196 protein-coding genes, 8 tRNA genes, 1 other RNA gene and 2 pseudogenes (2 of these 207 running past the window's edge) are annotated in these 230,686 nt (G+C 56.0%); 78 read left to right on the plus strand and 129 right to left on the minus strand.

Features of this window, described 5'->3' with window-relative positions:
• The 4 genes in view from FA91_RS11895 to yejF are tightly spaced (at most 11 nt apart) and all read left to right on the plus strand, a layout consistent with a single transcriptional unit that may run on beyond the window.
• Window positions 1–1,162 carry the 3' portion of an extracellular solute-binding protein gene (locus tag FA91_RS11895; RefSeq protein ID WP_034915999.1) on the plus strand. 647 nt of this gene lie to the left of the window's left edge, so the window shows 1,162 of its 1,809 coding nt (coding positions 648–1,809); the start codon falls outside the window, past its left edge; the stop codon is at window positions 1,160–1,162.
• 11 nt (window positions 1,163–1,173) lie between these two features.
• Window positions 1,174–2,262, plus strand: a complete 1,089-nt coding sequence (locus FA91_RS11900) for a microcin C ABC transporter permease YejB (RefSeq protein WP_034916001.1) — start codon at window positions 1,174–1,176, stop codon at window positions 2,260–2,262.
• A complete protein-coding gene (locus tag FA91_RS11905; RefSeq protein ID WP_034916004.1) occupies window positions 2,262–3,287 on the plus strand; it encodes a microcin C ABC transporter permease in 1,026 nt (341 codons plus the stop codon). The genes FA91_RS11900 and FA91_RS11905 overlap by 1 nt, the downstream gene beginning before the upstream one ends.
• A gap of 2 nt (window positions 3,288–3,289) precedes the next feature.
• On the plus strand, window positions 3,290–4,873 hold the full coding sequence (yejF, locus tag FA91_RS11910; protein WP_034916006.1) for a microcin C ABC transporter ATP-binding protein YejF: 1,584 nt from the start codon (window positions 3,290–3,292) through the stop codon (window positions 4,871–4,873).
• A gap of 11 nt (window positions 4,874–4,884) precedes the next feature.
• Here yejF and FA91_RS11915 read toward each other — a convergent pair whose 3' ends face one another.
• The 3 genes from FA91_RS11915 to rsuA form a co-directional block, all read right to left on the minus strand.
• On the minus strand, window positions 4,885–5,226 hold the full coding sequence (locus FA91_RS11915; protein ID WP_034916008.1) for a hypothetical protein: 342 nt from the start codon (window positions 5,224–5,226) through the stop codon (window positions 4,885–4,887).
• Between the two features lie 258 nt (window positions 5,227–5,484).
• Window positions 5,485–6,684, minus strand: coding sequence for a Bcr/CflA family multidrug efflux MFS transporter (locus tag FA91_RS11920; protein WP_034919255.1), 1,200 nt, complete (start codon window positions 6,682–6,684; stop codon window positions 5,485–5,487).
• Window positions 6,685–6,706: 22 nt separating this feature from the next.
• Window positions 6,707–7,426, minus strand: a complete 720-nt coding sequence (gene rsuA, locus FA91_RS11925) for a 16S rRNA pseudouridine(516) synthase RsuA (protein ID WP_034916011.1) — start codon at window positions 7,424–7,426, stop codon at window positions 6,707–6,709.
• A gap of 169 nt (window positions 7,427–7,595) precedes the next feature.
• Between rsuA and FA91_RS11930 the strand changes: the two genes are divergently transcribed.
• Together FA91_RS11930 and rplY are read left to right on the plus strand one after the other, a co-directional pair.
• Entirely contained in the window at window positions 7,596–9,350 is a 1,755-nt protein-coding gene (locus FA91_RS11930; RefSeq protein ID WP_034916013.1) for a DEAD/DEAH box helicase family protein, read from the plus strand.
• Window positions 9,351–9,487: 137 nt separating this feature from the next.
• A complete protein-coding gene (rplY, locus tag FA91_RS11935; protein ID WP_034916015.1) occupies window positions 9,488–9,772 on the plus strand; it encodes a 50S ribosomal protein L25 in 285 nt (94 codons plus the stop codon).
• Between the two features lie 52 nt (window positions 9,773–9,824).
• Here rplY and yejK read toward each other — a convergent pair whose 3' ends face one another.
• Entirely contained in the window at window positions 9,825–10,829 is a 1,005-nt protein-coding gene (yejK, locus tag FA91_RS11940) for a nucleoid-associated protein YejK (protein ID WP_034916017.1), read from the minus strand.
• A 146-nt stretch (window positions 10,830–10,975) separates the two neighbouring features.
• On the opposite strand from yejK, the gene FA91_RS11945 reads away from it, so the two are divergent.
• From FA91_RS11945 to FA91_RS11955, 3 genes are all read left to right on the plus strand, one after another.
• Window positions 10,976–11,203, plus strand: coding sequence for a YejL family protein (locus tag FA91_RS11945; RefSeq protein ID WP_034916019.1), 228 nt, complete (start codon window positions 10,976–10,978; stop codon window positions 11,201–11,203).
• A gap of 11 nt (window positions 11,204–11,214) precedes the next feature.
• The gene (yejM, locus tag FA91_RS11950) at window positions 11,215–12,930 is read left to right on the plus strand and encodes an LPS biosynthesis-modulating metalloenzyme YejM (RefSeq protein ID WP_034916021.1); all 1,716 of its coding nucleotides are present in this window, start codon (window positions 11,215–11,217) and stop codon (window positions 12,928–12,930) included.
• A 77-nt stretch (window positions 12,931–13,007) separates the two neighbouring features.
• A tRNA-Pro gene (locus FA91_RS11955) sits at window positions 13,008–13,084 on the plus strand.
• Window positions 13,085–13,414: 330 nt separating this feature from the next.
• Here the strand turns inward: FA91_RS11955 and FA91_RS11960 are convergent.
• The 4 genes from FA91_RS11960 to FA91_RS11975 all read right to left on the minus strand — a co-directional run bounded on the left by FA91_RS11960 (window position 13,415) and on the right by FA91_RS11975 (window position 16,572).
• The gene (locus tag FA91_RS11960; protein WP_034916023.1) at window positions 13,415–13,744 is read right to left on the minus strand and encodes a hypothetical protein; all 330 of its coding nucleotides are present in this window, start codon (window positions 13,742–13,744) and stop codon (window positions 13,415–13,417) included.
• Window positions 13,745–13,814: 70 nt separating this feature from the next.
• A complete protein-coding gene (locus tag FA91_RS11965; protein ID WP_034916024.1) occupies window positions 13,815–14,141 on the minus strand; it encodes a DUF1493 family protein in 327 nt (108 codons plus the stop codon).
• Window positions 14,138–14,584, minus strand: a complete 447-nt coding sequence (locus FA91_RS11970) for an STM2901 family protein (RefSeq protein WP_034916025.1) — start codon at window positions 14,582–14,584, stop codon at window positions 14,138–14,140. Before FA91_RS11970 ends, FA91_RS11965 begins: the two co-directional genes overlap by 4 nt.
• Before the next feature lie 1,133 nt (window positions 14,585–15,717).
• Complete coding sequence (locus FA91_RS11975; protein ID WP_034916028.1) at window positions 15,718–16,572, minus strand: DMT family transporter; 855 nt, start codon at window positions 16,570–16,572, stop codon at window positions 15,718–15,720.
• Window positions 16,573–17,004: 432 nt separating this feature from the next.
• Here FA91_RS11975 and FA91_RS11980 point away from each other — a divergent pair, with 432 nt between their 5' ends.
• The 3 genes from FA91_RS11980 (at window position 17,005) to FA91_RS11990 (ending at window position 19,011) form a co-directional block, all read left to right on the plus strand.
• A complete protein-coding gene (locus FA91_RS11980) occupies window positions 17,005–17,832 on the plus strand; it encodes a benzoate transporter (RefSeq protein WP_034916030.1) in 828 nt (275 codons plus the stop codon).
• Between the two features lie 140 nt (window positions 17,833–17,972).
• Complete coding sequence (locus tag FA91_RS11985; RefSeq protein WP_034916032.1) at window positions 17,973–18,179, plus strand: hypothetical protein; 207 nt, start codon at window positions 17,973–17,975, stop codon at window positions 18,177–18,179.
• A gap of 67 nt (window positions 18,180–18,246) precedes the next feature.
• On the plus strand, window positions 18,247–19,011 hold the full coding sequence (locus FA91_RS11990; protein ID WP_051937148.1) for a 4'-phosphopantetheinyl transferase superfamily protein: 765 nt from the start codon (window positions 18,247–18,249) through the stop codon (window positions 19,009–19,011).
• Here FA91_RS11990 and FA91_RS11995 read toward each other — a convergent pair.
• The 9 genes from FA91_RS11995 to FA91_RS12040 all read right to left on the minus strand — a co-directional run bounded on the left by FA91_RS11995 (window position 19,001) and on the right by FA91_RS12040 (window position 44,542).
• Window positions 19,001–20,671, minus strand: coding sequence for a multidrug ABC transporter permease/ATP-binding protein (locus tag FA91_RS11995; protein ID WP_034916035.1), 1,671 nt, complete (start codon window positions 20,669–20,671; stop codon window positions 19,001–19,003). The genes FA91_RS11990 and FA91_RS11995 overlap by 11 nt on opposite strands.
• Window positions 20,672–20,759: 88 nt before the next feature.
• The gene (gene alkB / locus FA91_RS12000) at window positions 20,760–21,404 is read right to left on the minus strand and encodes a DNA oxidative demethylase AlkB (RefSeq protein ID WP_034916037.1); all 645 of its coding nucleotides are present in this window, start codon (window positions 21,402–21,404) and stop codon (window positions 20,760–20,762) included.
• Window positions 21,405–21,414: 10 nt separating this feature from the next.
• Window positions 21,415–22,455, minus strand: a complete 1,041-nt coding sequence (apbE, locus tag FA91_RS12005) for an FAD:protein FMN transferase ApbE (protein ID WP_051937149.1) — start codon at window positions 22,453–22,455, stop codon at window positions 21,415–21,417.
• A 349-nt stretch (window positions 22,456–22,804) separates the two neighbouring features.
• Window positions 22,805–23,923 carry a porin OmpC gene (ompC, locus tag FA91_RS12010; RefSeq protein WP_034916039.1) on the minus strand — a complete coding sequence of 373 codons (1,119 nt, stop codon included), beginning with the start codon at window positions 23,921–23,923 and terminating at the stop codon, window positions 22,805–22,807.
• A gap of 579 nt (window positions 23,924–24,502) precedes the next feature.
• Window positions 24,503–25,672 (minus strand): HlyD family type I secretion periplasmic adaptor subunit, encoded by a 1,170-nt coding sequence (locus FA91_RS12015; protein WP_034916041.1) that lies wholly within the window; start codon window positions 25,670–25,672, stop codon window positions 24,503–24,505.
• Entirely contained in the window at window positions 25,669–27,819 is a 2,151-nt protein-coding gene (locus tag FA91_RS12020; protein ID WP_034919261.1) for a type I secretion system permease/ATPase, read from the minus strand. The genes FA91_RS12015 and FA91_RS12020 overlap by 4 nt, the downstream gene beginning before the upstream one ends.
• A gap of 29 nt (window positions 27,820–27,848) precedes the next feature.
• Window positions 27,849–29,195 carry a TolC family outer membrane protein gene (locus FA91_RS12025; protein WP_034916044.1) on the minus strand — a complete coding sequence of 449 codons (1,347 nt, stop codon included), beginning with the start codon at window positions 29,193–29,195 and terminating at the stop codon, window positions 27,849–27,851.
• A gap of 64 nt (window positions 29,196–29,259) precedes the next feature.
• Window positions 29,260–31,062 carry a BapA prefix-like domain-containing protein gene (locus FA91_RS20105; RefSeq protein ID WP_051937151.1) on the minus strand — a complete coding sequence of 601 codons (1,803 nt, stop codon included), beginning with the start codon at window positions 31,060–31,062 and terminating at the stop codon, window positions 29,260–29,262.
• A 541-nt stretch (window positions 31,063–31,603) separates the two neighbouring features.
• Window positions 31,604–44,542, minus strand: coding sequence for an Ig-like domain-containing protein (locus FA91_RS12040; RefSeq protein WP_034916048.1), 12,939 nt, complete (start codon window positions 44,540–44,542; stop codon window positions 31,604–31,606).
• A gap of 564 nt (window positions 44,543–45,106) precedes the next feature.
• Here FA91_RS12040 and rcsD point away from each other — a divergent pair.
• Window positions 45,107–47,773, plus strand: coding sequence for a phosphotransferase RcsD (gene rcsD / locus FA91_RS12045; protein WP_034916051.1), 2,667 nt, complete (start codon window positions 45,107–45,109; stop codon window positions 47,771–47,773).
• Between the two features lies 1 nt (window position 47,774).
• The gene (gene rcsB, locus FA91_RS12050) at window positions 47,775–48,425 is read left to right on the plus strand and encodes a response regulator transcription factor RcsB (RefSeq protein WP_034916053.1); all 651 of its coding nucleotides are present in this window, start codon (window positions 47,775–47,777) and stop codon (window positions 48,423–48,425) included.
• A gap of 57 nt (window positions 48,426–48,482) precedes the next feature.
• Here rcsB and rcsC read toward each other — a convergent pair.
• Both rcsC and gyrA read right to left on the minus strand, forming a co-directional pair.
• Window positions 48,483–51,342 (minus strand): annotated as a pseudogene (gene rcsC / locus FA91_RS12055) (two-component system sensor histidine kinase RcsC).
• Between the two features lie 199 nt (window positions 51,343–51,541).
• Entirely contained in the window at window positions 51,542–54,181 is a 2,640-nt protein-coding gene (gene gyrA, locus FA91_RS12060) for a DNA topoisomerase (ATP-hydrolyzing) subunit A (protein ID WP_034916055.1), read from the minus strand.
• 168 nt (window positions 54,182–54,349) lie between these two features.
• Between gyrA and ubiG the strand changes: the two genes are divergently transcribed.
• The gene (gene ubiG / locus FA91_RS12065; protein ID WP_034916056.1) at window positions 54,350–55,081 is read left to right on the plus strand and encodes a bifunctional 2-polyprenyl-6-hydroxyphenol methylase/3-demethylubiquinol 3-O-methyltransferase UbiG; all 732 of its coding nucleotides are present in this window, start codon (window positions 54,350–54,352) and stop codon (window positions 55,079–55,081) included.
• Between the two features lie 35 nt (window positions 55,082–55,116).
• On the opposite strand, the gene FA91_RS12070 is transcribed toward ubiG, so the two are convergent.
• Both FA91_RS12070 and FA91_RS12075 read right to left on the minus strand, forming a co-directional pair.
• On the minus strand, window positions 55,117–55,881 hold the full coding sequence (locus FA91_RS12070) for a hypothetical protein (RefSeq protein ID WP_034916058.1): 765 nt from the start codon (window positions 55,879–55,881) through the stop codon (window positions 55,117–55,119).
• Between the two features lie 37 nt (window positions 55,882–55,918).
• Window positions 55,919–56,797 (minus strand): hypothetical protein, encoded by an 879-nt coding sequence (locus FA91_RS12075; protein WP_034916059.1) that lies wholly within the window; start codon window positions 56,795–56,797, stop codon window positions 55,919–55,921.
• A 637-nt stretch (window positions 56,798–57,434) separates the two neighbouring features.
• On the opposite strand from FA91_RS12075, the gene nrdA reads away from it, so the two are divergent.
• The 3 genes from nrdA (at window position 57,435) to yfaE (ending at window position 61,190) form a co-directional block, all read left to right on the plus strand.
• Window positions 57,435–59,720: a class 1a ribonucleoside-diphosphate reductase subunit alpha gene (gene nrdA, locus FA91_RS12080; RefSeq protein ID WP_034916062.1), complete on the plus strand. Its 2,286-nt coding sequence runs from the start codon at window positions 57,435–57,437 to the stop codon at window positions 59,718–59,720.
• 77 nt (window positions 59,721–59,797) lie between these two features.
• Complete coding sequence (gene nrdB / locus FA91_RS12085) at window positions 59,798–60,928, plus strand: class Ia ribonucleoside-diphosphate reductase subunit beta (protein ID WP_034916063.1); 1,131 nt, start codon at window positions 59,798–59,800, stop codon at window positions 60,926–60,928.
• Between the two features lies 1 nt (window position 60,929).
• The gene (yfaE, locus tag FA91_RS12090; RefSeq protein WP_034916064.1) at window positions 60,930–61,190 is read left to right on the plus strand and encodes a class I ribonucleotide reductase maintenance protein YfaE; all 261 of its coding nucleotides are present in this window, start codon (window positions 60,930–60,932) and stop codon (window positions 61,188–61,190) included.
• Window positions 61,191–61,265: 75 nt separating this feature from the next.
• Here yfaE and FA91_RS12095 read toward each other — a convergent pair whose 3' ends face one another.
• The 8 genes from FA91_RS12095 to elaB form a co-directional block, all read right to left on the minus strand.
• The gene (locus FA91_RS12095) at window positions 61,266–62,450 is read right to left on the minus strand and encodes a nicotinamide mononucleotide deamidase-related protein YfaY (protein WP_034916066.1); all 1,185 of its coding nucleotides are present in this window, start codon (window positions 62,448–62,450) and stop codon (window positions 61,266–61,268) included.
• A gap of 70 nt (window positions 62,451–62,520) precedes the next feature.
• Window positions 62,521–63,879, minus strand: coding sequence for an o-succinylbenzoate--CoA ligase (menE, locus tag FA91_RS12100; protein ID WP_034916068.1), 1,359 nt, complete (start codon window positions 63,877–63,879; stop codon window positions 62,521–62,523).
• Window positions 63,867–64,835 (minus strand): o-succinylbenzoate synthase, encoded by a 969-nt coding sequence (menC, locus tag FA91_RS12105; protein WP_034916069.1) that lies wholly within the window; start codon window positions 64,833–64,835, stop codon window positions 63,867–63,869. The genes menE and menC overlap by 13 nt, the downstream gene beginning before the upstream one ends.
• Window positions 64,835–65,692: a 1,4-dihydroxy-2-naphthoyl-CoA synthase gene (menB, locus tag FA91_RS12110; RefSeq protein ID WP_034916071.1), complete on the minus strand. Its 858-nt coding sequence runs from the start codon at window positions 65,690–65,692 to the stop codon at window positions 64,835–64,837. Before menB ends, menC begins: the two co-directional genes overlap by 1 nt.
• Window positions 65,689–66,468 (minus strand): 2-succinyl-6-hydroxy-2,4-cyclohexadiene-1-carboxylate synthase, encoded by a 780-nt coding sequence (menH, locus tag FA91_RS12115; RefSeq protein ID WP_034916073.1) that lies wholly within the window; start codon window positions 66,466–66,468, stop codon window positions 65,689–65,691. Before menH ends, menB begins: the two co-directional genes overlap by 4 nt.
• Complete coding sequence (menD, locus tag FA91_RS12120; RefSeq protein WP_034916074.1) at window positions 66,465–68,117, minus strand: 2-succinyl-5-enolpyruvyl-6-hydroxy-3-cyclohexene-1-carboxylic-acid synthase; 1,653 nt, start codon at window positions 68,115–68,117, stop codon at window positions 66,465–66,467. The genes menH and menD overlap by 4 nt, the downstream gene beginning before the upstream one ends.
• Window positions 68,118–68,190: 73 nt before the next feature.
• Entirely contained in the window at window positions 68,191–69,468 is a 1,278-nt protein-coding gene (locus FA91_RS12125) for an isochorismate synthase (RefSeq protein WP_034916076.1), read from the minus strand.
• 127 nt (window positions 69,469–69,595) lie between these two features.
• Window positions 69,596–69,907: a stress response protein ElaB gene (gene elaB / locus FA91_RS12130; RefSeq protein WP_034916078.1), complete on the minus strand. Its 312-nt coding sequence runs from the start codon at window positions 69,905–69,907 to the stop codon at window positions 69,596–69,598.
• Between the two features lie 390 nt (window positions 69,908–70,297).
• Here elaB and FA91_RS12135 point away from each other — a divergent pair, with 390 nt between their 5' ends.
• Window positions 70,298–71,947: a glucan biosynthesis protein gene (locus tag FA91_RS12135; protein ID WP_034919262.1), complete on the plus strand. Its 1,650-nt coding sequence runs from the start codon at window positions 70,298–70,300 to the stop codon at window positions 71,945–71,947.
• 33 nt (window positions 71,948–71,980) lie between these two features.
• Here the strand turns inward: FA91_RS12135 and FA91_RS12140 are convergent, their stop codons facing one another.
• The 16 genes from FA91_RS12140 to lrhA form a co-directional block, all read right to left on the minus strand.
• Window positions 71,981–72,430: a GNAT family N-acetyltransferase gene (locus FA91_RS12140; RefSeq protein ID WP_034916080.1), complete on the minus strand. Its 450-nt coding sequence runs from the start codon at window positions 72,428–72,430 to the stop codon at window positions 71,981–71,983.
• A 140-nt stretch (window positions 72,431–72,570) separates the two neighbouring features.
• A complete protein-coding gene (locus FA91_RS12145; protein ID WP_034916082.1) occupies window positions 72,571–72,753 on the minus strand; it encodes a hypothetical protein in 183 nt (60 codons plus the stop codon).
• A gap of 148 nt (window positions 72,754–72,901) precedes the next feature.
• A complete protein-coding gene (gene nuoN / locus FA91_RS12150; RefSeq protein ID WP_034916084.1) occupies window positions 72,902–74,359 on the minus strand; it encodes an NADH-quinone oxidoreductase subunit NuoN in 1,458 nt (485 codons plus the stop codon).
• A 6-nt stretch (window positions 74,360–74,365) separates the two neighbouring features.
• On the minus strand, window positions 74,366–75,886 hold the full coding sequence (nuoM, locus tag FA91_RS12155) for an NADH-quinone oxidoreductase subunit M (protein ID WP_034916087.1): 1,521 nt from the start codon (window positions 75,884–75,886) through the stop codon (window positions 74,366–74,368).
• Window positions 75,887–76,099: 213 nt separating this feature from the next.
• On the minus strand, window positions 76,100–77,938 hold the full coding sequence (gene nuoL / locus FA91_RS12160) for an NADH-quinone oxidoreductase subunit L (protein ID WP_034916089.1): 1,839 nt from the start codon (window positions 77,936–77,938) through the stop codon (window positions 76,100–76,102).
• A complete protein-coding gene (gene nuoK / locus FA91_RS12165; RefSeq protein WP_034916091.1) occupies window positions 77,935–78,237 on the minus strand; it encodes an NADH-quinone oxidoreductase subunit NuoK in 303 nt (100 codons plus the stop codon). The genes nuoL and nuoK overlap by 4 nt, the downstream gene beginning before the upstream one ends.
• Window positions 78,234–78,788: an NADH-quinone oxidoreductase subunit J gene (nuoJ, locus tag FA91_RS12170; RefSeq protein WP_034916092.1), complete on the minus strand. Its 555-nt coding sequence runs from the start codon at window positions 78,786–78,788 to the stop codon at window positions 78,234–78,236. Before nuoJ ends, nuoK begins: the two co-directional genes overlap by 4 nt.
• Window positions 78,789–78,798: 10 nt before the next feature.
• Window positions 78,799–79,341 carry an NADH-quinone oxidoreductase subunit NuoI gene (gene nuoI, locus FA91_RS12175; protein WP_034916094.1) on the minus strand — a complete coding sequence of 181 codons (543 nt, stop codon included), beginning with the start codon at window positions 79,339–79,341 and terminating at the stop codon, window positions 78,799–78,801.
• 16 nt (window positions 79,342–79,357) lie between these two features.
• Window positions 79,358–80,332 carry an NADH-quinone oxidoreductase subunit NuoH gene (nuoH, locus tag FA91_RS12180; RefSeq protein WP_034916096.1) on the minus strand — a complete coding sequence of 325 codons (975 nt, stop codon included), beginning with the start codon at window positions 80,330–80,332 and terminating at the stop codon, window positions 79,358–79,360.
• A complete protein-coding gene (gene nuoG / locus FA91_RS12185; protein WP_034916098.1) occupies window positions 80,329–83,055 on the minus strand; it encodes an NADH-quinone oxidoreductase subunit NuoG in 2,727 nt (908 codons plus the stop codon). The genes nuoH and nuoG overlap by 4 nt, the downstream gene beginning before the upstream one ends.
• Before the next feature lie 90 nt (window positions 83,056–83,145).
• Entirely contained in the window at window positions 83,146–84,486 is a 1,341-nt protein-coding gene (gene nuoF, locus FA91_RS12190; RefSeq protein WP_197060531.1) for an NADH-quinone oxidoreductase subunit NuoF, read from the minus strand.
• Window positions 84,487–84,488: 2 nt separating this feature from the next.
• Window positions 84,489–85,004 (minus strand): NADH-quinone oxidoreductase subunit NuoE, encoded by a 516-nt coding sequence (gene nuoE, locus FA91_RS12195; RefSeq protein ID WP_034916101.1) that lies wholly within the window; start codon window positions 85,002–85,004, stop codon window positions 84,489–84,491.
• A 2-nt stretch (window positions 85,005–85,006) separates the two neighbouring features.
• Window positions 85,007–86,806 carry an NADH-quinone oxidoreductase subunit C/D gene (gene nuoC / locus FA91_RS12200; RefSeq protein ID WP_034916104.1) on the minus strand — a complete coding sequence of 600 codons (1,800 nt, stop codon included), beginning with the start codon at window positions 86,804–86,806 and terminating at the stop codon, window positions 85,007–85,009.
• A gap of 200 nt (window positions 86,807–87,006) precedes the next feature.
• Window positions 87,007–87,681 (minus strand): NADH-quinone oxidoreductase subunit B, encoded by a 675-nt coding sequence (locus FA91_RS12205; RefSeq protein WP_034916106.1) that lies wholly within the window; start codon window positions 87,679–87,681, stop codon window positions 87,007–87,009.
• A gap of 15 nt (window positions 87,682–87,696) precedes the next feature.
• Window positions 87,697–88,134: an NADH-quinone oxidoreductase subunit A gene (locus FA91_RS12210; RefSeq protein ID WP_034916108.1), complete on the minus strand. Its 438-nt coding sequence runs from the start codon at window positions 88,132–88,134 to the stop codon at window positions 87,697–87,699.
• A gap of 655 nt (window positions 88,135–88,789) precedes the next feature.
• Window positions 88,790–89,716 (minus strand): transcriptional regulator LrhA, encoded by a 927-nt coding sequence (gene lrhA / locus FA91_RS12215; RefSeq protein ID WP_034916110.1) that lies wholly within the window; start codon window positions 89,714–89,716, stop codon window positions 88,790–88,792.
• Window positions 89,717–90,703: 987 nt separating this feature from the next.
• Between lrhA and FA91_RS12220 the strand changes: the two genes are divergently transcribed.
• Both FA91_RS12220 and yfbR read left to right on the plus strand, forming a co-directional pair.
• Window positions 90,704–91,918 carry a pyridoxal phosphate-dependent aminotransferase gene (locus FA91_RS12220; protein ID WP_034916112.1) on the plus strand — a complete coding sequence of 405 codons (1,215 nt, stop codon included), beginning with the start codon at window positions 90,704–90,706 and terminating at the stop codon, window positions 91,916–91,918.
• Window positions 91,919–91,982: 64 nt separating this feature from the next.
• The gene (yfbR, locus tag FA91_RS12225) at window positions 91,983–92,576 is read left to right on the plus strand and encodes a 5'-deoxynucleotidase (protein WP_034916115.1); all 594 of its coding nucleotides are present in this window, start codon (window positions 91,983–91,985) and stop codon (window positions 92,574–92,576) included.
• Here the strand turns inward: yfbR and FA91_RS12230 are convergent.
• The 4 genes from FA91_RS12230 to yfbV form a co-directional block, all read right to left on the minus strand.
• On the minus strand, window positions 92,573–94,405 hold the full coding sequence (locus FA91_RS12230; protein WP_034916117.1) for an SLC13 family permease: 1,833 nt from the start codon (window positions 94,403–94,405) through the stop codon (window positions 92,573–92,575). The two genes, yfbR and FA91_RS12230, sit on opposite strands and share 4 nt — an antisense overlap.
• Window positions 94,406–94,479: 74 nt before the next feature.
• Window positions 94,480–95,139, minus strand: a complete 660-nt coding sequence (locus FA91_RS12235; protein WP_034916118.1) for a sugar phosphatase — start codon at window positions 95,137–95,139, stop codon at window positions 94,480–94,482.
• A 14-nt stretch (window positions 95,140–95,153) separates the two neighbouring features.
• On the minus strand, window positions 95,154–95,648 hold the full coding sequence (locus tag FA91_RS12240; RefSeq protein WP_034916120.1) for a YfbU family protein: 495 nt from the start codon (window positions 95,646–95,648) through the stop codon (window positions 95,154–95,156).
• A 153-nt stretch (window positions 95,649–95,801) separates the two neighbouring features.
• Window positions 95,802–96,254 carry a terminus macrodomain insulation protein YfbV gene (yfbV, locus tag FA91_RS12245; RefSeq protein ID WP_034916121.1) on the minus strand — a complete coding sequence of 151 codons (453 nt, stop codon included), beginning with the start codon at window positions 96,252–96,254 and terminating at the stop codon, window positions 95,802–95,804.
• 325 nt (window positions 96,255–96,579) lie between these two features.
• On the opposite strand from yfbV, the gene ackA reads away from it, so the two are divergent.
• The 3 genes from ackA to FA91_RS12260 all read left to right on the plus strand — a co-directional run bounded on the left by ackA (window position 96,580) and on the right by FA91_RS12260 (window position 101,320).
• Window positions 96,580–97,782, plus strand: a complete 1,203-nt coding sequence (ackA, locus tag FA91_RS12250) for an acetate kinase (protein WP_034916123.1) — start codon at window positions 96,580–96,582, stop codon at window positions 97,780–97,782.
• A gap of 101 nt (window positions 97,783–97,883) precedes the next feature.
• Window positions 97,884–100,028: a phosphate acetyltransferase gene (pta, locus tag FA91_RS12255; protein WP_152601354.1), complete on the plus strand. Its 2,145-nt coding sequence runs from the start codon at window positions 97,884–97,886 to the stop codon at window positions 100,026–100,028.
• 299 nt (window positions 100,029–100,327) lie between these two features.
• Window positions 100,328–101,320 (plus strand): TIGR04086 family membrane protein, encoded by a 993-nt coding sequence (locus FA91_RS12260; protein ID WP_034916127.1) that lies wholly within the window; start codon window positions 100,328–100,330, stop codon window positions 101,318–101,320.
• A gap of 60 nt (window positions 101,321–101,380) precedes the next feature.
• Here FA91_RS12260 and yfcD read toward each other — a convergent pair whose 3' ends face one another.
• Both yfcD and yfcF read right to left on the minus strand, forming a co-directional pair.
• Window positions 101,381–101,920 (minus strand): NUDIX hydrolase YfcD, encoded by a 540-nt coding sequence (yfcD, locus tag FA91_RS12265; protein WP_034916132.1) that lies wholly within the window; start codon window positions 101,918–101,920, stop codon window positions 101,381–101,383.
• A gap of 80 nt (window positions 101,921–102,000) precedes the next feature.
• Window positions 102,001–102,645 (minus strand): glutathione transferase, encoded by a 645-nt coding sequence (gene yfcF, locus FA91_RS12270; RefSeq protein WP_034916133.1) that lies wholly within the window; start codon window positions 102,643–102,645, stop codon window positions 102,001–102,003.
• Between the two features lie 194 nt (window positions 102,646–102,839).
• Between yfcF and FA91_RS12275 the strand changes: the two genes are divergently transcribed.
• Window positions 102,840–103,733, plus strand: coding sequence for a TIGR01777 family oxidoreductase (locus FA91_RS12275; protein ID WP_034916135.1), 894 nt, complete (start codon window positions 102,840–102,842; stop codon window positions 103,731–103,733).
• Window positions 103,734–103,737: 4 nt separating this feature from the next.
• Here FA91_RS12275 and hisP read toward each other — a convergent pair whose 3' ends face one another.
• From hisP to pdxB, 14 genes are all read right to left on the minus strand, one after another.
• Complete coding sequence (hisP, locus tag FA91_RS12280) at window positions 103,738–104,511, minus strand: histidine ABC transporter ATP-binding protein HisP (protein WP_034916136.1); 774 nt, start codon at window positions 104,509–104,511, stop codon at window positions 103,738–103,740.
• Between the two features lie 8 nt (window positions 104,512–104,519).
• Entirely contained in the window at window positions 104,520–105,236 is a 717-nt protein-coding gene (locus FA91_RS12285) for an ABC transporter permease (RefSeq protein ID WP_034916138.1), read from the minus strand.
• Window positions 105,233–105,919: a histidine ABC transporter permease HisQ gene (locus tag FA91_RS12290; protein WP_034916140.1), complete on the minus strand. Its 687-nt coding sequence runs from the start codon at window positions 105,917–105,919 to the stop codon at window positions 105,233–105,235. Before FA91_RS12290 ends, FA91_RS12285 begins: the two co-directional genes overlap by 4 nt.
• A gap of 63 nt (window positions 105,920–105,982) precedes the next feature.
• Window positions 105,983–106,765, minus strand: coding sequence for a lysine/arginine/ornithine ABC transporter substrate-binding protein ArgT (gene argT, locus FA91_RS12295; protein ID WP_034916142.1), 783 nt, complete (start codon window positions 106,763–106,765; stop codon window positions 105,983–105,985).
• A 255-nt stretch (window positions 106,766–107,020) separates the two neighbouring features.
• Entirely contained in the window at window positions 107,021–107,590 is a 570-nt protein-coding gene (locus tag FA91_RS12300; RefSeq protein WP_034916144.1) for a UbiX family flavin prenyltransferase, read from the minus strand.
• A gap of 96 nt (window positions 107,591–107,686) precedes the next feature.
• Window positions 107,687–109,204 (minus strand): amidophosphoribosyltransferase, encoded by a 1,518-nt coding sequence (gene purF / locus FA91_RS12305; RefSeq protein WP_034916146.1) that lies wholly within the window; start codon window positions 109,202–109,204, stop codon window positions 107,687–107,689.
• Between the two features lie 36 nt (window positions 109,205–109,240).
• Window positions 109,241–109,726, minus strand: a complete 486-nt coding sequence (gene cvpA, locus FA91_RS12310; RefSeq protein WP_034916147.1) for a colicin V production protein — start codon at window positions 109,724–109,726, stop codon at window positions 109,241–109,243.
• A 303-nt stretch (window positions 109,727–110,029) separates the two neighbouring features.
• Window positions 110,030–110,731 (minus strand): cell division protein DedD, encoded by a 702-nt coding sequence (dedD, locus tag FA91_RS12315; protein WP_034916149.1) that lies wholly within the window; start codon window positions 110,729–110,731, stop codon window positions 110,030–110,032.
• Entirely contained in the window at window positions 110,721–111,983 is a 1,263-nt protein-coding gene (gene folC / locus FA91_RS12320; protein ID WP_034916151.1) for a bifunctional tetrahydrofolate synthase/dihydrofolate synthase, read from the minus strand. Before folC ends, dedD begins: the two co-directional genes overlap by 11 nt.
• Before the next feature lie 61 nt (window positions 111,984–112,044).
• Window positions 112,045–112,956: an acetyl-CoA carboxylase, carboxyltransferase subunit beta gene (gene accD, locus FA91_RS12325; RefSeq protein ID WP_034916153.1), complete on the minus strand. Its 912-nt coding sequence runs from the start codon at window positions 112,954–112,956 to the stop codon at window positions 112,045–112,047.
• A 332-nt stretch (window positions 112,957–113,288) separates the two neighbouring features.
• The gene (locus tag FA91_RS12330) at window positions 113,289–113,945 is read right to left on the minus strand and encodes a DedA family protein (RefSeq protein WP_034916154.1); all 657 of its coding nucleotides are present in this window, start codon (window positions 113,943–113,945) and stop codon (window positions 113,289–113,291) included.
• 28 nt (window positions 113,946–113,973) lie between these two features.
• A complete protein-coding gene (gene truA, locus FA91_RS12335) occupies window positions 113,974–114,780 on the minus strand; it encodes a tRNA pseudouridine(38-40) synthase TruA (RefSeq protein WP_034916155.1) in 807 nt (268 codons plus the stop codon).
• Complete coding sequence (locus FA91_RS12340) at window positions 114,780–115,790, minus strand: aspartate-semialdehyde dehydrogenase (RefSeq protein ID WP_034916157.1); 1,011 nt, start codon at window positions 115,788–115,790, stop codon at window positions 114,780–114,782. The genes truA and FA91_RS12340 overlap by 1 nt, the downstream gene beginning before the upstream one ends.
• Window positions 115,791–115,834: 44 nt before the next feature.
• Complete coding sequence (gene pdxB / locus FA91_RS12345) at window positions 115,835–116,971, minus strand: 4-phosphoerythronate dehydrogenase PdxB (RefSeq protein WP_034916158.1); 1,137 nt, start codon at window positions 116,969–116,971, stop codon at window positions 115,835–115,837.
• Between the two features lie 142 nt (window positions 116,972–117,113).
• On the opposite strand from pdxB, the gene FA91_RS12350 reads away from it, so the two are divergent.
• Both FA91_RS12350 and flk read left to right on the plus strand, forming a co-directional pair.
• Window positions 117,114–118,022, plus strand: a complete 909-nt coding sequence (locus tag FA91_RS12350; protein WP_034916159.1) for a DMT family transporter — start codon at window positions 117,114–117,116, stop codon at window positions 118,020–118,022.
• Between the two features lie 123 nt (window positions 118,023–118,145).
• Window positions 118,146–119,180, plus strand: coding sequence for a flagella biosynthesis regulator Flk (gene flk, locus FA91_RS12355; protein WP_034916160.1), 1,035 nt, complete (start codon window positions 118,146–118,148; stop codon window positions 119,178–119,180).
• Window positions 119,181–119,194: 14 nt separating this feature from the next.
• On the opposite strand, the gene FA91_RS12360 is transcribed toward flk, so the two are convergent.
• A complete protein-coding gene (locus tag FA91_RS12360; protein ID WP_034916162.1) occupies window positions 119,195–119,647 on the minus strand; it encodes a rhodanese-like domain-containing protein in 453 nt (150 codons plus the stop codon).
• An 87-nt stretch (window positions 119,648–119,734) separates the two neighbouring features.
• On the opposite strand from FA91_RS12360, the gene FA91_RS12365 reads away from it, so the two are divergent.
• Window positions 119,735–121,168 carry a PLP-dependent aminotransferase family protein gene (locus FA91_RS12365; protein WP_034916163.1) on the plus strand — a complete coding sequence of 478 codons (1,434 nt, stop codon included), beginning with the start codon at window positions 119,735–119,737 and terminating at the stop codon, window positions 121,166–121,168.
• A gap of 109 nt (window positions 121,169–121,277) precedes the next feature.
• On the opposite strand, the gene FA91_RS12370 is transcribed toward FA91_RS12365, so the two are convergent.
• Window positions 121,278–122,024: a MerR family transcriptional regulator gene (locus tag FA91_RS12370; protein ID WP_034916165.1), complete on the minus strand. Its 747-nt coding sequence runs from the start codon at window positions 122,022–122,024 to the stop codon at window positions 121,278–121,280.
• A 681-nt stretch (window positions 122,025–122,705) separates the two neighbouring features.
• Here FA91_RS12370 and FA91_RS12375 point away from each other — a divergent pair.
• The 6 genes from FA91_RS12375 to FA91_RS12400 all read left to right on the plus strand — a co-directional run bounded on the left by FA91_RS12375 (window position 122,706) and on the right by FA91_RS12400 (window position 129,440).
• Complete coding sequence (locus FA91_RS12375) at window positions 122,706–123,689, plus strand: autoinducer 2 ABC transporter substrate-binding protein (protein WP_034916167.1); 984 nt, start codon at window positions 122,706–122,708, stop codon at window positions 123,687–123,689.
• A gap of 74 nt (window positions 123,690–123,763) precedes the next feature.
• On the plus strand, window positions 123,764–125,257 hold the full coding sequence (locus tag FA91_RS12380) for a sugar ABC transporter ATP-binding protein (protein WP_034916169.1): 1,494 nt from the start codon (window positions 123,764–123,766) through the stop codon (window positions 125,255–125,257).
• Window positions 125,250–126,236 carry an ABC transporter permease gene (locus tag FA91_RS12385; protein ID WP_034916171.1) on the plus strand — a complete coding sequence of 329 codons (987 nt, stop codon included), beginning with the start codon at window positions 125,250–125,252 and terminating at the stop codon, window positions 126,234–126,236. Before FA91_RS12380 ends, FA91_RS12385 begins: the two co-directional genes overlap by 8 nt.
• A 1-nt stretch (window position 126,237) precedes the next feature.
• On the plus strand, window positions 126,238–127,188 hold the full coding sequence (locus tag FA91_RS12390; protein WP_034916173.1) for an ABC transporter permease: 951 nt from the start codon (window positions 126,238–126,240) through the stop codon (window positions 127,186–127,188).
• A gap of 15 nt (window positions 127,189–127,203) precedes the next feature.
• Complete coding sequence (locus FA91_RS12395; protein WP_034916174.1) at window positions 127,204–128,838, plus strand: FGGY-family carbohydrate kinase; 1,635 nt, start codon at window positions 127,204–127,206, stop codon at window positions 128,836–128,838.
• Window positions 128,838–129,440, plus strand: a complete 603-nt coding sequence (locus FA91_RS12400; protein WP_034916176.1) for an SIS domain-containing protein — start codon at window positions 128,838–128,840, stop codon at window positions 129,438–129,440. The genes FA91_RS12395 and FA91_RS12400 overlap by 1 nt, the downstream gene beginning before the upstream one ends.
• 61 nt (window positions 129,441–129,501) lie before the next feature.
• Here the strand turns inward: FA91_RS12400 and fabB are convergent, their stop codons facing one another.
• Window positions 129,502–130,722, minus strand: coding sequence for a beta-ketoacyl-ACP synthase I (gene fabB / locus FA91_RS12405; RefSeq protein ID WP_034916178.1), 1,221 nt, complete (start codon window positions 130,720–130,722; stop codon window positions 129,502–129,504).
• A gap of 169 nt (window positions 130,723–130,891) precedes the next feature.
• Here fabB and mnmC point away from each other — a divergent pair, with 169 nt between their 5' ends.
• The gene (gene mnmC, locus FA91_RS12410; protein WP_034916180.1) at window positions 130,892–132,895 is read left to right on the plus strand and encodes a bifunctional tRNA (5-methylaminomethyl-2-thiouridine)(34)-methyltransferase MnmD/FAD-dependent 5-carboxymethylaminomethyl-2-thiouridine(34) oxidoreductase MnmC; all 2,004 of its coding nucleotides are present in this window, start codon (window positions 130,892–130,894) and stop codon (window positions 132,893–132,895) included.
• Between the two features lie 121 nt (window positions 132,896–133,016).
• Here the strand turns inward: mnmC and FA91_RS12415 are convergent, their stop codons facing one another.
• The 11 genes and pseudogenes from FA91_RS12415 to prmB all read right to left on the minus strand — a co-directional run bounded on the left by FA91_RS12415 (window position 133,017) and on the right by prmB (window position 141,861).
• Entirely contained in the window at window positions 133,017–133,274 is a 258-nt protein-coding gene (locus FA91_RS12415; protein ID WP_034916181.1) for a bacteriocin immunity protein, read from the minus strand.
• Window positions 133,271–135,292: a cell envelope integrity protein TolA gene (gene tolA, locus FA91_RS21480; protein ID WP_051937152.1), complete on the minus strand. Its 2,022-nt coding sequence runs from the start codon at window positions 135,290–135,292 to the stop codon at window positions 133,271–133,273. Before tolA ends, FA91_RS12415 begins: the two co-directional genes overlap by 4 nt.
• A 317-nt stretch (window positions 135,293–135,609) precedes the next feature.
• Window positions 135,610–135,822, minus strand: a complete 213-nt coding sequence (locus FA91_RS12425) for a YfcL family protein (protein WP_051937154.1) — start codon at window positions 135,820–135,822, stop codon at window positions 135,610–135,612.
• A 76-nt stretch (window positions 135,823–135,898) separates the two neighbouring features.
• Window positions 135,899–136,583 (minus strand): annotated as a pseudogene (locus tag FA91_RS12430) (hypothetical protein).
• A 31-nt stretch (window positions 136,584–136,614) separates the two neighbouring features.
• Entirely contained in the window at window positions 136,615–137,046 is a 432-nt protein-coding gene (locus FA91_RS12435; RefSeq protein WP_034919269.1) for a hypothetical protein, read from the minus strand.
• Between the two features lie 255 nt (window positions 137,047–137,301).
• Window positions 137,302–137,583 (minus strand): YfcL family protein, encoded by a 282-nt coding sequence (locus FA91_RS12440; protein WP_034916183.1) that lies wholly within the window; start codon window positions 137,581–137,583, stop codon window positions 137,302–137,304.
• A 31-nt stretch (window positions 137,584–137,614) separates the two neighbouring features.
• Window positions 137,615–138,160, minus strand: coding sequence for an elongation factor P hydroxylase (locus FA91_RS12445; protein ID WP_034916185.1), 546 nt, complete (start codon window positions 138,158–138,160; stop codon window positions 137,615–137,617).
• Between the two features lie 19 nt (window positions 138,161–138,179).
• The gene (locus tag FA91_RS12450) at window positions 138,180–138,983 is read right to left on the minus strand and encodes a sulfite exporter TauE/SafE family protein (RefSeq protein WP_034916187.1); all 804 of its coding nucleotides are present in this window, start codon (window positions 138,981–138,983) and stop codon (window positions 138,180–138,182) included.
• A 9-nt stretch (window positions 138,984–138,992) separates the two neighbouring features.
• A complete protein-coding gene (gene mepA, locus FA91_RS12455) occupies window positions 138,993–139,814 on the minus strand; it encodes a penicillin-insensitive murein endopeptidase (RefSeq protein WP_034916188.1) in 822 nt (273 codons plus the stop codon).
• Between the two features lie 4 nt (window positions 139,815–139,818).
• A complete protein-coding gene (gene aroC / locus FA91_RS12460; RefSeq protein WP_034916190.1) occupies window positions 139,819–140,904 on the minus strand; it encodes a chorismate synthase in 1,086 nt (361 codons plus the stop codon).
• Between the two features lie 24 nt (window positions 140,905–140,928).
• Window positions 140,929–141,861 carry a 50S ribosomal protein L3 N(5)-glutamine methyltransferase gene (gene prmB / locus FA91_RS12465; protein ID WP_034916192.1) on the minus strand — a complete coding sequence of 311 codons (933 nt, stop codon included), beginning with the start codon at window positions 141,859–141,861 and terminating at the stop codon, window positions 140,929–140,931.
• Window positions 141,862–142,043: 182 nt separating this feature from the next.
• Here prmB and smrB point away from each other — a divergent pair, with 182 nt between their 5' ends.
• Window positions 142,044–142,595, plus strand: coding sequence for an endonuclease SmrB (smrB, locus tag FA91_RS12470; protein ID WP_034916194.1), 552 nt, complete (start codon window positions 142,044–142,046; stop codon window positions 142,593–142,595).
• Window positions 142,596–142,617: 22 nt separating this feature from the next.
• Here the strand turns inward: smrB and sixA are convergent, their stop codons facing one another.
• The 4 genes from sixA to FA91_RS12490 all read right to left on the minus strand — a co-directional run bounded on the left by sixA (window position 142,618) and on the right by FA91_RS12490 (window position 147,186).
• Window positions 142,618–143,100, minus strand: a complete 483-nt coding sequence (gene sixA / locus FA91_RS12475) for a phosphohistidine phosphatase SixA (RefSeq protein ID WP_034916196.1) — start codon at window positions 143,098–143,100, stop codon at window positions 142,618–142,620.
• A gap of 160 nt (window positions 143,101–143,260) precedes the next feature.
• On the minus strand, window positions 143,261–145,420 hold the full coding sequence (gene fadJ / locus FA91_RS12480; protein ID WP_034916198.1) for a fatty acid oxidation complex subunit alpha FadJ: 2,160 nt from the start codon (window positions 145,418–145,420) through the stop codon (window positions 143,261–143,263).
• The gene (gene fadI / locus FA91_RS12485) at window positions 145,420–146,730 is read right to left on the minus strand and encodes an acetyl-CoA C-acyltransferase FadI (protein WP_034916200.1); all 1,311 of its coding nucleotides are present in this window, start codon (window positions 146,728–146,730) and stop codon (window positions 145,420–145,422) included. The genes fadJ and fadI overlap by 1 nt, the downstream gene beginning before the upstream one ends.
• Before the next feature lie 159 nt (window positions 146,731–146,889).
• On the minus strand, window positions 146,890–147,186 hold the full coding sequence (locus FA91_RS12490) for a YfcZ/YiiS family protein (RefSeq protein ID WP_082212588.1): 297 nt from the start codon (window positions 147,184–147,186) through the stop codon (window positions 146,890–146,892).
• A gap of 349 nt (window positions 147,187–147,535) precedes the next feature.
• Here FA91_RS12490 and fadL point away from each other — a divergent pair, with 349 nt between their 5' ends.
• Window positions 147,536–148,813 carry a long-chain fatty acid transporter FadL gene (gene fadL / locus FA91_RS12495; RefSeq protein WP_034916202.1) on the plus strand — a complete coding sequence of 426 codons (1,278 nt, stop codon included), beginning with the start codon at window positions 147,536–147,538 and terminating at the stop codon, window positions 148,811–148,813.
• A gap of 49 nt (window positions 148,814–148,862) precedes the next feature.
• Here fadL and mlaA read toward each other — a convergent pair whose 3' ends face one another.
• The 10 genes from mlaA to ccmA are packed head-to-tail and all read right to left on the minus strand — an operon-like array spanning window position 148,863 to window position 156,258.
• The gene (gene mlaA, locus FA91_RS12500; RefSeq protein WP_034916204.1) at window positions 148,863–149,624 is read right to left on the minus strand and encodes a phospholipid-binding lipoprotein MlaA; all 762 of its coding nucleotides are present in this window, start codon (window positions 149,622–149,624) and stop codon (window positions 148,863–148,865) included.
• A gap of 16 nt (window positions 149,625–149,640) precedes the next feature.
• Complete coding sequence (ccmI, locus tag FA91_RS12505) at window positions 149,641–150,522, minus strand: c-type cytochrome biogenesis protein CcmI (RefSeq protein ID WP_051937156.1); 882 nt, start codon at window positions 150,520–150,522, stop codon at window positions 149,641–149,643.
• A complete protein-coding gene (locus tag FA91_RS12510; protein WP_034916206.1) occupies window positions 150,519–150,974 on the minus strand; it encodes a cytochrome c-type biogenesis protein in 456 nt (151 codons plus the stop codon). Before FA91_RS12510 ends, ccmI begins: the two co-directional genes overlap by 4 nt.
• Window positions 150,971–151,528, minus strand: coding sequence for a DsbE family thiol:disulfide interchange protein (locus FA91_RS12515; RefSeq protein WP_034916208.1), 558 nt, complete (start codon window positions 151,526–151,528; stop codon window positions 150,971–150,973). The genes FA91_RS12510 and FA91_RS12515 overlap by 4 nt, the downstream gene beginning before the upstream one ends.
• Window positions 151,525–153,480, minus strand: a complete 1,956-nt coding sequence (locus FA91_RS12520; RefSeq protein ID WP_034916210.1) for a heme lyase CcmF/NrfE family subunit — start codon at window positions 153,478–153,480, stop codon at window positions 151,525–151,527. The genes FA91_RS12515 and FA91_RS12520 overlap by 4 nt, the downstream gene beginning before the upstream one ends.
• Complete coding sequence (gene ccmE, locus FA91_RS12525; RefSeq protein ID WP_034916212.1) at window positions 153,477–153,968, minus strand: cytochrome c maturation protein CcmE; 492 nt, start codon at window positions 153,966–153,968, stop codon at window positions 153,477–153,479. The genes FA91_RS12520 and ccmE overlap by 4 nt, the downstream gene beginning before the upstream one ends.
• Window positions 153,965–154,186, minus strand: a complete 222-nt coding sequence (ccmD, locus tag FA91_RS12530; RefSeq protein WP_034916214.1) for a heme exporter protein CcmD — start codon at window positions 154,184–154,186, stop codon at window positions 153,965–153,967. Before ccmD ends, ccmE begins: the two co-directional genes overlap by 4 nt.
• Entirely contained in the window at window positions 154,183–154,926 is a 744-nt protein-coding gene (locus FA91_RS12535; RefSeq protein ID WP_034916215.1) for a heme ABC transporter permease, read from the minus strand. Before FA91_RS12535 ends, ccmD begins: the two co-directional genes overlap by 4 nt.
• Window positions 154,927–154,981: 55 nt before the next feature.
• Entirely contained in the window at window positions 154,982–155,641 is a 660-nt protein-coding gene (ccmB, locus tag FA91_RS12540; protein ID WP_034916216.1) for a heme exporter protein CcmB, read from the minus strand.
• Window positions 155,641–156,258, minus strand: coding sequence for a cytochrome c biogenesis heme-transporting ATPase CcmA (ccmA, locus tag FA91_RS12545; protein WP_034916217.1), 618 nt, complete (start codon window positions 156,256–156,258; stop codon window positions 155,641–155,643). The genes ccmB and ccmA overlap by 1 nt, the downstream gene beginning before the upstream one ends.
• 234 nt (window positions 156,259–156,492) lie before the next feature.
• Here ccmA and FA91_RS12550 point away from each other — a divergent pair, with 234 nt between their 5' ends.
• The gene (locus FA91_RS12550; RefSeq protein ID WP_034916218.1) at window positions 156,493–157,416 is read left to right on the plus strand and encodes a formate/nitrite transporter family protein; all 924 of its coding nucleotides are present in this window, start codon (window positions 156,493–156,495) and stop codon (window positions 157,414–157,416) included.
• A 192-nt stretch (window positions 157,417–157,608) separates the two neighbouring features.
• Window positions 157,609–157,683: transfer RNA gene (locus FA91_RS12555), tRNA-Arg, on the plus strand.
• A 26-nt stretch (window positions 157,684–157,709) separates the two neighbouring features.
• Here FA91_RS12555 and FA91_RS12560 read toward each other — a convergent pair.
• Window positions 157,710–158,456 carry a YoaK family protein gene (locus FA91_RS12560; RefSeq protein ID WP_034916220.1) on the minus strand — a complete coding sequence of 249 codons (747 nt, stop codon included), beginning with the start codon at window positions 158,454–158,456 and terminating at the stop codon, window positions 157,710–157,712.
• A gap of 164 nt (window positions 158,457–158,620) precedes the next feature.
• Between FA91_RS12560 and FA91_RS12565 the strand changes: the two genes are divergently transcribed.
• The 3 genes from FA91_RS12565 (at window position 158,621) to FA91_RS12575 (ending at window position 161,645) form a co-directional block, all read left to right on the plus strand.
• A complete protein-coding gene (locus tag FA91_RS12565; protein ID WP_034916222.1) occupies window positions 158,621–158,833 on the plus strand; it encodes a hypothetical protein in 213 nt (70 codons plus the stop codon).
• Between the two features lie 187 nt (window positions 158,834–159,020).
• Window positions 159,021–160,268, plus strand: coding sequence for a mechanosensitive ion channel domain-containing protein (locus tag FA91_RS12570; RefSeq protein ID WP_034916223.1), 1,248 nt, complete (start codon window positions 159,021–159,023; stop codon window positions 160,266–160,268).
• Window positions 160,269–160,418: 150 nt separating this feature from the next.
• Window positions 160,419–161,645, plus strand: a complete 1,227-nt coding sequence (locus tag FA91_RS12575; protein ID WP_034916225.1) for an MFS transporter — start codon at window positions 160,419–160,421, stop codon at window positions 161,643–161,645.
• 43 nt (window positions 161,646–161,688) lie between these two features.
• Here FA91_RS12575 and FA91_RS12580 read toward each other — a convergent pair whose 3' ends face one another.
• The 5 genes from FA91_RS12580 to FA91_RS12595 all read right to left on the minus strand — a co-directional run bounded on the left by FA91_RS12580 (window position 161,689) and on the right by FA91_RS12595 (window position 165,705).
• Window positions 161,689–162,570 (minus strand): SMP-30/gluconolactonase/LRE family protein, encoded by an 882-nt coding sequence (locus FA91_RS12580; protein ID WP_034916227.1) that lies wholly within the window; start codon window positions 162,568–162,570, stop codon window positions 161,689–161,691.
• Window positions 162,571–162,727: 157 nt separating this feature from the next.
• On the minus strand, window positions 162,728–163,063 hold the full coding sequence (locus FA91_RS21055) for a hypothetical protein (RefSeq protein ID WP_156103079.1): 336 nt from the start codon (window positions 163,061–163,063) through the stop codon (window positions 162,728–162,730).
• Between the two features lie 8 nt (window positions 163,064–163,071).
• Window positions 163,072–163,353 carry a membrane lipoprotein lipid attachment site-containing protein gene (locus FA91_RS12585; RefSeq protein ID WP_034916229.1) on the minus strand — a complete coding sequence of 94 codons (282 nt, stop codon included), beginning with the start codon at window positions 163,351–163,353 and terminating at the stop codon, window positions 163,072–163,074.
• Between the two features lie 475 nt (window positions 163,354–163,828).
• The gene (gene alaC / locus FA91_RS12590) at window positions 163,829–165,058 is read right to left on the minus strand and encodes an alanine transaminase (RefSeq protein WP_034916231.1); all 1,230 of its coding nucleotides are present in this window, start codon (window positions 165,056–165,058) and stop codon (window positions 163,829–163,831) included.
• Between the two features lie 116 nt (window positions 165,059–165,174).
• Window positions 165,175–165,705 (minus strand): GNAT family N-acetyltransferase, encoded by a 531-nt coding sequence (locus FA91_RS12595; protein ID WP_034916232.1) that lies wholly within the window; start codon window positions 165,703–165,705, stop codon window positions 165,175–165,177.
• Between the two features lie 256 nt (window positions 165,706–165,961).
• Here FA91_RS12595 and FA91_RS12600 point away from each other — a divergent pair, with 256 nt between their 5' ends.
• Window positions 165,962–167,647, plus strand: a complete 1,686-nt coding sequence (locus FA91_RS12600) for a sensor histidine kinase (protein WP_034916233.1) — start codon at window positions 165,962–165,964, stop codon at window positions 167,645–167,647.
• 23 nt (window positions 167,648–167,670) lie between these two features.
• On the plus strand, window positions 167,671–168,399 hold the full coding sequence (locus FA91_RS12605) for a LytTR family DNA-binding domain-containing protein (protein WP_034916235.1): 729 nt from the start codon (window positions 167,671–167,673) through the stop codon (window positions 168,397–168,399).
• 21 nt (window positions 168,400–168,420) lie between these two features.
• Here the strand turns inward: FA91_RS12605 and glk are convergent, their stop codons facing one another.
• The gene (glk, locus tag FA91_RS12610; protein ID WP_034916236.1) at window positions 168,421–169,386 is read right to left on the minus strand and encodes a glucokinase; all 966 of its coding nucleotides are present in this window, start codon (window positions 169,384–169,386) and stop codon (window positions 168,421–168,423) included.
• 300 nt (window positions 169,387–169,686) lie between these two features.
• Between glk and mgrA the strand changes: the two genes are divergently transcribed.
• Window positions 169,687–170,676, plus strand: a complete 990-nt coding sequence (gene mgrA / locus FA91_RS12615; protein ID WP_034916238.1) for an L-glyceraldehyde 3-phosphate reductase — start codon at window positions 169,687–169,689, stop codon at window positions 170,674–170,676.
• 131 nt (window positions 170,677–170,807) lie between these two features.
• Complete coding sequence (locus FA91_RS12620; RefSeq protein ID WP_034916239.1) at window positions 170,808–171,179, plus strand: DUF2502 domain-containing protein; 372 nt, start codon at window positions 170,808–170,810, stop codon at window positions 171,177–171,179.
• A 47-nt stretch (window positions 171,180–171,226) separates the two neighbouring features.
• Here the strand turns inward: FA91_RS12620 and FA91_RS12625 are convergent, their stop codons facing one another.
• Window positions 171,227–172,462, minus strand: coding sequence for an Nramp family divalent metal transporter (locus tag FA91_RS12625; protein ID WP_034916240.1), 1,236 nt, complete (start codon window positions 172,460–172,462; stop codon window positions 171,227–171,229).
• Between the two features lie 366 nt (window positions 172,463–172,828).
• Between FA91_RS12625 and FA91_RS12630 the strand changes: the two genes are divergently transcribed.
• Complete coding sequence (locus tag FA91_RS12630) at window positions 172,829–174,016, plus strand: NupC/NupG family nucleoside CNT transporter (RefSeq protein ID WP_034916241.1); 1,188 nt, start codon at window positions 172,829–172,831, stop codon at window positions 174,014–174,016.
• A 35-nt stretch (window positions 174,017–174,051) separates the two neighbouring features.
• Here the strand turns inward: FA91_RS12630 and FA91_RS12635 are convergent, their stop codons facing one another.
• Both FA91_RS12635 and FA91_RS12640 read right to left on the minus strand, forming a co-directional pair.
• A complete protein-coding gene (locus FA91_RS12635; RefSeq protein WP_034916242.1) occupies window positions 174,052–175,359 on the minus strand; it encodes an NtaA/DmoA family FMN-dependent monooxygenase in 1,308 nt (435 codons plus the stop codon).
• A 1-nt stretch (window position 175,360) separates the two neighbouring features.
• Window positions 175,361–176,275, minus strand: coding sequence for an ABC transporter substrate-binding protein (locus FA91_RS12640; protein WP_034916244.1), 915 nt, complete (start codon window positions 176,273–176,275; stop codon window positions 175,361–175,363).
• A 225-nt stretch (window positions 176,276–176,500) separates the two neighbouring features.
• On the opposite strand from FA91_RS12640, the gene FA91_RS12645 reads away from it, so the two are divergent.
• From FA91_RS12645 to FA91_RS12660, 4 genes are read left to right on the plus strand one after another with little or no spacing between them, the layout of a single operon-like run.
• Entirely contained in the window at window positions 176,501–177,583 is a 1,083-nt protein-coding gene (locus tag FA91_RS12645) for an LLM class flavin-dependent oxidoreductase (RefSeq protein WP_034916246.1), read from the plus strand.
• Window positions 177,583–178,554 (plus strand): ABC transporter substrate-binding protein, encoded by a 972-nt coding sequence (locus FA91_RS12650; protein WP_034916248.1) that lies wholly within the window; start codon window positions 177,583–177,585, stop codon window positions 178,552–178,554. Before FA91_RS12645 ends, FA91_RS12650 begins: the two co-directional genes overlap by 1 nt.
• Window positions 178,551–179,141, plus strand: coding sequence for a cysteine dioxygenase (locus FA91_RS12655; RefSeq protein WP_275451279.1), 591 nt, complete (start codon window positions 178,551–178,553; stop codon window positions 179,139–179,141). Before FA91_RS12650 ends, FA91_RS12655 begins: the two co-directional genes overlap by 4 nt.
• Entirely contained in the window at window positions 179,134–180,741 is a 1,608-nt protein-coding gene (locus FA91_RS12660) for a rhodanese homology domain-containing protein (RefSeq protein ID WP_034916252.1), read from the plus strand. Before FA91_RS12655 ends, FA91_RS12660 begins: the two co-directional genes overlap by 8 nt.
• A 35-nt stretch (window positions 180,742–180,776) precedes the next feature.
• Here the strand turns inward: FA91_RS12660 and FA91_RS12665 are convergent.
• A tRNA-Ala gene (locus tag FA91_RS12665) sits at window positions 180,777–180,852 on the minus strand.
• Between the two features lie 46 nt (window positions 180,853–180,898).
• Window positions 180,899–180,974: transfer RNA gene (locus FA91_RS12670), tRNA-Ala, on the minus strand.
• Window positions 180,975–181,311: 337 nt separating this feature from the next.
• Here FA91_RS12670 and FA91_RS12675 point away from each other — a divergent pair.
• Window positions 181,312–181,677 (plus strand): YfeC-like transcriptional regulator, encoded by a 366-nt coding sequence (locus FA91_RS12675; RefSeq protein ID WP_034916253.1) that lies wholly within the window; start codon window positions 181,312–181,314, stop codon window positions 181,675–181,677.
• A gap of 46 nt (window positions 181,678–181,723) precedes the next feature.
• Here the strand turns inward: FA91_RS12675 and FA91_RS12680 are convergent, their stop codons facing one another.
• Window positions 181,724–183,754 (minus strand): choline transporter, encoded by a 2,031-nt coding sequence (locus FA91_RS12680; RefSeq protein ID WP_034916255.1) that lies wholly within the window; start codon window positions 183,752–183,754, stop codon window positions 181,724–181,726.
• A 222-nt stretch (window positions 183,755–183,976) separates the two neighbouring features.
• Here FA91_RS12680 and betI point away from each other — a divergent pair, with 222 nt between their 5' ends.
• Genes betI through betA form a run of 3 tightly spaced genes read left to right on the plus strand, consistent with a single transcriptional unit; the run spans window position 183,977 to window position 187,751 of the window.
• Complete coding sequence (gene betI, locus FA91_RS12685) at window positions 183,977–184,570, plus strand: transcriptional regulator BetI (RefSeq protein WP_034919276.1); 594 nt, start codon at window positions 183,977–183,979, stop codon at window positions 184,568–184,570.
• A gap of 16 nt (window positions 184,571–184,586) precedes the next feature.
• On the plus strand, window positions 184,587–186,059 hold the full coding sequence (gene betB, locus FA91_RS12690) for a betaine-aldehyde dehydrogenase (RefSeq protein WP_034916256.1): 1,473 nt from the start codon (window positions 184,587–184,589) through the stop codon (window positions 186,057–186,059).
• A gap of 15 nt (window positions 186,060–186,074) precedes the next feature.
• Window positions 186,075–187,751: a choline dehydrogenase gene (gene betA, locus FA91_RS12695; RefSeq protein ID WP_034916257.1), complete on the plus strand. Its 1,677-nt coding sequence runs from the start codon at window positions 186,075–186,077 to the stop codon at window positions 187,749–187,751.
• A gap of 68 nt (window positions 187,752–187,819) precedes the next feature.
• Here betA and gltX read toward each other — a convergent pair whose 3' ends face one another.
• Window positions 187,820–189,235, minus strand: a complete 1,416-nt coding sequence (gltX, locus tag FA91_RS12700; protein ID WP_034916258.1) for a glutamate--tRNA ligase — start codon at window positions 189,233–189,235, stop codon at window positions 187,820–187,822.
• Between the two features lie 266 nt (window positions 189,236–189,501).
• Between gltX and FA91_RS12705 the strand changes: the two genes are divergently transcribed.
• From FA91_RS12705 to FA91_RS12725, 6 genes are all read left to right on the plus strand, one after another.
• Window positions 189,502–189,577 (plus strand) — tRNA-Val (locus tag FA91_RS12705).
• 39 nt (window positions 189,578–189,616) lie between these two features.
• A tRNA-Val gene (locus FA91_RS12710) sits at window positions 189,617–189,692 on the plus strand.
• A gap of 34 nt (window positions 189,693–189,726) precedes the next feature.
• Window positions 189,727–189,802: transfer RNA gene (locus tag FA91_RS12715), tRNA-Val, on the plus strand.
• Between the two features lie 4 nt (window positions 189,803–189,806).
• Window positions 189,807–189,882 (plus strand) — tRNA-Lys (locus tag FA91_RS12720).
• A gap of 30 nt (window positions 189,883–189,912) precedes the next feature.
• Window positions 189,913–190,037, plus strand: a non-coding RNA gene (locus FA91_RS20530) — RtT sRNA.
• Between the two features lie 167 nt (window positions 190,038–190,204).
• A complete protein-coding gene (locus FA91_RS12725; RefSeq protein WP_034916259.1) occupies window positions 190,205–190,543 on the plus strand; it encodes a FlxA-like family protein in 339 nt (112 codons plus the stop codon).
• On the opposite strand, the gene FA91_RS12730 is transcribed toward FA91_RS12725, so the two are convergent.
• On the minus strand, window positions 190,540–191,460 hold the full coding sequence (locus tag FA91_RS12730) for a LysR family transcriptional regulator (protein ID WP_034916260.1): 921 nt from the start codon (window positions 191,458–191,460) through the stop codon (window positions 190,540–190,542). The two genes, FA91_RS12725 and FA91_RS12730, sit on opposite strands and share 4 nt — an antisense overlap.
• Window positions 191,461–191,556: 96 nt before the next feature.
• Here FA91_RS12730 and FA91_RS12735 point away from each other — a divergent pair, with 96 nt between their 5' ends.
• Window positions 191,557–192,549 (plus strand): bile acid:sodium symporter family protein, encoded by a 993-nt coding sequence (locus FA91_RS12735; protein ID WP_034916261.1) that lies wholly within the window; start codon window positions 191,557–191,559, stop codon window positions 192,547–192,549.
• Window positions 192,550–192,556: 7 nt separating this feature from the next.
• On the opposite strand, the gene FA91_RS12740 is transcribed toward FA91_RS12735, so the two are convergent.
• The 3 genes from FA91_RS12740 to zipA form a co-directional block, all read right to left on the minus strand.
• Window positions 192,557–192,775, minus strand: a complete 219-nt coding sequence (locus FA91_RS12740) for a DUF3820 family protein (protein WP_034916262.1) — start codon at window positions 192,773–192,775, stop codon at window positions 192,557–192,559.
• Window position 192,776: 1 nt separating this feature from the next.
• Window positions 192,777–194,792: an NAD-dependent DNA ligase LigA gene (ligA, locus tag FA91_RS12745; RefSeq protein ID WP_034916263.1), complete on the minus strand. Its 2,016-nt coding sequence runs from the start codon at window positions 194,790–194,792 to the stop codon at window positions 192,777–192,779.
• A 75-nt stretch (window positions 194,793–194,867) separates the two neighbouring features.
• Window positions 194,868–195,803 (minus strand): cell division protein ZipA, encoded by a 936-nt coding sequence (gene zipA / locus FA91_RS12750; RefSeq protein WP_034916264.1) that lies wholly within the window; start codon window positions 195,801–195,803, stop codon window positions 194,868–194,870.
• A gap of 220 nt (window positions 195,804–196,023) precedes the next feature.
• On the opposite strand from zipA, the gene cysZ reads away from it, so the two are divergent.
• The 5 genes from cysZ (at window position 196,024) to crr (ending at window position 201,023) form a co-directional block, all read left to right on the plus strand.
• A complete protein-coding gene (gene cysZ, locus FA91_RS12755) occupies window positions 196,024–196,779 on the plus strand; it encodes a sulfate transporter CysZ (protein WP_034916265.1) in 756 nt (251 codons plus the stop codon).
• A 129-nt stretch (window positions 196,780–196,908) separates the two neighbouring features.
• A complete protein-coding gene (cysK, locus tag FA91_RS12760; RefSeq protein ID WP_034916266.1) occupies window positions 196,909–197,880 on the plus strand; it encodes a cysteine synthase A in 972 nt (323 codons plus the stop codon).
• 391 nt (window positions 197,881–198,271) lie between these two features.
• Window positions 198,272–198,529, plus strand: coding sequence for a phosphocarrier protein Hpr (gene ptsH, locus FA91_RS12765; protein WP_034916267.1), 258 nt, complete (start codon window positions 198,272–198,274; stop codon window positions 198,527–198,529).
• A 219-nt stretch (window positions 198,530–198,748) separates the two neighbouring features.
• Window positions 198,749–200,476: a phosphoenolpyruvate-protein phosphotransferase PtsI gene (ptsI, locus tag FA91_RS12770; RefSeq protein ID WP_034916268.1), complete on the plus strand. Its 1,728-nt coding sequence runs from the start codon at window positions 198,749–198,751 to the stop codon at window positions 200,474–200,476.
• A gap of 43 nt (window positions 200,477–200,519) precedes the next feature.
• The gene (gene crr, locus FA91_RS12775; RefSeq protein WP_034916269.1) at window positions 200,520–201,023 is read left to right on the plus strand and encodes a PTS glucose transporter subunit IIA; all 504 of its coding nucleotides are present in this window, start codon (window positions 200,520–200,522) and stop codon (window positions 201,021–201,023) included.
• Window positions 201,024–201,083: 60 nt separating this feature from the next.
• Here the strand turns inward: crr and FA91_RS12780 are convergent, their stop codons facing one another.
• The 11 genes from FA91_RS12780 to FA91_RS12830 all read right to left on the minus strand — a co-directional run bounded on the left by FA91_RS12780 (window position 201,084) and on the right by FA91_RS12830 (window position 210,598).
• Window positions 201,084–201,773 (minus strand): GntR family transcriptional regulator, encoded by a 690-nt coding sequence (locus tag FA91_RS12780; protein WP_156103080.1) that lies wholly within the window; start codon window positions 201,771–201,773, stop codon window positions 201,084–201,086.
• Window positions 201,774–201,839: 66 nt separating this feature from the next.
• Entirely contained in the window at window positions 201,840–203,183 is a 1,344-nt protein-coding gene (locus FA91_RS12785) for an ATP-binding protein (RefSeq protein ID WP_034916271.1), read from the minus strand.
• On the minus strand, window positions 203,180–203,860 hold the full coding sequence (locus FA91_RS12790) for a response regulator transcription factor (protein ID WP_034916272.1): 681 nt from the start codon (window positions 203,858–203,860) through the stop codon (window positions 203,180–203,182). The genes FA91_RS12785 and FA91_RS12790 overlap by 4 nt, the downstream gene beginning before the upstream one ends.
• A 147-nt stretch (window positions 203,861–204,007) precedes the next feature.
• Window positions 204,008–204,886, minus strand: a complete 879-nt coding sequence (gene cysM, locus FA91_RS12795) for a cysteine synthase CysM (protein WP_034916273.1) — start codon at window positions 204,884–204,886, stop codon at window positions 204,008–204,010.
• A gap of 44 nt (window positions 204,887–204,930) precedes the next feature.
• Window positions 204,931–206,019, minus strand: a complete 1,089-nt coding sequence (gene cysA, locus FA91_RS12800; protein ID WP_034916274.1) for a sulfate/thiosulfate ABC transporter ATP-binding protein CysA — start codon at window positions 206,017–206,019, stop codon at window positions 204,931–204,933.
• Window positions 206,009–206,878 (minus strand): sulfate/thiosulfate ABC transporter permease CysW, encoded by an 870-nt coding sequence (gene cysW, locus FA91_RS12805; protein WP_034916275.1) that lies wholly within the window; start codon window positions 206,876–206,878, stop codon window positions 206,009–206,011. Before cysW ends, cysA begins: the two co-directional genes overlap by 11 nt.
• Window positions 206,878–207,708, minus strand: coding sequence for a sulfate/thiosulfate ABC transporter permease CysT (gene cysT, locus FA91_RS12810; protein ID WP_034916276.1), 831 nt, complete (start codon window positions 207,706–207,708; stop codon window positions 206,878–206,880). The genes cysW and cysT overlap by 1 nt, the downstream gene beginning before the upstream one ends.
• Entirely contained in the window at window positions 207,708–208,721 is a 1,014-nt protein-coding gene (locus FA91_RS12815; protein WP_034916277.1) for a sulfate ABC transporter substrate-binding protein, read from the minus strand. The genes cysT and FA91_RS12815 overlap by 1 nt, the downstream gene beginning before the upstream one ends.
• Before the next feature lie 311 nt (window positions 208,722–209,032).
• A complete protein-coding gene (locus FA91_RS12820) occupies window positions 209,033–209,641 on the minus strand; it encodes an RpoE-regulated lipoprotein (RefSeq protein ID WP_034916278.1) in 609 nt (202 codons plus the stop codon).
• A 64-nt stretch (window positions 209,642–209,705) separates the two neighbouring features.
• Window positions 209,706–210,155, minus strand: a complete 450-nt coding sequence (locus tag FA91_RS12825; protein ID WP_156103081.1) for a DUF2919 domain-containing protein — start codon at window positions 210,153–210,155, stop codon at window positions 209,706–209,708.
• Between the two features lie 17 nt (window positions 210,156–210,172).
• The gene (locus FA91_RS12830; RefSeq protein WP_034916279.1) at window positions 210,173–210,598 is read right to left on the minus strand and encodes a GNAT family acetyltransferase; all 426 of its coding nucleotides are present in this window, start codon (window positions 210,596–210,598) and stop codon (window positions 210,173–210,175) included.
• A 165-nt stretch (window positions 210,599–210,763) separates the two neighbouring features.
• On the opposite strand from FA91_RS12830, the gene hemF reads away from it, so the two are divergent.
• The 3 genes from hemF to tkt all read left to right on the plus strand — a co-directional run bounded on the left by hemF (window position 210,764) and on the right by tkt (window position 215,035).
• Window positions 210,764–211,672 carry an oxygen-dependent coproporphyrinogen oxidase gene (gene hemF, locus FA91_RS12835; RefSeq protein WP_034916280.1) on the plus strand — a complete coding sequence of 303 codons (909 nt, stop codon included), beginning with the start codon at window positions 210,764–210,766 and terminating at the stop codon, window positions 211,670–211,672.
• A 297-nt stretch (window positions 211,673–211,969) separates the two neighbouring features.
• Window positions 211,970–212,920, plus strand: coding sequence for a transaldolase (gene tal / locus FA91_RS12840; protein WP_034916282.1), 951 nt, complete (start codon window positions 211,970–211,972; stop codon window positions 212,918–212,920).
• Window positions 212,921–213,034: 114 nt separating this feature from the next.
• Window positions 213,035–215,035 (plus strand): transketolase, encoded by a 2,001-nt coding sequence (gene tkt / locus FA91_RS12845; RefSeq protein WP_034916284.1) that lies wholly within the window; start codon window positions 213,035–213,037, stop codon window positions 215,033–215,035.
• A 46-nt stretch (window positions 215,036–215,081) separates the two neighbouring features.
• On the opposite strand, the gene FA91_RS12850 is transcribed toward tkt, so the two are convergent.
• From FA91_RS12850 to FA91_RS12865, 4 genes are all read right to left on the minus strand, one after another.
• Window positions 215,082–216,158 carry a DUF1176 domain-containing protein gene (locus tag FA91_RS12850; RefSeq protein ID WP_034916286.1) on the minus strand — a complete coding sequence of 359 codons (1,077 nt, stop codon included), beginning with the start codon at window positions 216,156–216,158 and terminating at the stop codon, window positions 215,082–215,084.
• Window positions 216,159–216,621: 463 nt separating this feature from the next.
• Entirely contained in the window at window positions 216,622–217,200 is a 579-nt protein-coding gene (nudK, locus tag FA91_RS12855; protein ID WP_034916288.1) for a GDP-mannose pyrophosphatase NudK, read from the minus strand.
• Between the two features lie 135 nt (window positions 217,201–217,335).
• Window positions 217,336–218,805, minus strand: a complete 1,470-nt coding sequence (ansP, locus tag FA91_RS12860) for an L-asparagine permease (RefSeq protein ID WP_034916290.1) — start codon at window positions 218,803–218,805, stop codon at window positions 217,336–217,338.
• A gap of 295 nt (window positions 218,806–219,100) precedes the next feature.
• The gene (locus FA91_RS12865) at window positions 219,101–219,376 is read right to left on the minus strand and encodes a YdgH/BhsA/McbA-like domain containing protein (protein WP_034916292.1); all 276 of its coding nucleotides are present in this window, start codon (window positions 219,374–219,376) and stop codon (window positions 219,101–219,103) included.
• Window positions 219,377–219,721: 345 nt separating this feature from the next.
• Between FA91_RS12865 and narQ the strand changes: the two genes are divergently transcribed.
• The 7 genes from narQ to FA91_RS12900 all read left to right on the plus strand — a co-directional run bounded on the left by narQ (window position 219,722) and on the right by FA91_RS12900 (window position 227,561).
• Window positions 219,722–221,395, plus strand: coding sequence for a nitrate/nitrite two-component system sensor histidine kinase NarQ (gene narQ / locus FA91_RS12870; RefSeq protein WP_231566769.1), 1,674 nt, complete (start codon window positions 219,722–219,724; stop codon window positions 221,393–221,395).
• Between the two features lie 192 nt (window positions 221,396–221,587).
• On the plus strand, window positions 221,588–224,692 hold the full coding sequence (gene acrD / locus FA91_RS12875) for a multidrug efflux RND transporter permease AcrD (RefSeq protein WP_034916294.1): 3,105 nt from the start codon (window positions 221,588–221,590) through the stop codon (window positions 224,690–224,692).
• A 191-nt stretch (window positions 224,693–224,883) separates the two neighbouring features.
• The gene (locus FA91_RS12880; RefSeq protein WP_034916296.1) at window positions 224,884–225,351 is read left to right on the plus strand and encodes a type VI secretion system tube protein Hcp; all 468 of its coding nucleotides are present in this window, start codon (window positions 224,884–224,886) and stop codon (window positions 225,349–225,351) included.
• A gap of 27 nt (window positions 225,352–225,378) precedes the next feature.
• Entirely contained in the window at window positions 225,379–225,990 is a 612-nt protein-coding gene (locus FA91_RS12885; RefSeq protein WP_034916298.1) for a peptidoglycan recognition family protein, read from the plus strand.
• The gene (locus FA91_RS12890; protein ID WP_034916300.1) at window positions 225,984–226,412 is read left to right on the plus strand and encodes a hypothetical protein; all 429 of its coding nucleotides are present in this window, start codon (window positions 225,984–225,986) and stop codon (window positions 226,410–226,412) included. The genes FA91_RS12885 and FA91_RS12890 overlap by 7 nt, the downstream gene beginning before the upstream one ends.
• A gap of 112 nt (window positions 226,413–226,524) precedes the next feature.
• Window positions 226,525–227,127, plus strand: coding sequence for a peptidoglycan recognition family protein (locus FA91_RS12895; protein WP_034916302.1), 603 nt, complete (start codon window positions 226,525–226,527; stop codon window positions 227,125–227,127).
• The gene (locus tag FA91_RS12900; protein WP_034916304.1) at window positions 227,121–227,561 is read left to right on the plus strand and encodes a hypothetical protein; all 441 of its coding nucleotides are present in this window, start codon (window positions 227,121–227,123) and stop codon (window positions 227,559–227,561) included. Before FA91_RS12895 ends, FA91_RS12900 begins: the two co-directional genes overlap by 7 nt.
• 206 nt (window positions 227,562–227,767) lie before the next feature.
• On the opposite strand, the gene ypfM is transcribed toward FA91_RS12900, so the two are convergent.
• From ypfM to FA91_RS12910, 3 genes are all read right to left on the minus strand, one after another.
• Window positions 227,768–227,830, minus strand: a complete 63-nt coding sequence (gene ypfM, locus FA91_RS21460; RefSeq protein WP_152601344.1) for a protein YpfM — start codon at window positions 227,828–227,830, stop codon at window positions 227,768–227,770.
• A 289-nt stretch (window positions 227,831–228,119) separates the two neighbouring features.
• Entirely contained in the window at window positions 228,120–228,314 is a 195-nt protein-coding gene (locus FA91_RS12905; protein ID WP_034916306.1) for a hypothetical protein, read from the minus strand.
• 131 nt (window positions 228,315–228,445) lie between these two features.
• Complete coding sequence (locus FA91_RS12910; protein ID WP_034916308.1) at window positions 228,446–229,333, minus strand: MurR/RpiR family transcriptional regulator; 888 nt, start codon at window positions 229,331–229,333, stop codon at window positions 228,446–228,448.
• 358 nt (window positions 229,334–229,691) lie between these two features.
• Between FA91_RS12910 and FA91_RS12915 the strand changes: the two genes are divergently transcribed.
• Window positions 229,692–230,686: the start of a TonB-dependent siderophore receptor gene (locus FA91_RS12915; RefSeq protein WP_034919281.1), read on the plus strand. The gene runs 1,132 nt beyond the window's last position; only the first 995 of its 2,127 coding nucleotides appear in the window; its start codon is at window positions 229,692–229,694; the stop codon falls past the right edge of the window.

Below are 230,686 nucleotides of genomic sequence, written 5' to 3' on the forward strand. Positions count from 1 at the left end.
CAGCGCCTGGCGAGCAGGTCAGTATATTACCTGGTCGCGCGTGAAAGATTATTGGGCCGCCGATCTGCCTGTAAACAAAGGGAGATTCAATTTTGATACGGTGCGCTATGACTACTATCTGGATGATAACGTCGCCTTTGAGGCGTTCAAAGCGGGCGCGTTTGACTTCAGAACCGAAGGCTCAGCCAAAAAATGGGCAACCCAGTATCAGGGTAAAAACTTCGAAAACCAGCAGATTGTAAAGATGCAGAAGCCAAACGTCGTGGCGACGGATACGCAGTGGCTGGCATTAAACGTCAATAAGCCACAATTCAGCGATCGCCGGGTGCGGGAGGCGCTTGCACTGGCCTTTGATTTTGAATGGATGAATAAAGCATTGTTTTACGGCGCCTATAAGCGGACCAGCAGCTATTTCCAGAATACCGACTATGCCGCGCGGCAGCTTCCCGATGATAAAGAGTTGGCGATCCTCAATCCCCTGCGCGGGAAAATACCGGATGAGGTGTTTACCCGGGTTTATCAGCCGCCAGTTACCGACGGCAGCGGTTACGACCGCGGCAAACTGCTCAAGGCGCTGGATCTGCTGAAACAGGCGGGTTGGGTACTGAAAAATCAGAAGCTCATCAACGTAAAAACCGGCAAACCGCTCAGCATGGAACTGCTGTTGAACTCAGGCGGAAACGATCAGTGGGTTCTGCCGTTCAAACATAACCTGAGCCGGCTGGGCATTACGCTTTCAGTGCGTCAGGTGGACAGTTCACAGTACCTCGCGCGCAAACGCAAACGCGATTATGACATGCTGCCCACAGGCTATTATGCTTTTCCTGCACCCGACTCCTCTTTGCAAATTATTTGGGGATCGGCCTACCTGAATTCCAGCTATAACGCGTCCGGCGCCACCAGTAAGGTCATTGACGATCTGCTGGCGCAAATTATCGCTCATCAGGCCGATAAGCAGGCGCTGGTGCTGCTGGGACGTGCGCTGGATCGCGTACTGACCTGGAACTTTTACATGATACCCATGTGGTACGGCGCCGAAGATCGATATGCTTACTGGAATAAGTTTTCAATGCCTGCAACGTTACCCACCTACTCAGTCGGTTTTGACGGCTGGTGGTATGATGCCAACAAAGCCGCGCAGTTGCCGGCTCAGCGTCGTTAAGGAGTCTTGATTTGGGCGCTTACCTGCTACGCAGAGTGCTGCTGATTGTGCCTACCCTGTGGGCGATCATCACTATTAACTTTTTTATCGTGCAGATTGCGCCCGGCGGGCCGGTCGATCAGGCGCTGGCGAACATTGAATTCGGCCAGAGCAGCGGTGTTCCGGGCGGCGACGCCTCGGCCATTCACAATCGCAGTGCGCTTAACGCCCTCCCTGGCGACAGCCAGTACCGCGGCTCCCGTGGATTAGATCCGGAAGTTATCGCCGAAATCACCAAACGCTACGGCTTCGATAAACCGATCGGGCAGCGCTATCTGGACATGCTGTGGAACTATGCGCGCTTCAACTTTGGCGACAGCCTGTTTCGCAGCAGCTCGGTGATTGAACTGATAAAAGAGAGCCTGCCGGTATCGGTAACGCTCGGCCTGTGGAGCACGCTGATCATCTACCTGGTTTCAATTCCACTGGGTATCAAAAAAGCGGTACGCAACGGCAGCGCCTTTGATATCTGGAGCAGCTCGCTGATTATTATCGGCTACGCCGTGCCCTCGTTTTTGTTTGGTATTCTGCTGATTGTGCTGTTCGCGGGCGGCAGCTATCTCGACTGGTTCCCGCTGCGCGGACTGGTGTCCGCGCAGTTTGATTCCCTGCCCTGGTACGGGAAAATCGTTGATTACTTGTGGCACATCACGTTGCCGGTTCTCGCCACGGTGATTGGCGGCTTCGCCACGCTGACCATGTTGACCAAAAACGCCTTTATGGATGAAATTCGTAAACAGTACGTCGTTACCGCGCGCGCAAAAGGCCTCGGTGAAGAAAAAATCCTTTACCGACACGTTTTTCGTAATGCGATGCTGCTGGTGATCGCCGGTTTTCCGGCCACGTTTATCAGCATGTTTTTTACCGGATCGTTGCTGATTGAGGTGATGTTTTCGCTCAACGGCTTAGGCCTGCTGGGCTATGAAACCACCATCCAGCGCGACTATCCGGTGATGTTCGGCACGCTCTATATTTTCACTCTGATCGGTCTGCTGCTGAATATTCTCAGCGATATCACCTACACGCTGGTCGATCCACGCATTGATTTCGAGGGACGATAATGAGCCGTTTAAGCCCCGTGAATCAGGCGCGCTGGACGCGTTTTCGCCACAACCGTCGTGGCTACTGGTCGCTGTGGATATTTGCCGTGCTGTTTGTGCTTTGCCTGGGTGCAGAGCTGCTGGCGAACGAGAAGCCGCTGCTGGTCCACTATCAGGATCGCTGGTATTTCCCGCTGGTGGTGGACTATACCGAAACCGACTTCGGCGGCCCGCTGGCAACCGCGGCGGATTACCAGGATCCGTGGCTTAAATCCCGCCTGACCCACGATGGCTGGGCGATTTGGGCGCCGGTGCGCTTTGCCGACAGCACCATTAACTACGCCAGCACCCGCCCTTTCCCTTCTCCGCCGTCGTCGCAAAACTGGCTGGGCACCGATGCTAACGGCGGCGACGTGCTGGCACGTATTCTCTATGGCGCTCGTATTTCACTGCTGTTTGGCCTGATGCTGACGTTGATTTCCAGCGCCATCGGCATCGTCGCGGGCGCCGCGCAGGGTTATTACGGTGGCAGGATAGATTTATGGGGGCAGCGCTTTATTGAGGTGTGGTCAGGGATGCCGACGCTGTTTCTTATTATTCTGTTATCCAGCGTGATTCAGCCCGGTTTCTGGTGGCTGCTGGCCATAACGGTGCTGTTTGGCTGGATGCAGCTGGTCGGCGTGGTGCGCGCTGAATTTCTGCGTACGCGCAACTTCGATTATATCCGCGCCGCACAGGCGCTCGGCGTCAGCGACCGGCATATTATGCTGCGTCACATGTTGCCGAATGCGATGGTCGCCACCCTCACCTACCTGCCCTTTATACTGGGCGGATCGATTACCACGCTGACCTCGCTGGACTTTCTTGGTTTCGGTCTGCCGCTCGGTTCTCCGTCGCTGGGTGAGCTGCTGTTACAGGGTAAAAATAATCTCCAGGCGCCCTGGCTTGGCATCACTGCCTTTTTTTCGCTGGCGATCCTGCTGTCGCTGCTTATTTTTATCGGCGAAGCGGTTCGCGACGCTTTCGATCCCAGTAAGGTGCACTGATTATGTCGCTGCTAGATATCAAAGACCTGAGCATCGCTTTTCGCCAGGCAGGCAGTGAATCGCGGGTCGTCGAGTCGCTGTCATTTTCGGTTGAAGCCGGTGAAACCCGCGCGCTGGTGGGTGAATCAGGCTCCGGGAAAAGCGTGACGGCGCTGTCGGTGATGCGGCTGCTACCTTCGCCGCCGGTGGTTTACCCGCAGGGCGAGATCCTCTTTGCCGGAACAGACGTGCTGAAGGCCGATGAGCGTACGCTGCGCGGCCTGCGCGGCAATCGCATGGCCATGATCTTTCAGGAGCCCATGGTGTCGCTAAACCCGCTCCACACCATTGAAAAACAGCTTTACGAGGTGCTGTCGCTGCATCGTGGGATGCGGCGGGAAGCCGCGCGAGCCGAAATGCTGAGCTGTCTCGATCGCGTAGGCATCCGCAACGCGGTCAGGCGCCTGAGCGATTTTCCTCATCAGCTTTCCGGCGGCGAGCGCCAGCGCGTGATGATCGCCATGGCGCTACTAACCCAGCCTGAACTGTTGATTGCTGATGAACCGACGACCGCACTCGACGTCACCGTTCAGGCGCAGATCCTGACGCTGTTACAGGAGCTGAAGCGGGAGATGAATATGGGGCTGCTGTTTATCACTCACAACCTCAATATTGTCCGGCGACTGGCGGATAACGTCACGGTAATGCGCAACGGGCGCGGCGTGGAGAGCAACATCACGCGCGAACTGTTTACGCATCCGCGTCATGCCTACACCAAAACGCTGCTGGATGCGGAACCGGAAGGCTTTCCCGACCCGATTGACGCGTCACGTCCTCCGCTGCTTCGCGTAGAGGATTTGCAGGTAGCCTTTCCCATCAAACGCGGCCTGATGCGGCGTGTTACCGGTTATCATCATGCGCTGCGCTCGCTCAGCTTCACCTTACGGCCGGGAGAAAGCCTTGGTCTGGTCGGTGAATCAGGTTCGGGTAAAAGTACAACCGGCCTCGCACTCCTCCGTCTGCTTCGGTCACAGGGGGAGATCTGGTTTGACAATCAGCCGCTGCATCAGTGGGATCGCCGCAAAATGCTGCCGGTACGCCGTCAAATTCAGGTGGTGTTTCAGGACCCGAACTCTGCGTTGAACCCACGGCTCAGCGTGCTGCAAATTATTGCGGAAGGGCTGCGCGTTCACCATCCTGACCTCAGCGCGCCACAGCGTGAGCAACAGGTGATCGATGCCATGCAGGAAGTGGGGCTTGATGCGGAAACGCGCCACCGCTATCCCGCCGAGTTTTCCGGCGGTCAGCGCCAGCGCATCGCTATCGCCCGTGCGCTGATCCTGAAACCCCGGCTGATCATTCTGGACGAACCGACTTCTTCTCTCGATCGTTCCGTGCAGAAACAGATCCTGCTGCTGCTAAAACAGCTACAGCGAGAGCATCAGTTAGCCTATCTGTTCATCAGCCACGATTTGCAGGTGGTCAGGTCGCTGTGTCATCAGGTGGTGGTGCTGCGTCAGGGGGAAGTGGTCGAACAGGGCCAATGCGAGGCGATTTTTGCGCAACCCGCCGAGGAGTATACCCGGCAGCTGCTTTCGCTGGCTTAATCAGCTGCCCGTCAGGCGGAGCGGTGGCGGAAGGTTTCGGCAATACACACGCCGAAATTTTTCAGACGGCAGGTTGCAGCAGGCTCGTCGTGCCGCGCGACAAACAGGCAGGGCTGACCTTCCCACTCGACGACGCAACACTCCAGCTGAATTTCCGCCAGCGCCTCTTTGATGAACGTCATCACTTCCCACGCCTGCTCGCCCTGATGGCTCAGCAGGCACAGTCCCGTTAAGTCGTCCTCTGCGGCATTAATGCTGAGCATTACCGCCTCATTACCGCTTCGGCCTGAAGCCGTACCTTTGCGATAGCTGTGCGGCAAACGGTGCACCACTGAATGTTGTAACGTATTCACCTGAACTCCCCGGTTCTGCTGCTCCCCTTCCCGAAAGGCGGGTCGGGATTAAAAAGAGGATGTATCAACGCGCTCATGTTGTTTTTGCGCGTCAGATCTCATAATGATCCTATATTTACCGCGTCGCCGGAATAATCACAATCATTTTTGATGCATATTGTTAACTTCTAAAGCGCAATAGATTCACATAACCACAACATCTATGCAGGCGAGGGATCTGAGACGCCGGGTGAACGACGTCTCAAAACAGAGAAGAGATCAGGCTGGTGCGCCTTTGCGCGGGCGGGTAGCGTAGATGAACAACGATACAGAGCAGGTGGCGCAGAAAAAAATTGAGCCAACCATTGGCCAGGCGCTGTCGAAGGTAAAGGTGGAGAGCAGCGCGCCGACTAACGCGCCCACCCCGAAGCGCAGCGTCCCCGCGAGCGAAGACGCCGTGCCCGCCATATGCGGAAACTCTTCCAAAATGACCGCCATTGCATTGGAGGAGACCATCGACACGCAGCCGATAAACATCGCCACGCCAAAAACCAGCGGCAAAAAACCCAGATTGAACGCGCTGACGATCATCAGCCAGACGCCCATCGAGAACTGTATCAACAGCCCGAAGCGAAACATCGCCACCGGGCCAAAGCGCCTGACAAACCTGCTGTTCAGCAGCGTCATCAGGAACAAAAACACCACGTTCAGCGCAAAATAATAACCAAAGTTCTGCGGATTAATATGGTTCAGCTCAATATAAACGAACGGCCCGGCATTAAGAAAAGAGAACATCCCGGCAAACGAGAAGCCGCTGGCCAGCATGTAGCTGAAGACGCGCTTATGGCGGAACAGTGATAAAAAGTTGCCCATCGTGGTGCGCAGATGAAACTTCTGCCGTTTATCACGCGGCAGCGTCTCTTTGATTTGCGTGACCACCAGCACCGTGGTCACTACCGCCGCCAGCGAAATGGCCCAGAAAATAGCATGCCAGCTCCAGACCAGCAGCATCCAGCCGCCGACGATAGGCGCCAGCAGCGGCGCAATAGTGGTCACCAGCATGACAAAAGACATCATGCGCGAAAACTCCTCCTTCGAGTAGCTGTCGCGCATCAGGGCGCTGATCACCACGCTGCCAGCGGCCGCTGAGAGTCCATGCAGGGCGCGCATGAAGATGAGCTGATCGATAGTCTGCGCCATCGCGCAGGCCGCCGCCGCAACGGCGAAAACCAGCGTGCCGACGGCGATAACCGGTTTGCGACCAAAGCTGTCCGCCAGCGGGCCATAAACCAGCTGTCCGAGCGCAAAACCCAAAATGTAGAGGTTGAGGGTCATCTGCACGCTGCCCGCCGACACGCCAAATTCCTGGGCGATTTGCGGCAGCGCCGGCAGATACATATCGATCGACAGCGGCATTAACATTGCCAACAGGCCAAGGATCACCACCAGCCCCAGCGATGAGTTCTTTTCCTTGCGCATCTTCATGGTGTTTCGATTCTCACTATTTTCTGTTTAACTCTTTTGGCAGACCTACGCTGGCTATCTCATCCGCGCTGAGCGCACGGTATTCGCCCGGTTCAAGATCTTCATCAAGCACAATCTCGTCAATCCGCTCGCGATGCAGCGCCACCACATGGTTCCCCACGGCGGCAAACATGCGCTTCACCTGATGGTAACGCCCTTCGCTGATGGTCAGGCGCGCCTGCCGCTCGCTGACCTGCTCCAGCACGGCGGGTCTGGTGAGTTCTTTCTCATTGTTCAACTGAACGCCAGCGGCAAACTGTGCCGCAATATCATCGGCAACCGGTGACTCCAGCGTAACCAGATAGGTTTTTTCGCAGTGATGTTTCGGCGAGGTGATACGGTGCGACCACTGGCCATCGTCGGTCATCAGCACCAGGCCGGTGGTATCGATGTCCAATCGTCCTGCCGCATGAAGCTTATACGCGACCGGCTCTTCCAGAAAATAGAGAACGGTCGGATGGTCAGGATCGTCCGTTGAGCAGACGTAGCCCTGCGGCTTGTTCAGCATAAAGTAGCGCGGCCCCGTCTGCTGGGTGAGCGCGTTGCCATCGTATTCAACCTGGCTTTCCGCAGAAATCTTAAAGGCGCCTTCGCGCACCACTTCGCCATCTACCGTGACCTTACGTGCCCGCAGCTCGCGCGCCGCAATCGCGCGGCTGACTTCCAGCTGCTGAGACAAAAATTTATCAAGTCGCATTAAATCTGCATTGCCTGTGTAAAAGAGAGGGTTCGACATTGTCCGACGCACAGCGCCTGAAACGCGATCAAGGCAACCAGTATATAGAGAGTTGCCGGTCAGTCACAGTGGCTGGCGCGCGCGAAAGTGCCTTTCATGACATAATGCGGTTTTGCTTCCAGGTTATCTCATGTCGTTTACGCTGCGCCCCTATCAACAGGAAGCGGTTGACGCCACGCTCAGCTACTTCCGTCGTTCTCATCACCCGGCCGTGATCGTGCTGCCGACCGGTGCCGGCAAAAGTCTGGTGATCGCCGAGCTGGCCAGACTGGCGCGCGGACGCGTGCTGGTGCTGGCGCACGTTAAAGAGCTGGTGGCGCAAAACCACGCGAAATATCAGGCGTTAGGTTCTCAAGCCGATATTTTCGCTGCCGGACTTCAGCGCAAAGAGAGCCACAGCAAGGTTGTTTTCGGCAGCGTGCAGTCGGTGGCACGTAACCTGGCGCAGTTTGACAGCGCGTTTTCCTTACTGATCGTTGATGAGTGCCATCGCGTCAGCGATGAAGATGAGAGCCAGTATCAGCAAATTCTTGCCCATCTGCGCCAGCGCAATCCGCAGATGCGCCTGCTGGGACTGACCGCTACGCCCTATCGCCTGGGTAAAGGCTGGATTTATCAGTTCCACTATCACGGCATGGTCAGAGGCGACGAGCGGGCGCTGTTTCGTGACTGTATTTATGAGCTGCCGCTGCGCTATATGATCAAACATGGCTTTCTGGTGCCGCCGGAAAGGCTGGATATGCCGGTGGTGCAGTATGATTTCAGCCGCCTGACACCGCGGGAAAATGGCCTTTTCAGCGAAGCGGATCTGAACCGCGAACTGAAACAGCAGCAGCGCATCACACCGCATATCGTGCAGCAGATTGTTGAATTCGCCGCGCAACGTCAGGGCGTGATGATTTTTGCCGCGACGGTGGAACACGCAAAAGAGGTGCTGAACCTGCTGCCGACCAGTAAAGCGCTGATCAGTGCGGAAACGCCTGCCGCGCAGCGTGATGCCCTGATTAACGCCTTCAAGGCACGCGAGCTGCGTTATCTGGTCAACGTGGCGGTATTGACTACGGGCTTCGACGCGCCGCACGTCGATACCATTGCCATCCTGCGTCCTACCGAATCGGTCAGCCTTTATCAGCAAATTGTCGGACGCGGCCTGCGACTTTCACCAGGCAAAACCGACTGCCTGATCCTCGATTACGCGGGTAATCCGCACGATCTTTATACGCCGGAAGTGGGATCGCCAAAAGGAAAAAGCGACAACCAGCCGGTGCAGGTGTTCTGCCCCGCCTGCGGCTTTGCCAACACCTTTTGGGGGAAAACCACCGCTGACGGCACGCTCATCGAACACTTTGGGCGGCGCTGTCAGGGCGTGCTGGAAGACGACGACGGCGAGCGCGAACAGTGCGACTTTCGCTTTCGTTTCAAAAACTGTCCGCAGTGTAACGCAGAGAATGACATTGCTGCCCGTCGCTGCAATCAGTGTGACGCGGTGCTGGTTGACCCCGACGATATGTTAAAAGCGGCGCTGAAACTGAAAGACGCCCTGGTATTACGCTGCGCGGCCATGACGCTGGAGCGCGGCGGCGACGAAAAAGGCGAGTGGCTGAAGGTGCGCTACTACGATGAAGAAGCAACCGAAGTCAGCGAGCGCTTTCGGCTCTCGACGCCCGCGCAGCGCATGGCGTTTGAACAGGTTTTTTTGCGGCCTCACCAGCGCGCGCCCGGCGTACCGCTGGCCTGGAAAACCGCAGCGGATATTATTGCGCTCCAGCCGCTGCTGCGTTATCCCGACTTCATCGTGGCAAGAAAGCAGCGTCAGTTCTGGCAAATTCGGGAAAAAGTGTTCGATTACGCGGGCCGTTTTCGACGCGCTCACCCGCTTCGTTAGGCACAACGACGTTAATACATTGCTCAGCGCTGCCCTCCTGAGCTATAATGCGCCTCGCTTTTGCCTGGCAAAAGCTGAACACTCCCGCCTGCTGCTGGGTCGCCTGTAGCAGGATCATCAGATAAAGAGATTGAACAATGTTCACTATTAATGCAGTAGAACGTAAAGAGCAGGGAAAGGGTGCGAGCCGCCGCCTGCGTACAGCTAACAAATTCCCGGCCATCGTTTATGGCGGTAAAGAAGCAGCTGTATCTATCGAACTGGATCATGACGCCGTGATGAACATTCAGGTTAAGCCTGAGTTCTACAGCGACGTGCTGACCCTGGTTATCGATGGCAAAGAAGTGAAAGTTAAAGTTCAGGCTATGCAGCGTCACCCGTTCAAGCCAAAACTGCAACACATCGACTTCGTTCGCGTTTAATCGCGCACGATATCGAAAAAAACGCCGCGTAATGCGGCGTTTTTTTTGTCTGTTACTTACCGTTGCTGCGACGCTGGAGCTGATCGCGCAGGTTAGGCGGCGTGCCTTTAATGGTCAGCGTATCGGTGGTCGGATCCCAAAAGATGCGTTCGCCCAACAGCATCGCGTCGAAGTTCAACGTCACTCCTCCGCCGCTGCCTGAGAATTTGGTCAACTGACGCAGCGTGCTGCGATCCGCCGGAAAGGTCTCTTCCAGTTCGTAGCCCTGCTCCTGAGTAAATGCCTGGAAGGTTTTCTCGCCCAGCGGCGCAAGCTCCTGCGACAGATCGTTCAGGGCGATCTCTTCGCCCGCCTGAAGCTGCTCGTTACAGTAGCTGTACACCTGTTGACGGTAATGTTGTCGTTCGTTTTTATCCAGACTGGCATCCGCGCAGTAATCATCAACTGCCTGAAGCAGCCCGCGGTTTTGCGCTTTGGTATCAAGACCAACGCTGGCGCCAAGGAAATCCATAAAGAAGTCCGCCACTTTTCTTCCCACGCGACCGCGCAGAAACGTCAGGTAGCGCGTGGAGCCCGGATTGGTTTCCCATTCGGTCAAATCAATACGCGCTACGATATCAGCGTGGTTAATATCCAGGTAGTGCGTGGTGCTGATATCCAACTCATCGTTAACGTGCATGCTGTTCTGGCTGTTCAGCACCGCGATCAGCAGATATTCCACCGCCAGATAGCGATAGTGACCAAACAACACGATGCCGCCTTCCGCAAAGGTGTACTTTGCCAGCTCATCGCGCAGACGACCCGTCGCGGCACGACTGAAGGCGAGAAAATCGTCTTCGCCTTTGCGGCAGTTGCGCAGTGCGTCCGCCAGCTCGCTCTCTTCATTAAACAGGCCATAGGCTTTATTTTTGGCGCTGTAAACGCGATGCAGTTCTTCCATCATGGCGGTGACGGGGGCGTTAACAGGCAGCAGCGACTCCCGCAGAACCAGCTCCAGCGTCTGTTCGTCGCGCTTGATTAGCTGATGCAGGGCAATCTGCTCGATATCCAGACTCATGGTAAACTCTCCTTTTGGCCGAGGCGCATATTCAAACACCGAGCGCGTTGGCAATCAACAGATAACGGCCGATAAAAGTGCGGTAAAAATCGCGCTTTTACGGTAAGATACCGCCCTTTGCAGCCCACTAAATTAAATTCGACGTTATGCCACAATCATCCCGTTACAGTGACCAGCGCGTGGAAAAACTCCTCGCAGAAATGGTTAAGGTGCTTGAAAACGACAAGGCGCCCACCGATCTTTCCCTGATGGTTCTGGGAAATATGGTGACCAATTTGATTAATACCAGCGTGGCGCCAGCGCTGCGTGAGTCGCTGGCGCGCTCTTTCGCCGGGGCGCTTCAGGCCTCCGTGCGCGATGACAAAGCCCACTGATGTGATCCGCTATGGTAACTAACCGGCAGCGCTACCGAGAAAAAGTGTCCCAGATGATAAGCTGGGGGCACTGGTTCGCCCTGTTTAACATCATTGTTGCCTTCGTTTTAGGTAGCCGCTATCTGCTGATCTCCGACTGGCCAGCCTCACTGGCCGGGCGCATCTATGCCTTTACCAGCTGGATTGGTCATTTCAGCTTTATTGTTTTTGCCGCCTATCTGTTAATTATCTTTCCACTGACCTTTGTGGTGATGTCGCAGCGGCTGCTGCGTTTTCTGTCAGCGATAGTCGCCACGGCAGGGTTAACGCTGATCCTCGTTGACGGCACGGTGTTTAACCGTTTTCACCTGCACCTGAATCCGGTCGTCTGGGAACTGGTGGTCAACCCCGATCAGAGCGAGATGGCCCGCGACTGGCAGCTGATGTTTATCAGCGTGCCGGCCATTTTTCTGGTGGAGATGTTGTTTGCCACCTGGAGCTGGCAAAAGCTCCGCAGCCTCAATCGACGCAGCTTCGGTAAGCCGCTGGCGGTATTTTTCATGGCGGCTTTTTTTGCCAGCCATCTGATGTATATCTGGGCCGATGCAAACTTTTATCGTCCCATCACCATGCAGCGCGCCAACCTGCCGCTCTCTTATCCCATGACGGCTCGCCGTTTTCTGGAAAAACATGGCCTGCTTGATGCGCAGGCGTGGCAGCGACGTCTGGTAGAACAGGGCAACCCGGAAGCCGTTTCCGTTGCCTATCCGCTCGGCAATATTGATTTCCGCGATGCGGGTACCCGCAATAACCTGCTGATTGTGACCGTGGACGCGCTTGGCGCGACCAGCACCATGCCGGCACTGAAGCAGTTTGCTGATGAAAATGTTAATTTCACCCAGCACTTCAGCGCGGGTGCGCGCTCCGACAGCGGCCTGTTCGGCCTTTTTTACGGTATATCTGCCAGCTATATGGACGGCGTGCTCTCTTCCCGCATCCCTTCCGCGCTGATTGGCGCGCTGGCTAAGCAGGGCTACCAGTTCGGCCTGTTCGCCTCCGATGGCTTCAGCTCATCACTCTATCGCCAGGCCTTGCTGACCGACTTCTCTCTCTCTCCGGCGAAAAACCAGTCGGACAGGCAAACCACCGCGCAGTGGCAACGCTGGCTTGAATCGCAAAAAGAGAATAAATCGCCCTGGTTCTCGTATGTTTCGCTGGCCGGTGATACGGATCGCCATCATGCGCGCGGCACCGCATCGATAGATGGACAGCTAAAAATCATGCTGGATACGTTGAAAGAGCGTGGCTTACTGGATAATACCGTGGTGGTGATCACCGCTCAGCACGGCGTTACGCCAGATGCGGATAGCAGCGTGGGTAGCCGCGCAAGCCTGCACGTTCCTCTGGTGATCCACTGGCCTGACACACCTGCGCAGCAGGTCACCAAGCTGACCAGTCATAAAGATATCATGAGCACGCTGATGCAGCGTTTGTTGCATGTCAGCACGCCGCCGACCGACTACTCTCAGGGAGAAGATCTGTTCTCTGCCAGACGACGCCATGACTGGGTGGTGAGCAGCAATAACGGTCAGTTGGTGGTTACCACGCCGACACTGACGCTGGCGCTCGACAACAACGGCAGCTACGAAGCCTGGGACAGCCGCGGCAAGCGTTTAAAAGACTATAAGCCGCAGCTTGCCTTGCTGCTCCAGGTTTTAACGGAAGAGAAGCGCTTTATCGCCGATTAATCTGTATAAATTCAGAGCAGTCAACGTGTTAGCGCTTGCAATCGTCGTTAAATTCATTAGTATAGGCTCCCACGTGTCGGCACGTAGCGCAGCCTGGTAGCGCACTGTCATGGGGTGTCAGGGGTCGGAGGTTCAAATCCTCTCGTGCCGACCAAAATCTCCCAACGTTTTGTCTGGTGAAGTCCAGAGAGAACCATAAAAAACAGTTTAAACAGTAGGTTGTTGAAGCCTGCTGTTTTTCTGTTGTCTGGTGAAATCCTGATTGATACAGTGGAATCCACCTGACTTAGGCATACTCATAGGCATACGTTTCTAAGACTGCCTTTTGATATGCCTAAGCCTTCCGGGGAACAGAATGGAGACTGTCATGGGTAAGATCACCCGACGCTAACTCAGTTGTACGGGCATAGCTCGCAGGCGGTGACGCTGGCCTGTTGTGGAAGCAGGGGAAATGTTGTTTTACCAGGACATTTGAGAATGATGATTAGTTAACTTCCTGAGTCTTATCTTTAAATCTCTTTAGACCAATAATTGCCACAGGTGTGATTCCGAGAAAAACCTTGTCGATTACTTCATTTTTTTGATTTAGAGAATGAATATCAGGTGAAACACCTCTGATTATCGCGTAATAATCTTTATTTTCACTCCATAAAGTTTGCATCTCCTTTTCATCAAAGAAAATTTCGTACTTCCCAATGCGATCCGGGCATTGAGGACGAGCATTATTGAATGCGTATAAATAACCATCATTTTCCACGCTACCTGAATCGAACAGAGCACCACTCTTAGTTATCGCAAAATATTTATCAGTCATTTTTAGCCTTCTTAAAGAGATTTTCTGGTTTATAATTCCATTAAAATGAGCATTGTCTGTTCAGCACTGATTAATCATAAAGCCATTTTCCCGCTCTTGCTGACTCTGCGAACATTCGTACTGTCAAAGGCTTACTGCTTTGCCTAACAGGTTTACGGGTAAACCACTTTCTAAAAAACCATTCATCCTTCCAAGGGTAATAATGATTCATATCAATATCTGAAGTATTAACATTGAATTTTTCATCATATTTTTCTATTGCATAGATAAGTTCATCAATTTCAGAATAGCTTTGTAATGCTGTATCAAGTTCTAAAGGTATTTTTTTGAAAGTGATAGTTGCAAGCGTAGAAATCTCTTCACGGAAGAATTTCAGAACATCATTATCGCTAATCATATTTTATGCTCATAACTGACGATACGATTATATTCTACCATTGTAAAAAAGACGACCTGTGAAACGCCTTTTGCTAAAACTACCCACCCCACAACTGGAACAGCTCTCCCAACAAACACACCCAGATTATTTACCATCCTGAATTTAAAATGCTGAATGGATTTTTTTGTCAAAGTGGGAAGAATATTTCTTTTGAGCCTGATATTTAGCCATCTCCGGAAAAAAACAGATGCGTATGAAGTGCCTGGTGTTGCAGTCATCGGTTTGCCAGGCACATCGATAGAGTTATCACCCAAGAGTAAGGCTGTGATAGCAGCTAAATCCTGCACACCCAATTGTTTCTCAACATTTGTCACAAAAACCCAAAAAAGTAACTCATACGGCGATAGATTACTTATCCCTTTGTAGAAGTACGTCCCATTAAGTTGTTCAACTATATCCACAGGTGTGCGCTCCCTCTCACTATAACTAACTCCTGCTTAATATAGAGCCACAGTCAGTGGGGGCAGTCAAGATTACCACTCAACGAGTTACCTGGTTTCTCCGTAAAACCGTGAGGCTAAACAGCGGCTTATTTTGTCTCTGCCATCACACAAGTTTCAGCAATTCAAGTCCGGCTGTTGACAGCTGAACATCCCTTGCCTCGCCGTTTTAAGTTATATCGTACTGAAGGGAAATTGTCTTCTTCCTGAAATCGATCATATTCAGCCTGAGTGCCACGATCTCATTACGGCGCATCGCTGTTTCCCATGCCAATATAATGATCGGTATTGATTTGACACTGGCACGTTCCAAAATCATCTCATATTCATCGCGTTCAATGATCTTATCTTGTGGCTTATCTGGTTCGGGCAGTTTGACGCCAGCAACTACATCCTCGCACTCAATCCCCTTCTCACAGGGTCACCAGCGTAAGAAACGAGAAAGTAATTGCAGCTCCAGCCGTACGGTTGATCCTGAAACCTCTTTCAGTCGTTTGTTGCGGAAGCAGATAATTTGATCGCGCGTAAATCATTCCAGAAGCGGATCCGGGAAGTGGCGAGCCAATACAACCCAACGGAAATAAGCTGACTCATAACCGCCCCGTTTCTTACCGTCTCACTCCATAGCCTCTTTCATATATTGATGAGTCAAATGCTTGATAGGCCGCCCTTTGTTGGGAGGCAATATGCTGATTTGGTTGACCTTTTTTGTGTTTTCGCCCCAGCTTCAGCCTTTTCTCTGGTGAGGTCAAAGGATTAAGCGCAAGACTAACCCTTTGACTTTTTGTACCTTTCTGCATACGTGCAATAACATCATGCACACGCTTTTAAACCCTCTATGTCGTCTGCTTTCCATGACAGGACGTAATATCGCTGTGCTCCCTTCTGTCACCGTCCCGCATAATAGTCTCCCTGGATACTCATGCAGCCCCGGAGGAAATTTCTCTGCGTAAAGCCCGCTTTACCGATGTCACTGAAGGACACCATGGCCGACAAAGCGGCTGTCTGCTAAGAAGGATCAGGATTGCGAGTGAAGGCAACAACGTGACGGGTAAGACGGAACAGCGAGCTAAACATATAGCCCGCTGTTGTACCTATGGTTTTCTAAAGACCAGACTCACTCCGCCGATAATTGCCGCCATACCGATAATTCCTGATAACGGCAACCTGTTGCCGAGCAGCACGTAGTCAAGTATGGCAGTAATAACCGGAACCAGATAAAACAGGCTGGTAACATTAACGATATTTCCCGCATTCAATAAGCGATACAGGAGCAGTTGCGCGACAACGGAAATGAACACGCCAAGGAAAAGTACCGCCATCACAAATTCCCGGTTGAAGTTAATCCGGAACGAACTGAAAGGCACTAAGAAGAGGCAAAGCAGCAAACTCACGGCATATTGCACAGGTAAAACTTCAGCGGGAGAGTAAGGAAGCTTTTGCTGCAAAATTGCGCCAAACGTCATAAACAACAGGGCGGCGAGTGCAAACATGAGCCCCTGCCCCGACATCTGCGCCGCCGCAAGGCTGCGCCAGACCAGTAATATCAATCCACTTAACGCTATAATTAATCCGACCACCCGTCTGCCATTCATTTCCGGCTTAACGAGGCAAAGCGTTAACAGAGGTTGAATGCCCATAATAGTGGCAATTAAACCCGGCGTCACGCCGTGCGCCATCGCCTCAAAGTAGCATAGCGAATAGCCGCCAATTATCATCACACCGCTCAGAAGCACCTTTTTTCGTGCTATCGGTGGGGGTAGCAAGCGACCCCGGATAATACCCAGCGTCAGCAATACGATTAACGCGACGATAAACCGGCAGGCTATCAGCGCAAGCGGTGAGGCATTATCGAGCCCCAGACGGGTAAAAATAGCCGCGCTTCCCCACAGAAGAACGAACCCAGAAATAGCGCCCTGAGACGCAAGAAAAGATTTATCGAAACGCATGGATTAGCTCCAGTTTCCAGTCACTGCAATAGAATGATTAACGCGTAAACGCGTCAATAAATCAGGGAAATTACGCCCTGTAACAGGCAGTTGCAGAAGAAGGAGGCGGAGGCGGACAGAGGCAGGCAAAGAAACCGTGACGCAGCACCGCAGCGAACATCGGCGAGCCGATGATGTCACTGACAGGATAATAACAAATCGATGCGTTGTTCATGGTCACGGAAGTTAAGCGAATGATAGCTGTTAAGCTAGCATAGTTGATATCTGTTTCACAACTGTTCTTACGATTTGCGGCGCTGATTCCAAAGAAGAATAAGAGGAATTTATCAGGTAGCGTCATTCTGTTAGGATCGCTTTCGTTGCTACGGTGAGCAAACAAAAAATAACCAAATTTTTATTTTCAGTTCTTTTCCTCGGGAATGACAGGCCAAAATGATTTACGACTGTTTTTTATATTACGACGAAGACATGCTGTTAACGATCAGGCTGAATACCCTGGTAAACTGTGTCGACAAATTCGTTATTGTTGAGTCCACTCATACTTTTACGGGAAAACCTAAAAAATTAAACTTCGATCCTGAGAAGTTCAGCGCGTTCAGGGACAAAATCATCTATGTGGTTTTTGATCAGTTACCGCATGAAAACGCCTGGCAAAACGAAGCCGACACGCGAAATGCCATCATGCGCGGGCTGAGCGACGCCCATGGCAACGATCTTATTCTGATTTCTGATATCGATGAGATTTTTTCGCCAGCCGTTTTTAACAAGATCGATCCGCGCGCCCTGTGCACGGTAATTCACCAGAATTTTTATAATTACCAGTTTAATCTCCAGGTATTTAACGTCGATGGCACAGCGCGCCAGTGCAAGCTTCCTAAAGCCGTCAGGTTCAGGCATCTGGTCAATTTTTTTCACGGTGAGCCGGAAACCCTGCGTAATGTGAAACGGTCAGCCATCAAAAAGAACTGGCTCAAATGGCAGTGGCTTAAGCTACGTACCCGCACTGTTACAAACGGAGGATGGCATTTTTCATGGATAATGGATCCGCAACGGATCGCTGAAAAAATGTCCTCTATTTCGCATACCGAATATGACCTGCCGGAGTTTAATAACCCTGAGCATATCGCCAGAGTTATTCAACAGGCGGAAGATATTTGGGGACGTGACAGAAAACTGATAGCTCAACCGCTCATCAAGCCAGATTTCCCTGACTGGCTGGTGGACAATCGTGACGCCTTTCGCGAATTCATTAAGCACTGACCTGGACATAACAGATGACGCTGGCACTGAAAGCGATAGCACAAATCTTAAAGCGCCACGCTGAAATAAAACTGTCATCTGTTTAACACATTACAGCACTAATCTCTTACAGTACAACAAGATACTGTCATGGGCTTATGATGCCAACCATTAAAGCGAAAGATATTAAAGATGCAGATGACATGCTCGGGTCAGGCGTGCGTAAAGTGGCGCTACCGGAGAATATCGACAGCGACGATTTTTTTCGCCTTGCCAGCCACTGGTGCGAAAGAGGCGCGAAAGTCTCGCTCAAAGAGGGGCGATTTGTGGTTTCAATAAAAGGCATGGCTATCCCGCCTAACGACTGACTTGCTTTGCCATACAGACGTCAATCTGCTTAAATTGCCGTTTAAGCAGATTGCAGTCAGGTGCCGTGTGGATCAACTGTCCCTCTCTCTTTACCACGCCAACGGCCCGATAACTCTGGCACCGCCGCTGACGTCGCGCCATTTTTTGAGTGCCCTGCACTGCCACCCCCTTCCCGAAAAGCCCGCGGTTCTGCTCTTTCAGGCTCGCTACCATCCTGCGCGTTATCATCAAAACCTGCACGATCTGACGGGCATTCCTCTTCCTGCGCCGTTAGAAGCGGCGGTAAACAAGCGGCGGGCGGAATACCTGGCGAGCCGCGCTCTTGTCCGTCACGCGCTTGAAGTCTTCCATCTTTCAGATTTTTTGCTGGTCAACGATGCCGATCGCGCGCCCTGCTGGCCGGAAGGTATCGCCGGTTCGCTGTCGCATACCGACGGCTACGTGTGTCTGTTGCTTGCGCGTGCGCAGAACAATTTACTGGTTGGCGTGGACGTTGAGCAGATCATGCGTGATGAAACGGCGCATGAAATGGCGGATATGATTATTAACGCACAGGAAAAAGCGATCCTACAGCAAAGCGGCCTGCCCTTTGCCTCAGCGCTCACCGCGGCGTTTTCACTGAAAGAGAGTCTCTATAAAGCGCTGTTTCCAGGCCTGCGGCGCTTTATCGATTTTCATCAGGCGGAGATCGTTGCAGCAGAACCGCAGCTTGCCAGGGTTACGCTGCAACTGCCGCAGGCACTCTCTGCGCTTTTACCTGCGGGCAGATGCTTCAGCGGGCACGTAATTATCAGCGGCAGCGAGCTGCTCAGCCGCATCGTTACGTCGTGATGTCCGCCTGGCTCGCCACGTCGGTGCGTTTTACCGCGTCAAGCGTCGCCATTTCGCGCTCTTCGCCGGTCAGCTCGCAGAGCAGGCCGTTACGCATCTCCAGCAGCCGGTCGGCGTGCAGGAAGTAGTGATCGTCATGGCTGATTGCAAACACCGTTTTTCCCATCTCCTGGAGCCACGGCAGCAATTCGCGATAAAAAATACGGCGAAAATGCGGATCCTGATCGGCGGCCCACTCGTCAAGCAGCAGAATATCGCGCTGTTCCGCCGTCGCCAGCAGCAGCGCCAGCCGCTTGCTTTGTCCTTTTGACAGCTTCAGATTAAGCACTTTGTTACCATCCAGTTTGATTTTGTCCTGCATTTTCAAACGCTCAAGCCAGCTCTGCACTTGCAGCGGGTCGGCAGGCTCGCCGCGATGATCAATTAATCGATCAAACAGATGCACATCGGTAAAGACCGCAGAAAAGAGCGCGCGATAGCGTTCCATGTTCTCCGCCACAACGGGCTTGCCATCCAGCAGGATCTGCCCGGAAACGGGCTGATAAAGGCCGGTGAGCAGCATGGCAAGCGTAGACTTACCGCTGCCGTTGCCGCCGATCAGAAACACCAGCTCGCCGCGTTTCAGGGTCATATTTATCGGGCCAACCGCAAAGCCGCTATCGCCGTAACTGAACATCAGCTCGCGCAGTTCAAGCGTCTGCCAGGTCTGCGAGGCAACGGGCGGCGCAAAGTCGGGGCGCCAGGCGGTCAGTTTGAAGGTGTTCAGCTTATTAAAAGCCACCTGCGCACTGAGCAGCGTCGGCAGCGCGCCAACGGCGGAAAGCAGCGGCGTACGCAAGAAGAGCAGCGTCAGTGAATAGGTGGCGGCAACAGCCGTATCGGCCCAGCCAAGGCTGTTCGCCATAAAGAACACCAGACCAATCGCACCGAGCATCATAATGTTCGACCAGTTTACCGCGCTGAGATGGAAGGTGTCGGCACGCACGATATGATGGCGATAGGTGCGCGCGTTCTCCTGATAGACCGTTTCAAAAATCTGTTCGGCGCGCTGACGGTTGAGCGCCAGCTCCTTACGGCCTTCAATAATGGTGTGATAATCGGCGTAAAGCGCGTCTTCCGTTTCACGCAGCGTCGCCATGTGGCGATAGACTTTCGACACCAGCAGCCAGCCACCGATAATGGTTATGGCCACCCAGACGGCGGTGACAAACAGCATTTCAGGCGAGAGCCAGGCCAGATAAGCCGCAGAGCCGACGGTCAGAATAATGCCCTGAATCAGCTCCGGCAGACGCACAAAGGCGATAGTGATATTACGAACGTCGCTGGTCAGCCCGGCCAGCAACTGCGCGCTGCCAATCTGCTCAATGCGTTCAACCTGGGTGTCGAGAATACGCTTGATAAATTCGCCGCGCAGGCGATAAACAAAGTGATGACCGAGTTGGGTCAGCGCCAGCTGCGAGCCAAGCGTGACCGCCATCAGCAGTACCAGCAGCCCCAGAAACTCCGGCAGCACCATCAGCGACGTATTCACTGAGACGATCAGTTCACGGTTAATAAAGGCGATCAGCCCGATACCCAGCACGGCGCTGAGCAGGCTGAGAAGAATAACCGTAATGAAAGGCCAGCGGTACTGACGGTAAACGACGCGAAGCAACTCCATGACACCACCCGAATATACGTAATTGAGCATGCAGTTTAATGAGATGAAAGGCGATATCAATAATAATTCTCATCCGCCACCTAAACCGTCAGCGAAAAGCACGACGAAAGGTCAGATTGAAGCGAAACGCGCCGGCCAGTGGATGAACGCCCGGCTTCAGCGGCAGAATACCGTGATAACGCAGCCTCGACGGGCCGCCCCACACCACCACGTCGCCATGCTCCAGCAGCACCCGCTGCGTGGCGTCGCCGCGTTCAAAACCACCAAACTGAAAAACCGCCGGCAGTCCCAGCGAGACGGAAACGATCGGCGCCTTCAGATCCTGCTCGTCTTTATCCTGATGCAACGTCAGTTTCGCGCCCGGCTCATAGCGGTTTATCAGGCAGGCATCGGGACTAAAGCCCGTAAAACCGGCCTCCTGTGCGCAGCTCACGGCCAGCGCGCGAAAGCGATCCGGCATCGGTGGCCAGCGTTTGCCGGAGGCGCTGTCCTGCTCGCTGTAGCGGTAGCCGCGCGAATCGCTTGACCAGCCGAAATCGCCGCAGTTGGTCATCGCCACCGACATGCGGTGGCCGCCTGGCGTGATGCGGTGGTAAAACGGATTTTGCGCGGCAACGTCGTTGATCAACGTTATCAGCGCCTCGCTCTCATCGCGCGCGCGACGGCGCAGGATAACGGCCCCGTCCGCCAGCGGCTCTGACCAGGGCGCATCTTCACTAAAGAGATCCAACATGGTGATTCCTCTATGGTGATAAAACGAATGACCTGAACTGCGGCGACATCCAGCTAACAAACTCATCGCCCTGCCTGATGATCAGATAAACGGCAAGCTTCTCCCTCAGCGCCAGCGCCTTCGCCTTCTCTTCGCCAAGCACCATCAGTCCGGTATCCCAGCCGTCGGCCTCCAGCGCGGTAGTGGCGATCACCGTTGCCGAAACCAGCCTGTGCTGAATGGGCGCGCCGGTGGCGGGGTCAATAACGTGCGAAAGGCGTTTGCCGTCCAGTTCATAATAGTTGCGATAGCTGCCGGAGGTGCTGATTCCGTGCCCCTGAAGGTCAACCACCGCCTGCGCGGCGTTTTCCCGGTCGGTGGGTTTCTGAATCGCTACCTTCCAGGGTTCGCCCTGCGGGTTGAGCCCGCGGGTCAGCACCGCGCCACCGACAGAGACAAGATAGCGGGTGATGCCCTCTTTCTCCATCAGTCGTGCGAGATGATCGGTCGCAAAGCCCTCACCCACCGTGGACAAGTCCACATAGAGCGCAGGCAAGTCTTTTTGCAGATACGCGCCTTCCGCACGCTGAATAACGCGCAGGTGCGACAGTCCGGTTTTTGCCCGCGCCGCTTCAATCTGCGCCTGAGTTGGCGTTTTCACCGGCTGCTTGTCCGGCCCGAAGCCCCACAGGTTCACCAGCGGGCCGACGGTGATGTCCATTGCGCCGTCGGTTTTTTTACCGATGCGCAGCGCCTCCGTAACAATATCCGCCATGTCATCGCTAACCGGCTGCGGCTCGCTGCCGCGATAGCGATTGAAGCGTGACAGAACCGAGTCTGCTTTCCAGGTTGAGAGCGTGCGATCGTCGTCGTCGAGCTGCCGCTGCACGGCTTTTTGCAGGCTTTCTTTGCGCTCCGGCGCCACGCCAGCCAGGCTGACGCGCCAGAATGTTCCCATTGTGCTTCCCTGAAGGATCAGCGCGGAATCGGCGCGACTCTGGTTTTGATTGTCACAGCCCGAAATCATAATAAATGCTGCTAAACCAGCATAGTACAGACATTTGTTCTTCATTCTTCCCTGCATGCCTCCAGAAAATATTGGCCCGAAAAACGCTGTTTTTAGCGCTTTTCGCCGAAATTAGTTACTTGATATTGATCAAAAGGCCCATCAGGATAGGGATTGTACGCACCTCCTGAGGAGGTTGCCGTTATTAATCAGAGGAGATCCTGCATGATTTATTTCGTACTCCTTGCCGTATGCGTTGGGCTGATTATCTTTTCAGGCTACAAGCATTACAAGCAGACGCATAATAAGCAGCTCTATCGTCCTTATCGTCGGGTAAGATCGTAAAAGCGCAGAGAAAACGGCGGGCAGTCAGTAAGCCGGAGAGAAACGGGAGCGCGAACGCGCTCCCGACACATCAGAACTGGTAAACCAGGCCAACGCCTACGACGTCATCGGTATTGATACCTGCCGCATCGGTAAATTCGTTGTCATCCAACAGATTGATTTGGTAATCAACATAGGTCGACATGTTTTTGTTGAAGTAGTAAGTGGCGCCCACATCAACATATTTTTTCAGGTTCTGCGAGCCGTAGCCGTCAATATCGCTGGCGCGAGAGTTGACGAACGCCAGAGAAGGACGCAGGCCGAAGTCAAACTGATACTGCGCAACCAGCTCCCAGTTATCCGCTTTATCGGCATAGCCGTAAGCGTCTGAACCGCTGTCGCCAAAGCGATTCGCGTTATAAGAGCGGGTGTACATGGCTGCCAGATAGATGTTATTGGCGTCATATTTCAGGCCACCCGTATAGGCGGAAGCTTTATCACCGCGACCAATGATATCCGCCGAGCCCGGCGTGCCGCCGTTCTGACGATCGGTGCGATCGGAGCTGAACATCGCCGCGCCGACACCAAAGCCGGAACCAAGATCGTAGGTGGTTGACAGACCCCAACCGTCGCCGTTTTCGCCCAGCACGTCACGTCCGCCTGCCGATTCCGTTGGATTGTCGTTTTTGCCCTGGTACTGTACGGCAAAATTCAGGCCGTCAACCAAGCCGAAAAAGTTGCTATTACGGTAGGTCGCCATGCCATTGCCGCGCTGGAACAGATAGTTGTCCGCGCCATAGGTGTCGCCGCCGAACTCAGGCAGTACGTCGGTCCAGGAGCTCACATCATAGATTACGCCGTAGTTACGACCATAATCGAACGATCCTGCATCGCCGAACTTCACGCCAGCAAAGCCTACGCGGGTAAAGCTGTCGGCCGAGCCTTCTGCTTCGGAGGTATTCAGCGCCGCCTGATATTCCCACTGGCCATAGCCGGTCAGGTCGTTGCTGATTTGTGTTTCACCTTTGAAACCGAAACGCACATAGGACTGATCGCCGTCAGAGCCGTCATTGTCAGAGAAGTAGTGAAGACCATCTAATTTGCCAAAGAGATCAAGTTTATTGCCGTCTTTGTTGTAGATTTCCGCTGCGCCTGCCTGCCCGGCGATCAGCATCGCGGGAACCAGGAGGGAGAGTACACGAAGTTTCATCTTATTAGCCTCTTGTTATATGCCTTATTTGCCACTGCGTGCTGAACATTGATTATTCAGTCGGCAATTCATACTAAGACGCGAGACGTAATAAGCCATAAAGAAAATGCTACTAAATCTCCAAATATGTTTCTTTATGTAAGATGAATATTTCAAAAAGTAAATATCGCGGAACTTTCATTCAGCACGTATTGACAAAATATATAGCACGCATCGCTAAACAAATATCATTTTGTTTAAAATCATAGAGATAATTCAGAGCAATTTGCGGAGCACTCAATGATAAAAAAACAACGTCATCTGGTTATACAATGAATTCGCTATCATCATTTACTATTTATTATTACCTTCATTCACCCCGAATGAGTTGTTTTACCCCTTTTCCTGCCGGGCCTTGTGCCCGGTCTTTTTTTATCTTTTTTACGCCTTTCCCGCTATGTAAACATATTTCCCCGGCACGCCCGTCGCGGCAAATATTCCCGTGAGGATGGCCTTGCGCATCGTAAAATCCACACTAAATAAGCGGTAAACGAGTATGTTAATTAATCGCGCAAAATCTCAACGGCAAAGCGGCTTGTTTCATCGTTCCCGCATCGCTTCATTCACCTTATTTAGCGGCTTAATCAAATAATCCATTACCGATTTCTGACCGGTTTTTATCTCAACGCTGGCCACCATACCGGGCACAATGGGGAATTTTCGCCCTGACCTGCTGGTCAGCTCCGCGTTTTGCGTACGGACGTAGACGCGATAATAGTACTGATCGCGCTTGACCTCATCCTGAAGCGTGTCTGGCGAAACGGTTTCCACCTCGCCGGATAACGTGCCGTATATCGAGGAGTCATAGGCGGTGATCTTTACCGTTGCGGGCAGGCCGGGGCGGATCCACGCGATGTCGCGCGGGTTAATGCGCGTTTCAATCAGCAACTGATCCTCCAGCGGAACAATCTCCATCAGCTTGCCGCCCGGCTGGAGCACGCCGCCCACGGTAGTGACCTGAATGTCTTTGACAATGCCGCGTACCGGTGACCAGAGCGTGGCGCGCGTCAGCTGATCCTGCTTGCCGGTCAACACCTGAAGCTGCGCATCAAGATCGGCGTTATTTTTTACCTGCTCCTCTCGCGCCCTCACCGCATAGTCATTGTTTGCTTCATCAATTTTGCCACGCAGTTCGCTGATCTGCCGCCGCAGCCGAATCACCTCGACCTCGCCAGCGGCCCCCTTCGCCACCAGCGGCTCCGTCATGCGCAGTTCGTCCTGCACGAGCTTCATGGACTGCGTCAGGTTTCTCACCGTCTCCAGCAGCGTGCGGCGACGCGAGTCATAAAACTGCGTCTCGCGCGCGACCAGCGCGGGTTCTGCCAGCGTTTCCGCGCTGAACGCCAGCGGCGCGCCGGTCAGTTCAGCATGCAGACGCTCTGCCGACGCGCGCAGCGTCCGCACCCGCGCCGCCGCTTCGCCGAAGGTTGACTGAAAACGCGTGGGATCAAGCTTTGCCAGCACTTCGCCCTTTGTGACGATATCGCCCTCATGCACGTTGAGCTGGTTAACAATGCCGCCATCAAGACTTTCAATGACCTGTGCGCGGCTCGACGGTGTCACTTTGCCGGTGCCGACCGTCACTTCGTCCAGCTCGGCAAAGTGCGCCCAGATAATAAACAGCAGCAGCGCTGCGCTGCACAGCCAGATAATGGCGGAGGTGCGCCTCTCATTGCGTTTCAGAGTGCGATCGGTAATCAGCAGGCTCATGTCGCCTCTCCTTTTCCATTTTGCGCGGCGGTTCGCGCCGAGGCGGCACGCAGGATCTCATCGCGCGGGCCGTCTGCAACAATTCGCCCGTTATCCATGACGACAATGCGGTCCACCAGTTTCAGCAGTGCGGGGCGATGCGTCACCAGCACCAGCGTTCGCCCCGGCAGCCAGCTCTGCATCTGGTGAATAACGTGCGCTTCTAACTGCTCATCCATTGAAGCGGTGGGTTCGTCGAGCAACACCACCTGCGGCTGGCGCAGAATCATCCGGCTGAGCAGAACCATCTGGCGCTGGCCGCCGGACAATCCTCTGCCGCCTTCATTAATAATACGATCCAGACTGGCGGCATCCTGCTGCACCAGCGTCAGCGCGCCGCTGATGCGCAGCGCCTGTAGCATCTCCTGCTCGCTGGCGTGAGGATTCCCTAACATCAGGCTTTGCCGCAGCGTGCCAAAAAAAAGGCGTGAATCCTGCGACAGCCAGCCAAGCTGCCGACGCAGGTCGATGGGATCGATACGACGAATATCAACGCCGTCAATCAGTACCTTGCCCTGAGTGGCGGTGGCCTGCCCGGCCAGCATCCGCAATAGTGTGGATTTCCCTGCGCCCACTTTACCCAGCAGCGCCACGCGCTCGCCGGGTTTGATCTGAAGCTGACCGATGGTTACCACGCTCTGCACGCGCTCCTCATCGTAGCTGTACTGCACGCCGCGCAGGTCGTAGTGGCCGGTCATGGTAGGACAGTGCGCCAGTTCGCCCTCCTCGGGCTGATCGAGCGGCTTTTTCAGCAGCTCATCCAGCCCGGTCATGGCGCTTTTCGCGTGCTGCCAGCGGGAAAAAACCATCGTCAACTGCATCAGCGGCGCCAGCGTGCGCGACGACAGCATGCTGCTCGCCACCAACGTCCCGGTGGTGATCTCTCCCTTCAGCACCAGGTAGACGCCAAATACCAGCATGCTCGCATAGGTAAGCTGTTGCACCGTCGAGGCCCAGCCGGTGAGCCGCGCGCCCCACAGCCGCTGCTGCATGCCGACCGTGGCGCTCACCTCATGCGTTTGCTCCCACTGGCGCTGAAAGTACGGCTCCGCCTGGAGTGATTTAATGTCTTCGATACCCTCAATGGTTTCCACCAGCACCGCGTTGCGCAGCGCGCCCTCGCGCAATCCCTCTTTCGCCAGCCGCGCCATCGGGATCTGCACCAGCAGGCCGGGAATGACAATCAGCGGTATCGCCAGCAGCGGCACAATCACCAGCGGGCCGCCAATGAACGCCATAATGAACAGAAACAGGATAACAAACGGCATATCTGCCGCCGCGCCCACGGTGGTGGAGGTGAGCAGTTCACGCACCTGATCGATCTCGCGCAGTTGCGAAATAAACGAGCCGGTGGATTTGGGGCGCGCCTCGTTGCGGATGTTCATTGCACGGGCGAACAGCATTGAAGAGATGCGCAGATCGATGCGCTTGCCCATCAGATCGGAGACCTGCGTGCGCATCAGGCGGATCAGATATTCTACCGTCGCGGCAAGCAGCACGCCGCTGAACAGCACCCACAGCGTAGGCTCGGACTGTGCCGGGATCACCCGATCGTAAACCTGCATCGAAAACAGAATACCCGCCAGCGCCAGCACATTGCCAACCACCGACGCCAGCGAAATCTCGGCAATGCGCCGCCCCATGCCGCGAAAGTTCGACCAGAACCAGTGCTTTTTATAAGGCTGAACAAATTCGTCAATGCGCGCGTCGCGTCCGCGCGCGGCCACGCCAATAATGCCTACCTGCGGCTGACTGTCGTTCAGCAGCGCCGCCAGCTCGCTTTCGCGCACCACGTCACCGCCGTCGCTCAGCCAGTAGCGCGCGCGACCGTCGCCGTCGATGTCTTCAATCACTACCACGCTGCCGTTTTGCATCATCAGCACCACCGGCGTCACCTCCTGCCGCCAGCGGATTTTATCGCGCGGCAACAGCATCAGATGCAGGCCCATCAGCCCCGCCAGGCGCTCAAGCTGTTTTTCCGGCGGCAGATGTTCAAACCAGCGCATTTGCTGGCGCAGCGTGCTGCCGTCGGCAGGTTTGCCAAAGCGCGCCGCCACGCGCAGCATGGCGTCGATCCAGTTTTCCGTATTTGCGATCGGGTTGGTCATCATCAGGCCTTATTTTGTCTCTTCTGCGCTCAGAGCGATGGCAACGTTTGTCCGCTGGTGGCTTCACGATCGATGCCCAACATATCGAGCAGATTGTCCACGGCGGCGGCATAGCGCACCGTGGCGTCCCAGCCGTCGTAGAGCGCCATCAGCCGTCCGCTGTCGGCCTGAAACACATCCTGCTCGACGCTGAGTAAATCGTTGAGGCTGCGCTTATTGAGCTTGTATTCATCGGCATAGACCGCGCGGGTATGGTCGGCGCTGCCGTACTGCTGATCGCCTGCGGTCTGGCGCTGTTGGGCGCCAATCATGTCCGCATAGGCGGTTGAGGCGTGCTGATTGATGTCCAGTTTTGATTGCTGAATAGCGGCTTCGGCTGCCTGCCTGTCGCCCTCTGCCGCGCGGGTTTTGGCATTGACCAGACCGCCCTGATAAATCGGCGCTTCCACGCGGAGCTGAAGCTCATCATCCCAGTAAGAACGCCTGTCGTTCTCGTAACGGGTGCGTCCCGCTTCGACTCTGATGGTCGGCCAGTGGTTGGACTCCGCCTGACGCACGCGCTCCAGCGCGGCTTCCTGCTTTGCCTGCGCGCTGCGCACCGCCGCACTTTTCTCATAGGCGATTTTATCAAGAGTGATCTGCTGGTTGAGCAGCGACTGCGGCAGTTCCGGCAGCTCGTCTGAAACCACGCCGGTCAGTACCGTCAGCTGCGCCTGCGCCGAGCGCGCCTGTGCCCGATACTGCTCAAGCGTGGCGTTCATACCGGCAATGCGCGTGCCGGCCTGAAGCACGTCCGACTGCGAGCTGAGCCCGGCCTCCGCGCGCAGACGGGCGATCTCCTGCACCCGCCTGAGCGAGGCGAGATTAGTCCGCGCGGCATCAGCCAGCGCGCGGTAGCGTTTAACGTCAAGGTAAGCGCGCAGCGTGTCCTGCGCGACGGTAGTCATGGTGTCATAGAGCGCGTAGCGGTACGCCTCTGATAACTTATTTTGTTCATCAATGGCGCCGCCGGTACGGCCAAAGTCATAGAGGAGCTGGCTGAGGGTAATGCCGCCAGAGCCGCTGTTGTTCAGGCTGCCAGCCGAGTCGGTCTGCCGCGAGCGGCCGCCGGTCGCCTGGAGAGAAAGCTGTGGATACCAGGCGCTTTCTGCCGCATCCAGGTCCGCTACGCCGACGTGGATCTGCGCAGCGGCCTGATAAATTTTTGGGTTACGCGCAAAGGCGCGCAGTATCGCTTCGCGCAGCGTCAATGTTGCAATCTGCTCCTCGCGCGGCGCGGCGCGCCAGTTAAAAGCAGCGCGGGGTTCAGTGGCCGCTACGGCGTCGGTTATATGACATATCAAACCAAAACAGAGCGAGGCCCACACTTTTTTCATCGATGTACCACGGTCCTGAAGGTTGTTGTGGAAAAAAGCGCGGGCCGCAAGCCCGCGCCACGCGTTAAGCCGTATGTTGCTGAAGAGAGTGCTGCGCCAGCACGTCCGCCAGCGTATTGTCCTGCTGGATCGGGACATGCTGCACGTTGTCCTGATAATCAGCACGCTGTCCTGCATCCTGCCAGACACCCCCTTCCGGCGCGCTCAGCGTAACGGCATGTTCGGCCAGCACCTCGCCGCCGCTGTGGGCTGGCTTCTGTTCCGGAAGATGAGGCAGCGCCGTCGCGTCCTCCGCCTTGATCCCCAGCGCAGCGAGATCCAGCGTCGCGTGCTCCGCTTTGCTCTGCGTCACCGCGCCGTGCGTGCTGAGAACAGCACTGATGCTGTCGTCGGCAACGGCCTGGTCAACGCCTGCTATCGCGGCGACGCCGTCATCACCTGCCGGAGCATTGTCGACAGCGGCAAGACTGCTCCCGCCATCCAGATGCGTCTGAACGCTTTGTGGATGTTCAAACCAGTTGCCGCCAACATCCTTCACGCCAAACAGCATGGTGTTGTAGCCATCGGTAAACTGAAGATCGCTCTCTCTGATCTCCACCGTCCAGCTACGGTTTTCGCCAAACACAAGGTCGTAAAGTGGGTAATCATTGGGATTGACGCTGGCAGCGACAATCGGCACAGAGCCGTCGAGCGTGCCGGAGAGCGTGACCCACGAGTCCCCGTCGTGCCAGCTGACGTCGCTGGCGGTCACTTCATTGATTGTGAAATGCGGTTCGCTGCTGGCATGCGTCACCAGCCAGACATCGCGCGACGCGCTGGCCGTTGCACCGCTGGCATCGGTGGCGCTGAAATTCAGGGAATAAGAACCATCCTGAATAGCCGCCAGCTCTGTGGGGGAGACATTTACATGCCACGTACCGGCGCTGTCTTCCACCACGCCCTGCCAGGTTTTGCCGTCAAGCGTCAGCGTAACCAGTGAGCCAACCGCCAACTGAGACGATTTGCCGGCAATCTCCAGGCCAAACTGCCCTTCGTATATATTGATCGCATTATCACTGGTGACGGGATCAACGGTGAGTGTGGGGGCGACAGCAGGCGTACCTGCGCCACTGTGGGTCTCTGTATTGCTGCCGGGTTCGGACGCGGTTCCGTCCGTCGTTGCCGCTGGCGTGGTGGTTGCCGCTGGCGTGGTGGTTGGCTCTGGCGTGGTGGTTGTCTCTGGCGTGGTGGTTGTCTCTGGCGTAGTGGTCGCCACTGGCGTTGTGGTTGTCGCGGGTGTCACTTCGCCGGTGTCGGTTGTCGCAGCAGGCGCTGCCACGCTGTCTGAGGTGTCGGGTGCCGTTTCACCCACCGATGCCTGTGCGGCATCATCACCGCCGCCGCCACCGCCGCCGTGCGAAGCCGCAATGCCTGCGCCTGCGCCGATCAGGCCGAGCAGTCCCAAACCAACAGCGGTGTAGCTGTTATCGCTGGAGGCAACTGCCGCAGTGTGCAGATCATCCACGCTGTTCAGCGACTCATAACCCGGTGACAGGGCGACCACTGCCTGCGGATCGGTTTGGATCGCCTGTGAAAGCAGCATATGCTGCGGCGGATTGTCGCCATCAACAAACACCAGTTCGCTCTGTTCGCCCTCTTTCACGCTGAAAAAATGCTGGAAATGCCTCTCGGTGCCGTCGCGCATCTGTAAAATCAGGTCGTCTCCCTGTTGCTGCCAGGCCGACACCATTGAGCGATCGCCCTGAACGGTGATGATGCCCGGCTCGCTAAGCGAAACGGTCTGCGAGCTACCCGGCGACAGGTGCGCCAGCGTTTTACCTGCTGAACGAGACACAATATCTGTCTGGCCCTGGATTGAATGTGCCATTAACTTCCCCTTGCCACGAAAACTGTGAGTGAGTTATGCGCAATAAACTAAAGCAACGCTTTACTTTTCTTACGCATTTTCCAGCCAGCGCAACAGAAGGAATGGGAGTAATTCCTGAGATCTGATGAAGAACGGCCGATCTTGAACGTGAATTCAGGCTGAATTTTCAGCAAAATTGCGCTCATCTCATGAGCGCTCATTTACCATTAGTGCCAAAAAATGACTCAAGTTATTTTTCTCTTTAAGCCAAATCCTGACCGCATATTCAGCAAAAACCTTATTCAAATGCTCCGGTACATCAACGCTGGCAGAGAATAAGCTATGCCTCTCTCGTCGCCGTGACTATTGCCGAAAATCTGGAAAGTCGTTTACAGAAAGAAATTTTCTCATTAAAAAACCTGAATTTTATTTACAAAGACCTTACATATGTTTTATAGCTCAAAAGATCTGCACCGTCTGCTTTTTTACCTTTCAATTAGTTAATCATCACTAACCTTTTAACCTTTGGTTGCCTTCCGCTGGCGCAGGAGCGATCCCTCTTCTAGACGATATGCACCTGAAGGTTGTGTTGCACCAGCACATCGCCCAGCGTGTTGGTCGCGGCCAGCGCTGAATTGTGATAAATATCAAATGATTGCCCGTCTATGGTGCGATATCCCGCCATTGTCCATTCGCCGTCGTCACCGTTGGCCAGCGTCACGCGATTGCCGTCAGCGCCTTTGATCACCAAATCGTCATGTTGCGTATCGGTGATGTTCAGCGCTTCGTTAAGATCGAGCTTCACGCTGTTATTCCCTGCTTTGCCAAGATCGATGATTTCAATGTGTTCAACCCTGAGCCCTAACGACGTCAAATCCAGCGCCATATGATCGCCACTAAGAACCAGCGTGTCCGTGCCCGCACCGCCGCTGATATGGCTGAAATCCAGCGAGCTGAGGGTGAGCGTATCGTCGCCACTGCTTCCGCTGACCGCGTTGCCGGTCAGGCTTTGGCCGTCGGCAACGTCGATGGTCACACCCCCAATGGTATAGCCGTTTTCCTCAACTACCGGGGTCAACGGCGCGACGCTGCTTTCCGGTACCGTCGAACTGCTGTGGGTATCGCTTGCGGCTGCCGCATCATGCACCGCCGGCGTCAACGCCTGATGGTGAGCGCTGGCGGTGACGTCATCATCCGCCGCCACTGCAAGCAAAACCGTGGCGGACGTGGCGGCAGCAGGGAGCAGTGAGCCCACCACCAGCGTGTTGCTGGTCGAGGCGGGGTTGCCTGCCGCGTCTACCGCCGTCACCGTCACAACGCTGTTCAGACTCAGCGTCGAGAGCAGTCCACCGGTAAATTTCGCGCTGTAGCGGCCGAGCGCATCGGTGATGACCTGCTGCGTGCTGCCATTCAGGGTGATAGTAAGCCGGGTGCCCTGCGCCAGGTTGAGCGTGCCGCCGGAAACGGTCAGGCCGGTTACCAGCACGTTGACCAGACTGAGCACCGGGTCGACACCGATGGCGGGCAGGTTGTGCGTTACTGCCGTGAAGCTGTCGCTGGTGGTCGAGACGTTCCCCACCGCATCGGTTAAGGTGACCGTCACGCTATAGCTGCCGTCAGGAATGGCCTTCAGCGTCGCCGACGGCAGGCTGACGCTCCAGGTACCGTTCGCGCCCACCGTGGTGGTCAGGGTATTGCCTGCCAAAGTGACGGAAACCGTGCTGCCCACCGCATTGGCCGAGGTGCCGCTGATGGTCTTTGCCGCATTCGCTTCGCTGAGATTCAGGTAGTGGTCTCCGCCAAACACGCTGCTGGCGGTGAGCGCAACGGTGGGCAGGGTGTGCGTCCCGACCAGCACGCTGCCGGAGACGCTCGCCGCTCTGCCCGCCGCATTGGTGAGCGCGGCGGTAATGGTGTCCGTCCCGTCAGGCAGTGCGGCCAGCACCGTCGTCGGCACGGAGACGCTCCACGTGCCGTTCGCGCCCACCGTGGTGGTCAGCGTGCTGGCGCCCACGCGCACGGTGAGGGTAGAACCTTCCGCCTGGGTGGCGGTGCCGCTGATGATCTGCGTTGACTGCGCGTCTGCTGCATTGAGCAGGCCATCGCCGAAAATAGTGCTGATGCTCACCGTCGGTGGCGTCTGTGCGGTCACGTTCAGCGTGTTGCTGCCGGTGGCGATGTTGCCGTAGCTGTCCGTAACGCTGGCGCTGACCGTCAGCGTGCCGTTGGCTAACACCGCCAGATCGGCTTTCGGCACGCTGAGGCTCCATCCGCCGCCGCTGCTGACCGTAGCGGTATAGGTTTTGCCCGCCAGCGCCACGCTGACCAGCGATCCGGCAGCCACATTTGTCGTTACGCCACTGATGGTCTGAACCCCCAGCAGATCGCTGGCGCTGAGAACACCGTCGTCAAAAATCGTATTGACCGACAGAGTCGGTGCGGTATGAATGCCCACCTGAATACCCGTCGACACGCTGGCGACGTTGCCGACCACGTCGGTGACCGAGGCGCTGACGGTCAGGTTGCCGTCCAGCAGCGTGCTGAGCAGCGCGGGCGCAAGCTGCGCGCGGAAAGTGCCGTCCTGATTCACCGTCGCCGTTACCGTAGTGTTGCCAAGCGCAATCGTCACCACCGAACCTGCGGCGGCATTCGCCACCGTCCCGCTGATGGTTTGCGTCACCAGCGACTCCAACAGATTGAGTACGCCATCGCCAAACAGCGGGTTAAGCGAAATCACCGGCAGCGCATGGATCCCTACCACTGCCGTCGCCGAGGCGCTGTTGCTATTCCCTGCCGCATCAGTGACGCTGACGCCCACCGCCAGCGCACCGTCGCTCAGCCCCTGAAGCATCGCGGGCGTCAGCGCCAGGGTAAAAGCGCCGTTCGCCGCGGTGGTGGTGACAAACTGGCTGCTGCCAAACGAGACAGTCACTCTGGCACCGGCCTCTGCGCCGGTGATGGTGCCGCTCAGAATCTGCCCGGCGCGCGCATCAAGCGCGTTCAGCAGCCCGTCGCCAAACAGCGGATCGAGCGTGATCACCGGCGCGGTCACTTTTACCGTCGCATTCGCCGAGGCGCGGGCGGTGTTGCCCGCCGCATCGGTCAGACTGGCCGCCACGGTCAGCGTGCCGTTAACCAGCGAGCCCAATAATTCCGGTGAAACGGTGGCGGTGAACGCACCGCTCTGCCCCACCGTCGCCTGCACGGTGGCGCTGCCGAGGGTCAGGTTTACTACCGTACCGGCCGTCACGTTGGTGACCGTTCCTGCAATAGTCTGCGCGATTTTCGACTCGGCGATATTCAATATGCCGTCGCCAAAAATCGGCCCCAGCGTAATCGCAGGCTGTGCGGTGAAAACGTCGACATTCACCGCGCTGGCGGCGGTGTTGCCCGCCGGATCGACCACCTTCACGCCAAGCGTCAACGTGCCGCTGGCCAGCGTTGCTAAATCAGCGGGCAGCAGCGTTACGCTCCAGTTGCCGCCTGCGCCAACCTGGCTCTGCCATGACTTACCGCCCAGGGTGACGGTCACCGTGGAACCGACCACCGCGCTGACCGTGCCGCCGATGGTTTGTGCGACAGCGGCTTCGGCGATATTCAGCCGGTTGTCGCCGCCAAACAGTCCGTCCAGCGCGCTGAACACCGGCGTGTTCAGAATGGCGGTAACCGTGGACGGCAGCGTGCGGACGTTACCTGCCGCGTCGGTCAGCACCAGATTGACGGGGAATTCACCGTTACTCATCAGCGCCAGCACGTCCGGCGGCACCACCAGCGCGTAGCGGCCATCCTGTCCGACGGTCGTGCTCAGCGTCGTGCCGCCAAGGGTCAGAGAGACGGTTGCGCCGGTGCCGGCAGAGGTGGCAAGGCCGGTGATAGTTTGCGCGACGGCGGCTTCAGCAGCGTTGAGAAAGCCGTCGCCAAAGAGGGGATCAACCGCCAGGTTCAGGGCACTGTTTACTACTTTATTCACCGTCAGCGTGGCGTCGGTCTGATTACCCGCGCGGTCGCTGACGCGCAGTCCAAACACCAGCGCGCCATCGCTCAGGCTGCCAAGCACCTCCGGCGTCAGGTTGATGCGGAACGTGCCGTCGGCGTCAACAATCGCCGTGGCAATCGGGCTGCTGTCGCCGAGGTAAAGGCTGATGGTTTGCCCTTCCGCCCCGGCGGCGCGTCCGGTCAGCACCTGCGCTGTGGCGATATCCGCCGCGTTCAGCAGGTTGTCGCCCAACAGCGCATCCACCTGAAGCAGCGGCGCGGCGGTATCAACGGTGAAAGTGCGTTCCGCGCTGGCGGGGTTGCCCGCGGCGTCGGTGAGGGTGGCGGTCAGCGTCTGGCTGCCCTGAGCGAGCGCCTGAAGATCCCCCTCGGGCACCGCCACCGCCCAGCTTCCGTCCGCCTGCACGATCGCCGTCCAGCTTTTGCCGTTCAGGCTGAGGGTAACCGGACGTCCCACTTCCGTCACGCTGGCGGTGCCGCTGATGGTCTGGCTGCTCGCGGCTTCTGTGCCGTTCAGCCGATCGTCGCCTGCGAAGGCGTCGATGGTCAGATCGGGCGGAATACGATCGACAAGAAGCTGTTCGCTGGCGGTCAGCGTGTCGCCCTGGTCAGTGGTGAGCGTGGCGGTTACGGTCAGCGCGCCTTCCGGCAGGCTGGCGGTGGGCAACGTAATGCGCCAGCTGCCATTTTCGCTGTTTACCACCGCGCTCTCCGGCAGCGCTTCGCCGTTAACCATAACGGTCACTGAACCGCTGACCGCGCCGTTGGCGGCGTTGAGGTTGGCAAAGGTACCGCTGATGGTCAGCGTTGCGTCATCGCTGGCGTTAACAATGTTATCGCCCGATATCGGCGCCAGCGTAAGTAGCGGATCGGACGGTGGCGTCAGGTCAACGGTAACGGAGGCAGAGGTGCTGGCGATGTTGCCCGCCACGTCCGACACCGTCGCGGTCAGCGTACCGGTGCCGCTGTTGCCAAGTTGCGCCATCGCTTCCGGCGTCACGTTAACCGACCAGCTGCCATCCGCCTGCACCACCCCGCTCAGCGTCGCGCTGCCGATCGTCACCGTCACGACCTGGCCTGCACGCGCGCCGGTGGTGGTGCCACTCAGTAACTGGGTGGTCAGGCTCTCCACATAGGTCAATGTGTCGCCTACGAAAGAGACGATGGTAACGGCAGGCGGCAGCGTGTCCACGGTGAAATCGCCGGTGAGCGTGGTGGCGTTGCCGGCAACGTCGGTCGCCACCACCGTAATGCCTTGCGAGCCCTGCGTAAGTCCGCCGAGCACCGTCGGCGAGAGCGCCAGCGTCCAGGTTCCGTCGCCGTTTACCACCGCATCATAAGCAGTGCCGTTAAGGGTGACCGTTACCCGCTGCGCCGTGCCGGCATTCCCCGACAGCGATGCGCCCGCGCTCGCCTCCGTGCCGTTAAGGAAGCCGTCAATAAACGGCACGTTGATCGTGGGTTGCGGCGCGGTAAGCGACGCGACAAAATCCAGGCTCTGCGTATTGCTGTTGCCCGCGCCGTCGGTCACGGTGACGGTAATGCTGTGCTGACCATTACTCAGGCCGCCGAGCGCGCCTGCGGGCAGCGCAACCACCCAGTCGCCGTTATCATTTACCGTTCCCGTCCAGATGATGCCATCCACATCAATGCGTAACTGCACGTCCTGATTCAGGCCGCTGACGCCGGTGGTGCCGTTAAACACAATGGCGTTGTTCATTTCGCTGATATTCAGCACGCCATCGCCAAACGGCTGAACGATGGTGGGCACCGGCAGGCTGAGCCGGGCATTAAACGCCAGATCCGCGCTGTCCTGATTGCCCGCGCTGTCGGTGGCGGTAACCGTTAACTGATGCGTGCCGCTGCCCGGCGCGGTGAGCTGTTCGGGCGTGAGAGCAAGCGACCAGTCGCCGCTGGCGTTAACCGCAGCGCTGATTGCCGTACCGCCGTCAATGCTGACGGTGACCGTTTGCCCCGGCGCGACTTTACCGGTATTGCCGCTCAGTATTTGCCCGGCCGCCGCTTCCGCCACGTTGAGCTGACCGTCGCCGAATGGCAAATTGATGGTAACGTCGGGTAGCGAATGGATATCGACCCGCAGCATTCCGTTCGCCGTTTGCGCATTGCCCACGCCGTCCGTGACCTGCACCTCAACCGGCCAGTTGCCGTCCGGTAGCAGGTTCAGCACGCTGGCGGGCAGGTTGAAGTTCCAGTTGCCGGTGGCGCTGTCAACCTCTGCCTGATAGCGCGTGCCGTTAAGCGTGATGGTCACCGTTTGCGCGCCGGTGATACCGGTGGTGCCGGAAAGCGCGCCGCCCGCCGCCGCCTCTGCCGCGTTCAGTACGCCATCGGTAAACGGCGTTGCCAGCGTTGGCGCAGGGAGGCCGGTGATGATGGCGTCAAAACTCAGGCTGCCGCTGTCGCTGTTGCCTGCGCGATCGCTGACGGTCACCGTCAGCGTATGCGTTCCGTTGCCGATCTCCGCGAGCTGCGCGGGCGTCAGCGTCGCCTGCCAGTAGCCCTGCGCATCAACGGTGGTGATGAACGATCTGCCGTCGATCAGCAGCACAACCGTCTGCCCGTCGCCGGGGACGCCGGTGGTGCCGCTGATGATCTGCGTCTCGCCCGCCTCCAGCGCGTTAAGCAGGCCGTCACCAAACGGCGTGTTGATGCTGGCTTCCGGCGAGTTTTTCACCAGCAGTTCGACGCTGACCGCCGCGCTGGCAGGGTTGCCTGCCGCATCGGCGGCGCTGACGGCAAGCTGGAATGCGCCGTCATCCAGGGCGCTCAGGGCGCCGGCGGGGATCGTCACGCGCCAGTTGCTCTCCTCATCGACCACGCCGTTAAAGGACAGGCCGCCGATGGTAACAATAACCGCGGTGCCTGGCGCAAGATGGGTGGCCTGGCCAGTCAGGATCTGTTCTGCGGCGGCTTCGGCGGCATTGAGCAGACCATCAGTAAACGGCGTGGTCAGCGTCAGCAGCGGCAGCGTGTTGATGGCCACGTTGAGGTCGACCGGGCTGCTGGTTTGATTACCGCTGGCATCGCTTACCGTTACGCCAACCCTGGCGATGCCATCGGCCAGCAGCAGCAGTTCGCCGGCCGGGATGATCAGGCGCCATGCGCCGTCGCCGTCTGCCGAGACGCTCCATATTTTGCCGTTAAGCGTCACGCTGACCGTCAGGCCCGCCTCGGTGTTGCCGCTGACCGTCAGGCCGGCCAGCGCTTCCGCCATATTCAGCGTATCGCCTGCGCTCAGCGCGACATCAAGTACCGGCGCACGGGTATCCACATTGAACGTTCCGCTGGCGGTGGCAGGATTGCCCGCCACGTCGCTGCCGGACGCAGTAACGGTGTTGCTGCCCTGATCAAGCGCCTGCACATCCGCTGCGGGCACCGTGACCTGCCAGCTACCGCTGGCGTCCGCCGTCGTTTCATACGCTTTGCCGTTCAGTGTGACAACCACGGCGCTGCCCGGCGCAAGGCGCTGGCTGCCGCCGGTTATTTCAAGATCGCTGCCTGCTTCCTGGCTGTTAACGGTATCGTCGCTGGTGACAGGATTAATAGTGAGAGTGGGCTGGTTTGCCGCCTGGGCAACAACGGTAACCTGATGCGTGGCGCTGGCCGGATTGCCTACACTGTTGGATACCGCCGCGCTGAAAGTCTGTGCGCCGTCGCTCAGCGCGCCCACGCTGGCGGCCGGAACGGTCACGCGCCAGCTGCCGTCCTGCTCTACCGTCGCGAGCCAGCTTTCGCCATTCAGCGTCAGCGTAACCGTGCGCCCCGGCTCCGCGCTGGTCGAACCGGAGACAATCAGGTCGTCGCCCGCCTCGGCGCGATTGATGTAATCATCCAGCGAGACGGTATCGATCGTGAGCGTCGGCATGCTGGCAGGCGATGCCTCCACGTTGAGCGTCAGGTTTTGCTCGCTGCGGTTTCCCGCCCGATCGGTTAAGGTGACGCTGACCGGATAGCTGCCGTCCGCCAGATTCTGCGTGGCGCCGGCGGGCAGATCAAACTGCCAGCTGCCGTCGCCCCGCACCGTCTGCTGATACGTCTGGCCGTTAAAGATCAACGTTATCTGCTGGCCTGCATCCTCAGGCGACGCCGTTCCGCTGATGGAAACCGGCCGGGCGATCTCTGCCGCGTTGATCACGTTGTCGCCGGTAACCTCGTTGATGCGCAGATCGGGCGCGGTCAAATCGACAATGACGTTGCTGCTTACCGTGCCGCTGTTTCCCTCTGCATCGCGCACGGTAACGGTAATGGGATTGCCTCCCTGTTCCAGCCCCTGCATCATCGCCACGCTGACCGGCAGCGTCCAGTTACCGCTGGCGTCAACGGTGGCGCTGTAATCCGTACCCGCCAGGTTAACCGTCACCGTTTGTCCCGGCCCGCTGATGCCCGTCGTGCCATTCAGAGCCTGATCGCTGCCCGACTCGCTGATGTTCAGCCAGCCGTCACCAAACGGCGTCGCAAGCGTCGGCTGTAGCGTGACAATCGCCAGCCGCACCACCTCGCTGACGGTGGCGGTATTGCCCGCCGCATCGCTGAGGCTGACGGTGAGCGGATAGCTGCCGTCCGGCCTGTCAAGCAGCAGCCCCGCCGGAAGCTGAAGCCGCCAGCCACCCTCCTCGTCCACCGCCGTGGTGAAGCGCTGACCGTTGAACAAGACGGTCACGATCTCGCCCGCCTGCGCGTTACTGCCGCCGCTGACGGTGATCTCCCCCGCCGCTTCGCTGCTATTGATCACCCCGTCACCGGCTATGGCATTCAGCGACAGCTGCGGCGCAAGGGTGTCGACGTTTATCGTCACCGGCAGCGACCCGCTGTTGCCCGCCACGTCGCTTGCCGTCACGGTGAGGGTATTTTCACCCTGCGACAGCGCCTGCAACACCGGCGGCGTCAGCGACAGTTGCCAGTTGCCCGCGCTGTCCACCGTTGCGCGATAGTCGCTGCCGCCGACGTTGACCACCACCGTTTGGCCGTCGCCCACGATGCCGGTGCTGCCGCTCAGCGTTTGCACGGTTCCCGCTTCCGCACCGTTGAGCGTGCCGTCGGCGAACGGCGTTTGCATCGATGGCGCGGGCACGCTGGCGGTATGCACCTCCAGCGTGGCCTGATGAGTAACCGCCGTGCCGTTAACGCTGGCGGATGCCTGCTGTGGCCCTTCCGCCAGATTTTGCAGATCTTCCGACGGCACGGTCACCGACCAGCTTCCGTCAGCCGCAACGGTGGCCGTGTAAGTCTGCCCGCCAAGGGTGAAGGTGACAATGCTGCCTTCCGCGACGTTTACCGATGAGCCTTCAACCCGCAGATCGTTTTGCGCTTCGGCGGCATTGAGATAGCCGTCGCCGCTGAGCGGTTGCCAGGCAATCGCGCTGAGTGCGTCATTGACGCTGAACGTTTTATCCACCGCTGCGGCGTTACCCGCGCGATCGGTCACGCTGACGCTTAAGGTGTAGTCTCCGTCAACAAGCGTGGCGAAGGCCGATGCGGGCAGCGTTACCTGCCAGCCGCCGCCGGACTGTACGGTCGCGTACCAGGTTTCGCCGTTGAACGTGATGCTGAGCGTCTGGCCCGCTTCAACGTTGTCGGCGGTGCCGCTAAGGATCTGCTCCGTCTGTCGTTCCGCGCCGTCGATAACATTGTCTTCCGCCAGGTCGTGAAGGGTGATAACGGGCGCAGTTTTATCGACTATCAGCGACGTGCTCACCACGGTGCGATTACCGGCGAGGTCGCTGGCGGTGACGTTAACGGCGTAGCGGCCATCGCTCAGCGCGCTGACGACGTCTGCGGGCAGCGTCACCGACCACTGGCCGTTTTGATCGACGACCGTACGCCAGATGCCGTCATTGATTTCCAGCGTGATGGCGCTGCCGGCTTCGCCCGTTCCGTCAATCGTCAGCGGCTGAAGGCCTTCAACGCTGTTGAGATAGCCGTCGCCCGCCGCCTCGTTGACCGTAACCGACGGCGGCGTCAGATCGACCTCAAGCGTGCGCGACAGCGACGTGGCGTTGCCGGCGGCGTCCGTGCTGGTAACGATCACCTGATAGCGGCCGTCGGTAAGCGCCGCCAGCGCGTCGGGCGGCACATCAATACGCCAGTCGCCGTTTTCAGCCACCCGCGCAATATAATTGGCGCCGTTCAACATCACCACGATCGTTTCGCCCGGATCGCCGCTGCCGGTAAGCGTCAGCGTCTGGCTCTGAGCCGCCAGGTTCAGGCGATCGTTGTCTGAGAGTGTTTCCAGCGTCAGACGCGGTGCCAGCGTATCCACCACAACGCTGCCGGTGAGCGTGGCGGCGTTCCCCGCCAGATCGGTGACGTTCACGCTCACCGGATTCTGGCCCTGCGGCAGTGCCTGGAGCAGATCGGCGGGCAGCGACACGCGCCAGTTGCCGTCGGCGTCCACCGTTCCCTGTAAGGTGACGCCGTTCAGCACAACGCTCACCGTCTGCCCTTCACCGGTGACGCCGGTGCGCCCGGTCAGCGTCTGTCCGGCAATGACTTCCGCGCCGTTCAGCGTGCCGTCCGTGAAAGGAATATCGACGGTGAGAGCGAAATTGGGGTCAACCAACGTCATCAGGTTGTGAGTGACGGTAACCACATTGCCGTTCACGTCGTTCGCGGTGGCAGTGACCTCCATGCTGCTGTTTCCGAGGCCCGTCAGCGCACTGGCCGGTACGGTGATCTGCCATTCGCCGTTTTCGCCCGCCGTGGTGCTGTAGTCCACGCCGTTGAAGCGCACCAGAATCCGTGCCCCCGGCGCGACGAAGCGGCTGCTTCCTGCGATCGGCAGATCGTTTTGCGCCTCAACGGCATTAATCGTATTGTCATCGCTGATGACCCCGATAGCGATGGCGCTGAAGGCGTTGTCAACGTCAAAACGTCCGCTGGCGCTGGCCGCATTGCCTGCCGCATCGCTGACCGTGACCGTATAGTCCTGCGTGCCGTTAGCCAGCCCGGAAAACGCCTCCGCAGGGATCAGTACGCTCCAGTTGCCGTCGGCCTGCACGGCACCGCTCCAGCTTTCGCCATTCAACGTTACGGTAATCTGCTGTCCGGCTTCAACATTCAACACCGTGCCTGTCAGCAGTTGCGAAAGCTGCTTTTCGGCACCATCGAGCAGGTTGTCGCTGGTCAGCGAATGAAGTCTGATTTCCGGCATTGCGGTGGCGACAATCAGAGGCTGTGTGGCGATCGCCACGTTACCGGCGGGATCGCTCGCCTCAACGCTGACGGTATAGCGCCCGTCCGGCAAGGCGCTGACGACATCGGCGGGAATGGTCAGTTGCCAGTTGCCGTTGGCATCCGGTGTAACGGAGTAAGTCACGTTGTTAAGCGTGACGACAATCGCTGCCCCGCTCTCAGCCGAACCGTTCAGCGTGAGCGGCTGACCGTGCTCGGCTGCGTTCAGATAGCCATCGCCTGCTACGTCAGCCAGCGTGACGACGGGTGGCGTGACATCCACCACCAGCACGCCGGTTTGGGTCACGCTGTTGCCGATGGCATCGGTGGCGGTGACGGTGACGGGATAGCTGCCGTCGCCCATTTGCTGGAGATCGGCGGCCGGAATATCAATACGCCAGCTCCCGTCCGGGTTAACGCGGGTGACGTATGCCTCACCGTTCAGCGTAACGGTCACGCTTTCGCTGCCGCTGCTCTGCCCGACGAGCGTGACCGGCTGCATGACGTCGCTGCGGTTTAACGCCTCTTCCGGCAGAGAGAGGCTGAGCGGCGGCGGCGTGGTGGCCACGTTGACGGTGGTGACGGCGGTGGCGCTGTTGCCTGCCCGGTCGGTCACCACGATAGCGATCTCATTGCTGCCCTGCGGCAGCGCCTGCAACAGGTCTGGCGGCAGCGTGATCTGCCAGCTGCCGTCGCTGGCGACCGTGCCGCTGAGGCTGACGCCGCCGAGGGATACCGTTACCGTCTGGCCCGCGCCGGTGATGCCGGTCTGACCCACCAGGATTTGCGCAACACCGGTTTCAGGGCCGTTCAGTACGCCATCACCAAAGGGCAGGTCGATTGCCGCAGAAGGAGGAAGCGTACTGACAATCAGCGAGAGCCCCGGGATATTCTGTATGACGGTGCCGTCCGCCAGGGTAACGACGGCGGTAACCGGATTGGCGCCCTGCGGCAAAAGCTGAAGATCCGCCGCAGGAACGGTGGTTCGCCAACTGCCATCCGCATTGACCGTGGCCTGCCAGGTGCTTGCTCCCAGCGTAACCGACACGATGGCGGCCGCCGGGACGCCGCTGGTCACGCCTGACAGGGTGAGCGGAAGCTGCGCCTCAATGCCGTTAAGGTACCCATCGCCACTGAGCGGATCGAGCGAAAGAGAAGGCGGCGGCATCACCACTTCAATAGTATGGCTGGTGGAGACGATTGCCCCGGCTTGCGAATTGACGCTGGCCACGATCGCCAGCGTTCCCTGCGCCAGCACCTGAAGATGGATAACGGGAACCGTCACGCTCCAGCGCCCGTCGGCCCCCACTACGGCGATATAGGTATGCTCGCCCATATTTATCGCCACGCGCTGTCCCTGCTCGATGTTACGCGTTGTGCCGCTAACGATTTGACTGGCCTGCATCTCTTCAGGTTCAAGACGGTCATTTCCGGCAAAGGGATCGATATCAATGGCGGGCGAACCCGGTACGACCCCCGCGCTTTCGACCACAATGTTTTCGCTGGCGGACGCGGACGCGCCTGTGCCGGTGGTTACGCTGACGTTAATGGTGTTGCTGCCCGCAGAGAGCGCGAGCAGATCCGCTGTGGGCAGCGTCACGCGCCAGCCGCCGTCGCTGCCCACCGCCGTGGTATAGGTTTTACCGTTCAGCGTAATGGTCACCACGCTGCCTTCAGGCGCGTTTTGCGTGCTGCCGCTCAGGATTTGGTTGCTGCTTTTTTCCGCCACGCTCAGTACAGCATCACCGGTAAACAGATCGAGGGTGACGACAGGCGACGTGCCCGGTGCGGTGACGTTACCCCCATCATCATCGCTGCCGCTTCCACCGCCGCCACCGGCCGCCACCGCGCCTGCCGTCACGCCGACCAGGCCAAGTGCGCCCAGGCCCGCAGCGGTGATTACCCCGCCGGACGCGCCGGACCCCGCCAGCAGCAGCGGTTCAATGGAGCTGAGCGATTCATATTCAGGGGCCGCCGCCACCGCCGTCTGCGCCTCGGCGAATTCGTTGGTGACAGGAAACAGGGCGTGTTCCGGCACGCCTGAACCGTCGTCAAACACCAGTTCGCTGTGATCGCCATCAATATCGTCGAGGAAAAACTGCCGGTAGTGCACGATGCTGCCGTCGCGCATGTGCACGGTAAGATCGTTACCGTGCCGCTCGAATTCGGTCACCATCGCCCGCGTGCCGTGAATTTTCACCACGCTGGGCTGGTTGAGTACCACAGTATGAGAAGAGCCTGCACTGGCCCGGGAAAGAAGTTTGCCGTCATCGCGTGACAAAATTTCCGCGCGACCGTCGTTCAGCTGTGCCATTACCCACCTCACCGTTACCAGAACCGTTTTTTATTTGCGGCAAAAGGTGAAGGTGAACTTCACATTCAGCGCAAACTTTCGGGATTAAATACCGATAAAAAAATCAGTTTTCCTGGTAGGAAAGGGGTAACCAAGTCATAACAAAGAAGACAAAAGAGTAAAATGCCAAAATCACGGCGTAAAATTCTTATACAAACCGTAAGAGCGACGAGAATCAGCGCATTAATTAGCGTGCTCACTGGTAAGTATAATTAATTATATTTCGTATGTTATACATAAGCATCTTTTTAAAAATCCACCATTTTTTCCGAAAAATGCCAGCCGTCGCTCACAACAAATCAGCACGCAAAAAATGTTCGCGTGAGCAGAGCGCGGATTCAGAGCGCCCGGCACCGGAGCAACGCCGCACGCACGGCATTTTTCATCACAGGCGCGGCGATTTCTTTCATGACAACTATCGGTTATGCAGGTATTCTGACAGGCCCGGCGTGGTTGCTGTGTTGTTACTGGCTGTAGCCGCAAGCGCCCGGCTGATTACACGTTAACTGGGATATCACCTAACGTATGTTGCCCTACAAATTTCCGCTTACATCAGGCAATGTCACACGCTTTTTCGTGATTTTTATACTGGTATTACTGCTGGCGTCGGGTCTGATGGTTCGCAGCGCTGTGAACAGCTGGCTGACGGAAAAACGCTACGCGATGGCGGACATTGCTCATGCCATGCAAAAACGCATTGATACCTGGCGCTTCGCCACCTGGCAAATTTATGAAAATCTGTCGGCCAGCGCAGCGGGAACGCCGCCCAACAGCCTTCAGGAAACACGCCTGCGGCCTGACGTTTATTACCTTGAAAAGAACCGCCGCAAAACGGAAGCGCTGATATTTGGCTCGCACGACAGCAGTACGCTGGATATGACGCTGCGCATGTCCAACTATCTGGATACGCTGTGGGGCGCAGAAAACAGCACCTGGTCAATGTATTTTCTTAACGGCCAGGACAACAGCCTGATCCTGATCTCCACGCTGCCGCTGAAGGATATGGCGACACGCTATAAAGAGAGCGCAATCAGCGGCATCGTCGATACCCGGCGTGCCGAAATGCTCCAGCAGGCCAACGCCCTTGATGAGCGCGAAAGCTTTTCGCCGCTGCGTCGCTTCACCTGGCAAAACGACCACTACTTCACCGTTCGCACCACCTTTAATCAGCCGGGTCATCTGGCAACCGTGGTCGCTTTTGACCTACCGGTCAACGATTTGATCCCGCTGAATATGCCGCTGGAGAATTTTCAGCTTAAGCAGGATATGGCCGGCAGCGATAGCAGTGCCGCAGGTGAAAGCGACGACGAGGCGCAAAGCACGCGCGTCGATTTTGCGAACCCGAATGTTGAGATCGCCGCCTCGCTGAGCAGCACACCGCTTCAGCTTGTTTATCGCGTTCCCGTGATGGTGCTGGTGGCGGATACGTTGCGCAACCTGATGTGGCCGCTGTTAACGAACCTTGCGCTGTTTATTCTTTCGCTGAGCGGTTTGTTTATGCTGCGCCAGCAGTCGCTGCGCCCCAGCGAAAATCAGAGTGCGGAACTGGACTCGCTGCGCGTGCTGAATGAGGAGATCGTCGGCAGTCTGCCAGTGGGGCTGCTGGTGTACGACTTCGCCAATAATCGCACCATCATCAGTAACAAAATTGCCGAGCATCTTCTGCCGCATCTGAATCTGCAAAAGATTGTTAATATGTCCGATCAGCATCAGGGCGTGCTCCAGGCAACGATTAATAATGAGGTTTATGAGATCCGCCACGCCCGCAGCGTGCTTTCACCGCATACGCAGCTGTTTATGATGCGCGATCAGGATCGTGAACTGCTGGTCAATAAGAAATTGCAGAAGGCGCAGCAGGTTCTGGATAAAAACCATCAGACGCGACAGCAACTGCTGCAAAACCTCGGTCAGGCGCTTAATCGCCCGATTGGGCAACTGACCGGTCAGCTACAGTCGCTCAGCCACGCCCATCCTGCGGACGATATTGATGATGCGCTGGAAGCGTCTCAGGCGCTGAGCCGTCTGGTGGATGACATTGTGCTGCTGAATCGCCTTGAAACCCACGAGTGGGCACCCGACGCCGGGCCGTTTAATCTGCAAAGCCTGCTCGACGAACTGGTGCTGGAGGCCCTGCCTTCACTGCGCCGCAAAGGGCTGTCGCTGATTATCAGCAATCGCCTTGACGTGGATGAAATTCGCTTTGGCGACCGGCGCGCGCTGTATAAAATTCTCACCACGCTGTTGCACTACTCCATCACCAATACCACCTGGGGGCGCATCAGCATTGAGGTGAAACAGGCCGCCGATCGACCTGACCGACTCTCCATTGACATTGTGGATACCGGCGCGGGCCTGACCGTTGATGAACTGGGCAACAGCGATTTCCCCTTCCTTGGCGAAACCAGCCAGGACCGCTTTGGACAGGCTTCCGGGCTGGCGTTTTTCCTTTGCCGCCAGCTTTGTAAGCATTTGGGTGGTCAGGTGGATATTATCGCGCGAGCCGATATCGGTTCACGTTACAGCGTGCATCTGCACGCACCGCAGGAACATACGCAGGATCAGGATGAGAAGCTGCTGGAAGGGTTAACTACGTTGATTGATATTACCGTGGATGACGTACGGAAAATTGTGGTACATCAGCTGGAAGGTTGGGGCGCGAGCTGCATCACGCCGGATGAGCGCTTCTCTGGTCAGGATCACGACGTACTGATCACCGACGATCCTTCACGTCTGACGCCGTGGGCATTAATGCTTACGGATGATGAAGCCGGTTTCAGCGCGCTCTCTGAAAATCAGTTCAAAGTGAATTTTAATATCAGTAGCGCGATGCAGGATGCATTGTTGCAGCTTATCGAACTGCAACTGGCACAGGATGAGCCAGAGGAAGAAATGGTCGATGGACAGGATGCCGTACAGCTTTTCGCACCAGGTTATTTCCAGCTATTTGTTGATACAGTACCAGAAGATGTGAAGAGATTGTATAATGAGGCGTCGGACAGGGATTTGAATTCACTTGCTCAGACTGCGCATCGCCTGAAAGGCGTGTTTGCCATGTTAAATTTAACGCCTGGCAAGCAGCTTTGTGAAACGTTGGAAATGCTCATCAAAGAGCGTGACGATTCAAACATTAAAAATACCATCGGCGAGATTGACAGCTACGTCAATGACTTGCTGCAGCAAGGTAACCAATAAGATGAATAACTTGAATGTAATTATTGTCGACGACCATCCGATTGTCCTGTTCGGTATCCGTAAATCGCTCGAACAGATCGAATGGGTCAACGTAGTGGGTGAGTTTGAAGATTCCACAGCACTGATCAACAATCTCTCTAAACTTGATGCCAACGTGCTGATCACTGACCTCTCCATGCCGGGCGAAAAGTACGGTGATGGCATTACGCTGATCAAATACATTAAGCGCCACTATCCCGATCTGTCGATTATCGTTCTGACCATGAACAATAATCCGGCTATTCTCAGTGCGGTTCTCGATCTGGATATTGAAGGGATCGTACTGAAACAGGGCGCACCTACCGATCTGCCTAAGGCGCTGGCCGCCTTGCAGAAAGGCAAAAAGTATACCCCGGACAGCGTGGCTAAACTGCTGGAGAAAATCAGTGCAGGCGGCTACGGCGACAAGCGTCTTTCACCAAAAGAGAGCGAGGTTCTTCGCCTGTTTGCTGAAGGTTTCCTGGTGACGGAGATTGCCAAGAAGCTCAACCGCAGCATCAAAACCATCAGCAGCCAGAAAAAATCGGCCATGATGAAGCTGGGTGTGGAGAACGATATCGCGCTGTTGAACTATCTCTCCTCGGTCAGCACCTCGTCGGTCGAAAAAGAGTAGTCACGGCATTTTCTGATTTAAGGGTGGAACTGTTTTCCACCCTTTTTTACGTCTGGATCACCCTTCCCTGCTTTTGCGCACCCGCTCCGCATAAAATGCCAGCGTCTGTTGGAGCGTATCCAGCGTGACCGGTTTCGACAGGCAGTTATCCATGCCCGCTTCCATACAGCGCTGCTTCTCTTCGGCCAGCGCATTCGCCGTTACGCCGACCACCGGGAAAGTCAGCCCAAGCTGTCGCAGGCGCTGCGTCAGGCGATAACCATCCATGTTGGGCATATTCACGTCGGTCAGCACAATATCAATGTCGTTACGGCTGAGCACGCTCAACGCATCCACGCCGTCCTGCGCGGTTTTGACCCGATAACCCAGCGACCCCAACTGATCGGAAAGCAGCATACGGTTGATCGGATGATCGTCCACCACGAGGATCAGGATATCGTCATTGCTGATGCTGTGCTCTTCGGCGGCAGGCAGCGCGGCCTGTGCGTCCGGCATCTCCACCTCAACGCGATAGATGCGCCCCAGCAAGGCCGGCAGCTCGTGTGGCGTTGCGGTACCGTACACCCAGCGGCCTGCGCTTATTTCGACAGGGCCGTCATTGTGGGTGCCGTCGAAGCGAATAATCGCCCGAAGCGGCGTAGAGGTTTCAAAGTCATAATCGGTCACGATGACGTCATCGGATTCACAGCGCTCATCATTCAGCCGCTGTACCTCAATGCCATGTTCGCGTAGCAGCCTCTCCAGGAAGCTCGCCAGCGCTTCGTTGCGCATCTCAAGCCAGCAGCGCTTGCTCTGTAATCCGTCGTGCAGCACCGGCGACATCACGCGGCTGTTATAGAGCGGGATACGAACGATAAACTGGCTGCCCATGCCGGGTTCCGAATCCACTTCGATATCACCATCCATCATATTGATCAGCTTTTCACAGATGGCCAGACCCAACCCGGTTCCCTGGAAGTTTTGCTGAACGCCGGTTCCCACCTGGAAGAAGGGATCGAAAAGACGCGCGATCTCTTTTGGCGGAATGCCCACGCCGGTATCCCGTACGCGAAAGGCCAGATAGCCGTCTTTCACATAGGCGTGCAATATGATGCCGCCGGTATGGGTGAATTTAATGGCGTTGTTCAACAGGTTAGAGATCACCTGTTGCAGGCGCAGTGGATCGCCATCCAGCGTTACCGGCACGTCGTGATCGATAAACACCCACAGCGTCAGCCGCTTTTTCACCACCATGCCCATATAACATATAATTTGAAGCGATATGAGTGATGATCTCGCGCGGGGAAAAGGCGCGCGGTTCGATTTTAAGCTGTTCGGACTCGATTTTTGAGAAGTCGAGAATATCGCTGATAATTTTCAGCAGCAGTCCGGAGGAGTTATTCATCGCGGTGACCAGCGACTCAACGCCCTGCGGCAGCGACTTGGTTTGTAGCAGATCGAGGTTGCCAATAATGCCGTAGAGCGGCGTACGCAGTTCATGGCTGACGGTGGCAAGGAACATCGATTTCGCCTGGCTGGCCTGCTCGGCCGCCTGCGCCATCTCCTGGAGCGACTCCTCCATTTTGACGCGCGCGCTGACGTCAACCAGTACGCAAATCGCCACGTTTTCGTTGCGATAGCGCGAGTGGACAAAGCTGATTTGCAGGTTGGTATTGCTGCCGGTCAGCACATCGACAAAGTTCACCTGCTGCCCGCAGATGATCTCCGTGAGCCGCTGCCGGTCTTCCTGCGTCAGCATGCTCAGGTAGTTATGCGCCAGTTCGTTACTGAGGATGTTGGTGCCGTCGCGGGTGCGAAGGATACAGATGCCCACCGGCGCGGAGGCGACGATTTTGCGGTTAAACTGCTCATGCTCTTCCAGGCGGTGAGCGTTGTCCTCCGCAGGCAGAAACATCCGGCGTTCAAACAGCCACGCAAGCGTAAACAGGAAAATGCCGCTGATCACGTTAAGCAGCACGGCATTGACCATCAGCATTTTCAGCTTTTCAACCATCTCATTGGTCTGCACTGAATAGACCACGTTGAGCGTGGACGGCGTCAACGCCTTCTTCATCACCAACTGCTTATAGCCGTCGATATAGCCGAACCAGCCGTTTTCATCAGGCAATTCATCAAGTGAAATGCGTGTGGCGGAACGGGAAGAGGACATGACGCGCTGGTTGTCAGCATCCACGATGGTGGCGACAACCGGAAAGCTGCCTGGCATGACAAAATCTTCCACCCGGATGGTCTGTTCAACGCCCAGCAGCGCAGACATCTTGCCGGCAACGTATACCGGCGTGATCATGTAGTAGTAGCCAATGCCCGGCTGGTTGGACGGTGCAATCCAGTAGAAGCTGCTTTTGCGCTGCTGGTCGTTGCCGTTGCGGTATTTGATGATGCGCTCGCGCAACGATTTGAGCGCACGGTCACGATCGGCAGAGGCGTCCGCCACGCCGAAATCAGCCACGCACAAACTGTCGCCGCCGATGAAAAATACGCGATTCAGCTCGTAAGCGGATGAGAAGTTTTCTTTCCAGTAGTGCAGAAAGTAGCTTAACGACTCAACCGAGTTGCGCCAGGTGTTGCTCATTGCGCTACAGTCGGAATCAGCGGCCAGCGAGACGAACTGCGGCGCGGGCGCTTTGCCAGGTAAGACACCATTCATGGCATCCAGAGAGCTGGTCGTGGCGTTGAGCCGATTTTCCGCAATGTATTTCAGCTCGCGCGAGACGTCTGCCGCATGGCGCACGTACCACTGCGCCTGCTCGACGCTGGCATTAAGCTCCTGCCGCACCTGCGACTCTTTTTCGTGCAGCACGTTGATGATGTAAAAAGCGGTCAGCAGCGCGCCAAGCATCCAGAGCATAAGCGCCAGCGCCCGAAACAGGTAGCGGGAAATGCGTAACGTGGTTCTGAATGAGACAAGATATTTCAAGCGAAACGGCCGATGTTGGATGATGATTGCGGTGGCGTTACAGTACCGTTATGGCAAGTAAAAAGCCAGATCGGTTGAGAGGGTTTCTGACGGCGTGACGGGTTGCCTCGCCGGTGACACTCTGCCGCCCGGGAGGAAGCGAGTGGTATAAAAAAAGCCGCTTCAGATGAAGCGGCTTCATTATTAACGTGGGGAACGATTACTCGTCCTCATCGCCTTCCGGCGCGTCTTCATCATTTTCCACTTCCGGCGCGATATCGTCCTCGCCTTCCGCGACGCTGCCGTCGATGGCATCCAGCTCCTCGTCCGCCACCGGCTCAGCGACGCGTTGCAGGCCAACCACGCTTTCGTCTTCGGCGGTGCGGATCAGGATCACGCCCTGGGTGTTACGTCCCACTACGCTGACTTCCGATACGCGAGTACGCACCAGCGTGCCGGCATCGGTAATCATCATGATCTGATCGCTGTCGACCACCTGCACAGCGCCGATCACCGGCCCGTTACGCTCGGTGACTTTAATCGAGATCACGCCCTGCGTGGCGCGCGATTTGGTCGGGTATTCCGTGCTGGCGGTACGCTTACCGTAGCCGTTTTGGGTTACGGTCATGATTGCGCCCTCTTCCTGCGGCACAATCAGCGATACCACGCGATCGCCTTCCGCCAGCCTGATGCCGCGAACGCCGGAAGCGGTACGCCCCATCGCGCGGACGGCAGTTTCCGCAAAGCGAACAACCTTACCGCCAGCGGAGAAGAGCATTGCTTCGTCACTGCCGTTGGTCAGCGCCACGCCGATCAGCTCATCGTCCTCGCGCAGGTTGACGGCGATGATCCCGGCGCTGCGCGGACGGCTGAACTCAGTCAGAGCGGTTTTCTTCACCGTACCGCTCGCGGTTGCCATAAAGATGTTCCAGCCTTCCGCGTATTCACGCACCGGCAGAATGGCGGTGATGCGTTCGTTTGCTTCCAGAGGCAGGAGGTTGACGATAGGACGTCCGCGTGCGCCGCGACTGGCTTCCGGCAGTTGATAAACCTTCATCCAGTAGAGACGACCCCGGCTGGAGAAGCACAGAATCGTATCGTGCGTATTCGCCACCAGCAGGCGGTCGATAAAGTCTTCTTCTTTGATACGCGCGGCCGACTTGCCTTTGCCGCCGCGGCGCTGCGCTTCATAGTCGGTCAGCGGCTGATACTTCACGTAGCCCTGATGCGACAGCGTAACCACCACGTCTTCCTGGTTGATCAGATCTTCGATATTAATATCGGCGCTGTTGGCGGTGATCTCGGTACGGCGCTCGTCGCCAAACTGATCGCGGATCAGCTCCAGTTCTTCGCGGATCACTTCCATCAGGCGCTCTGAGCTTTCCAGAATACGCAGCAGTTCAGCGATCTGCTCCAGCAGCGCTTTGTACTCATCCAGCAGCTTCTCGTGCTCAAGGCCGGTCAGCTTTTGCAGACGCAGATCCAGAATCGCCTGAGCCTGCTGTTCGGTCAGATAGTACTGACCGTCGCGGATGCCGAACTCGTCTTCCAGCCATTCAGGGCGCGCGGCATTGTCGCCCGCGCGCTCCAGCATCGCCGAAACGTTGCCCAGCTCCCACGGACGGGCAACCAGACCCGCTTTAGCTTCTGCCGGGGTTGGCGCGCGACGGATCAGTTCGATAATCGGATCGATATTCGCCAGGGCAATGGCCAGCGCTTCAAGGATATGCGCACGATCGCGCGCTTTGCGCAGTTCGAAAATGGTACGGCGCGTCACCACTTCACGGCGGTGTCGCACAAACGCTTCCAGAATATCCTTCAGCGGCATAATTTTTGGCTGGCCCTGATGCAGGGCAACCATATTAATGCCGAAAGAGGTTTGCAGCTGTGTCAGTGAATAGAGGTTGTTCAGTACCACTTCGCCAACCGCATCGCGCTTGATCTCAATCACAATGCGCATGCCGTCTTTATCGGACTCATCGCGCAGCGCGCTGATGCCTTCAAGACGCTTCTCTTTGACTAACTCAGCCATCTTCTCGATCAGACGCGCTTTGTTAACCTGATAAGGAATTTCATGAATGATGATGGTTTCGCGGCCGGTCTTCGCATCCGTTTCCACTTCGCCGCGCGCGCGGATGTAAATTTTGCCGCGTCCGGTACGGTAAGCTTCTTCAATGCCGCGCCGACCGTTGATGATCGCCGCCGTGGGGAAGTCTGGCCCCGGGATATGCTCCATCAGCCCTTCAATGCTGATGTTCTCATCATCGATGTAGGCCAGGCAGCCGTTGATCACTTCCGTGAGGTTATGAGGAGGAATATTCGTCGCCATGCCAACCGCAATGCCGGACGAACCGTTAACCAGCAGGTTGGGGATTTTCGTCGGCATGACTTCCGGGATCTGCTCGGTGCCGTCGTAGTTTGGCACGAAGTCAACGGTCTCTTTTTCGAGATCCGACAGCAGCTCATGGGCAATTTTGGACATGCGAACTTCGGTATAACGCATTGCGGCGGCTGAGTCGCCGTCAACGGAACCGAAGTTGCCCTGACCATCTACCAGCATGTAGCGCAGCGAGAACGGCTGAGCCATACGCACAATGGTGTCGTAGACCGCGGTATCACCGTGAGGGTGATATTTACCGATAACGTCGCCGACAACGCGGGCAGATTTTTTGTACGGTTTGTTCCAGTCGTTGCCCAGAACATTCATAGCGTAGAGGACGCGGCGATGCACAGGCTTCAGGCCATCCCGTACATCCGGCAGTGCGCGGCCAACAATGACCGACATTGCGTAATCCAGATAAGAGTTCTTTAACTCTTCTTCAATATTGACCGGTGTGATTTCTCTGGCCAGGTCGCTCATGGAGGCGCTTTCCTTCTAAATTATTCCCGGATTCAAAGGTGCGAAAGTATATCACCTTTAGCGATGGCGGTGAACGGAAAGCGTGATTTTGCCCGCTTTAATGGTCGCCTGCACATGGCGTCAGAGAAAGAGGTATACTCTGTACAAACTTTACAGCCAGGAACGGAAATGAAGAGTGAAACAGGGGCAGTAGCCAACGTCGACAGCAGCGAAATTGCGAAATTTGAAGCGGTGGCGTCCCGCTGGTGGGATCTGGAAGGCGAGTTCAAGCCGCTGCACCGCATCAACCCGCTTCGCCTTGGCTATATTGCCCGGCACAGCGACGGCCTGTTTGGTAAAAAAGTGCTGGACGTTGGCTGCGGCGGCGGCATTCTCGCCGAGAGCATGGCGCGTGAAGGCGCGGAAGTTACCGGCCTGGATATGGGTGCCGAACCGCTGGAGGTCGCCCGCCTGCACGCGCTGGAGAGCGGCGTCAACGTCACTTACGTGCAGCAGACCGTGGAAGAGCATGCTGAGCAGTTTGCCGGTCAGTATGACGTGGTCACCTGCATGGAGATGCTGGAACACGTGCCCGATCCGCGCTCGGTAGTTCAGGCGTGTGCAAAACTGGTCAGGCCCGGCGGCGAGGTCTTTTTCTCGACGCTCAATCGCAACAGCAAATCGTGGCTGATGGCGATTGTCGGCGCAGAGTATATTCTGCGCATGGTGCCGCGCGGCACCCACGATATTAAAAAATTTATTCGTCCCGGCGAGCTGCTGGGCTGGGTGGATGAAACGTCGCTGCGTGAGCAGCATATTATCGGCCTGCATTACAATCCGCTGACTAACAGGTTCAAACTGGCGCCTGGCGTGGATGTGAATTATATGGTGCATACTCGCAACGCCGATTCTGCCCGATAAAAAATATAACGGGCCAGAAAACTGGCCCGTTTAACTTATCCTCCAACAATAGCAGTCACGTCTGTATCTAAATCGAGCACCGAGATGACCATTTTATTTTGTCCGGTAGCCTGTTGACCTGCTGAGACAGAAACAAGTTTAAACGGCTTTCCTTTTGAGTTAAAAATAACAAAACAGGGAGACCGGGCAACAGAGCCGACATCAGCAAAAGTTAACTTAGAAATTGTCTGACCAAATATGCCTGAACTGTCGTTCTCGTCTTCATTAACGATGCTCAACTCGCTTGATTCAAATTGCCAGGCATTCTGCTCTGATTTATAGCGATAACGGCAGTGAAAGGCGAGTAATTCTTCAGCATCGTAATCATTAAAGATAAAACAAAATTTGAAGCTGGCAATTTCACTGGATTTATTTCCTGACTGATAATGCGGCGTAAGCGTTCGGCTGGTTTCAGCATTCTGCGGAAGGATACCGCCATGGGCCATGGTATCGCCGCTGCTCGGTGACCCCAGTACAGGGATAGTGACAATATCTGATGAAAAATTAATAACAGATATATCCAGCCTTTTTTTCCTGCTTTCAGCCGCAGCAAGTGCCTGCTGCTGTTTTTGCTTAATGCTGTTAGCGAGTGCAGCACCACCATAAACAATAGAAGATATCGCCGACAGAAAACCAATCGTCAGCATAAAAATACGGGAGTTATCCGCATTGTCTTTTAAATTGCGAGTTTCAAGATCGCGCAATGCGATTTGTACTAAACGAAAATCCTCAGATATGCGCATAATATATTTATTTGGCACAGACCACCTCAAAAAAAATATTTAAAAGGGATAACAATCAAATTCTGATGAGATTGATTTGCACCAGCCCACCGTTACCAAATGCATTTCGATATGCATCGTAAGAGTCATAGTCATAGTGAACAAGAGGGCAAGAGATAACCAACAGAAAGTTTACGTTCAGGCGATGGATCTTAATCGCCATCATTTTCCCTCCTGGATAGTCCGTCCAGATATGGTCTAAATTATCCCAGTCTGACTGCGTGTTTTCGGTAATTTTATCCAAACTTAAAATATAATTCGCATTAACCATTATTGCGGAATGATTAATGCTTATTTCTTCCAGCCGAATAAGTGAAAATGTTTTATTTTTTGAAAGTGAATTTCGGCTACACTGAAATTTTAATTTGAATCCTAAAGGTTCTCCTATTTCTGAGTCTAAATCTGTTCGGACATCCTGCCAGGAAAAGCCAACTTCAAATGTATAGTATAAAAGAGGACGGTCGTTATTGTTTGAACTCAACCAGGTCACTTTAATCGCACCACTACTCCCCGGCTGGATAATGCCTTCATAAGGGATAGTATTATAACCCGCATGCGATGACTCCAGCACAGATGCATCGGTATGTACCAGTGTGCCGCCAGAATAGTTATTAATACGATATTTATCACCAAAGGTAGTCGTACCGGGGCCGGCTTCCATATCCATAAATAACGCAGCAAGCGAAAGGAAGCTTCCTGCCATTGAAACAACCGATGCACCGTTATTCATGATGTCAATCGGATTACTGGCTCGCAGGACAGAGGCTGACGCACTGTTTTTCCTGGTTTGATTGCTTAGCTGCATAAGCTGTTGTGCAATAAATGTTGCGCCATGATGTCTGTAATAGGGCGTTTCAATGTAAGTATCTTGCCCACCGGATTTATACATTTTCATTGTTTTTCTCCAAATATTGAACGGAAAATAATCACTTCATGAGCTTTGATTTATAACTCAAGCTCAGGTTATTTCCCGATTACTTAATAGCAATTGATCGATTATTTTTATCTCCTCAATGATAAAAATAATAAGCATGATAATTTACTCTTTATACAATAAAATTAATTTTTTAATGTCGCATTCCTCCTGTAAAACGTTTTGCTGGTCGCGTTTTATAAATTACCAGAGGCCCTGTTTTTTTCTATGCCGTTCCGTTGTGCTGTAAAAGGAACACGCTGTTTGCTGCCGACTGACCCTGAGCAGCACGAAAATCACAGACGGAGCGAGGCGGCGCAGCGTTCTGCTCCTCAGAAAGCGGTCAGCAATCAAATTTCAAAAAAAAATATCAACCGCTTGACTTCTCCCCGCCCCTTTAAGAACGCGGGCTTAAGAAAAAATCACCCCGCTGGACAGTAAAATCAACCGAAAATCAAGCCTTGTTAAGCGCCAATAAATTACTAAAATACTCACCATATTGTTACTCGCAGTTAACCTACCCCCTATATATAGTGTTTATCCACAGACTTACGCACATCCGGGCGCGCTGTGTATAAGCAGGGGATATTTTCGACTCACGGACAGGACACCACGCAACATGAATCAGAGTCTGCTTGTCACTAAACGCGATGGCCGCACCGAACGCATTAACCTCGATAAAATCCACCGCGTGCTTGACTGGGCTGCCGAAGGTCTGGAAAACGTCTCCGTTTCTCAGGTTGAGCTGCGTTCTCATATCCAGTTCTATGAAGGGATCAAAACCTCCGATATCCACGAAACCATTATCAAGTCAGCGGCGGATCTGATCTCCCGCGAGGCGCCTGACTATCAGTACATGGCCGCGCGCCTGGCGATTTTTCACCTGCGTAAACAGGCTTATGGCCAGTTTGAACCGCCGAAGCTCTACGACCAGGTGAAGCGTATGGTCGATCTCGGCAAGTACGATCGCCACCTGCTGGAAGATTACAGTGAGGACGAGTTCACCCAGATGGACGGCTTTATCGACCACTGGCGCGACATGAACTTCTCCTATGCGGCGGTAAAACAGCTTGAAGGCAAATACCTGGTGCAGAACCGCGTCACCGGTGATATCTACGAAAGCGCGCAGTTCCTCTATATTCTTGTGGCGGCCTGCCTGTTCTCTGGCTACCCGCGCGAGACGCGTCTTGACTACGTGAAGCGTTTCTACGACGCCATCTCTACCTTTAAAATTTCACTGCCGACGCCGATCATGTCCGGCGTGCGCACCCCAACCCGCCAGTTCAGCTCCTGCGTGCTCATCGAGTGCGGCGACAGCCTCGACTCGATCAACGCCACCTCCAGCGCTATCGTGAAATACGTTTCCCAACGCGCCGGGATCGGCATCAACGCCGGCCGCATTCGCGCACTGGGCAGCCCAATCCGCGGCGGCGAAGCGTTCCACACCGGCTGTATTCCTTTTTATAAGCATTTCCAGACGGCGGTGAAGTCCTGCTCGCAGGGCGGCGTGCGCGGCGGTGCGGCAACGCTGTTCTACCCGATGTGGCACCTGGAAGTAGAAAGCCTGCTGGTACTGAAAAATAACCGCGGCGTGGAAGGCAACCGCGTGCGTCATATGGACTATGGCGTGCAGATCAACAAGCTGATGTACCAGCGCCTGCTTAAAGGCGAAGACATCACCCTGTTCAGCCCGTCGGACGTGCCCGGCCTGTACGATGCTTTCTTCGCCGATCAGGATGAGTTTGAGCGCCTTTACACGAAATACGAGAAAGACGACAGCATTCGCAGACAGCGCGTGAAGGCGGTCGATCTCTTCTCGCTGATGATGCAGGAGCGCGCCTCGACGGGACGTATCTATATTCAGAACGTCGATCACTGCAACACCCACAGCCCTTTCGATGCGACCATCGCGCCGGTGCGCCAGTCAAACCTGTGTCTGGAAATCGCGCTGCCGACCAAACCGCTGATGGATGTGAACGACGAAAACGGTGAAATCGCGCTCTGTACGCTCTCCGCGTTCAACCTTGGCGTCATTGACAGCCTGGATGATTTGCAGGAGCTGGCGACCCTCGCCGTCCGCGCGCTGGACGCGCTGCTGGATTATCAGGACTATCCGATCCCGGCGGCGCAGCGCGGCGCAATGGGCCGCCGCACGCTGGGCATTGGCGTGATTAACTTCGCCTACTATCTGGCGAAGAACGGCGTGCGCTATTCGGACGGCAGCGCCAACAACCTGACCCACAAAACCTTTGAAGCCATTCAGTACTGGCTGCTAAAGGCTTCGAACGAACTGGCAAAAGAGCAAGGCGCCTGCCCGTGGTTCAATGAAACCACCTATGCGCAGGGCATCCTGCCGATCGACACCTACAAGAAAGATCTGGATGCTATCAGCGATGAGCCGCTGCATCTCGACTGGGAAGCGCTGCGTGAAGCGATCAAAACGCACGGTCTGCGCAACTCAACGCTGTCGGCCCTGATGCCGTCGGAAACCTCCTCGCAGATTTCGAATGCCACGAATGGCATTGAGCCGCCGCGCGGTCACATCAGCATCAAAGCCTCAAAGGACGGCATCCTGCGCCAGGTGGTGCCGGAGTACGAACGCCTGAAGGATAACTATGAGCTGCTGTGGGATATGCCGAACAACGACGGCTATCTGCAACTGGTTGGTCTGATGCAGAAGTTTATCGATCAGGCTATTTCCTCGAACACCAACTACGATCCCAAGCGCTTCGCCAACGGTCGCGTGCCGATGAAACAGCTGTTGAAAGACCTGCTGACCGCCTATAAATTCGGCGTAAAAACGCTCTACTATCAGAACACCCGTGACGGTGCGGAAGATGCACAGGACGACCTGGCGCCTTCCATTCAGGACGACGGCTGCGAAAGCGGCGCCTGCAAAATCTAATCCACAGGGGCAGCGCGTTTGCCCCTTGTTACTTTCTCCGGGCCGGTTTCCGGCCTGTGCCTGACGGATTGACGCTTATGGCTTACACCACTTTCTCACAGAACAAAAACGATCAGCTGAGTGAACCGATGTTTTTCGGCCAGCCGGTGAACGTTGCACGCTACGATCAGCAGAAATATGACATTTTTGAAAAGCTGATTGAGAAACAGCTCTCCTTCTTCTGGCGCCCGGAAGAAGTGGACGTGTCGCGCGATCGCATCGACTACCAGAAGCTGCCCGATCACGAAAAGCACATTTTCATCAGCAACCTGAAATATCAGACGCTGCTGGACTCTATCCAGGGCCGCAGCCCGAACGTGGCGCTGCTGCCGCTGATCTCCATTCCCGAACTGGAAACATGGGTGGAAACCTGGGCCTTTTCGGAAACCATCCATTCACGATCTTACACTCACATTATCCGCAACATCGTTAACGATCCGGCGGTGGTATTCGACGATATCGTCACTAACGAGCAGATCCTGTCGCGCGCGAAAGACATTTCCGGCTATTACGACGATCTGATTGAGATGACCAACTACTGGCATCTGCTGGGTGAAGGCACGCATCAGGTGAATGGCAAAACGGTTACCGTGAGCCTGCGCGAGCTGAAAAAGCAGCTCTACATCTGTCTGATGAGCGTCAACGCGCTGGAAGCGATCCGTTTCTACGTCAGCTTTGCCTGTTCCTTTGCTTTTGCGGAGCGCGAACTGATGGAAGGCAACGCGAAAATTATCCGCCTGATTGCGCGTGACGAGGCTTTGCACCTGACCGGCACCCAGCACATGCTCAATCTGCTGCGCAGCGGCGAGGACGATCCTGAAATGGCTGAGATTGCCCGTGAATGTCGTCAGCAGTGTTATGACCTGTTTGTACTTGCGGCGCAGCAGGAAAAAGAGTGGGCGGAATACCTGTTCCGCGACGGTTCGATGATCGGCCTGAATAAAGACATCCTCTGGCAGTACATTGAGTACATCACCAATATCCGCATGCAGGCGGTCGGACTCGATCTGCCCTTCCAGACGCGCTCCAACCCTATTCCGTGGATTAACTCCTGGCTGGTGTCGGACAACGTGCAGGTGGCGCCGCAGGAGGTGGAAGTCAGCTCTTATCTGGTGGGTCAGATTGACTCCGAAGTGGGCGAAAACGATTTCGACGACTTCCAGCTGTAAAATGGCAGATGCGATCATTACGCTGCGTGCTTCGGGCACGCAGCTTCACTGCAAGGAAGAGCATCGCTCGCTGCTTGACGCGCTGGAGTCACATAAAATCTGCGTTGAATATCAGTGTCGGGAAGGCTACTGCGGCTCCTGCCGTACCCGGCTGCTGAAGGGTGAAGTGTGCTACGCCGCAGCGCCGCTGGCGTTTATAGAGGATGGCGAGATATTGCCGTGCTGCTGCACGGCGAAAGGCGATATTGAAATTGAGATGTAGCTTTCTGCCCGTATTATCACCTGATGCCCTTGCCCGCACAGCCATTTGTCCACCGTGTAGCCAAAAGCCTGATGTTCAGATTTTCAGCGTTTCCACCACTTTCACCCAGCCGTGGCCGGTGGAGACTTCCATGCCGGACAAATAGCGACGCAGCATATTCAGCGCCATCATTGCTACCATCTCCTGACGTGTTTTCAGCGCATGGTGACTCACGTTGAATTTCACACGCTGCGCCCAGCAGCCGTCAGGCGTTTTCAGCGCAAAACCCAACTGCTCGTCATCAAGACCGCCCACCACCAGCGCCAGTTGCGACGGGATCTGCTGCGCGCGCGCGGCCAGCCCGGAAAGCGACTCCTGCTGCGTCGGCAATACCTCACCCGCAGCCAGCGGAGCCTGTTCCGAGGCAAGCTGCCAGTGAAGTAAACCGGCGGTAAACTGCTCGCTGATCGCCAGCGTCAGATTCTGCTCGTTGAGCCTGCGCGAAAGCTGTGCCGGCAGATTTTCGGTGCCTTCGAATATCACGCTTTCGCCGGCGATTTCCCGCACCTGCCGCCAGAACGCTTCCATTTCTTTCAGCTTTGAAGCCGGGCCGTTCAGCTTAAGCTCAATAATCGGCATGGAGGCGCGATAGCCCACCACCACGCCCTCAGGCGGCGTCAAAGGTTCGATATCGGCGGCCAGATCGCTTTCGCCGCGTCCAAACGTGGTCATGCGCAGGCAGACCGGCGGTTCCGGCAGTGAGAAACGCGCCTTCAGCCGCGGCAGGATCTGCTGTTCGACCATCATCCTGTATTCGGAAGGCACGCCGGGCGTGAAGAAGATCCAGCAACGGTTCAGCATCAGCGCAAAGCCGCAGGCGGTGCCGATGGGGTTGTCCAGCATCTCCGCACCCTGTGGGATCTCCGCCTGTTTACGGTTGCTGTCCGCCATTTTACGTCCGCGCCCGGCAAAAAAAGCCTCTATTTTCGCCAGCCACGCTTCCTGCATCACCAGCGGCACGCCCGCCGCGCGGGACGCCGCCAGCGCGCTCAGATCATCGCTGGTTGGCCCCAGGCCGCCATTGACGATCAGCACGTCGGCCACCCTGCTGCGTTCGGTCAATACCGTTACCAGCTCAGCAAGATCGTCGCCGGTGGTCTGTCGGCTGGTCATCGGCAGCCCGTTCTGAAACAGGACATCGGCCAGCCACGCCGCGTTGGTATCGACAATCTGTCCATGCAGCACTTCATCGCCCGTTGAGAGCATTTCCACTCGTATCACTGTCTTCTCCCACTCCGCGTAAGTGGATTAACTGTAGGAAGCGCGGGGAATAAATACAATACCGTTTTGCTCAGCCCGTTACCGTCGCCTGAGCCGCCACCCACTCGGCAAGCTGACGGCGTGAGATTTTGATGCCGCCCGCGTGCAGGGCGGGGAGCGGATACCACATCACCGGCCGCTGAAAACCGGCCAGGCGACGCGTTGCCCATTCGGCAATATCGGGCAGCGGCGCGTCGGCGGCCAGCAGCGCCACCGGGCGATGACCATATTCGCTGTCCGCCTTCGGCACCACAAATACCGACGAGACGGCAGGATGCGCCAGCAGAATTTTTTCAATCTGCTCGGGCTGGATGCCTTCTCCGCCTGAGAAGAACTGATTGTCCAGCCGCCCCACCACTTCCAGCTCCTCACCGTGCCAGCGTCCCCGATCGCCGGTTGAATACCAGCCTGCATCATCAGTCAGCGGCAACAGCTCGCCGTTTCGCCAGTAGCCGCAGCCCAGCGCCAGCGACCGCACCTGAATTTGTCCTTCATGCAGCCGGATACGATGCCCGTCGAGCGCTCGCCCGACGGTTGCGCCTGCCCCGGCGCGGCGCGCGACCAGGGTTGACGCCGTTTCTGTCATGCCATAGCCGCACCAGCAGGCCAGCCCGCGCGCCTCTGCCTGCGCGGTCAGTGCTTCAGGGATTGCGGCACCGCCCAGCAACACGGTGTGGAGCTTTTCCGGCAGCGCTGGCTGCTGAAGCAGCCGCCAGAGCTGCGTTGGCACCAGCGACGCAAAGCTCGCCGCCGCCAGCGCCTGAGGCAGGGGCCGTTCCCCCGACAAAACGAGGCAGCCGCCGCTCAGCAACCAGCGCCAGATAATGCCCTGACCGGAAACGTGAAACAGCGGTAGCGAAAGCAGCCAGCTTTCACCGGCGTGGAAGTTCAGGCAGGCCACCACGCCCGTCGCGCTGGCGAGATGGGCGCGAAACGTGTGCGCCACGGCCTTCGGCAGGCCGCTGGAGCCGGAGGTGAGCGTCAGCGTGGCGATGGCGTCCGGCTGCCACTGCAATGAAAGGCAGCCCGGCTGCGTCTGCATCTGCAAGGCGGGAACGGGGAAATCTGCCTCGCCTTCCAGCGTCAGCGCAAAATCCAGGTTGAGATCGGGCAGAATATTTATTAACTGCGTCGTCGGAAGCTGCGGATTAACGGGCAGTAATCGTGCGCCGCAGCGCAGCAGCGCCAGATAGGCCAGCAGCGCCGTTTCGCTGCTTTTCGCCTTGAGCATAACGCCCGCGCCCGGATGAACGCCCTGCTGGCTGAAACCCACGGCCAGCTGTTCAATGCGTTCAGCCAGCGTCTGCCAGCTAAGCGCGTTGCCCGCGCAGCGCAGCGCCACGGCATGCGCAGGATGCCGCAGCCACGGCCAGTCGCTCAGCGCTGCCATACGCTTTCCAGCGCGTCAGCGGTCACCCGCGGCAGCGTACAGCCCGGCCAGCGCCGAACAAGCTGCTGCTGCATTAAATCGAGCGTATCCAGCCCCGGCGGCGTTTCCGGCGTCAGCCAGCGGGCGATACGCGCCAGCTGCGTCAGGCCAAGGCTTGACTCCAGTGACGAGCCGATCACTACCGTCAGCCCCTTTTGCTGCGCGTTTTCGATAAGCTGCCTGACCTGCCTGAGACTGCCTGTCAGCATCGGTTTGATGACCACCGCCCGCAGGTGCGGTTCCGCCCTCAGCGTAAAATCCGGTTCGCGCAGGTGTTCGTCCCACGCGAGCGCCATCCCGGTTTCCTGCGCGAAGCAGCGGGACTCATCCGGCGTACGGCAAGGCTCCTCTATGAAGGCAATACGCCCATGCAGCGCAGGCGTAATAAAGCGTGCGAAGCGGCTGGCTTTCTCAAGGCTCCAGCAGCGATTGGCATCGAGCCGTAGCGTCAGATGCGGCAGCGCCTCCAGCAGCAGGTTCACCATCATACCGTCGCGAACCGGCTCATACAGGCCGACCTTCATTTTTGCCACCGGGGTTTGCTGTAGGTGCAGTTCTGCAACCAGCGCATCGGGATCGCCGGTGCAAAGTCGCGCGCTCACGACGTCGCCCGCTGCGGGCAGTTCAGCGGCTAATTCAGCCTGTGCGAGGCTGAGGCCAAAGGCCACCGAGGGCAGGCTGCTCTCTGCACGCATTTCACCCTCACACCAGGCGTCTGACAGCCGAATGGCTTCCGCCTGCGCTTCCGGTAGTGATTCCGCGCTGAAGCCGGGCAGCGGCGCGATTTCGCCCCAGCCTTCCCGCCCTGCCTCGCGTAGTCTGACCAACAGCCCGCAGCGGCTTTTTATTCGACGATCCCGCAGAACGGTGCCGGCCTCAAGCGGGATCTCATAATGAAACAGCGTCGCGTCGCGCATCAGGGATTTCGCTTAAATTTACTGAAGTCCGGCTGGCGCTTCTGATTAAAGGCATTGCGCCCCTCCTGCCCTTCTTCTGTCATATAGAACAGCATGGTGGCGTTGCCTGCCAGCTCCTGAAGCCCGGCCTGGCCGTCGCAGTCGGCGTTCAGCGCCGCCTTCAGGCAGCGCAGCGCCATCGGGCTGTTTTGCAGCATCTCGCGGCACCAGCGCACGGTTTCCCGCTCCAGGTCAGCCAGCGGCACGACGGTGTTGACCAGCCCCATCTCCAGCGCCTGCTGCGCGTTGTACATCCGGCAGAGAAACCAGATCTCCCGCGCTTTTTTCTGCCCGACGATGCGCGCCATATAGGCCGCGCCCCAACCACCGTCAAACGAGCCGACTTTTGGCCCGGTCTGGCCGAACTGCGCATTGTCAGCGGCAAGGGTCAGATCGCAGAGCATATGCAGAACGTGCCCGCCGCCGACCGCATAACCCGCCACCATCGCCACCACCGGTTTTGGACAGGTGCGGATCTGGCGCTGAAAATCCAGCACGTTGAGGTGGTGAACGCCCGCCTCATCGCGGTAGCCGCCGTAGTCGCCGCGAATTTTCTGGTCGCCACCGGCGCAGAACGCCTCATTGCCTTCGCCGGTAAGAATAATCACGCCGATGCGGTCGTCGTGGCGCGCATCGTCGAGCGCCGTCATCATCTCTTTCACCGTTCGCGGGCGAAAAGCATTGCGCACTTCCGGGCGGTTGAGGGTGATTTTAGCAATGCCGTCCGCGGATTTATGAAAGCGAATATCGCTGAAGTCTGCGCCGCAGTCGAACCATTCAACCGGCGCATAAAGCGTGTCAGAATCGGGATAGATCATCGGTTTTCCTCAACAGGAGAAAGGGCTCCGGCCAGATGGCGGGCAAAAGCCAGGGGATTGGCGCGGTGCGCGTTATGCCCCGCATGGGATACCAGAGCAACAGGCAGCGCGGCCTGCCGCGCCAGCCGCTGAAACTTGTGGTCATGTTCGCCGCAGAGATAAAGAAAAGGACAGGAAAGACGCGCCAGCGCGGGCTGTAAATCGGGCTGATGCGCGAGCGAGGTGGCGAGCAGCATCGCCGCCAGCCCGTCAGGATGGTTGTGCAAACGCAGGCGGATGAGAATCTGCCGTTGCGCCTCGCTGAGATCGGCAAAGACCGGCTGGCAATACCACGCGCGGAGCGTCGCACCGAGCGGCTGCTGGCGAAACCGCGCCGACCACTGCGTATCGTGCGCCAGGCGAAGTCGCCGTTCTTCATCGCTGCCGAGACCCGTATGCGCGCCTTCAACGGCTACCCCCGCCAGGTGGTTATCGCCATGACGACAGGCATGATAAAGCGCAACGCGACCGCCCAACGAATAGCCGATCAGCCAGTAGCGTTCGACATGATGAAAGCGAAGCGTGGCGGCAAGGCGTTGCGAAAGCGTTTCAAATCCGTCCACGCGCTGCGCGTAAGAGCCGCCGTGCCCCGGCAGATCGACGCTGAGCTGTGGCCAGTCGGTAAAGTGGTTCTGCACCGCCTGCCACTCTGCGCCGCTGCCGAGAAAACCGTGCAGCCAGACCAGCACCGGCCTGTTTTGGCGATGGCGGCCCTGCCAGCGCGCGTGAAGGATCATCGTCCGTTCGCCGCATCGGCCAGAAAACGCGCCCCGGCTTCATCGTCAACGCGCAGTTCAATCAGCGTTGCGCCCTGCTGCCAGGCCTCTTTTACCGCATCGGCAAGCGCATACCAGCTCTGCGGCTGAGCGTAACGCAGGCCGAACAGCCCGGCGGCGCAGGAAAAATCCGCCTGCTGCGGCAGTGAGAAAAAGCGCGCGCGCTCGGCTTCCGGCGTCGGCAACATTGAAAATATCTGCCCGCCGTTGTTGTTTACCACAATGAGCGCCACAGGCTGCTCACGCAGCAGTGCCAGGCTGTTGAGATCGTAAAGCGCAGAGAGATCGCCGACGATGGCCAGTAATGGTTTATCTCTGCCGCGCTGCACGCCCGCCGCCGTAGCTATCAGCCCGTCAATACCGCTGGCGCCGCGGTTTGCATAAACCGGATAACCGGCTGGCAGCTGCGCCAGCGCGTTCACCAGCCTGATGGTCAGGCTGTTGCCAAGAAACAGCGCGCCGCCCTCTGGCAACAGCGCGGGCAGCCGGTGCGCCAGCTGCGCTTCACCAAAGTCGCCTGAACGCTGGCCGAGCTTTTGCTGCGCGTCGCTGGCAAGCGACTGGAGCGTACCGTGCCAGGGCGCCTGCGGCACCGCCGGATGCTGCGCCAGCCACGGCAGGATCGCCGTGACCATCCGGCAGGCGCGATGGTGCGCCGGATCGCGTCGGCCCGGCATCGCTTCAATCAACCAGAACCTTTCAGGTTGCAGCGAGGTCAGCAGTCCCGTCAGCCGTTTACCGGTCAGATGACTGCCAAACTGTATGATGAACTCCACCGAGGCCAGCGCTTCGATAGCCTGCGGCTCGCGCAGCCAGAGCTCCGCGCAGGGTAACGGCTGGCCGGTCTGCGACTGGACATCCGCCAGCAGCGGCCAGCCCAGTTCGCGCGCCCAGTTCGCCAGCGCAGCGCCCTCTTCCGCGCTGACTTTTCCCACCACAATCAGCCCGCGTTTCTCACGCAGGCGCGGCCACTGTGGCTCAACAGGCACCGCCTGGCTGCTCATGGTGCTCAGCCACGGCTGCGCGCTCTGCCACCAGCTTCCCGCATCGTCATGCCATGCCCGGAACGCGGCGGGATCGCCGCCGTAAAGCGGTTCGGCAAAGGGGCAGTTAACATGAACCGCGCCGTGAGGATGTTCGCCGAGCAGCGAGTCGATAGCCGAAAGCAGCCAGCGGGCAGGCAGTTCCGGCGTGGGTCGCGGCAGGTTGAGCGCCCCGGCAGTCTGCCCGGCAAAGATACCCGGCTGGCTAATCGCCTGGTTGGCGCCGCAGTCGATCAGTTCAGGCGGACGATCGGCAGAAAGAATAATCAAGCGTTCGCCGGTCAGGCCCGCTTCGATAACGGCGGGATAAAGGTTTGCCACGGCCGTGCCGGAGGTGACGATAATGGCAATCGGCTGACGAACGGCTTTTGCCAGCCCCAGCGCAAAATGCCCGAGGCCGCGTTCGTCAAAGTGGGTATGACAGTGGAGTTTCTGATTAGCGGCAGCCGCCAGCGTCAGCGGCGCAGAACGCGATCCGGGTGCGATGCAGACGTGTCGCACGCCGTGCCGCGTCAGTGCTTCAAGTATGATCCCGGCCCAGCGGCGGTTGAATATGCTGTGTGACATAACCCATCCCGTTCAGCGTGCAGATGGGCAGTATAAAAGGCGTTGACGACGGCTATCTTGATTTAAGGCAGGATTATTGCGCTAAAGTTACGCCAAACAGAGCACCCAGACCTGCCACTTTATGGTTAATTTCCTGCCACTCCGTCTCAGGCTGCGATCCGGCGACGATCCCGGCGCCTGCATAGAGCCTGACCGTCTGGCCTTCCATGCGGGCGCAGCGCAGCGCCACGGCGAACTCGCTTTCAGCAACGGAGAGATAGCCCACCGAGCCTGCATACCACTCGCGGGAGAACGGCTCATTTTTAGCGATAAAGTCTCTGGCGACCTCTCTGGGTAAGCCGGCGACGGCGGCGGTGGGCTGGAGCCGCTCAAGGCACCGGCTATCGTCCGTCGTCAGCAGAGTGGCGGTGATGACCCGCCGGAGATGCTGCACGTTACGCAGCGAAACCACCTCAACCGGCTGCACTTCCCGGCATGTGGTGACGGATGCAAGCCGCTGGCAGATATCCTCTACCACCAACTGATTTTCATGGCGGTTTTTTTCATCATGCAACAGCGCGCTGGCAAGCTGTTGCGCACGTTGCCGATTTTCTGCGCCCGGACAGGTGCCCGCCAGCGCCTCGGTGACGAGCGCGGCAGACTGACGGTGATAGAGCCGCTCGGGGCTGGAGCCCAGAAACGCCCGCTGTGCAGTGAACGCCAGCAGATAATGAAAACAGCGTGGGTTGATTGCGCGGCTGGCCGCCAGTGCTGAGGCGGCTGAAACCGCCGTCGGAAACGCGCAGTCGGTTGCGCGAGCGAGCACGACTTTTTCCATATCGCCCCGCGCGATAGCATCAAGCGCGCGTTCAATCTGCCTGAACCAGCCGTCGCTGTCCGGCTGATGCCGAATATCCTGCACGCCGCCGGGCAGCGGCGCCAGCGGCCGGGCCTCGCTCAGCCCATCGATAAAGGCGATGGCGCGCTGTGCATCACGATGCAGTGCGAGGTCATCGTGCAGGAAAACACTCAGTCTGTCGTTCTGAATCAGCACTCTGGGGACAAACAGAAAGCTGTGCGCCAGCGCAAAATCGTTGGCGCCAACCAGCAGCCAGTCCGGCGGCAGCGTTACAAGCAGGCGGCTCGCCTCTTCGGGCGTGTCGGCGTGAAAGATGTCGCCGCAGGCGGTGATCGAAAGCGTGTTTTGTCGATGCTGCCAGTAAAATTGTGGCCAGACTGCCTGTGCGCCAAGCCATGCCAGCCCGTCGCAACCGGCCGGCAACGGCACGGTGAAGCGCGCAAAACCGGGTTGTTGATCGTTAACCTCAGCCAGTTGTTGACGCAGCTGTTTCAGGGCATTTGTGATAGTCAACGTCAGCGTCTCCGGTGAGTGATAGTCGAAGCCACTTTAGATGAGAGCAACGTCCATTACATTGATCCCGTACCGGCGTTAATAAAAAAGGCGCCCCGCAGGACGCCTCTTTATGCATGCTGAACGCTTAACGACGCGCCAGCAGCAGCCCAACGACCAGACCTAACGCAGCACCGGCGCCAACGCCCTGCCACGGCTTATCGTGAACGTATTCATCAGCGCGCGTGGCAACCTGCTTCGCGCGATAATAGTAAGTATCTGACGCATTGCTGACGCGAGCTTTCACTTCATTCAGCGATTTTTCAGCTTTCGCTTTCAGTTCAAGGTACTTCTGATCCGCCGGATCGCCGGATGATTTCAACACCTGCTCCAGCGTATCGGTCAGCAGCGTCAAATCGTCGTCCAGGCGGGTTTCTTGTGGTTCATTTGTTGTAGCCATACCATCTCCTTGTGCGAATAATGTTGTTGACTAACTATAGACACTTCCACGCGCTTTGCCGCCTCATCACACCAGGAATTGACTGAGAAATGCGGCAATTGCGTTCATAAAACAAAAACAGACGTCATGATGCCTTCTGTTAACGCCCGGCTCTGGCCTGATGCCAGATCTCTCTGCGTCAATGCTGGCGCGTCGGAAGAGGCTTAAAAAGCTTCTTTACACAGGAACGCACTGCTTTTATTGGATTTATCTGTTAAATTTTTTGTTAACTGAATTTTCCAATTCGCCGACTGTCCTACCGTGCTGTGACGCGGTTCACAATATGGGTGCACCTGACGTATTGCACGACAGTCACTTTACACTCCGTTCACCAAGGAAATGATTTCTGGCATGAATCGAAGAATGTTTATGAAAGCGTCGATGGCCTTTGCCACGATCGGCGGCCTCTCCGGCCTCTCTTCGCTGTTTGCGCAGGCCGCCTGGGCCGACAGTGATATTGCCGACGGGACAGCGAAAAAGTTCGATTTTGACGTGCTGAAAGCGATGGCCGCCGACCTGGCGAAAAAACCGTACGGCGGTGCGCCCGCTCCGCTACCGGATACGCTGGCGACCATGACGCCGCAGGCCTATAACGAAATTCAGTATGACGCTAACCATTCGCTGTGGAACGGCATTGCCGATCGCCAGCTTGACGTGCAGTTCTTCCACGTTGGTATGGGCTTTAAACGACGCCTGCGGATGTTTTCCGTTGATGCCGACAGCCGCGAGGCGCGCGAGATCCACTTCCGGCCTGAACTGTTTAATTACAACAACGCGAAGGTCGATACCAAACAGCTTGAAGGGAAAACCGACCTGGGTTTTGCCGGTTTCCGCGCCTTTAAAAAGCCGGAACTGGCCAGTAAAGATATCGTCTCTTTCCTCGGCGCCAGCTATTTCCGCGCCGTGGATGAAACCTATCAGTACGGTCTTTCCGCCCGCGGCGTAGCCATCAACTCCTTCAGCAACGGTAAGGAAGAGTTCCCGGACTTCACCGCTTTCTGGTTTGAAACACCGAACGCCGACGACACCACCTTTACCGTCTACACGCTGCTGGATGGCCCAAGCTGCACCGGCGCCTTTAAGTTCATTATCCACTGCGAAGAGAAACGCGTGGTGATGGAGGTGGAAAACCACCTTTATGCGCGTAAGGATATCGACCAACTCGGTATCGCACCGATGACCACGATGTTCAGCTGCGGCAATAACGAACGTCGCATGTGCGATACTATCCATCCGCAGATCCACGACTCCGATCGTCTGGCGATGTGGACCGGTAAAGGCGAGTGGATTTGTCGTCCGCTGAACAACCCGCAGCGCGTGACCTGGAACGCCTATCAGGACGAAAACCCGCGCGGCTTCGGTATGCTCCAGCTTAATCACAACTTCCAGGATTATCAGGATGTTATTGGCTGGTACAATAAACGGCCGAGCCTGTGGGTTGAGCCCGTCGGCAAATGGGGCAGCGGCGCCATCAATCTGATGGAGATCCCGACCACCGGGGAAACGCTGGATAACATCGTCTGTTTCTGGCGTCCGACCGAGGCGATCAAAGCGGGCAGCGAGCACAGCTTCAGCTACAAACTTTACTGGAGCGGACTGCCGCCGGTAAGCAGTGATTTGGCACGCGTGAGCGCTACCCGCAGCGGCATGGGCGCGTTTCCCGAAGGCTGGGCGCCAGGTGAGCACTACCCAGAAGTCTGGGCGCGTCGCTTTGCGGTTGATTTCGTTGGCGGCGATCTGAAAGCCGCTGCGCCAAAAGGCATTGAGCCGGTGATCACGGTCACCTCTGGCACCATCAAACAGGTTGAGATCCTCTACGTCGAACCGAATAACGGCTATCGTATTTTGTTCGACTGGTATCCCAACAGCGATGCGACCGATCCGGTAGACATGCGCCTGTTCCTGCGGACGAAAGATGAGACGCTGAGCGAAACCTGGCTTTACCAGTATTTTCCACCGCCGCCGGACAAGCGTAAGTATATTGACGATCGGCAGATGTAATGCTCATGTAAAAGGCTCCTTACGGAGCCTTTTTTAATTTTGCATGTCAACGTGCGGAATGTCGTCTTCAAGATAGGTTTCGCTGACGGCGGTAAAACCGAAGCGGCCATAAAACCGCTGCAAATGCGCCTGAGCGGAGAGGAAAATTTTATGCTGCGGCCAGTGGTCCTGGCAGCTGGCGACTGCCTGCTCCATCAGTTGATTACCCAGCTTCATGCCTCTCGCCTCGCCAGAGACAATCACTCTGCCGATTTTTGCAGGCCGATCTTCGCCTTGTGGCGCAAGCAGGCGCGCATAAGCCAGCAGTTTGTTATCCGACAGAGCCAGAATATGCCGGTTTTCGCCGTACAAATCCGCACCATCGATATCCTGATAGGGGCAAATTTGTTCAACAATGAAGACAGTATTACGTAGCGCCAGAATTTGATAAAGCTGCTGGGTGGTGAGTTCGCTATGATGCAGATCCTGCCAGTCCAACGCCATTTTCTTCTCCCCGAAAGCCAGTGGTAAAGAAATGAGTGTACCCGCAGTTATTTGTACAGGCTTCTTTTTTTAAACGAAGAGAAAGCCATTCATGCAGCATCCCGGTTGCATGAATGGCTTTCAGCGCAGGCTGTTTATTTTCAGTAGCTAATCGGGGATTTCGGCAGATTATTCAGTGCTGAATTTGCCTGAGCATCTTCAGGCTTGTCATTTTTAAAGGCGTCTTTCGCCATTTCCAGACCCTGGCCTGCTATTTCTTTACCCACGCCCTGCAAAACAGCACGTCCCGCCATACCGGCGGCACCAGCGACAATCGGTAACATAGTCATCTCCTCGTTTGAATGAAAGCGCTGCCGCATCATGCGGCAATCACTCAAGATGAGTGGCATTTGTGCCGTTCGGGTTCCCTGCTGCACGATAAAGGCATAAAAAAACGGGCCACATGAGCCCGTTTGTTTTATCGCCTGTCGCTTACATCAGCGGCTGCGCCATCTGAACCAGCGAGATCAGCGGCTGTGGGTAAACACCCAGCAGCAGTACCAGTATCGCGGAAATCAGCACGACGACGCCGCCAGCGGTAAACGCCCAGTTTGCTGGCGTATCACGCTGTAACAGTTCCGGCGGATTGAGGTACAGGCTCACGGTGACGCGCAGATAGTAATAAAGGCCAATTGCGCTGCCGACCACGACCGCGCCGGTCAGCCACCACAGGTGCGCGCCAACGCCAACCGCAATGACGTAGAACTTGCCGATAAAGCCCAGCGTCATCGGGATACCTGCCAGCGACAGCATCATCACCGTCATTACCGCCGAAAGGATCGGACGATGCCAGAACAGACCGCGATACGAGTAGAGCGAGTCCGCGTCCGGGCCACGATACGGGCTGGACATCAGGCTGACCACGCCGAATGCGCCAAGGCTGCTGAACAGGTAACCCGCCAGATACACGCCTGTTGTTTCCAGCGACAGCTGATGCGTCTGAATCGCGATCAGCGCCACCAGCAGATAGCCGAGGTGAGCGATGGAGGAATAGCCAAGCAGGCGCTTGATATTGCTCTGCGAAATCGCCATCAGGTTACCGAACAGAATGGAGGCGACGGCAATAATCGCCAGCACCAGCCGTACCGCTTCGCTGTCCGCCACCGGCGCGTAGAGGAACAGACGCATTACCACGCCGAAAATGGCAATCTTGCTGGCCGTTGCCAGAAAGGTTGATACCGGCGCAGGCGCGCCCTGGTAGACGTCCGGCGTCCACAGGTGGAACGGCACCAGCGACAGCTTAAAGCCCAGCCCGACGATCATCATGCCGAGGCCCGTCAGCAGCAGCGGCTGGCTCAGCAGACCATCATTCAGACTTTTGCCCAGCGCCATGAAGCTCAGGTTGCCGGACTCGGCGTAAATCAGCGCCATGCCGAACAACAGGAAAGACGAGGCGACCGCTGACATAATGGTGTACTTGATACTGGCTTCCAGCGAGCGCTTTTGCTGAAAGGCGTAACCCACCAGACCGAACAGCGGCAGGGAGATCAGCTCAATACCAAGAAACATTGAGGCCAGATGGTTGGCGCTCGCCAGCATGATGCCGCCTGCGGCTGCAATCAGCACCAGCAGGTAGAACTCTTCGCGATTGTCCGGATAGGTCGCCAGCCACGGATAGGCAAAGGTGCAGGTCGCCAGGCTGGCAAGGATCACCAGCCCGGTGTAGAGCATCGAATAACCATCGACGCGCAGCAGCGGCGTTACGTCCATCGGGCCGTTGTTCCCGACAAAAAACAGCGAGAGCAGCGCAACGTTCAGGCCGATCACCGCCAGCGTGGCATTGACGAAGTGGTTGCGTCGCCACGCAATGGAGAGCATCACCACCACCACCGCCAGGCCGACAATCAGCAGCGGTAGAAGCGCGATCAGGTGTTGAGAGGTTATTGTCATGGCGAATTACGGCCTTGTAGTTGAAATTGAAGCGGTAAACCACTGCTGAATATTGCTCATCGCAGTATGGGAAGTATCCAGAATCGGCTGCGGGTAAATGCCCAACAGCACCAACAGAACCACCAGCACCATGATGATCAGAAACTCGCGTGCGGACATACTACGCAGCGGCGTATCCGATTTTGGCGCGCCGTACCAGGCACGCTGCATCATAATCAGCGAATAAACGGAAGCGAATACCAGCCCAAAGGTGGCGATAACAATGATCGTCGGCACCGTCTGAAAGCTGCCGGTCAGGATCATAAATTCACCCACAAAGTTACCGGTTCCCGGCATCCCCAGGTTTGCCACCGCAAAGAACAGCGACAGCCCCGGCAGCCACTTAACGCGCGACCACAGGCCGCCCATCTGACGCATATCGCGGGTGTGCAGACGTTCGTAAAGCTGACCGCAGATAATGAACAGCGCGGCGGCGGACAAGCCGTGCGCAATCATCTGAATTACCGCGCCCTGGAAGGCCAGCTGGCTGCCGGTATAGATAGCAATCAGTACAAAGCCCATATGTGAGATAGAGGTATAGGCGATTAAACGCTTGATGTCATACTGTGAGAACGCCATCCATGCGCCATAGAAAATTCCGATAATCCCCAGCCACATGGCAATCGGGGCAAACTCGGCGGAGGCGTTCGGAAACAGCGGCAGCGCAAAGCGCAGCAGACCATAGGCTGCCGTTTTCAGCAGGATGCCGGCAAGGTCAACCGAACCGGCGGTTGGCGCCTGGCTGTGCGCGTCCGGCAGCCAGCCATGCAGCGGCACCACCGGCATTTTAACCGCAAAGGCAATAAAGAAGCCGAGCATCAGCATGTATTCAACGGTATGCGACATCGGCGTTTTAAGCAGCTCTTCGTAGTTGAATGTCCAGACGCCAGTGGCGTTGTAGTTCACGAAGACCAGCGCCAGAATCGCTATCAACATCACCAGGCCGCTGGCCTGGGTGTAGATAAAGAATTTTGTCGCTGCGGTAATACGCGTTTTCCCGTCCGATGCTTTGTGTCCCCAGAGCGCGATGAGGAAGTACATCGGCACCAGCATCATCTCCCAGAAGAAGAAGAACAGGAACATGTCGATAGCCAGGAAGACGCCAATCACGCCGCCCAGGATCCACAGCAGGTTCAGGTGGAAAAAGCCCTGCCATTTATCGATTTCGTTCCACGAGCACAGAATTGCCATCACGCCCAGCAGGCCGGTCAGCACCACCATCAGCAGCGACAGGCCGTCCAGCGCCAGATGTATGTTTATGCCAAAGCGCGGGATCCACGACAGCAGGAATTCAGACTGCCATTGCGGAAGGCCAGCGGCCTGCGTCAGGGTGTAACCGCCCTGCAACCACAGTTGCAGAGAGAGAGCCAGCGTCAGCCCCATCGCAATCAGCGCAATCCAGCGCGGCAATTTTGCGCCGAAGCGCTCTAACTGCCAGCACAGCAGACCACCGATAAACGGGATGAGTATTAGCCAGGGTAATAACATGGCGATTTGCTTCCCTTTTCCGATCCTGAATGGGCTATCTTGCTTGCCATTTTTGCCCCCGGCAGTGCTCGCAATCCTCACATACTTGAGTATGCTCCGGTTGCTGCGCGCTGGCGGTGACACAACTGACTGCGCCGATGACGCCCAGGCTTCAGGAAATTTTAAAAACCTATAACCGAGGGATGAGATATCACTCATCCCGCTCACAAACCTTTACATCACCAGCAGCAGCGCAAGCACCACCACGGCGCCGACGCTCATGGAGGCAACGTACCAGCGCAGATAACCGTTTTCGCTGACCACCAGGCCTCTGTTCGCCAGGCGAGAGAACAGCGCCGGCAGGCTCATCAGCCCGTTCAGCGGATCGCTTGACAATGCTTTCGCAATCAGCAGATACGGCTTAACGAAGACGTTGTCATACAGCCAGTCGAAGCCCCAGGCGGCGAACCACCACGTGCTGAAGAAACGGCCCGGCGCGCTGGCCGCAATCGTCTTCACCAGAGTGCGTTTACCCAGCCACAGCACCGCCGCCAGCAGAATGCCGATGATAGCCACCACGCCGGAGGTGATCTCCAGAGTCAGCACGCTGCCGTGCGCCAGCTCCGTCGTCTCTGGCAGCACGCCGCGCAGCGGGGGAACAATCATTGCGCCAATAAAGGTTGAAAGAACCAACAGCACCAGCAGCGGCAAATGATGCGTAATGCCTTTGCCTGCATGAGCATGAATTTTCTCTTCGCCATGAAAAGTGATAAAGATCATGCGGAAGGTGTAGAGCGACGTCATAAACGCCCCGACCAGGCCTGCCACCATCAGATTGATGTGACCATTAGCCAGCGCGCCGGCCAGGATCTCATCCTTACTGAAGAAGCCTGCGGTAATCAGCGGCAGCGCCGACAGCGCCGCGCCGCCTACCAGGAAGCAGACATAGACCAGTGGAATGCTTTTACGCAGGCCGCCCATTTTGAAAATGTTCTGCTCATGATGGCAGGCAAGGATCACCGAACCGGAAGAGAGGAACAGCAGCGCTTTGAAGAACGCATGGGTCATCAGATGGAAGATCGCCGCGTCCCAGGCCTGTACGCCCAGCGCGAGGAACATATAGCCAATCTGGCTCATGGTGGAGTAAGCCAGCACGCGCTTGATATCGGTTTGCACCAGCGCGGCAAAGCCTGCCAGCACCAGCGTCACCGCACCGACGATGCCCACCAGATGCAGCACCTCTGGCGTCATCAGGAACAGACCATGACTGCGCGCGATCAGGTAAACGCCCGCGGTCACCATGGTCGCGGCGTGGATCAACGCGGAAACCGGCGTCGGGCCTGCCATCGCATCGGCCAGCCAGGTTTGCAGAGGAAGCTGAGCCGATTTGCCTACCGCGCCGCCGAGCAGCGCCAGCGTTGCCCACTGCAACATGTGGTTATCTGCCGCAAAGTGCGCGGGCGCCAGTTCAACCATCTCTCTGAAGTTCAGCGTGCCCAGCTCGTTGTAGAGAATGAACAGTCCGAAGGCCAGGAAGACGTCGCCGACGCGGGTAATGATAAAAGCCTTCATTGCCGCTGCGCCGTTGTTCGGGTTGGTGTAGTAGAAGCCGATCAGCAGGTACGAGCAAAGCCCTACCCCTTCCCAGCCCAGATACATCAGCATCAGGTTGTCGGCCAGAACCAGTATCACCATGCTGGCAATAAACAGGTTGGTATAGGCGAAGAAGCGTGAATAGCCCTCTTCACCACGCATATACCACGAGGCGAACATGTGGATGAAGAAGCCTACGCCGGTCACCACCGACAGCATGGTCAGCGACAGGCCATCCAGCACCAGGCTGACCTGCATATTGAAGTTGCCAACGTGGATCCATGTCCACAGCATCTGGGTGAAGGCAGCCCGATCGTGATTGAAAAAATCAACGCCAACATAGAGCGTAACCAGCGCCGCCAGGCCTACTGAGCCCATTCCCACGGCGGCGGAAAGATTCTCTGACCAGCGTCCACGGGAAAAAGCCAGCAGCACAAAGCCGATAAGCGGAAAAAGAATAGTTAAATAGAGAAGGTTCATCCGCGCATCTCACTCACTTTATCAATGTTGAGGTTCTGGCTGCGACGGTGCAGTTGAAGCAGCAGCGCCAGACCGATACTGGCTTCGGCCGCTGCGAGGCTGATGGCCAGGATATACATCACCTGTCCGTCGGCCTGGCCCCAATAGCTTCCGGCGACAACAAAAGCCAGCGCGGCGGCGTTGATCATGATTTCAAGGCTGATCAACATAAAAAGCAGGTTACGACGAATAATGACGCCGGTCAGCCCAAGCACGAACAGAATGGCGGCCAGGATCAGGCCATGTTGCAGAGGGATCATGCGCGCTCCTCCTTATTGCTTTTTGCGGCATCTTCAGGGCGATTGCTGAGCACTTCGCCCACACGCTGTTCACGGCCAATGTGGTAAGCCACCACCAGACCTGCCAGTAGCAGCATCGACGCCAGTTCAACGGCCAGAACGTAAGGGCCAAACAGGCTGATACCCACGGCTTTCGCGTCGATCATCGTGCCATCAATGCCCTGATCGTTAACGGTCAGAATGGCGTACACCATCACCACCAGCAGCAGCAGTGAAAGCAGGCCCGGCCCCAGCCAGACGGCAGGCTTGAGCCATTCGCGCTCCTGGGCCTGTACGCTGTCGCCAAGGTTCAGCATCATCACCACAAACACGAACAGCACCATAATGGCGCCCGCATAAACGATAATCTCCAACGCACCGGCAAAGTAGGCGCCAAGGGTGAAGAACACCCCGGCCACCGCCAGTAAAGAGATAATAAGGTACAGCAGCGCATGCACCGGGTTGGTATGGGTAATGACGCGCAGCGTCGTCAACACCGCCACCACACCGCAAATATAAAACGCAAATTCCATGCCTGGCTCCTTAAGGTAACAAGCCCTTGACGTCGACAGGTTTGGCTTCATTGGCAGCCTCGCCTTTGTCTTTCCCGTCGATCGCCATACCCGCCATCCGGTAAAAATTGTATTCCGGGTATTTACCCGGACCGGAAATCAGCAGGTCTTCTTTTTCGTACACCAGATCCTGACGCTTAAACTCACCCAGTTCGAAATCTGGGGTAAGCTGAATCGCAGTGGTCGGGCAAGCCTCTTCACACAGGCCACAGAAAATGCAGCGCGAGAAGTTAATGCGGAAGAATTCCGGATACCAGCGACCATCCTGCATCTCGGCTTTTTGCAGCGAGATACAGCCAACCGGGCAGGCGACGGCGCACAGGTTGCAGGCTACGCAGCGCTCCTGTCCGTCGGGATCGCGCGTCAGCACGATGCGTCCGCGGTAGCGCGGCGGCAGATAAACCGGCTCTTCCGGGTACATCATGGTTTCACGCCTGGCGAACGCGTTCATCCCAATCAGAAAGATACTGCGTACCGTGGTGCCAAATCCCACCACAATGTCTTTTAATGTCATATTCTTAACCCCAACCTCACGCGTTGTACAGAATCACTGCGGCAGTCGCCAGCAGGTTCAACAGCGTCAACGGCAAACATACTTTCCAGCCGAACGACATCACCTGGTCGTAGCGCGGACGCGGTAACGCAGCACGAATCAGAATAAACATCATCATGAAGAACGCCGTTTTAATGGCGAACCAGAAGACGGGCGGCAGCCAGGGACCGTTCCATCCGCCGAAGAACAGCGTGACGATCAGCGAAGACACGGTCACGATCCCCACGTATTCACCAACGAAGAACAGGCCGAACTTCATCCCGGCGTATTCGATGTGGTAACCGTCGGCCAGTTCCTGCTCCGCTTCCGGCTGGTCGAAAGGATGACGGTGACATACCGCAACGCCCGCGATGGCGAAGGTCAAAAAGCCGAAGAACTGCGGAATGATGTTCCACAAGTGCGTCTGGCTGTTGACGATATCGACCATATTGAACGAACCGGCCTGCGCCACCACGCCCATCAGCGACAGGCCGAGAAACACTTCGTAGCTCAGGGTCTGTGCTGAAGCGCGCATGGCACCAAGCAGCGAGTATTTGTTGTTACTGGACCAGCCCGCAAACAGCACCGCGTAGACCGCCAGACCGGCCATCATCAGGAAAAACAGCAGCCCGATGTTGAGGTCTGCGCCCATCCACGTTGAGGTGACCGGCACAATCGCCATCGCCAGCAGCAGCGAGGTGAAGGCGATCATCGGCGCGAGGGTGAAAATAACGCGATCGGTAAACGGCGGCGTCCAGTCCTCTTTAAAGAACATTTTGATCATGTCAGCGACCAGCTGAAGCGAGCCGCCCCAGCCTACGCGGTTTGGCCCGTAGCGGTTCTGAAACAGACCAAGCAGGCGACGCTCGCCGAAGCTCATAAATGCGCCGCAGCCCACGACCACAAACAGAATGACCAGGGCTTTGCCTACCGCAATAAGAACGTCAATAACGTCCGGTGTCAGCCAGCTCATTGTGCCGCCTCCTGCATAGTCTCAATAGTGGCACCCAGCAGGAACGGCGGGACGCCCGGCAGGCCAACCGGCAGGCCAACCTGTCCTGCCTGCAACGTCTCAGAAAAACGCACCGGCAGACGCAGCGTTTCACCTGCGCAGGTGAAGGCAACGGTGGTGCCTGCGTTGACGCCAAGCTTCGCGGCATCGGTCGGATTGATCATCACGTAAGGCGCGGGCATGCGCTGCTGGAACACCGGCGACCGCTGCGTCATCTCTTCGCTGCCGAACAGGTGGAAATAAGGCGCCACCCGCCAGCCGTTTTCAGCATGGGTAAACGCTTCCGGCACCCCATCGAACCAGCCGAGCTGTGCGTCGCCTGCTTCAAACAGGCGCACGCCCGGATCGCCGTTACGTAGGTGACCGCCCACTTCGTCCTGGAACTTGTTCCAGGCCTGCGGGGAGTTCCAGCCCGGCGCCCAGGCAAACGGGATCTGCGAACGTGCCGCACCAGGCTGGTTGTTTCCTTCCATCGAGAAGGCAAACATCGTGTCATTATCCTGCGGCTGGCGCGGCTCGTGCACGCTGATATTGGCGCGCGCGGCGGTGCGTCCGCTGGCGCGAATAGGCGAACGTGCCAGCTTTTGACCACGAATGCGGAAACTTGCATCCGGCGCGGCCTCTTTAATACCGGCCAACTGCGGCAGCGCCGCCACGCAGGCGTCGATCACATGATCGAGCTGCGTCCAGTCCACTTCGCGATTGGTGATGGTGCTTTTCAGCGAATGCAGCCAGCGCCAGCTCTCCAGCATCGCGATGTTGTCGTGATAATAAGAGGGATCGTAAACCTGGAAGAAGCGCTGCGCGCGACCCTCCTGATTCACCACCGTGCCGTCGCTTTCCGCGAAGCTGGCGGTAGAGAGGATCAAACCCGCTTTGTCCATCGTGGCGGTGCGCTGGTGGTCGATAACAATGACGTTCGACGCATTGCTTAACGCCGCATCAACCTGCGCTTTTGGCGCATGGCGATAGAGGTCATTTTCCAGCACGATCAGCGCATCCGCCGCGCCGCTGGTCAGTGCATCCAGCGCCGACTCCAGGGGTTGACCGCCGATCATGCCCAGTCCGACGCTGTTTGCCGCGCCTGCCAGTAACGTAATGCCGACATCCGCGCCGCGTCCTTTCAGCGCCTTCGCCACGTTGGCCGCAGCCTGAATAATGGCTTCGCTACCGGCGTGCACGCCAGAAATAATCAGCGGTTTTTTCGCGCCGCTCAGCGCCTGAACCACCACATCGATTTTACCGTTCAGCGTGCTGTCGATGCCGCTGACCGCAGGTGCGCTTTCGTCCAGCGCGTTGGCGATGGCAAAGCCCAGCCGCGCCTGATCTTCAACCGGCGCCCGATAGCTCCACGCGGCGATGTCATCAAGGCGCGTTTGATCGACGTTGGTGACAAACAGCGGATGTTTGGCGTGCTGACCGATATTAAGGATGGCGGCAATCTGCCAGTCGGCGACTTTCTGCGCCGCCGCCAGCTCGCGCGCTTTACCTTTCACCGCCTGGCGCACCGACAGCGCCACGCGCGCGCCGGTTTGCGTCAGGTCTTCACCCAGCACCAGCACCGCGTCGTAGCTTTCAATTTCACGCAGGCCTGGCGTATGAATACCGCCTTCGCGCAGCACTTTCAGCATCAGTTCCAGCCGCGTCTGTTCAGCGGCAGGAATGCCGGTGGAGAAGTTTTCCGCGCCCACCAGATCGCGCAGCGCGTAATTGCTCTCAACGCTGGCGCGCGGCGAGCCGATGCCGATCACTTTTTTTGCCTGACGCAGCACGTCCGCCGCGCCCTGCATTGCCTGTTCGGCGTTCAGCGCGATCCAGTCGTTGCCGCGACGCTGCATCGGCTGACGCGGCCGGTCTTTCAGGTTCACATATCCATAGCCGAAACGGCCCCGATCGCAGAGAAAATACTGATTAACGGTGCCGTTGTAGCGGTTTTCAATACGACGCAGTTCACCGTAGCGCTCGCCGGGGCTGGTGTTACAGCCGACGCTGCACTGCTGGCAGATGCTTGGCGCATACTGCATGTCCCATTTACGGTTGTAGCGTTCGGAATGGGTTTTATCGGTGAACACACCGGTCGGACAAATTTCCACCAGGTTGCCGGAAAACTCGCTTTCCAGCGTGCCGTCCTGCGGACGACCGAAGTAAACGTTGTCGTGCGCGCCATAAACGCCCAGATCGGTGCCGTCGGCGTAGTCTTTGTAATAGCGCACGCAGCGGTAGCAGGCGATACAGCGGTTCATCTCGTGAGAGATAAACGGCCCAAGATCCTGATTGCGGTGGGTACGCTTGGTGAAGCGGTAGCGGCGGAAGCTGTGGCCGGTCATCACGGTCATGTCCTGAAGATGACAGTTACCGCCCTCTTCGCAGACCGGACAGTCGTGCGGGTGGTTGGTCATCAGCCACTCAACCACGCTTTCACGAAACTCTTTTGCTTCGCCATCATCAATCGAGATGAAGGTGCCGTCCGATGCGGGCGTCATGCAGGACATGACCAGGCGGCCGCGCGTATCTTCCGCATTCTGAAACTGCTTCACCGCGCACTGACGGCAGGCACCTACGCTTCCCAGCGCCGGATGCCAGCAGAAATAGGGAATATCAAGGCCAAGGGAGAGGCAAGCCTGTAACAGGTTGTCCGCTCCATCGACGTCATATTCTTTACCGTCTACATGTATTGTAGCCATAGTGAACTTGCTCAAGTAAGGCTCATCAGATGAGCGTTAAAACAAAAATTCCCTACCCATTATGTTTGGGTAAAACTTGTAATCTGGCGCTTACCAGCGCGCTTTAAGCAGGTTCGCCTGGATACCGGCGATGGCGTGTGCGTTGCTGAATACCTGCGTCGCAATGCCTGCTTCAAACTCTTCGCGGAAATATTTGATGGCGCTTTGCAGTGGCTCTACTGCACCTGGCGCATGGGCGCAAAACGTTTTGCCCGGCCCCAACTGGCGACAAAGCTGCAACAGCGTTTCGATGTCACCAGGCTGCCCTTCTTTGCGCTCCAGCGCGCGCAGGATTTTCACGCTCCACGGCAGGCCGTCACGGCACGGCGTACACCAGCCGCAGGACTCGCGCGCGAAGAACTCTTCCAGGTTGCGCACCAGCGAAACCATATTGATTTCGTGATCGACAGCCATCGCCAGCGCGGTGCCCAGACGGCTGCCCGCTTTGCCAATGCTGGCGAACTCCATCGGCAGATCGAGGTGTGCATCGGTCAGAAAGTCCGTGCCCGCGCCGCCCGGCTGCCAGGCTTTGAATTTCAGTCCGTCGCGCATGCCGCCGGCGTAGTCTTCCAGGATCTCGCGCGCGGTGGTGCCGAATGGCAGCTCCCAGACGCCCGGATTTTTCACGCGGCCGGAGAAGCCCATCATTTTCGTGCCGGTGTCTTCGCTGTTGGAGATGCTTTTGTACCACTCGACGCCGTTTGCCAGAATCGCCGGGACGTTGGACAGCGTTTCAACGTTGTTCACGCAGGTCGGCTTGCCCCATGCGCCTGCCGAGGCAGGAAACGGCGGTTTGGAGCGCGGGTTGGCGCGACGCCCTTCCAGCGAGTTGATCAGCGCGGTTTCTTCTCCGCAAATGTAGCGGCCTGCGCCGGTATGCACGATCAGTTCAAAGTCAAAACCGGTGCCGAGGATGTTTTTTCCCAGGTAGCCCGCTTCCGTCGCCTCGGCTATAGCGCGACGCAGGTTAACCGCGGCCTCGACATATTCACCGCGCAGGAAGATATAGCCACGATACGCTTTCAGGGCAAATGCGCTGATCAGCATGCCTTCCACCAGCTGGTGGGGTAACTGTTCCATCAGCAGGCGGTCTTTATAGGTGCCCGGCTCCATTTCATCAGCGTTACACAACAGGTAGCGGATGTTCATGGATTCGTCTTTTGGCATCAGGCTCCATTTCAGGCCGGTCGAAAAGCCTGCGCCGCCGCGCCCTTTCAGGCCGGAGTCTTTCACCGCTGCCACGATTTCGTCCTGCGACAGGGTCTTCAGGGCTTTGTCAGCACCGGCATAGCCGTTTTTACTGCGGTATTCGTCAAAGAAAACCGGCTGTTTGTCATCACGCAGACGCCAGGTCAGCGGATGCGTTTCCGCAGTACGAATGATCTGTTTGATTGTCATTGATACTGCTCCAGCAGGTTAACGATGTTTTCCGGCGTCAGATGAACGTGCGTATCTTCATCCACCATCATGGTCGGCCCTTTGTCGCAGTTGCCCAGGCAGCAGGTGGGCAGCAGCGTGAAGCGGCCGTCCGCCGTGGTCTGGCCCGGCTTGATATTGAGGTTCTCTTCCAGCGCCGCCTGAATGCCCTGAAAGCCGGTAATGTGGCACACCACGCTGTCGCAATAGCGAATCACGTGACGGCCCACCGGCTGGCGGAAGATCTGGCTGTAAAAGGTGGCAACGCCTTCGACGTCGCTGGCCGGAATGCCCAGCACCCCGGCAATAGCATCAATTGCGCCGTCAGGCACCCAGCCGCGCTGCTTCTGAACAATTTTCAGCGCTTCGATGGAGGCCGCGCGCGCGTCTTCATAATGGTGCTTTTCATGCTCGATAGCGTCGCGCTCTGCGGCGCTCAGCACAAAAGCTGCATTGTTGTCGATCGTTTCGATCGCGATTCGTTGTTCGTGCATAATTAGCGGTCCACGTCTGACATAACAAAATCGATACTACCCAGATATACGATCAGATCGGATACCAGACTGCCGTTGATCACCGACGGGATCTGTTGCAGGTGCGGGAAGCTTGGCGTGCGCACGCGGGTGCGGTAGCTCATGGTGCTGCCGTCGCTGGTCAGGTAGTAACTGTTGATCCCTTTGGTCGCCTCAATCATCTGGAACGATTCATTGGCGGGCATCACCGGTCCCCAGGACACCTGAAGGAAGTGGGTGATCAGGGTTTCGATATGCTGTAGCGTGCGCTCTTTTGGCGGCGGCGTCGTCAGCGGATGATCGGCCTTGAACGGGCCTTCCGGCATATTATTCAGGCACTGCTCAAGAATGCGCAGGCTCTGACGCATCTCTTCCATTTTCAGCATTACGCGGGTGTAAGCACAGCTTACGCCGTCGCCGACAGGCACCTCGAAATCAAAGTTTTCATAGCCGGAGTACGGACGCCATTTGCGCACGTCGAAGTCCAGGCCAGTGGCGCGCAGGCCTGCGCCCGTGGTGCCCCATGCCAGCGCTTCGTCCAGACCGTAGGCGGAAACGCCTTTGGCGCGGCCAATCAACACCGAGTTTTTCAGCGCGGTTTGCTCGTACGCTTTCAAACGCTTCGGCAGCCAGTTAATGAAGTCGCGCAGCAGGCGATCCCAGCCTTTCGGCAGATCGTGCGCCACGCCGCCAATGCGGAACCAGGCCGGATGCATACGGAAACCGGTAATGGCTTCCACCACGTCATAAATTTTCTGACGGTCGGTGAAGGCAAAAAATACCGGCGACATCGCGCCAACGTCCTGAATAAACGTTGAGATATAGAGCAGGTGGCTGTTAATGCGGAACAGTTCGGAAAGCATGACGCGGATCACGTCAACGCGTTCCGGCACTTTGATACCGGCCAGTTTTTCGACGGCCAGCACGTACGGCATTTCATTTACGCAGCCGCCCAGGTACTCAATGCGATCGGTATAAGGAATGTAGCTGTGCCATGACTGGCGCTCGCCCATTTTTTCGGCGCCGCGATGGTGATAGCCGACATCCGGCACGCAGTCGACGATCTCTTCGCCATCAAGCTGCAAAATGATGCGGAAAGCGCCGTGGGCTGACGGGTGGTTAGGGCCGAGGTTGAGAAACATAAAGTCTTCAGTGGCGGTACCGCGTTTCATCCCCCACTCTTCCGGCTTGAAGGTCATTGCCTCCATTTCCAGATCTTCTTTCTGCTTTGTCAGCTCAAACGGATCGAATTCCGTGGCGCGCGCGGGATAGTCTTTACGCAGCGGATGCCCTTCCCAGGTCTGCGGCATCATGATGCGCGTCAGATGAGGGTGGCCATCAAAGGTGATACCAAACATCTCCCAGGTTTCGCGCTCGTACCAGTTGGCATTCGGGAAAATCTTTGTGACCGTTGGCACGTGCAGGTCTTTTTCAGACAGCGCCACCTTGAGCATAATATCGCGATTACGCTCAATAGAGATGAAGTGGTAGAAAACGGAAAAATCCGCCGCAGGCAGGCCCGCACGGTGAGTACGCAGCCGCTCGTCCATGCCGTGAAGATCGTAGAGCATCACGTAGGGTTTCGGCAGTTTGCGCAGAAATTCAGTGACTTCCAGTAATTGTTCACGCTTCACCCATACCACCGGAATGCCGGTGCGGGTGGGCTGAACGGTAAAGGCATCAGGCCCAAAACGGTTACGCAGCTCGCCGATCACCGGATCGTCCTGGTGATCGCGGGTTTGCCATGCTGGCTGAGCGAGATCTTGCGTGGTCAAATCAGTCATAAGTCGGTCACCCTGTGGGCCTGTAGGCAGGCACTCAGTTTTGGCGTCAGAATGGGCCTGTACGTGTTGTATTTTTTTATACGCCGTGAGGCCAGGCCACATCCATAAATTGCAGTGCTCTTCTTAGCGCAGGCGGGCGATGAGGTTGTGGTTACCGACCGCTTCCTCAACCGCCGCGCCCGTCAAAGTCAGGCTATCCCTTAAACTTCGTCAGGCGTGCGCAGATTGGTTACGGCGATACGTTCGCCGTGCTTTCTTTCACGCTCGGACTGCATGTTGGCGCGATAGACGCCCTGATCGCCAACGACCCACGACAGCGGGCGGCGCTCTTTACCAATCGATTCTTGCAACAGCAACAGCGCCTGCATATAGGCTTCAGGACGCGGTGGGCAGCCAGGGATGTAAACGTCAACAGGCAGGAATTTATCCACGCCCTGCACCACGGAATAGATGTCATACATACCGCCGGAGTTTGCGCAGGCGCCCATCGAAATCACCCATTTTGGCTCAAGCATCTGATCGTAAAGACGCTGGATAACAGGTGCCATTTTCGTAAAAGGCGTACCGGCAACAACCATAAAGTCTGCCTGACGCGGCGAAGCGCGAATAACTTCCGAACCAAAGCGAGCAACGTCATGAACTGAGGTAAACGACGTGGTCATCTCGACATAACAGCATGAAAGACCGAAGTTAAACGGCCAGAGAGAATTTTTGCGTCCCCAGTTCACCATATCGTGCAGGGCGTGTTCCAGCTTGCCCATATAGACGCTCTGATGTACGTGCTTTTCCAGCGGATCGGATACGATCTCCTGTTTTTGCAGTGGGTAACGGTCATTCTCGCCGTTCGGGTCGGCGCGGGTGAGCGTATAATCCATCTTAAAGCCTCGCTGTTACTGCGTATGACGATTGGAGTGCGAAATGGTGGTTGGCTTAACCACGACGCGCCGCGCCGCAGGAGCCCAATCGAGCGCGCGAATACGCACCAGATAAACCAGACCAGCAAGCAGTACCAAAATGAAAATGGTGGCTTCTACAAAGCCGACCCATCCGCTTTCGCGAATGGCCGTCGACCATGCATATAAATAGAGGGCTTCAACGTCAAAGATGACGAAGAACATGGCGACCAGGTAGAATTTCGCCGACATGCGCAGCTTAGCCGTTCCGACCGCCGCAGCACCTGATTCAAAAGGCGTGTTGGTATAGCGCCCACGCGCTTTACCGCCCAGAAACCAGGCGCCCGCTAACATAGCGCAGCAAAGCCCAACGGCAACAATCAGAAATACGGCGAATGCCCAATGATGGGCGATGACATTAGTATTAGTAGACATGCTCTTTACTTACTCAGCCTGAGGCGGAAACGAACAACCTGCGCGGGTTGACGTACCATCTCGATTCACGGGAAAAATAAAAAACCTTATAAATTTTGCTGTCTTTTTTGATTAAGCAGCACTTTTATGGGGTTTTTTACTCCTTTCGATAACCTTTTGTCAACTTTCACAAAAGTATCCACACATTAATTTACACCCGCAGCATTTATTTAACACTTGATGCGCAACAATTAAGCTAAATCGAGTCAGTAACAGGGTGTGATGTAAGTTTAGCGGGTATTTCCCTGTATGTGTCGCGGATTTAACTTTTCCTATTCTGGCAGGATTTGACCACTTTTCCTGCCCCTTAATGAGGTTATTTTTTTGATCCAGGACACAGTTTTATCTTTTGTGAGGTGATTTTAGGCGGCGCAATTTGAGGGATATCAATCGCAAGTCACATTACAGACGGGTTAAAACAGGAAAAAATAGCGTTCGGAATGGGTAATTTTCAGCGCATATCTGGCGTAAATTTACCGTTGAAACCGATGGAAAAGATGAAGTTAACTTGGTAAAAAAAGCCTTCCGACTCATTAATAGCCGGAAGGCTCCATTTTACGCATTTTACTCTGTTTAACGCTTTCTCAAAAAATTACGATATCGATTGCGTCCGCGCTCATTCCTCTTCGTCATTTAAGACAGAGTCATCCTTCACCATGGTCGATAAATTATAAGGATCGTTACTGGACTCCATGGCATTAAAGATTGCCAGCGCCAGTTCATTTTCGCTTTCAGGATTGCGGCAAAGCAGGTATTCCGTGTCCGGCAGAACCGGCAGGCCTTCTGCCGCGCCCATGACGCGCAGCTCAGGGCTCATCATTTCAACCGGACGCGCCGTCACGCCAAGGCCGGCCTTCACCGCAGCGCGAACCGCCGCCAGCGTTGACGCAACATACGAGATGCGCCATGGAATGCCCGCTTCGTTAAGATGATCGATAGCCATGTCGCGATACGGGCTTGGCTCGTCCAGGAGAACCAGAGGAATGGCCTCCCCACGCTGAAAAATATAGTCAGCTGCACAATACCATAGCGTCGGGGACGTACGCAGCACCTGCCAGGTGAAGTTCATTGGACTGGAGGTGGTGACAACCAAATCCACTTCACCCTGATTCAGCATTTCCATCATGAATGGATTACGCTTTACGCGTACATCAATAGCGAGCTTCGGATAAACCGACGTCACGCGATTAAGAAGGAATGGCAGGATGGTATCAGAGGTATCGTCCGAGGCACCGATAGTCAGCACGCCCTGGATGTTGCTGTACATGAGAGAAGTACAGGCCTCATCATTGAAGCGCAGGATTTTTCTGGCGTAGCCAAGGAGTTGAATACCGTGCTCGGTGAGAAGCTTATTTCGGCCGTGTCTGGCAAACAGCTCTTTACCCACCAGCTGTTCCAGTCGCTGCATCTGCTGGCTGACCGCCGATTGCGTTCTGCACACTGCTGTGGCCGCTGCCGCGAAGGTGTTAAGATCGGCAACGGCGACAAAGGTTCTTAGCAGATCGAGGTCTAAATTAAGGATTGGACGATTTGCATTGGTCATTTTTTCTTCACTTTATAAGTTTTATACGAACAGCTTTCCTGGTGTTATTACCTTACGCATCAATGGGATGCTCAGGCATCATGCGCAATGTGCAGAAAAAAATTGTCCGCAACATTACTGGCCCTACAAATCACACGCTTCACTTCCGTTAGCGCTGTCTCAAACGAACCGATGACAGATGCTTCACGTTGATAAGTTGCCCCTGTGCCAAACAGGGATCGATAAGCATAAGGGCACGTGCTTCTGGATAAAATTTCGGTGCCGCAGGCTTAATCATTAAGCGAGGCGGTGCCGTGGCGTCCTGCTCGTTACTGCTCCTCCGTCTACGCATCAGCAGGGCATGCGTTCGGGAATCAATAAGAATTTTTTCACTGTTGATGCCACTAAAGAGGTATTTATATCACCGCTTCGGCCGGATTTTTCAGCGTAAAGTCTCCTGAATGCTATCCTGACATACTGCCGCTTAATTTTTAAGCCCCAAACTGACTATTCTTCCCGGTAAAATAAGATTTTATTGGCTATCCGTGCGCTTAGCCGTTTTTAACCACAAAAATTTATCATTTGCTTACATTATGTGCGGGTTAAACTCTCTGTGGCGCGGTCCCATGCGGATAAACTCGTAGGTTATACGCGCGGATACACTGTTCAAAATACAACCATTCAAATAAGCGTTTTTTGACAGTTACTGATATCATCAATCCATCTTTTTTAACCAGAACTCAACAGAAATGCACGCTGGATGATGCGAAATGAAGCGATTCCAGTAACAGAGCGCAATTGCAGGTTTAATAAACCAGAAAATTCTTTTAACGCAGCATTTTTACTGAGTAAATCGTTTGCGCATACTGTAGCTCTCCATACTCCCGGTAAAACCTTGCTAAACGTACTGAAGCCAGCGCACGCCCTTCTAAAGGGCAAGCGAGAAGAGTACATTGTGGAGGTTTTTCCACGGCAGGAACGCCGTCCTGAGAGTCTAAGGCGAGATAAATGAATCCGATTGATAAGTCCGGCAAGCTGGATAATGTGTGTTACGACATTCGCGGCCCGGTACTAAAAGAAGCAAAGCGTCTTGAAGAAGAAGGTAATAAAGTTCTTAAACTGAATATTGGCAACCCTGCCCCGTTTGGTTTTGAAGCGCCTGACGAGATACTGGTTGATGTTATTCGTAATCTGCCGGGCGCGCAGGGCTACTGCGATTCAAAGGGTCTCTATTCGGCGCGTAAGGCCATTGTGCAGCATTACCAGGCCCGCGGCATGCGCGAAATGACCGTCGAAGATGTCTATATCGGCAACGGCGTTTCCGAACTGATTGTGCAATCGATGCAGGCCTTGCTTAACAGCGGCGATGAGATGCTGGTGCCCGCCCCGGACTATCCGCTGTGGACCGCCGCCGTCTCGCTCTCCAGCGGCAAAGCGGTGCATTACCTCTGCGATGAATCAGCCGGTTGGTTTCCCGATCTCGACGACATTCGCAGTAAAATTACTCCGCGCACGCGCGGTATCGTAATTATTAACCCGAATAATCCAACGGGTGCGGTTTACAGCAAAGAGCTGCTGCTGGAAATTGTTGAGCTGGCGCGCCAGCACAACCTGATTATTTTTGCCGATGAGATCTACGACAAAATTCTTTATGATGCCGCCCGGCACCACTCGATTGCCGCGCTGGCGCCCGATCTGCTGACTATTACCTTTAACGGTTTATCGAAAACCTACCGTGTCGCGGGTTTCCGTCAGGGCTGGATGGTGCTTAACGGGCCCAAAGCCCACGCGAAAGGTTATATCGAAGGGCTGGAGATGCTGGCATCAATGCGCCTCTGCGCCAACGTGCCGGCTCAGCATGCTATCCAGACCGCTCTGGGCGGCTATCAGAGCATCAGCGAATTCATTGTGCCCGGCGGCAGGCTGTATGAGCAACGGCAGCGCGCGTGGGAGTTGATTAATGATATTCCGGGCGTAAGCTGCGTGAAGCCCGAAGGTGCGCTGTATATGTTCCCGCGCATCGACGCGAAGAAGTTTAACCTTCACGACGATCAGAAAATGGTGCTCGACTTCCTGCTCCAGGAGAAAGTGCTGCTGGTGCAAGGCACCGCCTTTAACTGGCCGTGGCCCGATCACGTGCGCATTGTTACCCTGCCCCACGTTAACGATCTGACCATGGCGATTGGAAAATTCGGCCGCTTTCTGGAAGGATATCGCCAATAGTTACGCTACGCTTGTGAGGAGCCGGAAGCATCCGGCTCCTGCTGTCAACGCACTGGAACCTGCCATGAATCAAAGCCATTTTTTCGCCCATCTTTCCCGTCTTAAATTAATTAACCGCTGGCCGCTGATGCGCAACGTGCGCACCGAAAACGTCTCTGAGCACAGCCTTCAGGTCGCAATGGTCGCCCACGCGCTGGCGATCATAAAGAACCAGAAATTTAACGGTAATCTTAACGCCGAGCGTATCGCCATGATGGCTATCTACCACGACGCCAGCGAGGTGTTGACCGGCGATCTCCCTACGCCAGTGAAGTATTACAATGCGCAAATCGCTTTTGAATATAAAAAAATTGAGAAAATCGCTCAGCAGAAACTGATTGAGATGCTGCCCGCAGAGCTACAGGCGGCTTACCGTCCACTGCTTGACGAACATCAGCACAGTGAGGACGAGAAGGCGATTGTGAAGCAGGCCGACGCGCTGTGCGCCTACCTCAAATGTCTGGAAGAACTCGCGGCGGGTAATCACGAATTCCAGCTGGCGAAAGCGCGCCTGGAGAAAACGCTGGCGGATCGTCACAGTCCTGAAATGGACTACTTTGTTGAGGTGTTTGTTCCCAGCTTTAACCTCTCTCTGGATGAGATCAGCGGCGATCTCTAAAAAGGAAACAGCACCGGTACCAGCACCACGCTGACCACCATAATCAGCAGGGTAAACGGCACGCCGACCTTCACGAAGTCGCCAAAGGTATAGCCGCCCGGGCCAAGAACGAGCGTGTTGACCGGTGATGACACCGGCGTCATAAAGGCCGCCGAGGCGGCGATCGCAACGATCAGCGTAAACGGATAGGGTGACAGGCCCATCTGCCCCGCCGCCGCCACGCCAACCGGCGCCATCAGCACCGCCGTAGCGGTATTTGAGATAAACAGCCCAATAGTTGCACAGAGTATAAACAGGCAAAGCAGCATGATATGCGGACTGTAGCCGCCGGCCAGCGCCGTCAGGCCATTGACTATCAGCGCGACGCCGCCCGTCTTTTGTAGCGCCAGCGCAAAGGGCATCATACCGACAATCAGGATGATGCTCGGCCAGTGAATGGATTTGTAGGCGTTTTCCATATCAATGCAGCGGAATTTTCCCATCAGCAGGCAGGCAACCAGCGCCGCAACAGGGTTAGGGATCTCATCGGTCAGCATCATCGCCACCATCAGCGCCAGGCTGAAAATCGCATGCGGCGCCTGGCTCTGCGCGGGGGCCACGTAGTCCGCTTCCTCCGGCAGATTAAGTACGATCATCTCGCGTGGATATTGCTTAAGATGAAGGATCTTTTTCCAGTCGCCAATGACCAGCAGGCTGTCGCCCAGCTCCAGCGAAACGTCTGTCAGCGCGCCTTCCAGTACCTCACCCCGCCTGCGCAGCCCGACAACGCTGGTGTCAAAGCGGGATCGAAAGGCGATCTCCCGCAGCGTTTTCCCTTGAAGCGCGGAATCAGGAACAATTAACACTTCCGCCATGCCGACGTCCTGCGCGCGGTCGGAGAAGTAGTCGCCGCGCAGGATCATAGGTTCCAGCATCTGCTCGCCGCAGAACTCACGCAGATCAATATCGGCATCCGACATATCAATCAGCAGCACGTCACGCGCGCGAAACACCGTTGTGCCCGTGACCGGCACCATCACCCGCCGAAACTTGCGCCAGCGCTCCAGGCCAACCACGTTGACGCTGTAGCGTTCACGCAGCTTTAAATCATCCAGCCGATAGCCAATAAGCGGCGATCCGCTGCGTACGGCCAGCCTTCTGGCACGTCCGGTGAGTTTGTAATCGCGGATCAAATCGCGCCAGGTGCGTCGTCCGAGCTTTTTCGTGCTGTTTTCGCCCTGCGGCGTGACCAGCCAGAAGCGCGCCAGCAGCATATAACCAATTCCCAGCAACAGTGCCACCAGACCAATCGGCGTCACATCAAAAAAACCGAACCCGGCCAGCCCTTCGCGCACCAGCTCGCTGTTCACCACCAGGTTAGGCGGCGTGGCGACCAGCGTCAGCATGCCGCTGATCAACCCGGCGAAGCTGAGCGGCATCATCAGCCGTCCCGGTGAGCTTTTCATTTTTGCCGCCACGCTGAGCACCACCGGTATGAATATCGCCACCACGCCGGTGGAGCTCATAAACGCGCCCAACCCCGCCACGGTCACCATCAGCAGCACCAGCATTTTTGTTTCGCTGCTGCCAGCCATTCTCATCAGCCAGTCACCCAGCCGCAGCGCCACGCCGGTACGGACCAGACCTTCGCCAATCACAAACAGCGCCGCAATAAGAATGACGTTAGGATCGCTGAAGCCGAGCGTCGCCTCCTGCAAGGTCAGCGTTCCGCTTAACACAAAAGCAATAATCACCAGCAGCGCCACAACGTCCATGCGCAGCCGACCGCTGACAAACAGCAGAATGGCAACGGCTAACAAACTGATAACCCAGAGAAGTTCTTTGTTCACGGTGACTCTCAGTGCGATGTTTTCACACAGGATGCCACAAAAAAAACCCCGCAATAGCGGGGTTACATCATGGCTTAGTGTTTTCGATCCACATTGACGGAACCGTCGGCGTTTTTCTGGATAATCAGCTCCTCCAGCGAGGAGAGCTGCATATCCACATCCTCAAGGCGAGGAGAGCTGGCCGGCGCGTTCACCGCGATCACATGGCAGCCTGCTGCCAGGCCGGAGAGAATACCCGCTGCGGCGTCTTCCACCACCACGCACTCTTCCGGCTCCAGTTGAAGGAGCTGTGCGCCAAGGAGATAAGCATCCGGCTCGGGCTTGCCATTCTGAACGCGCTCCGCCGTCACCATGGTTTCAGGTTCGGGCAGTTCTGCCGCCTGACGGCGCGCCGAAGCGACCGGCAGCGAACCCGAGGTGACAATCGCCCAGGGAATGTTCATCTCGCTGAGCATCGCCAGTAGCTGACGCGCGCCGGGCAGCGCGATGATCCCGTCCGTGTCTTCCGCTTCGGTCTTTTCCAGCAGCAGAAACTCGTCACGGATCTCGTCTTCAGAGGCACCAGGCATGAAATGACGCAGTGAAGTGATCGCCTGCTTGCCGTGGATAAAATTCAGCACCTCTTCGCCCGCAATGCCGCGTCGTGATGCCCAGCTCAGCCAGGCGCGTTCCACAACCGGCAGGGAGTCCACCAGCGTGCCGTCCAGATCAAACAGAAAACCTTTACACTTCACTGCGTTTTTCCTTTTCAGGCGTTAATAATTTGCGCGATCTCGTTCGCACTCAGATGATACTGCCGTGGACAAGTGTGCCATAAGGTCAGCATGCGTTGGTATTTTTCCCACATCGGCGTTTGCGCGTTGAAGCCGTGCGTGCCGGAGTCAAAATGCGTATAGCGCCCTTCCACATTGACCATAAAGCGCACGTAACCCAGATAACGCGCTTCCGTGGCCGCGTCAAAGCCGAGGAAATTCAGCCGACGCTCGTCGATGCCAGCGGGTGATTTCAGATTAGCCCATGAAACGTGCAGCGCGTGGTGCAGTTCCATAATATCGATGATAGTGCGGCAGACTGTTTCTGGTAGTTCGCCAAATTCGCGATCAAGCTCGCGCATTTGCAGGCCGTAGCCGCGTTCGACGATGGTTTGCTGGCGACGATAGCGCTCGGCGTTATCGGGATCGAGCATACTCATCATCTTATATTGATTAGAGAGAATTAAACGTTGCGCGTTGGTCATTTCCATCATTCACTCCTGCGTCACGGTGGACGAATTGCAATCTGAAAGGGATGACGCAAGAATGACATAAGCAGCGGCAATGCGGTACGGCAAGCCGCTGCTTCTTTGATTCAAACCGGGTTTTCGCTCCATTCAGGAAGCGAAAATTTCGCGCCGGGATCAAAGATCGTCAAGAAAGGTTTTATCGAGCTGCCTGAACGCACGACGCAACACGTCGGCCAGCGACTGATAGGTTGGTTTTCCTTCCAGAGGTGCGATCGCCTGTCCGGCAGCCTGGAGCTTTTCGCGCACCTCGTGAAACCAGTTCAGCAAGCCTGGCGGCAGCGGCGTGACGGAGCGTTTGCCGAGCCACCAAAGCCCCTGCATCGGCAGGCTACAGGCAAAGAGCGCGGTTGCCACCGCCGGGCCGAGCTGGCCGCCCAGCGCGATTTGCCAGGTCAGAGAGAAAACGGCAACCGGCGGCATAAAGCGAATTGCAAATCGCGTGGCGCGCGCCACTCTGTTTTCCGGGAACATAGCTGCCAGACGTTTATCAACCGGCCATGTTTTCATGTAGTGCTGTCCGCATTGAAACAGCTTTAACCAACCGACCGTACCGGATTCTTTAGCCATGGCTCCCCTCAACTTCATTAATAACATTTAAACAAAAAATACAAATAACCAACGTTAGCTTACAACTTTCAAAATATTTTGTTTTTGAACGGCAGTCTGGTTATCCTGTGCCCGTTTCTACAAGGTCAGCCGAAAGGGAGAACCTTTATGAACTCTTTTCAAAAGGCTGATATCAAAAATTTCTGCAATTTTTCTATTTTTTTTATGTCGGTGGTCAAAGTTTGCCACAAGCATGACATTCATCATTAATGTACCAGCTTTCATGCGCTACGCTGATAGTCTGACTGAGTTTTTTTTCGCCATTTTTAACCAATAGGGACCTTCCATGTCGAGTAAGTTAGTACTGGTTCTGAACTGCGGTAGTTCTTCACTTAAGTTTGCCATCATTGATCCTGCAAACGGTGAGGAGTATCTCTCCGGTTTATCCGAATGCTTCCACCTGCCCGAAGCCCGTATCAAATGGAAAATGGAAGGTAGCAAACAGGAAGCCGCCCTGGGTGCCGGCGCCGCGCACAGCGAAGCCCTCAATTTCATTGTTAAAACTATTCTGGCACAAAAACCTGAGCTTTCAGCACAAATTGCTGCAATCGGTCACCGCATCGTTCACGGCGGTGAAAAACTGACTCAGTCGGTGGTGATTGACGAAAACATCATTCAGAGCATTAAAGACGCGTCTTCTTTTGCTCCGCTGCACAATCCGGCGCACCTGATCGGTATTGATGAAGCGATGAAAAACTTCCCACACCTTTCTGATAAAAATGTGGCAGTTTTCGACACCGCTTTCCATCAGACTATGCCTGAAGAGTCCTATCTTTATGCGCTGCCTTATCATCTTTATAAGGAACACGGCGTTCGTCGCTACGGCGCGCACGGCACCAGCCACTACTACGTAATGCATGAAGCGGCAAAAGTGCTGAACAAGCCGGTTGAAGAGCTGAATATCATTACCTGCCATCTGGGTAACGGCGCATCCATTTCTGCCATCCGCAACGGCGAATGCGTGGATACCTCAATGGGTCTGACGCCGCTGGAAGGCCTGGTGATGGGCACCCGTTCCGGCGATATCGATCCGGCTATTATCTTCTTCCTGCACGACACGCTGGGCATGAGCGTTGACGCCATCAATAAGCTGCTGACCAAAGAGTCTGGTCTGCTTGGCCTGACCGGCGTCACCAGCGACTGCCGTTACGTTGAAGAAAACTACGAAACCAAAGAAGACGCGAAACGCGCGATGGACGTTTTCTGTCATCGTCTGGCGAAATACATCGGCTCGTACGCGGCGCTGATGGAAGGCCGTCTGGATGCGGTGATCTTCACCGGCGGCATCGGTGAAAACGCGGCAATGGTGCGTGAGCTGTCGCTGGCGAAGCTGTCGCTGCTCGGTTTTGAGGTGGATCATGAGCGTAACCTCGCGGCGCGCTTCGGCAACGCGGGCTTCATCAACAAAGAAGGCACGCGTCCGGCCGTGGTCATTCCCACCAACGAAGAGTTGGTTATCGCCCGCGACGCCAGCCGTCTGACCGCCTGAGCATTCTCCGCCGCCAGCTCAGGCTGGCGGCGTTGTTTTGACACCAACAAAGCGTACCCGCCGTTGCTTCAGCAGCGAGGAGTGGTACAGAGAGGTTTCCCGTGTCTCGTACTATTATGTTAATTCCAACCGGCACCAGCGTCGGCCTCACCAGTATCAGCCTTGGCGTGATCCGCGCCATGGAGCGCAAGGGCGTTCGCCTGAGCGTATTCAAACCTATCGCCCAGCCACGCGCGGGCGGCGACGCGCCGGATCAGACCACCAAGATCATTCGCTCCAACTCATCCATTCCTGCCGCCGAACCGCTGGCAATGAGCAGCGTGGAATCTCTGCTTGGTTCCAACCAGCAGGACGTGCTGATGGAAGAGATTATCAAGCGCTACCACGAAAACACCAAAGATGCCGAAGTGGTGCTGGTGGAAGGCCTGGTGCCGACCCGCAAGCATCAGTTTGCGTCAGCACTGAACTTTGAGATCGCCAAGACGCTGAATGCGGAAATCGTCTTTGTGATGTCGCTGGGCAATGATTCCGCCGCACAGTTAAAAGAGCGCATCGAACTGACGCAGAGCAGTTTCGGCGGTAGCAAGAATAAAAACATCACCGGCGTGATCATTAACAAACTGAATGCGCCCGTTGATGAGCAGGGCCGCACCCGCCCCGACCTCTCGGAGATTTTTGACGATTCGACCAAGGCCAGCATCGCCAATATCGATCCGAAGCAGCTTTTCGCCAACAGTCCGCTACCGGTGCTCGGCTGCGTGCCGTGGAGCTTCGATCTGATCGCCACGCGCGCGATTGATATGTGTCATCACCTGAAGGCGGATGTGATTAACGAAGGCGATATCAATACCCGCCGCGTGAAGTCCGTGACCTTCTGCGCGCGCAGCCTGCCGCACATGCTGGAGCACTTCCGCCCGGGTTCGCTGCTGGTGACCTCTGCCGACCGCCCTGACGTGCTGGTTGCCGCCTGCCTGGCGGCGATGAACGGCGTCGAGATTGGTGCGATCCTGCTGACCGGCGGATATCAGATCGACGAACCTATTCGTAAACTGTGCGAACGCGCTTTCGCCACCGGCCTGCCGGTCTTTATGGTGAAAACCAACACCTGGCAGACCTCGCTGAGCCTGCAAAGCTTTAATCTGGAAGTGCCGAGCGACGATACACAGCGCATTGAGCGCGTGCAGGAGTACGTGGCCAGCCACATCGACTCCGAATGGATCGACTCGCTGACCGCCACTTCCGAGCGCAGCCGTCGCCTCTCTCCGCCAGCGTTCCGTTATCAGCTCACTGAACTGGCGCGCCAGGCTCGCAAACGCATCGTGCTGCCGGAAGGCGACGAGCCGCGTACGGTGAAAGCCGCAGCCATCTGCGCCGAACGTGGTATCGCCACCTGCGTACTGCTGGGCAATCCGGAAGAGATCCAGCGCGTTGCCGCCGTTCAGGGTGTTGAATTGGGTAAAGGTATCGATATCGTCGATCCTGAAGTGGTGCGTGAAGAGTACGTTGCCCGCCTGGTTGAACTGCGTAAGAGCAAGGGCATGACCGAAGTAGTGGCGCGCGAGCAGCTGGAAGACAACGTAATGCTTGGCACCATGATGCTGGAGCGTAACGAAGTTGACGGTCTGGTATCCGGCGCGGTTCATACCACGGCCAATACTATTCGTCCGCCGTTGCAGCTGATCAAAACGGCGCCGGGCAGTTCTCTGGTTTCTTCCGTGTTCTTTATGCTGCTGCCTGAACAGGTGCTGGTCTATGGCGACTGCGCCATTAACCCGGACCCGAATCCGGAACAGCTGGCCGAAATCGCTATTCAGTCTGCGGATTCCGCCACCGCGTTTGGTATCGAACCGCGCGTGGCGATGATTTCGTACTCAACCGGCAACTCAGGCGCAGGCAGCGACGTGGAAAAAGTACGTGAAGCCACCCGCATCGCCAAAGAGAAACGTCCGGATCTGGTGATTGATGGCCCGCTTCAGTACGACGCGGCGATCATGGACGACGTGGCCAAATCCAAAGCGCCAAATTCACCCGTTGCCGGTCGCGCCACCGTGTTCATCTTCCCGGATTTGAACACCGGTAATACGACCTATAAAGCGGTGCAGCGCTCTGCCGACCTGATCTCCATCGGGCCAATGCTTCAGGGCATGCGCAAGCCGGTTAACGACCTTTCGCGCGGCGCGCTGGTAGACGATATCGTTTATACCATTGCACTGACGGCTATTCAGTCCAAGCAGGCCGAAAGCTAAACGCGCATTTTTTCAGCAAAAGCGGGCCTGCCGGCTCGCTTTTTTTTTATTTCATGACTTCCCTTTAAAAAGCGACATCACTTCCCCGGTGAGATATTTCAAAACCTGCCGGTTTATTCCCTTTAAAACACCTTTTTGCCCGCTGCAAGCAGTTGAAAAAATTAACTTACAGCAAATTCCCGCATTTTTTTTGGGCACAGTTTCATTCCCAGACTAATCTTATACAGGCAAGGAAATGGCAGGAACGCCTATAACGATATTTAAAAAATGTTTTTTTGACTTGATAAAGGGGTTTTTCAATGAGCGACATTCATACTCAACCGGTTTACAGCGAAATAAATAACGGCACTCCGTTAAAACGTATTTCCTGGAGTGCTATTTTTGCAGGCGTCATTATTTCAATCGTCATTTATTTATTGCTGTCCATATTAGGAACGGCGATAGGCGCAACCACTATCGATCCGCTTAAGGAACAGAATCCTCTGGATGGTTTAGGTAAAGGCGCATTAATCTGGACAGGCCTGAGCATGTTCATCTCCATAGCCGCGGGCGCCTTTATTACCGGCCGTCTCGCGCAGCGTGAGGGTGCGCTGCACGGATTGCTGATGTGGTCAGTGAATACGCTGGTCTGCGTATGGTTTGCCATCTCCCTTATTAGCAGTGCAGCAAGCGGAACGGCAAGCGTCATTGGTTCAGGCTTCAGCCTGTTGGGCAATGGCCTTTCATCGATTGCGCCTACGCTTACGCAAAAAGCGAAAGATACGCTGAAGGAGAATAATATCGATCTCGGCAATGTGCAGAATGAACTGGAGACGACGCTACGCCAAACCGGCAAGCCTGAACTTCAGCCAGAAAATATTCAGCAGAAAGCTGAAAAAGAAAGTAACAATGCACAAAATCAGGCAGAGAATACCGCAAACCATCCACAAACGGCGGATACTGATTTGGCGAACTGGTTCAAAGGCGTCGTCGAACGTAATGAGGACACGCTTCAGGCCGCCGATATCGATGCGCTGAAAAATATTATTAAGGCGCGTACCGGTAAAAGCGATCAGGAAGTCGATCAGATCGTTGAGCAGACGCAAAAAAGTTATCAACAGGCGCGTCAGAAATATCAGCAGTTAAAACAGGAAGCGGAGCAAAAAGCACGCGAAGCAGCAGATAAAGCGGCAGCGGCAACGGCGAAAGCCAGCTGGGCTGCGCTGATTGTGCTGATTATCGAAGCCGCTATCGCCGGCGCTATGGGCATGGTGGGCCGTCGTAACCAGCCACGTCCGGTTGTGGTGCGTTAATCGTTCATCCCTAAAAAGTAAAGCACCGCATCATGCGGTGCTTTTTTTATCGCCACAGCATTACGCCTGCGAAACGGCCTTCGATGTGCTCTGCTCACCATTACGGCTTAACCACAGCGACAGTGCTTTCAGCGAATCGTCGGTGAATTCATCACAACGGGCGGTGATCTCCTCCGGCGTCATCCAGAAAATCTCGTCCACTTCTTCTTCCTGCATGGCGAACGGGCCGTGCGTTACGCAACTGAACAGTCCGCCCCACACGCGGCAGTGTTGATCCTCAAAGTAAAACAGGCCATGTTCGGCGAAAGGCACGTCGGCAATCCCCAACTCCTCTTCCGCTTCACGCCTGGCCGACTCCAGCAGATCTTCACCGCTCTGCACCACGCCGCCAGCGGTGGCATCAAGCATGCCCGGCATGAAGTCTTTGGACTGCGTCCGACGCTGAACCAGAATATTCCCCATGCCGTCGTGTACCACAATGTAGGTCGCGCGGTGGCGCAGGCACTGTGCCCGCATCTGTGCGCGGCTGGCCTGTGCAACGACCTCGTTATCTTCACTAACGATATCCACCCACTCCATGCCGCTGTCTTGCTCGACCATCCGAAACCCTTATTAAGTCAGGCGCCTGAGCGCATTAATTGGCGTCCGCAATCACCATTACGGACGGTTTTATTGTCTTATCAGCACGCGCTTCTGGACGATTGCGTCAGCCAGAGCTGGACGGAAGCACGCTGCCACTGAAAATGCGCATAGTCTGCGATCGGTTGCGGCACGTCGTCGCCATGCATCACCAGGCGGTTGATCATCACGGCCAGATCGGTGTCGGCAATCGACCATTCGCCAAAAAGATTCTGTTGCCCGGCGGCAAGCAGTCGCGTTGCGCCAGCGATAAGCTTCTCAGCAGACGCTTTGCCGGCCTCACTGAGCGGGGCGAACGTTTTGCCGGCAAACAGCACGTCCGTTGGTCGCTCCTGACGCAGCGGCAAGAAATCGCTGCGCAGCCACGCCTGGATTTCCCGCGCCTTCGCGCGCTTTTCGATGTCGCGCGGGTAAAGGCGCTTAAAATCCGGGGCCGGAAAACGCTCCTCAAGGTACTCGGCGATGGCGGAAGACTCGGTCAGTACAAAATCATCAACGCCCAGCGCAGGCACGCGTCGGGTAAGCGCAACGGCGCCATAAGCGGGCGACAGGTGTTCTTCACGACGCAAATCAATCTGTCGGGTGGAGAACGGTACGCCTTTTTCAGTGAGCGCAACAAAAACAGACATCGCATACGGGCTGTAATAACAGCCGTCAGACCACAGTGTTATTTCCGGATAATTCATGCCGTTCTCCTTACAAGGCAGCGACTGCATCCTGTTTACCGATTTTTTCTGTTAAAGGCAATCACGGCGAGCGGTAAAGTCTAACAGGCGCGCAAGGCGTCCCCTTTTTGATGCACTAATAGGCACGATCTTCACGCTTCACCTAAGCTGAGAAGACGCGTTGGAATCGTGATCTTCTCATCAGGGACAAGCCTATGCACATCTTATTTACCGGCGGTACCGGGCTGATTGGCAGCCATTTGATCCCACGTTTACTGGCGCGGGGAGACAGCGTCAGCGTCGTCACGCGCAACGTGGCGAAGGCCCGTGAAAAACTGGGTGAAAACGTGGCGTTCTGGTCTGGTCTTAATCAGCAGCGCGATCTCAACGGCATTGATGCAGTTATCAATCTGGCGGGCGAGCCGATTGCCGATAAACGCTGGAGCGCGCGGCAAAAGCAGCTACTGTGTGAAAGCCGCTGGCGGATCACTGAACAGATCGCTTCGCTGATCAACGCCAGCAGCATGCCGCCGTCGGTGTTTATTTCGGGTTCAGCAACGGGCTTTTACGGCGACGCCGGTGAACTGGTGCTGACCGAGGACGATCCGGGCCAGACGGAGTTCACCCATCTGCTCTGTGACCGCTGGGAAACGCTCGCCCGGGCGGCCGAAAGCGAGCGCACCCGCGTCTGCCTGCTCCGCACCGGCGTGGTACTGGCGAAAAAAGGCGGCGCGCTGAGCAGAATGAAGCTGCCGTTTAAACTCGGCGTAGGCGGCCCGCTCGGTAGCGGCAGGCAGTATATGCCGTGGATCCATCTGGATGACATGCTCAACGCCATTCTCTGGCTGCTGGACACGCCGTCGCTGCGTGGCCCGTTCAATATGGTTGCGCCTTATGCAGTACGCAACGAGCAGTTTGCCGCCACGCTTGGCGAGGTGATGCACCGCCCGGCAGTGGTTCGCACGCCTGCCAGCGCCATTAAGCTGCTGATGGGCGAGTCGGCGGTACTGGTGCTCGGTGGCCAGCACGTCCTGCCTGGCCGGCTTGAGGCATCCGGCTTCCACTTCCGCTGGTATCAGCTGGATGAGGCGCTTCAGGACGTGGTCTGACCGCCTATTTCAGTGAGCCGGATAAAAACTGCTGAAGACGCGGGCTTTGCGGATTATCAAACAGCGCCTGCGGCGTGCCTTCCTCTTCAATTTTACCCTGATGCAGGAAAATCACGTGGCTGGAGACATGGCGCGCAAAGCCCATTTCGTGCGTGACCACGACCATGGTCTTCCCCTCTTCCGCCAGCTTCTGCATGATGCGCAGCACTTCCCCGACCAGTTCAGGATCGAGCGCTGACGTCGGCTCATCAAACAGCAGCACTTCCGGCTCCATCGCCAGCGCACGCGCAATGGAAACGCGCTGCTGCTGACCGCCCGACAGGTTGACCGGATATTTCGCGCGGGCGCGCTCATCAATGCCGACCTTGTCCAGATAACGCACGGCGCGCTCGCGCGCTTCCGCTTTACTCAGTCCCAAAACCTGCATCGGCGCTTCCATTACATTTTGCAGCACCGTCATGTGGCTCCACAGGTTGAAGTGTTGGAAAACCATTGTCAGGCTGGTGCGCAGCGCGCGCAGTTGCTCCTTATTGGCTACTTTGAGCTGGCCATCGGTGTCGCGCACCAGCGTAATCGGCTGATTATTAACGGAGATCGTGCCTTCGCTGGGTTTTTCAAGAAAGTTGATGCAGCGCAGAAAGGTACTTTTCCCGGAACCCGATGAACCGATAATGCTGATCACGTCGCCCGCGTTCGCCTTCAGCGAAACGCCCTTCAATACCTCATGTTCACCATAACGCTTGTGCAGTTCGGTAACGTTTAATTTGTTCTCTGCCATAGTTTCACTCAATGGTTCGATGAGGGTTTAACGTGCGCCAGCCAGCGTTTTTCCGCCAGGCGGAACAGACTAATCAACACATAAGAGATAATCAGATAGAGCACGGCGGCGATGCCGAAGGCGGTAAACGGCTGGTAGGTCGCCGAATTGATATCCCGCGCCACCTTCAGCAGATCCGGCACCGTGGCGGTAAACGCCAGCGCCGTCGAGTGCAGCATCAGAATCACTTCGTTACTGTAGGCAGGCAGCGCGGTACGCAGCGCCGAAGGCAGAATGATGCAGCGGTAAAGCCTGAAGGTTGAGAAGCCGTAGGCGCGGGCTGCTTCGATTTCGCCGTGCGGCACGCCGCGAATGGCGCCGGCGAAAATTTCTGTGGTATAGGCGCAGGTGTTCAGCGTCAGCGCCAACAGCGTACAGTTAAGCCCGCTGCGGAAGAAAGCGTTAAGCAGATCGCTGCCCTTCACCACCTCAAGCGTATACATGCCGGAGTAGAAGACCAGTAGCTGAACGTAAAGCGGCGTACCGCGAAACACGTAAGTAAACAGCCAGACCGGCAAGCGCACCGCTTTATACGGCGATACACGGGCAACGGCAAGCAGTACCGCGAGGCACCCGCCCAGAGCGACAGAAATCATCAGCAGCCAGAGGGTGATCGCCACGCCGGAAAAGCGGTAGCCGTCGCTCCACAGCAGCGCCTGCCAGTACTCCTGAAGGATCTCAATCATAGCTCTGCCCTTTTCACACCCACGGAATAGCGGCGTTCCAGCCACCACAGCACGCCGTTAGAGAGCGTGGTGAACACCAGATAGATAATCCCTGCGACGATAGCGAACCAGAAAGGCTGCCAGGTGCTTTTTCCCGCCAGCTGCGTGGCCTTGACCACATCCTCCAGCCCCAGCAGAGAAACCAGCGCCGTCGCTTTGAGAATAACCTGCCAGTTATTGCCGATACCGGGCAGCGCAAAGCGCATCATGCCGGGGAACAGGATGCGACGGAAAATTTGCGAATCGGTGAAGCCAAAAGCCGTGGCCGCCTCAATTTGCCCTTTCGGCACCGCCATATAGGCACCACGAAAGGTTTCGGTGAAGTAGGCGCCGTAAATAAAACCGAGCGTGATGATGCCGGCGACCATCGGGTCGATATCAAACTGGTTGATGCCCGCCAGGTCAGTGAGGGCGTTCAGCGCAATTTGCAAACCATAAAAGATCAGCAGCATTAATACCAGGTCGGGCACGCCGCGAATAAGCGTGGTATAGCCGCCTGCGATCAGGCGAAGCAGACGATTGCCCGACAGCCTGGCGCCCGCGCCGATCAGTCCAAGAATTACGGAGAGCAGCACTGAACTGAGCGCCAGCTCAAGCGTTACTAATGCGCCCCTGAAAATGACGTCCGAATAGCCATACAGCATAAGCGTGTCCTGTCTTTATCTTTTAACAACGGGGGCCGCGCGGCCCCCTGTGACAGGTTTTACTTAACCGCCATAAACGTCAAAGTCGAAATATTTTTTTGCCAGTTTATCGTAGGTGCCGTCTTTGCGGATTTCATCAAACGCTTTATCAATAGCCGCTTTCAGATCCTGATCGTCTTTGCGCAATCCCATACCGGTGCCGATACCAAAGATTTTATCGTCTTTAACCGCCGGGCCGGCGAAGGCGTAATCTTTACCGGCTGGCTGCTTGAGGAAACCTTCGCTGGCGGCGACTTCGTCCTGGAAGGCGGCATCGATACGTCCTGCGGTCAGATCCTGATACACCAGATCCTGATTCGCGTAAGGCGTGACGGTCACGCCCTTGGTGCGCCACTGCTGATTGGCGTAGGTTTCCTGGGTGGTGCCCTGAAGCAGACCAATGGTTTTACCCTTCAGCGAATCAATGTCAGGCAGGATTTTTGAGCCCTTCGGCGCAATCAGGCGCGCGTTGGCGGCGTAGAGTTTTTCGGAGAAGGCAATCTCCTGCTGACGTTTTTCAGTGATCGAAAGGGAAGAGATAATGGCGTCGATTTTCTTCGCCTTCAGGGAGGGGATCAGCGCGTCGAAGTCGCTTTCCACGTAAGTGCATTTGGCTGCCATACGTTTACAGATCTCGTTCGCCAGATCGATATCAAAACCCACCAGCTGTCCCTGCGCGTTTTTAGACTCAAACGGGGCATAGGTAGGATCGGTGCCGATACGCAGCGTTTTTGGCGCGGCTGCCAGCGCGCTGCCCGCAGAGGAGATCGCCAGGAGCAGAGAAAGAGCCAGGACCTGCTTTTTCATAGATTACCCTCGAAGTGTCTTTTATGATCTGATGTGTCAGCCTGTTGAATACTCTGTTCATTTGCAGCTTTCATGCCAGCTTGCGTTTATCCGGCAGGCCGGTGCCGATAACGGCGCTGAAAGTAGCAACATGATAAAAATATATAACAGGTTTGTGGAGACGAGGCGGTAACTATGTTGCATTTTGGTGCACTGCATGCACGAAATGCGATTCAGCGCGCGATTACGCACTTTTTTAGTGCATAACGCTGAGCGTTATGCACCTTGCCAGCGCGTAAAAAGATCCTGATCCAGTTCAATATCAAACTGGTCAAACACGCGATTAACGGTCTGGTCGACAATGTCCATCACGTATTGCGGGCGATGATAAAAGGCGGGAACGGGCGGCATAATGATGGCACCCATTTCGGCGGCGGTGGTCATGATGCGCAGATGCCCCAAATGCAACGGCGTCTCGCGCACGCAAAGCACCAGACAGCGACGCTCTTTCAGCACCACGTCCGCCGCTCTGGTCAGCAGCCCGTCGCTGTAGCTGTGAACGATACCAGAGAGGGTTTTCATTGAGCAGGGCAAAATCGCCATGCCGTCGGTTTTAAACGAGCCAGAGGAGATGCTGGCGGCGATGTCGCGCACGTCATGTACCACATCGGCCATCGCCTGAACGTCACGCAGGGCGTAGTCGCTCTCCAGCGCCAGCGTCTGTCGCGCTGCCTGGCTCATCACCAGATGCGTTTCCACATCTTTAACCTGCTGCAACACCTGGAGCGCGCGAATGCCATAGATAACGCCGCTGGCGCCCGTGATACCAATGATGAGTCGTTTCATGCATTACCTGCGTATGTCGATCGTGAAATAGCCGCTGCGCCAAAAAAAAGGGCCGGAATCGCTTCCGGCCCATCATACCTGCTGCTGCGCAACTTATTAACCTTCGTTGTGCATTTCCAGGTTTTCCACCTCATTCTGACGCGCCATGGCTTTTGCGTCGTCGTTGCGCAGCGATTGTAAATACTCAAGGTAGCGCTGATCGACATCTTTGGTGACGTACACGCCGTTAAAAACGGAACACTCAAACTGTGCGATGTCCGGGTTTTCTTCGCGTACCGCTTCAATCAGGTCGTCGAGATCCTGGAAAATCAGCGCATCTGCACCGATAAGCTGGCGGATCTCTTCCACTTCACGGCCGTGGGCAATCAGCTCTGTCGCACTGGGCATATCAATGCCATAGACGTTCGGGAAGCGAATTTCCGGTGCGGCCGAGGCGAGATACACTTTTTTCGCACCCGCTTCGCGCGCCATTTCGATAATCTGCTCCGAGGTGGTGCCGCGTACGATAGAATCATCCACCAGCAGCACGTTTTTGTCGCGGAACTCGGCGCGGTTGGCGTTCAGCTTGCGGCGAACGGCGCTGCGGCGCTGATGCTGTCCCGGCATGATAAAGGTGCGGCCCACGTAGCGGTTCTTCACAAAGCCCTGACGATAAGGCTTGTCGAGAATACGCGCCATCTCCAGCGCGATATCGCAGGAGGTTTCCGGGATGGGGATCACCACATCAATGTCCAGATCCTCCCACTCGCGGGCGATTTTCTCACCCAGCTTGGTGCCCATACGCACGCGTGCGCTGTAGACGGAAATTTTGTCGAGGAACGAATCCGGGCGGGCAAAATAAACATATTCAAACAGGCACGGATTAAACTTCGGATTCTCCGCGCACTGACGGGTGAACAGCTGCCCTTTTTCCGTGATGTAGACCGCTTCGCCCGGCGCCACATCGCGCAGGAACTCAAAGCCAAGCGTATCCAGCGCCACGCTCTCAGAGGCCACCATATATTCGTTGCGACCGTCCTGCATGGCGCGCTTGCCGATCACCAGCGGGCGAATGCCGTTAGGATCGCGGAAGGCGACCAGGCCATGACCGATAATCATTGCCACACAGGCATAAGCGCCGCGTACGTGCTGATGAACAGCGGTGACGGCGGCAAAAATGTTTTCGGCTTCCAGCGGATAATGCTGCGCGCGATCCAGTTCCTGAGCAAAAATATTGAGCAGGATCTCGGAATCAGAGGTGGTGTTAACGTGACGGCGGCCGCTTTCGAAAAGCTGCTTACGCAGCTCGTGCGCGTTAGTCAGATTGCCATTGTGCGCAAGGGTAATGCCGTAGGGCGAGTTGACATAGAAGGGCTGCGCTTCTGATGCACTGGAACTGCCGGCGGTGGGATAACGAACGTGGCCGATACCCATGTTGCCCTGCAAACGCTGCATATGGCGGGCTTCAAATACATCGCTGACCAGACCGTTCGCTTTACGCAGACGGAAGCACTTTAATGCATCAATGGTAACGATGCCTGCGGCATCCTGCCCACGGTGCTGTAGCACCGTTAACGCGTCATAAATCGACTGGTTGACCGGCATAAAACCGGCGATCCCGACAATACCGCACATGTGGTCATTTCCTCATAAGCCGCAACCCCGGCTCAATTACCGGGGTAAAAAACTCGACGTACTTTTCAGATAGTCGAAAAACCACCTGATGACGTAACTGAACTGGGGAACTAACTGCGACTGCTGCCAGTCCGCGCTTTTCGAGAAGCCGGTGAACGTATCAAGAAAGAACAGCATCGCTGACACGATCAGCACGCCGCGAAGCGCGCCGAAACAGACACCGAGCACTCTGTCCGTTCCCGACAGGCCGGTTTTCTCAACCAGCGAACCGATAACGTAGTTGACGATAGCGCCAACCAACAGGGTAGCGATGAAAAGCACCCCGATGGCAATGCCGTTTCGAACCAGTTCGTCTTCAAAGCCGGTAAACCAGACGGCAAGGAAAGAGTAGTAATGGCTGGCGACAAAAAATGCACAACCCCAGGTCACGAGCGACAAAGCCTCCCGAACAAACCCGCGGATCAGGCTGACCAGTGCCGAAAAACTAATAACACCAATAATGACGTAATCTATCCAGACCATGAACTCTTCCAGCGCAGATGCCCCGCATCCAGTTCGGGGCGAATTCTAACAGAAAAAGAAAACGTTTGCGTACGGTTTTCCTCAGCCATATTGATTAAACGGGCGCGCGTAAAAAAACGGCATTTTTACAGCGAAACGGCGCCTGAAATCAGGCAATCGGCACCGGCGGCCAATCGCCTGATTTGCGTCGATTAATTTACTTCCTGCGCCGCCTGAAGGCGCAAGAGCCGCCATGAATTCTCATTGACGCCCAAGGCACAGCCTCTCACAACGAAAGGCAGAAACGCGGGCTGCGCGTCTTTGTCAACGTGCACTGTAGGGTTTCACCACGCCGCTCAATCCGGAGATCCCCTGAAGCTGACCGACCGCCGCCTGCATTTTCGCTTTAGAGGCGTCCGGCCCGACGTAAATGCGGGTGATCTGCCCCTGTACTGGCGAAGACGGTACGGTAAAGGCGCGGTAACCAGACAGGCGCAGTTTCGCAACTATCTCATTCACCTTGCTGGCGTTTTTCAGCGCGCCGAGCTGAACGACGTAGGCCTGGCCGGACGGCGCGCTCTCCTGGGGCGCAACCTCTGGCGGCGGCGTTTGCGGTTGAGCCTTCTCAACCGGCTTCGGCGGCGTTTTCTCCACCGGCTTCGGCTGTGGTTTCGGCTTCTCAACCGGCACAGGTTTTGGCTGTTGGACCGGCGGCGGCGCCACAACCGTCGGCGGACTGTCGGTCTGCGGTGCGGTTGAGCCGCTCTCCGCCTGCGACCTGTTTTCGCCGTTGTTGCCGCTCACTGCCGATCCTGCACCTTCCGGCGGTTGCGCAGGCAGCGCCTGGGTTACCGGCGGCGCCATGTCGGTTTCCTGCTGGTCGCCCGGTTTCGGCACCAGCGGAATGGCCGCAAACTCTTCTTTATAGTGCTTTTTCTTTCCGTCCAACAATCCCGGCAGGATGATGACGCCCAGCGCCACGATGATCACCGTGCCGACTAAACGGTTCTGAAACTTACTTGCCACTGCCCTTCTCCGTTTCCAGCACTTCCATTACCTGCGCCACGGTGTGGAAAGAACCACACACCAGCACAATATCCTGTTCTGCGGCCTGTTCACGCGCCTGTTCAAACGCGGCGGCGACGCTCGGGAAAACCCGTCCGGCTGGCAGATGCGCGATAAGCTGTTCTGCCGTTGCGCCGCGCGGCCCTTCCAGCGGCGCGCAGAACCATTCATCCACCACCGGCGTCAGACAGGCCAGCGTACCGGCGATATCTTTATCGTGCAGCATGCCTGCCACCGCCAGCACTCTGCCGGCGTTCTGCAACGTGCGCAAACGATCGGCAAGGTAAGCCGCCGCATGCGGGTTGTGCGCGACGTCGAGGATCACCTTCGGCGCCTGCTGAACCGTCTGAAACCGTCCCGGCAGCATCGCTTTGTTAATCCATTCGCGCACGACGGCTTCGTCGACCGTGAGCGATGAGGCCCGCAGCGCCGCCAGCGCCGTCGCCGCATTCGCTAGCGGCACCTGCGGCAGCGGCAGGCCGCTCAGCGTGCCGTTTGCATCGCTAAACGTCCAGCTGTCGTCGGTTGCGCTGAACGACCAGTCGCGCCCGTGCCTGGCAAGGTGCGCGCCCAGAGCGTCGGCGACCTCCGCAATGCTTTGCGGCATCGCCGGTTCGCCTACCACGGCAGGTTTGTTACGGCGGAAAACGCCCGCTTTTTCACGGCCGATGCTTTCGCGATCCGGCCCCAGCCAGTCGGTATGATCGAGCGCGATGCTGGTGATCACCGCCACGTCAGCATTAACGATGTTTGTCGCATCCAGCCGCCCGCCCAGCCCCACTTCCAGGATTGCCACGTCAATTTTAGCGCGTCTGAACAGCCACAGCGCAGAAAGCGTGCCGTATTCAAAATAGGTAAGCGAGGTGTCGCCGCGGCCCGCTTCGATAGCGGCAAATGAGGCGGTATGATCGGCTTCTGCCAGCTCCTCCCCCTGAATGCGCACCCGTTCGGTATAGCGCAGCAGGTGCGGCGAACTGTAGACGCCAACGCGATAGCCCGCCGCCATCAGCAGCGTTTCCAGCGTCCGGCAGGCGGTGCCCTTGCCATTGGTGCCGGCGACGGTGAAAACGACCGGAGCGGGTATTAACAGATCGAGGGCGGTTGCGACGCGCTGAACACGCGTCAGACCCAGTTCAATAGCCTGAGTGTGTAAATTCTCAAGATAATGAAGCCACGTGACCAAAGGCGACGTGGCTTGAGGAAGATTATCCATGTGTCCCGTTCACTGCGTTACGGTGAATTGGGGGAAGAGCCGCTGCCCTTCCCGTCAGTATTCAGGCTTCAGGGCTGTCGGGGGTTTCTTCAACCACCTCTTTCAGGCTCTCTTCCTGCGGCGCAGGCAGGTTCATCATTTTCGCCAGGATGCTCGCCAGCTTAAAGCGCATCACCGGCCGACGGATGATCATGTCAATAGCGCCTTTTTCAATCAGGAACTCGCTGCGCTGGAAGCCCGGCGGCAGTTTTTCACGTACGGTCTGCTCAATAACGCGTGGACCGGCAAAGCCAATCAGCGCTTTCGGTTCAGCGATGTTCAGGTCGCCCAACATAGCAAAACTGGCGGAAACGCCGCCCATGGTGGGGTCGGTCAGTACGGAAATATAAGGCAGACCGCGCGCCTGCATTTTGGCCAGCGCGGCGCTGGTTTTCGCCATCTGCATCAGCGACATCAGCGCTTCCTGCATGCGCGCGCCGCCGGAGGCTGAGAAACAGATCATCGGGCAGTTATCTTCCAGCGCCTGTTCAACAGCGCGGACAAAACGAGCCCCTACGACTGACCCCATTGAGCCGCCCATAAAGGAAAACTCAAAGGCGGCGGCCACAACCGGCATGCCGTGCAGCGTGCCTTTCATCACAATCAGCGCGTCTTTCTCATTGGTTTCTTTCTGTGCCGCAGCCAGACGATCTTTATACTTCTTGGAGTCGCGGAACTTGAGCACGTCTTTAGGCTCCAGTTCGCTCCCCAGTTCGATCAGCGACCCCTCATCCAGCACGCTGTGCAGACGGTCACGACCGTGCATGCGCATGTGGTGATCGCATTTAGGGCAAACTTCAAGATTGCGCTCAAGCTCGGCGCGATAGAGGATCTGGCCGCAGCTGTCACATTTTGTCCAGACGCCTTCCGGGATACTGGCCTTGCGCGTTGTGGTGGTTGTACTCTTATTGAGGATGCGTTCAATCCAGCTCATTGATGACCTGTTATGTTGTTTATCGTGTTAAATCAATTAGTTAACACAGATTATCGTTTGAGAATTAAGCGACATTACATCATAAAACAGCGCACCGCGCTACACATTCATCAATGCATTACCGCGACATTTCGAGTGGTAAAACGGGAGCGGACGCCTTATATATCAGGGCTGCCGTTGTTGATGCGCGACCGGATGGAATGTCTATACTTAAACAGACCCCACCCCGTAAGCCTGTATAAAAAGGCGCGGAATGTAGATTGCCCCGTCGCCGGGGCTTTTTTATTTGTTAAATATGTTCCGGCGCATCGCGCGGCGCCGGAGAGTTCAACTCACGACTCCCGTTTCGCTTTGCTGCGGTGACGAATGATTTCAATCACGCCGGGCAGAATCGACACCAGTATTATCGCTACGATCAGGTAGTGAATATTTTGCTGAACGGCAGGCAGATTGCCAAAGAAATAGCCCGCATAGGAAAACAGGATCACCCACAGCAGGCCGCCTGCCACGTTATAGAGCGCAAAGTGACGATAGGACATTTTACCCATACCGGCCACGAACGGCGCGAAGGTGCGCACAATCGGCACGAAGCGCGCCAGAATGATGGTTTTGCCACCGTGGCGCTCGTAGAACTGATGGGTTTTTTCCAGGTAACTGCGGCGGAAAATTTTTGAATTGGGGTTGCTGAACAGCCTGTCGCCAAACAAGCGACCAATCGTATAGTTTACCGCGTCGCCCAGAATGGCCGCGATGCACAGCAGCAGCGCCATCAGATGAACGTTCAGCGCACTGTCGGGAATGGCGGCCAGCGCACCGGCCACAAACAGTAGCGAATCGCCCGGCAGGAACGGCGTCACCACCAGCCCCGTTTCACAGAACAGGATCAGAAACAAAATGGCGTAGATCCAGACGCCGTACTGGGCAACCATTGCCTGCAAATGAACATCAATATGCAGGATAAAATCGATCACGGTGTGAATCATTTCCATACGTGTTTCCTTCAATACGCCAGCAGGTTTAATCTTCCAGGAAGAGCGGCCCCATCGGTGGACGGGGTAAGTCATAACGTTCGGGATAATCGACCGCCACCAGGTACAGCCCTTCGGCTCTGGCGGTAGCGGCAGCCAGCGTGCGATCTTTCGCCGCCAGCAGCTCGGCCATCCAGCTCTCCTGCTGATTCCCACAGCCTATTTCCATCAGGCTGCCAACGATATTGCGCACCATATGATGCACAAAGGCATTGGCTTTGATGTCAACAATCACATATGCGCCTTTACGGCAGACGTTCAGGTGAATCACATTACGCCACGGCGTCCGCGACTGGCACTGCACCGCGCGAAACGACGTAAAATCATTTTCGCCCAGCAGCGCCTGTCCGGCACGCTGCATTTTCTCTGCATCCAGCGGGTGATAAAAATGGGTGACGCCGCCGTTAAGTATCGCCGGACGCAGCCGCCGGTTGTAAATGACGTAGCGATAACGCCGCGCCGTGGCGCTGAAGCGTGCGTGAAAATCCTCAGCGACGGCTTTCACCCAGCGCACGGCGATGTCGTCCGGCAGATTGGCATTCACGCCCAGCGTCCAGGCTGCATCCTTGCGTATTGACGTGGTTTCAAAGTGCACCACCTGCCCCGTGCCGTGCACGCCCGCATCGGTTCGGCCCGCGCAAAACACGCTGACCGGATGGTTCGCCACGCTCGCCAGCGCTTTTTCCAGCTTCTCCTGCACGCTGCGCACTTCCTGCTGACGCTGCCAGCCATAGTAGCGGCTGCCGTCATACTCAATGCCAAGCGCGACTTTCTGTCGCGGTTGCCCTTCTGACATCAGTACAGATACTCCTGAACCAGTTTTTCCGCCGTTTTAACGGCCATCAACGCGCCGCCGAAGCGCACGTTGTCCGCCACGGACCAGAACTGCAACATCTCCGGTACGCCGTAGTCATTGCGCACGCAGCCAAGACTGAGATGCGCGCTGCCTGAGGCATCGCCCACCTGGGTGGGATAACTGTCCTCTTCCGAGAGAGCGATATCCTCCTGCTGCTGAAAGGCGTCGCGCGCCTCTTCGGCCGACATCGGCCGCAGGTTTTCAATATGAACAATCTGCGCGTTGCCATAAAATACCGGCGCCTGCACCACCGAAACGGTGATCGGCAGCCCTTCATCCTGCATAACCTTGCGCGCCTGATCGACCAGACGTCGTTCGGCTAACACGCTCCCTTCACTGTCGGTCAACTGCGGCAGCATGTTAAACGCCAGCTGGCGACCGAAAAACGTCTCTTCCGCCGGCAGTCCATTAAGCAGACGCGCGCTTTCACCCGCCAGTGAATCCACCGCGGCTTTGCCATGCGCCGAGGCGGCGATCAGGCTGGTGACCTGAAGCCGCCCCAGACCGGCCACGTCGGTCAGCGGTTTGATAGCGCACAGCAGTTGGCTGACGGTGCTGTCCGCCACGCTGATAATGTTCCGATTGCGGTAGTCGCCCAGCGCCTGCGGATTAACATCAGGCACCACCAGCGGCACGTCCGGCTCCAGCGCAAAGAGATCGCTGGAATCAATCACCAGGCAGCCGCCGTTGGCCGCGTCTTCCGCATAGCGCGCCGAGGCTTCGCGCCCGGCGGCAAAAAACGCCAACTGCACGTTTGACCAGTCAAATTCAGCAGCGTCGGTCACCATTACCGACCGGCCTGCAAAGCGCAGCGTCTCGCCCGCGCTGCGTTCGCTCGCCAGCAAATACAGTTCACCAACCGGGAATTCACGCTCGGCCAGTAACTCCAGTAAAGCGCCCCCTACGGCACCTGTCGCGCCCAGTAGCGCAATATTCCAGCCGTCAGACATGTTGGTTTACTCCAGAGAAAAAAACAGGGCGGTGGAAAACCGCCTCAGGAATGTGGATGAAAGAGCGCGTTAAAACCCAGCTTCGCCAGCAGCGTTGCCGTCTCCTCGACGTCGCACTGCACCATCAGCGAAGACCATTCGCGTCGTTCAAGGTAATTTTTACGCAGGCGGTCAAATTCGCCCGGCGTGCCTGCCGCTTTACGAAGCGGAGCATCATCGCGGCGCACATCATACACCAGATGCACTAACCTTTTCAGCGTCGGCTGATCGAGCTCGCCATGCAGAGTGATGCGGCCAAACTCCGGCGCGGGCAGCAGCATCTCCAGCGCAACCTGCTGCGGCTGGCCAATAAACTGTGTCCAGGCTTCAAAGACCTGGGTGGTGCCGCGTGCCTTGCCTTCCAGCGTGTAACCCGCAATGTGCGCGGTGGCGATGTCAACCTTATTCAACAGCGGCAGGGAGAGATCCGGTTCCGGCTCCCAGACGTCAAGCACCACGCTGAGATCGCTGCGCTGTTGCAGCACGTTGAGCAGCGCGTCGTTATCGACCACCGCGCCACGGCAGGCGTTGATCAGGATGGCATTCGGCTTCAGCGCCTTTAACAGCGCCTCGTCGGCCAGGTGCAGCGTTTTGTATTCGCCCTGCTTAAACAGCGGCGTATGAAACGTGAGGATGTCCACCTCCGCCACCAGCTCAGCAAGCGGGCGGAAATCACCTTCGTCACCGCGATCGGCGCGAGGCGGATCGCACAGCAGCGTTCTGATACCCAGCGCCTCAAGGCGCGCCTGAAGACGACCGCCGACGTTGCCGACGCCGACGATACCAACGGTGCGGTCACGGAGCTGAAAACCGTCGCGTTCGGCGAGCAGCAGCAGCGCAGAGAAAACGTACTCAACAACCGCAATCGCGTTGCAGCCAGGCGCAGCGGAAAAGCCAATGCCCTGCGCTTTCAGAAAATCCTCATCAATATGATCGGTTCCGGCGGTGGCGGTGCCGACAAATTTTACCGTTTTTCCGCCGAGCAGTGCTGCATCCACTTTGGTGACTGAACGCACCATTAATGCATCGGCGTCGTTAAGCGCTTCCTGCGGTACCGGGCGTCCGGGCACCGCGACGACCGTACCGGTGCGGCTGAACAGCTCGCGCGCGTAAGGCATATTTTCATCAACGAGGATTTTCACAATCAGATTCCTGCTTTAGCACAGTGAGGCGCAATATTCTGCCACAAACCCGCAGGCGGGATAACCCTTGGAGGTGATGAGGAGACAAAACCCGCGTACACTCGCTGTCTCACAGAATAATTGAAAGAGCTAACTTCCTGCCATGAATGCCCTGTTTCCCTTGCTGGCCGTGCTTATCTGGTCGGTCAACGCCATCGTCAGTAAAATCTCCGCAGGCGCTATCGATCCGGCGGCGATCTCCTTTTATCGCTGGCTGTTGGCGCTGCTGACGCTGACGCCGTTCGTGCTGCCTGCCGTCTGGCGTAATCGTCAACAAATTGGTGCGGAATGGTGGAAGCTGTTGGTACTCGGCCTGCTCGGCATGGTGCTTTATCAGAGCCTGGCCTATTACGCCGCACACAGCGTCAGCGCGCTGTTTATGGGTATATTAAACGCGCTGATCCCGCTCCTGACGGTGCTGATTGGCCTGGTATTGTTACGGCTGGCGCCTACGTACGGCGTGGTGCTGGGTAGCCTGCTCTCCTTCAGCGGCCTGGTGTGGCTGGTCAGCCAGGGAAACCCTCAGCAACTGCTGACGCACGGCATGGGCAAAGGCGAACTGATGATGTTTGCCGCTTCCACCTCCTACGCGCTTTACGGCGTGCTGACCAAACGCTGGGCCATTGCCCTGCCGAACTGGCAGAGTTTGTATGTGCAAATTGTCTTTGGCGTGCTGTTGCTGACGCCCAACTTCCTGCTGGCGAAAGACGTCTCGCTTAACCTGAATAATATCCCGCTGGTGCTGTTTGCAGGCATTCCGGCATCGATCATCGCCCCGTTTATGTGGATTCAGGGCGTGATGCGAATGGGCGCCAACACCGCGTCGATTTTTATGAACCTGACGCCGATTTTCACCGCCATCATTGCGGTGCTGTTTCTGCATGAAGCGCTGCACAGCTATCACTATATCGGCGGCGGCGTGACCTTGTTGGGCGTGCTGCTGGCACAACGTCTGCGCACCCCGCTGCGCCTGAAAAGGAAAGCGCTGACGGAGGAGAGTGGCGAGCGGTAAAATTGCGGTAAAAAATAGCGTTTCTGTCCGGTCGACTACTACCTATCGCCGGGCGGGATTGCTATCATAGCGCAACTTTTTTCCGGCGCGCCCCGGATTCGCCCTTCAGTTAAGGATTCAGCCATGCAGCCTCTCAGTGGCCCCGGTGCGCCGATACCCGGCGATCGCACGACGATCGATACCCGCCCCGGTCAAAGCGGCCCCGGAGACCAGCCTCTTTCGCCGGCGCAGCGCACCACGCTCGAAAGACTGATTGTGAAAATTATGTCGCTCAGTTCGCTGAAATCGCCCGAGCTGTGGGCCGGACTGCGCCACGAAGTGGGCGTGAAAAACGATGCAGGGCTGCTGTCGCGCCACTTTCCGGCGGCGGAGCAGTTTCTTAATACGCGCCTTTCGCAGGTGCAGGACAGCCACGCCACGCGCCAACTGCTGCAACAGCTCACCGATCTGCTGCCACAGGGCAACAATCGCCAGGCGGTCAGCGATTTTATTCGTCAGCAGTTTGGTCATACCGTGCTCAGTTCGCTTAATCCCGATCAGCTCCGTCAGGTACTGACCATGCTGCAAAACGGTCAGATGACCATTCCTCAGCCGCAGCAAAACCGTATTACCGATCGCACGCTGCTGCCCGCCGAGCACCAGACGCTTAATCAGCAAATCGCGCGCCTTGCCGCCGCAACCGGCGAACAGCCGGTGAAGCTGTGGGCAACGGTGTTGAATATGGTGAATCTTCACAGTGGCGATCCCATTCCGTCGCGCGTTTTCCCGCTGCTGACGCAGTATCTCCAGGCCAGCCTGGCGCTCAGTCAGCACACTACGTCACCCGGCCTGCCGATGCTGCTGGCCTCGCTGAAAGTGCCGCCCGACCGCGACGAGCAGCGAATGCTGGAAGACGCCTGTCAGCAGCGTTTTCAGCAGCCAGCCTCCGCCCCGCTTACCCTATTACAGGCGCAGGATCTGCTCAATCTGCTGTTTGCCCGCCGCGCAGAGCGCCAGCGCGAACAGGCGCTGGCCGACAGCGAAATCAACCCACAGCCGATTGTCGCGCCCCTTTATGGCTATGTGCCGCCGGTGCTGCAACCTCTCGTCAACAGCCCGATGCTCAGCATCTTTGTCGCGCTGGTGGTGATTGGGTTCCTGCTGTGGATTTTTCTTTAACGTCAGTGAAAAGCCTAACAGCCGCACTCATGCGGTCTGGCCTGTAAAGGCCATTCTCCCGCTTCTTTCCCCTGCGTGACGGGATGACCATCGCGCAGCCAGAAATCCAGCCCGCCAATCAGCTCTTTGACCTTAAAACCGGCTTCCGCCAGCCTCAATGCGCCTTTGGTTGAGCCATTGCAGCCAATGCCATCGCAGTAAGTGATACAGACCTTTTCTCTGTCGAGTTGCGCCAGGCTTTCTGACGTCATCAGACGATGCGGAAAGCTTATCGCGCCGCAGATGTGTCCGGCCTGATATTGCTCGGGTGAACGTACGTCCACCACCACAATTTCAGCAACGTGGTTCGCCAGATCCGTGGCGACATCCCATGCGTCTGCATAATACGCGAGCTTCTCGCGCAGCCAGTTTTCGCTCTGGCCAGGTGACGGTGGAGGAAAAGCTAAAACAACCGATGTTGGCTTCATAAAAACTCCTTTAAGCAGATGTGGCTCAATGATAGGGTGAATCGGACCGGTCAATAATACCCATTTAACCCTGACAATAAGACCCATATGCCCTTAACATCACTCCCACTGATTTCACTTTTTGCTTCACAGAAAGGGCAAACCAAAGCCGAAAAAATGTGCGGTATGCTCAGACAATTAATTATTCGCGGCGCGCTTCGGCAGGGAGAACGTTTACCCTCATCACGGCTGTTGGCCAGCGACCTCTCGCTTTCACGCGTTACGGTTGAGGCTGCATACGGTCAGCTTGAGAGTGAAGGGTATTTGCGGCGTGAGATCGGACGCGGCACCTTTGTGGCCGTTGTGTTGCCTGACGGCGCCCTGAAGAAAAAAAGCGCCTGTGCGCTGTCGCCTCTCATTTCGGCGCGTGGCAGGCAAATTATTGCCACCGACGGCTGTCGCGAACCGCCCTTCCCGCAGGCATTTGCCGCTGGTTCACCCGACCTGAACGCCTTCCCGCATGTTATCTGGCGGCGACTAATGAATCAGCGATTGCGTAATACCCCTTCTGCGCTGCACTCATACGGCGATCCACAGGGGCACAGTGAACTGCGCGAGGCGGTGGCCCGCTATCTTGCGCTCTCTCGCGGCGTCCGCTGCGAGGCTGAGCAGGTGATGATCCTCACCAGTTCGCAACAGGCTCTGCACATGCTGGCTTTGCTGCTGTGCAACGACGGGGATGCTGTGTGGATGGAAGAACCGGGCTACAGAGGCGCCCGCAACGCGTTTCTCGTCGCCAATGCACAATTAGAGGCCCTGCCGGTTGATAACGAAGGCGCCCGGCTGCCTGCGGCTCCCACCGCTCGCCTCGCATATCTCACGCCGTCGCATCAGTACCCTTTAGGCATGACGATGACGCTGGCGCGACGTCTGCAATGGCTGGAATTCGCCCGCCGCCATAGCTGCTGGCTTATCGAAGATGATTATGACAGTGAATTTTATTATCACGATCGTCCTCTGCCTGCGCTTCAGGGGCTGGATGAACACAATCGCGTACTCTACCTTGGTACTTTTTCAAAAGTTCTTTTTCCCTCTCTCAGGCTGGCTTACCTGGTGGTGCCGCCCGCACTGATCGATCCGCTTTGCCGTTTGCGCAGCGTGATGGATGGGCACAGCGCCCAGTTGATGCAGGTTGTTACCGCAGACTTTATCAATAACGGTCACTTTCAGGCCCATCTGCGCCTGATGCGGCGCTTATATGGAAGCCGTCGTGAAACGCTGCTCAATGAGCTGAACATGAAACTCGGCGATAAACTGCTGATCGTGCCGCATGAGAGCGGGCTACAGCTGACCGTTACGCTGCCCGGCAACGACGAACAACAACTGACCCGCAGAGCCGGAGATTCAGGTTTGGTGCTGCCACGCCTGTCGCCCTTATACCATGGCGAACCGCAACGTCATGGCTGGCTGCTCGGTTTTTCCGCCCTGCGTAGCGCCGAGATCGTTAACGCGGTAGAGACGCTGGCGCGTTGTTTCCGGTGAGCGATTATGCAAAAACGCCAACACAATCATTATCAGCAGCGGCAGGAAAGAGAAATCAGTACAGGGGAAACATGATAAAACCCGGCCTTATGGTCGGTCGAAGGCGGGTTCAGTGGTATTCATTGACCTGTTTATCGGTGCCGCACAGCAGCACGGGTTGACCGGCAGTAATGCTGTCACAGTAGAGCTGATACCTGCTTTTACTGATACCTGCGCCGCACCACAGCAGATGGTGATCGTAATGGCGTTGTGACACGGCTGGCGTTTCGCTGACCTCCGAAGAAATCTCAACGCAAAAACCTTCACCCGTAAGCCGGATGGCCTCAAGCCATATTTCTGTAGTATCGGTAACGCTTATTGCTTCAAGAAAAAGCGGCGTCGCGCAGTTGCGATCCGCAGCGCGGTTGATGGAATAAAAATGAAGAATCACGCAGTGATGAAAACGTTCCAGACGCTGTTCAGCGCCCTGACGGCGGTCATCCCGCAGCCAGCGATTCAGCGGACGCATCAACAGATTGATAAAGTCCTCACTGGAGAAGTCCCCCGCCATATTTCTGACACTTCTGAGCAATGCCCGCTCTGAACCAAACTCCAGCAGCCACAGCAGATCGCCTTTTCGCGCGGGCCATCCGGTCAGACGATGTGACACAGCGTCTGTATGACTCCACTGGATCTCATTCAATGATGCGCCGCCCGCGGTATGCGCTTTAATCAGGTAAATCTCATCAAGCTGCGCATCGCTCCACCCTTCCCGGTGGTTTTCAGTAGAAATTAACCCACGCCGCTGCCAGCGGCGCAGATTGGCCTCGTGCGTTCCGGTAAGTGCGCAAACGGTTTCAGTTGTGTGAAAAATCATTACCTGCCCTCATGTGAGGGGAATGGCCGCCGATGGGATCGGGGATGAAGAATCATTGTGACCCTTTCAGAAATTAAAAGATACCGGGCAAATGCAATTTAGTGTGTATGCGTACAGCTTTATGTAAAAAAGACAGCACAGCCGCAGGAAGGCAGCAGCCATACCTTAGTACCTGCTTTTAACACCAGTTGGCAATGTCTGATGAATTTTGTCAAAAAACGTCATGTCCGCATGGGGATATGTAATAAAAAAAGGTAACTTAAAACATTAATTTCATTTGCCTGATCCGATTTTCAGATGACGAATGTTGTGCATTGTCACATTTTCGAATCTTTTTTAAGCGCTGCGCGATATTTCGCCGCAATGCCATAAAATAGAAAAGTTTATTTGTTAAAAAAAGAGTTTAACTGGTTAATTATTTAACATTTAATTTACATCAATGAAGCGGAAAATGTAGTAAAAATCCAACTATAATACAAAAATTAACTTAATTTTAACCTATAAATACTTAAAATTTAACAATAATGGGCATTAATCACATTTTGCTTACATAACTGCATGAGTCCTTCCCTTCGCTTGTTATCTTTCTGATGTGGCCATCGCCACGTCTTACCTGACGATAAGTCTGCCTCAAGCAGACAACATGGCGGTCAATCCGCATCCTACGAGAAAGGTATAGTTATGAAACTCAACCTCGCATTATACGCCTGTGTGGCTTCTGCCAGCATGCTGTTTACAACACCCACCTTTTCTGCTGAAAAACATGATATTGCCGTCGTGGCCAAAGTCACCGGCATTCCGTGGTTTACCCGTATGGAAGTGGGCGTGAAAGAAGCCGCGACCAAACTGGATGTGAATGCCTATCAGGTAGGCGGCTCAACGGCCGATCCGGCTCAGCAGGTGAAAGTCATTGAGGATCTGATCGCCAAAAAAGTGGATGCCATTATTGTGGTGCCAAACGATGCGAAAGTGCTGGAGCCGGTACTGAAAAAAGCCCGCAGCCAGGGCATTGTCGTACTGACGCATGAATCCCCCGACCAGCAAATTGGCGAGTGGGACGTGGAAACTATCGACAGCCAGAAATACGCTGAAAAGAACGTGGATGAGCTGGCCTCGGCGATGGGCGGCAAGGGTGGCTACGCCATCTATGTCGGCTCGCTGACCGTGCCGCTGCACAATGCCTGGGCCGATGCCGCTATTGCTTACCAGAAGAAAAAATATCCAGAGATGCACGAGGTGACGTCACGTCTGCCGGTGGCGGAAAGCATTGATAAATCCTATGCCACCACGCTTGATCTGATGCGTACCTATCCCGACCTGAAAGGCATCATTGGCTTTGGTTCCCTCGGCCCGATCGGTGCAGGTCAGGCGGTGAAAAGCAAACGTGCCAAAAACAAAATCGCCGTGGTCGGTATCGCCATGCCTGCACAGGCCGCACCTTACCTGGCCACCGGCGACGTAAAAAAAGCGTTGCTGTGGGATCCTAAAGATGCTGGTTTTGCGCTGGTCAGCCTGGCCGATCAGATCCTTGACGGTAAGCAGGTTACTGAAGATCTGACCATCGACGGCATCGGTAAAGCGGACGTGGACATGAAAACGCACGTGATCCGCTTTAACCGCATCCTTGAAGTGACAAAAGATAACGCTAAAACGCTCGGTTTTTAATTACGCCATACCAGGGAAAAGCCGGTTCCCCTTTGGAACCGGCGCCTGAACGCCCATCGCTTCGGACATCGATTATGTCGCAACCTTTTATCTCATTAGAAAAAATCAGCAAATCCTTTCCCGGCGTACGGGCGCTGGATAGTGTGACTCTGACCCTGAATAAAGGCGAAGTGCACTGCCTGGCCGGACAGAACGGCTGTGGGAAAAGCACGCTGATTAAAGTCATTTCCGGCGTTTATCATCCCGATAAAGGCGCACATATCGGCATCGACGGTAAACTGTTCACCCATCTTTCGCCTTCGCTGTCTGCTTATTATGGCGTACAGGTGATCTATCAGGATCTGTCGCTTTTTCCTAACCTGACGGTGGCGGAAAACATTGCGGTGCATCGCTATCTGCCGGGCGGCGGCTTCTGGGTACGTCGCCGCGCCATGCGCAAGCTGGCGGTGGACACCATGCAGCGCATTGGGGTGATGCTCGACGTGGATCGCAAAGTCGAAAAACTCTCCATCGCCGATCGCCAGCTCGTGGCTATCTGCCGGGCGCTGGCCGCCGACGCCAGCCTGGTGATCATGGATGAACCGACCGCCTCGCTTACCCGCCATGAGGTCAATGGCCTGCTGCGGGTAGTTAACGAGTTAAAGGCCGCGGGTATCTGCGTCGTGTTTGTCAGCCATAAGCTGGATGAAGTGATGGAGGTCGCCGACCGTATCAGCGTGATGCGTGACGGCAAGTTGGTTGGCACCTGGCCGGCCAGCGATCTTAACAGCGACGAACTGGCCTTCCTGATGACCGGACAGCGATTTGAATTCAGCCATTTACCGGCGCGCGCTGATAAAAGCGAAACGCCGCTGCTGGAAATCACTAACCTGACGCGAAAAGGTCAGTATCAGTCGGTTAACCTCAGCCTGCGCCGTGGAGAGATTACCTCGCTGGTCGGCCTGCTCGGCGCGGGACGCACCGAACTGTGCCTGTCGCTGTTTGGTATGACGCAGCCCGACAGCGGTGAAATCCGCATTGAAGGCAACGCGGTCAGGCTGCGCAACAATCGCGAAGCCATTCGTCATGGCATTGCCTACGTGTCTGAAGATCGCCAGACGCAGGGGCTGATTATGCAGCAGTCGATTTTTGACAATATGCTGGTGCCGGTGTTTGACCGTATTCGCAACCGCCTCGGCCTGCTCGATCACTGCAAGGCGCGGCATCAGGTCGCCGCTCTCATTCGCCAGTTGAATATTAAGGTGTCCGACAGCCAGCTGCCGGTGCAGACGCTTTCCGGCGGAAACGCCCAGCGCGTCGCTATCGGTAAATGGGTGGCGACCGATCCGCGCGTGCTGATCCTGGATTCGCCCACCGTCGGCGTGGATATCGCCAACAAAGAAGGAATTTATCGCATCGCGCGCGATCTGGCCGAGTCCGGCATGGCGGTATTGATGATCTGCGATGAGATCCCGGAAGCGTATTACAACAGTCACCGGGTGCTGGTGATGCGCAAAGGCGAGCTGGTTGCCAGCTTCGCGCCGCATCAATGTAAAGAAGAAGAGATTGCCGGAGTGGTCAATGAATAACAAGCTGCGACATATCATCAGCCACCATGAGTTCTGGCTTGGGATGCTGATCCTGCTGCTGGTGCTGGGCCTCAGCCTGCGCACTACGGAGTTTCTGACCCTCGGCAACCTGACCGATGTGGCAACCAGCTATGCCATTCTGGGTATTCTCGCCTGCGGGCTGTTTGTGGTGCTGATCGCAGGCGGCATCGATATCTCTTTCCCGGCGATGACCGCTATTGCTCAGTATGTGATGGCCAGTACTATGCTGGCGCACGGCGGCAACTTCCTGGTGGTATTTGCCATTGCCATGCTCTGCGGGCTGGCGCTCGGCCTGATTAACGGCGCGCTGGTCTATTACCTGCGCGTGCCGGCCATCATTATCACCATCGCCACGCTCAATCTCTTTTACGGACTGCTGGTCTGGTTCACCAACGGGACCTGGCTGTACGGTTTCCCCGACTGGTTTATGAACGGCATCAACTGGCTCTCATTCACGGCGGCGGATGGGTACGAATATGGCCTCACCCTGCCCCTGCTCTGCCTGCTGGCGGTATTTATCGTCACGGGCGTGCTGATGCGCTATACCCGACTGGGGCGGCAGATCTACGCCATGGGCGGCAATCGGGAATCCGCCTCGCGCCTGGGCATGAACCTGCTGACGCTGCATTTTTACGTTTACGGCTATATGGGCCTGCTGGCGGGCGTTGCCGCAGTGGTTCAGGCACAGACCACGCAGTCCGTTGCGCCGAACTCGCTGGTGGGCTACGAGCTGACCGTGCTGGCGGCGGTGGTGCTGGGCGGTACCAGCATGACCGGCGGGCGCGGTTCTCTCATCGGCACGCTGCTTAGCGTACTGCTGCTGGCCTTTTTGCAAAACGGACTGACGCTGCTGGCGGTCTCTTCGTACTGGCACATGGTGTTCAGCGGTCTGATTATTTTAATTAGCATCAGCGCCACCGCGTGGAATGAAAAACGCAAACTGGCGAAGGGAGTGTGAGATGGAGCGATTGATTAAAGCGTTACCCGGTGACCGCATTATTAAGCTCCAGGTGCTGATGATCGCGGTGGTGCTGGCGCTGTTTTCCTTCACGCTGGGCGGCCGGTTTTTCAGTATGGGGAACTTCCAGTCCATCGCCACGCAGCTCCCGGTTCTTGGGCTGCTGGCGCTGGGAATGGGGCTGACCATGCTCACCGGCGGCATCAATCTGTCGATTATTGCCAGCGCCAACGCCTGCTCGCTGCTGATGGCGTGGATCATTACCACCCATCCCGGCCCGCAGTATCTGCTGCTGGCGCTGCTGGCGGGTGCGCTGCTGGCGGTGGCAATTGGTACGCTCAACGGCTTGCTGATCGCGGTGGTTGGCGTGTCGCCGATCCTCGCCACGCTCGGCACCATGACGCTGATCGCCGGATTGAATATCCTGCTCTCTAACGGCGCGGTGATTTCGGGCTTTCCGCCCCTGATCCAGTACCTCGGCAATGGCGATCTGTTCGGCGTACCGGTTGCGCTATTCATTTTCCTGCTGGTGGCTTTTTTGCTGTGGGTGCTGCTGGAGCACACCACGCTCGGCCGCAGCATCTATCTGCTGGGTTCAAACGAAGAAGCGACGCGCTTCAGCGGCGTGAATACCGCGCGGGTACAGGTGACGGTTTATGTGCTTTCCGCGCTGCTGAGCTGGGGGGCGGCGCTGCTGATGATGTCCATGTTCAACTCCGCCAAGGCGGGCTACGGCGAATCCTGGCTGCTGGTGACCATTCTGGCTTCGGTGCTTGGCGGGGTGAATCCCGACGGCGGCTTTGGTCGGGTGGTCGGCCTGGTGCTGGCGCTGATCGTATTACAAATGCTGGAGAGCGGCCTCAATCTGCTGGGCGTGAGCAGTTACCTCACCATGGCGCTATGGGGCGGCGTTCTCATCCTGTTTATTGCATTACAGAATCGCAGAACCTGACGGACGAGGCTAACAATGACAAGTTACTATCTGGGTGTGGACGTGGGAACCGGCAGCGCGCGGGCAGGCATTTTTGATACCCAGGGCCGGATGATGGGCCAGGCCAGCCGTGAAATTGCGCTTTTCCGCCCACAGGCTGATTTTGTTGAACAGTCGTCAGATGATATCTGGCAGGCGGTTTGCGACTCTGTACGGGATGCGGTTAACCAGACCAATATCAATCCGGTACAGATCAAAGGCATTGGTTTTGACGCCACCTGTTCGCTGGTGGTGCTGGATAAAGAGGGCAAGCCGCTGACGGTAAGCCCGTCCGGGCGCAGCGAACAGAACATTATTGTGTGGATGGATCATCGCGCGATTACGCAGGCTGAACGCATCAACGCCGCGCAGCATCGCGTACTTGACTACGTTGGCGGCGTGATTTCGCCAGAGATGCAGACGCCCAAACTGCTGTGGCTGAAACAGCATATGCCCAACAGCTGGCAGAATATCGGTCACCTGTTTGATCTGCCGGACTTCCTGACCTGGCGCGCCACCCAGGACGAAACACGCTCGCTCTGCTCGCTGGTGTGTAAATGGACCTACATGGGTCATGAGAAACGCTGGGACGAGAGCTATTTCCGCCAGATTGGCCTGGAGGATCTGCTGGAACATGACGCGGCGAAAATTGGTCGCAGCGTGAAAACCATGGGCGAGCCGCTGGGCCACGGCCTGACGCAGCGTGCGGCGCAGGAGATGGGCCTGCTGCCCGGCACGGCGGTCAGCGTCTCGATAATTGACGCCCATGCGGGCAGCCTCGGCACGTTAGGCGCATCCGGGGCATCGGGCGAACATGCGGATTTCGACCGCCGTATCGCGCTGATCGGCGGCACCTCGACCGGCCACATGGCGATCTCCCGCGAGCCGCGTTTTATCAAAGGCGTCTGGGGGCCCTATTTCTCTGCCGCACTGCCGGATTTCTGGCTGAACGAAGGCGGACAGTCGGCCACCGGCGCGCTTATCGATCACATTATTCAGTCGCATCCGTGCTACAGCGCGCTGCGTGAACAGGGCAAATCGCAGGGTAAAACCATTTATGAAATGCTCAACGATTTGCTACGCAAAATGGCGGGCGAGCCGGAGAATATCGCCTTTCTGACCAAAGATATTCATATGCTGCCCTACTTCCACGGCAACCGCTCGCCGCGCGCCAATCCCCACCTTACCGGCGTGCTGACCGGCCTGAAGCTGTCACGTACGCCGGAAGATATGGCGCTGCATTATCTGGCGACGATTCAGGCTATCGCGCTGGGCACGCGGCATATTATCGAAACGATGAACAAAACCGGCTACAGCATCGATACCATTATGGCCAGCGGCGGCGGCACTAAAAATCCGGTGTTTGTGCAGGAACACGCCAACGCCACCGGCTGCGCCATGCTGCTGCCGGAAGAGAGCGAAGCGATGCTGCTTGGCAGCGCAATAATGGGCACCGTTGCGGCGGGCCTGTATGAGTCCCTGCCGGAAGCAATGAACGCCATGAGCCGCACCGGTAAAACCGTCACCCCGCAAACCAATGAGATCAAACGTTATTACGACCGTAAATACCGCGTCTTTCGCGAGCTGTATCACGATCACGTGAAATACCGTCAGATGATGCAGGAGGCATGATGAACGACGCAGAGGCCTGGCAGCAGGCGCAGGCTGGCTGGCAAACCTGGAGCCGCACGCTGGCGCGGCTGGAAGAGGATATCGATCGCCAACAGTGGCTGGCGGTGCTTAATCTGCTGGCTGACTGTCCGGGGAAAATTGCCGTTACCGGCATCGGCACCTCCGGCATTGCGGCGCGTAAAATCGCCCATATGCTGGCCTGCATCGAGCAACCGGCCATCTGGCTGAGCGCGGCGGATGCGGCCCACGGCGACATCGGTTTTCTTCGTGCGGACGACGTGTTGATCATGCTGTCGCGCGGCGGCAACTCCGACGAACTGACCCGCCTGCTGCCCACGGTGAAGGAGAAAGGCACGCGCGTGATCGCCGTGACTGAGAATCCCGACTCTCTGCTTGCCCGCGCAGCGGACTGCCTGCTGCTGACACCGCGCGTGGAGGAGATCGACCCGCTGAAGATGCTGGCAACCACCTCTGTCGTTGTAGTGCTGGCGCTGTTTGACGGCATGATTGCCGGACTGATGGCAAAGAGTGGTTTCGGCAGAGAGCAGTTGCTGGCGGTGCATCCCGCGGGGAATGTTGGCAAAGTGCTGCGCGGCGAGTAGGTCATATTGAGACAAAAAAAGGGATGGCCCTGCGGCGCATCCCTTTTTTAATAGCTAACGCTTACAGCTTGCGCATCACCAGCGTGGCGTTGGTGCCACCAAAGCCAAAGCTGTTCGACATGACGGTGGTCAGCGTCTGTTCGGTCGGTTTGGTGATGATATTCAGCCCTTCGGCGGCCGGATCCAGCTCATCAATATTGATGCTTGGCGCGATGAAACCGTGTTCCAGCATCAGCAGCGAATAGATGGCTTCCTGCACGCCCGCAGCGCCCAGCGAGTGACCGGTCATCGCTTTGGTGGCGGACATTGCTGGCACGGCGTCGTTAAACACTTCACGGATGGCGCCCAGCTCTTTCACGTCGCCCACCGGCGTGGAAGTGCCGTGGGTGTTCAGATAGTCAATTGGCGTATCCACGCCCTGCATCGCCAGACGCATACAGCGCATCGCGCCTTCGCCCGACGGCGCAACCATGTCGGCACCATCGGAGGTGGCGCCGTAGCCAACCACTTCCGCATAGATGTGCGCGCCGCGCGCCAGCGCGTGCTCAAGCTCTTCAACCACCACCATGCCGCCGCCGCCAGCGATAACAAAACCGTCGCGGCTGCTGTCATAGGTACGGGAAGCCTTCTCAGGCGACTCGTTATATTTGGTGGACAGCGCGCCCATGGCATCAAACTCGCAGGACATTTCCCAGCACAGCTCTTCACCGCCGCCGGCAAACACCACATCCTGTTTGCCCAGTTGGATCTGCTCAACTGCGTTACCGATGCAGTGCGCGGAGGTGGCGCAGGCAGAGCTGATCGAGTAGTTCACGCCGTGAATTTTAAACGGCGTAGCCAGACAGGCAGAAACGCCAGATGCCATGGCTTTGGTGACCATATACGGGCCGACGCCGCGCAGGCCTTTTGCGCGCATGCCGTCAACGCTGGCCACCTGGTTAATAGGCGACCCGCCGCCGGAACCGGCCACCAGGCCCACGCGCGGATTGTTTTGATACTGCTCAACGGTGAGGCCGGAATCTTTCACCGCTTCCAGCATAGAGATGTAGGCATAAATGGACGCGTCGCTCATAAAGCGCAGAACTTTACGATCGATCAGGCTGGTGATTTCATCTTTAGTAAGCTTAACGTTACCCCAGACGTGACTACGCATGCCGGAATCTTTCAGCTCCTGAGAGAAGGTAATGCCGGAGCGACCTTCACGCAGGGACGCCAGGACTTCTTCCTGGTTGTTACCAATGCTGGAAACGATTCCCAGGCCAGTAATCACTGCACGTTTCATTCAATACCTCATCACTTCTTTATTAGGATACGATTATCAAGATTCGAGGAGCACTTTAGCTTACAGTTGTACGCCGAACAAGTCCGATCAGCGGTTAGCTTGTGTAAATTTGCGTAGGTGAGATCACACCGTTACAATCGCGCCACCGCCTGATAACCGAGCTTCCGCCGTGAAAACCACGCCTGTTGAACATGCTGAGCTGAACTGGAATGAACAGGGTACACCTGTATCCCGAGCGTTTGGCGATGTGTACTTCTCTAATGAAAACGGCCCGCAGGAGACCGCCCACGTCTTCCTTGGCGGCAATCGGCTTCCTGCCAGGTTTAGCGACCATCCGCGCGATCTTTTTATTACCGCCGAGACAGGTTTCGGCACCGGCCTGAATTTTCTGATGCTGTGGCAGTGCTTTGATGTTTTCCGACAGCAGCAGCCTGAAGCCAGACTACAGCGTTTGCACTTCATCAGCTGTGAGAAATTTCCGCTTAGTCCGACCGATCTGGCTCGCGCCCACGCTCACTGGCCCGAGCTGGCCGACTATGCCGCTGCGCTACGCGCGCAGTGGCCGTCGGCAACGCCCGGCTGTCATCGGCTGCTGCTGGACGGCGGACGCGTGACGCTCGACCTGTGGCTGGGGGATATTAATGCGCTGACAGACAGTTTTGATGACAGCCTGAATCAGCAGGTCGACGCCTGGTTTCTGGATGGTTTTTCGCCGGCGAAAAACCCGGAGATGTGGACGCCTGGCCTGTTTGCATGCATGGCGCGACTGGCCCGCCAGGGCTGCACAATCGCTACCTTTACCGCCGCCGGTTTTGTGCGGCGTGGACTGATCGACGCCGGTTTCAGCATGGAGAAACGTAAAGGTTTCGGCCCCAAACGGGAGATGCTGGGCGGCGTGATGGCCCGGGCAGATGCGACGCCACCGCGAACGCCCTGGTATGCACGGCCGCAGGCGCAATGCGGTGAGATCACGCTAATTGGCGGCGGCATCAGCAGCGCCCTTCTCGCGCTTGCGCTGCTACGGCGCGGCAAAAAAGTGACGCTGTACAGCGCCGATGCGCAGCCTGCCGCGGGCGCATCGGGGAATCGTCAGGGCGCGCTCTATCCGCTGCTCAATCATCACGATCCGGCGCTGGCAACCTTTTTCCCCGCGGCCTTTACCTTTGCACGACGCCTGTTAGATCAGCTCGATGTCACGTTCGATCATCAGTGGTGCGGCGTTACGCAGCTTGCGTGGGATGAAAAAAGCGCCGGAAAAATTGCGAAAATGCTGACTATGCGCCTGCCGGAAGCGATCGCCCGCGCGGTGACGCAGGCGGAAGCGGAAGCGCTGTGCGGTGTTAAAACCGGCTGCGGCGGCATCACCTATCCCCTCGGCGGCTGGCTCTCTCCGGCGCAGTTGACGCCCGCGCTGTTCCGGCTGGCGCAGCAGCAGGGGCTGGTCACGCACTGGCAGCATCATCTGGACGGGCTGACCCGCCACGACGACCGCTGGAGGCTGAACTTTACCGGCAAGCCCGACGTTGACGCCACCACGCTGGTGCTGGCGACCGGCCATCAGTTAACCGCTTTTGCGCAAAGCAAAAAGCTGCCCGCCTACGCGGTGAGCGGGCAGGTCAGCCATCTGCCGACCACGCCTGGCCTGAGTAAACTGAAGCAGGTGCTCTGCTACGACGGCTATCTGACGCCGGTAAACCCGAATAACGGGCAGCACTGCATCGGTGCCAGCTATCATCGCGGCGACAGCACGACGGCCTATCGCGAAGACGATCAGCAGGAGAACCGCGCGCGTCTGATCCGCTGTCTGCCGGATACGTCCTGGCCGGAGGAAGTGGATGTCAGTGCGCGGCAGGCCCGCGTTGGCGTGCGCTGCGCCACGCGCGATCATCTGCCGATGGTCGGCCCGCTGCCTGACTACGACCGCCTGCTTGAGCAGTACGTCAGGCTGGCAGAAGAGCGGGCGCAGGCAGGCGAAACCCCGGTGCATTCCGGCGTATTTGTGCTGGGTGCGCTGGGTTCGCGCGGTTTATGCAGCGGCCCGCTGGCTGCCGAGGTGCTGGCTGCCGAACTGTGCGGCGAGCCGATACCGCTCGATCGCGATACGCTGGCCGCCATGCATCCGGGGCGTTACTGGATCAGGAAGCTGTTGAAGGGGAAAGCGGTCAGGACTTGAGAGCCTGTAAGTGGCCGTGCTGCTGACAGGTAACCATTTTCTGGCGTGCGGCCGTGAATACGCCTGAAGACTGGATTAGCGAATGGAAGTAAAAAGGCTCCTGCCTGAGGAGCCTTAATTATTATTCCGGTTTAAAACCTGGTTTGCCGTTTGCGGCGCGCCACTCTTTTACTTCCTGAACAACGCCTTCAGGACTGTCATCTCGTCCATCTTTCGGATGAAAAATTAAGCCGTTACGGTAAGGGTGCTCACATAATCGGTCAAATTCAACAACGGCTTGTGAATGTTCAGACTCCGTTTTGTAATCCACATCAAATATCTTACGAACAAACGCCAAAAATTCCGACTCAGTATAATCAGAAATACTATTTTTTTTCATTTCATATTCCTTTTGTTATGTAGTTTTATATGGTTTTTAGGTGTCAATACGTGAATATTATCAACATCGTAAACTGCACCGCCATTTTTTATATGTTCAATATGATGTAGTTCATATCGATTTCGCCCACCGACTTGTTCAGATGGCGTGGGGAATGGTGCATTACCTTTTCTAAGATTTCTTTTATTACTTTCTTTAAAATGGTTTATCAATTCGGGAGCCTGGCTCACCTCGCCCCAGAAAGCCCTGCGAAATGAGTCAAAACTTGCGAATTCCCGTCCACGCAATTTATCCGCTATCTGGCTGGGAATCGGCGCCCCTTCACCCTGGCCCGCGCCACTTAACCAGTTATCTCCTGGCGGCTGACCTTTACCCGTAACCGTGCCGGGCATATTCCGGGGGCTACGAAAAACAATATACATCGGATCTAATCCCGAACCATCAGGAAAGACCAGAATCAGATCGTTAAACTCTATGTCATCTGCCACTGGCGTAATGGTGACAGTGGCCTCCTGTGGCACCGTTACCGCGCCGCCGGTATGTACAATTTGCTCGGGTAAAGGCAGCGGGCCGGTCAGAATGGTTGAGCCGTCAACGCCAGGCGCATCAGCAGGACTAACAAGGATGGTCTGTTCAGGCACATCCGCTACCGCTGGAAGTTTATATCCCCAATAGCCAGTGATATCGTCCTGAATCGCACGGACCACTGGTACTTCACTGCTTATCGGGTTACGAACGAACTGCGTTTCCAACGTCCCGTCGTCCTGCATAACCAGTCGGCCCCTGACGGGCATATTTAATGACTGACCATGCTCCCATTTAGCCAGGAGTTCAGAAGTTTCTGGCAGGTTCATTATATTGTCATTAAACATCACACTGATATCTCTGCCGGGAACAATATCGCTGCCCACTCCAACTTTTTTTGAGTACAACAGTCCGGCAACCGTTGCTGCTACGGGTCCTGCCAGGCTCGCGCTGGCAATCCCACGCAATTCGACTATAACATTAAGAATACGCATTATCAGGGCATGAGAAAGCAAAGAATCGGGTCTGATGGCACCTACTGACGCAGCAGCCCAACCTATTGATTGTACGTTCGACATTCCGCGGGTTGCCTGCACATAAGGGGAATGAAGTCTCTCCATACCTGCCTGGCGTCGCTTTTGTGCCTCTGCTTCCGCCTTTGCTCTGGCCTCTGCTTCTGCCTTTGCTCTGGCCTCTGCTTCCGCCTTTGCTCTGGCCTCTGCTTCTGCCTTTGCTCTGGCCTCTGCTTCTGCCTTTGCTCTGGCCTCGGCTTCTGCCTTCGCTCTGGCCTCGGCTTCTGCCTTTGCTCTGGCCTCGGCTTCTGCCTTTGCTCTGGCCTCTGCTTCCGCCTTTGCTCTGGCCTCGGCTTCTGCCTTCGCTTTAGCCGCCGCGATTGCCTGAGTAACAGCAGCCTGTTGCTCACGAACAAAGTTAATCATCGCAAGCTCTGCTTTTGCAGCACGGGTTTTTTGTCGTGCCTGGGTAATCCTTTGTCCGGACTGCGTACTGTTTGCCCATAAGGCATTTTCCGAAATGACTTTTTCCAGTGAGGCTATGCGCGCAGCAGAAATATCCCCCTTATAAACTGCACCAATACTGTAGTTACCGCTGTAGATGTTTTTATCGTTAACTTTATCATTACTATCTTTATCGCGAAGTAAACTCTGCGGGGCAAGACCCAGGTCAACTCTACCGACAGAGAAATCCCCATTCAACCCAACGGATGAATTGGGATTTACGCCTAAAATATGGCCATCCCCATCTATATAATAAAAACTGAATATCTGTGGGTTAATACCGTGTGAGCGAGCCCGTGCATCGCCAGCGGTACGCAGCTCGTTTGATACGCTTCCTCCTTTATTCCCTCCTGAACCGCTATTGTCTCTGTTGCCAGCATTTCCCTGACTCCCACCGCCCGGAGCGGGTTCATTGCCTCTTTCTGAACTCCAGTTAGTTCCGTCTCCCGGGCCTCCACCGTAATTAAATCCGGCCATAACGTTCTCCTTTACGTTGTTAATGTAAATCCACTTGAGGACTTATTCTCAGTCCCTTCCTTTGAACATATCTGTTTTTTCCATAAGATAAAAAAGAAGTGACGGCGTGATATTAAACACTCACCGATATTGGCAGGATGACATAGCATGATGATGCGGAAATAAAAGACTAAACGACCATCAGTAAAACTCATCCGTGACTCTCTCTTCCTTTGTTACCCGGAGACAGGTTAAAGCGTTTTATAATATTTAACTCACCGGTTATCCATTCTCAGAGAAACGAATTGTGAAACCGGTCATATAACTGTTCCTTTCTGTTAGCATGGCTGGCGCACTTTGAGGAACAGGTTATCCCACTTGCCGATCACCAGCGTCTGAGCGTGCGGTGACAGCTCACCGGCCTGGATGGTGTTTTGCAGGCTGTCCTGGATCTGCAATGCTTCCGGCGTGTGTTCGCCGCGCTGTTCAATTTCCACCAGGGTCAGATGACCGCGCTCGTCGTCGCTGGCGTGTTCACTACGGCGAGCCAATGCTGCCTGACCGCGACACGCCGGTCACCATGCATCCGGGGCGTTATTGGATCAGGAAGTTTTCATTTCAGAAGTCTCACTTTCCACTCTGAATAAAAGAACCGTCACGTGATGCAATGGCAACGTTGCCCGAACGGAAATCACGGTAGGGTTCGATGGTTCGCATAAATGGCGGTAGCATACCCTTACGCGGTATGGCTTGCGGGAATCGTTCAGGATCGGGGAAAAGTATGGGCCGGAAGGTGTCGTTTTTAAATCGGCCAATTGCGCCGTAATAGTCCCAGCGTTTAAGCGCTTCTGCCTTACTGACAGGACGCAGCCTCGGAAAGGGGTTCTGGACAGACGTAACGCGATAAAAACCTAAAAGATCCGAGACCAAATCCTCTCCGCTAAAACCGCTGTCCGTTAAGAAACTGATCGGGGGTGTTGCCTGCAAGGCTTCGAATTTACGTGCCAGCGTCATCATCATTGCCAGCGCAATACTTTGGCGCTCATGCCACGGGCGACCATGCCGAATGCGCCAGGTGATAAATTTTCCGGTACGAACGAAATTATATGGACTGTTCATTCCTTGCGAGTAAGTGACGTCGTAAAATTTTTTTCCCTGAAGCTTCACCAGCATTGAACCGGTTCATGAGTAATTCAATATCCGTACCTTGCGCATGTCCCAGGTCTATCCAACCCAGAACTTCTGTATACACGAGTCCATATTTTGAATAAGTACTTTTACTACCATCAATTATCTCGCTTCGCTTGCTCATCCTTGAATCTCCATTTAATAAACAGCGATGTTCACTGGCGGGTTCTCTCCTGAATTTGCACCATTACTGTCTTATCCGTCGTAAATCTCCCTGTAGTTACCATATCTTTTGAGGCTGATGTGAGCCAGCAATCTGCTTCCACATCACATGTCGCCTGTCGCTTGTATCCTTTAGCAATCAGGTAAGTTTCAATATCATGGATGTCTTCAGTACCATAAAACGTTACTGTCCAGACAAACGTCGCTGGTCCGGCGATATTTGCAAAATCAAAATCATAGCGCGCAGATATTCGAGGCATACCTTTCAGCAGATCGTGGGTAAGCAATTTATACCGCCGCGAATCCTGCTCGGTGTAGTGAGCGCTGCCGTCAAAGCCAATTTCGATAACGGGCCAGAACCAGACCACGCCGGAAATGATGAGAGTAATGATGAATATGCCAGTAAGACCGATTATCTTTTTCATCGCGTCGGCTCGCATTTACCGTTTTGCATAAGAAAGCCATTGAGGACAGCGAAGCGACCAATATGATAAGGCGTATATGAGGTGTGAATTGGCGCAGGCGTCGCGCCGTTATGTGTTCTGTTATTCATCCCTGAACTTTCCATCCTGACTACGCAGACTCAATACGTTGTGTCTTTATAATCGTTCGGGCGTCGCTTCTCAATGCGGACGCGGCCAATCTGAGAACCGGTCATGGAAACAGCGCCCGGCCGCCGATCAGGATGGCTGGCGCGCTTTGAGGAACAGGTTATCCCACATGCCGATCACCAGCGCCTGATCGCGCGGTGACAGCTCACCGGCCTGGATGGCGTTTTGCAGGCTGTTCTGCACCTGGATCTGCAACGCTTCCGGCGTGTGTTCGCCGCTCTGTTCAATTTCCGCTACCGCCAGGGTCAGATGACCGCGCAGATAGCCGCTGGCAAACAGCTCGTCGTCGCTGGCGTGCTCAACCATATCGTCGATCAGGGCCAGGATCCGCGCTTCAAATTCATCGATCATATAATTCCTCTTCCATTCGTTCACCCGCCGTTCACAAATCTTCCGGCCAGGGAAACTGTGATGCCGTCAACGGGGGCATTGAGTAATAAGTGCGAAGTTCTGCAATAAAGCGCGCTGGCCGGGGCGGTATGCCCTGTTCCAGGTATGTCATCACCTGAGCATGAACCCTGCGTTGGAACGCAATGCGATCCGGCTCACAATCTCCACTGAGATTGTCACAACTTACGTTAAAGGGAAAGCCTGCCGCGACACAAAACATCCACTCCAGCGCCTGCGGCTTGATCTCCACTGATTCAAACTGGCTCTGCGTCTGCGCATCGCGCCCGTCAGGACAGTACCAGTAGCCAAAATCCACCTGTTTTCGCCGCTCCGCGCCGGCAATACACCAGTGGGAGATTTCGTGCAGCGCGCTGGCGTAGTAGCCATGCGCAAATACCACCCGATGGTAGTCAACGCTCTCGTCCGCAGGAAGATAAATCGGTTCGTCGTCGCCTTTAATCAGGCGGGTCTGAAAATCGTGGTAAAAGCAGCGATCAAAGATTTCAATGAGCTGCGGGTAGTTATGTTTCTGAGTCATATTTCTTCTTCTGGATAAATCAGGCCAACAGTCGATGGAACCAGGCCGCAATAGCCACGCCGTGACTGTCGTAAAGCAGTTTTGCGCTCATTACCGCTGAAACCACGACCACCATCGGGCGGATCAGCGTCTGCCCACGGCTGAGCACCATGCGCGCGCCAAGCCGCGCGCCGCAAATAGCACCAATCAGCATCACCAGTCCGGTGCCCCACACCACTTTGCCGCCGAACATAAAAAACAGCAGGCCGCCGAGGTTAGAGGTGAAGTTAAGCACCTTAGCGTGCGCGGTAGATTTCGCCAGGTTGTAACCGCACAGCGTGACGAAAGCCAGCGCGTAGAACGATCCGGCGCCCGGCCCAAAAAAGCCGTCGTAAAAGCCTACGCAGCCGCCCGCCACCAGCGCAAACGGCAGGCCATGCAGGCGACGATGCCTGTCCTCTTCGCCCACTTTCGGCATCAGCAGAAAGTAGAGACCGATGGCGATCAACAGTAGCGGCAGCACCTGGCGCAGCAGTTCGGCGTTGATATGCTGAATCAACACTGCGCCGCTCACTGAACCGATAAACGTCATGGCGATGTTCAGCTTCTGCTCGCGCAGATCCACCGCCCTGCGCCGGATAAAGTAGAGGCTGGCGGAGAAAGATCCGCCCACCGATTGCAGCTTATTGGTTGCCAGCGCCTGCGCCGGAGAGAGCCCCATCGCCAGCAGCGCGGGAACGGTCAGCAGACCGCCGCCGCCCGCGATGGAGTCAATAAACGCGGCCAGCACGGCGACGAAAAACAGCATGCCCACCAACAACGGGCTGACCACAAACCAATCCATTTCAGCCCCTTACAGAAGATGTTTATCCAACAGCGCCTGGCACATCGGCGGCAGCGGCGGCGGCTCACGCTTAACCGGGGCTGCGCCTGGCTTCGGCGGGGCAAACCAGCTTTGCAGCTCTGCGCCACAGCCGTCACCAGGCGGAGGTAACGGCTGATCCTGACACGCCGTGCTGCCTGCCGGACAACGCAGACGCACGTGCATATGGGCGCGATGGCCGAACCACGGACGCACTTTACGCAGCCAGTCGCGATCCTGTCCGGCATCGGCGCAAAGCTGCTTTTTAATTGCCGGATTGACGAAAATGCGTGTCACATCGCTGTCTTTCGCCGCCAGCTTAATCAGACTGTCGATCGCCGGTTGCCAGTGCCGCGCCACCACGTTTTTGCCGTCTGCCGCCACCAGATCGAGCGGCTGCGGTTTCAGCAGCATCTGTTCGCTCCAGCGGGTTTTCGGCAACTGGAGCCAGATATCCACATCCAGCCCGGACTGGTGACTGGCGTGACCGCTGCTGAAGCGTCCACCTGCCGCCATACCCATATCGCCGACCATCACTTCGCCAAGTTGCAGCGTGTGAACCTGGGTGCTGAGGCGCTGAATAAAGAGGATCAGATCCGGATGGCCAAAGTAGCGTCGCTGATCCTGACGCATCACCTGATACCCCTGCGCATTCAGCGGCAGCGGTTCAGCGCCAATAATGCAGCCGTTGGCAAACGCGCCAATCGACTGCGCGTCGCCGGGGATCGGCTGGCGAATAGATTGCCAGGGCGTGGCCGCCAGCGCGCCAGCGCTGAGCAGCAGGATACAGGCGGCGGTCAGAACTTTTTTCATGCGGCTACCAGCGTGGAATTGAGGTCTGGACATCGGCGTTCTGCGCGCGCTGGCGCAGCAGGTGATCCATCAGTACGATAGCCATCATCGCTTCGGCAATGGGCACGGCACGGATGCCAACGCAGGGATCGTGACGCCCTTTGGTTACCATCTCCACCTCTTCGCCCGCGCGGTTGATGGTTCTGCCTGGCACGGTAATGCTGGAAGTGGGCTTCATGGCGATGGTCGCCAGAATCGGCTGGCCGCTGCTGATGCCGCCAAGAATACCGCCCGAATGGTTGCTCTGGAAACCGTTGACGCGCAGCTCGTCGCGATGTTCGCTGCCGCGCTTGTTCACCACCGCGAAGCCGTCGCCAATTTCCACGCCCTTCACCGCGTTGATGCTCATCAGCGCGTGAGCGAGATCCGCATCCAGACGATCGAAGACCGGTTCGCCAAGGCCAGGCGGCACGTTTTCTGCCATCACCGCCACCTTCGCGCCGATGGAGTCGCCCTCTTTTTTCAGCTCGCGCATCAGCGCATCCAGCGCCTCGATTTTGTCCGGATCGGGACAGAAGAAAGGGTTCTGTTCTACCTGATCCCAGTCGCGCAGCTCGCAGGCGACGTCGCCAATCTGCGCCAGATAACCGCGCACGCGAACGCCATGCTTTATCTCAAGATATTTTTTGGCAATCGCGCCCGCGGCGACGCGCATCGCGGTTTCGCGCGCCGAAGAGCGTCCGCCGCCGCGATAGTCGCGCAGGCCGTATTTTTGCTCGTAGGTGTAGTCGGCGTGATTCGGGCGGAACACGTCTTTAATCGCGCCGTAGTCCTGCGAGCGCTGGTCGGTGTTTTCGATCAGCAAACCAATGCTGGTGCCGGTGGTGACGCCTTCAAAGACGCCGGAAAGGATCTTCACCCGATCGGGCTCGCGACGCTGGGTGGTGTAGCGCGACGTACCGGGACGACGTCGGTCGAGATCGTGCTGTAAATCCGCCTCCGTCAGGGGAATACCCGGCGGGACGCCGTCAACGATGCCGCCCAGCGCCGGCCCGTGGGATTCTCCAAAGGTGGTGACGCGAAAAACCTGTCCGATAGTGTTACCCGCCATGCTGGCTCCTGAATATTGGCTGACTTAATCTTTATAAAAGCTGAAGTGATGCTGCGCAGCGACGATCTGCTCGCGCGTCAGCATAAATACGCCGTCGCCGCCGTTGGCGAACTCCAGCCAGGTGAAGGGCACGTCCGGGTACTGCTCAATCATGTGCACCATGCTGTTGCCCACTTCACAAATCAAAACGCCCTCTTCGCTCAGATAATCCGGCGCGTTGGCTAAAATACGTCGCGCCAGCTTCAGCCCGTCGCTGCCTGCGGCCAGGCCCAGCTGCGGCTCGTGGCGGTACTCGCCCGGCAGGTCGCTCATGTCGTCCTCGTCCACATAGGGCGGATTGGTGACAATCAGATCGTATGGCGTGTTGGGCAGTTCACGGAACAGGTCGGCGCGGATGGGCGTGACGTTGTGCTGCATGCCGTGCGCCTCAATGTTCTGCTCGGCAACCGCCAGCGCGTCGGTGGAGATATCCACCGCGTCCACTTCCGCATTCGGGAAGGCATAAGCGCAGGCGATGGCGATACAACCGCTACCGGTGCACATATCCAGAATGTGTTTGGGTTCGTGCGGAAGCACGGCGGCAAAGCGTTCGTTGATCAGTTCGCCAATCGGTGAACGCGGCACCAGCACGCGCTCATCAACGTAAAACTCATGGCCGCAGAACCAGGCGCGATTGGTCAGATAGGCAACAGGAATGCGTTCGTTAATGCGGCGGATCACGCGCTCAACGATGCGATGGCGTTCGCTGGCGGTGAGGCGAGCAGTGCGCATATCTTCCGGGATATCGAGCGGCAAATAGAGCGTGGGCAGAACCAACTGGACGGCTTCGTCCCAGGGATTATCGGTGCCATGACCGTACCAGAGTTCGGCAGCGGAAAAGCGGCTGACCGACCAGCGCAGCATATCCTGGATAGTGTGCAGTTCGCTGACTGCCTCATCGACGAAAATTTTGTCCAAAGTGCCCTCCAGAGGCCTGACGTATACCTGGTCGCTAGTTTGCCATGAAGTGCAGGTAAATCCAGCGCAACAGCGTGAAAAAGCCGACATTTGTTTTTTGATGGATAAAGCCAGGGTAGACTGAGGGCAGAACGGACGGGAAGGAAGCGAAGCCCGTCCACCTGATAAAAACCGGAAATCCGATGACCAAAAAACAGAAGCTGAGCGCGGAAGAGCAGGCGCTGTTTCGCAGCCTGATGACCGGCACGCGCAGGCTGAGCCAGGACACCATCATCCACAAGCCGCAGCGTAAAAAGATCGGTGAAGTGCCGCAAAAACGCCTGCTTTCAGAGCAGCGCGATGCCAGCCACTACTTTTCTGATGAGTTTCAGCCGCTGCTGCCGGAAGAGGGAGCGGTACGCTACGTGCGCAGCGACGTCAGCCACTATGAGCTGAAAAAATTGCGGCGCGGCGACTATACGCCAGAGATTTTTCTGGATCTGCACGGGCTGACGCAAAAGCAGGCGAAAGAGGAGTTAGGCGCGCTGATCGCTGCCTGCCGTCGCGAACACATCTTTTGCGCCAGCGTGATGCACGGACACGGCAAGCATGTCCTGAAGCAGCAAACGCCGCTCTGGCTGGCCCAGCATCCGCTGGTGATGGCCTTTCATCAGGCGCCAAAACTGTTTGGCGGTGACGCCGCGCTGCTGGTGCTGATTGAAGTTGAAGAGTGGGTGCCGCCCGAACTGCCCTGAGCAGGCGGCATCCGTAAAGGAGTTACATCGCCTTCGCCAGTTTTGCCGGGCTGACGTGCCAGACCAGCCTGCCGCAGGCGCTGTCGGCATCATAATCAATGCAGGCAATAGCGGAAGTCGCAAACATCGGCGGCGCTTCCTGCGGGCAGAGTTCAGAAACCAGATAGCCCACCAGCGGCAGATGAGAAATGACCAGCGCAGACTTCACGCCCTCTTTCGCCAGCGCCTGAATGTAGCAGGCGGTCAGCGCGGGATCGCCGCCTGGCGTCAGCTCTGGCAGCACTTCCTGCCCGTCCGGCAGCGTCAGCGCTTCACGTACCGTTGCCAGCGTCTGCTGTGCCCGGAGATAGGGGCTGACCAGCACGCGGTCAATATCCACCGCCTGATCGTTCATCCACTTCGCCATCTGGCGCGACTCATCGCTGCCGCAATGAGTAAGAGGTCTTGCCGAATCACTAGCCGCATCCAGTGCCGCATCGCCGTGACGCATAATGAAAACTTGCATAATGCACCGCTATTGTTAAACAAAAACGCCAGGAAAACGCGTTTCCCGGCTCTTCATTCTGCGAATGAACGCTGTGTTTTACCCTAATGGTTGAAGTTAAGTCAACCTGTTGTTTAATCATTGAGCAGCCGCATTTGCGGCCTTTTGCATTTTTAAAAATCTAACCCGTTGAATCCGTGTGGCTGTTCAGGTTTACCCGCCGTTGATAAAAGGTTTCGCCACCGTGCGCCATTTGACGCAGCCGCTCGCATGGCGCAAAGCGCTCGCCGCAGGTGTGGGTCAACTGTTCCAGCGTATTCACGATCGCGTCTGCGCCCAGGCGATCCATATAGCGGAACGGCCCGCCGAGGAAAGGCGGAAAACCGATGCCAAACACCGCGCCGATATCACCATCGCGCGCGCTGCGGATCACCTTCTCATCCAGCGTTCGGGCCGCCTCATTCAGCATCATCATGACGCAACGCTGAGCGATCAGCTCACCGCTGAGGGACGTTCGCGGCGTTACGTTCAGCAAAGTGTAGATTGAGCTGTCGGCCTGCTTTTTTCTGCCCCAACGGCGCGTACCGTAAAGATAAAAACCCCGGCCATTTTTTCGCCCTTTACGATTATCGTTCAGCACCGCCTCAACCGCGTCAGGCGCTCTGAACCGCTCGCCCCACGCTTTCTGCAGCACCGGCAGAATGTGCGTGCCGATATCAATACCGACCTCATCCAGCAGTTGTAACGGCCCTACCGGAAAACCAAACTGCACCAGCGCCCGGTCAATGCTTTCGATGGTTTCGCCTGCCAGCAGGCAGCGCAGCGCCTCGTTAATATAAGGTGCGAGAATGCGGTTGACGTAAAATCCCGCGCGATCGGCCACCACAATCGGCGTTTTACCCAGCTTTTTCGCCAGCGCAACGGTGGTGGCAACGGTTCCGGCGGCGGTACCTGCGTGGGGGATCACCTCCACCAGCGGCATCTTATCGACCGGACTGAAGAAGTGCAGGCCAATCACCTGCCCAGGCCGCTGCGCCCGCGCGGCGATATCCGCAATGGGGAGCGACGAGGTGTTTGAGGCAAAAATCGTGTGCGGCGCGGCGTTGGCCTCCACGTCCGCCACCATCTGCTGCTTGAGCGCGAGGTTTTCGAATACCGCTTCGATCACCAGGTCGCGCTGGCGAAAACCGCTGAAATCGGTGGTGCCGGTAATCAGGCCCATTTGCTGTTGCCGCCCGGCGGCGGTGAGACGTTTACGCCTGACCTGTTTGCTTAACAGATCCCAGCTGTACTTCATCGCATGGTTAATGCCTTCTGGCCTGATATCTTTGATGCGCACCGGGAATGTGCCGCGCGTGGCGGCGACACTGGCGATGCCGCCGCCCATCAGCCCTCCGCCCAGCACGCCAATGGTATGCAGCTCACACGGCGCAGCGTCTGAGCCCGGATCTTTTTTCAGTTCCGTCGTGGCAAAAAAGAGGCTGCGCAGCGCGGCGGATTCCGGCGTCATCACCAGTTGACCAAAGGCTTTCGCCTCCGCATCGTAACCGGCGCTGCTGCCGCGCTCCAGGCCGGTGCGGATCACCGAAAGAATTTTCCCGGTGGCCGGATAGTTGCCCTTTGTTTTCGCCGCCGCCTGTCTGGCCGCCAGCGAGAACAGCAGATCGCGGCCGCCCGGCGCGTGTAAGACGCGCTCGCGGAGCGGCAGCGCTTTCTCAGGTTTCCTGCCTTCCAGCACCCTTTTGACCGCCGTTTCCAGCAGGATCGCCGGCGGAACGACCTCGTCTACCAGCCCCATATTCAGCGCCTGACGCGCGCGAAGCGTCTTCCCGGTGAGGATCAGATCCAGCGCCTTTGACGCGCCGATCAGGGCGGGCAGACGCTGCGTGCCGCCGGAGCCTGGCAGCAGGCCGAGTTGCACCTCCGGCAGACCGAGCCGGGTTTTCTCATCCAGCGTGCAGACCCGCTGATTGCAGGCCAGCGCCAGTTCAAGGCCGCCGCCCAGACAGGCACCGTGGATCGCCGCCACCACGGTGACCGGCATGGCGGCGATTTCCGCCATCACCCGCTGTCCTTCCTGCGCCAGCGCCTGCGCTTCCGCCGCGGTGGTACAGTTGTCGAGCATGGTGATATCCGCACCGGCGATAAACGAATCGGGTTTGCCGGAGATCAGTACCAGCCCGGCCAGACTGGCGTTCTGCCGCGCCCGCGCGATCGCATCGCGAATTTGCCCCACGAACGCCGCCTTAAGCGTATTCATCTTTTCATCCGGCACATCAATGGTGATAACGCCCACGTTATCCGGCCGCATAGTGAGAGTAAATGCTGAACGGTTTTCCATTATTCGGCCTCCAGAACCATTGCCGCACCCAGCCCGCCCGCCGCGCAGGCGGTGACCAGCCCCAGGCCGCCGCCGCGACGGCGCAGCTCATGGAGCGTTTGGGTGATCATGCGCGCGCCGGTGGCGGCAAACGGATGTCCGTATGCAATGGAGCCGCCGAGCACGTTGAATTTTTCCTCATCCACCTCGCCCAGAGCCTGCGGACGATTGAGCACTTCGCGCGCAAAACGCTCGTCGGCAAACATCTTCAGGTTAGCCAGCGTTTGCGCCGCGAAGGCTTCGTGCATATCAATGAGCGTCAGATCGCTTAAGGTAATGCCGGCGCGATCCAGCGCCAGCGGCGAAGCCCACGCCGGCCCAAGCAGCATATCGTGACGCACGTCGATGGCGGTAAAGGCATAGCTGCGCAGGAAGCCAAGCGGCGTGATCCCCAACGACCTGGCGCGTGATTCGGTCATCAGCACCACCGCGGCGGCGCCGTCGGTGAGCGGGGTACTGTTTGCCGCCGTCACGGTGCCGTGCCGCCGATCGAAGGCCGGACGCAATTTTGCGTAATCTTCCAGCCGCGACTGACCCCGCACGTTGTTGTCACGTTCGAAAGGGCTTTTCCACGGCGGAACGTACGCGGTCATCACCTCCGCGCTCAGCCTGCCCTCCTCCCATGCTTTTGCGGCACGCTGATGCGACCGATGCGCCAGTGCATCCTGTTGTTCGCGGGTGATCCCATGGCTTTTCGCCATCTGTTCAGCGGTATCGCCCATACGCAGGCCGGTGGAGTACTCCGCCACGGCGGGCGGAACGGGCAGTAAATCGCGAGGACGAAGCTGGCCGATCAGCGTGAGTTTTTGCGACAGGCTTTTTGCTTTACTGAGATCGACCAGCACGCGCCCCAGTTTTTTGCTGACGCCAATGGGCAACACGGAAGAGGAGTCAGCGCCACCGGCAATACCGGCCTGGATGTGGCCGGCCAGCAGGCTCTCGGTAACGTTCGCCACCGCCTGAAAACTGGTGGCGCAGGCGCGGCTGACGCTGTAAGCATCGGTATGCACGCCAAGGCCGCTGGCCAGCACAATTTCGCGCGCGATATTTGGCGCTTCCGGCATCTGCACCACCTGGCCAAATACCAGCTGCTCAATGATGTCGGCAGGCATCTCGCTGCGCGCCAGCAGCTCGCTGACCACCATCGTTCCGAGCTCCACCGCAGGAATGCCGTGCAGCGCCGTGGCCTGCTTAGCAAAAGGCGTACGTAATCCGTGAGTTATCGCGATGCGATCGCCCTGACGCGTGAGCAAAGGTAACGCTTTGGTCATTCTCATCCCCTGTAAAGTCAGTAACCGGCGTCATTGCCAGCAGGTCTGACCTGTAAGAGTAACGAATGTCGGGCGTTCTGCACGGGGAACAGAAGAAAAATGCGAGAAGAAACACGCTTTTGAAGCGCGACGGGCAGTAACCCATCGCGCGAAGAAGGATTAACGCAGGCCGAGCTGGAAAATCATCGTTTCCGCCTGACACGAAAAAGTGAAATCGATGTCCAGACGCACACCGTCGGCTTCTTCGGTAAAGCGGCTGTTGATTATGCAGGGTTCAGACTCAACCTGACGCGCTTTGTCGGTCAGCTGATTCAGACGTGTTTCTGCCTGCTGGCGATCGTCGCAGAGCTGGCTCCAGCTTGCGGTGCAGTCGGTGTTATCCATAATGGTGCCAACGTCAACGCAGCAGCAGGCTGCGGTTTCATTAGCGCTGCATTTATTAATGGAATGAGTCATGCGTTCTCCTGACGGGTCAAAGAATAGTTGCGCTTATTTTACTCTGCGATGATGCCGTTGTCCGGTTACCAATGAATTCAGCGTCGGTAAATGCATAGAATCAGAATGAAAGTTGATCTGCGACAATTCTCACCCTCTGAGGTGTTTTTCAACAGCACGATTTTGTTAAGCAGATCGCTTTTCTTAGATCATTTAAGAAATATTTATAAAACAATATTGCAACATGGATACAGGTCAGACCTATACTGCACTGGTCTGATTTGTCTGCCGTATCTCAGCCCGTAAAATCCGCCATCCCCTGTTACGCCATGTAACAGAATTTATAAAATCGAATAATGAGGTTGTGGTCATGAACCATAAATCCGTTTTTGCAAAGTCAGCGCTTGCAGTGGCAGTGGCAATTGTCTCATCAAATGTTTATGCAGCCGGCTTTCAACTGAATGAATTTTCCTCTATCGGCTTAGGTCGCGCCTACTCAGGCGAAGGCGCAATGGGCGATACCGCCGCCTCAGCCAGCCGAAACCCTGCCACCATGGCGCTGATGGACAGGCCCATGTTCTCCATTGGCGCGGTGTATATCGATCCTGATGTGAACATCGACGGTAACAGCTCGCTGTCCGGGCAGAGCCTGAACGCCAACAATATTGCGCCAACGCAGTGGGTGCCCAACCTGCACTACGTTCAGCCCATTAACGATCAATGGTGGGTGGGTGCATCCGCCACCTCTAACTATGGTCTGGCGACAGAATTTAATAACAATTACACCGCCGGGCCTTATGCAGGCAAAACCGATCTTCAGACCATGAATCTGAATCTGAGCACCGCGTACCGACTGAATGATAACTTCAGCTTCGGTGTCGGTTTTGACGCCGTTTATGCACGGGCGAAGATCGAACGTTATGCGGGTGAAACGGGCACGGCGTTGGGCTTACCGGCGGATACGCAGATAGTGCACCTCAAAGGTGACGAATGGGGTTACGGCTGGAACGCCGGTATTCTTTATGAAGTGGATGAGAACAACCGTTTCGGCTTTACCTATCGCTCAGAAGTGAAAATTGATTTTGACGGCGACTACAAAAGCAGCATTCCTTCCGCACTGAACCCGGCATTGCAGTCAAGCGGCTTATACGGCACCGATGGCAACACCATTCCCGGCGCGCTGACCCTGAATCTGCCTGAGATGTGGGAAGTGTCCGGCTACCATAAAGTGGCGCCGCAGTGGGCGGTACATTACAGTCTCGCTTATACCAGCTGGAGTCAGTTCCAGGAACTGAAAGCGACCGGTAGCAACGGTCAGACGCTGTTCTATAAAGATGAGAGCTATAAAGACGCTTACCGCATCGCATTGGGAACGTCGTATTTCTATGATGAAAACTGGACGTTCCGTACCGGTATCGCCTTTGATGACAGCCCGGTTCCTGCCGAACAGCGTTCAATCTCTATTCCTGACCAGGATCGTCTGTGGCTGAGCGCAGGCGCCTCGTATGCTTTCAATCAGGATGCGTCGGTCGATGTCGGCCTCTCTTATATGCACGGTCAGCATGTGACGGTGGAAGAAGGGCCGTACACCTTTAATTCAACCGGTAAAGCCTGGCTTTACGGCGCGAACTTTAACTATAAGTTCTGATAACCGAATGCCAAAAAAGCCTGTCTCGCGACAGGCTTTTTTTTGCGCATTATTCCGCGTCAATATCGTTGAGTTCATCCTGAATCGCCGCCGCGTTCGGGTTCTCCTGCGGGATCAGCTTGCCGTCGCTGGCAAGGAAGTCATGCCGCTGGAAGTAAGCCGCGCGCACAAAGGCATAAGGATCGTTGGAATTCCGCAGGATAGCATCGGAATCCAGCAGTTGAGCACGGGTTTCCACCCCTTCAAGCACCCATTTTCCGGCCGTCATTGGCCAGCTCAACCAGCTCAGCGGCGCGTAAAGCGTATCCACCACTCCGCCGACGTCTTCCCGCGGCGTAAAGCTGCCGTAGCCTGGCAGCTCGACATACGGGCCATAGCCCACGCCGTAATTGCCGAGCGTGCTGCCGAAGCGCCTCGGTTCTTCCTTCGCCAGTTTTGGGTTCGCCATACCGGCCACGTCGATAAATCCGCCCATGCCCAGCAGCGTGTTCAGGAAGAAACGGTTGAAGTGGATCATCGCCTTGTAAGGCTTGCCCTCAACAAAATAGTTCACCATTGTTGAGGGTTCGCTCAGGTTACCAAGAAAGTTGCTCAGCCCCGATCGCGCCGGTACAGGAACATAGTCGCGCCACGCCACCGCAACCGGACGCAGCACGTACGGATCAAGGATGTTGTAATTAAAATCGAACATGGTGCGGTTGAAGCCTTCAAACGGATCGGACCGGCCCTGCGGCTCATCTTCTGGCCCCGAACTGGCGCACCCTATCAGCAGTACGCTGGCCAGCGCGATGCCCGTCACACGGTAGGTCATAGCTGTCTCCCTGTAGTCAATTGTCAGTTGGCGCCTGGCGGGCGGCCGATTCAGAGCGGGCCTGCCCGATGCTACGGCGAATCATCTCCGCGCGCCTGTCCTCAGCCGGTAACAACTGTAACATCTTTTGCCAGATTACAATGGCCCGATCATAACGCTGTTGCGCGAAAGCATTAAATGCCAACTGGCTGAGCAGGCGAAGATTGTTGCCGTCGTGCTTCTCCATCGCTTCAAGCAGTTCGCCCGCCTGGCGCACGTCTCCCGGATCGTCCGAACGCGTCAGCACTTCAGCGTAGCTGAGCTGAACGTCCGGGTTATCCGGCGCGAGCTGCATGGCGCGGTGAAAAGCCTGCGTGGCCATGGCGGCATTGTTGAGCACCATGCCAATGCGGCCCAGCATCAGCCAGTCGCTGAGGCTGTGCGGGTTCTGTTGCAGTGACGTGCGTATGCCCAGTCCGAGCCGCGCCAGCGCCTCCGGCGATAAAGGTTTTGCCTGCGGATTCATCACCTGCGCACGCAGAGCAGGCAGATCGTCCTGTATCTGTCGCCACGCCACCACCTGCATGTAGCCACCGGTTTTGAAATAAAAACCCAGGCTCACCACCAGCAGCACCAGCGCGCCCGGCAGCAGAACCCGACGCCCTGCGCGGCGTTCATCTACCGGCGCGTTCTGCGGAATATCCAGCAGCAGCGTCTGCTGGAGCTCGCGCACCATTTCCGCACGACCGGCCACCACGCCCTGCGCCTCATCCTCTTCAAGTTCGCGCAGGCGCTGATGATAAAACTCAGTATTGAGCGCGTCGCGTCTGGTCGACGGCTGCGGCTTTCTTCCACCTGCCAGCAGCAGGCCAGCCGCCGCCGCCAGCAGCACGCATACCGTCATCCAGAATACCGTCATGGCTGCTTCCCGTTATCTTTCAACAACGTTTTCAGGCGCACTTCATCCACATCGGCGACGTCGAGCGGACGCCTTTTACTGCGCAAAATAATCACCAGCGCGCCAATAAAGACAAACAGCGCAGGCCCGGCCCACAGGATAACCGTAGAGGCCATCAGCGGCGGCGCGTAAGTGACGAAGTTGCCATAGCGCGCCACCATATAGGCTTTTATCTGTTCCGGCGTTTGTCCAGCCTGAAGCAGCTCATAAACCTTCAGGCGCATGTCGCCGGCAATCATCGCGTTTGAGTCAGCAATACTGTTGTTCTGACACTTTGGGCAACGCAGCGATTCGGTCAGATGACGGTACTGCTGCTCCTGTTCCACTGAGGAAAAATGCCAGGTATCAATGGGTTCTGCGTTTATCAGTGCGCTGAACATCAGCGCCGCCAATATGATAATCAGATGTTTCATGCGCCTGCCTCCTTGTTATATTTGTCCCACAGGGGTTTAACTTCCTTTGTCCAGACTTCGTCATTCATATCGCCCACGTGGCGATAGCGGATGATACCTTTTGCGTCGATCAAAAACGTTTCCGGCGCGCCATAAACGCCAAGATCCAGCCCCAGCATGCCGCTTCCATCATACAGGCTCAGGGCGTAAGGATTGCCAGAATTGTTCAGCCAGTCGATAGCTTTATGGCGATCGTCTTTATAGTTCAGTCCCACCAGCCGCACGCCCTGCGCCGCCAGGGCATTAAGATAGTGGTGCTCCACCCGGCAGGTGGGGCACCAGGTCGCCCAGACGTTAAGCAGCAGCGGCCTGCCGCCGACCAGCACGGTTCTGTCGTAGGTTTTCCCCTGATTATCAAGCGATTCCAGGGTAAACGACGGCACCGGTTTGCCGATCAGCGCCGATTCGAGCCGGGAAGGATCGTCGCCGTTGGCATTGCGCGATAGCTGCCACATCAGCGCAGCAGCCAACAGCAAAAAAAGCGCTAACGGTATATAGAAGATTTTTTTCGTCATCTCCGGGCCTGCTCTGTGTTTCTGCGGGAACGGTAGCGCGGATCGAGCAGGCAGAAGAGGCCACCCACTGCCATAAACGCGCCGCCGAACCATATCCACCGCACAAAGGGTTTGTAATAAATGCGCACGGCCCAGGCGCCGTCATCCAGCTTTTCGCCCAGCGCGGCGTAAAGATCGCGCGTCAGGCCACCGCTGATGGCGGCTTCGGTCATAATAGCATTCGCCACGCTGTAGTAGCGTTTTTCTGCTCTGAGCGTCGTCTCATGTTTGCCATTGCGGGTCACCTCAATGATGCCCGCGCCGCCGCTGTAGTTAGGGCCCTGCAACGGTTGAACGTCGCGGAAAATGAAATGATAGTTATGGATATCTACCGCTTCGCCGGCGCGCATACGCACGTCGCGTTCAACGCTGTAGTTCTGGCTGAAGGCGATACCGATGACCGTCACCGCCACGCCCAGATGACCGAGCACCATGCCCCAGTGGCTGCGCGAAAGGTGGCTGAGCCCGCGAAAAAAACCGTGGCGATGGGTGGCGCGCTCATGCAGCTCCATCAGCGTCAGTAAAATGACCCAAATCGCCATCAGCAGCCCCACCACCGTCATCGCCTCAACGCGATCCTGCATCAGCCAGGGCAGCGCAATGGAGAGGATCAGCGTAACCACCAGCGCAACCGACAGCCGTTTCCACAGCGTTTGCGGCGTGTCGCGTCGCCAGCGGATCAGCGGCCCAATCCCCATCATCAGCGCCAGCGGCGCCATCAGCCAGGTAAAAAGCATATTAAAGAAAGGTTCGCCAATTGAGATGCTGCCCAGACCAAGCTGCTTGTGCACCAGCGGCAGCAGCGTTCCCAGCAGCACCACCAGCATCGCCGCAATCAGCAGCACGTTGTTGCCAAGCAGGAAGGATTCACGCGACCAGGCCTCGTTCTGTACCCGGCTGCGTACCTTGCTGCCTTTTATGGCGTAAAGCAGCAGCGAGCTGCCAATAACGATCACCAGGAAAGCCAGAATGAACATGCCGCGCGCGGGATCGGACGCAAAGGAGTGAACGGAGATCAGCACGCCAGAGCGCACCAGAAACGTGCCGAGCAGGCTGAGCGAGAAGGCAGTGATGGCCAGCAGCACCGTCCATGCTTTGAAGGTGCCGCGCTTTTCGGTCACCGCCAGCGAGTGGATCAGCGCAGTGCCGACCAGCCAGGGCATAAAGGAGGCGTTTTCCACCGGATCCCAGAACCACCAGCCGCCCCAGCCAAGTTCGTAGTAGGCCCAGGCAGAGCCCAGCACGATGCCCACCGTCAGAAAAACCCAGGCGGCTATCGTCCACGGCCGCGACCAGCGCGCCCAGGCGGTATCCAGCCTGCCCGCCATCAGCGAGGCGATAGCGAAGGCAAATGCCACCGAGAAACCCACATAGCCCATATAGAGCAGCGGCGGATGGAAGATGAGGCCGATATCCTGCAACATCGGATTGAGATCGCTGCCGTCAATCGGGAAATCCGGCAGCGTTCGATTAAACGGATTCGACGTCAGGGTGATGAACAACAAAAAGCCAAGGTTGATCATGCCCATCACCGCCAGCACGCGCGCAATGGCGTCCCGGGGCAGTCGGCGGCTGAACAGCGCCACGGCGAGCGTCCAGCCGCTCAGTAGCAGCACCCAAAGCAGTAACGATCCTTCATGTGCGCCCCAGGTGGCGGCAACGCGATAATACACCGGCAGCAGCGTGTTTGAGTTGGCGGCGACGTAAGCCACACTGAAATCATTGACCACGAAAGCATGCACCAGCAGCGCAAACGCACCGGCGACACAGGCAAAAAGCCCGTAACTGAGCGGCCGCGCCAGCCCCATCAGACGCACGTCCTGCCGCGCGGCGCCCCACAGCGGATAAAAGCTCAACAGCAGGGAAAGCGCCAGCGCCAGGCAGAGCAGAAAGCTGCCGATCTCCGGGATCATGATGCGCCTCCCTGACCGCCTTCACGGTAAATCTCCGCCGGGCCGTGATGGTTTTTATTCATCGCGTCTTTAATTTCCGGCGGCGTATATTTTTCATCGTGCTTTGCCAGCACCTCTTTCGCATTGACGCAGTTGCCCGCCTCCAGCACGCCCTGCGCCACCACGCCCTGCCCTTCGCGGAAAAGATCCGGCAGGATGCCCTGATAGCTGACGTCAATGATCCCCTGCCCGTCGTAAAGGCGGAACGAAACCTGTAGCGTGGTGGGATCGCGTTTCACGCTGCCCGGCAGCACCATCCCACCCACCCGCAGGCGCTGCCCCGGCTCAGGTTTTTCGTGCTTATCGCCCTTGCCGTTAAGGATTTCGCCCGGCGTGTAAAAGAGATCGATATTTGAACGCAGCGCGTACATCACCAGCGAGGTGGCAACGCCAAGGCCCAGCAGCACCGCGAACACCGTCAATAACCGATTTCTGCGGCGGGGATTCATTGTACTCCTCCGGCAACCTGCTGCTGTTTTACCGCGCGGAGGCGACGCTCGCGCGACTGCCGCTGACGGATTGCCTTCAGTAATGCGCGACGCTGCATAACCGTATGCAGTATCAGGCCGGCCAGCGCGGCCAGCGTGCAGGCCACGGCCAGCCAGACGTAAAAGGCGTAACCGCCCATGGCGAAAAATTCCTGCCAGGAGGCGAATGCAGGCGTCATGCTTTCTGCCCTCCCTTTTCCACCAGCGCGGTGACCCACGGACGATGACGCTCGCTGGCAAGCAGCAGGTTACGCAGGCGCATCAGCGTCAGGGTGATAAAAAGCAGCAGGTAGCCCGCAATCGACCAGCGCAGCGGCGTGCGCATGGTGGGATCGATCGCCTGCTGAAGCATCCCGGACGAGCCCTGATGGAGCGTGTTCCACCACTGTACCGAGAAGTGAATAATCGGCAAATTGACCACGCCAACCAGGATCAGAATACCGGCGGCGCGGCCTGCCATACGCCGGTCGTCAAACGCATTGTAAAGCGCGATAACGCCCATGTAGAGGAACAGCAGCACCAGCTCAGAGGTGAGGCGCGCATCCCAAATCCACCAGGTGCCCCACATCGGTTTTCCCCAGACGGAGCCGGTAACCAGCGCGATAAAGGTAAATACGGCACCCACCGGTGCCATCGCCGCCGCGGCAAGATCGGCCGTTTTCCACTGCCACACCAGGCCGGTGAAGGCGGCGACAGCCATCGAGGCATAGATGCCCATCGACCACATAGCCGCAGGCACGTGCAGGTAAATAATGCGGTAGCTGTTGCCCTGCTGATAGTCGGCGGGTGCGAAACCAAAGCCCCAGATCCAGCCGGTGAAAAGTGCAATGATGCCCGATACCGCAAACCAGGGAGTAAGGCGACCGCAGAGCTGATAGAGCCGGTCGGGCCTGCCGAGCTGATGTATCCATTTCCACATTATTATTTTGCTCACATAAAGGTAAAACGTTCTGATATTTATTATGAAAATTACATCAGTGCATGCTCACCCGCAGCGCCGCTGCGGTAGCAAAAGGCGTCAGCGTGGCGCTGCCCGCCAGCATCGCGCCTAAAATCGCCAGATAGCCTTCTACAGGCAGGCCTTGTCCGGCAGCATCAATGGCCGCGCTGGCGAAGATCAGCACCGGCATCGCCAGCGGCAGGACCAGCACGCTGAGCAGTACGCCGCCGCGCCGCAACCCGACGGTCAGCGCGACGCCCACCGCGCCGAGAAAACTCAAGGTCGGCGTGCCCAGCAGCAGAGTAAGCGCAACGGCGCGCCAGCTGGCAAAATCCAGCGACAGCAGCAGCGCCGCCAGGGGAGAGAGCAGGATCAGCGGCACGCCGGTCACCACCCAGTGAGCGATCACTTTTCCTAATACCGTTAGCGGCAGCGGCGCGGGCAACAGCATGAGTTGCTCCAGCGAACCGTCGAGAAAGTCATCGCGAAACAGGCGCTCCAGCGCCAGCAGCGAGGAGAGCAGCGCCGCAACCCATACGATCCCCGGCGCGATACGCGCCAGCAGCCGTGGTTCCGGCCCTGTTGCCAGCGGAAACAAGGTGATGACGATGAGAAAAAACCACAGCGGGTTTATCACCTCCATGCCGCTGCGAAAAGCCACGCGCAGTTCGCGATTTAACACGCGCCACAGCATCAGGCTGGCTCCGTCATGGACAACGAGATTTTTCGTATGTCACGGCTGGACGCAGGCAGCGACTGATGGGTGGTTAGAATTATCGATCCGCCGTTGTCCGCATGCCGCGTAAAAAGCGCCATCAGGCTGGCGACGCCGTCAATATCAATCGCGGTGAGCGGTTCATCAAGGATCCACAGCGGTGCTGCCGTCAGCCACAGACGCGCCAGCGCGACGCGGCGCTGCTGGCCCGCAGAAAGCTGCCCGACCGCCACGTCGTCAAAGCCGGTCAGATTCACGGCATCCAGCGCGTCAAGAAGTGCCTCTTCCTGATGAGCAGGATGATAAAACCGGAGGTTTTCACCGGCGGTCAGGGTTGCTTTGATGCCCGGCTGGTGCCCAATCCACAGCATTGCGGCGTGGTAGTTTTCGCGCTGACGATGAATCGGTTGCTGTTGCCAGCAGACCTCGCCCTGCTCAGCGCGACTCAAACCGGCGAGGATCCGCAGCAACGACGTTTTGCCTGCGCCGTTCGCCCCGGCAATCTGTACGATATCACCAGCCGCTACCGTAAAATTCAGGTCGCGAAACAGCGTGCGTTCGCCGCGAATACAGGTCAGATGAGTAGCTTCCAGCATGGCAGACTATCAGGCTTATTAACATTGGGTGAAATAGTACCACAGTAAATCATCGCGTCGCAGCCTGCGGCGAACCCGGCTGTGATCCCTCTACGTTTCGCGGCAGTTAACCAAAAAAAAGTTGTAATGTTAAAGTCTTATTATCCACTTCATAACATTTAGCTACACTTTTATCAGCGAACTGGCCCGTCACACGCCACGGGCAACATTATCTCAGGCATCAGGAAACGTAACGTGACGACAAAAAACGACAGCTCAGAAGTTGAGAGTGAAGAGAGCGAACAGGGAGAATCTATCGAAGTTGATGAAGAGGCGCTTCCCTCCCGCGCCGCAGCGGTGCATGAGCAGATTCGTCAGGAAGGTGAAAAAGAGCTGGAACGCGACGGCATGGCGCTGCTGTTTTCCGCTATCGCCGCAGGCCTTTCGATGGGCGCATCGCTCATGGCAAAAGGCATCTTTCAGGCCAATCTTGAAGGCGTTCCCGGCGCTTTCCTGCTGGAGAACTTAGGCTATACCTTTGGCTTCGTTATTGTGATTATGGCGCGACAGCAACTGTTTACGGAGAATACCGTGACCGCCGTCTTGCCGATTATGCACAAGCCCACCGGCGGTAATTTTGTGCTGCTGTTCCGGCTCTGGGGCATTGTGCTGGGCGGCAATCTGATCGGCACCGCGATGGGCGCGCTGGCCTTTACCCACATGCCCATTTTTGATGATGCCACGCGCACTGCGTTTGTTTCCATCAGTCAGAAGGTGATGGAAAACACGCCTGCTGAGATGTTTGCTAACGCTATTGTTTCGGGTTGGATCATCGCCACTATGGTCTGGATGTTCCCCTCTGCCGGCGCGGCGAAGATCCAGGTTATCGTCCTGATGACCTGGCTGGTAGCGCTGGGCGATCTGGCGCACATCGTGGTGGGTTCAGTGGAGGTTCTTTATCTGGTATTCAACGGTTTGATCAGCTGGCATGACTTTTTCTGGCCTTTTGCGTTGCCGACGCTCGCCGGTAACATCATTGGCGGCACCTTTATTTTTGCGCTGATCAGCCATGCTCAAATCCGCAATGATATGAGCACTAAAGCAAAAACTGAGGCACAGTCAAAAGAGAAGCCGCGTGGCAAGGATGAGAAACAGAAGGAAAGCGCCCCCTCTGAGTGACAGGCATAAGGAAAAGTATCAGCCGTTTTTCGCGCCCCGCGGCGGCTGGTAATAACCGACGCCAGCTGGCGCGATGTTGCGGATATCTCTGCCCGCTAACGGCAACGAAAACGGGCCGATTGATGACAAAAACAGCAGTCGAACGGGTAAGTGGTTAATCTGCGTATAAAATCGCGCTATACTCCCGGCGCTGTCCCCTTAGTTAAATGGATATAACGAGCCCCTCCTAAGGGCTAGTTGTAGGTTCGATTCCTGCAGGGGACGCCATTTCTTTCCTCTCTCGCGTCAGCAAATTATTGGTTAGCATCAAGCAATTTTGCCGACGACGCGTGCTTTCTGGCGCGTTGTAGCGATAACATGGCCATAAAAATCAACAGGCCGCCGGTCACAATTAAAAACGCATAGCCGAGTAAGTTCCAGGCCAGAATGCCTGTCACGCCGCCAACGAAAAAGCCGAACAGCGTCAGTCCATGTAACTTCAGTCGTTCAATAAAAGGCGAAGCCTGCTTCGGTGATTCCCGACGCAGCACAATATCGATCATCATCGCCAGCTCGATACCAATGTCCGTTGCCGTTCCGGAGATATGTGTCGTGCGCACACGGGCGTTGGAGATACGCGTGACCACCGCGTTTTGCAATCCCATCAGCAGGCTGAGGCACATGATCAACACGATGCCCGGCGACGCGAGCGACACCGTTATTTCAACAGTGCCCAGTACAATCAGCGCCGTGGCCTCAATCAGGATCACAAAGGCATAAATTCCCCGCATGTTCCGTCTGCGCCCGGCATTGACGATGAGCGTGGCAAGGGTCGCGCCGGTGATAAACAGCAGCACAAGGGCTAAAAAGAAGCCTCCGCTACTCCATTTCACCTTCGCAAGATTGTCTGAAAGAGAAGAGAGATTGCCGGTCATGTTAGCGGAAAAAAAACCGACTATTTCAAACGCAGCGGTGTTTAATGCGCCCGCAACGGCGGCCAGCAGACAGGCCAGCCAGCTGTCTGCACCGGGCGTTCTGTCAGTATCAGTATGGATGAGCATAAGGAGAGTCAGGATTCTGGAAGCAGGTGTTTATATTCTGCCTGATATTGATGAAACTCAAGCGCAATAAAATAACCCTTCCTTCTCCCCTGTATTCCACCGATTGATTATTCCACAGGTAGCGTACATTAAGCGCAATTCACTACGCCTTACCGGAGTTGGTTATGCCAGATAAAGATCCCGTTGTTGAACGCCTTACCGTTGAAGTACTGGCCCTGCGCCAAATCGTGCAGATGTTAATTGCCTATGGCAACGTTCCTACCGGCGGTAAGCTCAACAAGTATCTGCAAAAGGTGGCGGACGATACCGAGCATCGCGACGAGCGCCAAAGCAGCAAAGCCATCGCAGATGCGATTCGCAGCTACATTCAGGGCTGATTCGCTCTCTGCTGCGGCTGAAAGTTAAGAAAAAAGCGCTTTCAGCCGCCTCTCTCTCCGGGGACGCTCAACCTTAACATCAACCGGATTTGATCCGGCGACCCGATGCGCGTTATCCTCCGCGCCAGCCATAGCAAATGGATTACCTTGTCGTTTGGGAACGTTTTTTAACAGGGAATAGAAACGGATGCACCACTACCTCCTTCAATGGCTCACCGCCATTAATCTGCCTTATGCCTCGCCGATTGCTGTCTTAGCGACTGTCGGCATTATTTTGCTTATTTCGCTTGTTGTTCACGCTTTGCTGCATCAGGTGATGCTGCCGCTGCTGACGCGCTTTGCCGGGCGTTCTTCGCGCCAGTGGCCAACGTCTGTTATTAAAAAGAATCTCTTCAGCCGCTTTGCCCTGCTGGTTCAGGGGTTTTTATTCCAGTTTCAGATTGAACTGTTCCTGAGCGGAAGCGATCCGCTGTTTACGGTGCTGATGGCCGTCAGCCAGGTTTGGGTGATGATTTTCAGCCTGCTGCTGTTTTTTTCGCTGCTGGACGTACTGCTTGAACTGTCGGAAAACAGCGTGATTGCGCGTCAGTTGCCGCTGCGTGGAATTTTCCAGAGCCTGAAGCTGATTGGCGCGCTGCTGGTTACGCTGATGATTATTTCAGTTCTGATTGGCAAATCCCCGCTGGTGCTGCTCACCGGCCTCGGTGCGATGACCGCGGTGCTGATGCTGGTCTTTAAAGATCCCATCCTGGGGCTGGTGGCAGGTATCCAGCTCTCTGCCAATAACATGCTTAAAATTGGTGACTGGCTGGAGATGCCGAAATATGGCGCGGACGGCGACGTGGTGGATATCAGCCTGACGACCGTGAAAGTGAGCAACTGGGACAAAACCATTACCACCATTCCTACCTATGCGCTGATTTCCGACTCGTTTAAAAACTGGCGCGGCATGACGGAATCCGGCGGACGCCGCATCAAGCGCAGCATCAATATTGATACCACCAGCATTCATTTTTTAACGGATGAAGATATCGACAAAATGATGGACGCTCAGCTGCTGACGCCATATCTGACGGGAAAACAGGTCGAAGTGGCAAAACATAACGCTGAACTCGGCTGCGACTTAAGCATGCCGCTCAACGGCCGCCGCATGACCAACATCGGCACGTTTCGCGCCTGGCTCGAAGCGTGGCTGAAGGCGCATCCGCACAGCCATAAAGGCATGACGCTGATGGTTCGCCAGCTTGCGCCCGGCCCGGATGGCCTGCCGGTTGAGGTCTATATGTTTACTGATACCACTGTCTGGCTGGAATATGAGAAAATTCAATCGGATATCTTTGACCATATCTTTGCGGTGCTGCCGGCGTTCGGGTTACGCGTGCATCAAACGCCTACCGGCAATGATATGAGAAATATTCGCATAGCCCGCGCGTAACCCCACAGCGGTTCCCTCCTGTCCGGTCATTCATGCCGTGCAGGAGGCATTTCATTCCGCGCGGGCGGCACTTCATGCCGTTATCGCCCCGCGCGCGTAAGCCCGGCCCTATCATGTGCTCAATAACTTACCGTTCGCCGGGAGCGTTTTATGAGCACACATACCGTCTGTCAAAACCACAACCGTACCCGTTGGTTGACCCTGATTGGCACAATTATCACGCAGTTTGCGCTGGGTTCGGTTTATACCTGGAGCCTGTTCAATGGTCAGCTTTCCCATAAACTGGACGCGCCTGTCGGTCAGATTGCCTTTTCTTTTGGTCTGTTAAGTCTGGGGCTGGCCATTGCTTCCTCGGTGGCCGGGAAGCTACAGGAGCGTTTTGGCGTACGCAACGTCACGATCGGCGCCGGTTTGCTGCTGGCAACGGGTTTTTATCTTACCGCCCACGCCGATAACCTGTTTATGCTCTACCTGAGCGCAGGCGTGCTGGTGGGCCTGGCCGATGGCGCGGGCTATCTGATGACATTATCGAACTGCGTTAAGTGGTTCCCGGAACGTAAGGGACTGATTTCCGCCTGCGCAATCGGCGCGTACGGGCTCGGTAGCCTGGGTTTTAAATTCATCTGTAGTTATTTACTGAGCAACAACGGTCTGGAGACAACCTTTATCATCTGGGGCGGACTGGCGATGGCGATGATTATTCCCGCTGCGCTGCTGATGAAAGATGCGCCACAGCAGCAGGTTACCGCACTCCATAACGAAAACCAGACGCGCGATTTTTCTCTGCCGGAAGCGGTGCGTATGCCACAGTACTGGCTGCTGGCGCTGATGTTTCTTACCGCCTGCATGAGCGGTCTCTACGTGATTGGCGTAGCGAAGGATATCGGTGAGAGCCTGGTGCATCTCTCCGCACAGACTGCCGCCAATGCGGTAACCATTATCGCTATCGCGAACCTGAGCGGTCGGCTGGTGCTGGGCGTATTGTCCGATAAAATTGCCCGCATCCGCGTTATCACTCTGGCACAGGTCGTCTCGCTGGTGGGAATGAGCATTCTGCTGTTTACTGCGATGAATGAAACCACTTTCTTTATTTCCATCGCCTGCGTCGCCTTCAGCTTTGGCGGCACCATCACCGTCTATCCTTCCCTGGTCAGTGACTTCTTCGGCCTGAACAATCTGACCAAAAATTATGGGCTGATTTACCTGGGATTTGGTATTGGCAGCGTGATGGGTTCGTTAATTGCCTCGCTGTTTGGCGGCTTCACCGTCACCTTCAGCCTGATTATGACGCTGCTGGTTATCTCGCTGATTGCCTCACTGGTCATCCGCCTGCCGCATCAGCGCAGCGAAGGAAAAAAAGCCTTGCAGCATGCCTGAATGCACATTGTCTGATTACAACCGGCCTTTTAGGCCGGATTTTTTATCGCTGTCGAAAGTGCGGTTCGGGCAGCCCTGCCACACCGACGCGTACCGCAAGCAGATCGCCAGACTGCGGGTAAGCAGCCAGCTCTTCTGCCGTGCGCCCTTCGCGGGAGCTGGTAATGTAGAGCGTTTTCAGATCGGGCCCGCCAAAGGCGATCATCGTTGGCCAACGCACCGGCAACGGAATTTCATCGACGATCTGCCCGTCAGCAGGATCCATGCGAACAACGCGCGAACCGTCGAACATGGCTGCCCAGTAAAATCCTTCACTGTCCACGGCTGCGCCGTCTGGTAATCCGCCCTGCGCCTGCGCAAATCGCCTTATCACCTCACGCGGGCCGATTTCGCCCTGCTCGTCCATCGGATAGCGATAGAGCACGCCGTTAGGCGTATCGGTGTGATACATCCAGCGGCTGTCGGGTGAAAAAGCGACGCCGTTGGAGATCATCACGTCCCCGGCCTGTACGGTGAGCTGCATGTTCTCATCCAGCCGACACAGCTTGCCGCCGTTACGATCCTGCGGCTCCCACAGGCTGCCGCACCAGAAGCGGCCAAAACGATCCACCCGCCCGTCGTTGAAACGGCTACGCGCCGCCTCGCCGGGGTTAGGAGCGATACGCTGCGTGACCTTTCCCTGTTGATCCAGCAGGCAAACGCCGCTGCGCAGTGCGGCGACAAATCCGCCTTTCTCATGCAGACCAAAACAGCCAATATGCTCTTCTACCGGCATTACCTGATGTTCGCCGCTTTGCGGATCGAAGCGATGCAGAGCGGGCGCAAGAATATCGACAAAGTAGAGCACCTGCTCGTCCACCGACCACAGCGGACACTCGCCTAATTCAGCCTGAGCGGCCAGCACATTTTTAATCTGATAAGGCATAATTTCTCCCGAATTTACTCACCCTGAGTCTAGGCCATAATTGCCGTTTCGGTTAAATTTGGGATAAAATGAATAATGACAGAAAGGAAGAAAAATTAAGAGCATTCTGTGAAAGCGTTTTTTCATCTTTATCTTATTTATCCTGATTGGTTTTTTGTTAATTATTCACATTCGAATTATTTTGTAATATATGTTTAATTAACTCTACACTGCTGGCATTATTTCTCCACTTTGTTTTTGTACAGTTGCTAATTACCGGAGCCAGCGCATGAGAAAACTTTTTTGCCTCGCTGGCGTGCGGGTTATGACCCGGTAGCGTCACGTATGAAAGGCACGGCGGCAGGCACAGGGCATCATTATCATTAAGGGTGGCTGTCGCTAAGAGATGAATTATAAGAGAATGAAAATTGTTCATTCTCAAGCGGGCAAAGCCTGCACACGGCAATATAAAAATAAAAATATGAAAAATATTGGGCGGGAAATTTCCGCCCATTTTTTTATTCAGCTTTTAATCGTGTAATTACACTGATACCAGGCTTTCATTAGTCCGGGCAGTCGACTTTCGTGCGGCTCAATAGGATCAACCTTATCAAATCCGCGCTCAGCGCAGTAGTTTTTCACGTCCTTTTCCATAGCGGTTTTATCGACCTTTTGCGGATTAAAACGATACTGAACGGTATTGGCTACCGGATCTTCATCGACCTTTTCAAAAGCGCCGGGCTTACCGGATGTACATCCTGCCAGCAGCAGCATGCTCAGCGCTGCGAAAACCGTTTTCTTCATATGAACTCTCCTCCGGTGCAGGATAGTATCAATCCCGCTACGCTTCGCCAGCGGGAAAAATCGTATTTGCACTTTTTTTACCGAGTAAGACAAATTTTTACCAATTGAATCGATTAAGAATACCGGCTGGCGCATGCGGGCGCTGAATGCGATGATGTCCCGACACACAGCAACAACAATAATGAGTTTTTTGTACTTATAACAATATGTTATGCCCGCGGCGAGCGGGCTTTTTTTTGCATGTCTTTATTTTGAAATCCAGAGCGGGTAAATTAGCGAACGGTTCCGCCATGAGCGTTTCGTGGCTAAATGAGATGTCCGGCTGATGCGCTGCCGGACAGAGTAATTCAGGAGTGGTTCGTGAAATATGCGTTGATGGGGATCTCTTTTATCCTGTTGGTCTGGGCAGGAACGTTTTATTTAATGCTGTAGGGTGACTGCAACAGGGCCAGGCCTCGCAGCCTGACCCCAACCGTTACGCTTCTTCTTCGCTGGCCTTTACCGTTCCGGGTAAAATGCCTTCCGCACGAAACATGGCCTTGATACCGCGAACCGCCTGACGAATGCGGTCGCTGTTCTCGATCAGCGCAAACCGAACGTGCGTATCGCCGTAATCCCCAAAGCCAATCCCCGGCGACACACAAACCTTAGCTTCCAGTAACATCTTTTTGGCGAACTCCAGCGAGCCGAGATGCGCGTAGTGATCCGGGATCTTCGCCCAGACATACATTGACGCTTTCGGCAGATCGACCATCCAGCCAGCTTCATGCAGCCCTTTTACCAGCACGTCGCGGCGCAGTTTGTACTGTTCGGCAATATCGCGTACGCATTGCTGATCGCCCTCAAGCGCGGCAATGGCCGCCACCTGGAGCGGCGTGAAGGTGCCGTAATCGTGATAGCTTTTAATACGCGCCAGTGCGGCAACCAGTTCTTTGTTGCCCACCATGAAACCGATGCGCCAGCCCGCCATGTTGTAGCTTTTCGAGAGGGTGAAAAATTCCACCGCCACGTCACGCGCGCCCGGCACCTGCATAATCGACGGTGCTTTCCAGCCATCGTAAACAATATCGGCATAGGCGAGGTCATGAATGACCAGCACGTTGTACTGTTTCGCCAGCGCGATAACCCGTTCGAAGAAGTCCAGCTCAACGCACTGCGCCGTTGGATTCGACGGGAAGCCTAAAATCATCATTTTTGGCTTGGGATAGCTTTCGCGGATGGCCCGCTCCAGTTCATTAAAGAAATCAACCCCCGCCACCAGCGGCACCGATCGTACCTGCGCACCGGCAATCACCGCACCATAGATATGAATGGGATAGCTGGGATTGGGCACCAGCACGGTATCGCCATGATCGAGCGTCGCCAGCATCAGATGCGCCAGGCCCTCTTTCGAACCGATCGTAACAATAGCTTCAGTTTCAGGATCGATATCAATGTCATAGCGGTCGGCATACCAGCGAGAGATCGCGCGGCGCAGGCGAGGAATACCGCGCGAGGTGGAGTAGCCGTGGGTGTCTTCACGCTGCGCCACCGCGCACAGTTTTTCAACAATGTGCGGCGGCGTCGGGCCATCGGGATTGCCCATACTGAAATCGATAATATCTTCACCGCGACGGCGTGCGGCCATTTTCAGTTCGGCGGTAATATTGAATACGTAAGGCGGAAGACGTTCGATACGGGAAAAATGCCGCAGGGGACTTGTCATAGAAACCTCTGATTTACGTTAGCGCCCGGACCGTCCGAGCGACGCTGACCACAATATGGTCGAGGAATGAACATAGCCTTTTAGCGATACCGCTGTCGAGAGGTCAGCACAAAATTTTATTTGCGGTCTGATTTCAGGCAGCCGAACATCCAGTCGTTTACCCAGCGGCCTCGCAGCAGATAATTATCCCGAAAAGTGCCCTCAAGCCTGAATCCGTTCTTCTCCAGCACCCGGCGCGAAGCCCAGTTTCCTTCTACCACTTCCGCCTTCAGCTTATGAAACTCGCAGTCGTTAAACAGAAAATCTGTCAGCGCCGAGAGCGCTTCGCTGCCGTACCCTTTACCGAAATGGGCGCTGAGCAAGGAATAACCCACTTCAGCCTGGCGAAACGGCGCCCATTCAGCATTTGCGCCGATAAATCCTACCGCTTCATCCGTTGCGGCCAGCCTGATCGTCAGGCAGAGCATATGAAAGCTGGTCACCTGCCAGGGCGCGAGGCGGTCGTTGAATCGCTGGCGAATTTCGGCATCCTGTCGCACTTCGCTAATGAATGCCATCGCGTTTTCATCCGTATGTACCTGATAAAAAATCGGCCAGTCTTCCGCTTGCAGACGCGTCAGCCGCAAACGCTCGGTAGAAAGCTGCATAGTTCTTCTCTGATAAGGGGAAATTTTAAAAGGCCCATTAAGTACGCTTCCGCTTTAATTTTTTCTTCGCGTATTTTACGACGATCTCACGGCCGTTATGAACAAAAAATAACCACAAAAATCCATTTTTTTAATCCTCTTTTTTCCACCAGGATTTCCGCATTTACTCTCCCGGCTGGCGTATCGCCCCCGCTTTACTTATCATAACGCTTTATTCTTCACCTCCGTCGAGGCGCCCGTGCACGCCACATTCAATATGCTGCTTGCGGTTTTAGATCGCGCCGCGCTGATGCTTATTTGCCTCTTCTTTATGACCCGCATCCGGCCATTCCGCCAGCTGTTGCAAAAGGATGAGCATTCACGTCAGGAACTGCTGGCCGTTACCGCCATTTTTTCGCTGTTTGCGCTGTTCGGCACCTGGAGCGGGATAAATGTGGAAGGATCGTTGGTGAACGTACGCACCATCGCCATTATGTCCGGCGGCATTCTGTTCGGCCCGTGGGTCGGCATTGCGACCGGCGTGATTGCCGGCCTGCACCGTTTTCTGATCGATGTTCACGGCGTCACCTCTGTTCCCTGTCTGATCACCAGTATCACCGCCGGTTTTGTCTCAGGCTGGATAAACCTGAAGGTGGCGAAAGAGAAGCGCTGGAGCGCAGGTATCGTCGGCGGCATGCTGTGCGAAGCGTTGACCATGCTGCTGATCGTTGCCTGGGCGAAACCCACCGCGCTTGGCCTCGACATCGTCAGTGAAATCGCCCTTCCGATGATCCTGGGCGCCGCCAGTATTGGCCTGATTGTCCTGCTGATCCAGAGCGTTGAGGGTGAAAAAGAGGCCGTCGCCGCGCGTCAGGCAAAGCTGGCGCTGGATATCGCCAATAAAACTCTGCCGCTTTTTCGTCAGGTAAACAGTGAGTCGCTGCGCAAAATTTGCGATATTATTCGCTGCGATATTAACGCAGATGCGGTGGCTATCACCAATAAAAACCAGATTCTGGCCTATGTCGGCGTGGGAGAAGAGAACTACCACGAAGGCGATGACCACATCAGTCCGACCACCGCCCGCGCCATTAACCACGGCGAAATCATCATCAGAAACAACGACGAAGCGCACCGTACGCCGCAAATTCACTCGATGATTGTGATTCCACTATGGGAAAAAGGGGAAGTAACGGGCACGCTGAAAATCTACTATCGCCATGCGCACCGCATCACCTGGTCGCTGAAAGAGATGGCGATTGGCCTGTCGCAAATTATCTCTACCCAGCTTGAAGTGTCCCGCGCTGAACAGCTCAGAGAGATGGCCAACAAAGCGGAGCTGCGCGCGCTTCAGAGCAAAATCAACCCACACTTTCTCTTCAATGCGTTGAACGCCATTTCGTCATCAATTCGCATCAATCCCGATACCGCTCGCCAGCTGATCAGCAACCTGTCGCGCTACCTGCGTTACAACCTGGAGCTGAATGACGATGAAATCATTGATATCAAAAAAGAGCTGTACCAGATCAAAGACTATATTGCCATTGAGCAGGCGCGTTTTGGCGATAAGCTGACGGTGATTTACGATATCGAAGAGGACGTGAGCTGCGCGCTGCCCAGTCTGCTGATCCAGCCGCTGGTGGAAAATGCCATTGTTCACGGCATCCACCCTTGCCGCGGCAAAGGCGTGGTGACTATCAGCGTGAAGGATCAGGGCGATCGTATTCGCATTGCGGTACGTGATACCGGCAACGGCATCAGCGAAGAGGTGATTGCGCGCGTTGAACGCAACGAGATGCCGGGCAATAAAATTGGCTTGCTGAACGTGCATCACCGCGTCAGGCTGCTTTACGGTCAGGGGCTGCACCTCACGCGCCTCTCACCGGGAACGGAAATCGCTTTTTACATCAGCAAAAACGGCGCCGTTCTGCCAGAGAAGCAGCGCGTCTCGTTAACCGCTTAACGCGTTATCATCAGGAAATATCAGTGAAAGCGATCATAGTAGAAGATGAATTCCTGGCGCAGCAGGAGCTGAGCTGGATGATCCAGCAGCACAGCGCACTGACCATTGAGGCCACCTTTGATGACGGCCTCGACGTGCTGAAATACCTGCAAACGCATCAGGTGGACGTCATCTTTCTGGATATCAACATTCCCTCGCTGGACGGCGTGCTGCTGGCGCAAAACATCAGCAAGTTCGCCCACAAGCCGCTGATCGTGTTTATCACCGCCTATAAAGAGCACGCGGTTGATGCCTTCGAGCTGGAAGCCTTCGACTACATCCTGAAGCCCTATCAGGAGATGCGCATCGTCACGATGCTGCGTAAGGTGGAAAACACCCTGGCGCAAAAGCTTCAGGGCGGTTCTGACGCCCCGCGCGCCGCGTCGCACACCATTAACCTGGTGAAAGACGAGCGGATAATCGTGACCGATATCAACGATATTTACTATGCCGAAGCGCACGAGAAGATGACCTTCGTCTATACGCGCCGCGAAGCCTATGTAATGTCGATGAATATTACCGAGTTTTGTAACCGGCTACCTGACGAGGCGTTTTTCCGCTGCCACCGCTCCTACTGCGTTAACCTCAGTAAAATCCGCGAAATTGAGCCGTGGTTCAATAACACCTATCTGCTTAAGCTGCACGATTTGGAGTTTCAGGTGCCGGTGAGTCGCAGCAGGGTGAAAGAATTTCGCCAGCTGATGCGTTTATAGCGCGTCAGCCGGCGGAAAAAATTACAGAATGGTGCCGAGCGTCTGACGCAGATGCGCGCCCGCGCCAAGCAGGCCTGGCTGGTCGTGGGTGATCAGATAAACTGGAATGCCCTGAACGTAGTCACGAAAGCGTCCTTTATCTTCAAACGCCGCGCGAAAGCCGGACGCTTTGAAAAACTCCAGAAAACGCGGAACGATGCCACCGGCAATGTAAACTCCGCCGAAAGTGCCCAGCGTCAGCGCAAGGTTTCCGCCGAAGCGTCCCATAATGACGCAGAACATCGCCAGCGCGCGGCGGCAGTCGGTACAGCTGTCGTCCAGCGCGCGCGCGGAAACGTCTTTTGGCTTCAGGTTTTCCGGCACGCGATTGTCGGATTTCACAATGGCGCGATAGAGATTGACCAACCCGGCGCCGGAGAGCACGCGCTCGGCGGAAACGTGGCCAAGTTCGGCGCGCAGCACTTCAAGGATCAGATCCTCTTCTTCGCTGTTGGCGGCCAGATCGACGTGTCCGCCCTCGCCCGGCAGGCTCACCCAGCGCTGGTCAACATGCACCAGATGCGCCACGCCAAGGCCGGTTCCGGCACCATACACGGCAACCGGCTTGTCCTTCACCGCCGCCGATCCGCCGAACTGCATTACATCCTGCTCCGACAGCATCGGAATAGCCATCGAAACGGCGGTGAAATCATTGATGATCTCAAGATGTTCGAAGCCGAGATTCGCCTTCATTTTGCTGGAGGAAAACGCCCAGTCGTGGTTGGTCATCTCTACCCAGTCGTCGGTGATCGGACAGGCAATCGCAATGCAACCGTCGGTAATATCCTGCTTCTGTTCATCAAGGTAAAAACGGATCACCGCTTCGAGACTGTCATAATCTGCTGTGGAAAACGTTTTGGCTTGTGAAATCGCACCGCTTTCAACGTCACACAGTGCCAGGCGCGCATTGGTGCCGCCCACATCACCTACCAAAGCATATTTAGTCATTATTGTTTTGCTCCGCTTACGTCATTTAAACACACTATAAATTTCCCCGACTCAAACAACAATGTCCGCCGACGCCTGTGAATTCATAAAGCCGCTTACCTTACCTGCCTGCGCGGCGCTTGCCCACGGGCATCATTCTGAATTCTGTCTGTATTGATACACAGTTTCTCTCATTGTAGCGGCGGCCCGGCGTTACGCTATCTCTCCCTGTTTTATCAGGGTTGCGATCTTCACCTCGCCACGCGTTGGTGTAACCGTATACACTGCGGGCATCATGGATCTCACACACAGGAGTTTACGATGATTTATCAGGCAGATGCACAGCGCTACAGCGCTATGGACTATCAGCGCTGCGGACGCAGTGGGCTCAGGCTTCCCGCCGTCTCGCTGGGGTTGTGGCACAACTTTGGCGATGTGACACAGGTGGCAACCAGCCGTTCACTGCTCCGGCACGCGTTTGATTGCGGCATCACCCATTTCGATCTGGCCAACAACTACGGGCCGCCGCCGGGATCGGCAGAAGAGAATTTTGGCCGCATCCTGCGTCAGGATTTTCTGCCCTATCGCGACGAGCTGATTATCTCTTCTAAAGCCGGCTACACCATGTGGGACGGCCCTTATGGCGACTGGGGTTCACGCAAGTATCTGATTGCCAGCCTGAATCAGAGCCTGAAGCGCATGAATCTCGATTACGTGGATATTTTCTATCATCATCGCCCTGATCCGGAAACGCCGCTGGAGGAGACGATGAGCGCACTGGATCATATCGTTCGCCAGGGTAAAGCGCTCTATATTGCTTTGTCGAACTATCCGGCGGAAAGAGCGGCCGAAGCCATCGCCATTCTCAAACAGTTGGGCACGCCGTGTCTTATCCATCAGCCGAAATATTCGATGCTGGAGCGTGGGCCAGAAAACGGACTGCTGGAGGTGTTAGGCAACGCAGGCGTCGGCTGCATTGGCTTCTCGCCGCTGGCGGGCGGCCTGCTGACCGATCGCTATCTGAACGGTATTCCTGACGATTCACGTATCGCCAGCGGCAGTCAGTTTTTAAGCCGCGATCGCTTAACGCCAGAGACGATGGCGAAGATCCAGCAACTGAATCAGCTGGCGCAGCAGCGCGGGCAGAAGCTGTCGCAAATGGCGCTGGCATGGGTGCTGCGCGATCCGCGCATGACTTCTGTTCTGATCGGCGCCAGTAAAATCAGCCAGATTGACGATGCGGTTGGCATGCTGGCTCGTCGCGATTTCACGCCGGCTGAACTGGATCAGATCGCTACGATTCTTGGATAGGTCACCGGCTGCGGAGAAGTCTCAAACCGCCCCGCCTGGCGCTTTTTTCGGATTGCGCCAGGCGAAACCTCACTGCCCATTTTATAATCTGCCTTAACGGTGCGCTGATGGTGCGCTGATAAGGAGTCATCATGAAACATCTCTTGCTTATTGCCGCGTTGCTGGCAAATTTCTCTCCCCTGGCGATGCACACAGCGCAGGCCGATAACACAGCGATTCCTCTTGCACCGGGCATATCGCTTCAGATTGGCGACAATTATTCGAATGGGCGGTACAACAATTATCGCTACGATGAAGGGCGCTGGCGACAGCATGAGCAGTGGCGACGTCAGCAGGAGAGGCGCCAGCGCTATGAATGGCAGCGTCAGTACCGGTGGCAGGGGTATGAACGCCAGCGGCAGTGGCAGCAGCGGGAGCGGCATCGCGAATGGCGTGAACGCGATCGCCACCGCGACTGGCAGCGACAAGAGCGTTTGCGCTACGACAATCGCCATCGCGGTTAAGACATAAAAAAAGCCGACGTCATGTCGGCTTTTTTATGCAGAAAGAATTAGCCCGTCACCATGGAAATCAGCAGGTAAAGATTGAGCGCAACCACGATGACCACGATGACGCGCCCCACGTTTTGCATCAGCCGTGAATTGGTTAAATCGCCCATCAGCTCACGATTGCCGGTGAACGACAGCAGCGGCAACAGCGCCAGCGCAATACCGAAGCTCAGCAGCACCTGGCTCATGATCAGAATGCGGGTGGGCTCCCAGCCCGCAAAAATCACAATAAATGAGGGCAGCATCGTCACTACCCGCCGCACCAGCAGCGGAATGTGAAAACGGATAAAGCCCTGCATCACCACCTGCCCCGCCATGGTGCCGACAACGGTTGAAGAGAGGCCAGCCGTCAGCAGACTGAGGCCGAACACCATCGCGGCGGCTTTGCCCAGCAGCGGATCCAGCGTCAGCCAGGCCTGATCCAGGTCGGCAATGCCGGTGTGTCCGCTGAAGTGAAAAGCCGCTGCGGCGGTCGCCATCATCGCCAGATTCACAAACCCGGCGATGGTCATGGCAATCGCCACATCCAGCCGCGTTGAGTTATAGCGCTCGCCGCGCGTTCCGCCGTCCGGGTTTTGCGTCAGCGAGGAGTGAAGATAGATAACGTGCGGCATGATGGTTGCGCCCAGCACGCCAGCCGCCAGCAGCACCGCGTCCGCCCCAGGCAACGATGGCACCGCCAGCCCCTGTACCAGATCTGCCACGTTTGGCTGCGAAAAGAACAGTTCAATGACGTAGGCGGCCGCGACAAACAGCAGCATGCCGCCAATCACCACTTCCAGCGGCTTTCTGCCCCGGTTTTGCAGCATCAAAATCAGGAAGGTCACCACGCCGGTCAGCACCGCGCCCTGTAACAGGCTGACGCCAAAAACCAGTTTGAATCCGATAGCCGCACCGATAAACTCCGCCAGATCCGTCGCCATGGCGATGATCTCCGCCTGCACCCAATAAAACCACACCACCGGGCGCGGATAGCGATCGCGAATATGTTCCGCCAGATTTTTACCGGTGGCGATGCCAAGTTTGGCGGACATCAGCTGGATAACCATCGCCATAATGTTCGCCCAGACCACCACCCAGAGTAATTTGTAGCCATAGGAGGCGCCAGCCTGGATATTAGTCGCAAAGTTGCCCGGATCGATATAGCCGATAGCCGCGATAAATGCAGGCCCCATCAGCGCAAACTTGATTTTTCGGGAACCGCGGGCAAGCTGCGTCGCGGTGCGACTTTCCAACATAGTATGACCTCTGTAAACACCTGATAAACGCATTGTCTTTTAAATGATAATGATTATCAAGTGCATTAATGGCAGGAAAAACTTATCAGTACAATAGCCAGAGCTAATAAGTATAGCCTTTGCTATAACACAGGCCACGTTACAGGTGTGTTAATTAATTAGCAACATTTTTCACTTTAGGCTATCAGCTATGACCTTACAAGTTATTGGGTGGTTTTTTAAACAGTATCAGGATGTGATCGGCGGAAGAATTCTTGCGCAGAAGGTAAAAGGTAATACTTATAATGCGGCCTGGATCTCGTTTTTCCGTTGCTTGTTACATAGAATACGCACCGCAATATAACAGCCTTCAAATTTGGAGCATACATGTCCCGCATTCTGCATTTTGCTTTGGCGCTGGTTGTGGTCGCCCTGCTTGCCCTGCTGGTAAGTAGCGATCGCAAAAATATCCGCGTCCGTTTTGTTATTCAACTTCTGGTGATCGAAGTCCTGCTGGCGTGGTTCTTCCTTAACTCAGAAGTCGGTCTGGGATTTGTTCAGGGGTTCGCAGGCCTGTTTGATAAACTTTTATCCTATGCCGCTCAGGGTACAAGCTTTGTCTTCGGCAATATGAACGATAAGGGACTGGCCTTCTTCTGGCTGAACGTGCTTTGCCCTATCGTTTTCATCTCCGCGCTTATCGGCATTCTTCAGCACTTCCGCATTCTGCCGATTGTCATTCGCGCGATTGGCACCGTGCTGTCGAAGGTGAATGGCATGGGTAAACTGGAGTCGTTTAACGCGGTAAGCTCGCTGATACTGGGACAGTCAGAAAACTTCATCGCCTATAAAGACATTCTTGGAAAAATGTCGCAGCGCCGCATGTACACTATGGCGGCTACCGCGATGTCCACCGTTTCGATGTCAATCGTTGGCGCCTACATGACCATGCTCCAGCCGAAATATGTCGTGGCGGCGCTGATCCTCAACATGTTCAGCACCTTTATCGTGCTCTCGCTGATCAACCCTTATCGCGTTGAAAGCGAAGAGGATCTGAAGCTGAACGATCTGCACAAAGGTCAGAGCTTCTTTGAGATGCTGGGTGAATACATTCTCGCCGGTTTCAAAGTGGCGGTGATTGTTGCAGCGATGCTGATTGGTTTTATCGCGCTGATTTCGGCGGTCAATGCGCTGTTTGACACCATTTTCGGCATCAGTTTCCAGGGCGTATTAGGCTATGTCTTCTATCCGTTTGCCTGGGTAATGGGCGTGCCGTCGGGCGAAGCCTTGCAGGTGGGCAGCATCATGGCCACCAAACTGGTATCGAATGAGTTTGTGGCGATGATGGATCTGCAAAAAATTGCCGGTTCGCTGTCGCCGCGCGGTGAAGGCATCCTTTCCGTCTTCCTCGTCTCCTTTGCTAACTTCTCCTCGATCGGCATCGTGGCGGGCGCGATCAAAGGCCTGCACGAAGAGCAGGGAAATGTGGTTTCCCGCTTCGGACTGAAGTTGCTGTACGGCTCAACGCTGGTCAGCGTGCTGTCGGCCTCAATCGCCGGTTTAGTGCTGCACTAAGTGTTAAGGGCGAACCCCTTGCGGGTTCGCCCTGACTATTCCAGCGGCACGTTAAGATGCTCGCGCAGCGTTGTCCCTGAATACGCTTTCCGAAACGCTCCCCGCGCCTGCAAAACGGGCACCACCTGGTCGGCAAAATCGTTCAGTGAAGCAGGCATATCCGCAGGCATCAGCACAAAACCATCGCACGCCCTGCTCTCAACCCATGCCATCATCTCGTCGGCTATCTCCTCCGCCGTTCCCGCCATGACCGGAAAAGAGGCGCTGGCCGCATAGCGTTTCGCCACCTCCGCCAGCGTTTTTCCCTGCCGCCGCGCTTCAGCGATCACATATTCAAAACGCCCTTTGCTGCCGCTGATGCGGTCGAATATGTCCGGGAACAGCGCGTCGGGATCGTGCTGAGAGAGATCGTAATTCATGCTCGCCGACATAAAACTCAGTCCGGCGAGCGGATCGACCAGCTCATCAAGCCGCGCGCGCTTCTCCTGCGCTTCCCGATGCGTTTTCCCCACAATCGGCATGACGCCCGGCAGGATCTTACAGGCGTCGGGCGCGCGCCCGATGGCGACCATATCCTCTTTGAACTGTTGGTAAAAGGCGCAGGCGCGCTCCCGTTCGGGATGGACGGTAAAAATTACTTCGCCCACGCGCATGGCGACCGCTTTGAAATCCGCCGAGACGCCCGCCAGAATCTGTACCGGCCTGCCTTGCGGTGGCGCCGCCACGGTAAGCGGCCCCTGAATATGGAAGTGTTCACCGTTGAAGCGCGTATAGCGGACTTTGCTGGCGTCGACGTAAATGCCGCTGGCTTTATCCACCACCCGCGCGCCCGGCTGCCAGCTGGCAAGAAGCTGATGTACGGCAGCGATAAATTCGTCCGCGCGCCGGTAGCGTTCGGCATGCCCCATGTGCTGCATCCGGCTGAAATTGCGCGCCTCGCCGTCGTTGGTGGAGGTCACCGCGTTCCAGGCCATGCGCCCGTGGCTGAAATGATCGAGCGTGGCCAGCGTTCGCGCGGCGTGAAAAGGCTCGCCGTAGGTGGTGGAGAGCGTCCCGCCCAGGCCAATGCGTTCCGTGCCCAGCGCCAGTGCGGTCAGCAGCGCCATCGGTTCAGGCCGCGCGTAGCCCGGCCGGTACTGTACGGTGGTGGCGATATCGCCGCCGTAGATGTCGTCAATGGAGAGTTTGTCGGCAACAAAAGCGAAATCAAACTTCGCCGCTTCGGCCTTTTTCACCAGCGTGAGCCAGGTGTCGAGCCGCATGGGATCGGGGTTTTCCGCCGCCGGATGTCGCCAGCCGCCAGCGTGCAGCCCGGTGTCGCTGAGATAGAGCGCCAGATGCATGCTATTTCCCCTGCGACAGGCTGAGATCGATAAAGGTTTTCGCCTCAATCGGTTTGGGGATCAGACCGTTTTTCAGATACAAATCTGCCGTATTTTGCTGAACCGCCAGCACCGCCTGCGTATCAGGTTCGACCTGATTGAGCTCGCGTTTCACCTTCAGCAGCGCCACCTCCTGCGGAATACGCAGCAGTCTGGCAATGGCGGTGGCGTACGCCTGCGGATGCTTCGCCGTCCAGCTGCGTGCGCGGATCAGCCGCTGGCTGAAGTCAGCCAGCGCCGTTTTTTTGTCGGCGATGGCTTTGTTACTGGCAACCAGATAGCTGAGTGCCGGATAGTCTTTGCCGTCAGCGATGATCTGCGCGCCGGACTGCTGCGTGGCGAACGACACGTAGGGTTCCCAGGTGGCGACGGCGTCAACGCCGCCCTGGTCGAGCACCAGCGTGGCTTCGGCTGGCGTAGTGAAGACGAAGGTGACGTCGGAAGGCTGAAGGCCCGCCTTGCCCAGCGCCTGCATGGCCAGGTTATGGCCGGAAGAGCCCTTCACCGTGGCGATTTTTTTGCCCTTCAGCTCACTTACGTTACGGATGGCGCTGCCCTTCTTAACGATTAGCGCGTTTCCGGCGTAGCGCGTCGCCAGAATGCCTTTCGCGTCCAGCCCCGCCGCCACGGCAAAGGTCAGCGGCGCGTCGCCTACCGACCCGGCATCCAGCGAACCGGCGCGCATCGCTTCCAGCAGCGGCGCGGCGTTGGCAAACTCATGCCATTCAATGGTGTAAGGAACATTGCTCAGCTCGCCCGAAGCTTCGAGGATGGCACGCGCATTGGCGCGCTGATCGCCAACCGACAGCGTGCCGGCGGCAAAGACGGACGAACTGAACAGTGCAAGTGCACAGATACTGAAGCGAAAGGTTTTCATCTGGTGTCTCAACAGGAGGAAAATTTCAGGCTAGCATCCGTTTTTTTATTCTCTAAATGCCTTTGCCGGGTAATGATTATGCAAAATTCTTCTAACACTTCGTTCACACTCTTTTGATGATTTTCAGCTTAACAACGCACAAATATGAATTTCACAGCCCGGGCGCCGGATCATAGGGTTTTCTTCATGTTGGTTTTATTACCCGCCTTCCCTGGAGAAAAAATTATGAGCATTCAGTTCCTTGGCATGATCGGTCACCGACTGGCCTCAGAAATCATTCCACCCGCTGGCCCGGTATTTAATAAGCAGTACATCGCTGATTTCGCCCGCGCCCATGAGCAGGCCGGTTTTGATCGCGTGCTGGTCGGCTACTGGTCCGATCAACCGGACGGTTTTCTGGTGACCGCCCACGCGGCAGCCAGCACCTCACGCATTAAGTTTTTGCTGGCGCACCGTCCCGGTTTTGTTTCGCCGACGCTGGCCGCCCGCAAACTCGCCACGCTCGATCAGCTCACCGATGGCCGCCTGGCGGTACATATCATCAGCGGCGGCAGCGATGCCGAGCAGCGTAAAGACGGCGACTTTTTGAATAAAACCCAGCGTTACGCCCGCACCGACGACTTTCTGGATGTGTTAACGCAAAGCCTCACCGCAGAGCAGCCTTACGATCACCACGGCGACTATTATCAGGCAGAGCAGGCCTTTGCCTCCGTGAAGCCGGTGCAGGCGAAACTGCCGATCTATTTCGGCGGATCGTCTCCGGAGGCTATTCAGGTTGCCGCCCGCCACGCCGATGTCTTCGCTCTGTGGGGCGAGCCGCTGGCCGGTGCCAGAGAGACCGTTCGAACCGTACGTGCGGCGGCGGCAAAACAGGGTCGGCAAATCAGCTTCAACATCTCTTTCCGGCCCATCATTGCCGCGACGGAAAAAGAGGCGTGGGAAAAAGCCGAGTATATTCGCGAGACGGCGCGCAAGAAGCTGGCCGAGGTGGGACATGATTTTGGCCTGCCCAAGCCGCAAAGCGTGGGCGCAGAGCGACTGATGGCGGCGGCCAGAGAAGGCGAACGGCTGGACCGAAATTTGTGGACCGGCATCGCTAAGCTGGTTGGCGGCGGCTATAACTCCACCTCGCTGGTGGGCACGCCGGATCAGGTTTCCGATTCGCTGCTCGACTATTACGATGCCGGTATTGAGAGCGTGCTGATCCGCGGTTTCGATCCGCTTAACGATGCGGTGGAGTATGGCAAAGCGCTGATCCCGCTGACGCGTGAGAAAGTAGCGGCACGCCGCATCGCGAGGAGTGCCTGATGCGTTTTGCTCTCTTAGCGGCTGCCCTGCTCTCTTCCCTTGCGCTTTGCGCCAGCGCGGCGGAAAAAACCACGCTGCGTCTGGGCGATGTGAAGGGCGATCGCTTTATCTCTCTGCGAGCGTCCGGCCAGCTTGATAATCTGCCATACGATCTCAAACTCACCTCGTTTGATTCGGGCGCGCCGGTTCAGGAAGCCCTGAACGCAGGCGCACTGGACGTCGGGTTTACCGGCGATTTGCCGTTTTTATTCGTCTTTGCTGCGGGCGCGCCGGTGAAAGCGGTGGGCGCCTGGCAAAACAATCCGGACAGCATCGCGCTGCTGACGCGCCCGGACAGCGGTATACGCAGCCTGAAGGATCTGAAGGGCAAGCAGATCGCCGTCAATCGCGGCGGCTGGGGCCACTATCTGCTGCTGGGTCTGCTTGAGCGCGCGGGTCTGAAGCCTGACGACGTGACGCTGCGTTTTCTCGGTCCGGTTGATGGTCACGCCGCGCTGGCCAGCCATTCGGTTGATGCCTGGGCGGCATGGGAACCTTATATCTCTTCCGCCATTGTCGTCGATAAAGACGTGCTGGTGCCGCAGGGCGGCGGCAACGGTATTCTCTCCGGCTACTCCTATGCGCTGGCGCGGGAAAGCGCGCTGGCGGACCCGGCAAAACGTGATGCCATCGCCGATCTGATGACGCGGCTGGCGAAAGCGCAGACGTGGGCGGCGCAGCATCCGCAGGAATTTTCCCACGCGCTGTCTGCATCGCTGGGTTTTCCTGAGCCGATCACCGCCCGCTGGATCACCAGCGCCCGCATTCGCCCGGTTGACTTCAATCCGCGGGTTGCCGCAACGCTCCAGCAATCTGCTGACTTCTTTTATGAAAAACGCGTGCTGCCCAAAAACGTCGATGTCAGCAAGGCGTTTGACTACAGCCTCTCACGCGGCGCAAACCAGGTCGCCGCCAGCGAAGGAGCGAAATAATGTCATTACAGCATCATCGGCTGCGTGAATTTGTCAGCCAGCTTGCCGCGTTGCTGGACACCCGACCGGCAGAAGCTGAAATATTACGTACCGGCAGCGCGCTGTTAGGCAGGCTGATCGAACATGACGACTGGCTTGCGCCTGAATTCACCCGGCCCGATCCTGCCCGTTATCAGCAATACCTGCTGTATGCCGACGCGCAGCAGCGCTTTTCAGTGGTCAGCTTCGTTTGGGGGCCGGGCCAGCGCACGCCGGTACACGATCATCGCGTCTGGGGCCTGATAGGCATGCTGCGCGGCGCCGAAGTGTCGCAGGGCTACCGGCGGGACGCGCACGGCCTGCATCCTGAAGGCGAACCAGTGCGGCTGGAACCGGGCAGCGTGGAGGCGGTTTCGCCGCAGGTGGGCGATATTCATCGCGTCAGTAATGCGTGGGACGATCGCATCTCCATCAGCATTCACGTTTACGGCGGCAACATTGGCGCGGTGAAGCGTGCTGTTTATCAGGAGGATGGCAGCGAGAAAACCTTTATCTCAGGCTATAACAATGCCTTTTTACCTAACATCTGGGATCTCTCTCATGGTTGATACTTCCTTTGCCGTTCGCCCCGCGAGCGACATCCGCCGCGCCCTGCTCCGGCAGGAAGAAGTTGCGCTGATCGACGTGCGCGAAGAGGCGGATTACGCCACGGGGCATCCTCTGTTTGCCGTCAATATCCCGCTGTCAAAACTGGAAATTGCTGTTCTGGATCGCGTACCGCGACTGACCTGCGCCGTCACCGTATATGATAATGGCGAAGGTCTGGCACAGGTCGCCGCCCGTCGTTTAGTGGCGATGGGCTACCGCGACGTTGCGCTGCTGGAGAACGGTTTACAGGGCTGGCGTGAGGCCGGCGGCGAGCTTTTCATCGACGTCAATTCGCCCAGTAAAGCGTTCGGTGAGCTGGTTGAGAGCCGGAGCCACACGCCTTCTCTGCCCGCAGAGGAGGTCAGCGCATTGCTGAGCAGCGGCAGGCCGGTAGTGGTGCTCGACAGCCGCCGCTTTGATGAATACCAGACCATGAGCATTCCCGGCGGCGTGAGCGTGCCGGGCGCCGAGCTGGTCTTGCGCGTGCGCGATCTGGCGCCCTCGCCGGAAACCACGGTGATCGTCAACTGCGCGGGCCGAACCCGCAGCATTATCGGCACTCAGTCGCTGGTCAATGCCGGGATCCGCAATCCGGTTTATGCCTTACGCAACGGCACCATCGGATGGACGCTGGCGGGCCTGGCGCTGGAGCATGGCCAGTCGCGGCGCTATGGCGACGTGAGCGAAACCGCGCACCGGCAGGCAGCGCGCAGCGCGCGTAACGTGGCCGATCGCGCGGGCGTAAAGCGTCTTTCACCGGCCGGGCTCGACGACTGGCAGGCGGATCATCAGCGTACGGTGTATCTGTTTGACGTGCGTGACGACAGTGAATATGTCGCCGGGCACCTGCCCGGCGCGCGCCATGTGCCGGGCGGGCAACTGGTGCAGGAAACCGATCACTACGCCAGCGTCAGAGGCGCGCGTATTGTGCTGGTCGATGATGACGGCGTGCGCGCCAATATGAGCGCGTCATGGCTGGCGCAAATGGGCTGGGACGTGGCGGTACTGGACCAGGCGGGCCAGCAGGATTTTAGCGAAAAAGGCAACCGGTCGCCCACGCTGCCTGCCCTGCCGACGCAGAACGAGGTCGCGCCCGCCGGGCTGGCGGACTGGCTGGATCAGGGCGATACCCAGGTGCTGGATTTTACCACCAGCGCAAATTACGTGAAGGGACACATTCCCGGCGCGGCGTGGTTGCAGCGTTCGCTGCTGACGCTGTCGGGCAGCACGGCGCTTCCCACGGCCTCGCGATATGTGGTGACCTGCGGCAGCAGCATGCTGGCACGCTTTGCGGTGGCAGAACTGGCGGCGCTGACCGGCAAACCGGTGTGGGTGCTGCAAGGCGGCAATGCCGCCTGGAAGGAGGCCGGTTTACCACTGGAGCAGGGCGAAACTCTGCTGCTTCAGTCGCGCAACGATCGCTATCGCCGTCCTTATGAGGGTACGGATGTTACGCCGGACGCAATGCAGGCTTATCTCGACTGGGAGTTTGGATTGATTGCACAACTGGACAAGGATGGCACGCACGGTTTCAACGTAGTCACGGGAAACGTCGCTTAGAGAGGTTATTGTTTGCTGTCAATCATAACAGCGAATGGTGGAGATAAGCGGGATCGAACCGCTGACCTCTTGCATGCCATGCAAGCGCTCTCCCAGCTGAGCTATACCCCCACATATAAAGATTGGTGTTTTCGGTTCAAATCTGCTGGTGAAGATTTGGTGGAGATAAGCGGGATCGAACCGCTGACCTCTTGCATGCCATGCAAGCGCTCTCCCAGCTGAGCTATACCCCCGTACCGAAAAACCTTGTCATCCTGACGGCGGGGATAATATGAAACAGCGTCGGTGGTGTCAACGGCAAATTGTTAATCTGTGGTCAATCGCTGAAAAAGCCGTCAACCCTGCTTATGCCACCGACGCATTATGCATTTCGTTATCACTGAGCCACTCATAGCCGCTTTTGATCGCGTGAAATCTCAAATTATTCACGATGTCGCCTGGCCTGTTCTGTTGCGGGCGCGTCGATTTTTTCCTCACATTCTTAAACTGTTAATGTTTCCTGTTAGTTGTCCAATGAATATTTTGCTGTAATATATTCCTGTTACATAAATAGCAAATAGGAATTGCATAATGAAAAAGGAATGGCTTACGCCAGAAGAACTGGCACAGGAAACAGGTTTCAGCAGGCAGACAATCAATAAGTGGGTCAAGCGAGAACAGTGGACAACCGCTCCCAAACCCGGCGTCCAGGGTGGAAAAGCACGGATGATTTACATCGATGAACGGGTAAAAACTTTTCTAAAGTCTACGCGTCATGCCGCTGAACCGACCGCAACCTATCGGGTAACGCATAACTCCCTCCCCGCTTTGTTATTAACGTCACTCCAGCAAATGAAAGCCGAAGAGCAGGAGCAGCTTTATTCATTGCTGCTGCGCGAAGGTATTCAGGGTTTACTCACCCGGCTGGAAATTGGTGACAGCGACAGCGAGAAGTAAATACGCCGGCCCCTGGCCGGCTTTTTTTGCTCTTACGTTAACATTATTACAGATTGGGGAAGGTGATATTGTTTCCCGGCGCTTCGCGATGCAGATGTACAAAGTTCAGATGGCGCTCATACTGATCGAGAATATCAATAATCACCTGCTCCTTGCTGTAATCCATCAGATCGTTCCCCTGGCTTCCCTCAAGCAGAAACGTTTCGAGGCGGTAGTAGGTCGATTTCCCGCTGCGGGCGCGATAGGTGAAGCCGGGTACTGAATACTGCTGCGGCCAGACCTGATAAACAAAATCCTGTTCCTCGCCAAGGTGAACGCGCAGGTCAAGATAGCCGATACTGTTGCTCTCTTCCGGCGGCATATTTTCCAGCGTGACATTGCCTCCCCGCAGTTCCAGCTCTTTTGCCACATCCTGCATCGCCGGGAAAACCACCGTTTCCATCATCTGCTGGGTGTAACGCGTTCCCGGATAGTTCATCAGTCGCGACAGACGTTTTTTCCAGCTCAGGCGATCGTGCCCGGTAACCAGATAAGGGGCGGTGTCACGCGTGGCGCTGGCGCGGCGATAGTCTTCCACCTTAAGAGATTTATAAAGCCCTGCCATCACAAAAAAGATCACAAAGCTGAAGGGCAGTCCCATGATCACCGTCGCGTTTTGCAGCGTGGTGATGCCGTCGGCCATCAGCATGCTCATGGTCAATATACCAATTGCCACCGACCAGAAAATGCGTAGCCAGCTGGGCGCGTCGCTGTTGATATCTTTAAGCTTTGAGGTGAAGTTACCCAGCACCAGCGACCCGGAATCCGCCGAAGTGACATAAAACAGCATACCGGTAATGGTTGCCACCGACGCGCTCAGTTTGAACGCCGGATACTGCGCCAGCAGGCTGTAAAAACCGCGTTCGGCATGGGCCATGACCTCTTCGGCGAAACCGGCATTGCCGTGAATGATTTCATACAGCGCCGCATTACCAAACACAGACAGCCACAGTAGCGTAAAGGTGAAAGGAATAACCAGCGTGCCCAGAACAAATTCACGAATGGTGCGACCTCGCGAGATCCGGGCCAGGAACAGGCCGACAAACGGTGACCATGCCACCCACCACGCCCAGAAAAACAGCGTCCAGCTGTTCATCCACTGCGTCGGGCGATTGAAAGCAAAGGTATTCATGGTCATGCCCATGAAACGATTAATATAGTCGCCGACATTCAGCACCAGCGCGTTGAGTAAGAAACTGGTGTGGCCAAAGAACAGCACAAACAGGATCAGCGCCAGCGCCAGCGCAACGTTCAGTTCGGAGAGAATACGGATGCCTTTGTCCACGCCAGAGGTCACGGAGATGGTGGCGATAATCACCGAAAGCACAATCAGCGCGGCCTGCGCGGTGAACCCTTCCGGCACGTCGAACAGCACTTTCAGGCCGTAATTGAGCTGAACCACACCAATTCCCAGCGTGGTGGCAATGCCAAAAATCGTCCCGACCACGGCGGCGATGTCCACCGTATGGCCGATGGGGCCGTTAATCCGCTTGCCGAAAATAGGATAGAGCGCGGACCTGATGGTCAACGGCAAATTGTAGCGGTAGCTGAAGTAGCCCAGCGCGATGCCCATCAGCGCGTACATCGACCAGCCGGTTAAGCCATAGTGGAAAAGCGTCCAGACCATCGCCTGGCGCGCAGCTTCATAGGTCTGCCCTGCGCCTTCCGGCGGCTGCATATACTGCGTGACCGGCTCAGCAACGGAGAAGAACATCAGATCGATGCCGATGCCCGCAGCAAAAAGCATTGCTGACCAGCTCAACACGCTGAACTCCGGTTTTGACTGCTCCGGCCCCAGCTTGATGGCGCCAAAACGTGAACAGGCCATAAAGAGCACAAAAACGATGTAGAGCGTGGCGGCCAGCATATAGTACCAGCCGAAGGTAGCCGACACCCAGTTCACCGCATGCAGGATCGCATCAGCGGCGCGTTTACCAAGAAGGACGGTCAGGAGTGAAAATAACAGAATCAGCCCGGCGGAGACGTAAAAAACCACGGGGTTGATTCTGTCTTTTTCACTGGCAGGTGGATTATTCATCAATTACCTCTGGTTGATTTTCTCTGGATACATTGCGGAAAAAGTCCGCAATAGCAGCGCAATCAAACCCTGAACGATGGGGTTTTCCTGATGGCGTTGATCACACGTTATTTCACTTTTTTAACAATTCAAGCCCGGCATACTAACAACTTTTCTTTTTATATTGAACATTCAATCAAAAAAAGATTTAATATTACTTCAAACGTTAATGGAGAAGTGACAATGCCAAAGGTAGGGATGCAGCCCATCAGACAGCGACAGCTTATTGATGCGACGCTGAGCACCATCAACGAAGTGGGAATCAACGATGCAACTATCGCCCAGATAGCCAGGCGGGCGGGCGTCTCTACCGGCATCATCAGTCATTACTTCAAAGACAAAAACGGCCTGCTGGAAGCGACGATGCGCGACATCACGCGTCAGCTACGTGAAGCGGTGATGGCGCGTTTACAGCCGCTGGCGGACGCCCCGGCTGAAACGCGCCTCTGCGCTATCGTGGCGGGCAATTTTGACGAAACGCAGATGCATAATGCTGCGACCAAAGCCTGGCTCGATTTCTGGGCCAGCAGCATGCACAAACCGCAGCTTAATCGGCTGGAGCGCGTCAGCAGCAGACGCCTTTTCTCATCGCTGGCGGTGGAGTTTCGCCGCGAGCTGCCGCGTGACAAAGCGCGCCTGGCCGCCCACGGTCTCGCTGCGTTGATTGACGGCCTGTGGCTACGTGCCGCGCTGGTCGACGGCCCGTTCGATCATCACGCCGTGCAAACGCTGACCACACAATTTATTCGCCAGCAGCTCGCTGGCGGGCAAGATTAACGACGAAGGAGAGAGCATGTCCCGATTCGCAGAGCAGAAGTTATATATCGACGGTGCGTACGTTGCGTCCGTCAAGGGTGAGACTTTTCAGACCATCAACCCCGCTAACGGCGAGGTGCTGGCTGAGGTTCACGCTGCCGGTCGCGAAGACGTGGAGCGCGCCGTCCTCGCCGCGCAGAAAGGCCAGAAAGTCTGGGCCGCCATGACCGCCATGGCGCGCTCACGCATTTTACGCCGCGCGGTAGATATTCTCCGCGCCCGCAACGATGAGCTTGCCGAACTGGAAACGCTGGATACCGGCAAGCCACTCAGCGAAACCACCAGCGTGGATATCGTTACCGGCACCGACGTGCTGGAATATTACGCCGGACTGATCCCCACGCTGGAAGGCCAGCAAATCCCGCTGCGCGATAGTTCGTTTGTCTATACGCGCCGCGAACCACTTGGCGTGGTGGCCGGTATCGGTGCCTGGAACTATCCCATTCAGATTGCCTTATGGAAGTCCGCGCCTGCGCTGGCTGCGGGCAATGCGATGATATTCAAACCCAGCGAAGTCACGCCGTTAACCGCACTGCGCCTGGCGGAGATCTACACCGAAGCCGGCGTGCCGGACGGCGTATTTAACGTACTGCCGGGGCCAGGCTCGGAAACCGGCCAGCTGCTGACGGCGCATCCCGGCATTGACAAAGTGTCCTTCACCGGCGGCGTGGCCAGCGGCAAAAAGGTTATGGCGAATGCGGCAGGCTCCACGCTGAAAGAGGTGACAATGGAGCTGGGCGGCAAGTCGCCGCTCATTATTTGTGATGATGCCGATCTCGATCTCGCGGCGGATATCGCCATGATGGCGAACTTCTACAGTTCCGGCCAGGTGTGCACCAACGGTACGCGCGTCTTTGTTCCTGCCGGACTGAAGGCGGAGTTTGAAGCGAAAATCGCCGAGCGCGTGGCGCGGATCCGTCCGGGCAATCTTCACCACCCGGACACCAATTTCGGTCCGCTGGTGAGCTTTGCCCATCGCGACAACGTGATGCGCTACATTGAAACCGGCATTCGCGAAGGCGCCCGCGTGCTATGCGGCGGCCAGCGCCTGACCGGCGACGGCTTTGACAACGGTGCCTGGGTTGCGCCTACGGTGTTCACCGACTGCCACGACGAGATGACTATCGTGCGCGAAGAGATCTTCGGGCCGGTGATGTCCATTCTGACTTATACCCACGAAGAAGAAGCGGTACGCCGCGCCAACGCCACTGAATTTGGCCTCGCGGCAGGCGTGGTGACCCGCGATCTCAATCGTGCGCACCGCATTATTCATCAGATCGAGGCAGGGATCTGCTGGATCAACACCTGGGGCGAGTCGGCGGCAGAAATGCCGGTCGGTGGCTATAAGCACTCCGGTGTCGGACGTGAAAACGGCCTGATGACGCTGCAAAACTACACGCAGGTGAAGTCGGTGCAGGTTGAGCTGGCGCCTTTTCAATCCGTATTTTAATCAGGGGAGCAACGCATGGACTATGACTACATCATTATTGGCGCCGGCTCCGCAGGCAACGTTCTGGCGACCCGTTTAACCGAAGAGCGTGACGTCAGCGTGCTGCTGCTTGAAGCCGGCGGCCGCGATTATCGGTTTGATTTCCGCACGCAGATGCCCGCCGCACTGGCTTACCCGCTTCAGGGCAAGCGCTACAACTGGGCATATGAAACCGATCCCGAACCGCATATGAACAATCGCCGCATGGAGTGCGGACGCGGCAAAGGGCTGGGTGGCTCGTCGTTGATCAACGGCATGTGCTACATACGCGGCAACGCGATGGATCTGGACGGCTGGGCGGCAGAGCCCGGCCTGGCGGCCTGGAGCTATCTGGACTGCCTGCCCTACTATCGCAAGGCCGAAACGCGCGATATCGGGCCCAACGATTTTCACGGCGGCGACGGCCCGGTCTGCGTCGCCACGCCCAAAGCGGGCAATAACGTGCTTTTCGAAGCGATGATCGAAGCAGGCGTGCAGGCAGGCTATCCACGGACTGACGATTTGAACGGCTACCAGCAGGAAGGCTTTGGGCCGATGGATCGTACCGTCACGCCGCAGGGCCGCCGTTCCAGCACGTCGCGCGGCTACCTTGACCAGGCGAAAGACCGACCAAACCTGACCATCGTCACCCACGCCACCACCGATCGCATTCTGTTCGATGGCAAGCGTGCTGTCGGCGTGGATTATCTGGTGGGCAACAGCAACACCGCCACTCACGCCCGCGCGCGTCGGGAAGTGTTGCTGTGCGCGGGCGCCATTGCTTCACCGCAGATCCTGCAACGCTCCGGCGTCGGCCCCGCCAGCCTGCTGGCACAGTTCGACATTCCGCTGGTACACGATCTGCCCGGCGTGGGTGAAAACCTTCAGGATCATCTGGAGATGTACCTGCAATATGAGTGCAAAGAGCCGGTGTCGCTCTATCCGGCCCTGAAGTGGTGGAATCAACCGAAAATCGGCGCCGAGTGGATGTTTAACGGCACCGGTATTGGCGCCAGCAACCAGTTTGAAGCGGGCGGTTTTATCCGCAGCCGCGAAGCGTTTACCTGGCCGAACATTCAGTATCACTTTTTGCCGGTGGCGATTAACTACAACGGCTCCAACGCGGTGGATGCACACGGTTTTCAGTGCCACGTTGGCTCGATGCGTTCGCCGAGTCGCGGCCGCGTTCGCCTCAAATCGCGCGATCCTCATGAGCATCCGTCCATCCTGTTTAACTACATGTCGTCGGAGCAGGACTGGCATGAGTTCCGCGATGCCATACGCATCACGCGTGAGATTATCAACCAGCCCGCGCTGGACAACTTTCGCGGTCGTGAAATCAGCCCCGGTCTTGATTGTCAGACGGATGAGCAGCTTGACGAGTTTGTACGCAATCACGGCGAAACGGCCTATCACCCGTGCGGCACCTGTAAAATGGGCAGTGACGAGATGGCGGTGGTTGACGGCGAAGGCCGCGTGCACGGCCTTGAAGGGCTGCGCGTGGTGGATGCTTCCATTATGCCGCTGATCGTTACCGGCAATCTGAACGCCACGACGATTATGATCGGTGAAAAAATTGCCGACTGCATTCGCGGACGCGAACCGCTGCCGCGCAGCACCGCCCGCTACTATGTGGCCGGTGACGCGCCGGTGCGTACCGAACCGCTGCGGTAATCGGTTGATACCATAAAAAAGCCGCCTGGCGCTTATCGCATCAGGCGGCTTTTTTTACGTTGAATCGCTTACTGCTGCGCTTCCCGCGCCGCAATATACGCCAGCGCTTTTTCAATACGCGCTACCACGCGCGCTTTGCCGATGGCGTGAACGGTAACATCCAGCGCCGGAGACTGCCCCGCGCCGGTTGCCGCCACGCGCAGCGGCATGCCGACTTTGCCCATGCCAACGTCCAGCTCATCGGCAGTCGCCTGAATGGCATGATGAACGTTTTCCGCCGTCCAGTCGCTGATGACGCTCAGCTTATCACGCACCACTTCAAGCGGCTGACGCGCAACAGGACGCAGATGCTTCTTCGCGGCATCCGCATCGAACTCGCTGAAATCCTCATAAAAATAACGACAGGACGCCGCCATCTCTTTCAGCGTTTTGCAACGTTCGCCCAGCAGCGTCACCAACTGCGCCAGTTCCGGGCCGGTGCGGGTATCGATTTTCTCCTGTTCGATGTGCCATTGCAGATGTGTCGCCACATACTCTGGTGCCAGCGAATTAATGTAGTGATGGTTCAGCCATTGCAGCTTTTCGGTATTGAACGCACTGGCGGATTTGCTGACCGCGTTCAGGTCGAACAGCGTCGTCATCTCTTCAATACTGAAGATCTCCTGATCGCCGTGCGACCAGCCAAGACGAACCAGATAGTTCAGCAGCGCTTCCGGCAGATAGCCGTCGTCGCGATACTGCATCACGCCAACCGCGCCATGACGTTTGGACAGCTTTTTACCATCATCGCCGAGGATCATCGACACATGCGCGTACACCGGCACCTCGGCGCCAATGGCTTTAAGAATATTGATTTGACGCGGCGTGTTGTTGATATGATCTTCACCACGAATAACGTGGGTGATTTTCATATCCCAGTCGTCGATAACCACACAGAAATTATAGGTCGGCGAGCCGTCGGTACGGCGAATGATCAGATCGTCCAGCTCCTGATTGCTGAATTCAATCGGCCCACGGATCTGGTCATCAAAAATGACTGAGCCCTCTTGCGGGTTGCGAAAGCGCACCACACAAGGCTCGTCGTCAGCATGATGCGCATGGCTGTCGCGGCAGCGGCCATCGTAGCGCGGCTTTTCGTTATTCGCCATCTGCTCTTCGCGCAGCGCCTCCAGCCGCTCTTTGGAGCAGTAGCATTTATAGGCCGTGCCCGCATCAAGCATCTGGTCAATCACCGCATTGTAGCGATCGAAACGTTTGGTTTGATAATACGGACCTTCGTCCCAGTCAAGGCTCAGCCAGTTCATGCCGTCCATGATGGCGTCTATGGCCTGCTGGGTTGAACGTTCCAGATCGGTATCTTCAATGCGCAGCACAAACTCACCGCCGCTGTTGCGGGCAAACAGCCAGGAATAGAGGGCGGTACGCGCACCGCCAACATGCAGATAACCTGTCGGGCTGGGTGCGAAGCGGGTTTTGATTTTCATTAACTGCTGCCTTTTTTACGCTAAAGCCGGCCGGAACCGGAAAGATGGGTGAGTGCTTAAAGTGACCAACATTCTATCATCTGAAGGGGAATCCTCAACGGCATTCCCCGCTTTCTCCATCCTGCTTTACCCTCAACGCCAATGCGCGCGGCTTTTTCTGCATAATTCACCAACATCTTGTTTAAATTTAAGACGAACGGTGTGTTTCGTTTTAAAAATCGTTGACTCATTTGACGCGTTCCCTATAATGCGACTCCACACAGCGGGGGTGATTAGCTCAGTTGGTAGAGCATCTCCTTTACACGGAGGGGGTCGGCGGTTCGAGCCCGTCATCACCCACCACTTACTCAGTGGCTCGTTGTGTCAGCAGTATCAGGAATTGGGTGATTAGCTCAGTTGGTAGAGCATCTCCTTTACACGGAGGGGGTCGGCGGTTCGAGCCCGTCATCACCCACCAATTCTTTTTATTGCCTGATTTGAAGTACCGAAATGGGTGATTAGCTCAGTTGGTAGAGCATCTCCTTTACACGGAGGGGGTCGGCGGTTCGAGCCCGTCATCACCCACCATTTCGGGTCGTTAGCTCAGTTGGTAGAGCAGTTGACTTTTAATCAATTGGTCGCAGGTTCGAATCCTGCACGACCCACCAGTGTAGAAAGGCGCCCTAAAGGCGCCTTTTTGCTGTGCAAAATCGAGCGGGGTTCGAACCTGCCGCAGGTTCGGGTCGAACGCAGTGAGACAACGTTGCCACCGGCAACGGCCCGAAGGGCAAGGCGAAGCCGGGTCATCCTGCACGACCCACCAGTGTAGAAAGGCGCCCTAAAGGCGCCTTTTTGCTGTGCAAAATCGAGCGGGGTTCGAACCTGCCGCTGTTCTTATCACTTTCTTATCACTTCTTTTACACTTCAGAATCTCAAGTTGCCGCTGTATTTTTCCGATAACCGTAATGATCTATTACACAGGAGAAAACCATGACAACGATTAGCACTACCACAAACACGGCCTCAACCACTGCCAGTAGCGGATCTGAGTCTAAAATCGACAGCCTGAACACCCAGTTGACGAAGCTGCAACAGCAGTTGAAAAACGTGACCAGTGACGACAGCCTGACTGCCGATCAAAAAACGGAAAAGCAACAGTTGCTCAAGAATCAGATTCAGGCACTGGAAGCGCAAATAGCGCAGCTTAAACAACAGGAAGCGCAAAAAGCTCAGCAGAAGCAGGAAAGCGCACAAAAGGAGTCAGGCAGCAAAGCGGCCGATGGTATTAATCGCCCGACTGATACAAACTCTGTTAACGTCTATATCTAAAACGCTGGTGACATCCGGCGCTGTTGCGTCAGCAAAATCGCCTGCTGACGCACCTCCTGCCAGACAGCGTCAGCCGCGGGCGTCAGTGAACGATTTCTACGCCTTACCAGCATAATAGTGCGATTGATTTCCGGCACCATGCGTCTCACCAGCAGCGGTCTGCCCTGTGGCAACGGCAGCGCCAGCGCGGGCAAAATGCTGATGCCAATGCCGGCTTCGACCATGGGATAAAGCGTCGCGGGATGGCCAATCTCCTGCACGATCTCAGCGTCCACCTTCTGCGCGCGCAGCGCTTCGTCAATCAGCACCCGACTGCCGGACGCATAGTCCTGAAGCACCAACGGCCGGTGATTGAGGCTTTGCCAGCCAATAACGTCGTCTTTCGCCAGCGGATCGTCCTGACGACACAGCAGCAGAAAAGGCTCATCCAGAATGGCCTCACATTCAAAATCTTCTACCGGCAGCGGTCCGATAACAATGCCGAAATCCACTTCAGCGTTACGAATGCTTTGCAATACCCACTGCTGCGGACGATCGCGCAGCATGATCCTGATCTCCGGAAAAAGCTGGCGGCTGGCGGCCAGGCACTGCGGCATCAGGTGGGCTGAAATGGTCTGACTGGCGGCCACGCGCACCGTGCCGCTGCGTTGCTGCCCGTAACTTCGCACCTCCAGCATCGTGGTATTCAGCTCTTCAAGCATGCGCTCAAGGCGACTGGCGAGCTGTTCGCCCGCTTCGGTCAGCAACACTTCACGCGTTGTACGATCCAGCAGACGGACACCGGTTTCGCTTTCAAGCTCCCGAATGCTGTGGCTTATTGCGGACTGACTCAGTCCGATCAGCTTTCCTGCCTGACTGAAACTGCCCTGCTGCGCAACGGCAACAAAGACGCGGAGTTGTTTAAGCGTGTAATTCATCGATTCTGTTCATATATGAATTAAATAAATCAATTTTATTTCTAAACCTAACCCGCGCACAATAGCGCTATTCGTTTATTTAACCAGGCGTTAACAATGAGCATCTTCCGCATCGATCCCCTGATGTTAAAACTGATTGTTGCCGTGCTGCTGGCAACTTTTCTGCCCGCGCGCGGCCACTTTGTTGAAGTATTTGAATGGCTGACGACCGCTGCCATCGCCCTGCTCTTTTTTATGCACGGTGCCAAGCTGTCGCGTGAAAAGATCATTGCGGGCGGCAGCCACTGGCGTCTTCACCTTTGGGTAATGTTCAGTACCTTTGTTCTCTTTCCCTGCCTGGGGTTGCTGCTGGTGTGGTGGCATCCTGTACCGGTCAGCGCGGAAATCTACACCGGCTTCCTCTACCTCTGTATTTTACCTGCCACGGTGCAGTCTGCTATCGCGCTCACCTCACTGGCGGGCGGAAACGTGGCGGCGGCCGTATGCAGCGCCTCGGCATCCAGCCTGCTCGGCGTTTTTGTTTCCCCCCTGTTGGTTGGCCTGCTGATGAACGTGCACAGCGACGCCGCAGGCGGCAGCCTGGCGCAAATCGGCAAGATTATGCTGCAACTGCTGGTGCCGTTCGTGCTCGGACATCTGTCGCGTCGCTGGATTGCCGGATGGGTTGAAAAGCATCGCGGCCTGATCGGTCAGACCGACCAGGCGTCAATACTGCTGGTGGTTTATTCCGCCTTCAGTGAAGCGGTGGTGAACGGCATCTGGCACCGCGTGGGCGTCAGTACGCTGCTCTACATTGTGGCCGTCAGCGTGGCGATTTTAGTCATCGTGCTGGTGGTGAATCTGCTGGCGGCGAAACTGTTTGGTTTTAACCATGCAGATAAAATTACCATTCTTTTTTGCGGTTCGAAGAAGAGCCTGGCGAACGGCGTGCCGATGGCAAACATTTTGTTCCCCTCGGCAGCGGTAGGGATTATTGTGCTGCCGCTGATGATTTTTCATCAGATACAGCTGATGATCTGCTCAATGCTGGCGCAGCGATATAAGAAGTCGGCGGAAAAGCAGGCTGCCGCTGTCAGCACGTCGCCGTGACGTTCAACTAGCCGCCTTTTTTCAGTGGCCTGACCAGCCCTTCCAACCCTTCAACTTTAATTGCCAGGGTGAGCTGCATCAGTTCACCCAGTTTGCCCTGTGGAAATTCGCCTTTGCGGGCGAACCACAGCAAATAAGGCTCCGGCAGATCAATTAACGTGCAGCCTTTATATTTCCCGAAGGGCATCGCGGTATTGGCAATCTCAATAAGCTGCTCTTTTTCCATATCATTCACCGAGTAGCCGGATCATTTCCGCTTCGTCAATGATCTCAATCCCCAGTTCCTGCGCCTTCGCGAGCTTAGATCCTGCCGCTTCGCCCGCAATCACCATATTGGTTTTTTTCGATACGCTGCCGCTCACTTTTGCTCCCAGCGCCGTCAGGCGATCTTTCGCCTCATCGCGCGACAAAACGCTGAGCGAACCGGTCAGCACCACGGTCTTTCCGGCAAACGGACTGTCAATCTCCTCCGGCCTGATCGGCGTCACCGCAGGCCAGGTGATGCCTTCTTCAATGAGCTGGCGAATAACGTCGCGATTGCTCTCCTCGTCCATAAAGTTTCGCACATGGCTTGCAACCACCTTACCGACGTCCTGCACGGCAATCAGCGCCTCGATATCGGCGTTAATAATCTCATCCAGCGAACCAAAATGTGCCGCCAGATTGGCCGCCGTCGCCTCGCCCACCTCGCTGATGCCAAGCGCATAGATGAAGCGCGCCAGCGTGGTATGTCTGGCTTTATCCAATGCCGCCGTCAGGTTTTGCGCTGATTTCGGCCCCATACGATCCAGACCGGTCAGCTTGCCTGCCGTGAGCCTGAAAAGATCGGCGGCGGTTTTTACATACTCTTTCTCAACCAGTTGATCGATAAGCTTATCGCCCATGCCATCGACATCCATTGCGCGACGTGACACAAAATGCTTCAGCGCGCCCTTGCGCTGTGCGCCGCAGATCAACCCCCCGGTACAGCGGGCGACCACTTCACCCTCAACGCGTTCAACGTCGGAACCGCAGATCGGGCACTGCGTTGGGAAGTCGACCTGGCGGGCATTATCAGGCCGTTCTGACTCAACCACGCCAACCACCTGCGGAATAACATCACCGGCGCGGCGAATAATGACCCGATCGCCAATGCGCAGGCCAAGTCGATCAATCTCATCCGCATTATGCAGCGTCGCGTTGCTGACGATGACGCCAGCCACTTTCACCGGCTCCAGCCGCGCAACCGGCGTAATGGCGCCGGTGCGCCCGACCTGAAATTCAACGTCGCGTACCGTGGTAAGCTGTTCCTGTGCCGGGAATTTAAAGGCAATGGCCCAGCGCGGCGCGCGCGCCACAAAGCCCAGCCGCTCCTGAAGATCCTGTGAATCTACTTTGATCACCACGCCGTCGATATCAAAACCCAGCGTGGCGCGATCCGCCTCCACCTGCCGATAAAAGGCCAGCACCTCTTCCGGCTTATGGCATAAACGAATCCGATCGCTTACCGGCAACCCCCACGCCTGAAGCTGTTGCAGGCGGGCGTGATGCGTACGTGGCATTTCGCCCCCTTCCAGCAGGCCAAAACCGTAGCAAAAGAAGGTAAGTGGACGTTTGGCGGTGATGCGTGGGTCGAGCTGGCGCAGCGATCCCGCCGCCGCGTTTCGCGGATTGGCAAAAACTTTGCTGCCGGTGCGGCGCGCCTCTTCGTTAAGCGTTTCAAAGCCCGCCTGCGGCATGAAAACTTCGCCGCGAACCTCAATGCGCGCCGGTATATTGTCGCCGTACAGCCGCAGCGGAATAGCGCGGATGGTGCGGACGTTTGCGGTGATATTTTCGCCCGTTGTACCGTCGCCGCGCGTGGCCGCGCTGACCAGCAGCCCGTTTTCATAGAGCAGACTTACGGCAACGCCGTCCAGCTTCAGCTCACAGCAGAAAGTGATATCGTCAGTGCTTTTCAGGCGATCCTGAACGCGCTTGTTAAACGCCAGATAACTTTCTTCATCAAAGGCGTTGTCCAGCGACAGCATCGGGATCTCATGGCGTACCTGCTCAAAAGCGCTAAGGGGCGCCGCGCCAACGCGCTGGGTGGGGGAATCCGGCGTAATAAGTTCGGGATGCGCCGCCTCAAGCGCCTTAAGTTCCTGCATGAGGCGGTCATACTCCGCATCGGGAACCTCCGGCGCATCCAGCACGTGATACAGATATTCATGATGGCGGAGCGTGGTATGCAGCGCGGTGATTTTGTCTTGTGGAGATTGCATAGCGGCACCATAACGATAAAAAACCCCCGACGGGCGGGGGTCTTGTCAAACAGGAGGCTTAAAACCGTGCGCGTATCAGGCGTTAGCCTCTGTCACTTCGCGAATACGGTTTTTATACGTTTCCAGCTTCTGCGGCGTCATCATACGGCGCTCGTCATCCAGCACTACGCCGCCGACGTCATCGGCAATACGCTGCGCTGACTGAAGCATCAGCTTGAAGTTCTGATTCGCGTCACCGTATGAGGGCACCATCATAAAGATCGAGATGCCGGGCGTGGCGAAATCAGACATTTCATCCGGGTCGAAAGAGCCCGGTTTTACCATATTAGCCAGGCTGAAGAGCACGGGGCCGCTGCCCGCCGGGCTGAGATGGCGATGGAAAATATTCATTTCACCAAACTGGAAGCCGGCCTGCAAAATGCCCTGGAGCAACGCTTCGCCATTGAGCATACCGCCCGCATGTGCGCCAACGTGCAGCACCAGTACCGTCTCTTTAAGCGGTTCTTTACGCAGCGGCGCGGCAGGCGTTTCTGGCGCCGTGGTGAATTCCGGCTCGTCATCAACCTCAGGCCGGGCCGGCTGGCTGGCTGGCGGCCTGACGTGACGAACAGGCTCCGGCTCAACCTCTGGCTCGGGCGCGTGAGGCAGTTCGCCGCCAAAGAGCGGATCGAGCTCTGGCTGTTCATCAATTTTTGGCGGCTGCGCGGGGGCGGGACGCGGCGCCTGCGGACGCGCAGGCGTCTCGTCGCGGGTCGGCGCGCCTGGAAAAGGCTCAAGCGGTTCTTCAATCTCATCTGACGTTGATTTGCGTGAGTGCGTCACACGCACTTTCCCCACGCCTTCTTCGACGTCGTCAAAAGATTCTTCTCTATCCTGTTTTAAACGCTTGTGGGGGCGATCGCGAAAAACGGATGAGCGCTCTTTACGGCTGGTCCACAGACCATGAAGAAGAAGCGCTATTATGGCGATCGCGCCAACAACGATTAATATCAGACGCAAATCCTGCATCATTGTATTCTCTGTTGTTCCAATACCTTGCCACCGCGGCAAACTTTATCCTCTAACTGTATTTGCCCTGGTTAACAAGTGCAAGTCCGTGCACTATTTTCTGACAAATAAGCGTACCCTGACACGGTTTTTTGCTGTTTTTTCATCCAAATTGCACGCTGGCAGCGAAAATGGCTGCGATATGATAGCGTGGCAGGGTCAAATTTAAGAGGAATATCAGGTAATGGCTTCATCACAAACCCGGAGGTCAGGCGCTTACTATTTTCAGCGCGGCTGGCAGCTTATCCATCTTTCAGGTATTCGGCGCTATGTCGTTATCCCGCTGCTGATTAACGTATTGCTGATGGGCAGCGCCTTTATCTGGCTTTTCTGGAAGCTCAATCAGTGGCTGCCGCTGATGATGTCTCACGTGCCGGAATGGCTCCAGTGGCTGAGCTATCTACTCTGGCCGCTGGCGGTTATTTCTATTCTTCTGGTCTTCAGCTACTTCTTTTCCACCCTGGCGAACTGGATCGCGGCCCCTTTTTGCGGCCTGCTTGCCGAACAGCTAGAAGCGAAGCTGACCGGAAAACCCCTTCCCGACAGCGGCTGGGCAGGGATTGTGAAGGATTTCCCCCGTATCATGAAGCGTGAATGGCAGAAATTCGCCTGGTACCTGCCACGCGCCATACTGCTGCTGCTGCTCTATTTCATTCCCGGTTTCGGCCAGACGGCGGCACCGGTGCTGTGGTTTCTGTTCACCGCCTGGATGCTTTGCGTACAGTATTGCGATTACCCTTTCGATAATCATAAAGTGAGCTTCCGACAAATGCGCGGCGCGCTGAAGCAGCACAGGTTTGACAACATGCAGTTTGGCGCGCTGATCAGCCTGTTCACGCTGGTGCCGATTCTGAATCTGGCCATCATGCCGGTCGCCGTTTGCGGTGCGACGGCAATGTGGGTTGACCGCTATCGCGAGCAATACAGCCCGCATAAGTAAAGCCTTATGCTTTTTCATTTATGCTTATTGCTGCAAAACATATCTATATACGATTTCTTCACTTCCTTGGAAAAATGAACGCGGTATGCTCTTAAGGTTTCCCAAATTTCATACAGTTAAGGACGGGCTATGAGTAAGATTTATGAAGACAACTCGTTAACAATTGGTCATACGCCACTGGTTCGCCTCAACCGCATCGGTAACGGCCGCATCCTGGCTAAGGTGGAATCGCGCAACCCCAGCTTCAGCGTTAAATGCCGTATCGGTGCCAACATGATTTGGGACGCAGAGAAAAAAGGCATTCTGAAACCCGGCATTGAGCTGGTCGAACCGACCAGCGGCAATACGGGCATTGCGCTGGCCTACGTTGCCGCTGCGCGCGGCTACAAGCTGACGTTGACCATGCCGGAAACCATGAGCGTGGAGCGCCGCAAGCTGCTGAAAGCGCTGGGCGCAAACCTGATTCTGACCGAAGGCGCCAAAGGCATGAAGGGCGCTATCGCCAAAGCGGAAGAGATCGTCGCCAGCGCGCCGGAAAAATTTGTTTTGCTTCAGCAGTTCAGCAATCCGGCAAACCCGGAAATCCATGAGAAAACCACCGGCCCGGAAATCTGGGAAGATACCGATGGTGAAGTGGACGTGTTCATAGCGGGCGTCGGCACCGGCGGCACGTTGACCGGCGTCAGCCGCTTCATCAAAAATACCAAAGGTAAAAAAGATCTGATCACCGTTGCGGTTGAGCCAACGGATTCGCCGGTTATCGCGCAGGCGCTGGCGGGCGAAGAGATCAAACCCGGCCCGCATAAAATTCAGGGCATCGGCGCCGGCTTTATCCCTGGCAATCTGGAACTGGACTTAATCGATCGCGTCGTCGCTATCACCAATGAAGAGTCAATATCAACCGCGCGTCGCCTGATGGAAGAAGAAGGTATTCTGGCGGGTATCTCTTCCGGCGCAGCCGTTGCGGCCGCACTGAAGCTGCTCGAAGACGACTCTTTCGCTAACAAAACCATCGTGGTTATCCTCCCCTCTTCCGGTGAACGCTATCTGAGTACAGCGCTTTTTGCGGATCTCTTCACGGAAAAAGAACTGCAACAGTGATGCCATTACGGCAGATTTGTCTAAAAAAGCGCCCTCAGGGGTGCTTTTTTGTGGAGTGCGTCAAACTTTTATCACTTCGAAGATTGATCTTCCCTGCCGCTCTTGGTATCTAAGCAACCAATTATTTCGATCCGAAAAATTAATCGGCGCATGAAATGGATCAAGCTGAATCGATTTACTGATTTGGCGTGATCGCCCGATTAGCGGCATAATGGTTTGAGAAACGCGTACACTGAATCTCAGATTTTGACGTGCGCCTTTCAAACTTAACATAGCGCATTTTTTGGCGCGTTTTATACGCCGGCCAGCGCGACACATCCAGGCTAAAGTTTTGTCGAAGGGCCAGACTTTAGATCAATAAAACCAAACCTAATTAAGTTGGGGAAACATAATGTTCCAGCAAGAAGTTACTATCACCGCGCCTAACGGTCTGCACACCCGCCCTGCTGCCCAGTTTGTTAAAGAAGCCAAAGCATTTGCTTCTGAAATCACCGTCACCTCTAACGGCAAATCCGCCAGCGCAAAAAGCCTGTTCAAATTACAGACGTTAGGTCTGACTCAGGGCACCGTTGTGACGCTGTCTGCTGAAGGTGAAGACGAGCAGAAAGCGGTAGAGCACCTGGTCAAACTGATGGCAGAGCTCGAATAAGACGCTGACTTACGTCTGGCGTTGCCTTATCAGGCAAAAAATAGTGCGAACAATTTGATCGCGGACAGCATGTCCGCGTTGTTGCTTCCGTAAACTCCTCCGGCTAAGCGACATCTTGTTCCCGTACGTTTTACGATGCCAGGCTCGCTGAGTGGATTCGCCAACGGTTTCCGGGTCGATCGCCTCAGGTGATTTTCAGATATAAAAAAAGGTAGGGTTATGATTTCAGGAATTTTAGCATCACCGGGTATCGCTTTTGGCAAAGCGCTTCTGCTTAAAGAAGATGAAATAGTCATTAACCGGAAGAAAATTTCTGCCGACCAGGTCGAGCAGGAAGTTCAGCGCTTTCTTGATGGTCGTCAGAAAGCTGCCACGCAGCTCGAAGCGATTAAAATTAAAGCCGGAGAGACCTTCGGTGAAGAGAAAGAGGCCATCTTCGAAGGGCATATCATGCTGCTGGAAGATGAAGAACTCGAGCAGGAAATCATAGCCCTGATTAAAGATGAGCTGGCTTCTGCCGACGCTGCCGCGTTCTCAGTCATTGACGGACAGGCAAAGGCGCTGGAAGAGCTGGACGACGAATATCTTAAAGAACGCGCGGCCGACGTACGCGATATCGGTAAACGTTTGCTGCAAAACATTCTGGGCCTGCACATTGTTGACCTGAGCGCTATCGCTGACGAAGTGCTGCTGGTCGCTAAAGACCTGACGCCGTCTGAAACGGCGCAGTTGAACCTCAACAAGGTGCTGGGCTTTATTACCGATCTGGGCGGTCGCACTTCGCACACCTCGATCATGGCGCGTTCGCTTGAGCTGCCTGCCATTGTCGGCACCGGCAACGTGACCTCAGAAGTAAAAAATGACGACTATCTGATTCTTGATGGCGTGAATAATGAAATTCACGTTAATCCGTCAGCAGAAAAAATCGACGAGCTGAAGGCGATTCAGGCACAGTACCTGAGCGAGAAAAACGATCTCGCCAAGCTGAAAGATCTGCCCGCCATTACGCTGGACGGTCATCAGGTTGAAGTGTGCGCTAACATCGGTACGGTGCGCGATGTCGCGGGTGCCGAGCGCAATGGCGCAGAAGGCGTTGGCCTCTATCGCACCGAGTTCCTGTTCATGGATCGCGAGGCGCTGCCAACCGAAGAAGAGCAGTTCCAGGCTTATAAAGCCGTGGCAGAAGCCGTTGGTTCGCAGGCGGTTATCGTTCGTACGATGGATATCGGCGGCGACAAAGATCTGCCGTACATGAACCTGCCGAAAGAGGACAACCCGTTCCTCGGCTGGCGCGCCATTCGCATCGCCATGGATCGCCCGGAAATTCTGCACGCGCAGCTTCGCGCTATCCTGCGCGCTTCCGCCTTCGGCAAGCTGCGTATTATGTTCCCGATGGTTATTTCCGTTGAGGAAGTTCGCACACTGAAGGCAGAGCTGGAGCTCCTTAAGTCTCAGCTGCGCGAAGAGAGCAAAGCCTTTGATGAAAGTATCGAAGTGGGCATTATGGTTGAAACGCCTGCTTCGGCGGCGATTGCCCATCATCTGGCGAAAGAGGTTGATTTCTTCAGCATCGGCACCAACGATCTGACCCAGTACACGCTGGCGGTTGACCGTGGTAACGACCTGATTTCACATTTGTATAACCCAATGACGCCTTCCGTGCTGACGCTTATCAAGCAGGTTATTGATGCATCTCATGTTGAAGGTAAATGGACAGGGATGTGTGGTGAGCTGGCTGGCGACGAACGTGCTACACTACTGTTATTGGGAATGGGGCTGGACGAATTCAGCATGAGTGCCATTTCTATCCCACGCATTAAGAAAATTATTCGTAATACGAATTTTGAAGATGCGAAGGCATTGGCAGAGCAGGCTCTGGCTCAACCAACAGCGGAAGAGTTAATGAACCTGGTCAACAAGTTCATTGAAGAAAAAACTCTTTGCTGATCCTGCGAGACGCTGGCCCAATATTACTGCTTAGGAGAAGATCATGGGTTTGTTTTCCAAACTTTTTGGCGATAAGTCAGATACCACTTCTGGCGCCATTGAGATCGTAGCACCGCTGTCAGGCGAAATCGTGAATATCGAAGACGTGCCGGATGTGGTGTTCGCGGAGAAAATTGTTGGCGACGGTATCGCAATCAAACCAGCCGGTAATAAAATGGTTGCACCGGTTGATGGCACCATCGGTAAAATTTTCGAAACCAATCATGCATTTTCCATTGAGTCAGACAACGGCATCGAGCTGTTTGTCCACTTCGGAATTGATACGGTTGAACTGAAAGGCGAAGGCTTTAAGCGTATCGCTGAAGAAGGCCAGAAAGTGAAGAAAGGTGACGTGGTCATCGAATTCGATCTGGCGCTGCTGGAAGAAAAAGCCAAATCAACGCTTACTCCGGTTGTCATCTCTAACATGGATGAGATCAAAGAGCTGGTTAAGCTGACGGGTAGCGTAGTCGTTGGCGAGACGCCGGTAATCCGCATTAAAAAATAGGGATTCTTGCCCCTGTTAAAGGCCTTCTGAGCAATCAGAGGGCTTTTTTATTGCCTGTAATCAGGCAGTCAGCGCCTGACGCAAATTTGATGCATCGTTGGCGGATTCGCTGAGATCCAGCTGTTGCTCAATAATCAGCAAGTGCTCTTCCATCACCGCCTGCGCACGCGGCACGTCCCCCGCTTTCAACGCCTCAAGGATCGCATCGTGTTCCGTACAGTGGCTGGCAGGCGTGCTGTTACGCTGATACAGCGCGACAATGAGCGAACTGCGCACCATCAGGTTGCTGAGAATTTCAGTCATCACGCTGTTGCCGCCGATTTTCGCCAGCATGATATGGAACAGGCTCATTTGCCTGACAAACTCGCGACGATCGTTACGAAGCATCGCCTGATGCTCGGCTTCATGCTGCTGAGCGATCGCCTCCTGGTGACAAAGAAGGCTGGCGGGCGTGATATCAGCAATGATGGCACGCTCAATAACACGGCGCGCGGCGAAAACCTCGGTTGCCTCCCGCGCTGGCGGCTGAGCCACCATTGCCCCACGGTGAGGTTCAATGGTGACGATATGCTGAAGTGCGAGACGCTGTAATGCGGTCTGTACATGGTTACGATTTGCCTTCAACACATCGACGATCTGCGCTTCTATCAGCCGCATGCCGGGCTTGAGGCGATGCTGTGCAATCGCAATGGAGATAGCATCCATGATCCGCAGGACTTCCTGTTGCTTGCCTGAAACAACTTTACTCATCATCAACCTCGACTGAAGTGAAGCAAACGATTTCGTGCGCCGATCATAGTACTGCGACAGTGGTATCTATGCCACCCAATGCGGCAAGCGGATCGTCAGCTCAAGCCCGCCTTCCCTGCCGTTCACCGCTTTGACCTCGCCGTGATGTGCTAATACCACCTTGCGCACAATCGACAATCCCAGGCCATAGCCCTTACCAGAAAGCGGAGAGTTAACGCGCACGAAAGGATCAAAAATGCTCGACAGCTTATCCGCTTCCACGCCGGGCCCCCGATCGCTGACCCTCACGTTCAGCCACTTCTCCTCGCGGTTAAGCGCAATTTTTACCTGCTGACCATACTGAGAGAAGCGCAGGGCATTGCGCACGACGTTTTCCAGCGCCGAGCGGATCAGCCGGGCATCGCCTCTGACCGTATAATCGGTGTCCTCGTCAGCCTGCAACAGGATCTCCACGCCGGTTGCCTGCGCCTCGAAGCGTGCGTCATTCGCCACCACATCCAGCAGCCCGAGCAGATCGAAATACTGCTCTTCCGTCAGGTTTTGATGTTCCGCGCGTGACAGCGTGAGCAGTTCACCGATCATTTTATCCAGTCGGCGCGCCTCTTCATCAATGCGATCCAAAGACTCACCGACAGAATGCGGCGTCTGGCGCGCCAGGCCCGTTGCCAGCTGAAGGCGCGCCAGCGGCGAACGAAGTTCGTGCGAAATATCATGCAGCAGCGCCTCGCGCGCGCTGACCAGCACCGACAGCCGTTCAACCATCGCATCAAAGTCCTGTGCCACCACCGACAGCTCGTCGTGACGGCGGCGCATTGTCGGGAACAGTCGTACGGAGAGATCGCCGCTGGATACGCGCTCAAAGCCCTGTCGGAGCTGACGCATCGGACGCGCCAGATTCCAGGCGAGATAGAGGCTGAACAGCAGTCCGCCAACGCCCGCGACGATCAGAAACGGGACGGGCACGTTCAGGAAATGCGCGGGCGGATGGCCCATGCTGCTGTCGTTACGTAATCCCTGCACATCGTAACGCAATTGATACTGCCTGCCGTCAGCGCCGGTGACCCATTCAATGACCTCTTTTGGAAACGCATCAGCCTGTAAGGTGCTGTTCAGATGCGCGCGCGGCTCCTCCTGCGGCGGATTTTCCATCACCTGCACTGAAAAAAAACGCCGATCGTTACCGGGCCAGTCAACCATCATCTCATTCAACGCCTCCATGCCGCCGCGCTGGAGCACCGAAACCGCCGAAGCCATTTGCAGGTTGACGATGCGCCGCACCGCCTGATTTTCAGGCGGCTCACGGTGTTTCCCGTACAGGGTAAATCCCAGCCACATAAGCTGGCTCATCAGCAGAAACGTCAGCCAGAAACCCAGCAGAATTTTCCAGAACAACAGGCCGCGTGACTTCATCGGATGCGATAGCCAATGCTGCGCACGGTTTCAATGGTGATGGTATCGTTGGTCAGTGCCGCCAGTTTCTGACGAATGTTGCTGATATGCACATCAACGCTACGATCGTACGCCTCACGCGGGCGGCCAAGCCCTTTTTCGGACAGCTCATCTTTAGACACCACGCGGTCCGGCGAGCGCAGCAGCAGATCCAGCAGGTTAAATTCCGACGCCGTCAGGTCAAAAGGCTGCTTTTTCCATTCGCTGATGCGGGTCGCCGGATTCAGCGTCAGCTCGCCCCAGCTTGCCAGCCCTTTGTTCTCGTTAACCACCGGCACCTCATCGATACGGCGCAGCACCGCGCGCAGGCGCGCCACCAGTTCGCGTGGATAGCACGGCTTAGGCATATAGTCATCGGCACCCATTTCCAGCCCGATAACGCGATCGATATTGTCGCCTTTCGCCGTCAGCATAATAACCGGCAGGCGGCTGTGCTGCCGCACCTGCCGCAGGACATCAATACCGCTCATATCCGGCAGCATAATATCGAGGATCATCGCGGCGTAGTTACCCGACATCGCGCCTTCGATTCCCGCTTTGCCGTTTAATACCAGTGAAGCGTCAAATCCTTCGGTGATCAGGTACTGGCTGAGCATGGTGCCCAGTTCCAGGTCATCGTCTACCAGTAAAATTTTCATGTGGGCTCTCTCTGTTTGCGACGCTATTTTGACCGCGTATTAGCACAATATCAGCAGGATTTACCCAATCCTTACAGTGTTATCGGCAGGCGGTCATTCGGAGAGTAGCAGGCGGGGGGAGAAAGGCCGAAATTTCAGGCCCAAAAATTACCAGACGCCGGTAGAGAGATAGCGGTCGCCGCGATCGCAGATAATGGCCACGATCAGACTGCCGGGCTGCGCGGTAGCGATACGGAGCGCGCCTGCAACCGCGCCGCCTGAGCTGACGCCGCAGAAAACGCCTTCGCGTGAGGCAAGCTGACGCATGGTTTCTTCAGCCTCCGACTGGGACATCTCTATGATGCTGTCAACCAGTTCAGGGCGATAAATTTTTGGCTGGTAGGCGTCTGACCAGCGGCGAATACCGGCAATGCTGCTGCCCGCTTCCGGTTGAAGACCAACAATATCAACGTGGCTGCTTTGCTCCTTGAGATAGGCGCCCACGCCGGTAATCGTACCGGTGGTGCCCATGCTGGAGACAAAATGGCTGAGTTTTCCGGCGGTTTGCCGCCAGATTTCCGGCCCGGTGGTGGTGTAGTGCGCGAGCGGATTATCCGGATTATTGAACTGATCGAGTACGCGGCCCTCGCCGCGCGCCTGCATAGCCAGAGCCTGGTCGCGTGCGCCTTCCATCCCCTCCTCGCGACTGATGAGGATCAGCTCAGCGCCATAAGCACGCATTGCGGCCTGACGTTCGCTACTCATATTCTCGGGCATCAGCAGCCGCAGTCGGTAGCCTTTCATGGCGGCGATCATCGCCAGCGCAATACCCGTATTGCCGCTGGTCGCTTCGATTAACCGATCGCCGGGACGGATGTCGCCGCGTCGCTCGGCCTGTTGAATCATGGACAACGCAGCGCGATCCTTCACTGAACCGGCAGGATTATTGCCTTCAAGCTTCAGCCAGATCTCACTGCCGTTGTCGGGCGTCAGGCGCTGTAGCCTGACCAGCGGGGTATTGCCGATGGTGCTTTCAAGGGTGGTCACGGCGTGTCTCCGGATAACAATGCGTCATGCAGCGCCTGAAAATATCAGGCGCTTTGCGCAAAGGCAACCTGGCGCAGCGGCGTTTCACCCTTATACAGACGCGCCTGTTGCAGACCGATGAACAGACGCTCCCCGCGCAGCGGCGCCGTCAGTTCGCCTTCAACGATGAGCGTGATGAAATCGCTGCCCCAGCCCGCAGGTTTCGCCACCACCTGCCAGAAATGGCCGCGCGGGCTGACTTCGAGCACCTGTACGGGGAGCGGCGTTTCCAGGCTGCTCTGACGGCTGACATCGATTTCCCACGGACGCAGGAACAGTTCGACAGCGCCCTGATGGGCCGGCGTGTAGCCCAGTGGCCAGCGATGCGCGCCAACGTGGAACTGCGAGCCGTGCACTTCACCCTCAAAGCGATTGACCTCGCCGAGGAATTCCAGCACAAAGCGGCTGGCCGGATCGCGCCACACCTCGTCCGGCGTGCCGACCTGCTCAATATTCCCCTGGCTCATCACCACCACGCGGTCAGCCACTTCCATCGCCTCTTCCTGATCGTGCGTCACGAACACGCTGGTAAACTTCAGCTCCTCATGCAGCTGACGTAGCCAGCGACGAAGCTCTTTACGCACCTGCGCATCCAGCGCGCCGAAAGGTTCGTCAAGCAGCAGGATCTGCGGCTCGACCGCCAGCGCGCGCGCCAGCGCCACACGCTGCTTCTGCCCACCAGAGAGCTGCGCCGGAAAACGATTTGCCAGATGACCGAGCTGCACCATTTCCAGCAGGCGGCTGACTTTCTCTTTGATTGCCGCCGTAGAGGGGCGTTTACGGCGGGGCAGCACCGTCAGGCCAAAAGCGATGTTGTCAAAAACCGTCATATGACGGAACAGTGCGTAATGCTGGAAAACGAATCCTACCTGACGATCGCGCGCGTGCACCTGGGTGACGTCTTTATCGTGAAAGCTGAGGCGACCGCTGCTCTGGCTTTCCAGCCCGGCAATAATGCGCAGCAGCGTGGTCTTACCCGACCCCGACGGCCCCAGCAGCGCCACCATCTGGCCGGAAGGGATATCCAGTGATATATCAGACAGAACCTGCGTTTTGCCAAAGGATTTATTGATGTTGCTGATTTCAATGCTCATGTTTCCCCTCCTGTTGCAGGCGTTTTTGCTGGTGCTCCAGCCGCCACTGCACCGCGCTTTTTATGAAAAGCGTTGCAATCGCCATCAGGGTCAACAGCCCGGCAGCGGTGAATGCGCCGACAATATTGTAATCCTGATGCAGTAATTCAACCTGAAGCGGCAGCGTATAGGTTTCGCCGCGTACCGATCCCGACACCACCGACACTGCGCCAAATTCGCCGATGGCGCGGGCGTTGGTCAGCACCAGGCCATACAGCAGCGCCCAGCGAATATTGGGCAGCGTGACCCGCCAGAACATTTTCCAGCCGGAAGCGCCAAGCAGCACCGCCGCCTCGTCTTCATGACTGCCCTGACTCAGCATGACCGGCACCAGTTCACGTACGACGAAAGGACAGGTAACGAAAATGGTCGCCAGCGCCATGCCGGGCCACGAAAACATCAGCTGGATATTGTGCGCATCCAGCCAGCCCCCTGCCGGGCCGTTAACGCCCCAGAACAGCAGGTACATCAGCCCTGCCACCACCGGCGAGACGGCAAAAGGAATATCGAACAGCGTCAGCAGCAGTTGACGTCCCGGAAAGTTAAAGCGGGTCACCAGCCATGCCAGCAGCGTGCCGAAAACAAGATTGACCGGCACGGTAATCAGCGCAATCAGTATCGTCAGCCAGATGGCGTGCAGCATGTCGCCGTCGGCGATATTACGGAAAATCGCTCCGATGCCTTCTGAAAAGGCGCTGGCAAAAATCGCGATCAGCGGCACAACCAGCAGTGCAAACGAAATAATCATGCCAAGGGCGATGAGCAACCATTTTGCCAGATTGGGGCGGCTGCGAACGTGGCTGGCAGAGATATCAGCCATTAGTGACCTCCCAGGCGACGGCCAAAGCGGCTTTGTAAGACATTGATGGCAAACAGCAGCAGCAGCGAGGCGGCGAGGATCACCGACGCAATGGCGCTGGCGGCCGGATAATCAAACTCCTGAAGCTTGACGAAAATCATCAGCGAGGTGACTTCTGTTTTCCAGGCGATGTTGCCCGCAATAAAGATGACCGCACCAAACTCGCCAAGGCTGCGGGTAAAAGAGAGCGCCGTACCGGCTAAAAGAGCCGGCGCCACCTCCGGCAGCACCACGCGGTGGAAGCTTTGCCACGGGCTGGCGCCCAGCGTTTCGGCGGCCTCTTCATATTCGGCGCCCAGCTCTTCCAGAACCGGCTGCACGGTACGTACAACGAACGGGATGCTGGTAAAGGCCATCGCCACCGCAATGCCGAGCCAGGTGTAAGAGACTTTAATACCGAACAGCGCCAGCCACTGACCATACCAGCCATTGACCGAGAACAGCCCGGCCAGCGTCAGGCCCGCTACCGCCGTCGGCAGCGCAAAGGGCAGATCCATCAGCCCATCCAGCAGCGCGCGGCCCGGGAAGCGGTAACGCGTGAGGATCCACGCCATCAGCATGCCGAACAGCGCGTTAAAAAGCGAGGCCACACCAGCCGAAATCAGCGTGACTTTATAGGCGGCAATCATCTGCGGATCGGTGACGATCTGCCAGTATTGCGCCAGCGTCATCTGCGACAGCTGCATGAGCAGCGCGCTGACCGGCAGCAATAAAATCAGGCAGGTAAAGAACAGGCTGCTGCCCAGGCTGAGGCCGAAACCCGGCAGCACGCGTTTTGTCGTCGTAAACATTACTGCCGCCCCGCTGCCAGCAGTTTGTCCAGCTCGCCGCCGCTGGCAAAGTGCGTTTTCATTACCTGCGGCCAGCCGCCGAATATCTCTTCCACGCGAAAGAGGTCGATTTGCGGGAAGCGATCTTTCTGCTGTGCCATCAGCGCAGGGTTATTTACCCGATAGTAATAGTGCGTAATAATTTCCTGCGCCTGTGGGCTGTAGAGGTAGTTCAGATAGCTTTTCGCCGCGCTCTCCGTATGGTTTGCCTTCACGTTTTTATCGATCCAGGTTACCGGGAACTCCGCCAGAATATTAGTTTTCGGCACGATGACCTCAAAGCCCTCTTTTTCGTACTGATTGCGGATATTATTGACCTCGGATTCAAAACTTATCAGCACATCGCCCAGCTTGCGCTCGACAAACGTGGTCGTTGCGCCGCGTCCGCCGGTATCAAATACCGCTACGTTTTTCAGAAATTGCGTCATCAGCGCTTCGGTTTTTGCGGGATCGTTGCCGTTCTCTTTTGCGGCGGCGCCCCACGCGGCAAGCCAGGTATAGCGGCCGTTTCCGGAGGTTTTAGGATTGGGGAAAATCAGCTTCACGTCGCTTTTTACCAGGTCGCGCCAGTCGTGAATATTCTTTGGATTCCCCTTACGAACCAGGAATGCCATCGTCGAATAGAACGGTGAACTGTTATTGGGTAGTCGCTGCTGCCAGTCAGCGGGGATCAGCCCGCCGCGGTCATGAAGGATCTGCACGTCGGTCACCTGATTGTAAGTCACCACGTCCGCCTTCAGCCCTTGTAGGATAGCCAGCGCCTGCTTTGAAGAGCCTGCGTGAGATTGCCTGATGGTCAGTTTGTCACCATGGTGCTGTGCGTCCCACTGCTGCTGATAAGGGGCGTTGAGCGCAGCAAACAGCTCCCGCGACACGTCGTAGGAGCTGTTTAACAATTCGGTAGCCTGCGCCTGGCCTGTCAGCAGCAGCGTAAAAGCGATGCCGCCCGCATTTTTTAACACCCTGGTTAACATTATCTGCATCCTGAAAATCTGAACCGGCTATAACGGCATTCAGTGTATTTATAACGCGGGAGAAAGCTGTAACGCTTTTATATACCGTTTAGCGATTTGCAATTGCTAAACGCTATATGCAATCAGGAAAGTTTATGCACCGGGTGGGAAAAGAAGGGGCTTCTTCGGGACCAACGTAGAAAAAAGACAAAGCCGGTGCCGGTAAAAGCATCATTAAGGCGCGGACAGGCGGTGACCTGTCCGCAGTGCGAAGGGGTTCTCAGGGGCTGATACTGCAACAGAACAGGATCGAAAAGCTCCTCCGTTATTCTTCACCGACGCCAGATAATTTTGCTCACGGTCCAGTTCTTCAGGGTATCGTCTGCTGGCATCAGCCCTTCCGGCCCGCGCCAGTCGCCGCTGAAAACGTAGCTGATATGCTGACTGCCCGGCGCCTTACACTCCACGCCGTTTCTGTCGCTGCCGCTGCCTTTCTGACAGGCGTTAAACGCTTTGGAATAGAGATCGCTGAACGGCGTGCCGATTTTCTTACCGTCGGCGGTCGCGATGCCGCTGTCCGTCACATCAATACGGCTGATGGTGGCTTCACCGGTGACCTCAATCTTGATCTGCTTATCTTTTACCGCCTGATAAAAGGTCACCACGCCGCCATTCTCACCACGCATACCTTTACGCACCTGATAATCGCCGCCCAGCCCGTCGCCGATCGCCTGTTCGTTCATTGCGGTGCTGCCGTTCAGCGTGCCAATGCCCTGCTCGGTCACCTCCAGCGACGAGCCAAACCAGTGCCAGGGCGCCAGGCTCGACCATGACCACTCCAGCGGATTCCACCAGCGGGCGCTGGTATCGCCTGAGCCCGTACTGGCGCAGCCCGCCAGAACCAGTGCAGCGACCAAAGACGCCATGCGAACAATTTTCATTGCAACTCCTGTCATCGTAACCAAACATGCGTGAAGTGATTGGAGTGCCAATCAACAGAAAAGTTTAACCGCCATTCAATGCCGGATCGAAACAGGCGCGTAGCCGTTCGCTGAGCCAGAGATACCCCAGCGCCAGCAGATCGCAGCCGCTCACCACGATCGACAGCGGCGAGAAGGCGTCATCATTCAGCAGAAACTGTAAAACCAGGGTGGCAATCAGCGTCAGTGCAAGCACTGTTCGCCACGCCTGCCAGAGGCGCGGCAGACGCTGACGATAGCCCGTCAGCAGCAGCCCGACGGCGGCAGGCAGGCCGAGCGCCAGACCGACCCAAAAGGTTGTTGAATCGGGATAGAACATTTCAAGTAGCGCAGCGCCCTGCTGCCGCGACGCGCCCGCCGCGACAAACAACACCCAGGTGCGCGCCTGAAGCAGCAAAATCAGCCAAAAAATCAGGGGCAATTTCAACTGCCCTTTCGCATCATAATCGTCAGGCGTGGCGGTCTGATTCATCATAACGATCGACCAGCCCCTTAATATTCCCGATCTTCAATCAGACGTTTACCGAGCAGCACGCTGTCCTGCATTTCATACTCCAGCTTTTCATAAAAGCCGAGCACCGCATCGTTCTCTTCGCGCACCATCACGTTGATTTTGGGGCAACCGCGTGCAATCAGCTTCTTTTCCAGCCGATTGATCAGCGCGTTAGCGAAGCCCCGGCCCTGATAATCGGGATGCACGCCAAGGTAGTAGGCCGAACCGCGATGGCCATCATAGCCGCCCATCAGCGTACCGACGATTTCGCCGCCCACCACCGCCACCAGAAACAGGTCAGGATCGTGGTTAAGCTTGCGCTCAATATCCATCTCAGGATCGTTCCAGGGGCGCAACAAATCACAGCGCTCCCACAGCGTGATCACCTCTTCGAAATCTTCCTGCCTGAATACGCGTATTTCCATGCCGTAGCCCCTGAAGTTAGTCATAATTCGCTGATTATCACGCATTCTTAAAGGCGTGCAAGTCCGCGTGAGAATTAAAGGTAAAAAAGCCGCCCGGCGCAGATGAGCCTGACGGGCAGAAATGGCGTATACTTCGCGACCTCTTTTTAAAAGCCAGGTGAACTTATGAACGCACCCGATATCGCCGACGTTAAGCAATTTCTGCTGCTGTTACAGGATCGCATTTGCCAGCAACTGGCAGAGGCCGACGGCGGCGGCGCCTTTAAAGAAGATAACTGGACGCGCGAGGAGGGCGGCGGCGGGCGCAGCCGTGTACTCCGCAACGGCGCGGTTTTCGAGCAGGCGGGCGTTAATTTCTCCCACGTTCACGGCGACCAGATGCCCGCTTCGGCCACCGCGCATCGCCCCGAACTGGCAGGCCGCAGCTTCGAGGCGATGGGCGTGTCGCTGGTGGTTCATCCTGAAAATCCCTACGTGCCGACCAGTCACGCCAACGTGCGCTTTTTTATTGCGGAAAAGCCGGGCGCGGCGCCGGTCTGGTGGTTCGGCGGCGGCTTTGATATGACGCCCTACTACGGCTTCACCGAGGACGCCGTGCACTGGCATCAGACGGCGTTTGATCTCTGTCGGCCCTTTGGCGATGACGTCTATCCACGCTATAAAAAATGGTGCGATGACTACTTTTTTATTAAGCACCGCAACGAGCAGCGCGGGATCGGCGGCCTGTTCTTTGACGATTTAAACACGCCTGATTTTGCCACGTCTTTCCGCTTCATACAGGCCGTTGGAGAAGGTTACCTGGACGCCTACCTGCCCATCGTTGCGCGACGTAAATTACAGCGCTGGGGCGAGCGCGAGCGGGAATTTCAGCTCTATCGCCGCGGACGTTACGTGGAATTCAACCTGGTGTGGGATCGCGGCACGCTGTTTGGTTTGCAGACCGGCGGCCGTACCGAGTCGATTTTGATGTCGATGCCGCCGAAGGTGGCGTGGGAATATAACTGGCAGCCGGAACCGGGATCGCCGGAAGCAGCGCTTTACAGCGATTTTTTGCCGGTTAAGGCATGGCTTTAAGCGCGTCTCATCAGCGATCCGACGTTATGCTGCACAGCTGCTACACTTTCAGATGCGGCTTTTTTTCACCTGCCGCACCTGACTATCGGGCGAACCCATTGCAACAATCAGAGAAAACGCATTTCCATTGTCGGTCGTCTGATGCAATGTTTGCCCTGAGAACAGATCACCGCGTCGCTATGCCTGTTGCCCCGACTTTATGTAAGTGCGGGGCTGACACCATTGGCTTTTCGGCTCAGCCCTGAGCGGAGCGCCTGTCGATGCGGTTTTATTTGTAGCACATCAAGGAGCCATGAGATGAACCAGCTTGACGCACTGAAACAGTACACCACAGTGGTGGCAGACAGTGGCGATATTGAATCGATTCGTAACTACAATCCTGAAGACGCCACGACCAACCCGTCTCTAATCCTTAAAGCGGCCGGCCTCGACTCCTATAAACACCTGATCACCGACGCTATCGACTACGCCAAAAAACAGGGCGGCAGCAAAGAAACGCAGATTATTAACGCCAGCGATAAAGTCGCCGTCAATCTGGGTATGGAAATTCTGAAAAGCGTGCCTGGCCGCGTCTCAACGGAAGTAGACGCGCGGCTCTCATTCGATCGCGGCATGTGCGTGACCAAAGCCGAAAAGCTGGTCAGAATGTATGAAGACAACGGCATCGATCGTTCGCGCATTTTGATTAAGCTTGCCTCCACCTGGGAAGGCATTCGCGCGGCGGAAGAGCTGGAAAAAAACGGCATCAACTGTAACCTGACGCTGCTGTTCTCCTTTGCCCAGGCACGTGCCTGTGCTGAAGCGGGCGTCTACCTGATCTCCCCGTTTGTTGGCCGTATTTACGACTGGTACAACACCCGTAAGCCGCTTGATCCGTACGTCGTGGACGAAGATCCGGGCGTGGTGTCCGTGCGCAATATCTACGAATACTATAAGCAGCATCGCTACAACACGGTGATCATGGGTGCCAGCTTCCGTAAAGTTGAGCAGATCCTGGCGCTGGCAGGCTGCGATCGCCTGACGATCTCTCCCGACCTGCTGAAAGAGCTTCAGGCCAGCGATGCGCCGGTTGAGCGCAAACTCACGCCGTCTACCGAAGGCTTCCACCATCCTGCGCCGCTTTCTGAATCTGAGTTCCGTTGGGAGCACAATCAGGACGCGATGGCAGTGGAAAAACTGTCTGATGGTATTCGCCAGTTCGCCGTCGACCAGCAGAAGCTGGAAGACGTGCTGGCAGCCAAACTGTAATCAAATCAGAAGTGGGCGGCGCCGCTTTCTTCATCGTCATGTCAGGGCGAATGCGTTCGCCCTCTGCGCGCGCCCTTTCCCACCCTCTTTCCCCGAAAACTCATGGAGAAACACATGTCTTCACGTAGAGAGCTCGCTAACGCCATTCGCGCGCTGAGTATGGATGCGGTACAGAAAGCGAACAGCGGCCACCCTGGTGCGCCAATGGGTATGGCTGATATTGCCGAAGTGCTGTGGCGCGACTTTATGCATCACAATCCCACCAACCCGACCTGGGCCAACCGCGACCGTTTCATTTTATCAAACGGTCATGGTTCCATGCTGCTGTACAGTCTGCTGCACCTTACCGGCTACGACCTGCCGATTACCGAACTGCAAAACTTCCGTCAGCTGCACTCTAAAACGCCGGGCCACCCGGAAATCGGCTATACGCCAGGCGTTGAAACCACAACCGGCCCGCTGGGCCAGGGTCTGGCGAACGCAGTTGGCCTGGCCATTGCCGAACGTACGCTGGGCGCGCAGTTTAACCGCCCGGGCCACGACGTTGTCGACCACCACACCTACGTCTTTATGGGCGATGGCTGCCTGATGGAAGGTATTTCCCATGAAGTCTGCTCGCTGGCCGGTACGCTGGGCCTGGGCAAACTGATCGGTTTTTACGACCATAACGGCATCTCTATTGATGGTGAAACCGAAGGCTGGTTCACCGACGATACCGCCAAACGTTTCGAAGCCTATAACTGGCACGTTATTCATGAAATCGACGGCCACGATCCTGATGCTGTGGCGAAAGCTATCAAAGAAGCGCAGAGCGTTACCGACAAGCCTTCCCTGATCATCTGTAAAACCGTTATCGGTTTTGGCTCGCCAAACAAAGCGGGTAAAGAGGAGTCGCACGGCGCGGCGTTGGGCGAAGAAGAAGTGGCGCTGACCCGTAAAGCGCTGGGCTGGAACTACCCGCCATTTGAAATCCCTGACGAAATCTATCAACAATGGGACGCGAAAGAAGCGGGTAAACAGGCCGAAAAAGCGTGGAACGACAAGTTCGCCGCCTATCAGTCTGCTTTCCCTGAACTCTCTGCCGAATATGCGCGCCGTATGGATGGCGGTATGCCGGAAAACTGGGAGCAGGAGACGCAGAAATTTATCGAAGAGCTTCAGGCCAACCCGCAGAAAATCGCCAGCCGTAAAGCGTCGCAAAACACGCTGGAAGCTTACGGTAAAATTTTGCCGGAGTTTCTGGGCGGCTCGGCTGACCTTGCACCGAGCAACCTCACTATCTGGTCTGGTTCGAAATCCATTAAAGAAGATCAGGCAGGCAACTATATTCACTATGGCGTGCGTGAATTCGGTATGACCGCTATCGCCAACGGTATCGCGCACCACGGCGGTTTTGTGCCATACACCGCCACGTTCCTGATGTTTGTCGAATATGCGCGTAACGCGGTGCGTATGGCTGCACTGATGAAGGCGCGTCAGATCATGGTGTATACCCATGACTCAATTGGTCTGGGCGAAGATGGCCCGACGCATCAGCCGGTTGAACAGATTGCCAGCCTGCGCGTCACGCCAAACCTCAGCGTATGGCGCCCGTGCGATCAGGTAGAAACCGCCGTGGCCTGGAAACACGCCGTGGAGCGTCATCATGGCCCGACAACGCTGATCCTTTCGCGTCAGAACCTGATGCAGCCTGAACGTACGAAACAGCAGGTGGAGAATATCTCCCGCGGCGCTTATGTGTTGAAAGACAGCGACGGCACGCCGGATGTGATCCTGATTGCCACCGGTTCTGAAGTGGAAATCACCCTGGGCGCGGCTGAAAAGCTGAACGCCAGCGGCCACAACGTGCGCGTAGTGTCGATGCCGTCTACCGATCTGTTCGATAAGCAGGATGCGGCATATCGTGAATCCGTGCTGCCTTCCGGCGTCACCGCACGCGTGGCGGTAGAAGCAGGCATCGCTGACTACTGGTACAAGTATGTGGGTCTGAACGGCGCTATCGTCGGCATGACCACGTTCGGCGAATCGGCTCCGGCCGGGAAACTGTTCAACGAATTCGGCTTTACCGTCGAGAACATTGTCAGCCACGCCGAATCGCTGTTGAAGCCTCACTAAGGCACTCAACAAAAAAACCGCCCTTCGGAACGTTGGGCGGTTTTTTTTATGGCGTCATTTCCACGTCGCCTGCTGGCGCATTTTTGCTGGTCCACAGCGTCGGCCAGTCATCACTGCCGTGCCAGGCGTCGCAGGTGCTCTCTTCCGCATACTCGGCCAGCACAAACTCACGTCCGTTATATTGCCAGCGAGAAGCCACCCCGCAGTCGCCCAAACCACGACCTTTGCCAAACGTCACCAGTTCCCCGCGATCGGGATCAAAGCGTGCATTGATCAGTTCCAACTGTTTTTCAGTCTGACGCGGCGGTGTGAACGGCAGCGTCAACGTAATGCCTTTCGCGACATAAGGCTGCGCACGCGTGACTTCGTAAGCAAGGGAGATCACGTTATAGGCGCCCATTTCACAACTCACCAACAGCAGGGCTTTTTCATCCGTAAGCGGCGACACGCTGACTTCTCTGCGCTGAGGGTCCAGCGAGCACTCATCGGTATCGATGCGCCAGGTGCCGAAATCAATCAGTCCCGTGGTTTCGTCCCGCGTCAGCGCCAACGGTGGACGTCGCGCAGGCGTGACTTCGGGCGCGACAGGCTCATCGGGGATTGGGATCTCAGGGCCGCGCTTTATCCAGGCGCTGGTGCTGTTCACTCTTCCCTGGACGTCATCCATTAATAATAATGCCGCCTTCAGCCCGCGCAGAGAGATGGTTGCGCCACGACGATACAGCAGTTGAATCGTGCCCGCCTCCATCACCTGCTGGAAAAACTCATCAATAGAGATGGTATGTGAGGTGGCAAAGTGGTGCGGCTCAACCGTCCAGTGCTTCAGATCCAGCCGCAGGCGCTTGCCGTCGAGCAGAAGATTATCTTTTAATGGCCCGCCCGTTAGCTCGCCGGAATAGCGGTTGCCATAATCAATCCGCAGCAGCGGACGATCGTTTACTCCCGCATGTCGACTGACCGTCATCACCAGACCATTTTCACCGGGTAAGTTGCGCGTCTCGCAATAGTTGAGGTTATTGCAGGTTATCTGCCAGTCGGAAAACGTCTTTTGTAGAGGCTCAGCGTGTCCCGACGCAGAAAACAGCAGCATAAAAATAAAACTGACTTTTATCCGATAAGGCATTTATAACGGGTATCCCAGATAATACGGCGCAATGAGCTTCTTTTGATGGTCGCTCATAACCCCTTTTTTTTCAATCCAATTGGCAAAATAACGCCGTAACGATCGTGCGTAAATTATTATAAATTGAGGTAATGCTTTAAAAACCATCCTCGCTTTTGATGAGGGCAATCTCAATCAGATTAGTCGGACAAGATGCAGGCTTAATGGCGGTACAGGCAATAGCGTCGCTGAAAAAACCTCTTTAAATTCTGTATATTGTGATTGATTTCACTTTTTTTATGAAATAAAAACCCGGGTTATTAATTTTTTGCAGACAACGTTCAACCGGCCTTATTTGAGACTGATTAATTAATTAGTTCTGGAGCGTTCAGGAATCATCAGCGATTATTAAAAAGTCGGCATCTTAATTATTTACCGTGCACGACTTTTTAATTTTTTAAGAGTTTGTGTTAAGCAAATTACGTTAAGGGTGCAGCCAGCCTTCAATCAGCGCATGTTGCAGCAACATAACGGTTTTGGCATCCTTGATTTTACCCTGTTTGACCATCGCCCACGCCTGGGGAAATGTCACTTCGATGACATCGATATCCTCATCCTCTACGCCGCCGCCTGCGTTGGCGCGTAACGCGTCGTGGTATTCCGCAGCAAAAAAATGCAGAAGTTCCGTCACGCCGCCTGGCGACATATACATTTCAAAAATTTTCTCAACCTCTCCGACCTCGTAGCCGGTCTCTTCAACGGCCTCTTTACGGATGCAGTCTTCCGGCGTGTCGTTGTCCAGCAGGCCGGCGCAGGTTTCAATCAAAAACCCGCTTTCATTACCGTTTACCCAGGTCGCGATGCGGAACTGGCGCGTGAGAATGACGCTGTTTTTTTCGCGGTTGTAGAGCAGGATAGTGGCGCCGTTGCCGCGATCGTATACTTCACGCTTGTGGCGCAGCGTTGAGCCGTCGCGGGTGGTGAGATCGTACGTAAAGTTGCGCAGGACGAACCAGTTTTCAGAGAGGATTTTATTTTTAACGACGGTAATTTTGTCCGACATACAGGCTCCAATGCATAATAACTGGTTTGCCATGATAAAAGCAGGCGAGCGGGAAAACTATCTGAATCTCAATGCTTTTCTGAAGGCAAAAAAAAGCGGCTCATTACTGAACCGCCTTCAAAACAATTATTCATCCTATTCAGGCAATTCGCTTTTAACCTGCTGATGTTCCGTTTCCGCCACGGTGGCAACCCGCTTGCGGACGCCGAACCAACCAAGGATCAGCAAAAGAGCAATAAGCGGCACAGCGGCAATGGTGTATGTTCCGTTCGGATAATCGAACGCCATCAGTACCAGCACGCTGGCAAGGAACAACAGCGTCAGCCACGAGGTGAAAGGCGCGCCGGGCAGCTTAAAGCTGACGTCCTCCGCTTTACCTTCCTTAATCGCTTTACGTAAGCGCATCTGGCAAACCACGATGAACGCCCACGAAGAGATAATGCCCAGCGAGGCGACGTTCAGCACGATCTCAAAGACGCGTGACGGCACGATGTAGTTCAGGTAAACGCCAATGATATAGACGCCAATGGTGACCAGAATGCCCATGTAAGGCACCTGCTGACCGCTCATTTTCGACATGAACTTCGGCGCGGAGCCCCCCATTGACATGGATCGCAGGATGCGGCCAGTCGAATAGAGTCCGGAGTTGAGGCTGGAAAGCGCCGCGCTCAGCACCACGATATTCATAATGCTGCCCACATAAGGCACGCCCAGTTTGGAGAAGAACGTCACGAATGGACTCTGCCCCGCCTGATACGCGTTCCACGGCAGCAGCAACACCAGCAGCACTACCGATCCGACGTAGAACAATCCAATACGCCAGATAACGCTGTTAATGGCTTTTGGCAGCATGGTTTTGGGATCTTTACATTCACCGGCTGCGGTGCCGACCAGTTCAATCGAGGCAAACGCAAATACCACGCCCTGCACCAGAACCAGCGCAGGCAGCAGACCGTGCGGGAAGAAGCCGCCGTTATCGCTGATAAGATGGAAGCCCGTCGCGTTACCGTCCAGCGGCTTGCCGCTGCCAAGGAAAACCACGCCGACAACGAGGAAAATTGCGATAGCCAGCACTTTGATCAGTGCAAACCAGAACTCCATTTCGGCAAACCACTTTACGCCGATCATGTTCATGGTGCCGACAATCGCCAGCGCGCCAAGGGCGAACACCCACTGCGGCACGTCACCAAACGCGCCCCAGTAGTGCATATACAGCGCCACGGCGGTGATATCGACAATACCGGTCATCGCCCAGTTAACAAAATACATCCAACCCGCGACGTAAGATGCTTTCTCACCGAGAAACTCACGGGCGTAGGACACAAAGCTGCCGCTGGAAGGACGGTGAAGAACCAGTTCGCCCAGCGCCCGCAGAATGAAGAAAGAGAAAATTCCGCATACCAGATAGACAATAGCCAACGCCGGCCCGGCTACCTGCAAGCGGGCACCTGCCCCAAGAAACAAACCCGTTCCTATTGCGCCGCCGATGGCAATCATCTGAACGTGACGATTATCCATCGCTTTGTGATAGCCGGAGTCGTGAGAATTTAACCAGCGTCTTCTGGCGGCACGTTTCTCCGCCCCTGTCTTTTTGTCAGCCTTCATTATCTGTCCTGTTATCCTGTCCAAACTGATAGTCAGTGCAGCACGCCGCACTGACTAAACGATTGCGCAGCAGAGCGTAGATGCCCCGCGCAACGCCGCTGTTTCTCTATTTATTGTTTAACGCATCAGGAAAAATTGCGGCGATGAATCCTAACCGTTCTCTAAAGCCGACGCAAAAATTCTGTTGGGATAATCATAACGTTGGGATGCAGGCATAAAAAAACCGACCGCAAAGGGCGGTCGGTCCGGTAAAATTACACAAAACTACACAGGGATGGTAAGGGTAAACAAGGGATTAGCGGTAGATCTCCGCAGTACCACTCCACAGGCTTGAATCGCCGGGGGTTTCAGCGCGGATAATGCGATAGTGGCTTGCGCCCATCTCTTCGGCCTTGGCTTTAAGCTGGCGGTTTGCATCGTCAAGCGAGCCGTTTACATTGCTGATGGTCACTGTTCCTGCCGCCTGAAGGTTTTGGCTCTGATCCTGATCGACCTGAGTGGCAGCCAGTGCGGAGAAAGAGGTTGCGGCCAGTACGGCAGCGGCAAAAAGCGCAGGTAATTTCATATTCATAATCATTCCTCGTCGCAGATGATTCGTTACGGAATTAATTATGAGCGATGCAATGAAAATCAGTGTCGACACAGCGTAAAGGCGTTAAGAGATTGTGAAAGAAGTGCAAGTCAGGAAAAAGAAGTGTCAATAATAGTTACATTTAGTTAACTATGTATCTGAATGTAAAGAAGAAAAAAGCACATTTTGTTAACGCAGCCACTATAACGAAACAAATGACTGAGAACAAGTGAGGCCGCGCACGTTTTATCGTATTGCGGAATCTGCCTTCCACTATTACGTCAGATCAGAAACTTAGCCTGCGTTTGGCGATATACTTGCTGCCATTATGCAAGGAATATCATTATGCTAAAACGCTCTGTGACCGGCAGTCTGGCGCGCGCGCTTTTTTCAATTGCCCTGCTTTCCGTGTTCTCAACGGGGCTGGCGCTGCTCACGCTTTCCGCCAGCCTGCGCGACGCCGAGGCGGTAAACATTGCCGGCTCGCTGCGTATGCAGAGCTACCGGCTGGTATGGGACGCCACCCACGATCCCGCAGGCCTGAGCCGCGACATCAGTCACTATCAGCAGTCCCTGGATGCGCCTGCCCTGAGCAAGCTCGACCGTCGTTACGTTCCCGCCAGCGTCCGCGACCGCTATCATGAGCTGCTTCAGTCGTGGCAGCGGCTTCAGCCCGATCTTCTGGCCGGAAAAACGCAGCATTATCAGCAGCATGTTTCGCATTACGTCGCGCAGATCGACAGTTTTGTGCTTTCTCTGCAACGCTGGGCGGAACTGAAAATGAAGATGGTTGCCGTGAGCAGCCTGTTGGGTTTTATGGCCATCATTGCGCTGGTGATGTGGACGCTGCGCTCGGTACGCCGCCAGGTGGTGATGCCGCTGAATCAGTTGGTGACTGCCAGTCAACAGATCGAGCAGGCACAGTTTTCCCACTCGCCGCTGGATACGCAGCTGGAAAACGAACTGGGCGTGCTGGCACGCGCTTTTACCAAAATGTCTCAGGAGCTTGAAAAACACTATCACTACCTGGAAGACGCAGTAAAAGAGAAAACGCGCGACCTGCGCCAGGCCAATCGTCGCCTGACGCTGTTGTACCGCTGCTCGGAAACGCTGAGCAGCCATTTTAACAGCGCCACAGCGCTCTCTCAGGTGCTGGAGCTGGTGCTCACGCGCGAGGGGCTGCGCTGCATTACCCTCGCCGCATCGCCTGAACGAGAGCTTACCGCAGGCACGCCAGACGAGACGCTGTCATGGCAAAGTATGCCGCTGGATGCCGCAGTGATTAAAGGAGGCGAGCTTCGCTGGCAGGCGCAGCACAGCGAAGCGCAACTGATGCAGGGACTGGCCTCTATGCTCTCCCGCGCGCTGGAACTGGAGCAGGCGCAACGGCAGGTTCAGCATCTGCTGCTGATGGAAGAGCGCGCCACCATTGCCCGCGAACTGCATGATTCGCTGGCGCAGTCGCTGGCCTATTTGCGCATCCAGCTTGCGCGTCTGAAGCGTGTGGTGGATGACAACGCCGGGCCGGCAAAGGCAATCGTCGGCGAGATCGATGAGGCGCTGAGCGAGGCAAACCGCCAGCTACGGGAACTGCTCACCACGTTTCGTCTCTCCATTGAACCCGCCGATCTCTCTACCGCGCTTCAGCAGGCGATTGCGCCGCTGCGTAAGCAAACCCGCGCCATCATCCTGCTCGAAGGCGAACCGGTTGACCCGCATCTGGCGTCGCAAAATCAGGTACACGTGCTGCAAATCGTGCGTGAAGCGTTGCTTAACGCCATTCGCCACGCTGACGCGTCGGAAATTCGCATCCGCTGTGAGCGTAATGCAGACAACAGTGCGACTATCGAAATCATTGATAACGGGCGCGGCATCACGCAACCCGACAGCCCACCGGGCCATTATGGCTTAACCATTATGCGCGAACGCGCCGCCAGCCTGGAAGGTCATCTGACTATCCGCGCGGTGGATGGCGGGGGCACTTCAGTATTGCTTCACTATCCTCTCAGGTGCGACTGAGGGCCCGCTATTCACCGGGGCGGCAGCATGATATTTTACATATTCTCCTCAATTTCTTCACGATTCCCTGCTGGCTGACGCGTAAAGTTGAGGCGAGATCTAAAACACGCCGATGGTGATTATTCGCACCAAAGATCGGATGGAATGCGGCCGACGCAGAAACCCTGAAAACAAACCTGGAGTTTACGTTCAATGGCGAATTTTTTTATCGATCGCCCGATTTTTGCGTGGGTCATCGCCATCCTGCTTTGCCTGACCGGCACGTTGGCTATTTTTTCCCTTCCCGTTGAGCAATATCCCAGCCTTGCACCACCAAACGTACGCATCACCGCCAACTATCCGGGCGCGTCGGCCAAAACGCTGGAAAACACAGTCACCCAGGTGATTGAACAGAATATGACCGGGATCGACAACATGATGTACATGTCCTCCCAGAGCAGCAACACCGGGCAGGCCACGATCACGCTGACTTTTCTGGCGGGCACCGATCCCAACGAAGCCAGACAGCAGGTACAAAATCAGCTTCAGACCGCGCTGCGAAAGCTCCCCCAGGCCGTGCAGTCGCAGGGTGTGACGGTCACCAAAACCGGCGACACAAATATTTTGATGGTGGCATTCGTTTCCACCGATGGCAGCATGAATAAACAGGATATCGCTGACTATGTCGCCAGTAACGTGCAGGACCCGCTCAGCCGAATCGAAGGCGTCGGCCAGGTAGATGCTTACGGTTCACAGTACGCCATGCGTATCTGGCTCGATCCGAACAAAATGATTAATTATGCGCTGACCACTTCGGACGTGGTCAGCGCGATTGAGTCGCAAAACAGCCAGGTGGCAGTCGGACAGCTGGGCGGCCTGCCCTCCGTTGATACGCAGGCGCTGAATGCCACCATCAATTCTCAGTCGCTGCTGACGACGCCAGAGCAGTTTAAAAATATCACGCTGCGCGTTAACAAAGACGGCTCAGAGGTCAAACTGGGCGACGTCGCTGACGTGGCGCTGGGCGCGGAGAAGTACGATTTTCTCAGCCAGTATAACGGCCAGGCCGCCTCAGGGCTGGGCATTAAACTGGCATCCGGCGCCAACGAACTCGATACCGATAAGCTGGTGCGTGCTCGCATCGACGAGCTTTCCCACTACTTCCCACAGGGGCTGAAGGCGGAAATCGCCTTTGAAACCACCCCGTTCGTCACGGCGTCCATTGAGGACGTGGTGAAAACGCTGGTGGAAGCGGTGATCCTGGTTTTCGTGGTGATGTACCTGTTTCTGCAAAATTTCCGCGCAACGCTTATTCCAACTATTGCCGTACCGGTAGTACTGCTCGGCACCTTCACCATTCTCTCCGCCTGCGGTTTTAGCATTAACACGCTGACGATGTTCGCCATGGTGCTGGCCATCGGTTTGCTGGTGGATGATGCCATCGTTGTCGTTGAAAACGTGGAGCGCATCATGAGCGAAGAGGGACTGTCGCCTAAAGACGCCACGCGTAAATCGATGGGGCAGATTCAGGGCGCGCTGGTCGGTATTGCGCTGGTGTTGTCAGCGGTGTTCGTGCCGATGGCATTTTTTGGCGGCACCACCGGCGCAATCTATCGCCAGTTCTCTATTACTATCGTATCGGCGATGGTGCTGTCAGTGCTGGTGGCGATGATCCTGACCCCTGCCCTCTGCGCCACGCTGCTGAAACCAACGGGCCAGCACCATGAACGCCGCGGCTTCTTCGGCTGGTTTAACCGCACCTTCAATAAGAACGCGGCGCGCTATGAGCGCGGCGTAGGAAAAATACTCGCCAAAGCGGGCCGCTGGCTGGTGCTTTACGTAGCGCTTATTGCGGGGATGGCCCTTCTTTTTATCCATCTGCCCACGTCGTTTTTACCGCTGGAAGATCGCGGCATATTTATGACGCAGGTACAACTGCCGCCTGGCTCCACGCTTCAGCAAACCAATCGCGTGGTGAACAAGGTGGAGCAGTATTATCTGACGAAAGAAAAAGAGAATGTGCTGTCGGTGTTTTCAACCATCGGTTCCGGGCCGGGCGGCAACGGTCAGAACGTGGCACGCATGTTTATCCGTTTGAAAGACTGGCAGTCGCGCGACAGCGCAGAACGTAGCTCATTTGCCATTATCGAACGCGCCACGAAAGCGTTCCGCCAGATCAGGGAGGCGCGAGTGATCGCCAGCAGTCCGCCCGCCATTACCGGCATGGGCAACTCGGCGGGTTTTGATATGTACTTACAGGACCATGCCGGCGCAGGCCATGACGCGCTGATGGCGGCGAGGGACAAGCTGCTGACGGCGGCGGAAGGCGATGCGACGCTGGCGCGCGTTCGCCACAACGGTCTGGACGACACGCCGCAGCTACGTATCAACATCGATCAGCGCAAAGCCCAGGCGCTGGGCGTGTCGATCGATGATATTAACAACACGCTTCAGACCGGCTGGGGATCAACCTATGTGAACGATTTCCTCGATCGCGGTCGCGTGAAGAAGGTTTACGTTCAGGCGGCCGCGCCGTTCCGCATGCTGCCGGACGATATTAACAAATGGTACGTGCGCAACAGCAGCGGCGGAATGGTGCCGTTTACCGCCTTTGCCACCTCCTCATGGGAAACGGGTTCGCCGCGCCTCGAACGCTATAACGGCTATTCATCCGTAGAGATCGTCGGCGAAGCCGCAACCGGCATCAGTACCGGCACCGCCATGACGGAAATGGAAAAAATTGTCAGTCAGTTACCCGGCAGCTTCGGATTGGAATGGACGGGCGCGTCATGGCAGGAGCGGCTAACCGGTTCGCAGGCGCCCGCCCTGTATGCGCTGTCACTGCTGGTGGTGTTTCTCTGTCTGGCCGCGCTGTATGAAAGCTGGTCAGTACCCTTCTCAGTGATGCTGGTGGTGCCGCTCGGGGTAGTGGGTGCGCTGGTGGCGACCTGGCTGCGCGGGCTGGAAAACGATGTCTACTTTCAGGTGGGGCTGCTCACCGTGATCGGACTGTCGGCCAAAAACGCAATTTTGATTGTTGAATTCGCCAACGAGATGAACGGCAAAGGCCGCGATCTGATCGAAGCCACGCTGGAAGCCTCACGGCAGCGGCTGAGGCCGATCCTGATGACCTCGCTGGCGTTTATATTTGGCGTGCTGCCGATGGTAATCAGCAACGGTGCAGGTTCTGGCAGCCAGCACGCGGTGGGCACGGGCGTGATGGGCGGAATGATCTCCGCCACGCTGCTGGCGATCTTCTTTGTACCGCTGTTCTTTGTGCTGGTACGGCAGCGATTTCCGCTCAAAACATCCGAATAACTGACTAAATTAAAGCTACCGCAACAAAGCATATCTTTTTATCGCCTGCGGTAGCACATCGGATCATATATGTGATCCCGCGGGCAGAACGGTTGGCAAAGATCCCTTTTAATGTGCCAGACGCGTTTACCAATGGTAACAGCGCAGGGATTCAGGACTTTTTTTAGCAATGATGCTAACAGGGAAGAAGTATGACACAGGACAGTTTTATCAAACTAAATGGAATTCATGGCAACTCTCAGGACGAAAGACATAAAGGCGCGATTGACATGCTCTGGTGGCGCTGGGGAGTACACAATTCTTCAAAAAATGGCCATTGCGGAAGATTCACCGTTAACGACCTGGTCTTCGACCACTACACCGACACTGCCAGCCCTGCCCTCCTTCGATACTGCGCATCAGGTAAACATCTGTCTGAGGCGGTAATAACTTTACGGAAACCCGGCAATCCACCGCTGGAATATATTCGCATTGTGCTTCAGGATATTATTATTACCCGCGTTCACACTGTCTGTTATAACACCATGCGCGCTCCGCGAGAAAAAGTCGGCTTATCCTTTTCACAATTCAGACTGGATTACAGGCTGCATAATTCGGCGGGCCTGGCAGCGGGCACCGCCTCCATGGGATATGACATTAAAACCCGTCAAATGGTTTAAGCACACCAGACATAAAAAGGGAATGTTATGTTATACATAGATGAAAAGGGTCACGTTGATGCTGCCCGCATTATCGTTAAAATATTTAAAACGATAGAGCGAGGAAAGCTGGATAAGGTAAATGGTATCGTGGTGCATCAAACGGACAGCCCAACCGCCCGCAGTACCTTTAACAGTTATCAAAATGCAGGCGCCAACGGCGCGCATTTTCTTATCGATAAGGACGGCACGATTTATCAGACGGCGTCCCTGTTCCGGATTACCTGGCATGTGGGGAAAATTAAATCCCGCTGTTTCATGACCCAAAAATGTGATCCTGCTGAATTCAAAAGAGTAGCAGAATTGGAAAAGTCGTGGAAAAATAGTGATAAAATTTCAAAGTCAGAACATGCAAAAAATTTCCCCAATCGTTTTCCGATCAATAGTGACAGTGTAGGCATTGAAATTGTAGGTCAATCAATAACAATGGTAAAAGGGCAAGAACGTGTCTACGAAAGAGTGAACTCTTTCCAGAATGAAGCACTGCGATGGCTGATCCATGAATTGGCAGACACCCTTCAGGTTACGATGAATGAAATATATCGTCATCCAGAGACGTCCAGAAAAACTTCTACAGAAGCCAGTACAGCACAATGGTAATTAAAAAATTATTCATTTTTTTATATTTTAGCTCTTTATTTTTAAGTTATGCTCAATGTCGAACTGTAGAGCGTATCGATATCGAAGCGGCAGGCATACAATATGAAGGCCTCAACGCGAACGATGAAAAAGAGGGATGCCAGGAATTCAGACCCTCTGAAAAGCAGTTAATCCATTTTTTCAAGGTAGCCAGAGAATCTGAAGAATCCGGTTCCTTGCTACATGAGTATTATTCGCCTTGTATTTCTTATGGAACCCTATTATTTGATGATGGTTCCTTCGGAGAATGGACGATACAGTCAAGTGGGTTAGCATATGTGACGTTAAAAAATGGAAAAACATGGGTATTTTTCCATAAAGATAACCCCTGGAACGATCCTTTTGCCTGCACTTATGGATTAGACGATGAACCTGAATGCTAACGCTGGCAGCCTTTGCAGTTCTGAAAGGCATCAGGTATGGGGATATTACTTCTGAGAAGCCTACTCCCCGGTCAAAAGTATGTTTCCGTTATTAACATAAAAAGGGAATGTTATGTTATACATTGATGAAAATGGCCACGTTGATGCTGCCCGCATTATTGTTAAAATATTTAAAACGATAGAGCGAGGAAAGCTGGATAAGGTAAATGGTATCGTGGTGCATCAAACGGACAGCCCAACCGCCCGCAGTACCTTTAACAGTTATCAAAATGCAGGCGCCAACGGCGCGCATTTTCTTATCGATAAGGACGGCACGATTTATCAGACGGCGTCCCTGTTCCGGATTACCTGGCACGTGGGGAAAAGTCAATCCAGATGTTTTTTAACAAAAAAGTGTGATCCTGCTGAGTTTAAAAAGATGGCAGTGCTCGAAATGGATTGGAAAAACTTCACTAAAATATCAAGAATCGAGCAAGAAAAAACATTTCCTGATAGGTTCCCGATTAATAGCGACAGCATTGGTATAGAAATAGTTGGGAAAGCAGGGAAAGGCGACAATCCAGTTTTTGAACATGTCAATTCTCTACAAAATGATGCCTTACAGTGGCTAATTAATGAACTAGCTGATACATTACAAGTGCCTTTAAATGAAATCTACCGACACCCTGAAATAGCCAGAAAAAATATCACAGAGGCGAGCACAGCAAAATGGTAAAATTAAAAAAATCGCCGCCTACTTTTTTTCTTTTTTTATGTTTAATGTCAGGATTTATACATGCAAAAAATGTAAGACACCTTGATATAGCGCAGGACGAAATACATAATAAAGGACGAGATAATGATAAAGATAATGAGGAAATAATTTGCAAATTGTTCAAACCAAATATAGAACAAATATCGCGTTTTTTCAGACTGGCAAAACAATCACAAGACTTTGGCCCTCTTGAAGTTAAGTACTCCTCACCTTGCATAGCAACAGGCGCTGTTGTTTTTCAGGATGGATCGGCGGGGGAGTGGATGATATATTCCAGCGGTTTAGGGTATGTTTTTTTCAAAAGTAAAGAATTAATCGTTTTTTTCCACAAACATAACGAGTGGATCGATCCTTTTGCCTGCACTTATGGATTAGGCGATAAACCTGAATGCTAAAAGATAATTCATAAGTCAATGCGTTGATGCTGCCGCCTCAGGCGTAAACGTAACCGAACCGTGCAGAGGCAATAAAAAAGGGCCGCAACGTTGTTCGCTGCGGCCCTCTTAAAAACGTTATCCGGTTTTGCGAACCGGACGCGTTGTCTGTTCTGCGTTGGAAAGGCCGGTCGGTGGGTTCTCCGCCATTTTCCTTTATGAGGATGTTACTTACGAGTCAACATCGCTTCGATAAAGTCTTTCCAGTTCCCCAGTTCTAAGTCGATCATAGGCACCTCTCTGTTATAGTGGGTTCATTATAAGATTATTCTTAATGCATGAAAAGCGATCTTACCCATCTATACTATCGGCAAAGCCTCTTAAAACTGTAATTTGTGGTAAATCTCACAGTTCTTGCGTGATGATTTCTAAGGAAATTAGTAGCGGGATCAGGGTGAGGAAACAATGAAATGATGAAGTTTTTCGTGGTACTGCCAGCGGCTGTCTCTGAACCCGTTCAATTAACAGGGATTTTATCAGAACGTACTGTCGGGGGCGGGAAGCGCCCCCGTACAGACGTTATTTAAGCACGATGACTTTATCGTAACCGCCGCTTTCGCTGTCAATATGCGTTACGGCTTCCGGGTGATCGGCCAGAACCGCCTCAACAACCTGTTTAAAGTCTTCACAGCGGCTTTTTTTCTTCCGCATGATAATTACCATCGACTGAGTTTCCTCGACCGTGTGTGCGGAAGACGCTTTCATATAATTCATGCTCTGCCTCCTGACCCTCAGTGAATGCCATCACTCCCTGCTACCCGACAGGCGCCTCCTCCAATGTCTGTTCGCCTGAACAGTATCGAATATAGCTGAAACCCATAAAAAATGAAGGGGAACAGTTAACGCTACTTTCTGCCCACGGGTTTGAGCGTCCGGTAGAGACCCTGAACGCGTTTCAGTGACTTAACCGTGCGCGCTGAGGTGGCCGATGCGACCGAAAGAATAAGCATCTCGAGGCAGACCAGAACCGTACCGTGTAATGGCATACGGCCATTCTCTTCCCCGCGCGGCACATTAATGACCACGTCTGCCTCACGAGCGAAAAAAGAGTCGGTCGCATTAGTCAGCAGGACCACCGGCATACCCAGTCGCTTTGCCTCTCGCAGCGTAGCGGTGCCCTCGCGATGCGCTGACTTTTGCGCCATCATGATCAGCACGTCTCCGCGTTGAAGAGCGAGCAGCTGTTCTGCCAGAGACGCACCGGTTCGGTTAAGCGCCACGGCAGGCAATCCGATGCGGTTAAACAATCGCGCGCTGTACTCCGCTAAAACACCGGAGGCGTTGATGCCAAACAGCGCCACCTGGCGCGCCTCAAGCAGCAGGGTGACCGCAGTGGTAATAGCGGCGCGATTGGCCGGCGCGGAGAGCGCATCGCACGCGCGTCGGTGCCCCTGCAAAACAAAATCGATGCCCAGATTAGTATCGCTGGTCAACTCTTTCACCGTTGTGGTCATTTTGTCTTCGGAGGTCAACACCAGCCCAAACCAGGCATCAAGCGTTTTTTTTAAATCACGCAGTCCGGCGAATCCCAATGCCTGCACGGCGCGAATCACGGTGGCGTCAGATGTCTGCGTCGCGGCGGCGATTTCCATTGCGGTGCTCTCTATGACCAGCCGGCGATTTTCATGGATATAGCGCACAACTGACTGTAAACGCGGTGAAAGTGACGATGCGCGAACGCGATAACGCTCGCCTAAGATATCCACACGATTTTTGCTTTTACTGTCTGTCACGACGTTAGCATCTCCTCTGGCTTACCGCTTTCACGATGCAAGCTTGTAGCATTTCGGCCAGTCTGACGTTGCTGCCCATGAACGATACGGTGAAGTAAAAATCAGCAGACCTCCTCTTTCCCTTTGATTTATAACTTAAAAAATTGCAATAAAATCTCATATGATTTTTTTATCGTGAACCAAATTCTGTAGTGTAAGCATCATCTTTCATGTTTACTACTACATTGTGACATGTTTGAATGATTCTCAATTCCATCTGCTGCAACGTATCTTGCCGCCGCTGTGATGCGACGACACGGCTTTCGTCGTGCGTAAAAAAGAGAAAACAGAAAAATATTTACTCCGGGAATTTTTCAACATGAACAACAACAGGCAGTCCCGTTTTAAAAAAAAATGTCATCCGGCGCTGCTGGTCGCGATTTACGGCCTGAGTGTCGTTGCACAAAAAGCCAGCTTCGCCTCGGAAGACGATACCCTCACGGTAACGGCAAGTGAAAGTGATACGCAGGGCTACAGTGAGCCAACCCGTAGCGTCGCCAGCAAAAAGCCGACGTCGCCGTTAAATGAGGCGCAATCGGTCAGCGTAGTAACACAAAAGCAGCTGGAAGATTTTCAGATCGACAGCCTGGCCGACGCCATGCGCTTTGTCAGCGGCGTAAGCGAAAGCAATACGTTGGCAGGAATGGAAGATGGCTTTACCCGCCGCGGCTTTGGGGGGAGCGCCGATGGATCCATCTATCGGGATGGCGTGCGCAGCAGTCAGGGGCTCAATCTGAATGCGGCCACCGAGCGGGTTGAGGTACTGAAAGGCTCCGCTTCCCTGCTTTATGGTATTCAGAATCCCGGCGGCGTGATTAATGTTGTCAGTAAAAAACCGCAATATGAATGGCACTCGCGAATGAGCGGGCGCTATGCCAGCGAAGGCGGCGGTGCCGGAACCGTTGACGTTACCGGCCCACTGGGCAACGGTTTTGCTTTTCGTATGATTGCTGAAAAGCAACATCAGGATTACTGGCGTAACTTTGGTAGCAACAGCCACACGCTGATTGCGCCGTCACTGCAATGGTTTGGTGAAAAAGCCAGTTTTTTAGTCAGTTATGAAGATTATCGCTACGATATCCCTTACGATCGCGGCACCGCTTTTATCAACGGTAAGCCCGTGGATATCGACTACAAAAAACGGCTGGACGATACCGCGAACCATGCCTGGGGCCATACAAAAACGCTGAACGCCTACTACGACTGGCAATTCAACGAAGCGTGGCGAACCCGATTCACCGTCGGGTGGAATCAACGTCTTTATGATAACAATGAAGTCAGGGTCACCGCCATTGACCCGTCCAGCGGCGTGGT

The organism is Erwinia sp. 9145 (assembly GCF_000745075.1).
GTDB classification, from domain to species: Bacteria; Pseudomonadota; Gammaproteobacteria; order Enterobacterales; family Enterobacteriaceae; genus Erwinia; species Erwinia oleae.

Bases quoted from the DNA above. Each gene is read 5' to 3' on its own strand.
- FA91_RS12240 (WP_034916120.1), bottom strand. From the start codon at position 95,648: ATGGAAATGACCAACGCGCAACGTTTAATTCTCTCTAATCAATATAAG.
- FA91_RS12260 (WP_034916127.1), top strand. From the start codon at position 100,328: ATGAGCGACATTCATACTCAACCGGTTTACAGCGAAATAAATAACGGC.
- smrB (WP_034916194.1), top strand. From the start codon at position 142,044: ATGACCAAAAAACAGAAGCTGAGCGCGGAAGAGCAGGCGCTGTTTCGC.
- FA91_RS12600 (WP_034916233.1), top strand. From the start codon at position 165,962: ATGCTGCTTGCGGTTTTAGATCGCGCCGCGCTGATGCTTATTTGCCTC.
- ompC (WP_034916039.1), bottom strand. From the start codon at position 23,923: ATGAAACTTCGTGTACTCTCCCTCCTGGTTCCCGCGATGCTGATCGCC.
- yejK (WP_034916017.1), bottom strand. From the start codon at position 10,829: ATGAGTCTGGATATCGAGCAGATTGCCCTGCATCAGCTAATCAAGCGC.
- FA91_RS11920 (WP_034919255.1), bottom strand. From the start codon at position 6,684: ATGCGCAAGGAAAAGAACTCATCGCTGGGGCTGGTGGTGATCCTTGGC.
- FA91_RS12905 (WP_034916306.1), bottom strand. From the start codon at position 228,314: ATGAATTATATGAAAGCGTCTTCCGCACACACGGTCGAGGAAACTCAG.
- menC (WP_034916069.1), bottom strand. From the start codon at position 64,835: ATGCGCGACGCGACGCTGTTTCATTATGAGATCCCGCTTGAGGCCGGC.
- FA91_RS12290 (WP_034916140.1), bottom strand. From the start codon at position 105,919: ATGCTGTATGGCTATTCGGACGTCATTTTCAGGGGCGCATTAGTAACG.
- nuoI (WP_034916094.1), bottom strand. From the start codon at position 79,341: ATGACATTAAAAGACATTGTGGTGGGATTTGGCACCACGGTACGCAGT.
- hemF (WP_034916280.1), top strand. From the start codon at position 210,764: ATGAACGCACCCGATATCGCCGACGTTAAGCAATTTCTGCTGCTGTTA.
- ubiG (WP_034916056.1), top strand. From the start codon at position 54,350: ATGAAGAGTGAAACAGGGGCAGTAGCCAACGTCGACAGCAGCGAAATT.
- sixA (WP_034916196.1), bottom strand. From the start codon at position 143,100: ATGCAAGTTTTCATTATGCGTCACGGCGATGCGGCACTGGATGCGGCT.
- menH (WP_034916073.1), bottom strand. From the start codon at position 66,468: ATGATCCTTCACGCGCGCTGGCAGGGCCGCCATCGCCAAAACAGGCCG.
- FA91_RS12400 (WP_034916176.1), top strand. From the start codon at position 128,838: ATGAACGACGCAGAGGCCTGGCAGCAGGCGCAGGCTGGCTGGCAAACC.
- cvpA (WP_034916147.1), bottom strand. From the start codon at position 109,726: ATGGTCTGGATAGATTACGTCATTATTGGTGTTATTAGTTTTTCGGCA.
- acrD (WP_034916294.1), top strand. From the start codon at position 221,588: ATGGCGAATTTTTTTATCGATCGCCCGATTTTTGCGTGGGTCATCGCC.
- cysA (WP_034916274.1), bottom strand. From the start codon at position 206,019: ATGAGCATTGAAATCAGCAACATCAATAAATCCTTTGGCAAAACGCAG.
- nuoG (WP_034916098.1), bottom strand. From the start codon at position 83,055: ATGGCTACAATACATGTAGACGGTAAAGAATATGACGTCGATGGAGCG.
- FA91_RS11975 (WP_034916028.1), bottom strand. From the start codon at position 16,572: ATGCGTTTCGATAAATCTTTTCTTGCGTCTCAGGGCGCTATTTCTGGG.
- menB (WP_034916071.1), bottom strand. From the start codon at position 65,692: ATGATCTATCCCGATTCTGACACGCTTTATGCGCCGGTTGAATGGTTC.
- FA91_RS11965 (WP_034916024.1), bottom strand. From the start codon at position 14,141: ATGATTAGCGATAATGATGTTCTGAAATTCTTCCGTGAAGAGATTTCT.
- FA91_RS11960 (WP_034916023.1), bottom strand. From the start codon at position 13,744: ATGACTGATAAATATTTTGCGATAACTAAGAGTGGTGCTCTGTTCGAT.
- FA91_RS12020 (WP_034919261.1), bottom strand. From the start codon at position 27,819: ATGACCAACCCGATCGCAAATACGGAAAACTGGATCGACGCCATGCTG.
- FA91_RS12630 (WP_034916241.1), top strand. From the start codon at position 172,829: ATGTCCCGCATTCTGCATTTTGCTTTGGCGCTGGTTGTGGTCGCCCTG.
- FA91_RS12620 (WP_034916239.1), top strand. From the start codon at position 170,808: ATGAAACATCTCTTGCTTATTGCCGCGTTGCTGGCAAATTTCTCTCCC.
- nuoC (WP_034916104.1), bottom strand. From the start codon at position 86,806: ATGACTGATTTGACCACGCAAGATCTCGCTCAGCCAGCATGGCAAACC.
- FA91_RS12570 (WP_034916223.1), top strand. From the start codon at position 159,021: ATGCACCACTACCTCCTTCAATGGCTCACCGCCATTAATCTGCCTTAT.
- ptsH (WP_034916267.1), top strand. From the start codon at position 198,272: ATGTTCCAGCAAGAAGTTACTATCACCGCGCCTAACGGTCTGCACACC.
- truA (WP_034916155.1), bottom strand. From the start codon at position 114,780: ATGTCAGAAGGGCAACCGCGACAGAAAGTCGCGCTTGGCATTGAGTAT.
- FA91_RS12625 (WP_034916240.1), bottom strand. From the start codon at position 172,462: ATGTTGGAAAGTCGCACCGCGACGCAGCTTGCCCGCGGTTCCCGAAAA.
- zipA (WP_034916264.1), bottom strand. From the start codon at position 195,803: ATGATGCAGGATTTGCGTCTGATATTAATCGTTGTTGGCGCGATCGCC.
- FA91_RS12535 (WP_034916215.1), bottom strand. From the start codon at position 154,926: ATGTGGAAATGGATACATCAGCTCGGCAGGCCCGACCGGCTCTATCAG.
- fabB (WP_034916178.1), bottom strand. From the start codon at position 130,722: ATGAAACGTGCAGTGATTACTGGCCTGGGAATCGTTTCCAGCATTGGT.
- nuoM (WP_034916087.1), bottom strand. From the start codon at position 75,886: ATGTTATTACCCTGGCTAATACTCATCCCGTTTATCGGTGGTCTGCTG.
- FA91_RS11985 (WP_034916032.1), top strand. From the start codon at position 17,973: ATGCCAACCATTAAAGCGAAAGATATTAAAGATGCAGATGACATGCTC.
- FA91_RS12490 (WP_082212588.1), bottom strand. From the start codon at position 147,186: ATGACTCATTCCATTAATAAATGCAGCGCTAATGAAACCGCAGCCTGC.
- FA91_RS12865 (WP_034916292.1), bottom strand. From the start codon at position 219,376: ATGAATATGAAATTACCTGCGCTTTTTGCCGCTGCCGTACTGGCCGCA.
- FA91_RS12025 (WP_034916044.1), bottom strand. From the start codon at position 29,195: ATGAAAAAAGTGTGGGCCTCGCTCTGTTTTGGTTTGATATGTCATATA.
- FA91_RS12890 (WP_034916300.1), top strand. From the start codon at position 225,984: ATGGTAATTAAAAAATTATTCATTTTTTTATATTTTAGCTCTTTATTT.
- yfbR (WP_034916115.1), top strand. From the start codon at position 91,983: ATGAATCAAAGCCATTTTTTCGCCCATCTTTCCCGTCTTAAATTAATT.
- FA91_RS12380 (WP_034916169.1), top strand. From the start codon at position 123,764: ATGTCGCAACCTTTTATCTCATTAGAAAAAATCAGCAAATCCTTTCCC.
- ccmD (WP_034916214.1), bottom strand. From the start codon at position 154,186: ATGACGCCTGCATTCGCCTCCTGGCAGGAATTTTTCGCCATGGGCGGT.
- FA91_RS12440 (WP_034916183.1), bottom strand. From the start codon at position 137,583: ATGATCGATGAATTTGAAGCGCGGATCCTGGCCCTGATCGACGATATG.
- FA91_RS12790 (WP_034916272.1), bottom strand. From the start codon at position 203,860: ATGAAAATTTTACTGGTAGACGATGACCTGGAACTGGGCACCATGCTC.
- FA91_RS12140 (WP_034916080.1), bottom strand. From the start codon at position 72,430: ATGGCGTTGGACTGGCAGGATCTGCATCATAGCGAACTCACCACCCAG.
- FA91_RS12220 (WP_034916112.1), top strand. From the start codon at position 90,704: ATGAATCCGATTGATAAGTCCGGCAAGCTGGATAATGTGTGTTACGAC.
- ansP (WP_034916290.1), bottom strand. From the start codon at position 218,805: ATGAAGGCTGACAAAAAGACAGGGGCGGAGAAACGTGCCGCCAGAAGA.
- narQ (WP_231566769.1), top strand. From the start codon at position 219,722: ATGCTAAAACGCTCTGTGACCGGCAGTCTGGCGCGCGCGCTTTTTTCA.
- FA91_RS12385 (WP_034916171.1), top strand. From the start codon at position 125,250: ATGAATAACAAGCTGCGACATATCATCAGCCACCATGAGTTCTGGCTT.
- betA (WP_034916257.1), top strand. From the start codon at position 186,075: ATGGACTATGACTACATCATTATTGGCGCCGGCTCCGCAGGCAACGTT.
- rcsD (WP_034916051.1), top strand. From the start codon at position 45,107: ATGTTGCCCTACAAATTTCCGCTTACATCAGGCAATGTCACACGCTTT.
- alaC (WP_034916231.1), bottom strand. From the start codon at position 165,058: ATGACAAGTCCCCTGCGGCATTTTTCCCGTATCGAACGTCTTCCGCCT.
- FA91_RS12725 (WP_034916259.1), top strand. From the start codon at position 190,205: ATGACAACGATTAGCACTACCACAAACACGGCCTCAACCACTGCCAGT.
- FA91_RS11945 (WP_034916019.1), top strand. From the start codon at position 10,976: ATGCCACAATCATCCCGTTACAGTGACCAGCGCGTGGAAAAACTCCTC.
- FA91_RS12510 (WP_034916206.1), bottom strand. From the start codon at position 150,974: ATGAAACATCTGATTATCATATTGGCGGCGCTGATGTTCAGCGCACTG.
- FA91_RS12390 (WP_034916173.1), top strand. From the start codon at position 126,238: ATGGAGCGATTGATTAAAGCGTTACCCGGTGACCGCATTATTAAGCTC.
- FA91_RS12730 (WP_034916260.1), bottom strand. From the start codon at position 191,460: ATGAATTACACGCTTAAACAACTCCGCGTCTTTGTTGCCGTTGCGCAG.
- FA91_RS12285 (WP_034916138.1), bottom strand. From the start codon at position 105,236: ATGATTGAGATCCTTCAGGAGTACTGGCAGGCGCTGCTGTGGAGCGAC.
- nuoN (WP_034916084.1), bottom strand. From the start codon at position 74,359: ATGACAATAACCTCTCAACACCTGATCGCGCTTCTACCGCTGCTGATT.
- ccmE (WP_034916212.1), bottom strand. From the start codon at position 153,968: ATGAATCCCCGCCGCAGAAATCGGTTATTGACGGTGTTCGCGGTGCTG.
- nuoE (WP_034916101.1), bottom strand. From the start codon at position 85,004: ATGCACGAACAACGAATCGCGATCGAAACGATCGACAACAATGCAGCT.
- FA91_RS12075 (WP_034916059.1), bottom strand. From the start codon at position 56,797: ATGAAAATGTATAAATCCGGTGGGCAAGATACTTACATTGAAACGCCC.
- menD (WP_034916074.1), bottom strand. From the start codon at position 68,117: ATGTCACACAGCATATTCAACCGCCGCTGGGCCGGGATCATACTTGAA.
- FA91_RS12580 (WP_034916227.1), bottom strand. From the start codon at position 162,570: ATGCCTTATCAGATTAAAAATGTGCTGGCCGCTCAGGCTGAATTAGGC.
- rsuA (WP_034916011.1), bottom strand. From the start codon at position 7,426: ATGCGACTTGATAAATTTTTGTCTCAGCAGCTGGAAGTCAGCCGCGCG.
- FA91_RS12575 (WP_034916225.1), top strand. From the start codon at position 160,419: ATGAGCACACATACCGTCTGTCAAAACCACAACCGTACCCGTTGGTTG.
- apbE (WP_051937149.1), bottom strand. From the start codon at position 22,455: ATGAAGAACAAATGTCTGTACTATGCTGGTTTAGCAGCATTTATTATG.
- yfcD (WP_034916132.1), bottom strand. From the start codon at position 101,920: ATGGTCGAGCAAGACAGCGGCATGGAGTGGGTGGATATCGTTAGTGAA.
- FA91_RS12560 (WP_034916220.1), bottom strand. From the start codon at position 158,456: ATGCTCATCCATACTGATACTGACAGAACGCCCGGTGCAGACAGCTGG.
- FA91_RS12205 (WP_034916106.1), bottom strand. From the start codon at position 87,681: ATGGATTATACGCTCACCCGCGCCGACCCGAACGGCGAGAATGACCGT.
- FA91_RS21055 (WP_156103079.1), bottom strand. From the start codon at position 163,063: ATGGGCGGAAATTTCCCGCCCAATATTTTTCATATTTTTATTTTTATA.
- FA91_RS11930 (WP_034916013.1), top strand. From the start codon at position 7,596: ATGTCGTTTACGCTGCGCCCCTATCAACAGGAAGCGGTTGACGCCACG.
- yfbV (WP_034916121.1), bottom strand. From the start codon at position 96,254: ATGGCTAAAGAATCCGGTACGGTCGGTTGGTTAAAGCTGTTTCAATGC.
- ccmI (WP_051937156.1), bottom strand. From the start codon at position 150,522: ATGACGGTATTCTGGATGACGGTATGCGTGCTGCTGGCGGCGGCGGCT.
- nrdA (WP_034916062.1), top strand. From the start codon at position 57,435: ATGAATCAGAGTCTGCTTGTCACTAAACGCGATGGCCGCACCGAACGC.
- tkt (WP_034916284.1), top strand. From the start codon at position 213,035: ATGTCTTCACGTAGAGAGCTCGCTAACGCCATTCGCGCGCTGAGTATG.
- FA91_RS12450 (WP_034916187.1), bottom strand. From the start codon at position 138,983: ATGGATTGGTTTGTGGTCAGCCCGTTGTTGGTGGGCATGCTGTTTTTC.
- ccmB (WP_034916216.1), bottom strand. From the start codon at position 155,641: ATGCTGTGGCGCGTGTTAAATCGCGAACTGCGCGTGGCTTTTCGCAGC.
- FA91_RS12650 (WP_034916248.1), top strand. From the start codon at position 177,583: ATGCGTTTTGCTCTCTTAGCGGCTGCCCTGCTCTCTTCCCTTGCGCTT.
- FA91_RS12360 (WP_034916162.1), bottom strand. From the start codon at position 119,647: ATGAAGCCAACATCGGTTGTTTTAGCTTTTCCTCCACCGTCACCTGGC.
- crr (WP_034916269.1), top strand. From the start codon at position 200,520: ATGGGTTTGTTTTCCAAACTTTTTGGCGATAAGTCAGATACCACTTCT.
- FA91_RS12900 (WP_034916304.1), top strand. From the start codon at position 227,121: ATGGTAAAATTAAAAAAATCGCCGCCTACTTTTTTTCTTTTTTTATGT.
- fadJ (WP_034916198.1), bottom strand. From the start codon at position 145,420: ATGGAAAACCGTTCAGCATTTACTCTCACTATGCGGCCGGATAACGTG.
- FA91_RS12365 (WP_034916163.1), top strand. From the start codon at position 119,735: ATGCCCTTAACATCACTCCCACTGATTTCACTTTTTGCTTCACAGAAA.
- FA91_RS12515 (WP_034916208.1), bottom strand. From the start codon at position 151,528: ATGACGAAAAAAATCTTCTATATACCGTTAGCGCTTTTTTTGCTGTTG.
- FA91_RS11905 (WP_034916004.1), top strand. From the start codon at position 2,262: ATGAGCCGTTTAAGCCCCGTGAATCAGGCGCGCTGGACGCGTTTTCGC.
- FA91_RS12330 (WP_034916154.1), bottom strand. From the start codon at position 113,945: ATGGAAATGATTCACACCGTGATCGATTTTATCCTGCATATTGATGTT.
- tal (WP_034916282.1), top strand. From the start codon at position 211,970: ATGAACCAGCTTGACGCACTGAAACAGTACACCACAGTGGTGGCAGAC.
- FA91_RS12825 (WP_156103081.1), bottom strand. From the start codon at position 210,155: ATGATGAATCAGACCGCCACGCCTGACGATTATGATGCGAAAGGGCAG.
- nrdB (WP_034916063.1), top strand. From the start codon at position 59,798: ATGGCTTACACCACTTTCTCACAGAACAAAAACGATCAGCTGAGTGAA.
- FA91_RS12565 (WP_034916222.1), top strand. From the start codon at position 158,621: ATGCCAGATAAAGATCCCGTTGTTGAACGCCTTACCGTTGAAGTACTG.
- FA91_RS12735 (WP_034916261.1), top strand. From the start codon at position 191,557: ATGAGCATCTTCCGCATCGATCCCCTGATGTTAAAACTGATTGTTGCC.
- cysT (WP_034916276.1), bottom strand. From the start codon at position 207,708: ATGTTTACGACGACAAAACGCGTGCTGCCGGGTTTCGGCCTCAGCCTG.
- gltX (WP_034916258.1), bottom strand. From the start codon at position 189,235: ATGAAAATCAAAACCCGCTTCGCACCCAGCCCGACAGGTTATCTGCAT.
- mepA (WP_034916188.1), bottom strand. From the start codon at position 139,814: ATGAAAAAAGTTCTGACCGCCGCCTGTATCCTGCTGCTCAGCGCTGGC.
- nuoH (WP_034916096.1), bottom strand. From the start codon at position 80,332: ATGAGCTGGCTGACACCGGACGTTATTGACGTTCTTATTGCGGTAGGC.
- FA91_RS12740 (WP_034916262.1), bottom strand. From the start codon at position 192,775: ATGGAAAAAGAGCAGCTTATTGAGATTGCCAATACCGCGATGCCCTTC.
- betB (WP_034916256.1), top strand. From the start codon at position 184,587: ATGTCCCGATTCGCAGAGCAGAAGTTATATATCGACGGTGCGTACGTT.
- FA91_RS12520 (WP_034916210.1), bottom strand. From the start codon at position 153,480: ATGATCCCGGAGATCGGCAGCTTTCTGCTCTGCCTGGCGCTGGCGCTT.
- accD (WP_034916153.1), bottom strand. From the start codon at position 112,956: ATGAGCTGGATTGAACGCATCCTCAATAAGAGTACAACCACCACAACG.
- FA91_RS12300 (WP_034916144.1), bottom strand. From the start codon at position 107,590: ATGAAACGACTCATCATTGGTATCACGGGCGCCAGCGGCGTTATCTAT.
- cysZ (WP_034916265.1), top strand. From the start codon at position 196,024: ATGGCTTCATCACAAACCCGGAGGTCAGGCGCTTACTATTTTCAGCGC.
- cysW (WP_034916275.1), bottom strand. From the start codon at position 206,878: ATGGCTGATATCTCTGCCAGCCACGTTCGCAGCCGCCCCAATCTGGCA.
- yfcF (WP_034916133.1), bottom strand. From the start codon at position 102,645: ATGAATTATCCGGAAATAACACTGTGGTCTGACGGCTGTTATTACAGC.
- flk (WP_034916160.1), top strand. From the start codon at position 118,146: ATGCAGCCTCTCAGTGGCCCCGGTGCGCCGATACCCGGCGATCGCACG.
- lrhA (WP_034916110.1), bottom strand. From the start codon at position 89,716: ATGACCAATGCAAATCGTCCAATCCTTAATTTAGACCTCGATCTGCTA.
- ptsI (WP_034916268.1), top strand. From the start codon at position 198,749: ATGATTTCAGGAATTTTAGCATCACCGGGTATCGCTTTTGGCAAAGCG.
- FA91_RS12040 (WP_034916048.1), bottom strand. From the start codon at position 44,542: ATGGCACAGCTGAACGACGGTCGCGCGGAAATTTTGTCACGCGATGAC.
- FA91_RS12015 (WP_034916041.1), bottom strand. From the start codon at position 25,672: ATGAGCCTGCTGATTACCGATCGCACTCTGAAACGCAATGAGAGGCGC.
- alkB (WP_034916037.1), bottom strand. From the start codon at position 21,404: ATGTTGGATCTCTTTAGTGAAGATGCGCCCTGGTCAGAGCCGCTGGCG.
- FA91_RS12850 (WP_034916286.1), bottom strand. From the start codon at position 216,158: ATGCCTTATCGGATAAAAGTCAGTTTTATTTTTATGCTGCTGTTTTCT.
- nuoJ (WP_034916092.1), bottom strand. From the start codon at position 78,788: ATGGAATTTGCGTTTTATATTTGCGGTGTGGTGGCGGTGTTGACGACG.
- FA91_RS12830 (WP_034916279.1), bottom strand. From the start codon at position 210,598: ATGGAAATACGCGTATTCAGGCAGGAAGATTTCGAAGAGGTGATCACG.
- argT (WP_034916142.1), bottom strand. From the start codon at position 106,765: ATGAAAAAGCAGGTCCTGGCTCTTTCTCTGCTCCTGGCGATCTCCTCT.
- menE (WP_034916068.1), bottom strand. From the start codon at position 63,879: ATGGCAGCGCTGAGCGACTGGCCGTGGCTGCGGCATCCTGCGCATGCC.
- FA91_RS12895 (WP_034916302.1), top strand. From the start codon at position 226,525: ATGTTATACATTGATGAAAATGGCCACGTTGATGCTGCCCGCATTATT.
- FA91_RS11980 (WP_034916030.1), top strand. From the start codon at position 17,005: ATGATTTACGACTGTTTTTTATATTACGACGAAGACATGCTGTTAACG.
- aroC (WP_034916190.1), bottom strand. From the start codon at position 140,904: ATGGCGGGTAACACTATCGGACAGGTTTTTCGCGTCACCACCTTTGGA.
- FA91_RS12415 (WP_034916181.1), bottom strand. From the start codon at position 133,274: ATGAAAAAAAATAGTATTTCTGATTATACTGAGTCGGAATTTTTGGCG.
- FA91_RS12145 (WP_034916082.1), bottom strand. From the start codon at position 72,753: ATGTTACCGATTGTCGCTGGTGCCGCCGGTATGGCGGGACGTGCTGTT.
- FA91_RS12885 (WP_034916298.1), top strand. From the start codon at position 225,379: ATGTTATACATAGATGAAAAGGGTCACGTTGATGCTGCCCGCATTATC.
- FA91_RS12645 (WP_034916246.1), top strand. From the start codon at position 176,501: ATGAGCATTCAGTTCCTTGGCATGATCGGTCACCGACTGGCCTCAGAA.
- nuoK (WP_034916091.1), bottom strand. From the start codon at position 78,237: ATGATCCCTCTGCAACATGGCCTGATCCTGGCCGCCATTCTGTTCGTG.
- FA91_RS12780 (WP_156103080.1), bottom strand. From the start codon at position 201,773: ATGAGTAAAGTTGTTTCAGGCAAGCAACAGGAAGTCCTGCGGATCATG.
- purF (WP_034916146.1), bottom strand. From the start codon at position 109,204: ATGTGCGGTATTGTCGGGATCGCCGGTTTTATGCCGGTCAACCAGTCG.
- FA91_RS12595 (WP_034916232.1), bottom strand. From the start codon at position 165,705: ATGCAGCTTTCTACCGAGCGTTTGCGGCTGACGCGTCTGCAAGCGGAA.
- FA91_RS11995 (WP_034916035.1), bottom strand. From the start codon at position 20,671: ATGGAGTTGCTTCGCGTCGTTTACCGTCAGTACCGCTGGCCTTTCATT.
- FA91_RS12815 (WP_034916277.1), bottom strand. From the start codon at position 208,721: ATGTTAACCAGGGTGTTAAAAAATGCGGGCGGCATCGCTTTTACGCTG.
- FA91_RS12445 (WP_034916185.1), bottom strand. From the start codon at position 138,160: ATGACTCAGAAACATAACTACCCGCAGCTCATTGAAATCTTTGATCGC.
- yejM (WP_034916021.1), top strand. From the start codon at position 11,215: ATGGTAACTAACCGGCAGCGCTACCGAGAAAAAGTGTCCCAGATGATA.
- FA91_RS20105 (WP_051937151.1), bottom strand. From the start codon at position 31,062: ATGGCACATTCAATCCAGGGCCAGACAGATATTGTGTCTCGTTCAGCA.
- FA91_RS12210 (WP_034916108.1), bottom strand. From the start codon at position 88,134: ATGTCTACTAATACTAATGTCATCGCCCATCATTGGGCATTCGCCGTA.
- FA91_RS12820 (WP_034916278.1), bottom strand. From the start codon at position 209,641: ATGAAAATTGTTCGCATGGCGTCTTTGGTCGCTGCACTGGTTCTGGCG.
- fadI (WP_034916200.1), bottom strand. From the start codon at position 146,730: ATGACCAAAGCGTTACCTTTGCTCACGCGTCAGGGCGATCGCATCGCG.
- nudK (WP_034916288.1), bottom strand. From the start codon at position 217,200: ATGTCGGACAAAATTACCGTCGTTAAAAATAAAATCCTCTCTGAAAAC.
- FA91_RS12350 (WP_034916159.1), top strand. From the start codon at position 117,114: ATGAATGCCCTGTTTCCCTTGCTGGCCGTGCTTATCTGGTCGGTCAAC.
- FA91_RS12585 (WP_034916229.1), bottom strand. From the start codon at position 163,353: ATGAAGAAAACGGTTTTCGCAGCGCTGAGCATGCTGCTGCTGGCAGGA.
- FA91_RS12275 (WP_034916135.1), top strand. From the start codon at position 102,840: ATGCACATCTTATTTACCGGCGGTACCGGGCTGATTGGCAGCCATTTG.
- ackA (WP_034916123.1), top strand. From the start codon at position 96,580: ATGTCGAGTAAGTTAGTACTGGTTCTGAACTGCGGTAGTTCTTCACTT.
- FA91_RS12785 (WP_034916271.1), bottom strand. From the start codon at position 203,183: ATGAAGTCACGCGGCCTGTTGTTCTGGAAAATTCTGCTGGGTTTCTGG.
- FA91_RS12680 (WP_034916255.1), bottom strand. From the start codon at position 183,754: ATGAATAATCCACCTGCCAGTGAAAAAGACAGAATCAACCCCGTGGTT.
- elaB (WP_034916078.1), bottom strand. From the start codon at position 69,907: ATGGCTACAACAAATGAACCACAAGAAACCCGCCTGGACGACGATTTG.
- FA91_RS12375 (WP_034916167.1), top strand. From the start codon at position 122,706: ATGAAACTCAACCTCGCATTATACGCCTGTGTGGCTTCTGCCAGCATG.
- betI (WP_034919276.1), top strand. From the start codon at position 183,977: ATGCCAAAGGTAGGGATGCAGCCCATCAGACAGCGACAGCTTATTGAT.
- yfaE (WP_034916064.1), top strand. From the start codon at position 60,930: ATGGCAGATGCGATCATTACGCTGCGTGCTTCGGGCACGCAGCTTCAC.
- FA91_RS12675 (WP_034916253.1), top strand. From the start codon at position 181,312: ATGAAAAAGGAATGGCTTACGCCAGAAGAACTGGCACAGGAAACAGGT.
- glk (WP_034916236.1), bottom strand. From the start codon at position 169,386: ATGACTAAATATGCTTTGGTAGGTGATGTGGGCGGCACCAATGCGCGC.
- FA91_RS12135 (WP_034919262.1), top strand. From the start codon at position 70,298: ATGAATCGAAGAATGTTTATGAAAGCGTCGATGGCCTTTGCCACGATC.
- tolA (WP_051937152.1), bottom strand. From the start codon at position 135,292: ATGGCCGGATTTAATTACGGTGGAGGCCCGGGAGACGGAACTAACTGG.
- rplY (WP_034916015.1), top strand. From the start codon at position 9,488: ATGTTCACTATTAATGCAGTAGAACGTAAAGAGCAGGGAAAGGGTGCG.
- mgrA (WP_034916238.1), top strand. From the start codon at position 169,687: ATGATTTATCAGGCAGATGCACAGCGCTACAGCGCTATGGACTATCAG.
- FA91_RS12370 (WP_034916165.1), bottom strand. From the start codon at position 122,024: ATGATTTTTCACACAACTGAAACCGTTTGCGCACTTACCGGAACGCAC.
- gyrA (WP_034916055.1), bottom strand. From the start codon at position 54,181: ATGAGCGACCTGGCCAGAGAAATCACACCGGTCAATATTGAAGAAGAG.
- nuoL (WP_034916089.1), bottom strand. From the start codon at position 77,938: ATGAACCTTCTCTATTTAACTATTCTTTTTCCGCTTATCGGCTTTGTG.
- cysK (WP_034916266.1), top strand. From the start codon at position 196,909: ATGAGTAAGATTTATGAAGACAACTCGTTAACAATTGGTCATACGCCA.
- yejF (WP_034916006.1), top strand. From the start codon at position 3,290: ATGTCGCTGCTAGATATCAAAGACCTGAGCATCGCTTTTCGCCAGGCA.
- ligA (WP_034916263.1), bottom strand. From the start codon at position 194,792: ATGCAATCTCCACAAGACAAAATCACCGCGCTGCATACCACGCTCCGC.
- fadL (WP_034916202.1), top strand. From the start codon at position 147,536: ATGAACCATAAATCCGTTTTTGCAAAGTCAGCGCTTGCAGTGGCAGTG.
- FA91_RS12395 (WP_034916174.1), top strand. From the start codon at position 127,204: ATGACAAGTTACTATCTGGGTGTGGACGTGGGAACCGGCAGCGCGCGG.
- FA91_RS12880 (WP_034916296.1), top strand. From the start codon at position 224,884: ATGACACAGGACAGTTTTATCAAACTAAATGGAATTCATGGCAACTCT.
- FA91_RS12660 (WP_034916252.1), top strand. From the start codon at position 179,134: ATGGTTGATACTTCCTTTGCCGTTCGCCCCGCGAGCGACATCCGCCGC.
- FA91_RS12435 (WP_034919269.1), bottom strand. From the start codon at position 137,046: ATGAAAAAGATAATCGGTCTTACTGGCATATTCATCATTACTCTCATC.
- FA91_RS12340 (WP_034916157.1), bottom strand. From the start codon at position 115,790: ATGTCTGACGGCTGGAATATTGCGCTACTGGGCGCGACAGGTGCCGTA.
- mlaA (WP_034916204.1), bottom strand. From the start codon at position 149,624: ATGACCTACCGTGTGACGGGCATCGCGCTGGCCAGCGTACTGCTGATA.
- FA91_RS12640 (WP_034916244.1), bottom strand. From the start codon at position 176,275: ATGAAAACCTTTCGCTTCAGTATCTGTGCACTTGCACTGTTCAGTTCG.
- hisP (WP_034916136.1), bottom strand. From the start codon at position 104,511: ATGGCAGAGAACAAATTAAACGTTACCGAACTGCACAAGCGTTATGGT.
- ccmA (WP_034916217.1), bottom strand. From the start codon at position 156,258: ATGCTGGAAGCTACTCATCTGACCTGTATTCGCGGCGAACGCACGCTG.
- folC (WP_034916151.1), bottom strand. From the start codon at position 111,983: ATGGATAATCTTCCTCAAGCCACGTCGCCTTTGGTCACGTGGCTTCAT.
- rcsB (WP_034916053.1), top strand. From the start codon at position 47,775: ATGAATAACTTGAATGTAATTATTGTCGACGACCATCCGATTGTCCTG.
- FA91_RS12635 (WP_034916242.1), bottom strand. From the start codon at position 175,359: ATGCATCTGGCGCTCTATCTCAGCGACACCGGGCTGCACGCTGGCGGC.